Origin of the sequence: Methylibium sp., from assembly GCF_035762065.1 — a bacterium.
Taxonomy (GTDB): Bacteria; Pseudomonadota; Gammaproteobacteria; order Burkholderiales; family Burkholderiaceae_C; genus Methylibium.
Genome location: NZ_DASTPW010000048.1, coordinates 1 through 199544, shown reverse-complemented (window position 1 = coordinate 199544; position 199544 = coordinate 1). Strand labels below are relative to the sequence as shown.

Annotated in this window: 176 protein-coding genes, 3 tRNA genes and 1 pseudogene; 116 read left to right on the top strand and 64 right to left on the bottom strand. The window is 70.8% G+C overall.

Annotation, left to right across the window (positions count from 1 at the left end):
- On the bottom strand, positions 1-1019 hold a 1019-nt coding region (locus tag VFR90_RS14540), incomplete at its 3' end, for a sodium/proton-translocating pyrophosphatase (RefSeq protein ID WP_326406857.1).
- Positions 1020-1307: 288 nt separating this feature from the next.
- Between VFR90_RS14540 and ppa the strand changes: the two genes are divergently transcribed.
- The 3 genes from ppa (at position 1308) to VFR90_RS14525 (ending at position 7641) form a co-directional block, all read left to right on the top strand.
- Entirely contained in the window at positions 1308-1847 is a 540-nt protein-coding gene (ppa, locus tag VFR90_RS14535; protein WP_326406856.1) for an inorganic diphosphatase, read from the top strand.
- A gap of 72 nt (positions 1848-1919) precedes the next feature.
- Entirely contained in the window at positions 1920-4811 is a 2892-nt protein-coding gene (locus VFR90_RS14530; RefSeq protein ID WP_326406855.1) for a GMC oxidoreductase, read from the top strand.
- Positions 4812-4896: 85 nt separating this feature from the next.
- The gene (locus VFR90_RS14525; protein ID WP_326406854.1) at positions 4897-7641 is read left to right on the top strand and encodes a M16 family metallopeptidase; all 2745 of its coding nucleotides are present in this window, start codon (positions 4897-4899) and stop codon (positions 7639-7641) included.
- An 8-nt stretch (positions 7642-7649) separates the two neighbouring features.
- Here VFR90_RS14525 and VFR90_RS14520 read toward each other — a convergent pair whose 3' ends face one another.
- Positions 7650-8120 (bottom strand): Lrp/AsnC family transcriptional regulator, encoded by a 471-nt coding sequence (locus VFR90_RS14520; RefSeq protein WP_326406853.1) that lies wholly within the window; start codon positions 8118-8120, stop codon positions 7650-7652.
- Positions 8121-8232: 112 nt separating this feature from the next.
- On the opposite strand from VFR90_RS14520, the gene rocD reads away from it, so the two are divergent.
- The gene (gene rocD, locus VFR90_RS14515) at positions 8233-9459 is read left to right on the top strand and encodes an ornithine--oxo-acid transaminase (protein ID WP_326406852.1); all 1227 of its coding nucleotides are present in this window, start codon (positions 8233-8235) and stop codon (positions 9457-9459) included.
- A gap of 38 nt (positions 9460-9497) precedes the next feature.
- Here rocD and VFR90_RS14510 read toward each other — a convergent pair whose 3' ends face one another.
- Positions 9498-10655: a GNAT family N-acetyltransferase gene (locus VFR90_RS14510; RefSeq protein WP_326406851.1), complete on the bottom strand. Its 1158-nt coding sequence runs from the start codon at positions 10653-10655 to the stop codon at positions 9498-9500.
- 79 nt (positions 10656-10734) lie between these two features.
- On the opposite strand from VFR90_RS14510, the gene VFR90_RS14505 reads away from it, so the two are divergent.
- Together VFR90_RS14505 and VFR90_RS14500 are read left to right on the top strand one after the other, a co-directional pair.
- Positions 10735-12429, top strand: coding sequence for an NAD+ synthase (locus VFR90_RS14505; protein WP_326406850.1), 1695 nt, complete (start codon positions 10735-10737; stop codon positions 12427-12429).
- 54 nt (positions 12430-12483) lie between these two features.
- Complete coding sequence (locus tag VFR90_RS14500) at positions 12484-12822, top strand: P-II family nitrogen regulator (RefSeq protein WP_326406849.1); 339 nt, start codon at positions 12484-12486, stop codon at positions 12820-12822.
- 10 nt (positions 12823-12832) lie between these two features.
- Here the strand turns inward: VFR90_RS14500 and VFR90_RS14495 are convergent, their stop codons facing one another.
- From VFR90_RS14495 to VFR90_RS14470, 6 genes are read right to left on the bottom strand one after another with little or no spacing between them, the layout of a single operon-like run.
- Positions 12833-13387 (bottom strand): LOG family protein, encoded by a 555-nt coding sequence (locus VFR90_RS14495; RefSeq protein WP_326406848.1) that lies wholly within the window; start codon positions 13385-13387, stop codon positions 12833-12835.
- The gene (locus tag VFR90_RS14490) at positions 13384-13764 is read right to left on the bottom strand and encodes a diacylglycerol kinase (protein WP_326406847.1); all 381 of its coding nucleotides are present in this window, start codon (positions 13762-13764) and stop codon (positions 13384-13386) included. The genes VFR90_RS14495 and VFR90_RS14490 overlap by 4 nt, the downstream gene beginning before the upstream one ends.
- A gap of 51 nt (positions 13765-13815) precedes the next feature.
- Complete coding sequence (locus VFR90_RS14485; RefSeq protein ID WP_326406846.1) at positions 13816-14358, bottom strand: RDD family protein; 543 nt, start codon at positions 14356-14358, stop codon at positions 13816-13818.
- Position 14359: 1 nt separating this feature from the next.
- Positions 14360-15106, bottom strand: coding sequence for a DUF3106 domain-containing protein (locus tag VFR90_RS14480; protein WP_326406845.1), 747 nt, complete (start codon positions 15104-15106; stop codon positions 14360-14362).
- 14 nt (positions 15107-15120) lie between these two features.
- Positions 15121-15561, bottom strand: coding sequence for a DUF3619 family protein (locus VFR90_RS14475; protein WP_326406844.1), 441 nt, complete (start codon positions 15559-15561; stop codon positions 15121-15123).
- Complete coding sequence (locus VFR90_RS14470) at positions 15558-16127, bottom strand: RNA polymerase sigma factor (protein ID WP_326406843.1); 570 nt, start codon at positions 16125-16127, stop codon at positions 15558-15560. The genes VFR90_RS14475 and VFR90_RS14470 overlap by 4 nt, the downstream gene beginning before the upstream one ends.
- 249 nt (positions 16128-16376) lie before the next feature.
- Here VFR90_RS14470 and VFR90_RS14465 point away from each other — a divergent pair, with 249 nt between their 5' ends.
- From VFR90_RS14465 to pbpG, 7 genes are all read left to right on the top strand, one after another.
- On the top strand, positions 16377-18152 hold the full coding sequence (locus VFR90_RS14465; protein WP_326406842.1) for an acetolactate synthase 3 catalytic subunit: 1776 nt from the start codon (positions 16377-16379) through the stop codon (positions 18150-18152).
- A 167-nt stretch (positions 18153-18319) separates the two neighbouring features.
- Positions 18320-18811, top strand: coding sequence for an acetolactate synthase small subunit (gene ilvN, locus VFR90_RS14460; protein ID WP_326406841.1), 492 nt, complete (start codon positions 18320-18322; stop codon positions 18809-18811).
- A gap of 41 nt (positions 18812-18852) precedes the next feature.
- Entirely contained in the window at positions 18853-19869 is a 1017-nt protein-coding gene (gene ilvC / locus VFR90_RS14455) for a ketol-acid reductoisomerase (protein ID WP_326406840.1), read from the top strand.
- A gap of 103 nt (positions 19870-19972) precedes the next feature.
- Positions 19973-20611 (top strand): phosphatidylserine decarboxylase, encoded by a 639-nt coding sequence (locus VFR90_RS14450; protein WP_326406839.1) that lies wholly within the window; start codon positions 19973-19975, stop codon positions 20609-20611.
- A 26-nt stretch (positions 20612-20637) separates the two neighbouring features.
- Entirely contained in the window at positions 20638-21477 is an 840-nt protein-coding gene (pssA, locus tag VFR90_RS14445) for a CDP-diacylglycerol--serine O-phosphatidyltransferase (protein ID WP_326406838.1), read from the top strand.
- Positions 21478-21680: 203 nt separating this feature from the next.
- Positions 21681-23222: a 2-isopropylmalate synthase gene (locus tag VFR90_RS14440; protein ID WP_326406837.1), complete on the top strand. Its 1542-nt coding sequence runs from the start codon at positions 21681-21683 to the stop codon at positions 23220-23222.
- A 127-nt stretch (positions 23223-23349) separates the two neighbouring features.
- Positions 23350-24414 (top strand): D-alanyl-D-alanine endopeptidase, encoded by a 1065-nt coding sequence (gene pbpG, locus VFR90_RS14435; protein WP_326406836.1) that lies wholly within the window; start codon positions 23350-23352, stop codon positions 24412-24414.
- A gap of 13 nt (positions 24415-24427) precedes the next feature.
- Here pbpG and VFR90_RS14430 read toward each other — a convergent pair whose 3' ends face one another.
- Positions 24428-25195 (bottom strand): IclR family transcriptional regulator, encoded by a 768-nt coding sequence (locus tag VFR90_RS14430; protein WP_326406835.1) that lies wholly within the window; start codon positions 25193-25195, stop codon positions 24428-24430.
- A gap of 100 nt (positions 25196-25295) precedes the next feature.
- On the opposite strand from VFR90_RS14430, the gene VFR90_RS14425 reads away from it, so the two are divergent.
- Entirely contained in the window at positions 25296-26156 is an 861-nt protein-coding gene (locus VFR90_RS14425) for a 2OG-Fe(II) oxygenase (RefSeq protein WP_326406834.1), read from the top strand.
- 102 nt (positions 26157-26258) lie between these two features.
- On the opposite strand, the gene VFR90_RS14420 is transcribed toward VFR90_RS14425, so the two are convergent.
- The 4 genes from VFR90_RS14420 to VFR90_RS14405 form a co-directional block, all read right to left on the bottom strand.
- The gene (locus VFR90_RS14420) at positions 26259-27602 is read right to left on the bottom strand and encodes a DEAD/DEAH box helicase (RefSeq protein ID WP_326406833.1); all 1344 of its coding nucleotides are present in this window, start codon (positions 27600-27602) and stop codon (positions 26259-26261) included.
- A 165-nt stretch (positions 27603-27767) separates the two neighbouring features.
- Positions 27768-28325, bottom strand: coding sequence for a c-type cytochrome (locus VFR90_RS14415; RefSeq protein ID WP_326406832.1), 558 nt, complete (start codon positions 28323-28325; stop codon positions 27768-27770).
- A complete protein-coding gene (gene soxC, locus VFR90_RS14410) occupies positions 28318-29568 on the bottom strand; it encodes a sulfite dehydrogenase (RefSeq protein ID WP_326406831.1) in 1251 nt (416 codons plus the stop codon). Before soxC ends, VFR90_RS14415 begins: the two co-directional genes overlap by 8 nt.
- 8 nt (positions 29569-29576) lie before the next feature.
- Positions 29577-30449 carry a quinoprotein dehydrogenase-associated SoxYZ-like carrier gene (locus tag VFR90_RS14405; RefSeq protein WP_326406830.1) on the bottom strand — a complete coding sequence of 291 codons (873 nt, stop codon included), beginning with the start codon at positions 30447-30449 and terminating at the stop codon, positions 29577-29579.
- Between the two features lie 142 nt (positions 30450-30591).
- Here VFR90_RS14405 and ettA point away from each other — a divergent pair, with 142 nt between their 5' ends.
- From ettA to VFR90_RS14330, 15 genes are all read left to right on the top strand, one after another.
- Entirely contained in the window at positions 30592-32256 is a 1665-nt protein-coding gene (gene ettA / locus VFR90_RS14400; RefSeq protein ID WP_326406829.1) for an energy-dependent translational throttle protein EttA, read from the top strand.
- A 32-nt stretch (positions 32257-32288) separates the two neighbouring features.
- On the top strand, positions 32289-34994 hold the full coding sequence (locus tag VFR90_RS14395) for a zinc-dependent metalloprotease (RefSeq protein ID WP_326406828.1): 2706 nt from the start codon (positions 32289-32291) through the stop codon (positions 34992-34994).
- A gap of 47 nt (positions 34995-35041) precedes the next feature.
- Positions 35042-36352 carry a chromate efflux transporter gene (gene chrA, locus VFR90_RS14390; protein WP_326406827.1) on the top strand — a complete coding sequence of 437 codons (1311 nt, stop codon included), beginning with the start codon at positions 35042-35044 and terminating at the stop codon, positions 36350-36352.
- Positions 36353-36454: 102 nt separating this feature from the next.
- Positions 36455-37582 carry a sensor histidine kinase gene (locus VFR90_RS14385; RefSeq protein WP_326406826.1) on the top strand — a complete coding sequence of 376 codons (1128 nt, stop codon included), beginning with the start codon at positions 36455-36457 and terminating at the stop codon, positions 37580-37582.
- On the top strand, positions 37579-38379 hold the full coding sequence (locus VFR90_RS14380) for a LytR/AlgR family response regulator transcription factor (protein WP_326406825.1): 801 nt from the start codon (positions 37579-37581) through the stop codon (positions 38377-38379). The genes VFR90_RS14385 and VFR90_RS14380 overlap by 4 nt, the downstream gene beginning before the upstream one ends.
- Positions 38380-38451: 72 nt before the next feature.
- Entirely contained in the window at positions 38452-39474 is a 1023-nt protein-coding gene (locus VFR90_RS14375; protein WP_414676540.1) for a YncE family protein, read from the top strand.
- Positions 39458-40336 carry a polysaccharide deacetylase family protein gene (locus VFR90_RS14370; RefSeq protein WP_414676539.1) on the top strand — a complete coding sequence of 293 codons (879 nt, stop codon included), beginning with the start codon at positions 39458-39460 and terminating at the stop codon, positions 40334-40336. Before VFR90_RS14375 ends, VFR90_RS14370 begins: the two co-directional genes overlap by 17 nt.
- A 67-nt stretch (positions 40337-40403) precedes the next feature.
- Positions 40404-41390, top strand: a complete 987-nt coding sequence (locus VFR90_RS14365) for a sterol desaturase family protein (RefSeq protein WP_326406824.1) — start codon at positions 40404-40406, stop codon at positions 41388-41390.
- On the top strand, positions 41390-42295 hold the full coding sequence (locus VFR90_RS14360; RefSeq protein WP_326406823.1) for an EI24 domain-containing protein: 906 nt from the start codon (positions 41390-41392) through the stop codon (positions 42293-42295). The genes VFR90_RS14365 and VFR90_RS14360 overlap by 1 nt, the downstream gene beginning before the upstream one ends.
- A complete protein-coding gene (locus VFR90_RS14355; RefSeq protein WP_326406822.1) occupies positions 42292-43119 on the top strand; it encodes a competence/damage-inducible protein A in 828 nt (275 codons plus the stop codon). The genes VFR90_RS14360 and VFR90_RS14355 overlap by 4 nt, the downstream gene beginning before the upstream one ends.
- Before the next feature lie 208 nt (positions 43120-43327).
- Positions 43328-44746, top strand: a complete 1419-nt coding sequence (glnA, locus tag VFR90_RS14350; protein WP_326406821.1) for a type I glutamate--ammonia ligase — start codon at positions 43328-43330, stop codon at positions 44744-44746.
- Between the two features lie 146 nt (positions 44747-44892).
- Positions 44893-45387, top strand: coding sequence for a hypothetical protein (locus tag VFR90_RS14345; RefSeq protein ID WP_326406820.1), 495 nt, complete (start codon positions 44893-44895; stop codon positions 45385-45387).
- Between the two features lie 97 nt (positions 45388-45484).
- Positions 45485-46510: a nitrogen regulation protein NR(II) gene (gene glnL / locus VFR90_RS14340; protein ID WP_326406867.1), complete on the top strand. Its 1026-nt coding sequence runs from the start codon at positions 45485-45487 to the stop codon at positions 46508-46510.
- A gap of 47 nt (positions 46511-46557) precedes the next feature.
- Positions 46558-48051 carry a nitrogen regulation protein NR(I) gene (gene ntrC / locus VFR90_RS14335; RefSeq protein WP_326406819.1) on the top strand — a complete coding sequence of 498 codons (1494 nt, stop codon included), beginning with the start codon at positions 46558-46560 and terminating at the stop codon, positions 48049-48051.
- Between the two features lie 23 nt (positions 48052-48074).
- Positions 48075-48629: a DUF3617 domain-containing protein gene (locus VFR90_RS14330; protein ID WP_326406818.1), complete on the top strand. Its 555-nt coding sequence runs from the start codon at positions 48075-48077 to the stop codon at positions 48627-48629.
- 3 nt (positions 48630-48632) lie between these two features.
- Here the strand turns inward: VFR90_RS14330 and xth are convergent, their stop codons facing one another.
- The gene (gene xth, locus VFR90_RS14325) at positions 48633-49436 is read right to left on the bottom strand and encodes an exodeoxyribonuclease III (protein ID WP_326406817.1); all 804 of its coding nucleotides are present in this window, start codon (positions 49434-49436) and stop codon (positions 48633-48635) included.
- Between the two features lie 223 nt (positions 49437-49659).
- Here xth and VFR90_RS14320 point away from each other — a divergent pair, with 223 nt between their 5' ends.
- The 5 genes from VFR90_RS14320 (at position 49660) to VFR90_RS14300 (ending at position 56452) form a co-directional block, all read left to right on the top strand.
- A complete protein-coding gene (locus tag VFR90_RS14320; RefSeq protein WP_326406816.1) occupies positions 49660-50067 on the top strand; it encodes a hypothetical protein in 408 nt (135 codons plus the stop codon).
- A gap of 43 nt (positions 50068-50110) precedes the next feature.
- Positions 50111-51337, top strand: coding sequence for a UDP-galactopyranose mutase (gene glf, locus VFR90_RS14315; RefSeq protein WP_326406815.1), 1227 nt, complete (start codon positions 50111-50113; stop codon positions 51335-51337).
- Between the two features lie 11 nt (positions 51338-51348).
- Positions 51349-53598, top strand: a complete 2250-nt coding sequence (locus VFR90_RS14310; protein ID WP_326406814.1) for an SDR family oxidoreductase — start codon at positions 51349-51351, stop codon at positions 53596-53598.
- Positions 53599-53706: 108 nt separating this feature from the next.
- Positions 53707-54951 (top strand): glycosyltransferase, encoded by a 1245-nt coding sequence (locus VFR90_RS14305; RefSeq protein ID WP_326406813.1) that lies wholly within the window; start codon positions 53707-53709, stop codon positions 54949-54951.
- A 22-nt stretch (positions 54952-54973) separates the two neighbouring features.
- Positions 54974-56452, top strand: a complete 1479-nt coding sequence (locus VFR90_RS14300; protein WP_326406812.1) for an MFS transporter — start codon at positions 54974-54976, stop codon at positions 56450-56452.
- Between the two features lie 113 nt (positions 56453-56565).
- Here the strand turns inward: VFR90_RS14300 and VFR90_RS14295 are convergent, their stop codons facing one another.
- From VFR90_RS14295 to VFR90_RS14270, 6 genes are all read right to left on the bottom strand, one after another.
- Positions 56566-57060 (bottom strand): dihydrofolate reductase, encoded by a 495-nt coding sequence (locus VFR90_RS14295; RefSeq protein ID WP_326406811.1) that lies wholly within the window; start codon positions 57058-57060, stop codon positions 56566-56568.
- A 7-nt stretch (positions 57061-57067) separates the two neighbouring features.
- On the bottom strand, positions 57068-57874 hold the full coding sequence (locus tag VFR90_RS14290; RefSeq protein ID WP_414676538.1) for a thymidylate synthase: 807 nt from the start codon (positions 57872-57874) through the stop codon (positions 57068-57070).
- 43 nt (positions 57875-57917) lie between these two features.
- Positions 57918-58643 carry a YiaD family glycine zipper/OmpA-like lipoprotein gene (locus VFR90_RS14285; protein ID WP_326406810.1) on the bottom strand — a complete coding sequence of 242 codons (726 nt, stop codon included), beginning with the start codon at positions 58641-58643 and terminating at the stop codon, positions 57918-57920.
- Between the two features lie 98 nt (positions 58644-58741).
- Positions 58742-60595 carry an ABC transporter transmembrane domain-containing protein gene (locus VFR90_RS14280; RefSeq protein WP_326406809.1) on the bottom strand — a complete coding sequence of 618 codons (1854 nt, stop codon included), beginning with the start codon at positions 60593-60595 and terminating at the stop codon, positions 58742-58744.
- Positions 60596-60656: 61 nt separating this feature from the next.
- Positions 60657-65027, bottom strand: a complete 4371-nt coding sequence (locus VFR90_RS14275; protein WP_326406808.1) for a hypothetical protein — start codon at positions 65025-65027, stop codon at positions 60657-60659.
- A 274-nt stretch (positions 65028-65301) separates the two neighbouring features.
- Positions 65302-66279, bottom strand: a complete 978-nt coding sequence (locus tag VFR90_RS14270) for a LacI family DNA-binding transcriptional regulator (protein WP_326406807.1) — start codon at positions 66277-66279, stop codon at positions 65302-65304.
- Positions 66280-66476: 197 nt separating this feature from the next.
- Here VFR90_RS14270 and VFR90_RS14265 point away from each other — a divergent pair, with 197 nt between their 5' ends.
- The 11 genes from VFR90_RS14265 to VFR90_RS14215 are packed head-to-tail and all read left to right on the top strand — an operon-like array spanning position 66477 to position 80160.
- A complete protein-coding gene (locus VFR90_RS14265) occupies positions 66477-68777 on the top strand; it encodes a TonB-dependent receptor (protein ID WP_326406806.1) in 2301 nt (766 codons plus the stop codon).
- Positions 68778-68802: 25 nt separating this feature from the next.
- A complete protein-coding gene (locus VFR90_RS14260; RefSeq protein ID WP_326406805.1) occupies positions 68803-69990 on the top strand; it encodes an esterase-like activity of phytase family protein in 1188 nt (395 codons plus the stop codon).
- On the top strand, positions 69990-71549 hold the full coding sequence (locus VFR90_RS14255) for a 5'-nucleotidase C-terminal domain-containing protein (RefSeq protein WP_326406804.1): 1560 nt from the start codon (positions 69990-69992) through the stop codon (positions 71547-71549). The genes VFR90_RS14260 and VFR90_RS14255 overlap by 1 nt, the downstream gene beginning before the upstream one ends.
- Positions 71546-72631 carry a BMP family lipoprotein gene (locus tag VFR90_RS14250; RefSeq protein WP_326406803.1) on the top strand — a complete coding sequence of 362 codons (1086 nt, stop codon included), beginning with the start codon at positions 71546-71548 and terminating at the stop codon, positions 72629-72631. The genes VFR90_RS14255 and VFR90_RS14250 overlap by 4 nt, the downstream gene beginning before the upstream one ends.
- Complete coding sequence (locus VFR90_RS14245; protein ID WP_326406802.1) at positions 72628-74190, top strand: ABC transporter ATP-binding protein; 1563 nt, start codon at positions 72628-72630, stop codon at positions 74188-74190. The genes VFR90_RS14250 and VFR90_RS14245 overlap by 4 nt, the downstream gene beginning before the upstream one ends.
- Positions 74190-75269, top strand: a complete 1080-nt coding sequence (locus tag VFR90_RS14240; protein WP_326406801.1) for an ABC transporter permease — start codon at positions 74190-74192, stop codon at positions 75267-75269. The genes VFR90_RS14245 and VFR90_RS14240 overlap by 1 nt, the downstream gene beginning before the upstream one ends.
- The gene (locus VFR90_RS14235) at positions 75266-76294 is read left to right on the top strand and encodes an ABC transporter permease (RefSeq protein WP_326406800.1); all 1029 of its coding nucleotides are present in this window, start codon (positions 75266-75268) and stop codon (positions 76292-76294) included. Before VFR90_RS14240 ends, VFR90_RS14235 begins: the two co-directional genes overlap by 4 nt.
- A gap of 5 nt (positions 76295-76299) precedes the next feature.
- Entirely contained in the window at positions 76300-77364 is a 1065-nt protein-coding gene (locus VFR90_RS14230) for an ADP-ribosylglycohydrolase family protein (RefSeq protein ID WP_326406799.1), read from the top strand.
- Complete coding sequence (locus tag VFR90_RS14225) at positions 77361-78335, top strand: carbohydrate kinase family protein (RefSeq protein WP_326406798.1); 975 nt, start codon at positions 77361-77363, stop codon at positions 78333-78335. Before VFR90_RS14230 ends, VFR90_RS14225 begins: the two co-directional genes overlap by 4 nt.
- Positions 78332-79240, top strand: coding sequence for a ribokinase (locus tag VFR90_RS14220; protein ID WP_326406797.1), 909 nt, complete (start codon positions 78332-78334; stop codon positions 79238-79240). Before VFR90_RS14225 ends, VFR90_RS14220 begins: the two co-directional genes overlap by 4 nt.
- Positions 79237-80160: a nucleoside hydrolase gene (locus VFR90_RS14215; RefSeq protein ID WP_326406796.1), complete on the top strand. Its 924-nt coding sequence runs from the start codon at positions 79237-79239 to the stop codon at positions 80158-80160. Before VFR90_RS14220 ends, VFR90_RS14215 begins: the two co-directional genes overlap by 4 nt.
- A gap of 7 nt (positions 80161-80167) precedes the next feature.
- Here the strand turns inward: VFR90_RS14215 and VFR90_RS14210 are convergent, their stop codons facing one another.
- The 8 genes from VFR90_RS14210 to mutL are packed head-to-tail and all read right to left on the bottom strand — an operon-like array spanning position 80168 to position 90995.
- Positions 80168-81343 (bottom strand): lipocalin-like domain-containing protein, encoded by a 1176-nt coding sequence (locus tag VFR90_RS14210; RefSeq protein ID WP_414676541.1) that lies wholly within the window; start codon positions 81341-81343, stop codon positions 80168-80170.
- Complete coding sequence (locus VFR90_RS14205; protein ID WP_326406795.1) at positions 81337-83922, bottom strand: ABC transporter permease; 2586 nt, start codon at positions 83920-83922, stop codon at positions 81337-81339. Before VFR90_RS14205 ends, VFR90_RS14210 begins: the two co-directional genes overlap by 7 nt.
- Before the next feature lie 18 nt (positions 83923-83940).
- Positions 83941-84606 (bottom strand): ABC transporter ATP-binding protein, encoded by a 666-nt coding sequence (locus tag VFR90_RS14200; protein ID WP_326406794.1) that lies wholly within the window; start codon positions 84604-84606, stop codon positions 83941-83943.
- The gene (gene miaA / locus VFR90_RS14195; RefSeq protein ID WP_326406793.1) at positions 84603-85583 is read right to left on the bottom strand and encodes a tRNA (adenosine(37)-N6)-dimethylallyltransferase MiaA; all 981 of its coding nucleotides are present in this window, start codon (positions 85581-85583) and stop codon (positions 84603-84605) included. The genes VFR90_RS14200 and miaA overlap by 4 nt, the downstream gene beginning before the upstream one ends.
- 48 nt (positions 85584-85631) lie before the next feature.
- Positions 85632-86879 carry a multidrug effflux MFS transporter gene (locus VFR90_RS14190; protein WP_326406792.1) on the bottom strand — a complete coding sequence of 416 codons (1248 nt, stop codon included), beginning with the start codon at positions 86877-86879 and terminating at the stop codon, positions 85632-85634.
- Between the two features lie 10 nt (positions 86880-86889).
- Positions 86890-88176, bottom strand: coding sequence for a pseudouridine synthase (locus VFR90_RS14185; protein ID WP_326406791.1), 1287 nt, complete (start codon positions 88174-88176; stop codon positions 86890-86892).
- A gap of 48 nt (positions 88177-88224) precedes the next feature.
- Complete coding sequence (locus VFR90_RS14180; protein ID WP_326406790.1) at positions 88225-89148, bottom strand: alpha/beta hydrolase; 924 nt, start codon at positions 89146-89148, stop codon at positions 88225-88227.
- Between the two features lie 32 nt (positions 89149-89180).
- Positions 89181-90995, bottom strand: coding sequence for a DNA mismatch repair endonuclease MutL (gene mutL, locus VFR90_RS14175; RefSeq protein ID WP_326406789.1), 1815 nt, complete (start codon positions 90993-90995; stop codon positions 89181-89183).
- A 73-nt stretch (positions 90996-91068) separates the two neighbouring features.
- Here mutL and VFR90_RS14170 point away from each other — a divergent pair, with 73 nt between their 5' ends.
- A complete protein-coding gene (locus VFR90_RS14170) occupies positions 91069-91716 on the top strand; it encodes a DedA family protein (RefSeq protein ID WP_326406788.1) in 648 nt (215 codons plus the stop codon).
- Positions 91717-91723: 7 nt separating this feature from the next.
- Here the strand turns inward: VFR90_RS14170 and VFR90_RS14165 are convergent, their stop codons facing one another.
- Both VFR90_RS14165 and tsaE read right to left on the bottom strand, forming a co-directional pair.
- Entirely contained in the window at positions 91724-93025 is a 1302-nt protein-coding gene (locus VFR90_RS14165; RefSeq protein ID WP_326406864.1) for an N-acetylmuramoyl-L-alanine amidase, read from the bottom strand.
- Entirely contained in the window at positions 93025-93525 is a 501-nt protein-coding gene (gene tsaE / locus VFR90_RS14160; protein ID WP_326406787.1) for a tRNA (adenosine(37)-N6)-threonylcarbamoyltransferase complex ATPase subunit type 1 TsaE, read from the bottom strand. Before tsaE ends, VFR90_RS14165 begins: the two co-directional genes overlap by 1 nt.
- Between tsaE and queG the strand changes: the two genes are divergently transcribed.
- Entirely contained in the window at positions 93520-94749 is a 1230-nt protein-coding gene (queG, locus tag VFR90_RS14155) for a tRNA epoxyqueuosine(34) reductase QueG (protein WP_414676537.1), read from the top strand. The genes tsaE and queG overlap by 6 nt on opposite strands.
- Here the strand turns inward: queG and VFR90_RS17685 are convergent.
- A pseudogene (locus VFR90_RS17685) lies at positions 94710-95159 on the bottom strand (AEC family transporter); the annotation flags it as partial. The gene queG and the pseudogene VFR90_RS17685 sit on opposite strands and share 40 nt — an antisense overlap.
- A 476-nt stretch (positions 95160-95635) precedes the next feature.
- Between VFR90_RS17685 and VFR90_RS14145 the strand changes: the two are divergent.
- From VFR90_RS14145 to VFR90_RS14110, 8 genes are all read left to right on the top strand, one after another.
- Positions 95636-96649: a tripartite tricarboxylate transporter substrate binding protein BugE gene (locus VFR90_RS14145; protein WP_326406786.1), complete on the top strand. Its 1014-nt coding sequence runs from the start codon at positions 95636-95638 to the stop codon at positions 96647-96649.
- Positions 96650-96686: 37 nt separating this feature from the next.
- On the top strand, positions 96687-97643 hold the full coding sequence (gene xerD / locus VFR90_RS14140; RefSeq protein WP_326406785.1) for a site-specific tyrosine recombinase XerD: 957 nt from the start codon (positions 96687-96689) through the stop codon (positions 97641-97643).
- Positions 97640-99952, top strand: a complete 2313-nt coding sequence (locus VFR90_RS14135) for a hypothetical protein (protein ID WP_326406784.1) — start codon at positions 97640-97642, stop codon at positions 99950-99952. The genes xerD and VFR90_RS14135 overlap by 4 nt, the downstream gene beginning before the upstream one ends.
- A 115-nt stretch (positions 99953-100067) precedes the next feature.
- Positions 100068-101168: a S1C family serine protease gene (locus VFR90_RS14130; RefSeq protein WP_326406783.1), complete on the top strand. Its 1101-nt coding sequence runs from the start codon at positions 100068-100070 to the stop codon at positions 101166-101168.
- Between the two features lie 49 nt (positions 101169-101217).
- A complete protein-coding gene (locus VFR90_RS14125) occupies positions 101218-102297 on the top strand; it encodes an AAA family ATPase (RefSeq protein WP_326406782.1) in 1080 nt (359 codons plus the stop codon).
- On the top strand, positions 102294-103325 hold the full coding sequence (locus tag VFR90_RS14120) for a DUF58 domain-containing protein (RefSeq protein WP_326406781.1): 1032 nt from the start codon (positions 102294-102296) through the stop codon (positions 103323-103325). The genes VFR90_RS14125 and VFR90_RS14120 overlap by 4 nt, the downstream gene beginning before the upstream one ends.
- Positions 103322-104401, top strand: coding sequence for a VWA domain-containing protein (locus tag VFR90_RS14115; protein ID WP_326406780.1), 1080 nt, complete (start codon positions 103322-103324; stop codon positions 104399-104401). The genes VFR90_RS14120 and VFR90_RS14115 overlap by 4 nt, the downstream gene beginning before the upstream one ends.
- Positions 104402-104437: 36 nt before the next feature.
- Positions 104438-105064 carry a MarC family protein gene (locus VFR90_RS14110; protein WP_326406779.1) on the top strand — a complete coding sequence of 209 codons (627 nt, stop codon included), beginning with the start codon at positions 104438-104440 and terminating at the stop codon, positions 105062-105064.
- Here the strand turns inward: VFR90_RS14110 and VFR90_RS14105 are convergent, their stop codons facing one another.
- The gene (locus tag VFR90_RS14105) at positions 105065-105889 is read right to left on the bottom strand and encodes a ferritin-like domain-containing protein (RefSeq protein ID WP_326406778.1); all 825 of its coding nucleotides are present in this window, start codon (positions 105887-105889) and stop codon (positions 105065-105067) included.
- Between the two features lie 33 nt (positions 105890-105922).
- On the opposite strand from VFR90_RS14105, the gene VFR90_RS14100 reads away from it, so the two are divergent.
- The 7 genes from VFR90_RS14100 (at position 105923) to VFR90_RS14070 (ending at position 115137) form a co-directional block, all read left to right on the top strand.
- Entirely contained in the window at positions 105923-106447 is a 525-nt protein-coding gene (locus VFR90_RS14100) for a gamma carbonic anhydrase family protein (RefSeq protein ID WP_326406777.1), read from the top strand.
- Between the two features lie 100 nt (positions 106448-106547).
- Entirely contained in the window at positions 106548-107522 is a 975-nt protein-coding gene (gene hslO / locus VFR90_RS14095; protein WP_326406776.1) for an Hsp33 family molecular chaperone HslO, read from the top strand.
- Between the two features lie 213 nt (positions 107523-107735).
- Positions 107736-110594 carry a 2-oxoglutarate dehydrogenase E1 component gene (locus VFR90_RS14090; protein WP_326406775.1) on the top strand — a complete coding sequence of 953 codons (2859 nt, stop codon included), beginning with the start codon at positions 107736-107738 and terminating at the stop codon, positions 110592-110594.
- An 88-nt stretch (positions 110595-110682) separates the two neighbouring features.
- Positions 110683-111981, top strand: a complete 1299-nt coding sequence (odhB, locus tag VFR90_RS14085) for a 2-oxoglutarate dehydrogenase complex dihydrolipoyllysine-residue succinyltransferase (RefSeq protein ID WP_326406774.1) — start codon at positions 110683-110685, stop codon at positions 111979-111981.
- A gap of 15 nt (positions 111982-111996) precedes the next feature.
- On the top strand, positions 111997-113427 hold the full coding sequence (gene lpdA, locus VFR90_RS14080) for a dihydrolipoyl dehydrogenase (RefSeq protein ID WP_326406773.1): 1431 nt from the start codon (positions 111997-111999) through the stop codon (positions 113425-113427).
- A gap of 19 nt (positions 113428-113446) precedes the next feature.
- A complete protein-coding gene (gene zapE, locus VFR90_RS14075; RefSeq protein ID WP_326406772.1) occupies positions 113447-114544 on the top strand; it encodes a cell division protein ZapE in 1098 nt (365 codons plus the stop codon).
- A complete protein-coding gene (locus VFR90_RS14070; protein ID WP_326406771.1) occupies positions 114544-115137 on the top strand; it encodes a hypothetical protein in 594 nt (197 codons plus the stop codon). Before zapE ends, VFR90_RS14070 begins: the two co-directional genes overlap by 1 nt.
- 40 nt (positions 115138-115177) lie before the next feature.
- Here the strand turns inward: VFR90_RS14070 and VFR90_RS14065 are convergent, their stop codons facing one another.
- Positions 115178-115948 carry a PP2C family protein-serine/threonine phosphatase gene (locus VFR90_RS14065; protein ID WP_326406770.1) on the bottom strand — a complete coding sequence of 257 codons (771 nt, stop codon included), beginning with the start codon at positions 115946-115948 and terminating at the stop codon, positions 115178-115180.
- Between the two features lie 90 nt (positions 115949-116038).
- Here VFR90_RS14065 and VFR90_RS14060 point away from each other — a divergent pair, with 90 nt between their 5' ends.
- Both VFR90_RS14060 and yoaA read left to right on the top strand, forming a co-directional pair.
- Positions 116039-116245 carry an HP1242/YdcH family protein gene (locus tag VFR90_RS14060; RefSeq protein WP_326406769.1) on the top strand — a complete coding sequence of 69 codons (207 nt, stop codon included), beginning with the start codon at positions 116039-116041 and terminating at the stop codon, positions 116243-116245.
- Positions 116242-118215, top strand: coding sequence for a DNA repair helicase YoaA (yoaA, locus tag VFR90_RS14055; protein WP_326406768.1), 1974 nt, complete (start codon positions 116242-116244; stop codon positions 118213-118215). The genes VFR90_RS14060 and yoaA overlap by 4 nt, the downstream gene beginning before the upstream one ends.
- Positions 118216-118236: 21 nt before the next feature.
- Here yoaA and bamD read toward each other — a convergent pair whose 3' ends face one another.
- On the bottom strand, positions 118237-119076 hold the full coding sequence (bamD, locus tag VFR90_RS14050) for an outer membrane protein assembly factor BamD (protein WP_326406767.1): 840 nt from the start codon (positions 119074-119076) through the stop codon (positions 118237-118239).
- Here bamD and VFR90_RS14045 point away from each other — a divergent pair.
- From VFR90_RS14045 to VFR90_RS13950, 20 genes are all read left to right on the top strand, one after another.
- Positions 119070-120065: an RluA family pseudouridine synthase gene (locus tag VFR90_RS14045; RefSeq protein WP_326406766.1), complete on the top strand. Its 996-nt coding sequence runs from the start codon at positions 119070-119072 to the stop codon at positions 120063-120065. The two genes, bamD and VFR90_RS14045, sit on opposite strands and share 7 nt — an antisense overlap.
- Positions 120066-120267: 202 nt before the next feature.
- Positions 120268-120951, top strand: coding sequence for an SMC-Scp complex subunit ScpB (gene scpB, locus VFR90_RS14040; protein ID WP_326406765.1), 684 nt, complete (start codon positions 120268-120270; stop codon positions 120949-120951).
- The gene (gene rluB / locus VFR90_RS14035; RefSeq protein ID WP_326406764.1) at positions 120951-122723 is read left to right on the top strand and encodes a 23S rRNA pseudouridine(2605) synthase RluB; all 1773 of its coding nucleotides are present in this window, start codon (positions 120951-120953) and stop codon (positions 122721-122723) included. Before scpB ends, rluB begins: the two co-directional genes overlap by 1 nt.
- Positions 122724-122811: 88 nt before the next feature.
- Entirely contained in the window at positions 122812-123237 is a 426-nt protein-coding gene (gene ndk / locus VFR90_RS14030; protein ID WP_326406763.1) for a nucleoside-diphosphate kinase, read from the top strand.
- Between the two features lie 23 nt (positions 123238-123260).
- Positions 123261-124415 carry a dual-specificity RNA methyltransferase RlmN gene (gene rlmN, locus VFR90_RS14025; RefSeq protein ID WP_326406762.1) on the top strand — a complete coding sequence of 385 codons (1155 nt, stop codon included), beginning with the start codon at positions 123261-123263 and terminating at the stop codon, positions 124413-124415.
- Positions 124412-125245, top strand: a complete 834-nt coding sequence (gene pilW, locus VFR90_RS14020; protein ID WP_326406761.1) for a type IV pilus biogenesis/stability protein PilW — start codon at positions 124412-124414, stop codon at positions 125243-125245. Before rlmN ends, pilW begins: the two co-directional genes overlap by 4 nt.
- Entirely contained in the window at positions 125238-126104 is an 867-nt protein-coding gene (locus VFR90_RS14015) for a helix-turn-helix domain-containing protein (protein ID WP_326406760.1), read from the top strand. The genes pilW and VFR90_RS14015 overlap by 8 nt, the downstream gene beginning before the upstream one ends.
- A gap of 17 nt (positions 126105-126121) precedes the next feature.
- Positions 126122-127387, top strand: a complete 1266-nt coding sequence (gene ispG, locus VFR90_RS14010) for a flavodoxin-dependent (E)-4-hydroxy-3-methylbut-2-enyl-diphosphate synthase (protein ID WP_326406759.1) — start codon at positions 126122-126124, stop codon at positions 127385-127387.
- Between the two features lie 51 nt (positions 127388-127438).
- Positions 127439-128755, top strand: a complete 1317-nt coding sequence (gene hisS, locus VFR90_RS14005; RefSeq protein ID WP_326406758.1) for a histidine--tRNA ligase — start codon at positions 127439-127441, stop codon at positions 128753-128755.
- Positions 128756-128803: 48 nt separating this feature from the next.
- On the top strand, positions 128804-129487 hold the full coding sequence (locus VFR90_RS14000; RefSeq protein WP_326406757.1) for a YfgM family protein: 684 nt from the start codon (positions 128804-128806) through the stop codon (positions 129485-129487).
- Positions 129484-130593 (top strand): outer membrane protein assembly factor BamB, encoded by a 1110-nt coding sequence (gene bamB / locus VFR90_RS13995; protein WP_326406756.1) that lies wholly within the window; start codon positions 129484-129486, stop codon positions 130591-130593. The genes VFR90_RS14000 and bamB overlap by 4 nt, the downstream gene beginning before the upstream one ends.
- 22 nt (positions 130594-130615) lie before the next feature.
- On the top strand, positions 130616-131956 hold the full coding sequence (der, locus tag VFR90_RS13990; protein ID WP_326406755.1) for a ribosome biogenesis GTPase Der: 1341 nt from the start codon (positions 130616-130618) through the stop codon (positions 131954-131956).
- 84 nt (positions 131957-132040) lie between these two features.
- Positions 132041-132286, top strand: a complete 246-nt coding sequence (gene hfq, locus VFR90_RS13985) for an RNA chaperone Hfq (protein WP_326406754.1) — start codon at positions 132041-132043, stop codon at positions 132284-132286.
- 66 nt (positions 132287-132352) lie between these two features.
- Positions 132353-133579, top strand: a complete 1227-nt coding sequence (gene hflX, locus VFR90_RS13980) for a GTPase HflX (RefSeq protein ID WP_326406862.1) — start codon at positions 132353-132355, stop codon at positions 133577-133579.
- Positions 133576-134874, top strand: a complete 1299-nt coding sequence (gene hflK / locus VFR90_RS13975; protein WP_326406753.1) for an FtsH protease activity modulator HflK — start codon at positions 133576-133578, stop codon at positions 134872-134874. The genes hflX and hflK overlap by 4 nt, the downstream gene beginning before the upstream one ends.
- Before the next feature lie 27 nt (positions 134875-134901).
- Positions 134902-135789 (top strand): protease modulator HflC, encoded by an 888-nt coding sequence (gene hflC / locus VFR90_RS13970; RefSeq protein WP_326406752.1) that lies wholly within the window; start codon positions 134902-134904, stop codon positions 135787-135789.
- 16 nt (positions 135790-135805) lie between these two features.
- A complete protein-coding gene (locus VFR90_RS13965) occupies positions 135806-135994 on the top strand; it encodes a DUF2065 domain-containing protein (protein WP_326406751.1) in 189 nt (62 codons plus the stop codon).
- A gap of 61 nt (positions 135995-136055) precedes the next feature.
- The gene (locus VFR90_RS13960; RefSeq protein ID WP_326406750.1) at positions 136056-137237 is read left to right on the top strand and encodes an ATP phosphoribosyltransferase regulatory subunit; all 1182 of its coding nucleotides are present in this window, start codon (positions 136056-136058) and stop codon (positions 137235-137237) included.
- A 10-nt stretch (positions 137238-137247) separates the two neighbouring features.
- Entirely contained in the window at positions 137248-138597 is a 1350-nt protein-coding gene (locus VFR90_RS13955; protein ID WP_326406749.1) for an adenylosuccinate synthase, read from the top strand.
- A 9-nt stretch (positions 138598-138606) separates the two neighbouring features.
- Complete coding sequence (locus VFR90_RS13950) at positions 138607-139134, top strand: phosphoribosyltransferase (protein ID WP_326406748.1); 528 nt, start codon at positions 138607-138609, stop codon at positions 139132-139134.
- Positions 139135-139203: 69 nt separating this feature from the next.
- Here VFR90_RS13950 and VFR90_RS13945 read toward each other — a convergent pair.
- Positions 139204-139288, bottom strand: a tRNA-Leu gene (locus VFR90_RS13945).
- Between the two features lie 71 nt (positions 139289-139359).
- On the opposite strand from VFR90_RS13945, the gene rnr reads away from it, so the two are divergent.
- A complete protein-coding gene (gene rnr, locus VFR90_RS13940) occupies positions 139360-141612 on the top strand; it encodes a ribonuclease R (protein ID WP_326406747.1) in 2253 nt (750 codons plus the stop codon).
- 9 nt (positions 141613-141621) lie between these two features.
- Here the strand turns inward: rnr and VFR90_RS13935 are convergent, their stop codons facing one another.
- Positions 141622-143163, bottom strand: a complete 1542-nt coding sequence (locus VFR90_RS13935) for an NAD(P)H-hydrate dehydratase (protein ID WP_326406746.1) — start codon at positions 143161-143163, stop codon at positions 141622-141624.
- A gap of 6 nt (positions 143164-143169) precedes the next feature.
- On the bottom strand, positions 143170-144564 hold the full coding sequence (locus tag VFR90_RS13930) for an FAD-dependent oxidoreductase (RefSeq protein ID WP_326406745.1): 1395 nt from the start codon (positions 144562-144564) through the stop codon (positions 143170-143172).
- A gap of 271 nt (positions 144565-144835) precedes the next feature.
- Here VFR90_RS13930 and rpsB point away from each other — a divergent pair, with 271 nt between their 5' ends.
- From rpsB to VFR90_RS13850, 16 genes are all read left to right on the top strand, one after another.
- The gene (gene rpsB, locus VFR90_RS13925) at positions 144836-145579 is read left to right on the top strand and encodes a 30S ribosomal protein S2 (protein WP_326406861.1); all 744 of its coding nucleotides are present in this window, start codon (positions 144836-144838) and stop codon (positions 145577-145579) included.
- 123 nt (positions 145580-145702) lie between these two features.
- A complete protein-coding gene (gene tsf / locus VFR90_RS13920; protein WP_326406744.1) occupies positions 145703-146623 on the top strand; it encodes a translation elongation factor Ts in 921 nt (306 codons plus the stop codon).
- Positions 146624-146755: 132 nt separating this feature from the next.
- Entirely contained in the window at positions 146756-147466 is a 711-nt protein-coding gene (gene pyrH / locus VFR90_RS13915; protein WP_326406743.1) for a UMP kinase, read from the top strand.
- A gap of 17 nt (positions 147467-147483) precedes the next feature.
- Positions 147484-148044, top strand: coding sequence for a ribosome recycling factor (frr, locus tag VFR90_RS13910; RefSeq protein ID WP_326406742.1), 561 nt, complete (start codon positions 147484-147486; stop codon positions 148042-148044).
- Positions 148044-148832, top strand: a complete 789-nt coding sequence (gene uppS, locus VFR90_RS13905; RefSeq protein ID WP_326406741.1) for a polyprenyl diphosphate synthase — start codon at positions 148044-148046, stop codon at positions 148830-148832. The genes frr and uppS overlap by 1 nt, the downstream gene beginning before the upstream one ends.
- Positions 148833-148849: 17 nt before the next feature.
- Entirely contained in the window at positions 148850-149695 is an 846-nt protein-coding gene (locus tag VFR90_RS13900) for a phosphatidate cytidylyltransferase (protein ID WP_326406740.1), read from the top strand.
- Entirely contained in the window at positions 149692-150870 is a 1179-nt protein-coding gene (locus tag VFR90_RS13895; protein ID WP_326406739.1) for a 1-deoxy-D-xylulose-5-phosphate reductoisomerase, read from the top strand. The genes VFR90_RS13900 and VFR90_RS13895 overlap by 4 nt, the downstream gene beginning before the upstream one ends.
- Positions 150867-152225 (top strand): RIP metalloprotease RseP, encoded by a 1359-nt coding sequence (gene rseP / locus VFR90_RS13890; RefSeq protein ID WP_326406738.1) that lies wholly within the window; start codon positions 150867-150869, stop codon positions 152223-152225. The genes VFR90_RS13895 and rseP overlap by 4 nt, the downstream gene beginning before the upstream one ends.
- Before the next feature lie 84 nt (positions 152226-152309).
- Complete coding sequence (gene bamA / locus VFR90_RS13885) at positions 152310-154574, top strand: outer membrane protein assembly factor BamA (RefSeq protein WP_326406860.1); 2265 nt, start codon at positions 152310-152312, stop codon at positions 154572-154574.
- Entirely contained in the window at positions 154574-155086 is a 513-nt protein-coding gene (locus tag VFR90_RS13880; protein WP_326406737.1) for an OmpH/Skp family outer membrane protein, read from the top strand. The genes bamA and VFR90_RS13880 overlap by 1 nt, the downstream gene beginning before the upstream one ends.
- Before the next feature lie 23 nt (positions 155087-155109).
- Entirely contained in the window at positions 155110-156171 is a 1062-nt protein-coding gene (gene lpxD, locus VFR90_RS13875; RefSeq protein ID WP_326406736.1) for a UDP-3-O-(3-hydroxymyristoyl)glucosamine N-acyltransferase, read from the top strand.
- Between the two features lie 21 nt (positions 156172-156192).
- Positions 156193-156624 (top strand): 3-hydroxyacyl-ACP dehydratase FabZ, encoded by a 432-nt coding sequence (gene fabZ / locus VFR90_RS13870; protein ID WP_326406735.1) that lies wholly within the window; start codon positions 156193-156195, stop codon positions 156622-156624.
- A gap of 7 nt (positions 156625-156631) precedes the next feature.
- A complete protein-coding gene (gene lpxA, locus VFR90_RS13865) occupies positions 156632-157420 on the top strand; it encodes an acyl-ACP--UDP-N-acetylglucosamine O-acyltransferase (protein ID WP_326406734.1) in 789 nt (262 codons plus the stop codon).
- Between the two features lie 11 nt (positions 157421-157431).
- On the top strand, positions 157432-158562 hold the full coding sequence (gene lpxB, locus VFR90_RS13860) for a lipid-A-disaccharide synthase (protein WP_326406733.1): 1131 nt from the start codon (positions 157432-157434) through the stop codon (positions 158560-158562).
- Positions 158555-159271: a ribonuclease HII gene (rnhB, locus tag VFR90_RS13855; RefSeq protein ID WP_326406732.1), complete on the top strand. Its 717-nt coding sequence runs from the start codon at positions 158555-158557 to the stop codon at positions 159269-159271. The genes lpxB and rnhB overlap by 8 nt, the downstream gene beginning before the upstream one ends.
- Positions 159268-160050, top strand: coding sequence for a TrmH family RNA methyltransferase (locus tag VFR90_RS13850; protein ID WP_326406731.1), 783 nt, complete (start codon positions 159268-159270; stop codon positions 160048-160050). The genes rnhB and VFR90_RS13850 overlap by 4 nt, the downstream gene beginning before the upstream one ends.
- On the opposite strand, the gene mnmC is transcribed toward VFR90_RS13850, so the two are convergent.
- The 4 genes from mnmC to earP all read right to left on the bottom strand — a co-directional run bounded on the left by mnmC (position 160026) and on the right by earP (position 164820).
- Positions 160026-161990 (bottom strand): bifunctional tRNA (5-methylaminomethyl-2-thiouridine)(34)-methyltransferase MnmC2/FAD-dependent 5-carboxymethylaminomethyl-2-thiouridine(34) oxidoreductase MnmC1, encoded by a 1965-nt coding sequence (mnmC, locus tag VFR90_RS13845; protein ID WP_326406730.1) that lies wholly within the window; start codon positions 161988-161990, stop codon positions 160026-160028. The two genes, VFR90_RS13850 and mnmC, sit on opposite strands and share 25 nt — an antisense overlap.
- Positions 161987-162949: a heme-dependent oxidative N-demethylase subunit alpha family protein gene (locus VFR90_RS13840; protein WP_326406729.1), complete on the bottom strand. Its 963-nt coding sequence runs from the start codon at positions 162947-162949 to the stop codon at positions 161987-161989. The genes mnmC and VFR90_RS13840 overlap by 4 nt, the downstream gene beginning before the upstream one ends.
- A 115-nt stretch (positions 162950-163064) precedes the next feature.
- Entirely contained in the window at positions 163065-163619 is a 555-nt protein-coding gene (gene efp / locus VFR90_RS13835; RefSeq protein WP_326406728.1) for an elongation factor P, read from the bottom strand.
- Between the two features lie 100 nt (positions 163620-163719).
- Positions 163720-164820 carry an elongation factor P maturation arginine rhamnosyltransferase EarP gene (gene earP, locus VFR90_RS13830; RefSeq protein WP_326406727.1) on the bottom strand — a complete coding sequence of 367 codons (1101 nt, stop codon included), beginning with the start codon at positions 164818-164820 and terminating at the stop codon, positions 163720-163722.
- Between the two features lie 41 nt (positions 164821-164861).
- Between earP and uvrC the strand changes: the two genes are divergently transcribed.
- The 9 genes from uvrC to VFR90_RS13785 all read left to right on the top strand — a co-directional run bounded on the left by uvrC (position 164862) and on the right by VFR90_RS13785 (position 172244).
- On the top strand, positions 164862-166898 hold the full coding sequence (gene uvrC / locus VFR90_RS13825) for an excinuclease ABC subunit UvrC (protein WP_326406726.1): 2037 nt from the start codon (positions 164862-164864) through the stop codon (positions 166896-166898).
- A gap of 232 nt (positions 166899-167130) precedes the next feature.
- Positions 167131-167484, top strand: a complete 354-nt coding sequence (locus tag VFR90_RS13820) for a hypothetical protein (protein ID WP_326406725.1) — start codon at positions 167131-167133, stop codon at positions 167482-167484.
- A 60-nt stretch (positions 167485-167544) separates the two neighbouring features.
- Complete coding sequence (gene pgsA, locus VFR90_RS13815) at positions 167545-168111, top strand: CDP-diacylglycerol--glycerol-3-phosphate 3-phosphatidyltransferase (RefSeq protein ID WP_326406724.1); 567 nt, start codon at positions 167545-167547, stop codon at positions 168109-168111.
- Between the two features lie 10 nt (positions 168112-168121).
- Positions 168122-169015: a DMT family transporter gene (locus tag VFR90_RS13810; protein WP_326406723.1), complete on the top strand. Its 894-nt coding sequence runs from the start codon at positions 168122-168124 to the stop codon at positions 169013-169015.
- A 227-nt stretch (positions 169016-169242) separates the two neighbouring features.
- On the top strand, positions 169243-169524 hold the full coding sequence (locus VFR90_RS13805) for an HU family DNA-binding protein (protein WP_326406859.1): 282 nt from the start codon (positions 169243-169245) through the stop codon (positions 169522-169524).
- Between the two features lie 12 nt (positions 169525-169536).
- A tRNA-Val gene (locus VFR90_RS13800) sits at positions 169537-169612 on the top strand.
- Positions 169613-169686: 74 nt separating this feature from the next.
- Positions 169687-171594 carry a SurA N-terminal domain-containing protein gene (locus VFR90_RS13795; protein WP_326406722.1) on the top strand — a complete coding sequence of 636 codons (1908 nt, stop codon included), beginning with the start codon at positions 169687-169689 and terminating at the stop codon, positions 171592-171594.
- 68 nt (positions 171595-171662) lie between these two features.
- Positions 171663-171738, top strand: a tRNA-His gene (locus tag VFR90_RS13790).
- Positions 171739-171878: 140 nt separating this feature from the next.
- A complete protein-coding gene (locus tag VFR90_RS13785) occupies positions 171879-172244 on the top strand; it encodes a hypothetical protein (protein WP_326406721.1) in 366 nt (121 codons plus the stop codon).
- Between the two features lie 22 nt (positions 172245-172266).
- Here VFR90_RS13785 and VFR90_RS13780 read toward each other — a convergent pair whose 3' ends face one another.
- From VFR90_RS13780 to VFR90_RS13725, 12 genes are all read right to left on the bottom strand, one after another.
- Positions 172267-173490: a tetratricopeptide repeat protein gene (locus VFR90_RS13780; RefSeq protein WP_326406720.1), complete on the bottom strand. Its 1224-nt coding sequence runs from the start codon at positions 173488-173490 to the stop codon at positions 172267-172269.
- Positions 173491-173524: 34 nt separating this feature from the next.
- Positions 173525-174541 (bottom strand): aldo/keto reductase, encoded by a 1017-nt coding sequence (locus tag VFR90_RS13775; RefSeq protein ID WP_326406719.1) that lies wholly within the window; start codon positions 174539-174541, stop codon positions 173525-173527.
- On the bottom strand, positions 174538-175497 hold the full coding sequence (locus tag VFR90_RS13770; protein WP_326406718.1) for a Gfo/Idh/MocA family oxidoreductase: 960 nt from the start codon (positions 175495-175497) through the stop codon (positions 174538-174540). The genes VFR90_RS13775 and VFR90_RS13770 overlap by 4 nt, the downstream gene beginning before the upstream one ends.
- A 1-nt stretch (position 175498) precedes the next feature.
- On the bottom strand, positions 175499-176341 hold the full coding sequence (locus tag VFR90_RS13765) for a class III extradiol dioxygenase subunit beta (RefSeq protein WP_326406717.1): 843 nt from the start codon (positions 176339-176341) through the stop codon (positions 175499-175501).
- 2 nt (positions 176342-176343) lie between these two features.
- Complete coding sequence (ligA, locus tag VFR90_RS13760; protein ID WP_326406716.1) at positions 176344-176784, bottom strand: protocatechuate 4,5-dioxygenase subunit alpha; 441 nt, start codon at positions 176782-176784, stop codon at positions 176344-176346.
- Positions 176785-176859: 75 nt separating this feature from the next.
- The gene (locus tag VFR90_RS13755) at positions 176860-177780 is read right to left on the bottom strand and encodes an amidohydrolase family protein (RefSeq protein WP_326406715.1); all 921 of its coding nucleotides are present in this window, start codon (positions 177778-177780) and stop codon (positions 176860-176862) included.
- A gap of 17 nt (positions 177781-177797) precedes the next feature.
- Complete coding sequence (pobA, locus tag VFR90_RS13750; protein ID WP_326406858.1) at positions 177798-178976, bottom strand: 4-hydroxybenzoate 3-monooxygenase; 1179 nt, start codon at positions 178974-178976, stop codon at positions 177798-177800.
- An 8-nt stretch (positions 178977-178984) separates the two neighbouring features.
- Positions 178985-179902, bottom strand: coding sequence for an NAD(P)-dependent oxidoreductase (locus tag VFR90_RS13745; RefSeq protein ID WP_326406714.1), 918 nt, complete (start codon positions 179900-179902; stop codon positions 178985-178987).
- A 5-nt stretch (positions 179903-179907) separates the two neighbouring features.
- Complete coding sequence (locus VFR90_RS13740) at positions 179908-180903, bottom strand: Bug family tripartite tricarboxylate transporter substrate binding protein (protein ID WP_326406713.1); 996 nt, start codon at positions 180901-180903, stop codon at positions 179908-179910.
- A gap of 31 nt (positions 180904-180934) precedes the next feature.
- On the bottom strand, positions 180935-181618 hold the full coding sequence (gene ligK, locus VFR90_RS13735; protein WP_326406712.1) for a 4-carboxy-4-hydroxy-2-oxoadipate aldolase/oxaloacetate decarboxylase: 684 nt from the start codon (positions 181616-181618) through the stop codon (positions 180935-180937).
- A gap of 1 nt (position 181619) precedes the next feature.
- Positions 181620-182648, bottom strand: coding sequence for an amidohydrolase family protein (locus tag VFR90_RS13730; RefSeq protein WP_326406711.1), 1029 nt, complete (start codon positions 182646-182648; stop codon positions 181620-181622).
- A 19-nt stretch (positions 182649-182667) separates the two neighbouring features.
- The gene (locus tag VFR90_RS13725; protein ID WP_326406710.1) at positions 182668-183360 is read right to left on the bottom strand and encodes a substrate-binding domain-containing protein; all 693 of its coding nucleotides are present in this window, start codon (positions 183358-183360) and stop codon (positions 182668-182670) included.
- 112 nt (positions 183361-183472) lie between these two features.
- On the opposite strand from VFR90_RS13725, the gene VFR90_RS13720 reads away from it, so the two are divergent.
- Positions 183473-184429, top strand: a complete 957-nt coding sequence (locus VFR90_RS13720) for a LysR family transcriptional regulator (RefSeq protein ID WP_326406709.1) — start codon at positions 183473-183475, stop codon at positions 184427-184429.
- Here VFR90_RS13720 and VFR90_RS13715 read toward each other — a convergent pair whose 3' ends face one another.
- The gene (locus VFR90_RS13715; RefSeq protein WP_326406708.1) at positions 184430-185122 is read right to left on the bottom strand and encodes a glutathione binding-like protein; all 693 of its coding nucleotides are present in this window, start codon (positions 185120-185122) and stop codon (positions 184430-184432) included.
- A 79-nt stretch (positions 185123-185201) separates the two neighbouring features.
- On the opposite strand from VFR90_RS13715, the gene VFR90_RS13710 reads away from it, so the two are divergent.
- Positions 185202-185918: a hypothetical protein gene (locus tag VFR90_RS13710; RefSeq protein ID WP_326406707.1), complete on the top strand. Its 717-nt coding sequence runs from the start codon at positions 185202-185204 to the stop codon at positions 185916-185918.
- A 6-nt stretch (positions 185919-185924) separates the two neighbouring features.
- On the opposite strand, the gene VFR90_RS13705 is transcribed toward VFR90_RS13710, so the two are convergent.
- From VFR90_RS13705 to VFR90_RS13690, 4 genes are read right to left on the bottom strand one after another with little or no spacing between them, the layout of a single operon-like run.
- A complete protein-coding gene (locus VFR90_RS13705) occupies positions 185925-187190 on the bottom strand; it encodes an acyl-CoA dehydrogenase family protein (RefSeq protein WP_326406706.1) in 1266 nt (421 codons plus the stop codon).
- Positions 187191-187247: 57 nt separating this feature from the next.
- Positions 187248-188324, bottom strand: a complete 1077-nt coding sequence (locus tag VFR90_RS13700; RefSeq protein ID WP_326406705.1) for a phosphotransferase family protein — start codon at positions 188322-188324, stop codon at positions 187248-187250.
- Between the two features lie 47 nt (positions 188325-188371).
- Entirely contained in the window at positions 188372-189076 is a 705-nt protein-coding gene (locus tag VFR90_RS13695; protein WP_326406704.1) for a Crp/Fnr family transcriptional regulator, read from the bottom strand.
- A complete protein-coding gene (locus tag VFR90_RS13690) occupies positions 189073-189792 on the bottom strand; it encodes a histidine phosphatase family protein (protein ID WP_326406703.1) in 720 nt (239 codons plus the stop codon). Before VFR90_RS13690 ends, VFR90_RS13695 begins: the two co-directional genes overlap by 4 nt.
- 338 nt (positions 189793-190130) lie before the next feature.
- Between VFR90_RS13690 and VFR90_RS13685 the strand changes: the two genes are divergently transcribed.
- Positions 190131-191996 carry a hypothetical protein gene (locus VFR90_RS13685; protein WP_326406702.1) on the top strand — a complete coding sequence of 622 codons (1866 nt, stop codon included), beginning with the start codon at positions 190131-190133 and terminating at the stop codon, positions 191994-191996.
- A 10-nt stretch (positions 191997-192006) separates the two neighbouring features.
- On the opposite strand, the gene VFR90_RS13680 is transcribed toward VFR90_RS13685, so the two are convergent.
- From VFR90_RS13680 to lptF, 5 genes are read right to left on the bottom strand one after another with little or no spacing between them, the layout of a single operon-like run.
- Positions 192007-193179: a pyridoxal phosphate-dependent aminotransferase gene (locus VFR90_RS13680; RefSeq protein ID WP_326406701.1), complete on the bottom strand. Its 1173-nt coding sequence runs from the start codon at positions 193177-193179 to the stop codon at positions 192007-192009.
- A complete protein-coding gene (locus VFR90_RS13675) occupies positions 193169-194122 on the bottom strand; it encodes a CysB family HTH-type transcriptional regulator (protein WP_326406700.1) in 954 nt (317 codons plus the stop codon). The genes VFR90_RS13680 and VFR90_RS13675 overlap by 11 nt, the downstream gene beginning before the upstream one ends.
- Positions 194119-194508: a sirohydrochlorin chelatase gene (locus tag VFR90_RS13670; protein ID WP_326406699.1), complete on the bottom strand. Its 390-nt coding sequence runs from the start codon at positions 194506-194508 to the stop codon at positions 194119-194121. Before VFR90_RS13670 ends, VFR90_RS13675 begins: the two co-directional genes overlap by 4 nt.
- Positions 194505-195662 (bottom strand): LPS export ABC transporter permease LptG, encoded by a 1158-nt coding sequence (gene lptG / locus VFR90_RS13665; protein ID WP_326406698.1) that lies wholly within the window; start codon positions 195660-195662, stop codon positions 194505-194507. Before lptG ends, VFR90_RS13670 begins: the two co-directional genes overlap by 4 nt.
- A complete protein-coding gene (gene lptF / locus VFR90_RS13660) occupies positions 195659-196768 on the bottom strand; it encodes an LPS export ABC transporter permease LptF (RefSeq protein WP_326406697.1) in 1110 nt (369 codons plus the stop codon). The genes lptG and lptF overlap by 4 nt, the downstream gene beginning before the upstream one ends.
- Before the next feature lie 27 nt (positions 196769-196795).
- On the opposite strand from lptF, the gene VFR90_RS13655 reads away from it, so the two are divergent.
- The 3 genes from VFR90_RS13655 to VFR90_RS13645 form a co-directional block, all read left to right on the top strand.
- On the top strand, positions 196796-198265 hold the full coding sequence (locus VFR90_RS13655; RefSeq protein WP_326406696.1) for a leucyl aminopeptidase: 1470 nt from the start codon (positions 196796-196798) through the stop codon (positions 198263-198265).
- A gap of 16 nt (positions 198266-198281) precedes the next feature.
- Complete coding sequence (locus tag VFR90_RS13650) at positions 198282-198710, top strand: DNA polymerase III subunit chi (protein WP_326406695.1); 429 nt, start codon at positions 198282-198284, stop codon at positions 198708-198710.
- A 198-nt stretch (positions 198711-198908) separates the two neighbouring features.
- On the top strand, positions 198909-199544 hold a 636-nt coding region (locus VFR90_RS13645; RefSeq protein ID WP_326406694.1), incomplete at its 3' end, for a branched-chain amino acid ABC transporter substrate-binding protein.

The following is a 199544-nucleotide window of genomic DNA, read 5'->3' as shown; positions in this document are numbered from 1 at the left end:
ACGGTAATCAGCTTCTTGTCGCCGCCGATTTCGAACGGCACCTCCTTGACCACGTCGCCCATCAGCAGAAGCGTGATGGGATAGAAGGCGATCAGCGCCAGCACGCCGGCGACCGCGAGGCCTTTGTACAAGGCCGGCATCACGTTGACGTCGCCCGGCCGCGCCTTGACGAACCAGGTGCCGATGATGGAAGCGATGATGGCGAAGCCGCCGATGGCGAGCGGATAGATGAGCGCCGCCGGCGTGGTGGTCTTCACCATGAGCGCGCCAAGCAGCATCGTGGCGATGATGGTGACGGCGTAGGTTTCGAATAGATCCGCCGCCATGCCGGCGCAGTCGCCGACGTTGTCGCCGACGTTGTCGGCGATCACCGCCGGATTGCGCGGGTCGTCCTCGGGAATGCCGGCCTCGACCTTGCCCACCAGGTCGGCGCCGACGTCGGCGCCCTTGGTGAAGATGCCGCCGCCGAGCCGCGCGAAGATCGAGATCAGCGACGAGCCGAAGGCGAAGCCCAGCAGCGGCTTCAGCGCGGGCGCGAGGCCGCTCACCGGCGTCACCTGGCCGTTGGCGGTCAGGAACCAGAAGACGATGCCGACGCCGAGCAGGCCGAGGCCCACCACCAGCATGCCGGTGATCGCGCCGCCCTTGAAAGCCACGTCGAGCGCTTCGCGCATGCCCTTGGTCGCGGCCTGCGCGGTGCGCACGTTGGCCTTGACCGAGACATTCATGCCGATGAAGCCGCAGGCGCCCGAAAGCACCGCGCCGACGACGAAGGCCACCGCGGTCGGCAGATCGATGAACACGCCGATCAGCACGGCGAGGATCACGCCGACGATCGCGATCGTGCGGTACTGGCGCGCGAGATAGGCGGCCGCGCCTTGCTGGATGGCCGCGGCGATCTCCTGCATGCGGGCGTTGCCCGCGTCCTGCTTCAGGATCCAGCTTCGCTGCACGAAGCCGTAGACGACGGCCGCGAGGCCGCAGATCAGCGCAAAGATGAGCGCCACGTTGCTGGACATGCTGAAGGTTCTCCTGCCTCGTCGTGCCGCTGCGGTCGGGGCTCGGCCGCGCGCGGTCCTCGTTGATGAATCACCTGTGGAACACCGTGGCCCGTCTCGTGCGACGAAGGCCTGCATTGCGCGTGCCGGTCGCGGTGCGCGGCGATCCTAAGGGACAAGCCCGACCGCGCCGTGCCGCGGCGTGCTGGTGTTTTCCAGCGGGAGGGCGCGGGTCCGCGGGGCTGGACAGGTCAGCTCCGTGACATGCCGCTGCCTAGAATTCGGGTTTCCACCAGAGAGTCGCGCACCATGAGCCTGCACAACGTGACCCCCGGCGCGAAGGCGCCCGACGAGTTCAACGTGATCATCGAAATCCCAATGAACGCGGACCCGATCAAGTACGAGGTGGACAAGCAAAGCGGGGCGCTCTTCGTCGATCGCTTCATGACGACCGCGATGCACTACCCCTGCAACTACGGCTACGTGCCGCAGACGCTGTCGGACGACGGCGATCCGGTCGACGTGCTGGTCATCACGCCGTTTCCGCTGACGCCCGGCGTCGTCGTCACCTGCCGCGCGATCGGCGTGCTCAAGATGACCGACGAGGCCGGCGGCGACGCCAAGGTGCTCGCGGTGCCGACCACCAAGATCCTCCCCATCTACGACCACTGGAAGAAGCCGGAAGACATCAATCCGATGCGGCTCAAGGCGATCCAGCACTTCTTCGAGCACTACAAGGATCTCGAGGCGGGCAAGTGGGTCAAGGTCGAGGGCTGGGCCGGGCCGGAGGCGGCCGCCAAGGAAGTTCGTGACGGTATTGCCGCCTACGCGGCGCAGCGCCCGAGCTGAATCGCGCCCGCGCCCGGCCGGCGCTCAAGAATCGCCGCGGGGCGATGGGCCCTGCAGCGAGGCGGGGCGACGATGAGCGTGCTGGACTTCCGCGAGGCCGCGACGCCCGCCGACCTGGAGGCCGACCTCTGCATCGTCGGTGCCGGCCCCGCCGGCCTGAGCATCGCGCTCGAGTTCGAAGGCAGCGGCGTTCAGGTCTGCATCCTCGAAAGCGGCGGCCTCGACGCCGATGCCGACGTCGAGTCGCTCAACGAGATCGAGAACGTCGGCCTGCGCCGCGCCGCGCAGGACCTCACCCGCGCGCGCCGCGTCGGCGGCACCTCGGCGCTGTGGAGCGGGCGCTGCGGCGTCTTCGACAGCATCGACTACCAGCCGCGCACGTGGCTGCCGCGCAGCGGCTGGCCAATCAACGCGGCCGACGTCGCGCCTTTCGTCGATCGTGCCGGCGCCTTGCTCGGCCTCGGCCCGGCGCTGTACGGCGAGCACGCCGGCATCGCCTTCGGCCGTGGCCGCGCGCGCGGCGAGCCGGCCTGGGACGCGGATCTGCTGCTGCCGGTCGTGTGGCAATTCAGTCAGCACGGGGCGGCCACCGCCGAGGCGATCCGCGCGTTCGCCGCCGCCGGCCCCGAAGGCGCCGAGCAGCTCGGCGCCTTGCAGCACGCCGGCGCACCCAAGCCGCGCCATCTGGGCGAGGCCGCCTGGCCGGTGCTCAAGGCCAGCCGCAACCTGCGCCTGCTGACGCACGCGAGCGCGACCTGCATCGAGATCGACGCCGGCGGGTCAAAGGCCGAGGCGGTGTCGATCGCGAGCCTGAACGGCCGAAGCGCTCGCGTGCGGGCCCCGCGCATCGTGCTGGCCTGCGGCGGGATCGACAACGCAAGGCTGCTGCTCGCATCCCGCTCGGTCGATCCGCGCGGCGTCGGCAACGCGCACGACCAGGTCGGCCGCTACCTCACCGACCACCCCTATGCCGAGATCGGCGGCTACGACGGCGAAGGCAGCAAGCTGCTGCGGCGTGCGCTCGGCCACCACTGGCTGGAGCGGCGCGGCGCGCGTCATGTCTATTCGCTGGGCGTGCGCATGAGCCCGCTGCTGCAGCGGCGCGAGGAACTGCTGAACTGCGCGGTGCACCTGGTGGAGTTCGGCGACGAGGCGACGCCGCTGGTGCGCGCCGGCCAGGCGCTGCGCGGCCTGCTCAAGGGGCGCATGGACGGCGCGGCGGTGAAGGGCCTCGCGGCCGGCCTCACGCAGCCGATCGGCGTGATGTGCGAACTGCACGATCGCCTGGTGCGCCGACGCCCGCCGCTGCAGAAGCCCTCGCGGGTGGCGATCAACTGTGTCGTCGAGCAGCAGCTCGACCCTGACAGCCGCGTTCTGCTGTCCGAGCGGCTCGACGCACTGGGCCGCCCGCGTGCGCGCGTCGACTGGCGCGCGTCGGACCTCGAGTTCCGCACCGCGACGCGCATGGCCGAGGTGATGCACGCCGAGTTGTCCCGGCTGGGCCTGCGGCTGCCGACGCCGGCGGCCTGGATCGGCGAAGGCGCCGCCGCGCTGCGCGAGCGCATCCATGACATGGCGCACCCGATGTGCGCGACCCGCATGTCCGCCGACCCGGCGCACGGCGTCGTCGACGCGAACGCGCAGGTGCATGGCGTCGAAGGGCTGCACGTGATGGGCAGCTCCGTGTTCGCGACGCCCGGCTACATGAACCCGACCTTGATGATCGTCGCGCTGAGCTTGCGTCTGGCCGATCACTTGAAGGCGCAGTTTGCGCGGCGGCCGCTCCTGCCGGCGACACCCGCGCCGGCCGGGGCCCTGCAGGCAGCCTTGATGCCGCGCCGGCGCCGCACGCGCGTGGCGCTGGTCGGCGCCGGGCATCGGCTGCGCACGCTCTACCTGCCGGTGTTCCGCGCACTGGCCGAGGACTTCGAGCTCGTCGGCGTGCACACCCGGTCGCCCGCGACGCGCGAGGCCTTCGCCGCCGAGGCGGGCATCGAGGCCTTCGCCGATGCGGGTGCGATGGTCGCGCAGGCGAAGCCCGATTTCCTGCTGGTGGCGGTGAGCTCCGGCGGGGTCGACGACACCGCGCGCCGCGTCGTCGAGCTGCGCATGCCGGTGCTGTTCGAGACGCCGTTCGCTTGGAGCGCGCGCAAGGGACGCGCGACGCTGCAGCGCATCCGCGAGCTGCAGCTGACGGCCGGCGTCGCGGAGCAGACGCCGCTGCTGCCGATGGAGCAGTTCAAGCGCCAGCTGATCGACCTGGGGCTGCTCGGCCGCGTCGTCGCGGTGAAGAACGACTTCGCGGTGTTTGACTACCACGGCATCGCCGCCCTGCGCAGCTGCCTCGGCGCGGACCGCGAGCCGGTGCGAGTCAGCGCGGTGCGTTCGCAGCCGCAGGCGGCCGGCGAGTCGTGGCTGCACGGCTGCGTCGAGTACGAGGACGGCGCCTCGCTGGTGCACCACTACAGCGGCGAGTACCACGACGCGCCGTGGCGCGGCCCGCGCAGCCTGCGCGTCTACGGCACGGCCGGCTCGCTGATCGACGGCACGCTGCTGCTGCGCGGTGCCGATGCCGCGGCGTCGTCGGTGCACGAAGTGGTGCGCGAGACGCACGAGGGCCGCTTGCTCGGCCTGGGGGTGGCGACGCCGATCGGCGAGGTGCGCTGGGCCAACCCGTATGCGGCGCATGCCTTCAGCGACGAGCAGATCGCGGTCGCGAGCGTGCTGGCGCGCATGGCGAGCGCGGTGCGCCACGGGGGCGTGCCGGCCTACAGCGCGGCCGATGCGCAGCTCGATGTCGAGCTGATGACCGCGATGCGCTTTTCCTCGATGCGCCACGGCGCGGCGATCGCGCTGCCGCTGCGGCCGGCGATCGACGCGGCGCGGGCCGCACTCGCCTCGCAGCTCGCGCGTCGCGTCGCACGCGCGCGCGGTGCGCTCGTTCGGGCGCGGCCCGCGCGCTGACGCGCACGGCCCGGAGCCCGCCGCCTCCGGTGGCCGGAGCTGGACCCGTACCATCGATCGGGTCCACCGCTTGCTGCCGCCCGCCATGACCGTCCCGAAGCTCTTCGTCGCCGCGCTCTGTGCCGGCGTTCTCGGCGCTGCCTGCGCTGCACCCGTCGCGTCGCCGCCGGCGGCCTTGCCGAAGAACGTGAGCGCGGTCACCGCGGTCGAGGGCATCCTCGAATACCGCCTGGCCAATGGCCTGCGGGTGCTGCTGGTGCGCGACGATTCGAAGCCGACGACCACGGTGAACCTCACCTACCACGTCGGCTCGCGCCACGAGAACTACGGCGAGACCGGCATGGCCCACCTGCTGGAGCACCTGATCTTCAAGGGCACGCCGGCCACGCCCAACGTCTGGGCCGAATTCACCAAGCGCGGACTGCGCGCCAACGGCAGCACCTGGTTCGACCGCACCAACTACTTCGCCAGCTTCGCGGCGAACGAGGAGAACCTGCGCTGGTACCTCGGCTGGCAGGCCGACGCGATGGTCAACAGCTTCATCGCCAAGCGCGACCTCGCGAGCGAGATGACCGTCGTGCGCAACGAGATGGAGATGGGCGAGAACGACCCCGGCCGCATCCTCTACCAGCGCGTGCTCGCGCTGATGTACGACTGGCACAACTACAGCAACGACACGATCGGCGCGCGCGCCGATGTCGAGAACGTCGACATCGCGCGGCTGCAGGCCTTCTACCGCCTGCACTACCAGCCCGACAACGCGACGCTGGTCGTTGCCGGCGCCTTCGAGCCGGCGAAGGTGCTCGGCTGGATCGCGCAGTCCTTCGGCAAGATTCCGAAGCCGAAGCGTGCGCTGCCGAAGCTCTACACGCTGGATGCGGCGCAGGACGGCGAGCGCACGATCACGCTGCGACGCGCCGGCGGCACGCCGCTGGTCTACGCCGGCTACCACACGCCCCCGGCCGCGCACCCGGATCACGCGGCGGTCGAGCTGCTGACGCTGGTGCTCGGCGACGCGCCCTCGGGCCGGCTGCACAAGCGGCTGGTGGAGAAGCAGCTCGCCGCGAGCGTCGGCGCCGAGGCCTTCGGCCTGCGCGATCCGAGCGTCGCGCTCTACATCGCTCAGCTCGCGCCGGAGCAGGAGCCCGCCAAGGCGAGCGCGGCATTGCTCGCGACGCTGGAGTCGATCGCGACCGAGCCGATCACCGCCGAAGAACTGGAGCGCGCCCGTACCAAGTGGCTCAAGAGCTGGGAGCTCGCGTTCACGAATCCCGAGACGGTTGGCGTGTCGCTGTCGGAATCGGTCGCGCAGGGCGATTGGCGGCTGTTCTTCCTGACGCGCGACCGCATCAAGGCGGCGAAGCTGGACGACGTGCAGCGGGTCGCGACCGAGCGGCTGCTCGCCTCGAACCGCACGCTCGCGACCTACGTGCCGACCGACAAGCCGCAGCGCGCGCCCGCGCCGACGAACGTCGACGTGGCCGCGCAGTTCACGGGCTTCGTGCCCCGGCAGGCGGCCGACGCGGTCGCGGCCTTCGATGCTTCGCCGGCCAACATCGACGCGAAGACGCAGCGCGCCAGGCTCGCCAGCGGCATGGAGCTCGCGCTGCTGCCCAAGCCCACGCGCGGCAACGCGGTCAGCGCGGTGCTCAACCTGCAGTTCGGCGACGTGAAGAGCCTCGCGAACCTCGGAGAGGTGCCGGCATTGACGGCCGCGATGCTCGACGAAGGCACCGCGAAGCTGAACCGCCAGCAGATCCGCGACCGGCTCGATCAACTGCAGACGGAAGTGAGCTTCGCGAGCGATGCGGGCCGGCTGAGCGTCGGCATCGCCAGCAAGCGCGAGCACATTGCCGCGGCGATCGCGCTGGTGGGCGAGCTGCTGCGCGAATCGACCTTCCCCGAGGCGGTGCTCGACGAGCAGCGGAACCGCGCGCTTGCGAGCCTCGCGCAGCAGCGCAAGGAGCCGGAGGCGGTGGTGGCCAACGCGATCGAACGCCACGTCGGCGCGCGCTTTCCGCGCGGCGACGTGCGCCACCCGAGCAGCTTCGACGAGACCGAGCAGGATCTGCGCGCCGCCACCGCCGCGCAGCTGCGCGACTTCCATGCGCGCTTCTACGGCGCTTCGAACGCGCAGTTCGGCGCGAGCGGCGATTTCGATCCGGACGCGGTGAAGCAGGCGCTCGACGCGGCTTTCGGCGATTGGCGCAGCAAGCTGCCCTACGAGCGCGTCGCGGTGCCCTTCGATGCGCCCGAGCCCACCCGCATGGTGCTTGCGACGCCCGACAAGCAGAACGCGACGCTCGGCATCGCGCTGCCGCTGCCGCTGAACGACCTGAGCTCCGACTACCCGCTGTTGATGCTCGCGAACCACCTGCTCGGCGGTGGCGGCAACTCGCGGCTGTGGGTGCGCATCCGCGAGAAGGAAGGGCTGTCCTACGGCGTGCAGAGCTACGTCGCGTGGAACTCGGAGGACGAGCGCTCGCCATGGCTTGCGAACGCGATCTTCGCGCCGCAGAACCGGGCGAAGGTCGAGGCCGCGTTCAAGGAAGAGATCGAGCGGGCCTTGCAGGGCGGTTTCACGCCCGCCGAAGTGGCCGAAGGCCAGCGCGGCCTGCTCGCGGCGCGCCGGCTCGGCCGTGCACAGGACGCGCGGCTGGCTGCTTCGCTGGCCAGCAACGAGCGGCTGGATCGCAGCTTCGCGGTCTCGCAGAAGGTCGATGACGCGATCGCGGCGGCGACGCCCGAGCAGGTCAACGCCGCGCTGCGCAAGTACCTGAAGCCGCAGCGGTTCGTCACGGCCGTCGGCGGCGACTTCAGAAGCCCTTAGTGATGCGGTCAGCCGCCGTCCACCGGCACCGGCGACGGCGGCTTGATCTCCTCGAGGCAGATCATCGAGCGCACGTTCGCGACGCCGGGGATCTGCATCAGCCGGTCGGTCAGGAACTGGCTCAGCGACTTGAGGTCGCGCGCGACGACCTTCAGCAGGTAATCGAAATCACCTGAGACCGCGTGGCATTCGAGGATCTGCTCGAAGCCGGCGATCGTCCTTTCAAACTCGCGCACGCGGCCGAACTGCTCGGCGCCGATGTCCACGCTGACGTAGGCCATGACGCCCAGCCCGAGCGCTTCGCGATCGACCTGCGCCGCGTAGCCGCGGATCACGCCGCGCTCCTCGAGCGCCTTCACGCGCCGGAAGCACTGCGGCGCCGAGAGGTGCACCTGCTGCGAAAGCTCGACGTTCGAGGCGCGGCCTTGTTTTTGCAGTGCCGCCACCAAACGGCCGTCTAGCGCATCCAATCGGGCCATGAGTCGGTCTCCGCTGCAAGAAACTTGCGCGATTCTGGTGGGAGGCACAAGCAATGGAAAGCACCTTGCGCACGCTCGTCGCTAGAGTCGAGCGGCTTTCCAGGAGACCTCGATGACGATCGAACCGGGCTTCCCGCTCGCAGCCAGCGCCATCGCGCAAGAGGAGCGCTACGGCGCCGCGAACTACCTTCCGCTGCCGGTGGTGCTGGTGCGCGGCGAGGGCGTGCACCTGTGGGACGAAGACGGCCGGCGCCTGCTCGACATGATGTCGGCGTACTCGGCGGTGAGCTTCGGCCACGGCCATCCAAAGCTGGTCGCAGCGCTGATCGACCAGGCCCGGCGCCTCGCCGTCACGTCGCGGGCCTTCCACACCGACCGCCTCGGCCCGTTTCTCGCGCGGCTGTGCCGGCTGACCGGCATGGACCAGGCGCTGCCGATGAACACCGGCGCCGAAGCGGTGGAGACCGCGTTGAAGGCGGCGCGCAAGTGGGGCCACACGGTCAAGGGCATCGCCGACGGGCAGGCCGAGGTGATCGTCGCCAGGGGTAACTTCGCCGGGCGCACGACGACGATCGTCGGCTTCTCCAGCGAGCCGCAGTACCGGCGCGGCTTCGGGCCCTTCGCGCCGGGCTTCGTCAGCGTCGACTACGGCGACCCGCAGGCGCTGGAAGCGGCGATCACCCCGAACACCTGCGCCTTTCTCGTCGAGCCCGTGCAGGGCGAGGCCGGCATCGTCGTGCCGCCCGCGGGCTACCTGAAGGCGGTGCGCGAGATCTGCACGCGGCGTGGCGTGCTGCTGATCTGCGACGAGGTGCAGACCGGCCTGGGCCGCACCGGCCGCGTGCTCGCCTGCCAGCACGAAGGCGTGCGGCCAGATGGCCTGACGCTCGGAAAGGCGCTCGGCGGCGGCCTGCTGCCGGTGAGTGCCTTTCTCGCCAGCGCCGAAGTGATGGCGGTGTTCCAGCCGGGCGACCACGGCTCGACCTTCGGCGGCAGTCCGCTCGCCGCGGCGGTGGGCGAGGCGGCGCTGCAGGTTCTCGTTGAAGAGAAGCTGCCCGAGCGCGCCGCGGCGATGGGCGAGGCCCTGCTTGGCAAGCTGCGCGCGCTTGCGCGTCCGGCGATCACCGAGGTGCGCGGCAAGGGGCTGCTGATCGGCGTCGAGATCGATCCGGCGTTCGCGTCCGCGCGGCAGGTCTGCGAGGCGCTGCTGCGCGAGGGCGTGCTGAGCAAGGACACGCACGGCACGGTGGTGCGCTTCGCGCCGCCGTTGACGATCGAGCCGCGACACCTCGACGAGGCGGTCGCTGCGCTGGACCGCGCGCTTCGATCCCTGGCCTGAGCGCCTGCGGCCGTACGCCTGGCTGAGCGCCAAGGCAATCAGGGCGCCGGCTTGAACGGGTTGCGCTCGGAGAGCTCGCCGACGTAGGCCTCGATCCCGCTGCCTTCGCTTTCGAGGAAGCGCGCGACGGCGTCGGCAAAGCGCGGCTCGGCCAGCCAGTGGGCGGAAGCGGTGCGCACCGGCAGCAGGCCGCGGGCCATCTTGTGCTCGCCCTGCGCGCCGCCCTCGAAGCGCAGGAAGCGCTGCTCGATGCACCAGGCCAGCGGCTGGTAGTAGCAAGCCTCGAAGTGCAGGCAGTTCACCGGCTCGAGCCCCGGCGCCTGACCCCAGTAGCGGCCCCAGGCGTGGCCGCGCTCGGCGTCGATCGCGATCAGCGAGGCCGCGATACGCTCGCCGCCGCGCCGCGCGACGAACATCACCCAGTGCCCGGCCATCGTCGCGGCCATGCGGTGGAAAAAGTCGCGGGTGAGGTAGGGCGTCGAGTGGTGGGCGCGGTAGGTCGCGGTGTAGCAGCGGTGGAAGAAGTCCCAGGCCGCGTCGTCGATCTGCGCGCCGCGCAGCGTCTCGAAGTCGACGCCGGCTTCGCGGACGTAGCGGCGCTCCTGCTGGATCTTCTTGCGCTTGTCGCGCTGCAGGCTTGCGAGGAAGTCGGCGAAGTCGGCATACGGCGCGTCGATGCCGTCGACGCGGCGCTGTTGCCAGTGGAACTGGACCGCGCTGCGCAGCATCCAGCCGGCCGCCTCGGCGGCGCGCTGGTCGGCCTCGTCGAGGAAGAGCAGATGAGCCGAAGACAAGCCGCGTTCTTCGGCCAGCGCCTGCATCGCGCGCAGCAGCACGACGCGCGCCGCAGCGTCGCGCGCCAGCAGCCGCGAGCCGGGCACCGGCGTGAAGGGCACCGCGCAGAGCAGCTTCGGGTAGTAGTCGCGGCCGGCGTTTTCGTAGGCGTTGGCCCAGGCCCAGTCGAACACGTACTCGCCGTAGGAGTGCGACTTGAGGTAGAGCGCGCAGGCGGCCTGCAGCGCACCGCCATGCTCGATGGTCAGGAAGCACGGCGCCCAGCCGGTCTCCCGCACGGCGCTGCGCGACGCATGCAGCGCATCGAGGTAGGCATGGCGCATGAAGGGCGTCGGCGCGGCGCTTGCCGCCAGCAGCGCGTCCCAGCCGCGGGCATCGATCGTGCCGGGCTCGGTGTGCACCTCGACCGCCCAGGCTTCGCGCGCGTCGGCCGAGGACCGAGCGCTACCATGCCCCGACACCCTTTCAGCCCCCGATCCCATGCCTGATTCCCGAGCAGCCCTCGCGATGGCGGTGCTGCAGTTCAACGCCGTGGTCGGCGATCTTGCCGGCAATGCCGCGCGCATCGCGCAACTCGCGCGCGATGCACATGCGAAGGGCGCGCGTCTGGTGCTCGCGCCGGAGTTGGCGCTGTGCGGTTATCCGCCGGAGGACCTGTTGCTGCGGCCCGCCTTTCTGGAGGCTTGCGAGGCGGCCTTGCGCAGCTGCGCCGAGGCACTGGCCGATCTGGGCGATCTGCAGCTCGTCGTCGGGCATCCGCATGCGCTCCATCTCGGCGGGCATGTTCGCACCAGATCCGTGGCGGTGCCGCGCACGGTGAATGCTGCCTCTGTGCTTCAAGGTGGGCGTGTGACGGCGACCTACGCGAAGCGCGAGCTGCCGAACTACCAGGTGTTCGACGAGCGCCGCTACTTCGTCTCGGGCCGCGAGGCGGGGCTCGGGCCGGTGGTGATCGACGCGGGCGGCGTGCGCGTCGGCTTGCTGGTCTGCGAGGACGCCTGGTTCGACGAGCCCGCGGCCGCCGCGCGCGTCGCTGGCGCCGAGGCGCTGGTGGTGATCAATGCCTCGCCCTTCCATCTGGGCAAGGCCGAGGAGCGCGAGCTGCGCATGGTCGACCGTGCGCGCACGGCCGGGCTGCCGCTGGTCTATGCGCACATGGTCGGCGGGCAGGACGAGATCGTCTTCGACGGCGCGTCGTTCGCGGTCGACGCGCAGGGGCGGGTCTGCGCGCGCGCGTCCAGCTTCGCCGAAGAGACGCTGCACCTGAAGCTGCTGGGAGGCGGCCGCGTCGAAGGCCCGCTCGCGCCGCTGCCGTCGATGGAAGCGCAGGCCTGGGGCGCGCTGGTCTGCGGCGTGCGCGACTACCTCGGCAAGAACGGCTTTCCCGGGGCGATCCTGGGCTTGTCGGGCGGCATCGATTCGGCGCTGGTGCTGGCGATCGCGGTCGATGCGCTCGGCGCCGACAAGGTACGCGCGGTGATGATGCCTTCGCCCTACACGGCCGACATCTCCTGGCTCGACGCGCGCGACATGGCCGCGCGCCTGGGCGTGCAGTACGACGAGATCGGCATCACGCCCACCTTCGAAAGCTTCAAGGCGGCGCTCGCCGGGCAGTTCGCCGGCCTTGCCGAGGACACCACCGAAGAGAACATCCAGGCGCGGATCCGCGGCACGCTGCTGATGGCGCTGTCGAACAAGACCGGCCGCATCGTGCTGACCACCGGCAACAAGAGCGAGATGGCGACCGGCTACTGCACGCTCTACGGCGACATGGCCGGCGGCTTCGCGGTCATCAAGGACGTCGCCAAGACGCTGGTGTTCCGGCTCGCGCGCTGGCGCAACGCGCAGGGCGTCTCGTCGGGCCAGGGGCCGGTCATCCCCGAACGCATCATCACGCGCCCTCCCTCGGCCGAGCTGCGCGCCGACCAGACCGACCAGGACAGCCTGCCGCCCTACGAGGTGCTCGATGCCATCCTCGAGCGCTACATGGAGGACGACCAGGGCGTCGAGACCATCTGCGCGGCCGGCTACCCGCGCGAGGACGTCGAGCGCGTCGTGCGGCTCATCAAGCTCAACGAATACAAGCGCAGGCAGGCGCCGGTGGGCATCCGCATCACGCACCGCTCCTTCGGCAAGGACTGGCGCTACCCGATCACGTCGAAGTTCCGTGCCTGAGCCTGCGACGTGCGTGCTTAAATCTCCGGCACCCACCGTTGCACGGAGCGCCGCATGAAACAGATCACCACCGTCATCAAGCCGTTCAAGTTGGAAGAAGTGCGCGAGGCACTGGCCGAGGTGGGCGTCTCGGGACTCACGGTCACCGAGGTCAAGGGCTTCGGGCGGCAAAAAGGCCACACCGAGCTCTATCGCGGCGCCGAGTACGTCGTCGATTTCCTGCCGAAGGTGAAGGTCGAGGTGGTCGTGAAGGACGACGATGTCGAGCGCTGCATCGAGGCGATCGTCAAGGCGGCCAAGACCGGCAAGATCGGCGACGGCAAGATCTTCGTCAGCGCGGTCGAGCAGGTGATCCGCATCCGCACCGGCGAAGTCGGCGAAGCGGCCGTCTGAGAAGCCTTTCTCAGCGCGCGGCGGCGAGGCGGTCGAGCAGCGCGGCTGCGTCGGTGCCGTGCATCAGCATCGAGGCGGTGGCCTCGCCCAGGAAGTCGCGCTCGACCATGCTGCGCAGCATCGCGAGCAGCGGCTCGTAGTAGCCGTCCACGTCGAGCAGCCCGATCGGCTTGGCATGCAGGCCGAGCTGGCGCCAGGTCCAGATCTCGAACAGCTCGTCCATCGTGCCGATGCCGCCGGGTAGGGCGACGAAGGCGTCCGACAGCTCGGCCATCCGCTGCTTGCGCAGGTGCATCGAATCGACCAGCTCCAGCCGGGTAAGCCCCAGGTGGCCCACTTCCCGCGCAGCAAGCGCGTGCGGCAGCACGCCGACGACTTCGGCGCCGGCGCTCAGCGCGGCATCGGCCGCCTCGCCCATCAGGCCGACCCGGCCGCCGCCATAGACCATCGCCCAGCCGCGCTCGCCGATCAGCCGTCCGATGCTGCGCGCCGCCTCGGCGAACGCCTCGCGCTTGCCGTGCCGCGAGCCGCAGTAGACGCACACGGTGAACGGCCGTCGCTTCATAAGCCGAGCCGCTGCCACAGCGCCGCGCTCCAGATCGCGCCGCAGGTCAGAAGCGACAGCAGCACCGCGGCGCTGGCCAGATCTTTCGCGCGCTTGGAGAGGTCGTGCAGCTCGTAGCTGACCCGGTCGATCGCCGCCTCGATGCCGGAGTTGAGCAGCTCGACGATCAGCACCATCAGCACCGAGCCGGCGAGCAGCGCCACCTCGACCCAGCTGCGGCCGACGAAGAAAGCCGCCGGCAACAACAGCGCGGCGGCCCAGGTCTCCTGGCGGAAGGCGCTTTCGCCGCGGTAGGCGATCTGCAGCCCGTCGAGCGAATAGCTGGCCGCGCGCACCATGCGGTCGAGGCCGGTGCGGCCCTTGTAAGGGTTGGTCATGGCGGCCGATGGTAAGAGCCGGGTGCGACACCGCCGGCCTGCGAGCCGTCGCTAAGCCGCGGTTTCGGCCCGCGTGTCGACGAGGCGCGTGCCGCAGGCGAGGTCGTGCCAGAACTGGCCCGAGGGATGCAGCCGCGACGACGCGGCGTAGACGGCAAGCCAGACCACGCCGGCGACCATCGAAGCCCGCCAGCCCGCCGCGCCGATCCAGGCGGCGAGCAGCAGCGGCGGCAGCACCCAGGCCCACGCCACGATAAAGCGCGCGGTCGCACGGCCGAGACCGACGCGACCGCCGCCGGCGGCGTCGAGACGGATCTGCCAGGTCTGCATCGGCAACGTCTGGCCGGTCTTGAGCCAGTAGCCGATGAAGTACACCGCCGGCACGAGCACGAAGGCGAAGACGCCCAACCCCTGCCGGCCACCAAGCGCGTGCCGCTGGCCCGTGGACACGCCGTAGATCAGCGCCGCGAGGAACACCACGCCGAACAGCAGCACGCCTTCGTAGATCAGGCAGGCCATTCGCCGCTTGAGCGGCGGCGTGCGAATCGCTAGGGCGCCGGCCGCCTCTGCGGGGCGGCGCTCGGGGGTCGTCACTTCAGCGCTTCGGTCGCGACTCGACCGCTGCGCCCTGGGCACCGGCCTGCGGCAGCAAGGTGTTCCGGTCGACGAATTCCGGCGTCGCCGCAACCTTCGGTTGCCCGGGCGGCTGATGCACCGGCGGCGAAGGGCGCACGCCGAGCGGGGTGGTCGTCGCGCCCGGCTTGGCCTGCGCGAGGCCGGGCGTCACCGTTTTGGGCCGGCGAATTTCGGGGGGCGGGCTCGGCACGGTGTTGACCTTCGGGCCACCCGCCACCGCCTGGGGCCGCGACGAGGACTTCAGGCTCATCGGCTTCGCCTTGGCTTGTGCGGCAAGTTCCTTGCGCTGCTCGTCGCTCAGCGATCGATAGGCCTCCCAGCGCTGCTGGCGCTCTTCGGCGCTGAGCTGCCGCGCCGTCTGGAAATTGGCGCGCGCCTCGTTGCGTTCCTTCGGACTCAGGCGCACCCACTCGGTCATGCGCTCCTGGGTGCGCCGCCGCTCTTCGGGCGACATGCCGTCAAAGCGCGAGGCGACCTCGATCCACTTCTGCTTGCGCGGTGCATCGATGCGCGGCCAGTCCTGCTCGAGCGGCTTCAGCGCCGACTTCTGCGCCGCGGTCAAGCTGCCCCACGCGGGGCCCGACTGCGCCACCACCGGCGGCGCGATCGACACCAGGGCGCAGAGCGCCGCCGCCGCCATCCAGCGGCGGCCGGCCGAGGCCCGCAAGCGCGCCGGCAGAGACGACAAGACCACGGGCAGGGGCATCTCGAACGGCGCTCTCAGCGCTCGGGCCGGCTCAAAAACTCGGCGAAGCCGTCGTCCGCGTAGGCGGCCGGCGGGAGATCGTCGGACAACAGGGCGGCGTCGATGTCGGCGACTGCGTGGGCCTGATCGTCCGCCTGCTGCAGCTGCACGAGGAACAGGCCGGCGACCACCGCGATCGCCGGCAGCAGGGCCGCGAAACGCCAGCCCCAACCCGGGCCGCCGCGCAGCACCGCCTGGGTGCCGCCCGCGGTGCCGACTTCAACCCTTAACCTCGACTTCGCGGCCCAGCGCGCCTTCTCGAGCGCCCCTTCGCGCGAGACGCGCAAGCGCTCGGCGATGTCGTGCGGCACGTCGTTCGAGCCCTGCGACAGCACCGCGGTCATGCGGCGCGCGAAGCGGCTTTCGACGGTCGTGGCGTCCCAGACGGTGGTGGCGGACGAGGGGGTGGTGGTCATGGCAAGCAAACTCCGCGAGCTTTCAGGGCCTGCGCCAAGGCGTGCACCGCGCGCGAGCAGTGCGTCTTGACGCTTCCCTCCGAGCAGCCCATGGCTTCGGCGGTCTCGGCAACATCGAACTCTTCCCAGTAACGAAGCAAAAACGCCTCCCGTTGACGACCCGGAAGACGCGCCACCTCGGCCTCGATGACTTGCAGGATTTGGGCCCGCGAGACGGTGTCAGCCGCGCTGTCGGCGCTGGGAGCGCCGGCCATGGCGTCGAGTGTCTCCAGAAGGTCGAAGTCGGGGTCTTCGGCGGCCGCCTCGAAGTCGGAAAAATTCCGCACGACCGCATTGCGCACTTTCTGGCGCCGGAACCAGTCCATCGTCGCGTTCGAAAGAATCCGCTGGAACACCAGCGGCAGTTCCGCAGGCGGGCGATCGCCGTACTTCTCAGCGAGCCGGATCATCGAGTCCTGGACGATGTCCAGCGCCGCTTCATCGTCCCGCACGGCATAGACGGCGCGCTTGAATGCGCGCTTCTCGACGCTCTTGAGGAAATCGTGGAGTTCTTCGGGGGAAGCCAAGGCGCTCGGCCGCAGGACCGGCGGCTTGAAAAGGCGCGCGATTATGTCATCGCACCTTGGCGCAGCAGCCGGCGCCGACGCCGGCGCAACGCCCGGTGACATAATCCCCGCCCCGATCAAGCGATACCGGTCTTTCAGCGCCGTTCGACCCGGACGGTCTTGGCAGTACCCCGGCTCCACATCGGCCTCACAAGGGCACGAAGAGGGGCACCGAAGGTTTTTCGTTAGAGATCAACCAAGAGGTTTTCCATGGACATGTCTGCCGCGGACATCAAGCGGGCCGCCACGGCCCAGCCGCATCTCTCCCCAACCGCCGAGCCGAACGGCTCCGAAATCCTCGTGCGCTGCTTGCAGGCCGAGGGCGTGAAGTACCTCTGGGGCTACCCAGGCGGCGCGGTGCTCTACATCTACGACGCGCTCTACAAGCAGGACTCGATCGAGCACGTGCTGGTGCGCCATGAGCAGGCCGCGATCCACGCCGCCGACGGCTATGCGCGCGCCACGGGCGACGTCGGCGTCGCGCTGGTCACGTCGGGACCAGGCGTGACCAATGCGGTGACGGGCATCGCGACCGCGTACATGGACTCGATCCCGATGGTGATCATCACCGGACAGGTTCCGACGCCGGCGATCGGCCTTGACGCCTTCCAGGAATGCGACACCGTCGGCATCACCCGGCCGATCGTCAAGCACAACTTCCTCGTCAAGGACGTGCGCGAGCTCGCGACGACGATGAAGAAGGCCTTCCACATCGCGCGCACCGGCCGGCCCGGCCCGGTGGTGGTCGACGTGCCGAAGGACGTGTCGCTGAAGACCGCGGCTTTCCACTACCCGGCGCACGTCGAAATGCGCTCGTACAACCCCGCGAAGAAGGGCCACAGCGGCCAGATCCGCAAGGCCGTCTCGCTGTTGCTGGCCGCGAAGCGCCCGTACATCTACACCGGCGGCGGCGTGATCCTCGGTGAGGCGCATGCCGAGCTCCGGCAACTGGTCGATCTGCTCGGCTACCCCTGCACCAACACGCTGATGGGCCTCGGCGCCTTCCCGGCGACCGACCCGCGCTTCCTCGGCATGCTCGGCATGCACGGCACCTACGAAGCGAACATGACCATGCAGCACTGCGACGTGCTGCTGGCCGTCGGCGCGCGCTTCGACGACCGCGTGATCGGCAATCCGAAGCACTTCGCGAGCGTCGAACGCAAGATCGTCCACATCGACATCGACCCGTCGAGCATCTCCAAGCGCGTGAAGGTTGACATACCGATCGTCGGCGACGTGAAGGACGTGCTGCAGGAGCTGATCGCTCAGATCAAGGATGCGCAGGCACGCCCGGACGGTGCAGTGCTGTCGGCCTGGTGGAAACAGATTGCCGAATGGCGCGGCCGCGAGTGCCTCAAGTACAAGAATTCGGCCGAGGTGATCAAACCGCAGTACGTGGTCGAGAAGCTGTGGGAGCTGACGCGCGAGCGCGATGCCTACATCACCTCCGACGTCGGCCAGCACCAGATGTGGGCGGCCCAGTACTACCGCTTCGACGAGCCGCGGCGCTGGATCAATTCCGGCGGTCTTGGCACGATGGGTGTCGGCCTGCCGTACGCGATGGGCATCAAGCTCGCGAAGCCCGACGCCGACGTGTTCTGCGTGACCGGCGAGGGTTCGATCCAGATGTGCATCCAGGAGCTCTCGACCTGCCTGCAATACAAGACGCCGGTGAAGGTGATCTCGCTCAACAACCGCTACCTCGGCATGGTGCGGCAATGGCAGGAACTCGATTACGGCGGCCGCTATTCGCACAGCTACATGGATGCGCTGCCCGACTTCGTCAAGCTGGCCGAGGCTTACGGCCATGTCGGCTTGAAGATCGAGAAGCCGTCCGAGGTCGAGCCTGCCCTGAAGGAGGCGATCCGGCTCAAGGACCGCACCGTCTTCCTCGACGTGCGCACTGACCCGACGGAAAACGTCTGGCCGATGGTGCAGGCCGGGAAGGGCATCTCCGAGATGCTGCTGGGCTCCGAGGACCTCTGAGCCTTTTGCCGGGGGCGGCGCGAGGGCGAAGGGCTTGCCGGCCTTTCGTCAGGAGCGCCGTCTTCGGTGAAGAGCAGGTCCGAAGGGCGTTTTTTCCACATCGAAGCGCGTGGCCAAGGGCCGTCGGTTACCGCCGCCGGCCTGAAGAGCGCGAAGGACGATCACACATGAAGCACATCATTGCGCTGTTGCTCGAGAACGAGCCGGGGGCACTGTCGCGTGTCGTCGCGCTGTTTTCGGCGCGCGGCTACAACATCGAGAGCTTGACCGTCGCGACGACCGAGGACGCGTCGTTGTCGCGCATGACCATCAAGACCACCGGCAGTGACGACGTGATCGAGCAGATCACCAAGCACTTGAACCGGCTGATCGAGGTCGTCAAGGTCGTCGATCTCACCGAAGGGCAGTACACCGAGCGCGAGCTGATGCTCATCAAGGTGCGCGCCGTCGGCAAGGAACGCGACGAGATGAAGCGCATGGCCGACATCTTCCGCGGCCGCATCATCGACGTGACGGAGAAGACCTACACGATCGAACTCACCGGCGACCAGAGCAAGCTCGATGCCTTCATCGACGCGGTCGACCGCACCGCGATCCTCGAGACGGTGCGCACCGGCACCAGCGGCATCGGCCGCGGCGAGCGCGTGTTGCGCGTTTGAGGCGCGTCTGAATACCCAACGAATTTCGACAGGAGAGCACCATGAAGGTCTACTACGACAAGGACGCCGATCTGAGCCTCATCAAGGGCAAGAGCGTCGCGATCATCGGCTACGGCTCGCAGGGCCATGCGCACGCGCAGAACCTGAACGAGAGCGGGGTGAAGGTCACCGTCGGCCTGCGCCGCGGCGGCGCGAGCTGGGGCAAGGTCGAGAAGGCGGGCTTGAAGGTCGCCGAAGTCGCCGAGGCGGTGAAGAGCGCCGACGTCGTGATGATCCTGTTGCCCGACGAGCAGATCGCCGCCGTCTACAAGAACGACGTCGAGCCGCACATCAAGCAGGGCGCCTCGCTCGCCTTCGCCCACGGCTTCAATGTTCATTACGGCCAGGTCGTGCCGCGTGACGATCTCGACGTGTGGATGGTTGCGCCGAAGGCCCCGGGTCATACGGTGCGCAGCACCTACACGCAAGGCGGCGGCGTGCCGCACTTGATTGCCGTGCATGCCGACAAGACCGGCAAGGCTCGCGACCTTGCGCTCAGCTACGCCGCGGCCAACGGCGGGGGCAAGGCCGGCATCATCGAGACCAACTTCCGCGAAGAGACGGAGACCGATCTGTTCGGCGAGCAGGCGGTGTTGTGCGGCGGCACGGTCGAGCTGATCAAGGCCGGCTTCGAGACGCTGGTCGAGGCCGGCTACGCGCCCGAGATGGCCTACTTCGAGTGCCTGCACGAGCTCAAGCTGATCGTCGACCTGATCTATGAGGGCGGCATCGCGAACATGAACTACTCGATCTCCAACAACGCCGAGTACGGCGAGTACGTGACCGGGCCGAAGATCGTCACTGACGACACCAAGCGCGCGATGAAGCAGGCACTGCGCGACATTCAGACTGGCGAGTACGCGAAGAGCTTCATCGTCGAGAACCGCGCTGGCGCGCCCACGCTGCAATCGCGCCGCCGACTGACCGCCGAGCACGACATCGAAGTCGTCGGCGAGAAGCTGCGCGCGATGATGCCTTGGATCAAGGCGAACAAGCTGGTGGACCGCTCGCGCAACTGAACTCGATTGCACAGGCGAGGGCCGCGTAGCCGCGAGGCGCGCGGCCCTTTCTGCATTGCTGCGGCATACAGTTTGCCGAAGCCGCTGCGTTATCCTCGATTGCATGAATTACCCGCATCCGATCCTCGCGAAAGAAGGCTGGCCCTTCATCGCCGTCGCGTTCTTCGTCGCGGTGTTCGCGTCGTTCTTTCTCGGGCCGGTGATCGCGTTCGTCTGCTGGCTCCTGCTGGCTTTCGTGGTGCAGTTCTTCCGCGATCCGCCGCGTTCCGTGCCGAGCGAGGCGAACGCCGTGCTGTCGCCCGCCGACGGCCGCATCGTGAAGATCGAGAAGGTGCGTGATCCGTATGCCGAGCGCGACGCGCTCCTGATCAGCGTGTTCATGAACGTCTTCAACGTGCACAGCAATCGCGCCAGCGTCGACGGCACGGTCAAGAGCGTGCAGTACTTTCCCGGTGCCTTCGTCAACGCCGATCTCGACAAGGCCTCGACCTCGAACGAGCGCAATGCCGTCGTGATCGATGCACACGGCAAGACGGTGACGCTCGTGCAGGTGGCCGGGCTGATCGCGCGACGCATCCTCTGCTACACGAAGCCCGGCGATGTGCTGACCCGCGGCGACCGCTACGGCTTCATCCGCTTCGGCTCGCGCGTTGATGTCTATCTGCCGACCGATGCGGTGGCGCGCGTCGCGCCTGGCGACACCGTGGCCGCGACATCCACGATCCTCGCCACGCTGCCGTGAACGCCGCGGAACCTTCGCCCGCAGCGATGCACGACGGCAGCAGCGCCGAGCGGCCGGAGCCGCCGGACGATCTCGACGACGCGCCGCGCCGCCCGCGCCGCAAGGGCATCTACATCCTGCCCAACCTGTTCACGCTTGCGGCGCTGTTCGGCGGCTTCTACGCGATCGTGATGGCGATGAACGATCGCTTCGAGCAGGCCGCGATCGGCGTCTTCTGCGCGATGGTGCTCGACAGCCTCGACGGCCGCGTCGCTCGCATGACCAACACGCAAAGCGCGTTCGGCGAGCAGATGGACAGCCTGTCGGACATGGTGAGCTTCGGCGCGGCGCCGGCGCTGATCGTTTACGAATGGGCGTTGCGCGGCTTGGGCAAGATCGGTTGGGTCGCGGCGTTCGTGTACTGCGCGGGGGCGGCCCTGCGGCTCGCGCGGTTCAACGTCAACACGGCGGTGGTCGACAAGCGCTTTTTTCAGGGCTTGCCGAGCCCCGCCGCGGCCGCGCTGGTGGTCGGGTTCATCTGGCTGATGGACGATGCCGGCTACCGCGGCGCGAACAGCATCGTCTGGCTGTCGTGGGTCGCCTTCGCTTTCACGCTCTACGCGGGACTGACGATGGTCACCAACGTGCCGTTCTACAGCTTCAAGGACGTGAGTTTCAAGCGCACGGTGCCCTTCATCGTGATCGTCGCGATCGCGCTTTCCATCGCGGTGATCAACCTGCACCCGCCGCTGGTGCTGTTCAGCTTGTTTGTCTGCTACGGCTTTTCGGGCTACGCGGTCTATGCATGGAAGAAGACCAAGGGCAAGCCGGTGAGTGTGATCGCGACCTCGACCGACGAGCCGGACGAAGAAGGTTTGCACCGCTGATAGAGAAAACCGAGGCTTGCTCGGCATGCCTCGGTGCTACATTGGTCGCTCGATGAAGAACTTCCGGCTCGAACTGCTGCGACTTCTAGGAGTGCTCTGCGCGCGTTGAGCCCTGCACGTTCGAGTTCTCGTCCTGCCCACGGCCCGCGCGCATCCCGCCCGCGGGCCGTTTCGTTTTCCGCCTCCCAACTTCGGAGAGTCCCATGTCCGACAAGCTGATCATCTTCGACACCACCTTGCGCGACGGCGAGCAATCGCCCGGCGCTTCGATGACCAAGGACGAAAAGCTGCGCATCGCGCGGCAGCTCGAGCGGCTGCGGGTCGACGTCATCGAGGCGGGCTTCGCGGCGTCGAGCACGGGGGATTTCGAGGCGGTCAAGGCGATCGCCGACGTGATCAAGGAATCCACCGTCTGCTCGTTGGCGCGCGCCAACGATCGCGACATCGGGCGCGCCGCCGAGGCCTTGAAGGGCGCGGCACGTGCGCGCATCCACACCTTCATCGCGACCAGCGAGCTGCACATGGAGAAGAAGCTGCGCATGACGCGCGAGCAGGTGCTCGAGCAGGCGCGGCTCGCGATCCGTTTCGCGCGCAACCTGCGCGACGACATCGAGTTCTCGCCGGAGGACGGCTACCGCTCCGACCCGGACTTCCTCTGCCGTGTGCTCGAAGCGGTGATCGACGAAGGCGCGACGACGATCAACATCCCGGACACTGTCGGCTACGCGATTCCCGAGCTCTACGGCCACTTCCTGCGCCACCTGCGCGAGCGCGTGCCGAACGCGGACAAGGCGGTGTGGTCGGTGCACTGCCACAACGACCTGGGCATGGCGGTCGCCAACTCGCTGGCCGGCGTGAAGATCGGCGGCGCGCGCCAGGTCGAGTGCACGATCAACGGCCTGGGCGAGCGCGCGGGCAACTGCTCGCTCGAAGAGGTCGTGATGGCGGTGCGCACGCGGCGCGACCACTTCGGGCTCGAGGTCGGAATCGACACCACGCAGATCGTGCCGGCCTCGCGACTCGTTTCGCAGACCACCGGATTCATCGTGCAGCCGAACAAGGCGGTCGTCGGCGCCAACGCCTTCGCGCACGCCTCCGGCATCCACCAGGACGGCGTGCTCAAGGCGCGTGACACCTACGAGATCATGCGCGCCGAGGACGTGGGCTGGGCCGCGAACAAGATCGTGCTGGGCAAGCTGTCGGGCCGCAACGCCTTCAAGCAGCGCCTGAGCGAACTCGGCATCGAGCTCGAGAGCGAGGCGGACGTCAATGCCGCCTTCGCGCGCTTCAAGGATCTGGCCGATCGCAAGGCAGACATCTTCGACGAGGACATCATCGCCCTCGTCGGCGACGAGAGCGTCACGCACGAGCAGGAGACCTACCGTCTGCTGTCGCTCGAGCAGCAGTCAGGCACCGGTGAGCGCCCGCATGCGAAGGTCGCGTTCGCGGTCGGCGATGTCGAGCACCACGCGCAGAGCGACGGCAACGGCCCGGTCGATGCGAGCCTGAAGGCGATCGAGTCCAAGCTCGCAAGCGGCGCCGAGATGCTGCTGTATTCGGTCAACGCGATCACTTCCGGAAGCACCGAATCGCAGGGCGAGGTCACGGTGCGGCTGCAGCACGGAGGCCGGGTGGTCAACGGCGTAGGTGCCGACCCGGACATCGTCGTCGCCTCCGCCAAGGCCTACCTGTCGGCGCTCAACAAGCTGCACAGCAAGACCGAACGAGTCGCGGCGCAGGGCTGATCGAGAACGGCTTCACGGCTCGCTGTAACGCTCATGTAAGTTGGAGGAATTTCACCTAAGTTTTTGATCTTGAGCCTCTTTTTCCTTTGCCCTAGACTTCCGCCGGTTCAGTGATGTGGGGTCCGACATGGCGCAGGTTCAAGGGGTTCAAGCTTGGGTGTGGGGCCTGGCGATCGCGCTGCTGGCCGTGACCTTCTCGGTGTCCGAAGCCCGGGCCGCATCGCAAGGCAAGAACGAGCCGCGCCGTGCCGCCAAGCTCGAATCGGCCGGCGCGACCAAGGCGAAGGCGCGCGCGAAGCCACGGCGCAGCGCGGGCAAGCGTCGGGTCGTGATCGTGCAGCCCTCGTTCGGCGAGATCCAGGGTCTGCGGGCGACCGACGATCCGCTTGATCTGCGCTCCAGCGTCGCTCTCGTCGTCGATCAGGACACGAACGAGGTGCTGCTCGAGAAGAACGCCGAGGTCGTGCTGCCGATCGCCTCGTTGACCAAGCTGATGACCTCGCTGGTCGTCGTCGAGGCGACCCAGCCGCTCGACGAAGTGCTGACGATCTCGCAGGACGACGTCGACACCGAGAAGGGCAGCCGCTCGCGCCTGGCGGTCGGCACGCAGCTGACCCGCGGCGAATTGCTGCACCTGGCCTTGATGTCCTCGGAAAACCGCGCCGCGCATGCGCTCGGCCGTCACTATCCAGGCGGCCTCGAGGCCTTCGTGCGGGCGATGAACGCGCGCGCCGCGCTGCTCGGCATGGACCGCACGCGCTTTGTCGAGCCGACGGGTCTGTCGAACCGAAACCGTTCGACCGCAAAGGACCTGGTCACGCTGACGGCCGCCGCCTACGAGCAGCCGCTGATCCGTGAGCTTTCCACCTCGACCGAGCACGAGGTCGAGGTGCGGCATCGAACCGTTCACTTCCGCAACACCAACGGGCTGGTCGGCAACCCGGACTGGTCGATCGGGCTGCAGAAGACCGGCTACATCGCCGAGGCCGGCCGCTGCCTGCTGATGCAGGCGCAACTGGCGGGCCGCAAGCTGATCATGGTGTTCCTCGATTCGGCGGGGAAGTACTCGCGCATCGGCGACGCGCGCCGGGTGCGCGATTGGATCGAGGCCGCGCCGGCACCCGCACGTGGTACGCCGAGCGTGCTGCCGATTGCCGCGCCGCCGCAGGCACTCGCGCGGCCGCTGTCCTGAATCGCCGCGGCGCTCAGCCGCGGTAGCCGAGTGATGCGGAGATCTGCCGCGCGGTCTCGATCAGCGGCGTCATCCAGCCGGCTTCCAGCCGATCGGCCGGCGCCGAGATCGACAGCCCCGCGACCAGCTTCGGCTGATCGTCATAAATGCCCGCGGCGATGCAGCGCACGCCGGGCTCGAGTTCCTCGTCGTCGCGCGAGTGGCCGTCCTGGCGCACGCGCTCGAGCTCCTGCTCCAAGGCACCCAGCTCGGTGATGCTGTTGCGGGTGTGGCCCGCGAGCCCGGTGCGCTCGGCGTAGGCGCGTACCCGTTGCGGATCGTCTTGCGCGAGGAAGAGCTTGCCGACCGAGGTCAGGTGCAGCGGCGCATGACCGCCGACCGCGCGCACCACCTGCATGCCCGAGCGCTCGCTGTAGCTGCGCTCGATGTAGACGATCTCGTCGCCCTGACGCATCGAAAGATTCACCGGCTGATGCGTCAGCTGATGAAGCTCGCGCATTGGCCCGAGCGCCGCCTCGCGCACGTCGAGCCGGGCCTTCACCAAGTTGCCCAGCTCCAGCAGCCGCATGCCGAGCCGGTAGCTGCCGGTCTCGGGGCGATCGACATAGCGCCCGAGCGCAAGGTCGTTGAGGATGCGGTGCGCCGTCGACGGGTGCAGCCCGGTCTGTTCGCTGAGCTTCTTCAACGACACCGGATCCGGGCTCGAAGCCAGCACGTCGAGCAGCGACATCATCCGCTGCAGCACCTGGATCGCGGTGGCCGGAAGCTCGGGGCGGTTCATCGGCCGATTGTTGCTCAGCGCTCCGGCGGATCGCGCGGCGCACGGCCCGCGTCGCGGACGGGCTGCTACGCTTTCGCCTCTTGCTGAACCGTCGTCTCTCATGGCACTGAAGCAGACCGCCGCCGCGGCCATCACTCCGGAACTGCGCCAGTGGATCGGCGAGCAGACGCGCGCCGGCCATGGCCCGCAGGTCCTGCTCGAATCCATGAAGACCAGCGGCTGGCAGGAAGACACCGCGCTCGATGCGCTGGAGATCGTGCTCGGCGAGATGCTCGAGTCGCAGAAGACCCAGGCGATCACCGCGCTTGCGGTGCCCGAGCCGCCGGTGGCCGGCTCGCCGAGCCGCATTTGGGCGCACGACCGCGAGGTCGGCATCGTGATGGCGATGCGTTCCCCGCGGGTGATCGTGTTTTCGGGGCTGCTGTCGGACGAGGAGTGCGACGAGCTGGTCGCGCTGTCGCGCGAGCGCCTGGCGCGCTCGCACACCGTCGACACCGCCACCGGCGACAGCGAGGTGAACGAAGCGCGCACCAGCGACGGCATGTTCTTCACCCGCGGCGAGAACGAACTGGTGACGCGCTTCGAGACCCGGCTCGCGGCGCTGTGCGGCTGGCCTCTCGAGAACGGCGAGGGCCTGCAGATCCTGCATTACCGGCCCGGCGCCGAATACAAGCCGCATTACGACTACTTCGACCCGGCCAAGCCCGGCACGCCGGTGATCTTGAGGCGTGGCGGCCAGCGCGTGGCCACGATCGTCACTTACCTCAACACGCCCGAGGCCGGCGGCGGCACGACCTTCCCGGACGTCGATCTCGAAATCGCGGCGGTCAAGGGCAACGCGGTCTTCTTCAGCTACGACCGCCCCGACCCGGCCACCCGCAGCCTGCACGGAGGCGCGCCGGTGGTGGCCGGCGAGAAGTGGGTCGCGACGAAGTGGCTGCGCTCGGGACGCTTCGACTGAAGCCGACGACACCGCCCGGGCCGAGCAGCCGCTGAAGTCGCCGGGGCGGCAGCCCGGCCGCTGAACCTGACCCGCCGTGTCGTTCGATGCCCTGCGCTCGACTCAGCGCGACGAACCACGCCCCGACGAACGTCCGCCGCCAGCGCTGCGACGGCCACCGCCACCGCCACCGCCACCGCCACCGCCGCGTCGTTGGCCTTGGCCGCCGGCGCGCGGCTGCGCGTTCGAGGTCGGCGCAAGCCGCCGGCCGCTGCCGTTGAGCGTCTGCCGGCCGATCTGAATCGGCTGTGCCTTCGCGTTCGGGTCCGGCTCGAACCCCTTGACCACCGCCACCGGCACGCTGCGCTTGATCAGCTTCTCGATGTCGCGCAGGAAGCCCGCTTCGTCCACGCACACCAGCGAGATCGCCTCGCCCTGCGCGCCCGCGCGGCCGGTGCGGCCGATGCGGTGCACGTAGTCCTCGGGCACGTTGGGCAGCTCGAAGTTGACGACGTGCGGGAGCTGGTCGATGTCGATGCCCCGTGCGGCGATATCGGTCGCCACCAGCACCTGCAGGTCGCCACTCTTGAAGTCGGCGAGCGCCTTCGTCCGCGCGGTCTGGCTCTTGTTGCCGTGGATCGCCATCGCGGTGATGCCTTGCTCGTTCAGGTACTCGGTGAGCCGGTTGGCGCCGTGCTTCATCCGGCAGAACACCAGCACCTGGTGCCAGTCGCCGTGCTTGATGAGGTGCACGAGCAGCTCCTTCTTCTTCTCGCGATCGACCGGGTGAATCTTCTGCGTGATCGCCTCGACCGTGCTGTTGCGCCGCGCGACCTCGATCACCTGCGGCTTGTTCAGCAGCCGGTCGGCGAGCGCCTTGATCTCGTCGCTGAAGGTGGCCGAGAACAGCAGGCTCTGCTTGGCCTTCGGCACGATCGCCAGCACCTTCTTGATGTCGTGGATGAAGCCCATGTCGAGCATGCGATCGGCCTCGTCGAGCACGAAGATCTCGACGCGGCTCAGGTCGAGCGTGCCCTGCTGGTGGTGGTCGAGCAGGCGGCCCGGCGTGGCGACCAGGATGTCGACGCCGCGCTTGAGGCGGTCGACCTGCGGCTGCATGCCGACGCCGCCGAACATCACCATCGAGCTGAATTTCGCGTGCTTGCCGTAGATGCGCACGCTTTCCTCGACCTGGGCCGCCAGCTCGCGCGTCGGCGTGAGGATCAGCGCGCGAACCGGCGACTTGCCGCGCGCGTCCTTGAGCGCCGGCTTGGCCATCAGCCGCTGCAGCATCGGCAGCACGAAGCCGGCGGTCTTGCCGGTGCCGGTCTGGGCGCCGGCGAGCAGGTCACCGCCTTGCAGCACGGCCGGGATGGCCTGGGTCTGGATGGGCGTCGGCGTGGTGTAGCCGGTCTCGGCAATGGCGAGCAGCAGGGGCTCGGCGAGCCCCAGTTCCTTGAATGACATTTTTTCTGGCGCCTCGAAGGCGCTGTCTCGGTCCGCCGCGGCGAGGCTGGAAGCTCGCGCGCCAGTCACGGACTCGAAGGCAGGAAGGGAGGTCGGAAGCGACCGCAGCGCGTGGACTGGAACGTCGCGCCGCTGGGCTGCATTGTATCGACGCGCCTCGACGGCTCAGCGTCGAGAAGGCCCTGCTGGGTCGTCCTTCTTCGGACTTGGCTGGGCGTCGATGCCGATGAAGCCGGCGCGGTTCGGCATGCGCACGGCGGCGAGCGACGCGGCATCGAGCTCGGCATCGGCGGCGATCACACCGTCGCTGGCGAGCAGCCAGGCGACCAGCGCATAGACCGCGTCGGCGTTCAGCGAGCCGGGCGCGGCCATCGGCTTGCTGCGGCGGATGAAGTCGAACAGCGTCGTCGCATGCGGCCAGTACAGGCCGATGGTCTTGTCGGGGTAGGCGCTCGTCAGCGGTTCGCTGCCGCCGACCAGTTCTTCCGCGCTCGCGCCGCGACCGCGCGCACCGTGGCAGGCGGCGCACTGGCTCGCGAACAGCGCGGCGCCTTGCGTCGCGTTGCCGCGGCCGCTCGGCAGGCCGCGGCCGTCGGGGAAGACGTCGAGGTCGAAGCGTGCGGCCGCGGCTTCGGCGACCGGCGTGCCGAGCCTTGGCGCCGGCACGGGCGGCGCATTCGCACAGCCGGCCAGCATCGCCGCGATCAGCGCCGCCTCACGCATAGACGTGCGTCACCGCGCCCTCGTCATCGACGGCCCAGGCGACGATGCCGTTGTAGTGGAAGTAGCCGTTGAGCCCGCGTTGCGCGACGAGCGCGGCGCGCTCGGGCTGGACGGCACCGGTCGCGTCGATCGCGCGGCTCTTGAGCACCGCGGGCGAGCCGTCCCAGCGCCAGGCAGCCCGGAAGCGCGTCATGCATTTCGCGAGCACCGGCTCCTGCAAGGCCGCTTCGGCCCAACTCCTGCCGCCGTCGGCCGAGACCTCGACCCGCCTGACCTTGCCGCGCCCGCTCCAGGCGTAGCCGCGGATCTCGTGAAAGCCGCGCTCCTTCAAGCGCTGCCCGTGCGACGGCGAGGTGATCAGCGACTTGACCTCCATCACGAAGCTGAACTGGCGCGCGCGGCCGTCGGCTTGCAGCTCGGTGTACTTCGCGGTCTCGTTGCGCGCCATCACCGGCTCGCTCGTGAGGTGCAGCCGGCGCAGCCATTTGACGTTGAGCACGCCTTCCCAGCCGGGCAGCACCAGGCGCAGCGGGTAGCCGTTCTCGGGCCGCAGCCGCTCGCCGTTCTGGAACAGCGCGACGATGGCGTCGTCGCGCAGCTTGGCGAGCGGCACGCTGACGTTCATCGCGAAGGCATCGGCGCCTTCGGCGATCGCCCAGCTCGCGCCGGCGTCCGCGCCGGCCTCGTCGAGCAGCAGCGACAGCGGCACGCCGGTCCATTCGCTGCACGAGATCAGGCCATGGAAGCTGCCCGGCCCGCGCTGGATCGGCTCGGGGTGCCAGCCCGCGTTGCTGTTGCCGCCGCATTCGATGAAGACGAGGCGGGAAGCCATCGGGTAGCGCAGCAGCCGGTCGACGCTCCACTGCATCGGCTGCTTCACCTTGCCGTGGATCAGCAGCCCGTGGCGCGCGGGGTCGATCTCCGGCACGCCGTTGTGATGCCGCTCGAAGTGCAGCCCGCTCGGCGTGATGAAGCCTTCGAGATCCTCCAGCGGCGTCATCGCGACGCCGTTGCCCGGCAGCATGCGGTTGCCGCTGATGCGGCGGATCACCTGCTGTTCGTGCTTCGACGGCTGACCGTAGATGGTGAACGGCCGCCCCGGCGTCTTCATCCACTCGGGGCGGATCTCGTCGGCGCTCGCCGCCGCCGGCAGCGCGGTGGCAAGCACCAGACCGCGGTGCAGCAGCGCTCGTCGGTGCAGCAGACCGCCGCCAGCGGCCGGCGTCAGCGCGTCGTCGCTCAAATCGCCGATCAAGCGGCCGAGCGCACCGGGATCGCGCTCTGGAACCTGCGCTCCTGGTTGTCGATGACCTCGGCGCGCAGCTCGCCCTCGGCCTTGCCCGGCACGAACCAGAAGCGCAGCGACGGGTTCTCGCTGATCGTGAAGTCGACGTCGGCGCTCAGCACCGGCTTGCCGGCGTAGCTGACTGCCACGCTCTTCACATAGTGCGGCGCCGGCGCGAGCCGCGTCAGCTGGTCGATGGCGAGGCCGGAAATGTTGGGGTGGCTGACCATCAACTGCGCCAGCAGCGGCTTGCCTGCGACCGGCTCGCCCTCCAGCTTCAGCTTCATCCGGCCGAGCGTGGCGAGCGCCTCGGCCATGTCCTTGCCCGCAGGCGCCGAGCAGCCGCCCGAAGCCTTCACGTAGCGCTTGTCCATCACGAGCTTGCCGTCGTTCAGCTCGGCCACCGCGCGCACGTGGGTGTACTCCTCAATGCGCACGCGCGTCTCGATCTCGGCGCGGCCGCTGGTCGGCGTCAGATCGAAGCGCACGCCCACCGGCGACGGGTTGCGGTCGATCACCAGCCACAGCTTGCGGATCCAGCGCTCGGGCGTCTGCACCATCGGGGTGTGGATCGCGATCGGCACCACCGCGCCGTCGGCGGCGCGCACCGGCGTCTCGAGCTCGACGATGCCCTTGGCGTTCTCCGAAATCGGCCGGCCCTCAAAGACGCCCTTGCGGACGGCCTGCCAGCGCTCGTTGTCGGCGGTGTCGTCGGCGGCTCGGCCTAGCAGCGGCCACAGGCCGAGCGCCGCGGGCAGGCCGATGCGGGCCAGCCGGGCGCCCGGGTCGGGCGCCTGTGGGAGGTCGTTGAAAGGCGCGCGGTGCTGCTGGTCGGCCATCGTCTTCTCCTGCGCCGGCGTCGGGCTGCCGACCGCGGGATCATGCGCCGATCGCTCGGGCTTGTCTGCGCCGGGGTTCCCCGAAGCACCCTCGGCGACAATCCCGGCTGCCCCGAAAACGCTCCTCCGCGAAAGCGACGCCATGGCCCAGTACGTCTACACGATGAACCGCGTCTCGAAGACGGTTCCTCCCAAGCGCCAGATCCTCAAGGACATCTCGCTGAGTTTCTTCCCCGGCGCCAAGATCGGCGTCCTGGGGCTGAACGGCTCCGGCAAGTCGTCGCTGCTGAAGATCATGGCCGGCCTCGACAAGGAGATCGACGGCGAGGCCGTGCCGATGCCCGGCATCAAGATCGGCTACTTGCCGCAGGAGCCGCAGCTCGATGCCGAGCAGACGGTTCGCGAAGCCGTCGAACAGGGCATCGGCGGCGTGCTGGCGGCGAAGAAGCGGCTCGACGAGGTCTATGCCGAGTACGCCGAGCCCGATGCCGATTTCGACAAGCTCGCCGCCGAGCAGGCCGAGCTGGAAGCGCAGATCGCCGCGGCCGGCTCCGAGAACACCGACCTGCAGCTCGAGATCGCCGCCGACGCGCTGCGCCTGCCGCCATGGGACGCGACGATCGGCAAGCTCTCCGGCGGCGAGAAGCGCCGCGTCGCGCTGTGCCGGCTGCTGCTGAGCCAGCCCGACATGCTGCTGCTCGACGAGCCGACCAACCACCTCGACGCCGAGTCGGTCGAGTGGCTCGAGCAGTTCCTCAAGCGCTTCCCCGGCACCGTGGTCGGCATCACTCACGACCGCTACTTCCTCGACAACGCGGCCGAGTGGATCCTCGAACTCGACCGCGGCCGCGGCATCCCGTGGAAGGGCAACTACACCGACTGGCTCGAGCAGAAGGACAAGCGTCTCGACGCCGAGCAGAAGCAGGAAGAGGCCCACGCGAAGGCGATGAAGGCCGAGCTCGAATGGGTGCGCAAGAACGCGAAGGGCCGCCAGGCCAAGAGCAAGGCGCGCCTGGCCCGCTTCGAGGAATTGAGCGACGTCGAATACCAGAAGCGCAACGAGACCAACGAGATCTTCATCCCGGTGGCCGAGCGGCTGGGCAACGAGGTGATCGAGTTCACCAACGTCAGCAAGAGCTTCGGCAACCGCGTGCTGATCGACGACCTGAGCTTCAAGGTGCCGGCCGGTGCGATCGTCGGGATCATCGGCCCGAACGGCGCCGGCAAGTCGACGCTGTTCCGCATGATCGGCGGCAAGGAGCAGCCCGACAGCGGCACGGTGCGCATCGGCCCGACGGTGAAGATGGCCTTCGTCGACCAGACCCGCGAATCGCTCGAAGGCGACAAGACGGTGTGGGAGGACGTCTCGGGCGGGCTCGACAACATCGTGGTCGGCAAGTTCACGATGCCCTCGCGCGCCTACATCGGCCGCTTCAACTTCAAGGGCAACGACCAGCAGAAGCTGGTGAAGAACCTCTCCGGCGGCGAACGCGGCCGGCTGCACCTGGCGAAGACGCTGGCGCAGGGCGGCAACCTGCTGCTGCTCGACGAGCCCTCGAACGACCTCGACGTGGAGACGCTGCGCGCGCTGGAAGACGCGCTGCTCGAGTTCGCCGGCTGCGTGATGGTCATCAGCCACGACCGCTGGTTCCTCGACCGCATCGCGACCCACATCCTCGCCTGCGAGGGCGACTCGAAGTGGTTCTTCTTCGACGGCAACTACCAGGAGTACGAAGCCGACAAGAAGAAGCGTCTGGGCGAGGAGGGCGCGAAGCCCAAGCGCATCCGCTTCAAGGCCTTGAAGTAGCGCCCCGTCTTTCTTTCCTGCGAGGAATGTCGATGAAGTCGATCGTCTGGGCGCGCCGCGCCTGCCTCCTTTCGATGCTCGTGGCCGCGGTGGGCATGTCCAGCGGCTGCGCGAGCATCAAGGCCGCGCATGCGCAAAGCCTGGCGACCGCGCGCGGCGCGTCGGCGCCGGGCGCCGCGGCGTCCGCGCCAGCCGGCGCGCGCCCCGACCCGGCGGCCCCGAAGCCCTTCGACGAGGTGATCAAGGGGGCCACCCGGCAGGCCGGCTGGCTTCCTTTGTGGCGCAAGGACGAGAAGCTCTGGCTCGAACTCGCGCCCGAGCAGTTCGACAAGCCGCTGCTGTTCTCCGTGAACATCAGCCAGTCGGTGGGCGAGCGCGGGCTCTACGCGAGCCAGATGGGGCCGTCGTGGCTCGTGACCTTCCGCAAGACCGGCGCGCAGCAGGTGCAGTTGGTCGCGCTCAACACCGGCTGGATCGCGGACAACGCGCCGATGAAGGCGACGGTCGAGCAGGCCTTCGCCGAAAGCCTGCTCGGCTCGACCGCGATCGCGAGCGGTGCGCACAAGGACAGCAAGGCGGTGCTGATCGACGCCGGCTTCCTGCTGGCGGATCTGCCGGGCTACTCGACCCGTCTCGAAGCCGCCTACCGGCTGCCGATGAACCTCGACCGCGGCAACTCCTATTTCGACAAGGCGCGCGCGACCGAGGACATGACGACGCTGAATGCGCGCATCCACTTCGCGACGTCGCGCATCCCCGCGCCGCCGCTGACGCCGCCGCCGGTGCCGACGCCCGGCCCGTCGAAGACCGCGCCCGACCCGCGCAGCGTCTTCGTCGGCTACGTCTACAACTTCATGAAGCCGGCCGCCACGCCGATGGCGCAGCGCAGGACCGATCCGCGCCTCGGCCACTTCTTCGACGTGGTGACCGACCTCAGCAACGACCTGAAGCCCGAGCCCCGCCAGCACCTGGTGACGCGCTGGCGGCTCGAGAAGAAGGACCCGTCCGCGGCGATCAGCGAGCCCGTGCAGCCGGTCGTGTTCTGGATCGACAAGAACGTGCCTCAGCGCTACCGGAAGTCCGTCGAGGACGGCATCCTCGAGTGGAACAAGGCGTTCGAGAAGATCGGCTTCAAGGACGCGCTCGTCGCGAAGCAGCAGCCCGACGACGCCGACTGGGACAACATGGACGGCCGGCATGCGTCGATCCGCTGGTTTGTCGGCGCCGACGTCGGCTTCGCGATCGGCCCCAGCCATTCCGACCCGCGCACCGGCGAAATCTTTGACGCCGACATCGGCATGAGCGATGTCTTCGGCCGCGGCCAGCGCCGCGCGATCGTCGAAGATTTCGGCACCGCGACCGGCCTGCCAGCGTTCGGCAAGCGCGCCGAGCTGCCGGCCACCTGGCACAAGCATGGCGCCGCGGCCTGCCAGTACGCGCACGAGGCGGTCAGCGAAATGGATTTCGCGCTCGACATCCTCGAAGCCCGCGGCGATCTCGCGCCCGACAGTCCCGAGGCCGAGGCCTTCGTGCAGTCGGTGATCAAGGACGTGATCACCCACGAGGTCGGCCACACCCTCGGCCTGAAGCACAACTTCAAGGGCTCCACCGTCGTCACCCGCGAACAGCTGCGCGACAAGGACTTCACCGAGACCAAGGGCATCTCCGGCTCGGTGATGGACTACAACGCCTACAACATCCCGTTGAAGGGCGAGCGCGCCGGCGCGCTGAACCTGACGACGATCGGGCCCTACGACTACTGGGCGATCGAGTACGCCTACAAGCCGATCGAGGCCGGCAGCGAGAAGGCCGAGCTGGAGAAGATCGCCGCCCGCAACACCGACCCGCTGCTCGCCTACGCCGACGACGCCGATGCCGGCGGCATCCCCGGCAACGACGGCATCGATCCGCTCGCCAACCGGTTCGACCTCGGCGACGACCCGCTCGACTACTACCGCAAGCGGCTGAGCCTGTCGCGCGAGCTGTGGGAGCGCGTGCAGGAGCGCCAGCCTGCGCCGGGCGACGACGCGGTGCGCCAGCGGCGCGTGCTGCTGAGCGGCTTCCGGCAGCTTGGTCGGGCCTCGGAGCTGGTCGGCAAGTACGTCGGCGGCATGAACACCGTGCGCGACCTGCCCGGCAGCACCGGCCGGCTCGCGTTCGCGCCGGTCGATCCGGCCAAGCAGCGCGACGCGCTGCAGTTCCTCTCGAAGGGCCTGTTCACCGCCGACAGCTTCCGCTTCAAGCCGGAATTCCTCGCCAGCCTCTCGCCCGACTACAACGAATGGGAGCGCGGCGGCCTGGTCAGCGTGCCGTCGGCGGTGCTCGCGGTGCAGACGACGGCGCTCGACCGGCTCATGAGCCCCGGCACCGCCTCGCGCCTGCTCGACCTGCCGATGTACGTGCCCGAGAGCCAGCGCCGCGGCCTGATTTCGCTGCCCGAGGTCTACACGACCCTGCAGGACGCGGTGTGGAGCGAATTGAAGACCGGCGCCGAGATCGACCGCCTGCGGCGCAACCTGCAGCGCGAGCATCTGCGCCGCGTGCAGACGCTGCTGACCAAGGGCTCGCCGCTGCCGCCCGACGCGGTGAGCCTCGTGCGGGTCAATGCCGTGGAGCTGCAACGCCAGCTGCAGAAGGCGCAAGGCGCGTCGAGGCTTTCGGCCGAGTCGCGCGCGCACCTGCAGGACAGCCTGTCCTTGCTGACCGAGGCGCTCAAGGCTTCGATGATCCGCGGGTGAACGAGGCTTGCACGCCGGCGCCGCCCGGCGCGGCGTCGGCTCCGCCGGTGCCTCCGGATTTTCGCGAGGCGCTGCGCTGGTGGTTCAAGCTCGGCTGCATCGGCTTCGGCGGGCCGGCCGGGCAGATCGCGCTGATGCATGCGGAGCTGGTCGAGCGCCGTCGCTGGATCTCCGAGCGCCGCTTCCTGCACGCGCTCAACTACTGCATGCTGCTGCCCGGCCCGGAGGCGCAGCAGCTCGCGACCTACATCGGCTGGCTGATGCACCGCACCGCCGGCGGGTTGGCCGCCGGGCTGCTGTTCGTCGCGCCCTCGCTGGTGCTGCTGATCGCGCTGTCGTGGCTCTACGCCGCGCAGGGCGGGCAGCCGTGGCTGCAGGCGCTGCTGTACGGCGTGCAGCCGGCCGTCGTCGCGCTGGTGGTGCAGGCGGCGTGGCGGCTGGGCGGCAAGGCCTTGAAGACGCCGTTGCATGTCGCGCTCGCGATCGGCTCGCTGGCGGCCATGGTGGCCGGCGTGCCGTTTCCTCTCGTGCTGCTGGTGGCGGCGCTGGCCGGCTGGGCGCAGGGCCGACGGCGTCCGCCGCCGCCGAGCCCGCCCGTGCACGCGCCGAGCCGCGGATCGCACGCGCCGGCGTGGATCGACGACGACACGCCGAGCCCGCCGCACGCCCTCGGCGGCCGCGCCCGGCTGCTGCGCGTGGTCGCCCTCGGTCTGGCCCTGGGGGCTGCGGTCTTCGCGGCGCTGGTCGCCTGGCGCGGCCTCGACGCGATGCCGGCCGCAATGGCCGCCTTCTTCACGAAGGCGGCGCTGCTGACCTTCGGCGGCGCCTACGCGGTGCTGCCCTACGTGGTGCAGGGTGCGGTCGAGCAGCACGGCTGGCTGAGCGGCGCGCAGATGCTCGCCGGCCTGGCGCTCGGCGAATCGACGCCCGGTCCGCTGATCATGATCGTGGCCTTCGTCGGCTTCCTCGGCGGCTGGCAGCAGCCCTTCGTCGAGGCGCCGTTGCTCGCGGGCGTGATCGGTGCCGGCGTCGCGAGCTTCTTCACCTTCTTGCCTTCGTTCGTGTTCATCCTGGCCGGCGCGCCGCTGGTCGAGGCGACGCGCGACGACCTGCGCTTCACCGCCCCGCTGGCCGGCATCAGCGCGGCGGTGGTCGGGGTGATCGCCCAGCTCGGGCTCTACTTCGCGGGCCAGGTGTTCTGGCCGCAGGGCCCGGCGGCCGGCGGGCGCTTCGATGCGGTCGCGCTGCTGATCGCGGTGGCCGCGGCCGTCGCGCTGATCCGCCTGCGGCTCGGTGTGCTGCCGGTGCTCGCGGCCTGTGCGGTGGCCGGCATCGCGATGCGCTCGGTGTCCGGCTGAAACGCCGCGCGGCCCGTCGCCGGACCCCGCGGCGCCGTGCTTCGTCGCACCGCGCGCCCGCGCGCATTGGCAGCGCCGAGCCGCCCGGCTATGGTCGGCGCGATGTCATCGTCCGCCGCTTCGTCCGCCGCCGCGCCCGGCCGCTGGCTCGAGGGGCTGGGCCCCTCGCGCATCGGCCTCGCGCTCGCGATCGGCAGCGTCGCCGCGCTGGCGCTGAACCCGATCTTCGTCACGCCCTTCTGGCAACTGTGGGCGCGCGGGCTGCTGATCGCGCTGGCCTTGACGCTCGCCTACACGCTGGCCGGCAACTGGCGCCAGACGAAGGTGCCGCGCTGGCACGTGCAGATCCTCGCGGTCGTGCTGCTCGCGCCCGTGTGCGCGGCGATCGACGGGCTCTGGGACAGCGGCGGCAGCGTCGCCGAGCTGCTCGCCAACCGCAAGCTGGTGCTGGGCTTCGTGTGGATCACGTTCTCCAGCCTCGGCATCGGCCTGCTGGTGACGATGCTGGCGCTGATCCGGGAGCGCGAGGCGCAGGTCAATGCGCAGGCGCTGCGGTTCGCGCTCGAACGCGAGACGCTCGAACGCCAGGCGCTCGACGCGCGGCTGCGCCTGATGACCGCGCAGATCGAGCCGCACTTCCTGCTCAACACGCTGGCCAACGTGCAGGCGCTCGTCGAAGGCGGCTCGCCGCGCGCCGCGCCGGTGCTCCAAAGCCTGATCGCCTACCTGCGCGCCGCGATGCCGCGCCTGCGCAGCGTCAAGCTCACGCTCGGCGACGAACTCGCGCTGGTGCGCGCCTACCTCGAAGTGATGGGCATGCGCATCCCCGATCGCCTGAGCTTCGCGATCGACGTGCCCGAGGCGCTGCACGCCGAGCCGTTTCCTTCGATGGCGCTGCTGACGCTGGTCGAGAACGCGGTGCGCCACGGCATCGATCCGGCCGAGGCCGGCGGGCGCATCGAGGTCGGCGCGCGCCGCATCGAAGCCGACGGTTCGCCGCTCGCCGGCGGCCTGCACGTGTGGGTCGAGGACAGCGGCGTCGGGCTCGATGCCACCGCGCCGCCGGGCCAGGGCCTGGCGAACCTGCGCGAGCGCGTCGCCGCGTTCTACGGGCCGGCCGCGCGGCTGGCGCTCAGCGAGCCGCGGGCGGCCGGCGCCAGCGGCGGCCGCGGCCTGCGCGCCGAACTCCGGCTGCCGCCGCCGCGCGCAACCGCGGCCGACGCGCGATGAGCGAACGCCGCCGGCCGCGCGCGATCGTCGCCGACGACGAGCCGCTGCTGCGCGAGCACCTGATCGCGCAGCTGGCGTCGCTGTGGCCGCAGCTGGAGGTCGTCGCGCAGGCGCGCAACGGCCGCGAGGCCGTGGCCGCGGTCGAGGCGCACGCGCCCGACATCGCCTTTCTCGACATCCACATGCCCGGCCTGAACGGCATCGAGGCGGCGCGCACGATCGGCGCGCGAGGGATGGGTACCGCGCTGGTGTTCGTCACTGCCTACGAGCAGTACGCGGTCCAGGCCTTCGAGCGCGGCGCGATCGATTACCTGATCAAGCCTTTCGAGCCGCAGCGGCTGGCCGACACGGTGGCGCGGCTGCGCGAGCGCGTCGCGGCGCGCGGCACGCACGCCGCGCACGGCGGCGCGGCGATCGACGCGGTGCTCGACGAGCTGTCCGCGCGGCTGCGCAGCCTGGGCGCCACGAAGCCGTGGCTCGCCTGGATCAAGGCCTCGGTCGGCCCGAACCTGCGGCTGATCCCGGTCGACGAGGTGATCTACCTGCGCAGCGACGAGAAGTACACGCTCGTCGCCTGGACCGGCGGCGATGCGCTGATCCGCCGGCCGATCCGCGAGCTGATCGAGGAGCTGGATCCGCAGCGCTTCGTGCAGATCCACCGTTCGACCATCGTCAACCTCCGCGCGGTCGCGCAGGTGGTGCGCGGCCCGAACGAGACGGCTGACGTGCAGCTGAAGGCCCGGCCCGAGCTGTTGCCGGTCAGCCGCACCTACCTGCACGTGTTCCGGCAGATGTGAAGCGCTCGGCATCGGCGCGGCCCGGATGTCACGGAAGGCGAGGGCGGCCTCCTAAAATCGCGGGCTGTTCCGATGGAGTCCGCCTTGCGTTTTCGAGTCGATTGGTTCGCCGCCCTTGTGCTGGCCCTGTGCGGCGCGAACGGCTGGGCCGAAGGGGCACCGGCGCGTGCGCCGATCTTCGTGCTGAACTCGCTCGACGCATCCATCAGCGTCGTCGATGCCGAGAGCTTCACCGAGACGAAGCGCATCGCCACCGGCAAGGAGCCGCACCACCTCTACCTCTCGCCCGACGAGAAGTCGCTGCTGGTCGCCAACGCGATGAGCGATTCGCTGACGCTGATCGACCCGAAGACCGGCGAGGTCCAGCGCACCGTGACTGGCATCGACGATCCGTACCACCTCGCGTTCTCGCCCGACATGAAGTGGTTCGTGACCGCCGCGAACCGGCTCGACCACGTGGCGATCTACCGCTGGCTCGGCCGCGACGCGCCTGAGCCGTTCAAGCTGATCGCGAAGGTCGCCGCGCGCAAGACGCCGAGCCACCTGGCGATCGATCGCGCGAGCAGCGTGGTCTACGCGAGCCTGCAGGACAGCGACGAGATCACCGCGATCGACCTGGCGACGCAGAAGACGCGCTGGACGGTGCCGACCGGCAAGCTGCCCGCCGACGTCTACCTGAGCCCGGACGACAAGCGACTGCTGGTCGGCCTGACCGGCGACGAGTTCGTCGAGGTGTTCGACGTGTCGGGCGCCGAAGCGAAGTCCGTCAAGCGCATCCGCACCGGCGCAGGTGCCCACGCCTTTCGCGGCTGGGGCGATGGCCGGCACGTGCTGGTCAGCAACCGCGTCGCGAACACGATCAGCCGGATCGATCTCGAAAGCCTGGAAGTCACCGACACCTACCCGGCACCGGGCGGCCCCGACTGCATCGACGTGATGACCGCCGCCGACGGCAGCAAGACGATCCTCGTGACCTCGCGCTGGGCGCGCAAGCTGACCGCGATCGATCCGGTCAAGCGCAAGGTGGCGCGGCAGGTGGCGGTCGGCCGCTCGCCGCACGGCGTATGGACGCTGGACCATGCGCCAAGAAGATGACGTCCCGCCCCGTCGCGGCTTCGCCGCGCCCCTCCGGGGGGGCGCCGCTGGCGGCCCGGCGAAGCCGGTTCCGCGGCGGCTGCTGCGTTGGCGTCTTGCTCTCTCGTGCATCGTGCTGGCGACGGCCTCTGCGAATGCCTGCGACAAGCCGGTCTACCTGACGTTCGACACCGGCCACATGGGCGTCGCGCCGATGGTGGCCGAGGTGCTGAAGCGCCAGGGCGTGAAGGTCACCTTCTTCCTCGCGAACGAGCCGACCCGCACCGGCGGCAGCAGCCTCGACGACGTCTGGGCACCGTGGTGGAAGGCGCGCGCGGCCGAGGGCCACGCCTTCGGCTCGCACACCTGGGACCACTGGATCTGGCGGGGCGACCTTTCGCGCGGCGGCAAGACCGGCTTCGTCTTCCAGCCGACCGCCGGCAACGGGCCGCGCGGCCGCCTCGAAGCCGACGCGCAGGACTACTGCACCGAGCTGAGCCGGCCGATGCAGCGCCTCGAGGCGATAACCGGCCAGCGGGGCCTGCCGCTGTTCCGCGCGCCCGGCGGCAAGACCTCGAAGGCGCTGCTCGAGGCGGCCGGGCGCTGCGGCTACAAGCACGTCGGCTGGTCACCCGCGGGCTTCCTCGGCGACGAGCTGCCGAGCGACGCGCATCCGAACGACGAGCTGCTCGCCAAGGCGCTGCGCGACATCCGCCGCGGCGACGTGCTGCTCGCGCACCTGGGCATCTGGTCGCGGCAAGACCCGTGGGCGCCGGCGGTGCTGGAGCCGCTGATCGAAGGGCTCAAGCAGCGCGGCTTCTGCTTCGCCACGCTGGCCGAGCATCCGGCGCATCGGGGCTGGATCGAAAGCCATCCGCGATGAGCGGCGCGAGTCTTTCGAGCGTGAACGCCCCCTCTGCGCAGCTGCGCGCAGCGCACGAGGGGCGAGCTTGACCGACCTGTTCGCCACCGTGCAGCAGGGGCTCTTCGAGTCTTTGGTGCAGCCGCTGCTCTACGCCGCAGGCCTCGGCCATCTGCTCGAGGACGCCTTCGAGGCGACCGGCTGGCTGCTCGTGGGGCTGCTGCAGATCGGCGTGATGCTGCTGTTGATCGCGCCGCTGGAGCGCTGGCGACCGGTCGAGCCGCCGGCGGCGGATGCGGCCGAGCGCGCGCAGCAACGCAAGGCGGTGCGGGTCGACGTGGTCTACACGCTGCTGCATCGGCTCGGCGCGTTCCGGCTGCTGCTGTTCTTCACGATCGACCCGCTGTGGGACGCGCTGTTCGGCACGCTCAGCCTGCATGGCCACGGCGGCGGGCAGCTCGATGCCGTCTTCGCCGGCTGGCGGCCCGGCCTGACCGACACCGCGCTGTTCGCGTTCGCGGTCTATCTGGTCGTGTTCGACTTCGCCGACTACGCGATCCACCGCGGCCAGCACGGCCTGCAAGCCTGGTGGGCGCTGCACGCGCTGCACCATAGCCAGCGCCGCATGACGATGTGGAGCGACAGCCGCAACCACCTGCTCGACGACCTGCTGCGCGACGTGCTGCTCGTGCTGCTGGCGCGCGCGATCGGCGTGCCCCCGGCGCAGTTCGTCGCGGTGGTGGCGGTGACGCAGCTGCTTGAAAACCTGCAGCACGCCAACCTGCGCCTGGGCTTCGGCCGCGTCGGCGAACGGCTCCTCGCGAGCCCGCGCTTCCACCGGCTGCACCACGCGATCGGCGTCGGGCATGAATCGCACGGGCAGGGCAGCCTGGGCGGCTGCAACTTCGCGGTGCTCTTTCCGGTGTGGGACGTGATCTTCGGCACCGCCAACTTCGATCGCCGCCTCGAGCCGACGGGCATCCGCGACCAGCTGGCCCCGTCGAGCCGCGACTACGGCCGAGGTTTCTGGTCGCAACAGTGGCTGGGCCTGAAGCGCCTGGCGGGCCGAGGTTGATGCGCGCGCTCGCCGATCTGGGCGACGCCTTCTGGCGCGCGGTCGCAAGCTCGATGCGGCCGAGCGTGATCGCGCTGAGCCTGCTGCCGCTGGCCTTGACGGGCGCGGCGGCCGGGTTGCTCGGCTGGTTCTTCTGGCAGGACGCGACCGACGCCGTCGCCGCCGCGCTGTACGGATCGGGGCTCGCGCAGCCGGCGCTCGCGTGGCTCGATGCCCTCGGCGCGCAGGCGCTGCGGATGGTGCTGGTGCCATTGATCGTCGTGGGCCTGACGGTGCCGGTGCTGGTCGTCGCGACACTGCTCGCGGTGGCCTGGCTGATCGCACCGCGGTTGACCCGGCTGGTCGCGACGCGGCGTTTTCCCGCGCTGGAACGGCGCGGCTCGGCGGGCTTCGTCGATGGCCTCGCGCGTTCGTTGGGCGCGACGGCGGTCGCCCTGCTGGCGCTGATCGCGACGCTGCCGCTGTGGCTGGTGCCGCCGTTCACGCTGCTGCTGCCGCCGCTCATCTGGGGCTGGCTCAACGCGAAAGTGATGGCGTTCGACGCGCTCGCGGCCCATGCCACGGCCGACGAGCGCCGGACCTTGCTGCGCTCGCATCGCTGGCCGCTGCTGCTGATCGGCATCGCGACCGCCGGCGCCGGCGCCGCACCGGCCCTGCTGTGGGCCTTCAGCGCGACGACGCTGGTGTTCGCGCCGGTGCTGATCGTGCTGTCGGTGTGGGTCTACACCCTGGTGTTCATCGGCGCGTCGCTGTGGTTCGCGCACTACGCGCTGGCGGCGCTCGCGCGGCTGCGCGCGGCGCAGCCGGCCGGCGCGGTGGTCGATGCGGTCGACGTGATCGATGTCGACGCGGCGACGCCGGTGCGCGAGCCGTGCTCCGCGCTCGCGACGGAAGGAGAACCATGAACTTCGGATTGATCATCGTCGGCGACGAGATCCTCTCGGGCAAGCGCGCCGACGCGCATCTCGCCAAGACGATCGCCCTGCTCGGCGAACGCGGGCTCGCCCTGAGCTGGGCGCGCTACGTCGGCGACGAGCGCGAGCGCATCGCCGCGACGCTGCGCGAGGCCTTCGCCAGCGGCGACGCCGTCTTCAGCTGCGGCGGCATCGGCGCGACGCCCGACGACCACACGCGGCAGGCCGCAGCCGCCGCGCTCGGCGTGCCGCTGGTGCTGCACCCGCTCGCCAAGGAAAGGATCGTCGAGCGCATGCGCGAGGTCGCCGCCGAGCAAGGCACGAGCTACGACGCCGACCGGCCCGACAACGTGCACCGGCTCAACATGGGCGTGTTCCCGCAAGGCGCCGAGATCATCGAGAACCCGTACAACAAGATTCCCGGCTTCACCTGCGCGAGCCCCACGAGCCGCGGCGCCGTTCACTTCCTGCCCGGCTTTCCGGTGATGGCCTGGCCGATGATGGCCGCGGTGCTCGACACGCGCTACGCCGACCGCCACGGCCAGGCGCGCACCCGGGAGCGCTCGGTCGTCGTGTACGGCGCGGCCGAGGCGGCGCTGACGCCGTTGATGGAGGCGATCGAAGCGCGCTTCGCCGGCCTGAAGGTGTTCAGCCTGCCGAGCGTCGACCATCCGCAGCACGGCCGGCACGTCGAACTCGGGGTCAAGGGCGGCGAGGCAGCGCAGGTCGAGCAGGGCTTCGCTGCGCTGCTCGAAGGCCTGCGCGCCGCCGAGGCGAAGCTCGGCCCAACGATGGTGCGCGGCGCGACGACGTGAACCTCGGCGGTGCGTGTCGGCACCGTCGGGGCGCAGGTAGGGGCCGAAAGCCGCGAAACACAGCGCCGGACGCCCCGCAGACCGCCCTGCTTTGGGCATGCTTTCTGCTAAATTGCCCGGCCCCTTCGGGGCGCTCCGCAGCGCTGGAAGAGGCTGCCGAGCCGGCGAATCCATCCCCTCGAAAACCAGCCCCCGCTAGGAGCACTTGATGGCCAGCAAGACCGTTGCCGACGTGATGAAGATGGTGAAGGAGAACGAAGTCAAGTTCATCGACTTCCGTTTCACCGACACCCGCGGCAAAGAGCAGCACGTCAGCGTCCCGCTGTCCGCTTTCGACGAAGACAAGTTCACCTCCGGTCACGCCTTCGACGGCTCCTCGATCGCGGGCTGGAAGGGCATCGAAGCCTCCGACATGCTGCTGATGCCGGACCCGGCCACCGCCAACATCGACCCGTTCTTCGAAGAGCCGACGCTGATCCTGACCTGCGACGTGCTCGAGCCCACCGACGGCAAGCCCTACGAGCGCGACCCGCGCTCGCTCGCGAAGCGCGCCGAGGCCTACCTGAAGAGCAGCGGCATCGGCGACGCGGCCTATTTCGGCCCGGAGCCCGAGTTCTTCGTGTTCGACAGCGTGCGCTGGAGCGCCGACATGTCGGGCAGCTTCGTGAAGATCGAATCGGAAGAGGGCGCCTGGAACAGCGCGAAGGAATACGAGCACGGCAACACCGGTTTCCGCCCGGCGGTGAAGGGCGGCTACTTCCCGGTGCCGCCGGTCGACAGCTTCCAGGACATGCGCAGCGAGATGTGCCTGATCCTCGAAGCGCTCGGCATCCCGGTCGAAGTGCACCACCACGAGGTCGCGACGGCCGGCCAGATGGAACTCGGCACGAAGTTCAGCACGCTGGTGCAGCGCGCCGACTGGCTGCAACTGCAGAAGTACGTGGTGCACAACGTCGCGCACACCTACGGCAAGACGGCCACCTTCATGCCCAAGCCGATCGTCGGTGACAACGGCAGCGGCATGCACGTGCACCAGTCGGTCTGGAAGGACGGCAAGAACCTGTTCGCGGGCGACGGCTACGCGGGCCTCAGCGAGTTCGCGCTGTACTACATCGGCGGGATCATCAAGCACGCGCGCGCGCTCAACGCGATCACGAACCCGGGCACCAACAGCTACAAGCGCCTCGTGCCCGGTTTCGAGGCGCCGGTGAAGCTGGCCTACTCGGCGAAGAACCGCTCGGCGTCGATCCGCATTCCCTACGTCTCGAACCCGAAGGGCCGCCGCATCGAGGCGCGCTTCCCCGATCCCACCGCGAACCCCTACCTCGCGTTCAGCGCGCTGCTGATGGCCGGCCTCGACGGCGTCGAGAACAAGATCCATCCCGGCGAGGCCGCCACGAAGGATCTTTACCACCTGCCGCCGGAAGAGGACGCGAAGATCCCGACCGTCTGCCACAGCCTCGACCAGGCGCTCGACTACCTCGACAAGGAGCGCGCCTTCCTGACGAAGGGCGGCGTGTTCACCGATGCCTACATCGACGCCTACATCGAACTGAAGATGCAGGAGGTCACGCGCTTCCGGATGACCACGCATCCGATCGAGTTCGACATGTACTACAGCCTCTGATCGCTACTTTCTCGACGAAAGGGGACGGCCTTGCCGTCCCCTTTCTCTTTGGCAGATCGTTGGCGGAAGTCGGGTGCACGTCACGCCGGCCAGAGGCGTTGATCGCGGAGGGGCGGCTACAGTGCCCCGGCACCCAGGAGCGCAGGATGACGACGAGAGCTTGGCTGTTCGCAGCCGTCGCGACGATGCAGGTGGCCGCCGTGTCGGCGCAGGAGCGCGTCGTCTACAAGTGCCCGGGCAACCTCTACACCGACACGCTCACCGCGAAGGAAGCCGCGGCACAAGGCTGCAAGACGCTCGAAGGTGCGCCGGTCACGGTGATCCAGGGTCCGCAGCGGCGCGGCCCGGCGCCTTCGACCGACAGCGCCTCGCGCGGCGCCGATTCGCGCGTCGATCCGAACGACCAGCGCTCGCGCGACAGCGACAAGCGCCGCATCCTCGATGCCGAGTTGCGCCGGGAGGAAGAGCGCCTCGCCGCGCTGAAGAAGGAATACAACGGCGGCCAGCCCGAGCGCCGCGGCGACGAGAAGAACTACCAGAAGTACCTCGACCGCACCGCCGAGCTGAAGGCGAGCGTCGAGCGCTCCGAAAGCGACGTCGCCGCGCTGCGCCGCGAACTCGCCAAGCTGCCGGCGCCCTGAGGCCGCAGCGCCGCTCGCCGTGACGCAACGCGAGCCGGTCTTCGCGATCCCGCTCGGCCTGCCGCCGGGCCATGCCGGCTTCGATCTGCTCGCGACGATGGTCGCCATCGTGCAGCCCCAGGGCCGCTGCCTGTTCGCCAACGCGGCCTTCGAGAACGTGCTGGGCCTGTCGAGGCGCCATGTCTTGAAGCGCGACTGGTTCGAATGGTTCGTCGATGCCGAGGTGCTGCGCGACACGGTCGCCGCGGTCGCGCGCAACGAGTTCTCGACCAGCCGGCTCGACGCCGAGATCAAGCGCCCCATCGGCGCGAGCGGCGAGCCGCTGCAGGTGCACGTGATCGTCAACCAGATGGAGCGCAGCGACGCCACGCTCGTCGAACTGATCGAGGTCGGCCAGCAGACGCGGCTCGACCGCGAGGAGCGCACGCTCGACCAGGTGCAGGCGAACAAGGAGCTGATCCGCAACCTCGCGCACGAGATCAAGAACCCGCTCGGCGGCATCCGCGGCGCAGCGCAGCTGCTCGAGATGGAGGTCGCGGCCAGCAAGGGCCTGACCGAATACACGCAGGTGATCATCCGCGAGGCCGACCGGCTGCAGGCGCTGGTCGACCGGCTGCTCGCGCCGCACCGCCGCCCGCACGTGGCGAGCGACGTGAACATCCACGAGGTGTGCGAGCGGGTTCGCTCGCTGATCGTCGCCGAGTTCCCGCGCGGCCTCGCGATCGAGCGCGACTACGACACCTCGATCCCCGACATCCGCGGCGACCGCGAGCAACTCATCCAGGCGGTGCTCAACATCGCGCACAACGCGGCGCAGGCGCTGGCCGAACGCATCGCGCGCGGCGATGCACGCATCATGCTGCGCACCCGCATCGCGCGGCAGGTCACGCTGGGCAAGCAGCGCTTCCGTTTGGCACTGGAATTGCATATCGAGGACAACGGCCCCGGCATCCCCGAGTCGATCCGCGATCGCGTCTTCTACCCGCTGGTGTCGGGTCGCGATGGCGGGTCGGGCTTGGGGCTGACGCTGGCGCAGACCTTCGTGGCGCAGCACCAGGGCACGATCGAATGCGAGAGCGAGGCGGGCCGCACGCTGTTCAAGATCACGATGCCGCTGGCCTGAAACGCACACATGTGCCGGGCCGCTTTGCTGGGGTGACCGCACCGACCATGAAATCCATCTGGATCGTTGACGACGACCAATCGATACGCTTTGTGCTCGAGAAGGCGCTGGTGCGCGACGAGCTGCCGGTGCGCAGCTTCTCGAACCCGCGCGAGGTGCTCGCGGCCATTGACGCGGGCGAGACGCCGCAGGTGCTGGTCAGCGACATCCGCATGCCCGGCGGCTCGGGCATCGATCTGCTCGGTTCGGTGAAGGAGCGGCTGCCCGGCCTGCCGGTCATCGTGATGACCGCGTACTCCGATCTCGACAGCGCGGTCTCGGCCTTCCAGGGCGGCGCCTTCGAATACCTGCCGAAACCCTTCGATCTGCCGAAGGCGGTCGAGCTGATCCGGCGCGCGCTCGACGAGAGCGTGCGCGAGGACGTGGTGGACGAGCGGGCCACCGAGGTGCCGGAGATCCTGGGCCAGGCGCCGGCGATGCAGGACGTGTTCCGCGCGATCGGCCGGCTTTCGCAGAGCCACGTGACGGTGCTCATCACCGGCGAAAGCGGCAGCGGCAAGGAGCTGGTCGCGCGCGCGCTGCACAAGCACAGCCCGCGCGGCGACGCCGGCAGCAAAGGACCGTTCGTCGCCATCAACACGGCGGCGATCCCGAAGGACCTGCTCGAGAGCGAGCTCTTCGGCCACGAGCGCGGCGCCTTCACCGGCGCGCAGACCACGCGGCGCGGCCGTTTCGAGCAGGCCGACGGCGGCACGCTCTTCCTCGACGAGATCGGCGACATGCCCTTCGACCTGCAGACGCGCTTGCTGCGCGTGCTCAGCGACGGGCAGTTCTACCGCGTCGGCGGCCACAACCCGTTGAAAAGCAACGTGCGCGTGATCGCCGCGACGCACCAGGACCTGGAGCAGCGCGTCAAGCAGGGCGCGTTCCGCGAAGACCTGTTCCACCGCCTGAACGTCATCCGCCTGCGGCTGCCTTCGCTGCGCGAGCGGCGCGAGGACATTCCCGCGCTCGCGCGCAGCTTCCTGCAGAAGAGCGCCAAGGAGCTGGGCGTCGAGACCAAGCGCCTGAGCGACGCGGCGCTCGCGCGCCTGTGCGCCTTCGACTACCCGGGCAACGTGCGCCAGCTCGAAAACGTCTGCCACTGGCTCACCGTGATGGCGCCCGCGCAGACCATCGACGCGAAGGACCTGCCGCCCGAGCTTCTCGGCGCAGCGGGCGAGCCGATGCCGGCGGCGCGGCCTGCCGCGGATGCCGCATCGGCGTTCGAGCCGGCGCGGGCCGCGGCGCCGTTCGAGCGGCCGCTTCCCGTGGCGCCGACGCCCGGGCTGTGGCTTGACGATCTCGAGCGCGAGGCGCGCGTCATGCTCGAGGCCGGCGTGCCCGACGTCTGGAACGCGCTGACCGAGAAGTTCGAGGGCCGCATGATTCTCACCGCGCTCGACCTCACCCGCGGCCGCCGCATCGAGGCGGCGCACAAGCTGGGCATCGGCCGCAACACGATCACCCGCAAAATCCAGGAGCTCGGGCTCGACGATTGAGCCCGCTGTCTGCGGAGGTCGCGATGAGCCGTCTTTCTTGCTTGCGTCTGTTCGCGCTCGCCGTTGTCGCTGCGGCGCCCGCGGTCGTGTCCGCACAGTCGTTGAAGCCGGGACTGTGGGAGGTGCAGAACCGGATGCAGCTCGACGCCGCGCAGCAGAAGCAGATGGACGAGATGCGCAAGCAGATGGCCGCGATGCCCGAAGCCCAGCGCAAGCAGATCGAGCAGATGCTCGCGCAGCAGGGTGCCGGCGTCGACGTGGCCGGCGGCGGCACCAAGGTGCGGCTGTGCCTGACGAAGGACGACGTGGCGCGCGACACGCCGCCGGTCGATGCGCGCACCGACTGCAGCTACGACGGCAAGCGCAACGGCGCGACGCAGCAGGTCCGGTACGTGTGCACGAAGCCGCCCTCGCAGGGCGAGATCGAGGTCACGACCGTCAGCCCCGAGCGCTACACGATGAAGATGACCGGCACCGCCGGCGCCGGCAAGCCGGTGGCGATGCAAGGCGAGGGCCGCTGGCTCGCGGCCGACTGTGGCGACGTGAAGCCCGCGAGCGCGGCGACGCCCAAGAAGTAGCGCTCAGCCGAGCGTCACGATCACCGGCGCGTGATCGCTCGGCCGCTCGTTCTTGCGCGGCAGCTTGTCGATCGTGCAGGCGGTGACGGCAGGCTTCACCGCGTCGCTCACCAGCACGTGGTCGATGCGCAGCCCCTGGTTCTTGCGGAAGCGAAGCTCGCGGTAGTCCCACCAGCTCCAGCTCTTCGGCGGCTGCTCGAAGAGCCGGAAGGCGTCGTGCAGGCCCAGGCCGAGCAGCGCCTGGAAATGCGCGCGTTCCTCCGGCGTGCAGTGGATCTGCCCGGCCCACGCGACGGGGTCGTAGACGTCGCGGTCTTCCGGCGCGATGTTGAAGTCGCCCATCAGCACCAGGTGCGGATGCGCCGCGAGTTCCTCGCGCAGCCAGTCGCGCAGCGCACGCAGCCACTGCATCTTGTAGTTGAACTTCTCGCTGCCGGGCGCCTGGCCGTTGGGGAAGTAGGCGCCGATCACGCGCAGGTCGCATGCTTGGTTGTCGCCATCGCGGCCGAAGGCGCCGCAGCGCACGGTGCCGGCGATCACGCGGGCCTGCTCGTCGGTGAATGCGGGGATGTTGCGAACATGGCCGAGCGAGGGTGTGCGCGACAGCAGCGCGACGCCGTTGTAGGTCTTCTGGCCGAACCAGTGCACCTCGTAGCCGGCGGCCTCGATCTCGGCGCGCGGAAACTTGTCGTCGGTCAGCTTGGTTTCCTGAAGCACCAGCACGTCCACCGGATTGGCGCCGAGCCAATCGAGCACCTGCGGCAGCCGCACCGCGAGCGAGTTGATGTTCCAGGTGGCGAGCTTCAAGGCGTTCTCCGTCCGGGGGGCGAGCCGGCATTCTCTTCGTCGCGCCGCCGCGGGTCGGCTGCGAATCCCGCTTGCTGCGCGGCCCGCATGAAGACGATCGTGGTGTTCCAGGGCGGCGGCGCGCTCGGCGCGTTCGGCGCCGGTGCCTGGCGGCATCGGCTGCGCTGCGCGATGCGCGCCTGATCGCGGTGGCCGGTGCCTCGATGGCGCGCTGAACGCCGCGATGGTGGCGCACCGGCACGCCGATCCGGACCGCGGCAGCGCCGCGCTGCTTTCGCTGTGGCGCGACGAGATCGCGACGCCCACCTGGCCGATCTTCGGCGCCTCGACGCTGCGCATGCCGCCCACCGGCGCAAGCCTCGACGACTGGAGCGGCTTCGCCACCGGCATCCTGCTCGGCGGCGCGCTGCCGTGCGCGCGGGGGCGCAGCGGCAGCCGCTTGCGGGCCTCGAGCGGCTGGGCCGGCCGCCGCATCGGCCGCCGGCATCGCGTGATCCGCGAGCCGTTGCACGAGGACGGCGTCAGCGGCCAGTTCGACTATCCGCGCCAGCGCGTCAAGCGCCTGATCGCGCAGGGCGAGCCGGCGGTGGCGCGTCTGTCGCAGGCCGAGGGCGCGACGGTGCCGGTCTGATCGCACGTCCGGCGCGCTCGCACGGCGCTTGCCAAGCGGAAGCATGACCGCTTCCCTCGACACCTCTTCGTTCGGCTTCGACTACCTCGTCGTCGGCGCCGGCTTTGCCGGCAGCGTGCTGGCCGAGCGGCTCGCGAGCCAGCTGGATGCGAGCGTGCTCGTCGTCGACAAGCGGCCGCACATCGGCGGCAACGCCTACGACCGCCACGACGACGCCGGCCTGCTGGTCCACCCCTACGGCCCGCACATCTTCCATACCAACTCGGCGGAGGTGTTCGGCTACCTCTCGCAGTTCACCGCATGGCGGCCCTATCAGCACCGGGTGCTCGCGAGCGTCGACGGGCAGCTGGTGCCGCTGCCGATCAACCTCGATACCGTCAACCGGCTCTACGGCCTGCACCTCGACGCGACGCAGCTCGCCGAATGGTTCAAGTCGGTCGCCGAGCCGCGCGAGACGCTGGTGACGGCCGAAGACGCGGTGGTGAGCCAGGTCGGCCGCGACCTCTACAACAAGTTCTTCCGCGGCTACACGCGCAAGCAGTGGGCGCTCGATCCTTCGCAGCTCGACGCGAGCGTCACCGCGCGGGTGCCGGCGCGCCTGAATCGCGACGACCGCTATTTCGCCGACACCTACCAGGCGATGCCGCTGCACGGCTACACGCGGATGTTCGAGGCCATGCTGCGCCACCCGAAGATCAAGCTGATGCTCAACACCGACTTCGAGGAAGTGCGCGCGCTGCTGCCGCACCGGCACCTCGTCTACACCGGCCCGATCGATGCCTTCTTCGGCTACCGCCACGGCCGCCTGCCCTACCGCAGCCTGCGCTTCGAGCACCTGACGCTCGCGCAGGAGCATTTCCAGCCGGTCGGCACGGTCAACCATCCGAACGACTACGCCTACACGCGCGTCACCGAGTTCAAGCACCTGACCGGGCAGATGCATCCGCAGACCTCGATCGTCTACGAGTACCCGCAGAGCGAAGGCGACCCCTACTACCCGGTGCCGCAGCCGGAGAGCGCGACGCTCTACAAGCGCTACGCGCACGACGCCGAGGCGGTGGGCGAGGAAGTCAGCTTCGTCGGCCGGCTCGCGAGCTACCGCTACTACAACATGGACCAGGTGGTCGGCCAGGCGCTCGCCACCTTCAAGCGCCTGCAGGCAAGGCATGCCGAGCGCATCGCGCCGCGGCCGAAGGCGGTGGCCGAGGCGGTGCCCAGCGCGCTGCGCAACGGCCGCTACGGCAGCGCCGGCGCAGTGGTCGCGTCGTGACGCGCCATGGGGTGGCCAGCCCGCGCCCGCTGGCGCGGGCCAACTCGCTGGCACTCTGGGGCGGCGTCGAATGCACGGCCAACCGAGTGCAGGACCGCTGGTTCCACCAGCTCGAACGCAGCGGTCATGCGCAGCGCGACGACGATCTCGAGCGCTTCGCCTCGCTCGGCATCGAGGCGATCCGCTATCCGGTGCTGTGGGAGCGCATCGCACCCGACGGCCTGCAGCATGCCGACTGGCGCTGGCCCGACGCACGGCTCGCACGCCTGCGCGAGCTCGGGCTGCGCCCGATCGTCGGCCTCGTGCACCACGGCAGCGGCCCTTCGCACACGCATCTGCTCGACGACCACTTCCCCGGCGGGCTCGCCGACTACGCGCGCGCGGTCGCCGAGCGCTACCCGTGGGTGCGCGACTACACGCCGGTCAACGAGCCGCTGACCACCGCGCGCTTCAGCGCGCTGTACGGCGTCTGGTACCCGCATGCCAGGAGCGACGCAGCCTTCGTGCGCGCGGTGCTGAACCAGTGCCGCGCGACGGTGCTCGCGATGCGCGCGATCCGCGCGGTGAATCCCGAAGCGCGCCTGGTGCAGACCGACGACCTCGGCAAGACCACCAGCCGCCCGGCGCTCGCCGACGTCGCCGAGTTCTACAACCAGCGCCGCTGGCTCGGCTGGGACCTGCTATGCGGCCGCGTCGATCGCTCGCACCCGCTGCACGGCTACCTGCGCGAGCACGGCGCGTCGGAGGCCGAGCTCGACCGGTTCCGCGAACGACCCTGTCCGCCCGATGTCCTGGGCGTCAACTACTACATCACCGGCGAGCGCTGGCTCGACGAACGGGTCGAGCGCTTCGCGCCCGCGCACCGCGGCGGGGCCGGGGGGCGGCCCTTCGCCGACATCGAAGTGGCGCGCGCCCTGCGCGCGCCGCCGGGGGGCATCGGGCCGCTGCTCGCCGAGGCCTGGGCGCGCTATCGCATTCCGCTGGCGGTCACCGAGGCGCACATCGACGCGAACCGCGAGGACCAACTGCGCTGGATCGACGAGATCTGGCGCGCCACGCAAGCCGTGCGGCAAGAAGGGGCGCAGGTGGAGGCGGTGACGGTCTGGGCGCTGCTCGGCTCCTTCGACTGGAACTGCCTGGTGACCGAGGCGCGCGGCTACTACGAGCCCGGCGCCTTCGACGTGCGCGCTTCGCCGCCCCGGCCCACCGCGATCGCCGCGCTGATGCGCGAGCTGGCCGCGGGGGTTGCGCCGAGCCATCCGGTGCTCGCGCACGGGGAAGGCTGGTGGCGGCGCGCGCACGGCCGCTTCCTGTGCGAGCCAGCCGACGACGACGCGCTGGCGCCGCCTTCGCCCGAGCGGGCCGCAGCCCACGCCCGCACGCCGCGGCCGCTGCTCGTCACCGGCGCCCTCGGCACGCTGGGCAGCGCCTTCGTGCGGCTGTGCGAACAGCGCGAGCTTGGCTGCGTCGGTCTCGCGCGCACCGCGCTCGACATCGCCGACCCGGCGGCGGTCGCGGCCGCGCTCGATGCGCATCGGCCCTGGGCGGTGGTGAACGCCGGCGGCTACGTGCGCGTGGACCAGGCCGAGGGCGACCGTGCCGCCTGCCTGCGCGCGAACGCGGTCGGCGCCGAGGTGCTCGCGCGCGCCTGCGCGGCGCGCGGCATCGCGATGCTGGGCTTCTCCACCGACCTCGTGTTCGATGGACGGCTCGCGCGGCCGTACCTCGAATCGGATCGCGTCGCGCCGCTGAACGTCTACGGCATGAGCAAGGCCGCGGCCGAGGCCGCGGTGCTCGGCGCGCACGACCAGGCGCTGATGGTGCGCACCAGCGCCTTCTTCGGCCCCTGGGACACCAGCAACTTCCTCTGGCACACCGCGAGCTCGCTCGCGCGCGGCGAGGCGGTGCGCGCGGCCGACGACATCGTCGTCACGCCGACCTACGTGCCCGATCTCGTGCATGCCTGCCTGGACCTGCTGATCGACCGCGCCAGCGGCCTGTGGCACCTGTCGAACGGCGACCCGTTGAGCTGGCATCAATGGGCGCAGCGCGCCGCGCGGCTGCGCGGGCTCGACCACGCGCTGGTGCATCCGGGCGACGCGGTCGCTGCCGGCGGCGCCGCGCGGCCGAAGTACAGCGCGCTGGACAGCGAGCGCGGCCGGCTGCTGCCGAGTTTCGACAGCGCGCTCGAGCGTTTCTTCGCCGCGCTCGAAGATCCGGCGCAGCGCGCGCTGCAGGGCTTCCCCGTTGCGGCCCGCTGAACGGAAGTCCGAGCCTCCGGCATGGGCGTTGCCGAGCGAAGGCACCGCCGGATCGTCGATCGAGCGGTCCATCCTCATCCCCCGATGCCACGACCGCGGAGACACGCCATGCTGAACTTTTCCTCCCGCTCCGCCTTGCCCGTGCTGGTGTTCTCGCATCTGCCGTGGAACTTCGTCTACCAGCGCCCGCAGCACCTGCTCTCGCGCATCGCGGCGAGGCACCGCGTGGTCTTCGTCGAGGAGCCGCGCCACGAGGCGGGCTGCGCGCCGCGGCTCGAACGGCTCGCCGAGGTCGCGCCCGGCGTCACCGTGCTGCAGCCGGTCACCGGCCTCGCCGAGCGCGGCTTCACCCGCGCGCAGATGGCGCTGATCACGCCGCTCGTCGTGCGGCTGCGCGATGAGGAACGCTGGCCCGCGCACATCGCGTGGATGTACACGCCCATGGCGGTGCCTGCGCTGGCGCGCCTCGATCCGGCGGTGGTGGTCTACGACTGCATGGACGAGCTCAGCGCCTTCAAGGGTGCCGCGCCCGAGCTGCCGCTGCTCGAACGCGAGTTGCTGCGACGCGCCGATCTGGTGATCACCGGCGGCCCGAGCCTCTACGAGGCCAAGCGCAACCTGCATCCGAACGTGCACTGCCTGCCGAGCGCGGTCGACGCCGCGCACTACCAGCGGGCCACCCCGCCGCTGCGCAAGCGCGCGGCCTTCGCCGAGGCGCAGCGGCAGGCGGAGGCGCTGCACGAGACGATCGGCCGGCCGCGGCTCGGCTTCTTCGGCGTGATCGACGAGCGGCTCGACCTTGCGCTGATCGACGCGCTCGCCGCGGCCCACGAGGACTGGCAGGTGGTGATGGTCGGCCCCGTGGTCAAGCTCGACGACGTCGCGCTGCCGCGCCGGCCCAACCTGCACTGGCTCGGCCAGCAGCCGTATGCGGTACTGCCGCACCTCGTGGCGGGCTGGGACGCCTGCCTGATGCCGTTCGCGATCAACGAGCACACCCGCTACATCAGCCCGACCAAGACGCTCGAGTACCTGGCCGCCGGCAAGCCCGTGATCAGCACGCCGGTGCGCGACGTCGTCGACATGTACCGCGGTGTCGTCTCGGTCGCGCCCGACGCGCCCCGCTTCATCGCCGCCTGCGCGCACGCGCTGCAGCAGGACGAGGCCAGCCGGCTCGCGCATCGCGCCCGCGCGCAGGCGGTCGTCGCGCGGCACGGATGGCAGGCGGCGGCTGCGCTCGCGCTCGCCTGGCTCGAGACGGCCTGCGATCGCGCCGACGCGCTGAGCCGGATCGAGCCTGCCCCGACGCTCGGCTTCACGGCCGGCGTTCGGTCCGCCGGGTCGAGCGCCTGAGCCGCGGGCGAGCGCTCGATCGATGGGGCTCGGCCCGGTCGACGAAGTCACGCCCGCGGCGCTTGCGCGCGGCGAGGCCGATCTCGTCCGCGACGCCGGCTGGGCGAGCCTGACCGGCGCGCTCTCGGGCGGGGTGATCCTCGCGTCCTTCGCGGTCGAGCTCGGCGCGGGGCCGGCGCAGATCGGGTTGCTTTCGGCGATCCCGTTCATCGCGCAATGGGGCCAGCTGCCGGCGATCGCGCTGGTCGAGCGCTTCCGCCAGCGCCGGCGCATCGGCGTGTGGTCGATCACCGCGGCGCGCGTGCTGATCCTCGGCATCGCAGCGCTGCCGCTGGTGGCGGCGCCGGCCACCGCGTTCCGGGCGCTGCTGATGCTGCAGTTCGTGTCGGCCGCGCTGGTGTCGGTCGGCTCATGCGCGGTCAACGCGTGGCTGCATCAGCTGATCCCGCAGGAGCGGCTCGGCCACTTCTTCGCGCGCCGGCTGTTCTGGGGCACCGCGGCGGCGAGCGCCGGCACGCTGGTCGCCGGCTACCTGATCGAGCGGGCGGCCGCGGGCCAGCGGCTCGAGCCCTATGCCGCCGCCTTCTTCGGTGCGGCGCTCGCCAGCTTCGCGAGCTCCTGGTACCTGTCGCGCGCGCCCGAGCCGCGGATGCAGGACGCGGGGCCGGCGGGCTCGACCTGGTCGCGGCTGCGCGCGCCGGTGCGGGACCGCAACTTTCGCCGCGTGCTCGTCTTCCTCGGCGCGTGGAATCTCGCGTCGAACATCGCGGCGCCGTTCTTCACCGTCTACCTGATCCGGCAACTGGGCTACGGGCTGTCCACCGTCACCGCGTTGTGGGTCACGGGCCAGGTCGCCAACGCGCTGACGCTGTACCTGTGGGGGCGGCTGTCGGATCGGCTGTCGAACAAGGCGGTGCTCGCGGTGGCGCTGCCGGTCTACTTCGCGTGCGTGCTCGCCCTGGTGTTCGCGAGCGCGCTCGACCACGCCGCCGCGCGCCTCGTGCTGCTCGTCGTGCTGCACGCGCTGATGGGCGCGGCCAGCGGCGGCATCGGCCTGGCGAGCGGCAACCTCGGATTGAAGCTCGCGCCGCGCGGGCAGGCGACCGCCTATCTGGCGACCATCGGCCTCGTCTCGGCAACGCTCGGCGGTCTCGCACCGCTCCTCGGCGGCGCGCTGGCCGAGTGGTTCCAGGCGACGCGGCTCGCGCTCGTGGTGCGCTGGGAATCGCCGGTGCGCGAGACCGACATCACGATGCTCGCCTTCGCGCACTGGGAGTTCCTGTTCGCGCTGTCGGCGGCACTCGGGCTCTACGCGATCCACGCGCTGTCGCGCGTGACCGAGGGCGCGGCGATCAGCGAGCGGCTGGTGATCCAGGAGCTGGCGCTCGAGGCGCTGCGCGCGGTCAATCAGCTCTCCACGATCGGCGGCGCGCTTGGCGGGCTGTTCCCGTTCCAGCGGCTGGCCGAGCGCCGCCGCGCGCCGCGCGAGCCCCCGGCCTGATCGATCCGACGCCGCTGCCCAGAAGCGCAAGGTCGAGCGCAGGGTCTCCGGCGGCTCGGGCATGCGCACCGGCCGCACGCCGTCCGCGCGTCGTGCGGCCGGGGCAGGCCGCGTCAGCCGCGGCGGCGCCGGTACTCGACCCAGTCGTAGCGCCAGCCGGCGTCGCTGCGCTGGCTCGTGCGCGAGGTTTCGACGAAAGCGGCGCGGTCCCAGCTCGGGAAGAAGGCGTCGGCGTCGAAGTCGGCGTCGATCTCGGTGAGCACCAGCCGGTCGGCGCGCGGCAACGCCTGCGCGTAGAGCTCGCCGCCGCCGATCACGAACACGCGCGCCTCACCGTGCAGCGCGTCGAGCGCGGCGTCGAGCGAGGGCCGCGGCTCGGCGCCCGGCGCGTGCCAGCCCGGGTTGCGGGTGACGACGAGGTTGCGCCGGCCCGGCAGCGGCCTGAAGGCCGCCGGCAGCGAGTCCCAGGTCTTGCGGCCCATCACCACCGGCGCGCCCATCGTGGTGCGCTTGAAGTGCTGCAGGTCGGCGGGCAGGCGCCACAGCAGCGCGTTGTCCCTGCCGATCGCGCCGTTGCGCGCGACCGCGGCGATCAGCGCCAGCTCCATCGCCGCCTCAGACCGCGACCGGCGCCTTGATGGCCGGATGCGGCTCGTAGCCCTCGAACGCGAAATCGTCGAGCGCGTAGTCGAAGATCGACGCCGGCCGGCGCTTGATCACGAGCCTCGGGTAGGGCCGCGGCGCGCGCGAGAGCTGCTCCTCGACCTGCTCGGCATGGTTGCTGTACAGGTGGCAGTCGCCGCCGGTCCAGACGAAGTCGCCGACGTCCAGCTCGCATTGCTGCGCCAGCATGTGCGTGAGCAGCGCGTAGCTCGCGATGTTGAAAGGCACGCCGAGGAAGACGTCGGCGCTGCGCTGGTAGAGCTGGCAGCTGAGCCTTCCTTCCGCGACGTAGAACTGGAACAGCGCATGGCAGGGCATCAGCGCCATCTTCGACAGCTCGGCGACGTTCCAGGCGCTGACGATGATGCGGCGCGAATCGGGGTTGGTCTTCAGCTGCTTGACGACCTCGGCAATCTGGTCGACGTGGCCGCCGTCCGGCGTCGGCCAGCTCCGCCACTGCACGCCGTAGACGGGGCCGAGCTCGCCGTCGTCGCGCGCCCACTCGTCCCAGATCGTCACGCCGCGTTCTTGAAGCCAGCGTGCGTTGGAGTCGCCGCGCAGGAACCACAGCAACTCCAGGATCACGCTCTTGGTGTGGACCTTCTTCGTCGTGACGAGCGGAAAGCCCGCGCGCAGGTCGAAGCGCATCTGGTGGCCGAACACGCTGGTGGTGCCGGTGCCGGTGCGGTCTTGCTTGAAGACGCCGTGATCGCGCACGTGGCGCATCAGGTCTTCGTAAGGGGTGGGGAGGGTGCTCAAGGTGCGGGCGATTCTGCCGCGCGCACCCGAGCAGGCACCGCGCTCAGGACCTCGGCTGTGCGCCCGACGCCGCCGCCTGCTCCGGCTCGCGCAGGAAGATCTCGACGCGCCGGTTCGCCGCGCGGCCGGACTCGCTGCTGTTGTCGGCCACCGGCTCCTTCGAGCCGCGCCCGGCGGTCTCGACGCGCGCCGGTTGCACGCCGCGCGCGGCGAGGTAGTCGCGCACGCTGTGGGCGCGGTCGAGCGACAGCGGATCGTTGATCGCATCCGACCCGGTCGAATCGGTGTGGCCGATCACGCGCACGCGCATGTTGGGGTCGAGCCCCGCGGCGAAGGTGTCGAGCACGCTGCGCAGCTGCGGGCGCACTTCGGAGCGGCCGGTCGCGAAGCCGCTGTCGGCGGGCACGTTGACCTTCAGCTCGTTGTTCGGCGTCTGCGCGACGTCGATGCCGGTGCCCTGCGTCTGCTGCTCGAGCGCGCGCTTCTTCTCCTCCATCCTGCGCGACCAGATGTTGCCGGCGATCGCGCCGCCGACCGCGCCGATCGCCGCGCCGGTGGCCGCGCCGCGCTTGTTGTCGCCGATCAGCACGCCGGCCACGCCGCCGACCGCCGCGCCGATGCCGGCGCCTTTCGCGGTGCCCTTCTGTTCCTCGCTCATGTTGGCGCAGGCGGCCAGGAGGGAGCCGGCGACGACGGTGGCGAGCCATGCACTCGGCCGCGCGCGGGTGCTGGTGGTGCTGATGCGGATGCCGGTGGGAGCGATGTTCATGGCGGTCTCCTTCGTTGCCTTGCGAATTGCAGCCGCCTCGCGCAGCCGCGTCTGTAGGCCAACGCCGCAGACCGCCGGCCGGTGGTCCGCGACGACCCTCAGGCTTGCAACCTTTGGTGTCGGTTCTCCGGCGCCGCGGCGCCGAACTGCGACGCGGCCAGCCGCTGGTAGAGCCCGCTGCGCGCCATCAGCTCGGCGTGCGTGCCGACGTCGGCGACGCGCCCGGCCTCCAGCACCACGATCCGGTCGGCGTGCATCACCGTACCGAGCCGGTGCGCGATGACGATGGTCGTGCGCCCGCGCATCGCTTCGTCGAGCGCGGCCTGCACATGGCGTTCGCTCTCGCTGTCGAGCGCGCTGGTCGCTTCGTCCAGCAGCAGCAGCGGCGCGTTCTTCAGGATCGCCCGCGCGATGCTGATGCGCTGGCGCTGCCCGCCCGAAAGCCGCACGCCGCGCTCGCCGAGGAAGCTGGCATAGCCGTCGGGCAGCGCGCGGATGAAGTCGTCGGCATGCGCGGCGCGCGCGGCGGCGTGCACCTCCGCGTCGCTGGCGTCGGGCCGGCCGTAGCGGATGTTCTCGAGCGCGCTGGTCGAGAAGATGACGCTGTCCTGCGGCACGAGGCCGATGCGTGCGCGCAGCGCGCCGAGCTCGGCAGCGGCGATCGGCACGCCGTCGATCTCGATGCGGCCGGCCGCGGCGTCGTAGTAGCGCAGCAGCAGCTGGAACACCGTGCTCTTGCCCGCGCCGCTGGGGCCGACGAGCGCGACCGTACGGCCTGGCTCGATCGTGATCGACACGCCGTCGAGCGCCGCCGTCGCCGGCCGCGACGGATAGTGGAAGACGACGCCGTCGAGCACGACGCGCGAGCCCGCGCTCGCCGCCGGCAGCGCGCGCGGCCGCGCCGGGCTCTGGATCGGCGAGCGCGTCTCCAGCAGCTCGATCAGCCGCTCGCTCGCGCCCGCGGCGCGCAGCAGATCGCCCCAGACCTCCGACAGCACCGCGACCGAGCTCACCAGCAGGATCACGTAGATGACCGTCTGGCCCAGGTGTCCGGCGCTGATGTCGCCGCGGATGACGGCCTGCGTGCCCTGGTACAGCCCCCAGAGCAAGGCGCCGAAGGTCGCGGTGATCACGAAGGCGACCAGCCCCGAGCGCATGCGCGTGCGCCGCACCGCGGTCGCGAAGGCCGCTTCGGTGGCCGCGTCGAAGCGCTCGGCCTCGCGCGCCTCCTGCACGTAGCTCTGCACCACCGGCACGGCGTTGAGCACCTCGGCCGCGATCGCGCTCGAATCGGCGACGCGGTCCTGGCTCGCGCGCGACAGGCTCCTCACGCGCCGGCCGAAGCCCACCGCCGGCAGCACCACGAGCACGAGGATGCCGAGCACCTGCGCCATCACGACCGGGTTGGTCGCGACAAGCATCGCGAGCGCGCCCAGGCCCATCACCGCGTTGCGCAGGCCCATGCTGAGCGACGAGCCGACCACCGTCTGCACCAGCGTCGTGTCGGTGGTCAGGCGCGACAGCACCTCGCCGGTCTGCGTGGTCTCGAAGAATTGCGGGCTTTGCCGCACCACGTGCGCATAGACGGCATTGCGCAGGTCGGCGGTGATGCGCTCGCCGAGCCAGCTGACCATGTAGAAGCGCAGCGCCGAGAACACGCCGAGCGCCGCGCCCACCGCGAACAGCGCGGCGAAGTGCTCGCGCATCGCCAGCAGCCGCTCGCCGGGATCGGGGCTGACGAAGCCTTGGTCGATCAGCGCCTTGAGCGCGACGGGAAAAGCCAGCGTCGTGAGCGCGGCCATCACCAGGAAGAAGCCGGCCAGCGCGATGCGGCCGCGGTAGGGCCGCAGGAAGGGCGCGAGCCCTGCCAGCGAACGCGGCGACCGCGCCGGCGGGGCGGCGCGCGCGTCGCGCGCGGTGCCGCTCGCGGTGCCCGGGGTGGTGGGAAGCATCGAAGCCACCGATCGAGTCTATCGGCGGCCTCTCGCGCCGCGTGCCGACCGGCGGCGCGGCTCAGGGCCGCGGCTGCCAGCCGTGGCGGCGCGCCTCCTCGACCATGGCGGCCTCGAGCGGGTGGTAGCGCGTCGCGGAGAGCGCCTGGATCTTCTCGAGCAGCTTGGCGGCTCCGCGCCGGGCCGAGCCGTCGGGGCGCAGGCCGCCTTCGACCTCGCGGTAGCTGCCGGCGTCCTCGTACCCGGCATGGACGACGGCGTGCAGGAAGTTCCCGACGGTCGGGCCGGCCGTGTTGGCCTCGATGCGTTGCGCGGTCAGGCTTCCGTCGACCTGCTTGAGCGCATAGAAGCCGTCGGGCCCGACACCGAGCGCGGTCGGGCGTTCGTAGGCGAGGTTGACCTTGTCGTAGGTCATCGCCACCAGGGTGGCCTGGTCCCGGTCGATGGTCGGCGCGCCGCCGGGCGTGTCGGGCGGGCGCACGGGCACGAGCTGCAGCGGGCGACGAAGCAGGCTGGTCGCGAGCCACGCGAGCGTCGAATGCGCGATGCCTGTCGCGCCGTCGCCGGCCGCGCCGTCGCCGGCCAGCGGCGTGTCCATGCGCAGCCGGGCGATCTCGCGTGACAGCTGCGTGGCTTGCGCGCGTGCGACGCCGCGCGCTCGGTGTTCCTCGTGCGCGGCGTGCGACAGCTCGAAGCCCCCCATCTCCCGGAAGTGCTGGTGGTGCACGTTCAGCACCGCGTCGTCGAGGTGCTCCACGATCGGATCGCCGCGCACGATGGCCGCATGGATCGCGTCCTTCGTCGTGCGCTTGGCGCCGTCGGCGGTGTACGGGTGGCGCCAGAGCGCCAGCTCGCTCGCGGGCAGGGCCTCGCCCGGCTGCACGCCCGGCATGCGCTGCGCATCGGCGACGGTCGCCTGACGGGTGCGTTCCATCGACCGCCCGAGGAAGTAGTTCTTCTCGGTGGCTTCGTAGCGCAAGCGGCCCGCCTCGCCGTCCCATCGGTAAAGGTGGCCGGTGTGCGGATGGATCGCGAGGTCGCCGTCCTGCAGCGCAGGCGGGTTCTCGCCGGGGCCGTAGTAGGCCGGGTGGCGCCGCTCCAGCGCGGCGGTGTCGACCGCCTGCATGTAGACCACCTGCCCGATGTCGGCCGAGTCGTCGCCAGGCTGCTTGCGCGGTTCGGCGTCGATGTGACGCACACTGAACATCCCGCCGGGCATCGCGATCACCTCGGCCTGCACCAGGTCGGTGTAGCGGGTGATGTTGACGGCCGACTGCTGCTCCATCACGAGGCGCTGGCTGCGGTCCTTCGGCAAGGCGCCGAAGGCGAGGGCCTGCCCGAAGGCGGCGGCCAGCCGGCTGGAGGTGGTCGCCGAGAGGATCTCGGTCAGCGCGACGAAGTCCTCGTTCTGGACCAGTTCGGTCGGCGGCTGCGTCGGCCGCGGCACGCCGTAGCGCGCCTCGGTGCCGACCGCGCGCTGCACCAGCGCGGGGTACTTGTCGGCATGCAGGGCGCCGAGGTTCATGTACAGCGCGCCGATCGGATCGAAGCGCCGCGTGGGATCGCCGGTGGTGTTGTTCGGCTTGTTCATCACCTTGTAGTCGAAGCCGATGCCGGGGGCGATCTCCACGCGCTGCGGCTGGCCGGTGACGTCCCAGCGCAGCGGGTAGTGGAAGTACTGCGACTCCTCGGTGTAGTCGCGCACCGCGCTCTTGATGTGCGCCAGCACCGTCTTGCTCAGCCCGATGTTGTCGATGGAGGCAAGCCCCGGCGCTTCCTTCATCACCGCGTGGGGTGCCTTCGCGCCGCGCTGCGCGGAAAGGCTGAAGGTGCTCACGTCGCGCGGCACGCGAGCCGTGTCCATGAGCGCGAGCTTGCCCACGGTGCGCGGCGCGGCGCTGCTCGGGCGGGCGCGGCCGGTCGCGTCGGTGAACACGCGGTAGCGGCGCTCGGGGTCGGCCGGCACGGCGGCGTCGAGCTGCGCCATGTAGTCGCGATGCGCGCCCGGAAGCCCGCTGCGCGCGTTGGTGACCGGCGCGGGGCCGTCGCCGCGTGCCTGCTCGATCATCTCGTCGAAGCGGGCCTGCAGCCTCGCGAGGTGCGCGCGTTGCTGGGCCACGGACATCTCGGGATGGCGCGCGGACTCGCCGGCCTCCGCCAGCTCTTCGGCGATCACGCCCTCGGCGCGCACGAAGGTCTGGTGCGCGCCGATGTGCAGCTTGCGCAGCACCTCGGTGACGCTCTCCAGCAGCTGGAGCGCCGGCTGCTCGACGTGGTTCGCGACCTTGGTGGCTGCGCCGTCGAGCACGAACTTCAGCAGGCCGACGACGTTGCGCAGGCCGCTTTCGCGGGCGTCCTGGTGGTCGAAGGCGCTCGCGTTCGGCCCGATCACGCCGGCATCGTTCAGCAAGCCGGCCACCATCGGCAGCACGAGCCGGTCGGCGCCGCGCACGACGAGGCGCGAGACGGCGGCTTCGCGCAGGTCGATCGCGCGCCGGTCCTTGTCGTAGTCCTTGGAGCTCAGCACCATGCCGAGCGAGCGGAACGTGATGTCGTTCGCCACGTCGAGCAGATGCAGCCCCGCATGGCGTACCGGATGGTTCTGCGGCTCGCCGGCGCGGCGCCGGGTGAACTCGATCAGGCCGTTCACCGCGGCCTGCGGCGCCAGCATCTTGAAATCCTCTTTTCCGCCGCGCGGCAGGCCGACGTCGCGCTGGATCCCGTAGTTGACCGACAGCCGCACCATTTCCTGGGCCGCCGGCACGACGAGATCCATCAGCGCCGTGCTGCCGGGGTTGCGTCGCCCCGTCATCGCGTGGGGCAGCAGCGGCGCGAGCACCCGGTCGGCCAGCTGGAAGGCGGCGGTCACGCCTTGCTGCGCGAGCACCATGAAGAAGATCGCGCGGGCGACGTCGTCGGTTTCGGTCTGGCCGCTGCCCAGGCCGGAGAACGACTGGCCCTTGCCGAACAGCGTGCCGTTGTCGTGCCTCGACTGCAGCTCCTGCAGCACGGCGTTGCTGCCGGCCACGACGAGCGACTTGACGACGCCGACCACCACCGTGTCGACGGCCTTCATCAGGAAGCTGCGATTGCCGCCGACCGCCGGCGTGAAGGTCAGCAGCCGGGCGGCCGAGTGCAGCAGGCCGGTGAGGTTGCCCTTCACGATGCGCGCTCCGTCGTGCATCAGGGGGCCGGCGCGAAGGCTCTCGCCGGACGACAGCACGAGCTGCGGATCGGGGAAGCCGTCGGCGCTGGCGGCCGGTCCGGTGTCGATCCCGCGGTAGCTGTAGACGTCGACATCCGCGCCGACGCCCCGCCCCCCGCCGAAGGCGGCCGCGGCGGCCGACTGCCCGGCCGAGGGCTTGGGATTGAGCAGCTGCATCGCGACGCCGCGATCGTTCAGCCGCAGCCGATGCACGGCCCCGTCTTCGGTCGTCACGTGTAACACGCGGTCGCCGTCGAAGCCCGGGCCGCACATCGCGTTCCAAAGCTGTCCCAGCGTCGCGTTCGTCACGCCCGGCTCGACACCCGCGGGCGACATGACCTCGATCGAGCGGATGCCGTGGATCTCGGCCATCACCGGCCCGTTGACGTTGACCGCGGTGGGCCGGCCGGCTTCGATCTGGCGCTCGAGCGCCTGCTCGTCGCGCTTGAACAGGATGATGCGGTTCTCCGTGACGTTGTAGTCCATGAAGAACGAGCGGGCCGGCTCGCCGCGGCGGTCGGCACCGGTGGGGGCGATCGGCCCGAAGCCCTTGGGCAGCGCGTGCTCCGAGTTCGCCCAGCTCGCCGGGCGCGGCATCGCGGCGAGGTCGGTCGGCGGGTTCATCAGCGCCTCGCCCTGCGATTCCCGTTCGCTGCGGCGCGCGAACAGCTCGGACGCCTCGGACAGCCGGCGCAGCTCGGTGCGCAGCGCCGTCTCCATCGGCGTGACGCCGGGTGCCGGCACCGCCGCGGCGTCCTGATGGTTCGCGATCCAGCGGCTCAGGTCGTCGAACGGCACGATGCGGTCGCCGTAGCCCTTGACGAAGTAGCGGTCCTCGCCGTCCACCGGCTGCTTGATCACCGCGAGCCGCTCGGCGACCGTGTGGTTGCCGTCGCGCGCCGCGACGACCAGCACGCCCGCGTGATCGTTGAGGCTGCGCAAGGGCTTGCCGGCCGAGGCCGAGGGCGACCAAGCGACGAAAGGCTGGGCGATGAAGCCGTTGAACTCCGCGGCGGTCGCGCCGTTGCGCTCGAGCTGCTCGTCGAGCAGCGCCCGGCCCAGCCGGCCGCGCGCTTCCTCCAGCGCGTGCGTGCCGAGGTCGGCGACCACCTGTTCGAGCGCCGTCGCCACCTCGGCGGCCGGGACGCCGCCGGTCGCCGGCCCTTGCGGATGCGGCAGCGCCGGTGCAAGGCGCGTGCGGCCGACTCCGCCGGCCGCATCGGCCATCTCGATCTCGCCCTGGGAGGTCGGGGCCGCGCCCTCGCGGGCGGCCAGGCCCTCCGGCCGGTCGGGTGGTGAAGTGGGGCGTCGAGAAGTGGAGCTTCGAGGCGGCGATGTGGCCGGCGAGTTTCGTAAGGAGTTGGGCGGCACCCGCATGCCGGCGGATCCAAGGCTCTTGACCATCGGGACCTCTGGAGAAACAACCCGAGCAATGTCCCACCCGCCCCGCCCGCGTCGTCCTGCGCCGGCGAAGCGTGGTCGCCCCTGACGAAGCCGAGGCTTACCCGGTGCGCGGCGGCGCGATCGATCCGCGCTTCATGAGCGACACGTCGAACACGGTGCGCCGGCGCGGCTCGGCCGGTGCGCCGATGCGGCGCACGATCGCCTGCACCGCCTCGAAGCCCATGTCGCTGACCGGCATGTCGATCGTCGTGAGCCCGGGACTGCACAGCTCGCTCCACGGGATGTTGTCGAAGCCGACCACCGAGATGTCCTGCGGCACGCGGCGGCCCATCCGCGTCAGCTCCTTCATGACGCCGATCGCGACCACGTCCGCCCCGGCGATGACCGCCGTGACGTCGGCGCGCGCGAGCGTCTCGACCACGCTGGCATCGAGATCCATCGAATAGGCGACCTCCAGCTCCCATACCAGTTGCGCGTCGCCGCGGATCAGTTCGCGCGCCCCGGCGGCACGCTGTCGCGCGCTTTGCGTGTCGCCCGGGCCGCTGAGCATGCCGATGCGCCGGTGCCCGGCTTCGAGCAGCGCGGCGGCCGCCAGCCGGCCGCCGGCCTGGCAGTCGGCCACGATCGAATCGAGCCCGTCGAGCGCGCGGTCGATCACGACGGTGGGCGTGCGGCCGAGGCGGATGTCGGGCGTCGCGGCATCGTCGATCGGGAACCACACGAGGCCGTCGATGCCACGGCGAATCAACGCGGCGATCGAGCGGCTCTCGGCGTCCTTGGCGCCGAAGGTGTCGGTCAGGAAGACGTCGTAGCCGGCGGCGCTCGCGGCGGCCATGACGCTCTGCGTGAGCTGCGGAAAGAAGGGGTTGGTGAGGTCCGGCACGACGAAACCCAGCGCCTTGGTCCGGCCGGTGCGCATCGCCTTGGCGGCGAGGTTGGGGCGGTAGCCGAGCTTTTCGGCGATGGCCTTGACCCGCTGGCGGGTCTGCTGGCCGACCGAGCCGCTGTCGTTGAGGCAGTACGAGACGGTGGCGAGCGACACCCCGGCGGCTTCCGCCACCTGCTTCAGGGTCACGGTTGTTTCATTCTTTTCAGTGAACATGTTCGTAGTTTCACCTTGCCGCTCGTCGGTTGCAAAGCCTCAAGGCGCCCAGGTTGCTAGCTGAGCCGGGAAGCTGTTCGTGGAAACCCGCATTGGAGGCTTTCCGGTGCTGGCCCCAGAATTGCAAAGAGGTGAAACGTTTCATTCACCACTGCTCAGGGAAGCTCGCCATGTTCAAGATCTTCGATGACTTGCGCCTCGCCACCATGATGTTGATGGCCCTCGGTGCCGCTGCGAAACCTGCCTTGGCGCAGACGGACGCTGCCACGGCGCCTGCGCCGGCGGCCTCGGCACCGACGCCGGATCAGCCGGCGCCGGCGCCTGCCGAGCCGCCTGCCGCGGAAAAGCTGGACCGCGTCCAGGTGCTCGGCGCCACCGTCGGTCTGCGGCAGACGCGGGCCAACGTGAAGATCACCGGCGCGGACCTCGACGCGTATCCGCCCGGCGTCAGCGCCGACAAGGTGCTCGAGCGGGTCTCGGGGATCCAGCAGGGATCGTCGAACGCCTTCGGCGGCGACGGCTTCGAAAGCACGATCAACATGCGCGGCTTCGGCAAAGACAGCGTCGGCTTTTCGGTCGATGGCATCCCCAACGGCCGCACCACACTGGGCGGCGGCTCGGTGCCGACGCGCTATTTCGATGCATCGAACCTGGCCGGCGTGGACGTGTCGCAGTCGGCCGGCATCGTCGGCGCGCCGTCGCACCAGGCACTGGTGGGCCACATCAACTACCTGACGCAAGACCCCGAGAAGCGCTTCCGCCTCAGCGGTGAAGCGGCGATGGGCAGCGACAACTACCAGCGCTTCTACGCGCGCATCGACAGCGGCGAGCTGCTCAAGGGCGTGAGCAGCTACCTGAGCGTCTCGCGTCAGCGCTCGGTCGTCTCCTACGTGGACGACCCCTACGGCGTGAACGAACGCGACCACGTGGACTTCAAGGCGGTGGCTCGGCTGGGCGGCGGCTCGGTGGTCAAGTTCCGCAGCGGCTGGAACGACCGCCGGGAGACCAGCGGTACCAACATCGTCACGCTCGCGCAGTTCCGAGCCAACCCGCGTGCCGACGGCTACACCGACAGCTGGACCGGCGTGCCTTCGCGCGACCGCAACTTCCGCGGCCTCAAGGGCAACCCGCGCGGCGACTGGCTGACGCATCTGGAGGGCAATATCCCGCTGGGCGCCGGTCTCAACCTCGACGCGAAGGTCTACTACCACACGCAAGACGGCACCGGCAAGGAGACCGGCCTCGGCAACGGCGGCTTCCCCGGCATGGACGGCAGCGCCAGCAGCATCTACTTCCGCTCGAACGACTACGAACTCGAGCGCCGCGGCGTGCTGACCGAGCTGAACGGCAAGCAAAGCGAGCTGATCGACTGGCGCATCGGCGGCTGGCTGGAGAACTACAAGCGCGGCCAGACCCGCCGCTGGTACCCGGTGCTCGACGAAGCGGTCGGGCCGGCCTACGCCTCGCAGCCCGACTTCATCAGCGAAGACAAGCGCTGGCTCAACCGCATGGCGATGGTCTACGCGGCCAACCGCAGCAGCTTCCTCGAGGGTCGGCTGAAGTTCGACTACGGCCTGAGCTACATGGACAACCGGGTCGACTACAGCGCGCCGATCCAGGACTCGCGCACCTCGCGCTTCGGCTTCGTGAACCAGGCGCGGGTCGATTCGGGCGTGCTGCCCAAGCTCGGCGTCGTCTATGCCGTGCAGCCGAACACCGAGGTCTTCGCCGGGGCGGCGCGCAACGCGGCCGCGGTGACCGACGCCACGCTCGAGGGCAACGCCGCGGCCACGCTGGCGGCGGCGCAGACCGTCCGCGACATGGACACCGCCGACGCCTTCGACCTCGGCCTGCGCCATCGCGGCGACAACTACGCGCTGGGCGTGCAGGCCTTCTCGATCAAGTCGAAGGAGGTCGTCGCCGCCGACATCGCCGGCACGCTGCAATCCGAGAACGTCGACCAGGGCCGGCGCATCCGCGGCGTCGAATTCACCTACAACCTGCGCTTCGACGAGCTGCGCCTCTACGCGGCCTACACGATGCAGAAGGGCCGCTACGAGCTGAGCGACGTCGATGCCGCGGGCAACCCGCCGCGGGGCTTCATCCGCGACGGTGCCGACCTCATCGGCATCGCCAAGCGCAACCTGTTCTCCGAGGTGGTGTGGCAACCGAACGAGGTCGTGAAGCTGGCGCTGAACGTGCGCCACACCGGCAGCCGGCCCGGCTACTACGCGAACGCGCGCATCGCCGGCAGCGGCGTGGACGAGCGCCTGCCCAGCTACACGCTGCTGGGCTTGAGCGGCTCGCTCGACTTCGAGAAGCTGCGCGTCGGCTTCAACATCGAGAACCTGACCGACAAGCGCTACATCGGCGGCATCGCGCCGGAGCTGCTGACGACATCGTCGGTCGCGGGCCGCTACTTCATCGGCTCGCCGCGCGCGGCGATCCTCTGGGTGCGTGCCGAGTACTGAACGCCGCCGTGCGGGACGCCACGCCGTGAGTCGACCCTCCCGCGGCGGCCCGCGCCCGCCCGGCCGGCTGGTCGATCTCGCGGCGCTCTTGGCGGTGGTCGTCGTGGCGCTGGCGTTCGCGCTGACGCCGTTCGCCGCGGCGGCGCGGCCGGCGGACTGCCCGGCGGCGGCTTCGCTGGCGCCGGCGCGCGCCGGCGCCTTCGAGCTGCTCGGCACCGCGCGGCTCGAGCGTCGGCCCGGCACGACGACGCAGCACCTCGGCGGCCTGTCGGGCATCGATTTCGATGCACGCAGCGGCTCGTGGTACCTGCTCAGCGACGAGCGCGGCGAGCGCGCGCCGCCGCGCTTCTACCCGGCGCGCATCGCCTTCGACGGCCGCCGCTTCGGCGCGATCGAGGTGCTGGCGCCGGTCGCCTTGCCGCTGGCCGACGGCGAGCGGCCCGACCCGGAGGCGCTGCGGCTGCTGCCTTGCGCCGGTCTGCTCGCCTGGGCCAGCGAAGGCGACGGGCCGACGCTGCAGCCGCCGTCGGTGCGGCTCGTCACGCCGCGCGGCGTGCCGGCCGGCGTGCTCGCCTTGCCGGGCAACCTGCGCCCTTCGGCGGATCCGTGCTGCGGCGCGCGAGCCAACCGCAGCCTCGAAGGGCTGGCGCTGTCGACCGACGGCCGCGAGCTGTGGCTCGCGATGGAGTCGCCGCTGACCGAGGACGGCCCGCTGCCCGACGTCGACCACGGCGCGACGGTGCGCTTCACGCGGCTGCCGCTGGCCGGCGCGTCGGTGTCGAAGGCTTCGCAGTGGGCCTACCGGCTCGACCCGGTGCGCCAGCCGGGCCGCGCCGGCCGCCATCGTTCGGACAACGGCGTGAGCGAGATCCTCGCGTTCGGCGACGGCTCGCTGCTGGTGGTCGAGCGCGCGGGGCACGAGGTCGAGCCCGACCGCTTCGCCTTCGAGGTTCGCCTCTACCAGGCCGGCATTGACGCCGCCGACGACATCGCCGGCCAATCCGCCTGGAACGACACCGGCGGCCGGCCGATGTCCAAGCGCCTGCTGCTCGACCTGGCGACGCTCGGCCTGCCGCAGCTCGACAACATTGAAGGCGCCGCCTGGGGCCCGCGGTTGCGCGACGGCCGTGCGACGCTGGTGCTGGTCTCCGACGACAACTTTGCGGCCAACCAGGTGACGCAGTTCCTCTTCTTCGCGGTGGGCGCGCGGTGATGCGGCGTCGCGGCGCGCTCGCCTCGATCCTCGCGGCCGCGCTGGCGCTCGCCGGGTGCGCGGCCGCGCCGCCTTCGGCGCCGGTGCGCCTGACGGTGCTGCACACCAACGATCACCACGGCCGCTTCTGGCGCGGCGCCGACGGCGAGGCCGGGCTCGCGGCGCGGCGCACGATCGTCGATGCGGTGCGCGCCGAGCTGCGCGCCGAAGGCGGCCACGTGCTGCTGCTCGACGCCGGCGACGTCAACACCGGCGTGCCCGAGTCCGACCTGCAGGACGCCGAGCCCGATTTCCGCGGCATGTCCGCGCTGCGCTACGACGCGATGGCGGTCGGCAACCACGAATTCGATCGCGGCGCCGAGGTGCAGCGGCGCCAGCGCACCGAGTGGTCGAACTTCCCGTGGCTGTCGGCCAACGCGCGGCAGGACGGCCGGCCGATGTTCGAGCCGCACCGCATCTTCGAGCTGGGCGGGCTGCGCGTCGCGGTGCTCGGCCTCACCACCGAGGACACCGCGCGCATGCGCATCGACACCCGCTACCCGGGCGTCAGCTTCGAGCCGGCGATCGCCGAAGCCGCCCGGCGCGTGCCGGCGCTGCGGCGCGACGCCGACGTCGTCATCGCGCTGACCCATCTCGGCCACCACGTCGACGGCCGCCACGGCAGCGCCGCGCCGGGCGACGTCGAGCTGGCGCGCGCGGTGCCGGGGATCGATCTGGTGGTCGGCGGGCACACGCACAGCCTCGTGTGCATGCTCGAGGAAAACCGCCGGCGCGAGACCTACGAGCCGCAGGCGCCCTGCGCCCCCGACCGGCAGGGCGGCGCCTGGATCGTGCAGGCCGGCGACCGCGGCCGCTTCGTCGGCCGCATCGATCTCGAATGGCATGACGGCCGACTCGTGCTGCGGCGCTACCGGTTGATCCCGGTGAACCTGGGCACCGGCACGCCCGTCGCGGAGGACCCCGCGACGCTGGCGCTGCTCGATCCCTTCGTGCGCCGGGCGGCGGCCGCGCTCGACGCGAGCTTCGGCCACGCCGCCGGCCGCTTCGACGGCGAGCGCGAGCAGGTCCGCGGGCGCCGCAACCCGCTCGGCGTGCTGGTCGCCGAAGCCATGCGGCAGGCCGCCGACGCCGACCTCGCCGTGCTCAGCAGCGGCGGCCTGCGCGCCACGCTTCCCGAGGGCCCGGTGACCCGGCGCGGGCTGCTGACGGTGCTGCCCTTCGGCAACCGGCTGGTGGTCGTCACGATGCCCGGGAGCGAATTGCGCAGCTACCTCGACGCGGTCTTGCGGATGACGCCCGGCTCCGGCGCGTTCGCGCAGTACAGCGGCCTGGTGCTCGACGGCGCCACGACGGCCGGCGCGCGCGTCGGTGGGCGGCCGCTCGATCCGCAGCGCAGCTACCGGCTCGCGCTGCCGAGCTTCATCGCCGCCGGCGGCGATGGCTACCCCGACCTGCGCTCGCATGCCGGCTACCGCGACACCGGCCTGATCGACAGCGCCTTGCTCGGCGACTTCATCGCCGCGCGCGGGCGTGTCGCGCCCGAGGAGTTCCAGCCGTGACGGGGCTGAAGACCTTCGCGCTGCGGGCCGCGGCCATGGTCGCGCTGGTGGCGCTGCTCTACGCGATCAAGCCGGCGCCTCCGGCTGCCGGTGCGGGCGCCGGCCGGCCCGCGAGCGCGGTGCTGTTCGTCAACGGCACCCTGGGCGACAAGAGCTTCTACGACTCGGCCGAGCGCGGCCTGCGCGCAGCGCGCGACGAACTCGGCTTGCGCACCCGCGTCGTCGAAGCCGGCAACGACCCGACGCGCTGGGAGTCGGCCCTCGCCGATCTGGTCGAGGGCCAGGACTTCGACGTCGTGATCACCGGCGGCTTCGCGGTCACCGCGCTCGTGCAGCGGCTCGCGCCGCAGTTCCCGCGCACCCGCTTCATCGTCTTCGACGCGGCGGTCGATCCCGCGCGATGCCGCTGCGAGAACGTGCACTCGATCCGCTTCCGGCAGAGCGAGGGCAGCTACCTGGCCGGGCACCTGGCCGCGCGCGTCGCGCAGGAAGGCCAGCCGGGCGCCGCGCCGCTGCTCGGCTTCGTCGGCGGCATGCAGATCCCGGTGATCGACGACTTCCACGCCGGCTTCGCAGCGGGCGCGCAGGCCGCGGCGCCGGGTGCACGCATCGCGCGCCAGTACGTCAACTCCTTCACCGATCCGGCGACCGCGAAGGAGATCGCGAAGGCGATGTACGGCCAGGGCGCCGGGCTCGTCTTCCATGCGGCCGGCGGCTCGGGGCAGGGCGTGATCGAGGCGGCGTCCGAGGCCGGCCGGCCGGTGATCGGCGTCGATGCCGACCAATACGCCGTCGTCGGCGCGACGCACCCGGCGCGCGCCCGCGTGATCGTCACCTCGGTGATGAAGAACGTCGACGTCGCGATCCGCCGCGCGCTGCAGGCGCACCACGAGGGCCGGCTGGTCTATGGCGGCGTCGAATCGCTCGGGCTCGCCGAGGGCGGGGTGTCGCTCGCGCCCGGCGCCCCGCGCTGGACTGCGGGCCGCCCCGAGCTGAAGGCCGAGCTCGACGCGCTGCAGCGCCGCATCGCCGCCGGCGCGCTGCGCCCGCCGAGCGTCTTCGCCCGCGAGGCTGCCGAATGAGCGCGCCGGCGACGCCGAAGCTGCGGGTCGCGGCGCTGAGCAAGCGCTATCCGAACGGCGTGCTCGCCAACGACGCCGTCTCGCTCGAGGTGGCGGCCGGCCGCGTCCACGGCGTTCTCGGCGAGAACGGCGCGGGCAAGTCCACGCTGATGAAGATGCTCTACGGGCTCGAGCGGCCCGATGCCGGCGCGATCGAACTCGACGGCACGCCGCTGCGCCTGCGCGGGCCGGCCGACGCGATCGCCGCCGGCATCGGGCTGGTGCCGCAGCACCTGCAGCTCGTCGGCTCGATGACGGTCGCCGAGAACGTCGTGCTCGGCGACGAGCCGCTGCGCGGCCTGCGTTTCGACCGTGCCCGGGCCGAGCGCGAGGTAAGGGCGCTGGCCGAGCGCTGGAGCCTCGCGGTGGATCCGGCGGCCGGCGTCGCCGGGCTGTCGATCGGCGAGCGCCAGCGCGTCGAGATCCTCAAGACCCTGCGGCGCGGCGCGCGGCTGCTGCTGCTCGACGAGCCGAGCGCGCTGCTGTCGCCGCCCGAGGCGCAGCGGCTGTTCGGCGCGCTCGCGGCGCTGGTGCGCGCCGGCCTGACGCTGGTGCTGATCACGCACAAGATGGCCGAGCTGTGCGAGTTCTGCGACGACTTCACCGTGCTGCGCACCGGCCGCGTCGCCGGCGCCGGGCGGGTGCGCGAGCACGCCGCGGCGCGCATCGCCGAGATGATCGTCGGCCGCCCGCTCGAGCCGCGCGCCACGCCGCGCGCCGAAGCCCCGGTGGTTCGCGCGGCGGCGGCGCCCCTCGTGCGCGTGCGCGGCCTGTCGCTTGCACGGGCGCAGGGCCGCCCGGCGCTCGATGCGCTGTCGTTCGACATCGCAGCCGGCGAGATCCTCGGCATCGCCGGCGTCGAAGGCAACGGGCAGGACAAGCTGGCCGAGCTGTTGTGCGGCGCCGTCGCGCCCACCGCCGGCAGCGCCGAGATCGACGGCCGCGGCTTCGTCGGCCGCGGCGTGCGGCATGCGCGTGCGCTGGGCGTCGGCTGCATCGCCGAAGACCGGCTGCACGGCGGCCTCGCGCCGCAGCTCAGCGTGGCCGACAACGCGGCGGCGCTCGACTACTTCGCCGCGCCCCTGTCGCGCCGCGGCGTGCTCGATCCGGCCGCGCTGCGCCGGCGCGCGCGCGGGCTGATCGATGCCTTCGGCATCCGTGCGCGCGACGAGTCGGTCGCGGTGACCGCGCTGTCGGGCGGCAACATGCAGAAGCTGCTGGTCGGCCGCGAGCTGGCCGCGCGGCCGCGGCTGCTGATCGCGAGCCAGCCGACGCGCGGCGTCGATCTCGGCGCGGCGCAGACGCTGCGCCGCGCGCTCGCCGAGCTGCGCGATGGCGGCGCCGCGCTGCTGCTGATCTCGGCCGACCTGGACGAGCTGTTCGAGCTGGCCGACCGCATCGCGGTGCTGTTCGAAGGCCGGCTGGTCGCCTGCTTCGACGCCGGCACGGCCGACGCCCAGGCGATCGGCCGTTGCATGACCGGCATGCGCGCCGATTCCGTGCTGGCGGAGCCCGCCTGATGGACGCTTCTCTGCGCCGCTCCTTCGTCGCGGTCGCCGTCGCGCTGGCCGCCGGCTTCCTGCTGACCTGCTGCGTCAGCGACGAGCCGGTGCGCGCCTACCGCGTGCTGCTCGCCGGTGCGCTGCCCGACCTCGCCTGGAGCGCCGACGGCGGCTGGACGCTGCGGCGCCTGACGCGCTTCAGTGCGGTCCTGGAAGACACGATCACGCTCGCGCTGCTGGGCCTCGCCGTGCTGTTCGGGCTGCGCGCGCGGCAGTTCTCGATGGGCGCCGACGGCCAGCTGTTCGTGGCCGCGCTCGCGGCCGCCTGGGTCAGCGTGCAGCTCGCGGCCTTCGGCGCGCTCGCGCTGCCCGCGGCGGCGCTCGCGGCGGTCGCGGCCGGCTTCGCCTGGGGCGCGATCCCCGGCGTGATGAAGGCGCGCTGGCAGGCCAACGAGATCGTCACGACGCTGATGCTCAACATCGTCGGCATCCAGCTCTACCGGCTCGTGATCACCCACGCCTTCAACGACCCGGCGGCCGGCTTCCTGGCGGCGCCCGCGTTGCCCGAGGCGGCGATGCTCGCGCCGTGGTGGCCGCGCACGCGGCTCACCGCCTTCGTGCTGCTCGCGCCGCTGGCGGTGCTGGCGGCCTGGTTCGTCCTGCACCGCACGACGCTGGGCTACGAGATCCGCGCGGTCGGCGATGCGCCGGACTTCGCCGCGCGCTGCGGCATGCCGGTCGCGCGCACCGTCGTGCTGTCGATGGCGCTCGGCGGCGCTTTCGCGGGGCTGGCCGGGCTGCACCTGTCGAACGCCGTGTTCCTGCGCCTGCCGGTCGAGCTGAGTCCGGGCATCGGCTTCGAGGGCCTGGTCGTCGCGCTGCTCGCGCGCAACGAGCCGAAGGCGGTGCTGCCGGCGGCCCTGTTCTACGCCTACCTGAAGGCCGGCGGTGCGGCGATGGAGCGATCAAGCGACGTGTCGCGCGAGGTGGTGCTGGTCATCCAGGCGCTGATCGTGATGTGCGTCGTCTGCGAGCGCTTCGTGCCCGCCGCGCTGGCGCGCGCCTGGCAGCGGCGCACGCGGGGGGCCGCCGCATGAGCGCCGAGCCGGCGGCGCTGGCGCTGGTGGCCGCGGCGGTGTTCGCCGCCTGGATGCGCGCGGCCGCGCCGATCGTCTTCGGCGCGCTCGGCGCGCTGGTCTCCGAGCTGGCCGGCGTGATCAATGTCGGCATCGAAGGGCTGATGCTGGTCGCCGCGTTCTTCGGAGTGGTCGGCTCGGCGTTCGTGCCGGTCTGGTTCCCGCAGCTCGCCGGCTGGGCGCCGTGGGTCGGCGCGGCCGCGGGGCTGGCGGCGGCGCTGCTGCTGGCCGTGCTGCTCGGCGTGTTCCACCTCGAGTTCGGCGCCGACCTGATCGTCGCCGGCATCGGCCTGAACCTGCTCGCGGCGGGGCTCACCGTGTTCCTGATGGTGACGATCAGCGGCGACAAGGGTTCGACCGCGAGCCTGGCCAGCGCCACGCTGCCGAGCCTGCGCGTGCCCGGCCTCGAGGCCGCGCCGTTGCTCGACGCATGGATCAACGGCGAAGGCGGCGAGGGCCATCACCTGCTCGTGTACGCGGCCTTCGTCGCGGTGGCCGCGACCGCGTGGGCGCTGCGCCGCACCCGCTTCGGGCTGCGGCTTCGCGCGGTCGGCGAGAACCCCGAGGCCGCGCGCGCGGCCGGCGTGCCGGTCAAGCGCGTGCAGTACCTCGCGCTGGCGGCCAGCGGCCTGCTCGCCGGACTCGGCGGCATCTACCTGAGCATGGGCTACCTGAACCTCTTCCAGGCCGACATGTCGGCCGGGCGCGGCTTCCTCGCGTTGGCCGCCGTCTTCCTCGGCGCGCGCCGGCCGCTCGGCACGCTGGGCGCGGCGCTGCTGTTCGGCGCTTCGGCGGTGCTGGCCGCGCAGCTCGGGCTGCTGAACGTGCCAGCCCAGGCGCTCTACATGCTGCCGCCCATCGTCACGCTGCTCGCGATGCTGGTCATCGCCGAGCGCCGCATGCGCCGCGAGCGGCGCGCGCTGCAACGCGCCGCCGCCGCCCAGGCCGCGGCGGCCAACCCTTCTTCTCTCGCACCAGGAGCTTGATCGACATGGACACGCTCGACAGGATCCGCGGCTCGCTGTTCCTCGCCGGCATGGGCGATGCACTCGGGGCCCAGACCGAACAATGGACGATCGCCGAGATCGCCGAAGCGCACGGCGGCCTCGTCACCCGCTTCGGCACGCCGCCGCCCGACACCTTCGCCGGCGCCAACGGCGGCCGATCGGCCGAGGTCACCGACGACGCGAGCCAGATGTACTACCTCGCGCGCGCGCTCGTCGCCGGCGGCGGCGCGCTCGACCGCGCCGGCTGGATCGCCTGCCTGCTCGACTGGGCCGACACCTGCCCGAAGGCCGGCTTCATGGGGCCGAGCACCGAGGGCATCGTCAAGGCGCTGCGCCGCGGCGAGGACGTCTCGCGCGTGGGCGTGATCGGCCGCTCGAGCCGCAAGATGACCACGGTGGGCAATACCAATGGCGCGGCGATGCGGGTCGCGCCCTGCGGGCTGGTGCATCCGGGCGACCTCGAGGCCGCCTGCGAGCAGGCCTTCGTCACCTGCCTGCCTTCGCACGACACCGACGTCGCCATCTCCGCGGCCTGCGCGATCGCCGCCGGCTGCGCGCAGGCCATGGCCGGCGACGGCCTCGACGGCGTGCTCGGCGCCTGCCTGCGCGGCGCGACGATCGGCGAACGGCTCGGCCGCGAGCGCGCCCGTGCGGTCGCCGGGCCGCAGGTGCTCGCCCGCGCTGAGATGGCGCTGGAGATCGCGGGCCGCGCCGGCGGCGACGACCTGCGCTTCCTCGCCGAGATCGAGCGCAAGGTCGGCAATTCGGTGCTTGCCGCCGAATCGGTGCCGGCGGCCATCGGCGTGCTGGCCTATGCGAAGGGCGACCCGCTGCGCACCATCGCGCTGGCCTCGTCGATCGGCAACGACACCGACTCGATCGCCGCGATGGCCGGCGCGATCGTCGGCGCGATGGTCGGCGAGCGGCGCCTGCCGGCGGCGCTGCTGGCCGAGTTCATCGAAGCCAACCGTGCCGACTACGCGCTCGACGCGCTGGCCGAGGGGCTGGCCGCGATCGCGGCGCAGCCCGCCGCCGAGGTGCCGCGATGAACGCGCCGGCCACGGGTACCGGGCGCTACGACCTGGTCGCGGTCGGCGATCCGGTGCTGGACATCGTGATCCGCGGCTCGCGCCTGCCGCGCTGGGACGACAAGCAGCTCGGCGCGTCGGCGCAGCGCTTCGCCGGCGGGACCGAGGCCAACGCCGCCTGCGCGGCCAGCCGCCTGGGGCTGGCGGTGGCGATGTTCGGCAGCCTGGGCGACGGCCCCGAAGGCGGCTTCCTGCTCAGCGAGCTGCAGCGCTACGGCGTCGGTTGCGGCTGGCTGTCGCGCCGCAGCGGCGTCTCGACCGCGACCGCCATCGTCTACGTCGCCGACGGCGGCGAACGCGCGATCACCTTCGTGCCCGCGCGCGACACCGCCGACCGCAGTGACCAGCTCGGCGCGATGCTGCGCAGCACCCGCTGCGTCTACACCGTGCCGTACGACGCCGCCGCGCTCGACCGGCTCGCCGCCGCGGCGCGCGGCACGGGCACCGAGCTCGCGGTCGACATCGAGCGCGCGGTGGTGGCCGCGCCCGGCGTGTGGACGGCGGTGGCCGGCAGCGCCGACCTGATGTTCTTCAACGAGTCGGGCTTCTTCGCGGTGGCCGGCCGCGCCGCGACGATCGAGGCCGCCCAGGCGCTGCGGCGCACGACGCGCGCGCGCGTGCTCGTCGTGACGCTCGGCGCGCTCGGCGCGCTGGCCGTCGACGACCAGGGTCGCGCCGCGCTGCAGGGGGCCTACCGCGCGCGCGTGGTCGACGCCACCGGTGCCGGCGACTGCTTCAACGGCGCCTTCCTCGCCGCCCACCTGCGAGGCGCGGATCTGCAGGCCGCGCTCGCGCAGGGCTGCGCGGCGGCGTGCCTGTGCGTGGAAGCGACCGGCGCGCGCGCCGTGACGCTGAGCGCGCAGAGCGTCGCCGAGGTGCAGCAGTCGCGCACCGCCGCCTGCATCGCCGCCGAACTGGAGGCGCGCCCTTGAGATCGCTGCTCGTGTTCGGATCGATCAACCTCGACCTCGTGATCCGCGTGCCGCGCCTGCCGCAGCCCGGCGAGACGCTGATGGGCGGCGCGCTGCGCCTCGCACCCGGCGGCAAGGGCGCGAACCAGGCGCATGCGGCCGCGCGCTACGGCGTGCCGGTGCGGCTGGCCGGCGCGGTCGGCGACGACGACTTCGCCGGCATCGCGCTGGCCGGCCTGCAGCACGGCGCGGTCGATCTGCGCGCGGTGCGCCGGCTGCGCGGCGCGGCTACCGGCGTCGCGACGATCCACGTGGCCGACGACGGCGAGAACGCGATCGTCGTCTCGCCCGGCGCCAACGAGGCGCCGTGCGCCGACTGGATCGGCGCCCAGGGCGCGGCCGACACCAGCGTGCTGCTGCTCCAGATGGAGGTGCCGGCGGCGCAGTCGCTCGCGCTCGCGCGGCGCGTCAAGGGCTGCGGCGGCCGCGTGCTGTGGAACCTGGCGCCGGCGCACGGGCTGGCGGGCCTGGACACCGCTTGCATCGATTGGCTCGTCGTCAACCGCCATGAGCTGCAGGCGCTGGCGGCGTCGCGGGGCCTGGAGGCCCCGACGCCCGAGGCCTGCATCGAGCGCGTCGCCGCGGCCACCGGCTGCACGGTGATCGCGACCCTCGGCGCGCAAGGCGCGCTCGCCTGTACGCCGTCGGGCGCTCGCGGCACGGCGGCCGCGCTGCCGGTAGCGGTCTGCGACACCACCGGCGCCGGCGACACCTTCTGCGGCGTGCTCGCCGCCGCCTTCCACGAAGGCGCCGGGCTGGACGATGCGCTCGCGCACGCCACCGCCGCCGCCAGCCTCGCCTGCCGCCAGCACGGCGTGCAGGCCGCGCAGCCGACGCGCGCCGAGATCGAGGGGGCGGTCCGATGAGCGCGCTCGATGTCGTGATCGATTGCGACCCTGGCATCGACGACGCGCTCGCGCTGTTCGTCGCCGCCGCGTCGCCCGAGCGGCTGCGGCTGCTCGGCGTGAGCTGTGTCGCCGGCAACCGGCCGGTCGAGACCACCACCGCCAACGCCTGCCGCGTGCTCGGCGCGGCCGGCCGCACCGATGTGCCGGTCCATGCCGGCGCCGCGCAGCCGCTCGCGCCGCACCCGGCGCGCTGCAACCTCGTGCACGGCGAAGACGGCCTCGGCGGCGTCGCGATCGATGCGCCGCCGGCCGCGCAGGCCGAGCTGGCGGCGAGCTTCCTGCTGCGCACGCTGGGCGACGGGCCGGCCGGCAGCGTCACCGTGGTCGCGCTCGGGCCGCTGACCAACCTGGCGCTGGCCGAGCGCGCCCGGCCCGGGCTGCTGCGGCGTGCGCGCTCGGTGGTGGTGATGGGCGGCGCGGTCACCTGCCCCGGCAACGTCACGCCGCGCGCCGAGTTCAACTTCCACGCGGACTCGGTGGCGGCGCAGGTGGTGCTTGCGGCCGGCGCGGAGGTCGAGCTGTTCGGGCTTGACGTGACCTCGAAGGCGGTGATGTCCGCCGCCTGGATCGACTCGCTGGCCGCGCTCGACGGGCGTTGCGCGGCGCTCGCGCACCGGATGCTGCGCGCCTACGCGACGCAGGACGCGCTGCTGCACGACGCCTGCCCGCTCGCGTGGCTGCTGCGCCCCGCGCTGTTCGCTTCGCAGTCGTGGCGCCTCGACGTCGACGCCTCGCCCGGCGACAGCCAGGGGCAGGTGCGCGGCGAGCCGATCGCCGGCTCGATCGCGCTCGCGCGCGGCGCGGCGCGCGTGCACACGCAGGTCGACACCGCCGGCCTGCTGGCGCTGGTGGCGCAATGCCTGGCGCGCCTGCCGTGAGCGCGGCTCAGAACCGCAGCCGGTTCGCGTAGCCCGTCATCTCCAGGTAGCCGCGGCCGACGCGCGCGCCGCGCGCGTCGAGCAGATCCGACAGGCCCTCCCAGTACACGCTGCCCGTCGAGCCGCTGCCGTCGAGCTCCTGGGCGTCGAGCCGCGCCTTCACCTCGAAGCGGCCGGCGGGCGTGTCGACGCGCCACTCGACCGGGTAGACCGCCTGCGTCGCCGCGCTGCGCCAGCGCCGCCCCGGCTCGAAGCCGACTTCGTCGGCGCCGAAGTTGCGCAGTTCGCCGCGGGCCGATCGGAAGCTGCCGCCCGCCCACAGCGCACTGCCGTCGGCGCGGCGCAGCCGGAAGGCGGTCAGCGCGCCGCCGTCGTCGAGGTTCATGCCGATCCAGTCCCAGCCGACCGCGTCGGGCGCGAGCAGCGCGTCGCTCCATTCGTGGTCGAGCCAGGCGCGGCCGGTGACCGTCAGCGTGCGGCCCTCGATGCGCAGGCTGCCGCGCACCGCGAGCTGCGGCTCGCTGAGGTACAGGCTCGCCTGGTCCGGCTGCGGCCCCTTGCGCGAATAGCCGCCGTCGCCCTGGCGCAGCACCGGCTGCGTCGCGACGAAGTCGAGCTCGTAGCCGAAGCCGGCCGCGGCGTTCGCCTCGACGACGGCGCGGTAGCGGTGGCCGGCCGGCGCGCTCGCGTCGGGCAGGCGCGCGAGGCTCCAGTCGCGCAGGCGCACCTGCGTGTCGGCGGTCGAGGCCTCGGCGATGCCGAAGCCGGCCCGGGCGATGCGCTGGTCGTGGCGCAGCCGGCGCGCGAGCGGATCGGTGATCGCCGCATGCGCGAACAGCAGCTGCCGGGCGGCGAAGCGGCTCGGCGAATCGGCGGCGAGGCCGGTGCGGCTGCGAAAGAAGGTGATCTGCCCGCCGTAGGGCTCGGCGCTGCCGGGCACGTCGAGCGCGGCGGTGATGTACCACCACTCGATCGCCTGCTGCGGATGCGAGCCGAAGTCGCGCGGGAACGCGAGCGGCGCGCCCGGGCGCACGGCGCCCGGCTCGCGCGCGGGCGGCGGCTCGGCTGCCGGTGCGGGCGCAGGGCGCGGGGTGCCGGCAGGCGCGGCGGCGCCCGCGCGGCGCGAGGCGAGCAGCGCCAGCGCCGCGCCCAACAGCTCGCGCCGAGCCGGGCGCCTCACCAGTCCTCCTTCACCGCGGCGATCGCGTCGCGCGACGCGGCGTGCCGCGCGGCCACCACCGCCGTCAGCGTGCCGGCGGCCACCACCGCGAGCGCCAGCGCCGCGAGCCGCGCGAGCGGCAGCCGCAGCTCCATCGTCCAGTGAAAGCTCTGCGGGTTGACGACGTGCACCAGCACCACGCTGACCGCGAGGCCGAGCAGCGTGCCGAGCAGCGCGCCCGCGGTCGTCCATGCGAAGCCTTCGCCGGCGACGACCGCCAGCACCTGCCGCCGCGTGAAGCCCAGGTGCGCGAGCAGCCCGAACTCCTTGCGCCGCGCGAGCACCTGCGCCGAGCCGCTGGCCGCGATGCCGAACAGGCCGATGCCGATGGCCACCGCCTGCAGCCAGTAGGTCACCGCGAAGCTGCGGTCGAAGATGCGCAGCGAGATCGCGCGGATCTCGCTGGCGCGCGCGAACTCGAGCGGCTCCTGGGGCGCGGCGGTGCCGTCCGGCGCGGCGAGCTGCGCGGCGCGCTCGCGCAGGCGCTGCTGCACGGCATCGAGAGCGGCGCCGGGCATGAGGCTCAGCGCGAGGTCGTTGACGCGGTCGTCGCCGGTGAGCGCGACGAAGTCGCCGCGATCGACCGCGACCGCGCCGAACTGGCGTGCGTAGTCGCGCCACACGCCGCGCACGAAGAAGCGGCGCGAACCGCCGGCCAGCGGCAGCGCGAGCGTCGTCCCCGGCCGCGCGTCGTAGAGCGTGACCATCGCCTCGCTGACGTAGAGGCTGGGCAGCGCCGCATCGGCCGGCAGGAGCTCGCCGACCAGCGGCAGCGACCGCGCCGGATCCGCGAGCGGGCGCGCGATCAGCGTGACGGCCGGCCGGGCCGGATCGAGCGGCAGCGACAGCGCGCGCAGCGCCTCGCCGCGCGCGACCTCCGGCATCGCGAGCGCGGCCTCGACGAAGTCGGGCGGCAGCCAGGCGCCCTCGGCGCCGGGCGCGCCGCCGGGCGCGGTGCGCACGTACAGGTCGGCCGGCAGCACCACGTCGAGCCACTGCGTCACCGCGTCGCGGAAGCTCGCGACCATCACCGTCAGCGCGACGGCCAGCGCCAGGCTCGCGACGACGCCGGCCACCGCGATCGTCGCGCTGTGCCGCAGGCGCCGCGCGCGTTCGAAGGCGAGCAGCAGCAGCGGCTGCGACGGCCGCGGCGCCAGCTTCAGCAGCAGCCCGACGCCCGCCGGCACGCAGGCGATGCCGCCGACCAGCAGCAGGGCCACGGCGACGTAGGCCGCGAATGGCAGCCCGCCGATCGGCGGCAGCAGCGCGAGCAGCGCGCCGGCGAGCATCAAGGCCGGCCCGGCCCAGGCCTGGGGCGACGCGGTACCGCGCGCGCGCGCGACGAAGACGTCGCCCAGCCCCTTCAGGCCCTGCGCCGGCGCGAGCCGCTGCGCGCTGCGCGCCGGCAGCCACGCACCGACCAGCGCGGCCGCGACGCCAAGTGCGCCGTAGATCAGCGCCGCGAGCGCGTCGAAGCGCAGGCTCGGCGCGACGCCGGGAAAGTAGCCGCCGCCGAGATCGCCGCCGAGCCAGTGCAGCGCCGCGTACGCGAGCGCGGTGCCGGCCGCGAGCCCGAGCGCGCTGCCGACACCGCCGAGCACGAGCGCCTCCGCAAGCACCAGCCCAAGGCGATCGCGCGCCGCCAGGCCCAGCACGCCGAGCAGCGCGAATTGGGGCTGGCGCTTCGCGACCGACAGGCTCAGCACCGAGAACACCAGGAAGGCGCCGGTGAACAGCGCGACGAGCGCGAGCACGGTCAGGTTCACCCGGTAGGCGCGCGACAGGTTCGACAGCCGCGCCTCGCTCTGCTGCGGCGTCGCCGCGCGCAGCCCTTCGGGCAGCGTCAGCTCGCGCTGCAGCGCGGCGGCGTCGGCGCCGGGCGCGAGGCGCAGGTCGAGGCGGTCGATGCGGCCCAGCCGGTCGAACGCGGTCTGCGCGCCGGCGATGTCGGTCACCGCGAGCGCCGCGCCGCCGGCGGCGACGCGCCCGGCGACCGCGAATACGCGCTGGCCGAGGCCGCTTTGCAGCTGCAGCCGATCGCCCGGCTGCAGGCCCAGCGTGCGCTCGGCCGCGGCATTGAGGAAGACGCGCGTCGGGTCGAGGATCGCGAGCCGGTCGTCCGTGCCGACGGCCCGCGCATCGACCCGCGGCAGCAGGCCCGGCGACAGCGCCGGCGCGACCAGCGGGTCGAGCCCGAGCAGCTTGATCGGGCGGCGCCGGCCCGAGGCATCGAGCGCGTAGGTGTCGATCTCGATGACCGGCGAGGCGAGGCTCACCTGCGGGTGCATCGCCACGCGGCCGTAGACCGCTTCGTCGAAGCCGCCGGTGCCGGCGCGCACGCTGAGGTCGGGTTCGCCGTTGACGCTGCGCACCGCCGCGCCGAACTCGGCGAGCGCCGAGCCGTTGATCAACTGCACCGCGAACGCGAGCGCGACGCCGAGCGTCACCGCGAGCACCGCGGCCGCATGGCGCAGCGGGTGGTGGCGCAGCTCGGGCCAGGAGAGCTGTCCGAGCAGCACAGGCAGGGCGGCGGTGGCGCGCATCGCGGCGGGGGGCCCGGCTCAGGCGGCGACGATGCCGCTCGCGGTCAGGCGCAGCACGCGATCGGCGCGCGCCGCGGCGGCGGCGGAGTGGGTGACGAGCAGACAGGCCGTGCCCTCGCGCTCGAGCTCGGCGACCAGCGCATCGAGCACCTTGTCGGCGGTGCCGGCGTCGAGGTTGCCGGTCGGCTCGTCGGCGAGGATCAGCCGCGGCTTGTGCACCAGCGCGCGCGCGATCGCGACGCGCTGCAGCTGCCCGCCGGAAAGCTGCTGCGGCAGCCGGTCGCCCAGGCCCGCGAGGCCGACACCGGCCAGCATCTGCGCGACCCGCGGTGCCGCGGCGTCGCGCTTGTGGCCCAGCAGCAGCAGAGGCAGCGCGACGTTGTCGGCGACGCTCAGGTGCGGCAGCACGTGGAAGGCCTGGAAGACGAAGCCCAGCGCGCGCCGGCGCAGCGCGGCCTGCTGGGGCTCGGCGAGGCGCGTGACCTCGGCGCCGTCGAGCCGGACGCTGCCTGCGTCGACCGTGTCGAGCCCGGCGATCGCATGCAGCAGCGTCGATTTGCCGACACCCGATTCGCCGAGCAGCGCGACGAATTCGCCGGCGCGCAGTTCGAGCGACACCTGCTCGAAGACGGCGCTGTCGCCGTAGCGCTTGGCCAGGCCTTCGACACGAAGCAACGGCGTCATCGGTGCGAGCCGGTCATCGGGAGCACCGAGCGCAGGACTTGCTCGGCGGCATCGGCCGCGTCACACGCGACGACCTGCCGCCATGGCATGGAGCGCAGCCAGGTCATCTGCCGCTTCGCGAGCTGCCGCGTCGCCGCGCTGCCGCGTTCGAGCAGCTCGTGCCATGCGGCGCTGCCGCGTTCCAGGTCGGCGCCCGCATCGAGCGCCTCCCACACCTGCCGGTAGCCGACGCAGCGCATCGACGCGAGCGAGGCGTTCAGGTCGGCGCGCGCGCGCAGGCCGCGCACCTCGTCGATCAGCCCGGCGTCGAGCATCGCCGCGAAGCGCTCGCCGATGCGCCGGTGCAGCCAGCCGCGGTCGGCGGGTTCGAGCGAGATCAGCGCGATGCCGGCCGGCGCGGAACGCTCGGCTTGGAAGTCGCGCGTCAAGCGGCCCGTCGTCAGGCTCGACATCGGCCGGCCGGTCATGCGATGCACTTCCAGCGCGCGCTGGATGCGCTGCGCATCGCGCGGCGCCAGCCGTGCCGCGGTGAGCGGATCGACCTGCGCCAGCTGCGCGTGCAGCGCCGGCCAGCCGCGCTCGCGGGCTTCGGCGTCGATCGCCGCGCGCAGCGCCGCGTCGGCGGGCGGCAGCGGGTCGATGCCGTCCCAAAGCGCCTTGAAGTACAGCATCGTGCCGCCCACGAGCAGCGGCCAGGCGCCGCGTGCGCGGATCGCGGCGACGAGCCGGCGCGCATCGGCGGCGAAGCGCGCGGCGGAGTAACTCTCGGCCGGATCGACGAGGTCGATCAGGTGGTGCGGCAGCGCCGCACGCTCGGCTGGGCTGGGCTTGGCCGTGCCGATGTCCATGCCGCGGTAGACGAGGGCCGAGTCGACGGAGATCACTTCGAGGGGCAGGTGCTCGGCGAGCGCGAGCGCGGCGGCGGTCTTGCCGGCGGCGGTCGGGCCGGCGAGGGCGATCACTTCGAGCGGCTTCATGCCGCACGGCGCGCGAGCGCGCGGCTGCGGCCGCGCGGGCGCACGGCCTCAGACCTGCGCAGGCTCGCCATCGCGCTGCACCCAGGTCCAGGCGACGAGCGCCGTCGCCACCGCGCAGCCGCCCACCGTGTAGGCCAGGGCGCGCGGCGTGCCGTCGAAGCGCCAGCCGAGATAGGAGCCGATCGCGAAGGCGGTCACCGCCAGCGCGAAGCCGGCGAGCGAGGCCGCCGCGCCCGCTTCCTGGGGGAAGGCGCCGACCGCGCCGGCCTGCCCGCAGGGCTGGTGCTGGCCGTGGCCCACCGCATACAGCAGCTGTGGCAGCACGACTGCCCAGATGCTGCGCACGTCGGCAGCCGCCAGCGCCGCCATCGAGAGCCCGCCGGCAAGGCTCAGCCAGGCGCCGCGCGCGACCGTTCCGCGCGGTCCGAAGCGCGCCAGCCAGCGCCGGCAGACGACGGTGCCCGCGACATAGGCGACCGAACTGCTCGCGACCACGAGACCGCAATCGAGACTCGACCGCCCCAGCACCTCGATCAGCACGAACGGCGAGCCGGCCAGGAAGGCGAACACGCCGCCGTAGGTACAAGCCGTCAGCGCCGTGTAGGCGCGGAACTGGCGGTGCCGAACGATGCGCCACCACGCGGCGGCAAGCCTGGCAGGCTGCAGCGCGTCGAGCCGCAGCGCCGGTGCCGTCTCGGGCACCCGCAGCGCGACGAAGCCGAGCGCCCCGGCCGCGTAGATGCCGAGCACCGCGAGCGTGGCGCGCCAGCCTAGTCCTACCGCCACCAGCGCGCCGGCCAGCGGGCAGGCCAGCGCAACGATCCCGAGCCCGGTGAGGCCGCGCGACATCGCCGTCATGCCGTCGCGCGGCGCGTACAGGTCGCGCACCATCGCGCGCGCACACACCACCGCGCAGGCAAGACCGACGCCCTGGACCGCGCGCCATGCGACGAGCGCTTCGATCGACGCGGCCACGGCGCCGCCGAAACCGGCCAGCGCGTACAGCGAGAGCCCGCCCAGCAGTAGCGGCCGTCGGCCGTAGCGATCGGCGAGCGGGCCGGCGACGAGCTGCGCGAAGCCGAAGGCGAGCAGCAGCGCCGACAGGCTGAACTGCGCCTGCCCCGCGCTCGCGCCGAGCGCGGCGCGCAGCGCCGGCAGCGCGGGCAGGTAGAGATCGGTCGAGACCGGCTGCAGCCCGAGCAGCAGCGTCAGCGCGACGATCGCCGTCCTGCCCTGCACGCGCTCGCGGGCGGGAGCGGCGATCGGGGTTGCGCTCGGCTGCTCGACGACGGCCATCGGCGCCCGTTCAGAACGTCTCGAACGGGCCGAGGTAACGCCACTGGCCGGGCGCCATCTCCCCCAGGCCCACGCGGCCGATGCGGATGCGCTTGAGCGCGAGCACCTGCAGGCCGACCGCCTCGCACATGCGGCGGATCTGGCGGCGCTTGCCTTCGCGCAGCACGAAGCGCAGGTGCTGCTCGTTCGCCCACGAGACCTTCGCCGGCTTCAGCGGCTGGCGATCGAGTTCGAGGCCGTGGCGCAGCTGCTCGAGCCGGTCGGCCGGGAAGGCCTGCTTCAGGTCGGCGGCGCCGGGCTGCTCGGCCCAGGCGACGTGGACGACGTACTCCTTCTCGATCTTCGTGTCGGCGCCGATCAGCGCCTTCGCGACGCGGCCGTCCTGCGTGAGCACCAGCAGGCCGGTGGAATCGACGTCGAGCCGGCCGGCCGGCACCAGGTGGCGCAGCTGGCTCGGGTGGAAGCGCATCGGCTGGTGATCGCCGCTCCAGCGGCTCGCCGCGTTGACCAGCGTCGCGGCCGGCAGGTGGCCGTCCTCAGCCTGGCCGCTGACGATGCCCAGCGGCTTGTGCAGCAGGATGGTCACGCGCTTGGCCTGCTCGCTGCGCGCGATCGGATCGACCTCGATGCGCTGGCCGGGATGCACCCGCGCGCCGAGCTGGTCGACCACCTCGCCGTCGACGCGGACCAGCCCGCGCTCGATCCATTCGTCGGCCTCGCGGCGCGACGCGAGGCCGAGTTCGCTCATGCGCTTGGACAGGCGGGGCAGTTCGTCGGCGGCGCTGGCCGGCAGGGCCGGAGCACGCGGGGCAGGACGCGGCGCGCGAGCGCGCAGATCGTCGGCGCGCGGCGGCGCGCCGTGCGCTCGCACCGGCCCAGCGCGGCGCTCGTCGGGCCGCACGCCGCGTGTTTCGGCACGCGGACGGCTGTCGTCGCGCCGCACGCCGCGCGCTTCAGGACGCGGACGGCGCTCGTCGGGCCGCACGCCGCGCGCCTCGGGGCGAGGACGGCGCTCGTCAGGCCAAGGGGCGTGTGCGTCGGCGCGGCCACGGCGCTCGTCGCGCGCCGCCGGGGCGCCGCGATCGTTCGGGTTGCGCCGCGGCCGGCCGGTTTCGGCGCGCTCGCCGGGCCGCGGGCGTCGCTCGTCGCGTTCGTTCCGCTCGGCACGTTCCGCGCGCTCCGCCTGCGCCTGCGCGAGCGTCGGATGCACGCGCTTGATGCCGCCCGCGCGCAGCGGCGCGCGCTTCGTGCCCGGCGGTTGCGCCGCGCGTTGCTTGTTCAACTTGATCGTCGCCATGGTCGCTCGATTGGAGCATGCGACCCGCGACGCCCCGGTGCGCGGACGCTAAGGACTCGCTGCGCCCAAGGGCGGCAGGACGCCCGCGCCACCCAGCCCGAACAGCTCGTGCAGGGCCTCGCGGTAGGCCGCCTCGCCGACCGCGTTGGTGCTGTGGTGCGAGCCGCCGTCCACCAGCAGCCAGCGCTTGGGCTGCGCGGCCTTGTCGTACAGCGAGCGGCCGAGCGCCGGCGGGATCAGGGTGTCCTTGCTGCCGTGGACGATCAGCACCGGCGCACCGACCTCGCCGATGCGCTCGACCGCCTCGAAGCGCTGCGTGATGAGCGGCCCGAGCGGCAGCCAGCCCCAGCGCATGCTCGCGAACACGTCGGGGATGCTCGTGAAGCTGCCTTCGACGATCAGCCCGGCCTCGTCGGTCACCCGCGACGCCAGGTCCACCGCGATCGCGCCGCCCAGCGAGTGGCCGAAGATGTAGCGCGGCGCGGCCGGCTGCCGTGCGGCGAGCCACTGCCAGGCGATGCGCGCGTCCTCGCGCGCCAGCGCTTCCGAAGGCAGCGCGGCCGAACTCTTGCCGAAGCCGCGGTAGTCGATCGCGAGCACGCTGAAGCCGAGCTCGCTCATGCGGCGCACGCGGCTCGCGCTGCCGGTCACGTCCCAGCGCGCGCCGTGCAGGTAAAGCAACACCGGCGCATCCGCCTGTGCGCGCGCGAGCCACACGCCATGCAGCCGCGAGCGCGCGCCGGTCTCGGCTGAAGCGAAATCGATCCAGACGTCCTCCATGCCGAGCGTCGCGTTCGGCCCGGCCCAGGGCGTTTCGGTGACGGGCCGGAAGATCCACTCGCGCTGCCGCTCGTCGAGCGTGGAGCAGCCGACGAAGACGGCCAGGGCGAGCAGCGGCGCAAGGAGGGCGGCCAGGCGGCGAGCCGGGCGGCGGAGGAGGGGAAGGCGGAGTCGGACGGTCGGGTACTGCATCGGCCAGAGGAGAAGACGGCGGAAGAGGTGGGTCAGCGGCCCCGGAGGAAGCGCGCGTCGAGGTCCTTCAACGTGAGTTGACGCCAGGTCGGCCGTCCGTGGTTGCACTGATCGGCGCGTTCGGTGCGCTCCATGTCACGAAGCAGCGCATTCATCTCGTCGATCGTCAGCCGGCGGTTCGCACGCACCGCGCCGTGGCAGGCCATGCTGGAGAGGATCTCGTGCTGCGCGCGGGCAATGGCCTCGCTGGCTTCGTGCTGCGCCAGCTCGGCAAGCACCGCGCGGGCGAGCGCGACCGCATCGCCGCCGCCCAGCGCCGCCGGCTGCGAGCGCACCGCCAGCATCCCCGGCCCCAGCGGCGCGACGTCGAGCCCGAGCCGGCGCAGCGTCTCGACGTGGCTTTCGGCGGCGGCGATCTCGGCCGCGGTCGCGGCGAAGCTCGCCGGGATCAGCAGCGGCTGCGCCTCGATGCCGTCGGCCTGCCGCTCGGCGAGCGCGGCCTTCAGCCGCTCGTAGACGACGCGCTCGTGCGCCGCGTGCATGTCGACGATCACCAGGCCTTCGTCGTTCTCCGCGAGGATGTAGATGCCGCCGAGTTGCGCGAGCGCTCGGCCCAGCGGTTGACCGGCAGGCCGATCGACGGGCGCGTCGGGCGGCACCGCCGCCGCCGCGGGCTCGCCGGGCCACGCGAAGCGGGGCTCCCCGGCGACCAGCCGCAGCGGCTGCTGCTTCGCCGGGGCGGGGTAGGCGACCGGCGCCGAAGCTTCGTTGGGCTCGAACAGCGCCGGCCGCGCGACCTCGGCGCGCGGCAGCGCGAGCGCCGCCTCGGCGGCACGGCGCACCGCCTCGTGGATCGCGCGGCCGTCGCGGAAGCGCACTTCCATCTTGGCGGGGTGCACGTTGACGTCGAGCCGGGTCGCGTCGAGCTCGATGAAGAGCAGCCAGCTCGGCTGGCGCTGGCCGTGCAGCACGTCGTCGTAGGCGCTGCGCAGGGCATGCGCGACGAGGCGGTCGCGCACGTGGCGGCCGTTGACGTAGAGGTACTGCAGGTCGGCGCGGGCACGCGCGGCATCGGGCAGGCCGACGCGGCCCGAGAGGCCGCACACGGCGTTCGGGCCGCGCAGCGGCACGGCGCGCGCGGCGGCCGCTGCGTCGAGCGCGCGGCTTCCGCGCAGGAAGTCCTCGCCGAGCGCGTCGCGCACCCGTTGCTCGGCGCTGCCGCGGCGCCATTGCGCGACCGGCTTGCCGTCATGCCACACGAAGAACGCCACCTCAGGGTGCGCGATCGCATGCCGGCGCACCGCCTCGACGCCGTGCGCGAGCTCGGTCGCGTCGGTCTTCAGGAACTTGCGGCGCGCCGGCGTCGCGAAAAACAGCTCGCGCACCTCGACCGTGGTGCCGGTCGCGCGCGCCGCCGGCGCCAGCTCGCCGGAGCGCGCGTCGAGGCGCAGCGCATGCGGCGCGCCCGCGGCGCGGCTGGTGATCGCGACCTCCGCGACCGAGGCGATCGCCGCCAGTGCCTCGCCGCGGAAACCCAGCGTCGCGACGCTCTCCAGCTCGGCGAGCGAGCCGATCTTGCTGGTGGCATGGCGTTGCAGGGCCAGCGCGAGCTCGTCGGCCGGGATGCCGCTGCCGTCGTCCTCGACCGCGATGGCGCGCACGCCGCCGGCGGCGAGCCGCACGGTGATCTCGGTGGCGCCGGCATCGAGCGCGTTGTCCACCAGCTCGCGCACGACCGAGGCGGGCCGCTCGATCACTTCGCCGGCCGCGATCTGGCTGATCAGCTCCTCGGGCAGCGCGCGGATGGGCCGGCGCGCGGCGGTGGAAACGGGCGCTCCGGCGTGCATCGGCGCGATTCTAGGAATCGCGCCGGCCCCGACGGGCCGGGCGTCACGAGGCGGTCGGGATAATCGCGCCCCCATGGAACTCGCCACCGCGCTGATCGACTTCATCCTGCACGTCGACGTGCACCTCGCCGCCTTCGTCGCGGACCACGGGGTGTGGGTCTACGCACTGCTGTTCGCGATCGTCTTCGTCGAGACCGGCGTCGTGGTGATGCCCTTCCTGCCGGGCGACTCGCTGCTGTTCGTCGTCGGGGCGATGTGCGGGGCGGCGCTGATGAGCCTGCCGCTGGCGATCGGCGTGCTGCTGGTCGCGGCGATCCTCGGCGACCAGTGCAACTACCTGATCGGCCGTCACTTCGGGCCGAAGGTCTTCCAGTGGGAGCAGTCGCGCTGGTTCAACCGGCGCGCCTTCGACCAGGCGCACGCCTTCTACGAGAAGCACGGCGGCATCACCATCGTGCTCGCGCGCTTCATGCCCTTCATCCGCACCTTCGCGCCCTTCGTCGCCGGCGTCGCCGAGATGAACCGCACGAAGTTCAGCGCCTACAACGTCGGCGGCGCGCTGCTGTGGGTGCTGAGCATCGTGCTGGCCGGCTACGTCTTCGGCAACGTGCCGTGGGTGAAGAGCAACCTCGACAAGATCATCTGGGCGCTGATCCTGATCCCCGGGGTGATCGCGCTGGTGGGCGCCTGGCGCGGGCGCCAGCGCGCCTCCGCCGCCTAGGCGAGCCTCAGGCCTGCCTGCGCTTCGCGAGCGGCGGGTTCTTCGCGAAGTAGCGCTCGATCCCGTCCAGCAGCGCGTCGACCAGCTTTTCGCGGTGGTCCTCGCTGCGCAGCAGCTTTTCCTCGTCGGGGTTCGAGATGAATGCCGTCTCGACGAGGATCGAGGGCACGTCCGGCGCCTTCAGCACCGCGAAGCCGGCCTGCTCGACGTTGCGCTTGTGCAGCCGGCCGACGCGGCCGATGCGGCCCAGCACCTCGGCGCCCAGGCGCAGGCTGTCCTTGATCTGGGCGCTGGTGCTCATGTCGAGCAAGGCGCGGTTGACCGCCGCGTCCTTCACCTTCACGTTCACGCCGCCGATCAGGTCGGCCGCGTTCTCCTTGTTCGCGAGCCACTTCGCCTCGACGCTGCTCGCGCCCGATTCGCTCAAGGCGAACACCGAGGCGCCACGCGCGTGCGGCTTGACGAAGGCATCGGCGTGGATCGAGACGAACAGGTCGGCCTGCACCCGCCGCGCCTTGCGCACGCGCTCGTGCAGCGGCACGAAGAAGTCGGCGTCGCGGGTGAGCATCGCGCGCATGTTCGGGCGCGCATTGATGCGCCGATGCAGTTCGCGCGCGACGTGCAGCACGACGTCCTTCTCGCGCAGGCCGGTGGGGCCGATCGCGCCCGGGTCCTCGCCGCCGTGGCCGGGGTCGATCGCGACGACGAAGAAGCGGTCGGTGGCCTTCGGCGCCGCCGGCGGCTCGGCGGCCGGCGCGCCGGGGCGGCCTTCGATGCGGCCGATCAGGTCGCCCAGCGCGTCCTGCACCGCGGAGGCGGCGCGCTCCGAAGGCGTGGCCGCCCGGTCGGCCGTGGCCTTGTCGTTCAGCAGCGCGAGCAGCGGGTCGCGCTCGGCCGTGGGATGCAGGTCGAACACCAGCCGGTGGCGGTAGGCCGCGACCGGCTCGAGCGTGAACACCTGCGGCAGCGTCGGCTGCTTCAGGTCGATGACGAGCCGCACGACGCGCGGCCGCGTCTGGCCGACCCGCACGCCGGCGATGTAGGGATCGCCCGGCGCGATGCGGCCGACCAGCTCGCGCAAGGCGCCGTCGAGCTCGAGCCCCTCGATGTCGATCACGACGCGGTGCGGATTGCCGACGACGAAATGCCGCGCCTGCAAGGCGGTGTCCGATTCGAGCGTGACGCGCGTGTAGTCGGCCGCCGGCCACACGCGCACCGCCAACAGCGTCGCGCCGAACGCGAGCTGCGCGGGCCCGAGCGACAGCACCAGCGTGCCGCAGGCGGCGCCGAGCCAGCGCCGGCGGTGGATCACCGCTCGGCTCCCGCGGTCGAGACGGCGTCGATCAGCGCGAGGCCGCGTTCGCTGAAGGCCGCCCAGCGCACGTCGCGCCCCTCGTCCTGCCGCGTGCTCAGCTCGATGCGCAGGTCGCAGCGCGGCAGGTCCCTCGCATGCTCGGCCCATTCGACGAGCTTGAGCCCCGGCTGCGCGAAGAGGTCGCGAAAGCCCGCGTCTTCCCATTCGCTGCCGCGCTCGAAGCGGTAGAAGTCGAAGTGCCATGCCGCACCGCGCCCGGCCGGCAGTTCGTAAGGCTCGACCACCGCATAGCTCGGGCTCTTGATGCGGCCGCGCACGCCGAATGCGCGCAGCAGGTGCCGAACGAAGGTCGTCTTGCCGGCACCGAGCGGGCCGGCGAGTTCGACGGTGGCATGCAGGGTCGCCGGCTCGACCGCGAGGCGCTGCGCGGCGGCGGCGCAGGCGGCCTCGTCGGGCCAGGTGGCGAAGCGCGTTTCTAGAATCGATGCATGCATGAAGCAGGGCACGGCGCGACGGTGGGCGAGGGGACGGGCAGGCCTGTCGTCAACGTGCTCGATGGGCTGCGCGAGGACGCGCAGCGGCTCGGATTTTCCCAGATCGGTGTGGCCGGGATCGATCTGTCCGAGGCGGAGCCGGGTCTTCTCGGCTGGCTCGAACAGGGCTTCCACGGCTCGATGCACTACATGGCCGCGCACGGCCTGAAGCGCGCGCGGCCGGCCGAGCTGGTGCCGGGCACGGTTCGCGTCGTCACCGCGCGGATGGACTACCTGCCGCGCGACACGCGCGAGGGCTGGCAGGCGATCGAGTTCGACCGCCTGCGCAACGCGCGCCGCGCCGGCGTGTCGATCTACGCCCGCGGCCGCGATTACCACAAGGTGCTGCGCGCACGCCTGCAGAAGCTGGCCGACGCGCTGGCCGGCCGGCTCGGCCCGCTGGGCCATCGCGTGTTCGTCGATTCGGCACCCGTGCTCGAAGTCGAGCTCGCGCAGCGCAGCGGACTCGGCTGGCGCGGCAAGCACACGCTGCTGCTGTCGCGCGAGCGCGGCTCGATGTTCTTCCTCGGCGAGATCTACGTCGATGCGCCGCTGCCCGTGACGGCGCCGGCCGAGCCGCACTGCGGCAGCTGCCGCGCGTGCATCGACGTCTGCCCGACGCAGGCGATCGTCGGCGAGCGACGACTCGACGCGCGGCGCTGCATCAGCTACCTGACGATCGAGCACGACGGCCCCATCCCCGTCGCGTTGCGCGCGGCGATCGGCAACCGCATCGTCGGTTGCGACGACTGCCAGCTGGTGTGCCCCTGGAACAAGTACGCGCAGCGCGCGAGCCTCGCCGACTTCGACGTGCGCTCGGACATCGCCGAGCCGCAGCTCGTCGAGCTGTGGGCATGGTCCGAGGCGGAGTTCCTGCGCCGCACCGAAGGCAGCGCGATCCGCCGCATCGGCCACGCGCGATGGCAGCGCAACCTGGCGGTCGCGCTCGGCAACGCCTGGCGCGAAAGCGGCGATGCCTCGATCGCCGCGGCGCTGCAGGCCGGGCGCGAGGCGGCCACGCCGATGCTGCGCGAGCACATCGACTGGGCGCTGGCGCAGCGTCAGCCGAGCCCCGCCCGCATCGCGATCCATGCCGGCAGCGTCAGCATGCCGAGCAGCGTCGAGACGGTGACGAGGCCGGCGACGAACGGCCCGTTGCCGCCCATGCGCACCGCGAGCACGTAGGCGCTCGAGGCCGTCGGCATCGCGGCGAACGCGACCAGCACCGTCCACTGCGCGGCGTCGAGCGCGAGCCACAGGCCGAGTGCGAGCGCGAACGCCGGCAGCGCCGCATGGCGGATCGCAAGCAGCGCCGCGGCGAGCTTCGGTGCGGCGGTGAGCCCGCCGAACTGCAGGCCGGCGCCCACCGCCATCAACCCGAGCGGCAGCGCCGCGGCGCCGATGCGTTGCAGCGTGGTGCCCATCGCGTCGGGCAGCCGCAGGCCGAGCAGGTTGGCGGCGAGGCCGCCAAGCGTGCTCAGGATCAAGGGGTTCTTCGCCAGCTCGCGCAGCAGCGGCTGGCCGCCTTCGCGCGCGAGCGGCAGCACCGCGGCGGCGTTGCAGACCGGCACGCACACCGCCACCAGGATCGCCATCTGCGCGACGCCGCCCGCGCCGCCCAGGCGCTCCGCCATCGCAAGCGCGACGTAGGAGTTGAAGCGGAAGGCCGTCTGCGCGCCCGAGGCATGCAGGCGCCGGTCGACGCCCGGCCAGCGGCCGAGCAGCCAGGCGAGCGCGACGCCCAGCGCCACCGTCGCGAGGCCCGCGCCCGCCAGCGCGAGCGCGTCGCCGGGCTGCAACGGGTTGCGCACGATCGACGTGAACAGCAGCACCGGGAACAGCAGGTAGTACACGAGCTTCTCGGCCGCTTCCCAGACCGGCCGGCCCAGCGCGGTGGCGCGGCAGACGACGAAGCCGACGACGATCAACAGGAAATCGGGCAGCAGCAACAACAGGTCGTGCACCGGTCGAGCTTACGTGCTGCCCGAAGGGGTTTCCTCGCTCGGCATCCGTCGTGGGAGCGGGCAAAGTGGCCGCTGCTGCCTTTCGAACACTCGCTACAGGAGATCCGATGTCCAAGCTGTCCTTCGTGGCCCCGGCGCGCCGGCGTTTCATCCTTGCGACTTCGCTGCCGCTGGCCGCGGCGCTGGTCGGCGCCGGCATCGGCGATGCCCGCGCGCAGGCCTACCCGGCGGCCAAGCCGGTGCGGCTGGTGGTGCCGTTCGCGCCGGGCGGCACGACCGACATCATTGCCCGCGTCGTCTCGGAGAAGCTCAACGGCCCACTGGGCCAGACGGTGCTCGTCGAGAACAAGGCCGGTGGCGGCGGAATCATCGGCGCTGCCGAGATCGTGAAGGCCGCGCCCGACGGCTACACGCTCGGCATCGCGACCGTCTCGACCACCGCGTCGAACCCGGCGATCAACCCGAAGACGCCCTACAACCCGCTGACCGACTTCACGTCGATCATCAACATCGCCGCGACGCCGAACGTGATCGCGGTGCATCCCAGTTTCCCGGCGCGCGACTACAAGAGCTTCGTCGCCGAGCTGAAGAAGAACCCGGGGCGGTACAGCTTCGCCAGCTCGGGCACCGGCGGCATCGGGCACCTGCAGATGGAGCTTTATAAGAGCCTCACCGGCACCTTCGTCACCCACATCCCCTACCGCGGCGCCGGGCCGGCGCTGAACGACACGGTCGCGGGCCAGGTGCCGATGATCTTCGACAACCTGCCCTCGGCGCTGCCCTTCATCAAGGACGGCCGGCTGATCGCCATCGTCGTCGCCGCGCCCGAGCGGCTGGCCGCGCTGCCGAACGTGCCGACGTTCAAGGAAGTCGGCCTCGAAGGCGTGAACCGCATGGCGTACTACGGCATCCACGGGCCGAAGGGCCTGCCGAAGGACGTCGTCGACAAGGTCAACGCCTCGGTGCGCAAGACGCTGGAGGACCCGTCGGTCAAGAAGAAGATCGAGGACACCGGCTCGCTGATCGTCGGCAACACGCCGGAGCAGTTCGCGCAGCAGACGAAGGCGGAGTTCGACGTCTACAAGAGCGTGGTCGAGAAGCAGAAGCTCAAGCTCGAATGATCCGGCTTCGGCATGCGGCGCAGGCACACTGCACCGCATGCCTGCGAGCACGGATGCCGGCGCCGTCGGCGATGACAGCACCGCAGCGATCGACCGCTTCGTCGACGCGCTGTGGATCGAGGACGGCCTTGCCGCCAATTCGCTCGCGGCCTACCGGCGCGACCTGAACCAGTTCGCCGCCTGGCTCACCGCGCACCAGGGGCGCGGCCTCGACGAGGCCACCGAGCACGACTTGCTCGCCTACGCCTCCGCGCGCCACCGGGCGAGCAAGGCGACCAGCGCGAACCGGCGCCTCGCCGTGTTCCGGCGCTACTTCCGCTGGGCGTTGCGCGAAGGCCGGCTGACGGCCGATCCGACCCTGCGCCTCGAGCCTGCCAAGCAGGCGGCGCGCGTGCCGAAGACGCTCACCGAAGCGCAGGTCGAGGCGCTGCTCGCCGCGCCCGACACCGCGACGCCGCTCGGCCTGCGCGATCGCGCGATGCTCGAACTGATGTACGCGAGCGGCCTGCGCGTGAGCGAGCTGGTCGGGCTGAAGAGCGTGCACCTGAGCCTGGCCGACAACGCGCTGCAGGTCACCGGCAAGGGCAGCAAGGAGCGGCTGCTGCCCTTCGGCGAGGAGGCGCGCGCGTGGCTCGTGCGCTACCTCGACGAGGCACGCGCCGCGATCCTCGGCCGGCGGCCCGGCTCCGCCAAGGGCGCCACGAGCGACGCGCTGTTCGTCACCGCGCGCGCGAGCCGCGCCGGCCACGCGATGACCCGGCAGGCCTTCTGGCTCGTCGTCAAGCGGCATGCGCGGCACGCCGGCATCGTGGCCCCGCTGTCGCCGCACACGCTGCGCCACGCCTTCGCGACCCATCTGCTGAACCACGGCGCCGACCTGCGGGCGGTGCAGATGCTGCTGGGCCACGCCGACATCTCGACGACGCAGATCTACACCCACGTGGCGCGCGAGCGGCTGAAGCAGCTGCACGCGGCGCACCATCCGCGCGGATGAGACGACGCACCGCGGCCGCGCTCGCTGCAGCCGGTGCCGGCCTCGCGCTCGGTGCCGGCTGGCTCAAGCGCGGCCAGGTCGTGCGGGACGCGGCTCCGCTCGAGCCGCCGTTCGAGCCGCAGCGCTGGGACGACGACGCCGGCACCTGGCGCTTCGCACCGCCGCCCGACCGCTTCTCGCCCGACGCGCTGCTCGACCTGCGCTCGATGAACGAAGCGGTCGCCGGCGAGACCGGCTTCGTGCGTGCGGACGGGCAGGGCGGTTTCGCGCGCGGCGACGGCCGGCCGCTGCGCTTCTGGGCCGTCAACAGCGACGTCGGCCGGCGCCCCCACGAAAAGCGCCCGCTGTGGCCCGAAGCCGCGCCCGATCTCGCGCGCCACGCCCGCTTCCTCGCGAAGCGCGGCGTCAACCTCGTGCGGCTGCACCGGCAGATCGCCCCCGACCTCGAACGCACGCCGAAGGCCGCGCTCGACGACATCGACGAGCGCGAACGCGACGGCATCTGGCGCACCGTCGCCGCGATGAAGCGCGAGGGCATTTACACCGCGCTGTCGCCCTACTGGGCGGCGTGGATGAAGTTCGCCGCGCACTGGGGCATCGGCGGCGGCGCGCAGCAGCCGGCCTGGGGGCTGCTGTTCTTCGACCCGCAGCTGCGCGCCGCCTACAAGACCTGGCTCGCGAAGCTGCTGGTGCCGCCCAATCCCTACACCGGCGTGCCGCTCGCCCTCGAGCCGGCGCTGGCGCTGCTGCAGCTGCAGAACGAGGACAGCCTGCTGTTCTGGACCGCCGGCGCGATCCAGGGCGCGCAGCGCGAGGCGCTCGAAGCGCAGTTCGCCGCGTTCGCGGTGCGCAAGCACGGCTCGATCGAGAAGGCACGCGGCGCGTGGCAAGGCGAGCGCGATGCGCGCGACGGCGATGCCCGCGTCGCGCTGCTCGACTGGTGGCTGATGACCCAGCCGGCTTCGGCGCTCAAGCCCGGCCGCGCGGCGCGCGTCGCCGACCAGACGGAATTCCTCGCACGCACGATGCACGGGTTCAACGAGGAGATCGTCGAGCATCTGCGCGGGCAGGTCGGCGCGCGCACGCTGATCAACGCCGGCAACTGGCGCACCGCGAGCGCGGAGCGGCTGAACGATGCCGAGCGCTGGAGCTACGGGCCGGGCGAGGTCGATGCGGTGAACCGCTACAACACCGGCGTCCACCAAGGGCCGAACGAAGCCTGGGCGGTGGCCGCCGGCGACCGCTACACGAGCCCGAGCGCGCTGCTCGATCCCGGCCTGCTGCCCACCGCCGTGCGGCGCAGCGGCGGCCGGCCGATCGTGGTCAGCGAGGGCACGTGGGTGATGCCGCATGCCTGGGCGGTCGAGGGGCCGTTGCTGGTGGCGGCGCATGCGGCGCGCGCCGGGGTCGCCGGCTACATGTGGTTCGCGACCGAGTCGGAGGGCTACGCACCGCCGATGTCGGCCAACGGCTTCCTGGCGTCGCAGGCGAAGTGGAGCTTCGCGACACCGGAGCTGCTCGGGCAGTTCCCGGCCGCCGCGCTGATCTATCGGCGCGGCGACATGCCGACCGCGCCGGTCGCCGTGGAAGAAAGCCGGCCGCTCGCGGCGCTCTGGCAGCGCGAATCGCCGGCGCTGGCCGAGCGCGACGGCTTCGATCCGAACCGCGACGCCGGCGCCGGCCCGCGCGTCGGGCAGGCGGCCGAAGGCGCGGCGTCCTCCCGCGGCTTCCTGGCCGGGCCGGTCGTCGTGCGCTTCGAGGCCGGTCGTGCCGAGGTCAAGCTCGCCGACGCCGCGAGGCAGCGCGCCGCCGGCCGCGAGTTCCGGCTCGACGACACGCTGGGGCTGCTGCGCATCGACACGCCGCGGGCGCAGGCGGTGGTCGGCCGGCTCGCGCACGCGGGGCCGCAGCGGCTCGGCGACGTCGAGATCGCCTCGCGCGACGCCTTCGCGGCGGTGGCGGTCGTGTCGCTTGACGGGCAGCCGCTCGTGCAGGCCGGGCGGGTGCTGGTGCAGGTCGCGACGCCGGCACGGCCCGAGGGCTGGGCCGAGCGCGCGACGACGCTTGCGCCGGGCGAAGCGCAGCGCCGCATCGACGCCCGGCTCATCGAGAGCCACGGCGCGGCGCCGTGGCGCGTGCGCCGGTCGAACGTCGTGCTGCGCTTGTTCGACAGCCGGCTGCGCGAGGCGGTGGTGCTCGACGCGAACGGCGAGCCGCTCGCCACGCGCCTGCTCGAACGCGACGCGGCCGACGGCTCGATCCGCATCGAGCTGCCGTCCGACGCGATGCACCTGCTGCTGCGTCGCTGAACCCGAGCGGGCCGCAGGCCCAAGCCACGTGCCCGCGGGCCGGGGCGGCATGTCGCGTGCTACTGTCGCCTCGTTGGCGTGCGGGCCGCGCACGCCGTCGAGCCGAGGAGTCGCGATGAGCTCGTCGAACGATGCATCCGCCGGCGCATCGACGCCCGCCCCGCGCCGGCGCGCGACGCTCTACAGCCGCTCGGCCGGCGCGCGCGCAGGCGCCGTGGCGCCGGCGGTGTCGGTCGCGAGCGCGGCGATGTCCGCGCGCCATCCCGCCATCGAGCCGGACGCGAAGCCGGCCCGGGCGCCCAAGCCGCCGAAGCGTTCCGAGCCCCTGACGATCAGCCGCCGCGGCGCGCGCTACGCCGCGTTCGCGGCGCTGCTGCTCGCGGTGACGCTCGGCGTGCTCGTCGCGGCGCCGTGGCGCGACCAGGCCCGCGTGTTCAGCCAGGAAGACATCGACGCCGCGGTGCTGCACACGCTCGAGACCAAGAACCTGCCCTCGCGCGCCGCGCGCGCGGCGGCGACGGTGATGCCTTCGATCGTGCTCGTGCGCGGCAATCCGGCCGAGCCGAAGAAGCCTGCCGAGATGGCGACCGACCCGAAAGCCGAAGGGCCGAACCCGGAGGCGCCGAAGCCCGGCGCCGATCCCGCCAGGCCGGGGCGCGCGGTCGGCACCGGCGTTGTGATCGCCGACGACGGCACGGTGCTGACCAGCTGGCACGTGGTGGCCGGCGCCGAGCGGATCGTGCTGACCTTCCACGACCGCAGCGAGTCCGAGGCGGTGATCGTCTCGGTGCGTGCCGACAAGGATCTGGCGGTGCTCAAGCCGAAGCGCGTGCCCGACGACCTGCAGCCCGCGACGCTGCGTACGACCGCCGGCGTCGCACCGGGCGACGAGGTGGTGGCGGTGGGCTTCCCGTTCGGCATCGGGCCGAGTGTGTCGGCCGGCGTCGTCTCGGGCCTGGGCCGCGAACACCGCATCGGCTCGCGCCAGGACGCGCAGGGCAACGAGCGCGGCGGCCTGGTGCTCACCAACCTGATCCAGTTCGACGCCGCAGCGAACCCCGGCAATTCCGGCGGCCCGCTGGTGACGATGGACGGCCAGGTGGTCGGCATCGTCTGCTCGATCCTGAACCCGACCGACCAGGCGGTCTTCATCGGCATCGGCATGGCGGTGCCGATCGAGGACGCGGCGCAAGCCGCTGGCATGCCGCCCGCCTGAACGCCTGCGGGAACGCCGCCTGCCGCCCATCTCGCTTTCCGAGGTTCCGATGACCGACTCGCCCTTCACCCTTCAGCCGCCGATCAAGCCCGAGGACGTCGCCGCGCAGATGCAGCGCGTGCTCTACGAGGTGAAGAAGGTCGTCGTCGGCCAGGACGCCTTCCTCGAGCGCGTGCTGATCGCGATGCTGGCCCAGGGCCACCTGCTCGTCGAAGGCATGCCGGGCCTCGCGAAGACGCAGACGGTGAAGACGCTCGCCACCGTGCTGGCCGGCGGCTTCCGCCGCATCCAGTTCACGCCCGACCTGGTGCCGGCCGACCTGGTGGGAACGCGCGTGTTCAACCAGAAGACCGGCGACTTCACCACCTCGCTCGGCCCTGTCTTCACGAACCTGCTGCTGGCCGACGAGATCAACCGCGCGCCGGCCAAGGTGCAGAGCGCGCTGCTCGAAGTGATGCAGGAGCGGCAGGTCACGATCGCCGGCACCACGCACAGGGTCGCCGAGCCCTTCCTTGTGATGGCGACGCAGAACCCGATCGAGACCGAGGGCACCTACCCGCTGCCCGAGGCGCAGGTCGACCGCTTCATGATGAAGGTGCTGGTCGGCTATCCGAGCGAGGAAGAGGAGTACGCGATCGTCGAGCGCGTCACCGGCCCGGCCGCGTCGATCGGCCCGGTGATCGGCAGCGACGAGCTGCTCGCCTTGCAGAAGGCTTGCCGCAGGAGCTTCGTCGAGCCGTCGCTGATCCAGTACGCGGTGAAGCTGGTGAACGCCACGCGCGATCCGGCCCGCCACGGCCTGCCCGAGCTCACCGCGCAGATCGCCTTCGGCGCGAGCCCGCGCGCGAGCATCCACCTGATCGAAGGTGCGCGCGCGCTGGCGCTGCTGCGCGGGCGCGACTACGTGCTGCCCGAAGACGTCACCGAGCTGGTGCCCGACGTGCTGCGGCATCGCCTCGTGCTTTCCTACCAGGCGCTCGCCGAAGGCGCGGCGCCCGATGCGCTGATCGCCGCGCTGCTGCGGCGCATCCGCCCGCCGGCGACGCCGCTCGCATCGCGCGGCGGCTTCGCCGGCCCGGCCGCCGCGCGGGACGGCGGCGAAGAAGCCGAGAAGGCAGCCGCCGCATGATCGGACGCCGGCCTCGTCTGGTCACGCCACCGGCCGCCGCGGCGCCGGTGCCGGCGGTCGATGCCGAGCGGCTGCTGCGCGGCCTCGAATGGAAGGTGCTGCGCCGCCTCGACGGCGCGCTGCACGGCGACTACCGCGGCCTGCTGCACGGCCCCGGCGACGACCTCGCCGACCTGCGCGAGTACCAGGCCCACGACGACGTGCGCCACATCGACTGGAACGTCACCGCGCGCCTGGGCGTGCCGCACGTGCGCCGCTACCACGAGGATCGCGACCTGAGCGCCTGGTTCCTGGTCGATCTGAGCGCGTCGGCCGAGATCGGCGCGCGGCGTTCGCGCTCGACCGTCGCGCTCGAGTTCGTCGGCCTGATGGCGAGCCTGCTCGCGCGGCGCGGCAACCGCGTCGGCGCGCTGCGTTATCGGCGCGGCGTCGACGGCATCGTCAGCCCCGGCAGCGGCCGCCGGCAGGTGCTGCGGCTGATGCACGGGCTCGCGGTGGCGCCGGCGATGCGCGTGGCGGTCGCGCGCAGCCCGGGCCGGCCGGAAGCCGGCACGCGGCTCGGTGAACTGCTCGAAGCCGCCTGGCCGCTGATGAAGCGGCGCAGCCAGATCTTCGTCGTCTCGGATTTCCACAGCGAGCCCGGCTGGCAGGCGCCGCTCGGGCGGCTCGCGCAGCGCCACGAGGTGCTGGCGGTGCGGCTCGTCGACCCGCTCGACGGCGCGCTGCCGCCGCTCGGGCTGGTGGTGATGGGCGATGCCGAGACCGGCGAGCAGCTCCTCGTGGACACCGCCGACAAGCGCCTGCGCGCGCGCCATGCGCAGGCGCTGGCCGAGCGCGAGGCGGCGCTGCAGGACGGCCTCGCGGCGGCCGGTGTCGATGCGCTCGAGCTCTCGACCGAAGACGACCTCGCGGATGCGCTGACGCGCTTCGTGCAACTGCGCCGCCGCGTCGCGCGGCAACGCGGCGCCGGTGCGGCGGCCGTTGCCCAGGGAAGCGCCGCAGTCGCGGCGCCGGGAGCCGGCCGATGAAGATGCCGATCTTTCTGTGGCCCGAGTTCCTCTGGGGCCTGCTGCTGCTGCCGGCGCTGGTGCTCGTCTACTGGCTGCTGCTCAAGCGCCGCAAGCGCGTCGCGCTGCAGCTGGCGAGCCTGTCGCTGGTCAAGCAGGCGGCGGCCGGCCGTTCGCCCTGGCGGCAGCACTTGCCGCCGCTGCTGTTCCTCGTCGCGACCGCGTTGCTGCTGTTGTCACTCGCGCGGCCCCAGGCGGTGCTGCGGCTGCCGAGCCAGCAGCAGACGGTGATCCTCGCGATGGACGTCTCCGGCAGCATGCGCGCGACCGACGTGCAGCCGAGCCGCCTGGAGGCGATGCAGGCCGCCGCGCGCGCCTTCGTCGAGGAGCAGCCGCCGTACACGCGCATCGGCGTCGTCGCCTTCGCCGGCACCGCCTACCTGGTGCAGCCGCCGACGCGCTCGCGCGAGGACGTGATCGCCGCGATCGACCGCTTCCAGCTGCAGCGCGGCACGGCGACCGGCAGCGGCCTGATCGTCTCGCTCGCGACGCTGTTCCCCGACGCCGGCTACAGCGTCGATGCCATCCAGGCTGGCGCCGACGGCGGCACCCGCAGCGCGCCGCTGGGCATGAAGCCGCCCGAAGGCGTCGACCCGCGCAACGGCCAGAACCCCGGCGCGATGAAGCCGGTGCCGGCCGGCTCGTACCACGAAGGCGTCGTGATCCTGCTCAGCGACGGCCAGCGCACCACCGGCCCCGACCCGCTGACCGCCGCCAAGATCGCCGCCGACCGCGGCGTGCGCGTCTACACGGTGGGTGTCGGCACCAAGGAAGGCGGCGTGATCGCCTTCGAGGGCTGGTCGGTGCACGTCAAGCTCGACGAGGACACGCTCAAGAGCATCGCGACGATGACCCAGGGCGAGTACTTCTTCGCGGGGACCGCGATGGACCTCAAGAAGGTCTACGAGACCCTGAACACGCGGCTCGTCTTCGAGACGCGGCAGACCGAGGTGACGGCCTTCGTCGCGGCGCTCGCGCTGGCGGTGCTGCTGCTGTCGGCGGGGCTGTCGCTGTGGTGGTTCCACCGCGTCGTCTAGCAGCGCCCGAGGGCCGGGCCGCGAGAATCCGCGGCCATGGACCACAGCTTCGCCTCCGCGCTCGTGCTGCTGCTGCTCGTGCTCGACCCGTTCGGCAGCCTGCCGATCTTCATTTCGGTGCTGCAAGGCGTGGCGCCCGAGCGGCGCCGCATCGTCGTGCTGCGCGAGGCGACCCTAGCCTTCGCGGTGCTGCTGGCCTTCATGGTCGCCGGCGACGGCTTCCTGCGCCTGATGCATCTGTCCGAGCGCTCGCTCGAAGTGGCCGGCGGCGTGATCCTGCTGATCATCGCGATCCGGATGATCTTCAGCTCGGGTTCGCAGATCTACGCGTCCGACGCCGCCGATTCGTCGACGGCGAGCGGCTCGCCGCGCGAGCCCTTCATCTTTCCGCTCGCGGTGCCGCTGCTGGCCGGCCCGTCGGCGATGGCGACGGTGCTGCTGCTCGCGTCGCGGCAGCCGCAGCAGCTGATGCAGTGGGTCGGCGCCGTGACCGCGGCGATGCTGGTGTGCGCCTCGGTGATGCTCGCCGCCGACCGCATCCGGCGCTGGCTCGGCGAATCGATGGTGTCTGCGGTCGAGAAGCTGATGGGACTGGTGCTGACCGCGATCGCCGTCGAGATGATCCTCGCCGGCCTGAAGCGCTACTTCATCGGCACGCTGTAGTCAGCGCTTCAGCGCATCCAGCTCGGCCGCCGTGAAGCCGGCGGCGGCGCGTGCGTCGAGGTTGAGCGGCGGGCGCGGCTTCGGTGCGTCATGGCGCTCGGCGAGCTCGGCGTAGGTCGCGACCGGATCGAGCTTCGCGCGCTTGCACAGCCAGCGGTACCAGTGGTTGCCGATCGAGACGTGGCCGACCTCGTCGCGCAGGATGACGCCGAGGATCTCGGCCGCGCGCTCGTCGCCGGCCTCCCGCAGCTTGGCCTGCAGCGGCGGCGTCGCGTCGAGGCCGCGCGCTTCGAGCGTGCGCGGCACCAGCGCCATGCGCGCGAGCACGTCGCCGGCCGTGCGCTCGACCATGCTCCACAGGCCGTCGTGCGCGGGGAAGTCGCCATAGCGGTGACCCAGCGTGCGCAGGTGCTCGACGAGCAGCGCGAAGTGCTGCGCCTCCTCGTCGGCCACGAGCAGCCAGCCCTTGTAGTACGCGGGCGGCATGCCGGCGAAGCGCCAGATCGCGTCGAGCGCGAGGTTGATCGCGTTGAACTCGATGTGCGCGATCGCGTGCAGCAGCGCGGCGCGGCCGGGCCGGGTGTGCACCGAACGCTGGGCGAGCGAGCGCACCGGCACGAGCTCGGGCTTCGCCGGGCGGCCGGGCAGCGCGCGGGCCGGTTCGAGCCGCACGGCGGGGTCGATCGGCAGTGGCGCCTTCCGGTAGCGCGCGGCATGCGCGAGCGCCTGCACGGCGGCAAGCTTGGCCTCCGGCTCGGCGATCTCCAGGCACGCGAGCGCGCCGCGGCGCAGCTCGGTCGGCGCGAAGGCTGCGGCAGGGCTCATCCTTAAAATTCTGCACTCGACTTCGGAGCTTCCATGGCGCTGTTCAGCCTCGACGACACGAGCCCCCAGGTCCACGAAACCGCCTACGTCGCCGACAGCGCCGAAGTCATCGGCGCGGTGAGCCTGGCCGAAGGCGCGAGCGTGTGGTCGAACGCGGTGATCCGCGGCGACAACGAGCCGATCGCGATCGGCGCGCGCAGCAACGTGCAGGAGGGCGCCGTGCTGCATACCGACCCGGGCTGCCCGTTGGTGATCGGCGAAGGCGTGACCGTCGGCCACCAGGCGATGCTGCACGGCTGCACGGTGGGCGACGGCTCGCTGATCGGCATCCAGGCGATCGTGCTGAACCGGGCGCGGATCGGGCGCGACTGCATCGTGGGCGCCGGAGCCGTGGTGACCGAAGGCAAGGAGTTTCCCGACGGCAGCCTCATCGTCGGCAGCCCCGCGGTCGTCAAGCGCACGCTCGACGCTGCGCAGATCGCGAAGATGCGGCAGGGGGCGCAGGGCTACGTCGAGCGCACCCTGCGCTTCAAGCGTGGCTTGAAGCGGGTCGGCTGAGCGCCATCTGCGCACGGGCGACACAAGCGCCGGGCCGCCCCGAGCCGGCTCGCCATCCCTCGGGGGATCGACCGGCGTACTCCACGGGCAAGGGGCTGACATGAGCGAACTCCACAAGTTTCTTTTCGAGGGCCTGCCGGTGCGCGGCATGCTCGTGCGCCTGACCGACGCCTGGGGCGACCTGCTCGCGCGCCGGGGCGTCGAGCGGGCTTATCCGCAGCCGGTGCGCGAGCTGCTCGGCGAGATGTCGGCGGCCGCGGTCCTGATGCAGGCCAACATCAAGTTCGACGGCGCGCTGATCCTGCAGCTGCACGGCGACGGGCCGGTGAAGCTGGCGGTCGCCGAGGCGCAGCCCGATCTGGCGCTGCGTGCGACGGCGACGCTCGTCGGTACCGTCGAGCCGGGCAGCGGCCTCGAAGCGCTGGTGAACCCGCACGGGCGCGGCCGCTGCGCGATCACGCTCGACCCGCGCCAGCGGCTGCCGGGGCAGCAGCCCTACCAGGGCGTGGTGCCGCTGCACGGCGACCGGCGCGAGCCGCTGGCCGAGCTTGCGCAGGTGCTCGAGCACTACATGCTGCAGTCGGAGCAGCTCGACACCAAGCTCGTGCTCGCGGCCGACGACAAGATCGCCGCGGGACTGCTGATCCAGCGGCTGCCGGTCGAAGGCGCCGGCAACCTCGGCGACGCGGGCGAGCGCAACGAGGACGGCATCGGCCGCAGCGAGGACTTCAAGCGCATCGCGATGCTCGCCGGCACGCTCACGCGCGCCGAGCTGCTGAGCCTGGACGCCGACACCCTGCTGCGCCGCCTGTTCTGGGAAGAGAACCTGCGCCGCTTCGCGCCGCTTTCCGGCGCGAACGGCCCGCGATTCGCCTGCAGCTGCTCGCGCGGCCGCGTCGCGCGCATGCTCGCGGGCCTCGGCCGCGACGAGTTCGACAGCCTGATCGCCGAGCGCGGCGAGGCCGACGTGACTTGCGAGTTCTGCGGCGCGCGCTACCGCTTCGATGCGGTCGACAGCGCCGAGGTCTTCAGCCCGCCGCGCGACCAGCCGCCGACGTCCCGCGCCGTGCAGTAGTCGTCGCGGACTTCGCCGATCGGCCGGGCTCGAATCGGCATGCCGGTGCTACATTGCCGGCCGGTCCTTCCCGTCCCCTTCGTCGTGTCCTGCAGCCGTGGCTGCCGGTCCCGCGCCAAGGCGGGTCGCAATCCGCCAACCGGTCAAGCCGTGTCGCGGAAGGTTTCTTAACCAGCCAAAGCCCTGGATGCCAGGGCGAAAGGTGAGCGAATCATGATGCAGCAGTACCGCTCGAACTCGTACCTGTTCGGGGGCAACGCGCCCTACGTCGAAGAGCTGTACGAGGCCTACCTCGACAACCCTGGCTCGGTGCCCGACAAGTGGCGCGCCTACTTCGACGCGCTCCAGCACGTGCCGGCCACCGACGGCAGCGAAGCGCGCGACGTGCCCCACGCGCCCGTCATCGAATCCTTCGCGCAGCGCGCCAAGTCCAACGCCTTCGCGGTGAAGGCGAGCGCGGCCGAACTGGCGGTCGCACGCAAGCAGGTGCACGTGCAGTCGCTGATCGCCGCGTACCGATCGCTCGGCGCGCGCTGGGCCGACCTCGACCCGTTGAAGCGCACCGAGCGCCCGCGCATCCCCGAGCTGGAACCTGCGTTCTACGACCTGAGCGAGTCCGACATGGACATCACGTTCAGCGCGACGAACACCTACTTCACCACCGACGAGCAGCAGACGCTGCGCGAAATCCTTCAGGCGCTGCGCGAGACGTACTGCGGCTCGATCGGCGCCGAGTTCATGCACATCACCGAGCCGGCCGAGAAGCGCTGGTGGCAGGAGCGGCTCGAGCGCAGTCGCTCCAAGCCGCTCTACACCGCCGACCAGAAGAAGCACATCCTCGAGCGGCTCACGGCGGCCGAAGGCCTCGAGCGCTATCTGCACACGAAGTACGTCGGCCAGAAGCGCTTCTCGCTCGAAGGCGGCGAGAGCTTCATCGCGAGCATGGACGAAGCGGTCCAGCGTGCCGGCGAGAAGGGCGTGCAGGAGATCGTGATCGGCATGGCCCACCGCGGCCGGCTCAACGTGCTGGTCAACACGCTGGGCAAGATGCCGGCGATGCTGTTCGCCGAGTTCGACCACACCGCCAAGGAAGACCTGACCGCCGGCGACGTGAAGTACCACCAGGGCTTCTCGAGCGACATCTCCACCCGCGGCGGCCCGGTGCACCTGAGCCTGTCGTTCAACCCCTCGCACCTCGAGATCGTCAACCCGGTCGTCGAGGGTTCGGTCAAGGCCCGCCTCGACCGCCGCGGCGACACCGACGGCGACTCGGTGCTGCCGGTGCTGGTGCATGGCGACGCGGCGTTCGCGGGCCAGGGCGTCGTGATGGAGACGCTGGCGCTGGCGCAAACGCGCGGCTACTTCACCGGCGGCACGCTGCACATCGTCATCAACAACCAGATCGGCTTCACCACCAGCGATCCGCGCGACTCGCGCTCGACGCTGTACTGCACCGACGTCGTCAAGATGATCGAGGCGCCGGTGCTGCACGTGAACGGCGACGACCCGGAGGCGGTCGTCTTCTGCACGCAGCTCGCGCTCGACTACCGCCAGGAGTTCGCGAAGGACGTGGTGGTGGACATCATCTGCTTCCGCAAGCTGGGCCACAACGAGCAGGACACGCCGGCGCTGACCCAGCCGCTCATGTACAAGAAGATCGCCCAGCACCCCGGCACGCGCAAGCTCTACGCCGACAAGCTGGTGACCCAGGCGGTGCTCAAGCCGGAGCAACCGGACGAGATGGTCAAGGCGTATCGAAGCGCGATGGACGCCGGCAAGCACACCGTCGATCCGGTGCTGACCAACTTCAAGAGCAAGTACGCGGTCGACTGGGCGCCCTTCCTCGGCAAGAAGTGGACGGACGCCGCCGACACCGCGCTGCCGCTGGCCGAGGTCAAGCGCCTCGCCGAGCGCGTGACGACGATCCCGAAGGACTTCAAGGCGCACCCGCTGGTCGAGAAGGTGTATGCCGACCGCGCCGCGATGGGCCGGGGCGAGATCAACTTCGACTGGGGGATGGGCGAGACGCTCGCCTACGCGTCGCTCGTCGCCTCGGGCTACGGCGTGCGCCTGAGCGGCGAGGACTGCGGACGCGGCACCTTCACCCACCGCCACGCGGTGCTGCACGACCAGAACCGCGAGAAGTGGGACACCGGCACCTACGTGCCGCTGCAGAACGTCGCCGACAAGCAGGCGCCGTTCGTCGTGATCGACTCCATCCTCTCGGAAGAAGCGGTGCTCGGCTTCGAGTACGGCTACTCGAGCGCCGAGCCGAACACGCTGACGATCTGGGAGGCGCAGTTCGGCGATTTCGCGAACGGCGCGCAGGTCGTGATCGACCAGTTCATCGCTTCGGGCGAGGTGAAGTGGGGCCGCGTGAACGGCCTGACGCTGCTGCTGCCCCACGGCTACGAAGGCCAGGGCCCGGAGCACAGCTCGGCGCGCCTCGAGCGCTTCATGCACCTGGCGGCCGACAACAACATGCAGATCTGCCAGCCGACCTCGGCCAGCCAGATCTTCCACCTGCTGCGCCGGCAGATGGTGCGGCAGTTCCGCAAGCCGCTGATCGTGATGACGCCGAAGTCGCTGCTGCGCGCGAAGGACGCGACCTCGCCGCTGACCGACTTCACCAAGGGCGAGTTCAAGACGGTGATCGGCGAGAAGCACGAGGCGATCGATCCGGCGAGGGTCTCCCGCGTGATCCTGTGCTCGGGCAAGGTCTATTACGACCTGGTGAAGAAGCGCGAGGAGAAGAAGGCCTTCGACGTCGCGATCCTGCGGCTCGAGCAGCTCTACCCGTTCCCGCACAAGGCCTTCGGCGCCGAGATGAAGAAGTACCCGAACGCGGCCGACGTCGTCTGGTGCCAGGATGAGCCGCAGAACCAGGGCGCCTGGTTCGCGGTGCAGCACTACATCCACGAGAACATGACCGAAGGCCAGAAGCTCGGCTATGCCGGGCGGCCGTTCTCGGCCTCGCCGGCGGTGGGCTACGCCCACCTGCACCAGGAGCAGCAGAAGGCGCTGCTCGACCAGGCCTTCGCGAAGCTCAAGGGCTTCGTTCTCACCCGCTGAAGTTTCGGGCCGGCACCGCTGTCGCAGAGCGTTCGGCTCGCGACGGCGGCGTCGGCGCACATCCGCTCATCAAGAAAGACGCCTCACCATGGCCCTCGTCGAAGTCAAGGTCCCGCAACTGTCCGAATCGGTGGCCGAAGCCACCTTGCTGCAATGGAAGAAGAAGCCCGGCGAAGCCGTGGCGCTCGATGAGATCCTGATCGAGATCGAGACCGACAAGGTCGTGCTCGAAGTGCCCGCGCCGGCCGCCGGCGTGCTCGCGCAGGTGATCAAGAACGACGGCGACAGCTGCATTGCCGAGGAGGTGATCGCGAAGATCGACACCGAAGGCAAGGAGACGCTGACCGGCGAAGGCCAGGTCAAGCCGGTTCCACCGGCGCAACCCGCACCCGGTGCCACGCCGGGCGTGGCGCCGGCGGTCGCCGCAGCGGCCGCGACGAAGAGCGACATCGCGATGCCGGCGGCCGCGAAGCTGATGGCCGAGCACGATCTGCCGGCCGGCTCGGTCGCAGGGACCGGCCGCAACGGCCGAGTCACCAAGGGCGACGTGCTGGGCGCGCTCGAAGTCGGGGCAAAGTCGCCGGCGCCCGCGCCGGCCGCGAAGGCGCCCGTGCCGACGCCGCCGGCCCCGAGCGCCGCCAAGCCGCTGCCCCCGGTCGCGATGCCCGCCGGAGCGAACCTCGGCGAGCGCCCCGAGCAGCGCGTGCCGATGTCGCGCCTGCGCGCGCGCGTCGCCGAGCGCCTGCTGCAATCGCAGTCGAGCAACGCGATCCTCACCACGTTCAACGAAGTGAACATGGCCCCGGTGATGGAGATGCGCAAGCGCTTCCAGGAGAAGTTCGAGAAGGAGCACGGCGTCAAGATCGGCTTCATGAGCTTCTTCGTGAAGGCCGCGGTTGCCGCGCTGAAGAAGTACCCGGTGCTCAACGCCAGCGTCGACGGCAACGACATCGTCTACCACGGCTACTTCGACATCGGCATCGCGGTCGGCTCGCCGCGCGGTCTGGTCGTGCCGATCCTGCGCAATGCGGATCAGATGAGCTTCGCCGACATCGAGAAGAAGATCGCCGAGTTCGGCCAGAAGGCGAAGGACGGCAAGCTCTCGCTCGACGAGCTGATGGGCGGCACCTTCTCGATCAGCAACGGGGGCGTGTTCGGCTCGATGCTGTCGACGCCCATCATCAACCCGCCGCAAAGCGCGATCCTCGGCGTGCATGCGACGAAGGACCGCGCGGTGGTCGAGAACGGGCAGGTCGTCGTGCGCCCGATCAACTACCTCGCGATGAGCTACGACCACCGCATCATCGACGGCCGCGAAGCGGTGCTCGGGCTGGTGGCGATGAAGGAAGCGCTGGAAGACCCGGCGCGGCTGCTGTTCGACATCTGATCGGGGACGACGAACATGAGCGGCAAACAATTCGACGTCATCGTCATCGGCGGCGGCCCCGGCGGCTACATCGCCGCGATCCGCGCGGCACAGCTGGGCTTCGCCACCGCATGCATCGACGAATGGAAGAACGACAAGGGCGGCCCCGCGCCGGGCGGGACCTGCACCAACGTCGGCTGCATCCCGAGCAAGGCGCTGCTGCAGTCGAGCGAGCACTTCGAGCACGCCGGCCACGCCTTCGCCGACCACGGCATCGGCCTTTCGGACTTGCGCATCGATATCGCGAAGATGCTCGGGCGCAAGGACGGCGTGGTGAAGCAGAACAACGACGGCATCCTCTACCTGTTCAAGAAGAACAAGGTCAGCTTCTTCCACGGCCGCGGCTCGTTCGCGAAGGCGGGCGAGAGCGGCTATGAGATCCACGTCAGCGCGCCGACCGAGGCAACGATCTTCGCGAAGCACGTCATCGTCGCGACCGGCTCTAACGCGCGCGCGCTGCCCGGTGCGCCCTTCGACGAGGAGTCCGTCCTCAGCAACGACGGCGCGCTGCGCATGCCGGCGGTGCCCAAGAAGCTGGGCTTGATCGGCGCCGGCGTGATCGGCCTCGAGATGGGCTCGGTCTGGCGCCGGCTCGGCGCGGATGTCACGGTGCTCGAGGCGCTGCCGGACTTCCTCGGCGCGGTTGACCAGCAGATCGCGAAGGAAGCCAAGAAGGCGTTCGACAAGCAGGGTCTGAAGATCGAACTCGGCGTGAAGATCGGCGAGGTGAAGGCGGGCAAGAAGGGCGTGGCGGTGGCCTACACCGATGCCAAGGGCGGCGAGCAGAAGCTCGAGGTGGACAAGCTGATCGTCTCGATCGGCCGCGTGCCGAACACCGTCGGTCTGAACGCCGAAGCCGTCGGCCTGAAGCTCGACGAACGCGGTGCGATCGTCGTCGACGGCGACTGCCGGACGAACCTGCCGAACGTCTGGGCGGTGGGCGACGTGGTGCGCGGCCCGATGCTTGCGCACAAGGCGGAAGAAGAGGGCGTCGCGGTGGCCGAGCGCATCGCGGGCCAGCACGGGCACGTCAACTTCAACACCATCCCGTGGGTGATCTACACCTCGCCTGAGATCGCTTGGGTCGGCCAGACCGAGCAGCAGTTGAAGGCCGCTGGGCGCGCCTACAAGGCAGGCAGCTTCCCGTTCATGGCGAACGGCCGCGCGCGTGCGCTGGGCGACACGACCGGCATGGTGAAGTTCCTCGCCGACGCGAAGACCGACGAGATCCTCGGCGTGCACATCGTCGGCCCGATGGCCAGCGAGCTGATCGCGGAAGCCGTCGTCGCGATGGAGTTCCGGGCCAGTGCCGAGGACATCGCGCGCATCTGCCATGCGCATCCCTCGTTGAGCGAAGCGACGAAGGAAGCCGCGCTGGCGGTGGACAAGCGCACGCTGAACTTCTGATGCCGCCGGGCCGCGAGCAGTGACGGTCCGCGGGTTCTACGAGCAGAGCCTCGCCGAGCGCGGCTACCACAGCGACGCGGCGCAGCTTCGCGCGCTCGACGCGCTCGAACGCTGCGAGCGCGAGTGGGCCGACTACAAGGCACGCCGCGGCAACGCGGTCACGAAGCTGCTGCGCCGTCCACCCATCCCCCGCGGCGTCTACATGTGGGGCGGCGTCGGGCGCGGGAAGAGCTTCCTGATGGACTGCTTCTTCCACTCGGTGCCGCTGACGCGAAAGACGCGGCTGCACTTCCACGAGTTCATGCGCGAGGTGCACCGCGAACTGCAGGAGCTCAAGGGGCAGGCCGACCCGCTCGACGAACTTGGCGCGCGCATCGCGCGGCGCTTCCGGCTGATCTGCTTCGACGAGTTCCACATCGCCGACGTGACCGACGCGATGATCCTGCACCGCCTGCTGGCCGCGCTGTTCGAGCACCGCGTCAGCTTCGTCACCACCTCGAACTTCCCGCCGGACGGGCTCTACCCGAACGGCCTGCATCGCGACCGGATCCTGCCGGCGATCGAGCTGCTGAACGAGCGGCTCGAGGTCATCAACGTCGATGCCGGCACCGACTACCGGCAGCGCACGCTCGATGCGCTGCAGCTGTACCACGTGCCGCTCGGAGCCGAGGCCGACGCCGCGCTGCTGGCCAACTTCGAGCGGCTGGCCGAGACGCGCGACGAGTCGCCGCTGCTGCACATCGAGCAGCGCGAGCTGCGCGCGAAGCGCCGCGCCGGCGGTGTGGTGTGGTTTGACTTCGAGATGCTGTGCGCAGGCCCACGCTCGCAGAACGATTACCTCGAGCTCGCGGCGCGCTTCCACACGGTGATCGTGTCCGACGTGCCGGCGATGTCGCCCCGGCTCGCCTCGCCCGCGCGGCGCTTCACCTGGCTGGTGGACGTGCTCTACGATCGTCGCGTGAAGCTGGTGATCTCCGCGGCGGTGCCGCCCCAGAAGCTCTACACCGAAGGCCCGCTGGTGCACGAGTTCCCGCGCACGGTGTCGCGGCTGATCGAGATGCAGTCGCCCGAGTACCTCGCGCAGGCCCGGCGCGAGGTGGACGTGGCGCTGACGTGATGCGGCATCGGCTTGCAGCGGTCGTCTCGCTCGCCGCGCTGCTGGCCGGCGGGCGTGCGGCGGCCGCCGACGCCGAGCGGGGCGAGATCGCCGCAGCGCGCCAACGCGCCCAGGCGGAGTACGCGGCGCGCGAACGCGAGTGCCGCCAGCAATTCGCCGTGACGTCCTGCGTCGAAGCCGCGCAGGCGACGCGGCGCGAAGCGCTCACCGCCTTGCAGACGCGCGAAGCCGAGCTCGACGACCGTGAGCGCCGCCAGCGCGCCGCCGCTCGGCAGGCGCGCATCGACGCGAAACAGCAGCGGGCGAGCGGCACGCCGCCGTCCTTGTCGCTGGTGCCGGCGCAGGAACCGGCCGAGCGCCGCCAAGGCGTGGCCCGGCGAGCGCCCTTGCTGCCTGCCGCCAGCGCGCCGCCTGCCGCGAAGCCGCCGCGTCCCAAGCCCGACGAAGCCGCCGAAGCCGCACGCTACGACGCGCGCTTGCGCGAGGCTGGGCGCAAGAAGGACGAAGCGCTGCGTCGTGAGGCCGAACGCCGGCGCTCGGGCAAGAGCGCCGCGCCGCTGCCGCCGGTCACGGGCGCGCCGGCGCCGCGCTGATCCTGTGTGCACCCGTCCGCGGCGACCGCGAACGGTTGGCTCAAGCCAGGTCTTCCACCCGGATGATCGCGAGCGACAGGTTGTCGCCGCCGCCGCGGGCGCGCTGGCGCGCCTTCGCGACCAGCATCTCGCTCGCATCGCGCGGCGGCAGGGCCTGCACGATTGCCGCGAGCTCGCGCGGGGTGAAGTAGTGCCACAGGCCGTCGCTGCAGACGAGCAGCGTGTCCCCGACCTCCAGATGCTCGATGTTCGCCAGCGTGATCGGTGGATCCTGCTGCGTGCCGAGGCAGCCGGTCAGCAGGTTCGACTGCGGATGCGCGTTGGCTTCTTCCTCGGTGATCTGGCCCTCGTCGACGAGGCGCTGCACGAAGGAATGGTCCTTGGTGCGCGAGAGCATCTCGGCGCCGCGGAAGTGGTAGATGCGGGAATCGCCCGCATGGATGATCGAGCAGGCTCGCGAAGGGCTGACCAGCAGAGCGGCGATCGTGCTGTGGGGCTCTTCCTCCGCGGTGATCGCGGTCAGCTTGATCATCAGATGCGATTCGACGACGAGCTGCTTCAGCGTCTCGGCCGGGTCGTCGCGGCTTGGCGTGTAGCGCTCGAACAGTTGCTGCGCCGTCAATTGCACCTGGTCGGCGGCTTTGCGCCCGCCGCTCTTGCCGCCCATGCCGTCGGCGACCACCGCGAGCAGGCAGCCGGGGACGCGCGCATGCGGGAGCACCGAAACCTGATCCTGCTGGTAGGCGCGATCGCCGCGATGCAGGCCGGTGGCGGCGGCGAGCCGGTAGCCGGCAGGGGCGGTGGTGGGCATGCCGAAAACTATACTGGTCGCCTTGCGCACCACGTGAGCAGGAATCGTCGGCGAACTGCATTCGATGGCACGACCGAGCGCCGGAGGACGATGGACGACAACCTGCATTCGCCGCAACGCCGCCTGATCGAGCTGCGCATCGAGCACGGCGACCTCGACGATCTGATCGACCGCGCGATGCTCGCGCCGGCGAATCTCGACGAACTGAGCCTGCGCCGCTTGAAGAAGCGCCGCCTCGGGCTGCGCGACCAGATCGCCCGGCTCGAGCTGCAGCTGAGCCCTCCCGAGCCGGCATGAGCGGCGCCCCGGCGCGCTCTGCGCTGCAGGCCGCCGTCGATGAAGCCTTCGCTTTCGGCGGGCCGCTGCACGCGGCCGACCCCGGCTACCGGCCGCGCGAGGCGCAGACGCGGATGGCCGAGGCGGTGGTCGGTGCCATCGAGCGTGCAGACGTGCTGGCCGTCGAGGCGGGCACAGGCGTCGGCAAGACCTTCGCCTACCTCGTGCCGGCGCTGCTCTCGGGCCGGCGCACGCTGGTCAGCACCGCCACCAAGAGCCTGCAGGATCAGCTCTTCCTGCGCGACCTGCCGCGGCTGCGTGCAAGCCTGGCGCTGCCGCTGACCGCCGCGCTGTTGAAGGGCCGCGCGAGTTACTTGTGCCTGCATCGGCTGAAGCATGCGCGATCGTCGGCGCTCGCCGGCGACCGCTTCGCGCTGCGCACGATCGCCCGCATCGAGACCTGGGCGCCGGGCACGGCCACCGGCGACCTCGCCGAGCTCGACGGCCTCGACGAACGCTCGTCGGCGATCCCGCTGGTGACCTCGACGCGCGAGAACTGCCTCGGCAGCGACTGCCCCGAGTACCGCGCCTGCCACGTGCTGAAGGCGCGGCGCGAGGCGATGGCGGCCGACCTCGTCGTCGTCAACCACCACCTGTTCTTTGCCGACCTTCGGCTGCGCGAGACCGGCATCGCTGAGCTGCTGCCAAGCGTCGAGCTGGTCATCTTCGACGAGGCGCACCAGCTCACCGACGCGGGCATCGGCTTCCTCGGCGAGACGCTCGCGAGCGCGCAGGTCGCCGATCTCGCGCGCGATGTGCTGCACCTCGGCCTGACGCAAGCACGCGGGCTGCAGCCCTGGGCCGAGCGGGTATCGGCCTGCGAGACCGCGCTGCGCGAGCTGCGGCTCGCGGCCGGCGAGGCGAGCGCCGCAGGCCAGCGCTCGCGCTGGGCCGATCTCGCCGGCCGGCCGGAGTTCAGCGGCGCGCTGCAGCGCTTGGGCACGGCTTGCGAGGCGCTCGCGCAGGCACTCGACCAGGTCGCCGGCGCCTCACCGGATCTCGACAAGCTTGGCGAGCGCAGCCGCACGCTCGCCAAGCGCGCCGCGCACTTTGGCGCCGCGGGCGCGAGCGATCGGGTGCGCTGGATCGATCGCTCGAGCTACGGGTTGCGGCTCGTCGAGTCGCCGCTCGACGTGCGCGATGCGATGCGCGAGCAGATCGCGAGCGGCTCGCGCGCCTGGGTCTTCACCTCGGCGACGCTCGGCAGCGAAGCGAAGCTGCGCTGGTTCACCGCGCAGGCCGGGCTCGACGAAGCGACCACGGTGCAGATCGGCAGCCCCTTCGACTACGCGAGCCATGCGCGGCTGCATGTGCCGGCGCGCTTCCCGAAGCCCAACGAGCCGGCGCATGCCGACGCGGTCGCCGAGCTGGCGGCCGCGTGCGCGCGCGCCGCGGGCGGGCGCAGCTTCGTGCTCACCACCAGCCTGCGCGCGATGACGCGCATCGGCGAGCGGCTGCAAGACGCGCTGGCCGACGAGGCCCCGCCGATCGAGGTGCTGCTGCAGGGCAGCGCGCCGAAACGGCAGCTCTTGCAGCGCTTCGTCGATCGACCGCGCGCGGTGCTGGTCGGCTCACAGAGCTTCTGGGAAGGCATCGACGTCGCCGGCGACGCGCTGCAATGCGTGCTGATCGACAAGCTGCCGTTTCCGGCGCCGAACGATCCGCTGGTCGAGGCGCGCGTGAGGCGCATCGAGGAAGACGGTGGCGACCCCTTCGGCGAACACTACGTCGCCGAGGCCGCCATCTCGATCAAGCAGGGCGCCGGCCGCCTGATCCGCAGCGAGACCGACCGCGGCCTGCTGGTGATCGCCGACCCGCGACTGCGTTCGATGGGCTACGGCCGCCGCATTCTTGCCGCGCTACCGCCGATGCCGCGACTGGACGATCGTGACGACGCGCTGGCCTGGCTGCGCGAGATCGCGTCGAGCTGAACCCGCGGCGGCCGGCGCGGCTTACCAGACCTGCCACCAGGCCTTGGTCGGCTCGGCGAAGCCTTCGCGAACGTAGCGCGACTGCGGGAAGTTGCTGGTCAGCACGCGCTGCGCGTCGTCACGCAACTGGGTCAGGCCGAGCCTGTCGTAGCTCAGGCCCATGATGTACAGCGCTTCCTCGGTGGCCGGCGCGCGCTGGAACTCCTGCACCGCCTGCTGCGCGCGGTTGGCCGCGGCGACGTAGGCGCCGCGCCGGTAGTAGTAGCGCGCGACGTGCACCTCGTACTGCGCCAGCGTGTTGACGATGTAGTTCATCCGAAGGCCGGCGTCGGGCGCGTACTTCGAATCGGGGAACAGCGTCGTGATCTGCCGGAAGCTCTGGTAGGCGTCGCGCGCGGCCTGCTGGTCCCGTTCGGAAAGGTCCTGCCGGGTGATGCTGCCGAGCAAGCCCAAGTTCTCGTTGAAGTTGACCAGGCCCTGGAGGTAGTAGGCGTAGTCGAGCGCCGGGCTGCTCGGGTGCAGCTTGATGAAGCGATCGAGCGTCGACAGCGCCTGCGCCTTCTCGCCGGTCTTGTAGTACGCATAGGCGAGGTCGAGCTGCGCCTGCTGCGCCTGCTGCGTGCCGGCGAGGCGGGCCTCGACGCGCTCGTAAAGCTTCACCGCGCGATCCCAGTTGCCGGTGCTGGCTTCGTCGCGCGCCTCCTCATAGATCTTCTCGGTCGCCTTGCCGGCGGTTTCGTCCTTCGGCGACGAGCTGCAGCCGGCGAGCCCGGCAACAATCGCGAAAGCGCTTGCGGCCGCCAGCGTGGCGACGGACTTACGGCCGCGGAAAACACCGCGCTGCGTGATCTGGCATGGCATCGAAAAAGTATACGAGCGAGGCTTCGGCGCCCAAGTACGGCGAGGAGGAGGACGACGTCGTCGCTGCCCCTTCCGCGAGCGAGCGGAAGGCATTGAATGTCGGGATCGACGGCCACGGCCAGCGACTCGATCGCTGGCTCGCCGCGCACATCCCCGCGTTCTCGCGCAGCCATCTGCAGACCTTGATCGAGGCCGGCCGGGTCGGCATCGACGGCGTCGAACAGCGCAGCGCGTCGCGGCGGCTGAAGGCCGGCGAGGCCGTCGGGATCGAGTTGGTGCTGCCCGAGCGTCTGGCCGATGTCCGGCCCGAGCCGATGGCGCTGGCGATCGTGTTCGAGGACGAGCACCTGCTGGTGCTCGACAAGCCGGCCGGCCTGGTCGTCCACCCCGCGCCCGGCCACTGGAGCGGCACGCTGATGCACGGGCTGCTCGCGCACCACGCCGACGCCGTGGCCTTGCCGCGCGCCGGCATCGTGCACCGGCTCGACAAGGACACGAGCGGCCTGATGGTCATCGGCAAGACACTGGCCGCGGTGACCGCGCTGGCCCGTGCGATCGCCGCGCGCGAGGTGGCGCGCCACTACCTCGCGCTGGTGCACGGCCGGCCGCGGCCCGAGGCCTTCAGCGTCGATGCACCGATCGGCCGCGATCCCGTCTCGCGGGTCAAGATGGCCGTCGCCGCGAACGGGCGCGAGGCGCGCACCGACGTGCAGGTGCTGGGCGAAGTCGACGGCATCGCGGCCCTCGAATGCCGACTGCACACCGGGCGGACGCATCAGATCCGCGTGCATCTTGCGCACCGTGGCCATCCGCTGGTGGCCGACCGGCTCTACGGCGGCCGGTCGGCGCTCGGGCTCGAGCGGCAGGCGCTGCACGCACGGCGGCTCGCCTTCGCGCATCCCGTCGAAGCCCGCGCGCTGGCCTTCGAGGCGTCGCTCCCGGGCGATCTCCGCGCGGCCTGCTCGTCCATCGCAGGTCTTGACGCGTAAGCCTCCGCTAGAATCCTTCGTACGCCGCAGCTTCCGGTCGGAAGCGCGGCCCCCTGGAAAGCGCGCATGGATCGCGCAGGCGCTGCCGGACAAGAAGGCCACGCCTTCCGCCGCGCACGGTGCCACCGAGCAGCGCTGCTTGTCCCCTGGCCCTGTGGTCTCCGTTGCTGGCCTCCGATGCCGGCCCGCTGAAATCGAGTCGATGAACACACAGGATGCGAAGCGCGTCCTCGAGACGGCGCTCATCTGCGCGGCCCAGCCGCTGTCGGTGCGCGAGCTGCGCACGCTCTTCAACGACGAACTGGCCGCCGACAGCGTGCGCATGCTGCTCGACGAGCTCTCGAAAGACTGGCAAGGCCGCGGCGTCGAACTGGCCGCAGTCGCGACCGGCTGGCGGTTCCAGAGCCGCCCCGAGATGCGCGAGCACCTCGATCGCCTGCACCCCGAGAAGCCGCCGCGCTACAGCCGCGCGACGCTGGAGACGCTGGCGATCGTCGCCTACCGGCAGCCGGTCACTCGCGGCGACATCGAGGAAATCCGCGGCGTCACCGTCAGCAGCCAGATCCTCAAGCAGCTCGAGGACCGCGGCTGGGTCGAGACCATCGGTCACCGAGAAACGCCGGGCCGGCCGATGCTGTACGCGACGACGCGGCAGTTCCTCGACGACCTCGGCCTCGCGAGCCTCGAACAGCTGCCCCTGCTTGACGGCAGCGGCGCGCAGCACATGTTCGACGTGCTGGCGCCGCAACAGGGCTCGTTGCTCGACGGGCAGACGCCGGCCGAGCCCGTCACCGTGCCGGACGGCCCGGCGGATGTTGCAGCCGACGCCCCAAGCGAAACCGAATCTCCGATGTACCCCGCCGCAGCCGGCATGGAAGCCCCCTGATGAACCCTGAACAAGCCTCGCCCGAGACGACCGCCCCCAGCGATACCCAGGCGCCCGACGCCTCGCCCCGGCCGGCACCGGCGGCCACCGACGAGGCGGGCGACGCTTCGGCCGACGCGATCGAGGCGCGGACGGCGGATATCGAAGGCGATGGCGCGGCTGCCGAGGGCGACGGCGTCGAATCGCGGCGCAGCCGCCCGCGCCGGCGCAGCCGCGGCAAAGGGTTGGCCGGCAGCGAGGGCGACGAGCCGCGCGCCGAAGGCGTGGAGCCGCCGCCTCGGCCGCCGGGCATGGCGCCCGCAGCGGCCGACCCGGCCGCGCTGGCCGAACGCTTCGGCGAAGTGATCTCCGGCGCCTACGACGCCGAGGCGCCCGAACCCGACGATGAAGCGAGCCTGGAGCAATCGGCCAAGCGCGTGCTGCGCCCCGAGCCCGAGGCGCCCAAGCTGCACAAGCTGCTCGCGCAGTCGGGCATCGGCTCGCGCCGCGACATGGAACAGATGATCCAGGACGGCAAGGTCACGGTGAACGACGAGGTGGCGCACGTCGGCATGCGCGTCGTGCAGGGCGATCGCGTCGCGGTCGACGGCAAGCCCGTCAAGCTGCGCTTCCTGCCGGGGATCGCGCGTGTGCTGGCCTACCACAAGCCGGCCGGCGAGGTGTGCAGCTTCAACGATCCGGAAGGGCGGCCCACGGTGTTCCGTCGGCTGCCGCGGATGCCGCACGGCAAGTGGCAGTCGGTCGGCCGGCTCGACATCAACACCGAAGGCCTGCTGCTGTTCACCAACGTCGGCGAGCTCGCGAATCAGCTGATGCATCCGCGCTTCGGCGTCGAGCGCGAATACGCCGCGCGGGTGCTCGGTAGCCTCGACGACGCGCAGCGCCAGCGGCTGCTCGAGGGCGTCGAGATCGACGGACAAGCGGCCGCATTCAAGAGCATCGAGGACGGCGGCGGCGAGGGCGCCAACCGCTGGTATCGCGTCGTCATCACCGAAGGTCGCAACCGCGAGGTGCGCAAGCTCTTCGAAGCGGTCGGCCTCGCGGTGAGCCGGCTGATCCGCATCCGCTACGGCGCGGTGGTGCTGCCCCGCGGCCTGAAGCGCGGCGTGTGGGTCGAGCTCGACGAAAGCGACGTGCGCGCGATCCGGCTCGCCGTCGGCCGCGGCCAGCCGCAGCCGGGCCAGCGGCCGCAGGCCGAGCAGGGCCCGCGCAACGACCGCGGCCCGGGCGCGAACAAGCGCGGGCGCGGCGGCAAGAACCTCGGCGCCCGCGGGTCGAACGGCGCCAACTTCCCGCCCGAGCGCGGCCCGCGTCCCGGCCCGCAGGGCGCCGACGCGCCGCGCGAGCCCGAGGGCGACACCGGTTTCCAGGAGGACTTCGGCCGCATCCCGAATCCGCTCGAGCAGACCTTCGACCGCCGCTTCGCCAAGGGTCCCCGCCGCGGGCCGAACCAGGGCTTCGGCGGCACCACGCGCGAGCCGGACTTCGAAGGTCCGCCGGGCACGATCCCGAATCCGCTCGAGCAGACCTTCGACCGCCGCTTCGTCAAGGGCTCGCAGCGCATCAACGCCGGCTTCGGCCGTCCGACCGAGGAGCCCGGCCCCGGCGGCGCGAAGAAGGGCGGTCCGAAGCAGCCCGATCCGATGCAGACGGCGGTCGGCTACATCGGCGCCGACGCCTTCTTCAACCGCGGCGGCGGCAAGCGCGGCGGTGGCGGCGGTGGCGGTGGGGGCGGTGGGGGCCGCCCGGGCGGCGGGCGCGGGCGCCGCTGAGTCGCTGCCGGGACCTCGCGCCGCAAGGCCACGCCTACAATCCCGTGCTGTTTTTGACCGCCTTTTTCCTGATCCCCGGAGCACACGCATGGCCCTCGAACGGACCCTTTCCATCATCAAGCCCGACGCTGTCGCGAAGAACGTCATCGGCCAGATCTACGCGCGCTTCGAAAGCGCCGGCCTGAAGGTCGTCGCGGCGCGGATGCTGCATCTCTCGCGCGGCGAGGCGGAGCAGTTCTACGGCGTGCACAAGGGCCGGCCATTCTTCGAGGATCTGGTCAAGTTCATGATCTCCGGGCCGGTGATGGTGCAGGCGCTCGAAGGCGAAAACGCGATCGCCCGCCATCGCGAGCTGATGGGTGCGACCGATCCGAAGAAGGCGGCGCCGGGCACGATCCGCGCCGACTTCGCCGACAGCATCGACGCGAACGCGGTGCACGGCTCCGACGCCGCAGAGACCGCCGCGGTGGAGATCGCGTTCTTCTTTCCGCAGATGAATCTGCACAGCCGCTGAGACGCGGGGCGCCGCAAGGCACGATGGACCGCACCCCGCTGCTCGACTTCGATCTCGAGGGCCTCGCCGCGTGGTGCGAGTCGCTCGGCGAGAAGCGTTTCCGCGCGGTGCAGCTGTTCCGCTGGCTTCACCAGCGCGGCGAGAGCGATTTCGAACGGATGTCGGACCTGGCGAAGTCGCTGCGCGCCAAGCTCGTCGACCACGCCGAGGTCCGCTCGCTGCCGGTGGTCTCCGAGCAGCGCGCGAGCGACGGCACGATCAAGTGGCTGTTCGACGTCGGCGCCGGCGATGCGGTCGAGACCGTCTTCATTCCTGAAGACGACCGCGGCACGCTGTGCATCTCGTCGCAGGCCGGCTGCGCGGTCGGCTGCCGCTTCTGCTCGACCGGCCACCAGGGCTTCAGCCGCAACCTCGGCACCGGCGAGATCGTCGCGCAGCTTCGCTTCGCAGAGCACCGGCTGCGCGCCGAGGGCGCGCGCGCCGATGCGTCGGGCCGCGTCGTCAGCAACGTCGTGATGATGGGCATGGGCGAGCCGCTGCAGAACATCCATGCGCTGCTGCCGGCGCTGCGCGTGATGCTCGACGACCACGGCTACGGCCTTTCGCGCCGGCGGCTCACCGTGTCGACCTCCGGTGTCGTGCCGATGATCGACCGGCTGCGCGACGAGGTGCCGGTCGCGCTCGCGGTCTCGCTGCACGCCGCCAACGACGCGCTGCGCAGCGAACTCGTGCCGCTGAACCGCAAGCATCCGCTGGCCGACTTGATGGCGGCCTGCAAGCGCTACCTCGAACGCGCGCCGCGCGACTTCGTCACCTTCGAGTACTGCATGCTCGACGGCGTCAACGACGGCGAGCGCGAGGCCGACGAGCTGCTCGCGCTGGTCGGTGCGCGCGGCCCGGCCGGTGAAGTGCCTTGCAAGATCAACCTGATCCCGTTCAATCCCTTCCCTGCGTCAGGCCTCGAGCGCTCGCCGAATGCGCGTGTGCAGGCCTTCGCCGAGCGCCTGATCGCCGGCGGCCTGGTGACGACGGTGCGCAAGACGCGCGGCGACGACATCGACGCCGCGTGCGGCCAGCTCGCCGGCGAGGTGCAGGACCGCACGCGCGTCGCGACGCGGCTGCGGCCGATCGCGCTGCCGCTGCGCCATCGATCTTCCGGCGAGGCGCTGCCCCGATGACACCGACCGAAGCGATCCGCTCCACCTTTGCCGCGCTTGCCGGCGTGGCCGCCCTGCTGTTGGCGGCCTGCGGCAGCACGCCGCCGCGCAACGACTACACGCCGCCGCAGCGCACGGCCGCGCCGCCGTCGGCGGCGCAGGCCGAGACGGCCGATTCCGACCGGCGCGCCGGCCTGCGGCTCGACCTCGCCGCCGCCTACTACGCCGACGGCCGCTACGACGTCGCGCTCAACGAGGTCAAGCGCGCGCTCGATGCCAACCCTGACCTGCCGCAGGCGCTGAACCTGCGCGGGCTGATCCTTGCCGCGCTCGGCGACGAGGCGCTCGCGACGCAGAGCTTCAAGCGCGCGCTCGAACTCGCGCCGAACGACGCCGACACCATGCACAACTTCGGTTGGTACCTGTGCCAGCGCGGGCGCTACGGCGAGGCGGAGGCGATGTTCCAGCGCGCCGTTGCAGCGCCGCAGTACCGCAACGCGAACCGGACGATGCTCGCGCAGGGTGTCTGCGAAGCGCGCGCCGGCCAGCTCGACAAGGCCGAGGCGACGCTCAAGCGCGCCTACGAACTCGATGCCGGCAACCCGGCGACCGCGATGAACCTGGCCGACGTGCTCTACCGCAAGGGCGACTACGAGCGGGCGCGCTTCTACGTGCGCCGGGTGAACGGCAACGCCGAGCTGCGCAATCCTGAATCGCTGTGGCTGGCCGCGCGGGTCGAGCGCCGGCTCGGCAACCCGCAGGGCATGCGCGATTTCGGCAACCAGCTGCGCGCGAGCTATCCGCAATCGCGCGAGGCGCTCGCCTTCGAGCGTGGGGCCTTCGATGAGTGACGAGGCCGGAGCGCCCGAGGTCGCCGCCGCGACCGGCGGCGATCTGCTGCGCGCGGCGCGCGAGGAACGCAAGCTGCGGCTCGACGACCTGGCCGCGTCGCTGAAGGTGCCGAGGCTCAAGCTGGAGCTGCTCGAGGCCAACCGCTACGACGAGCTGCCCAGCCCGACCTTCACCCGCGCACTAGCGTTCAGCGTCTGCCGGGCGCTGAAGATGGACGCGGAGCCGGTTCTTGCAAGGCTGCCGCGACCGAAGGCCGACGAGCTGGCGCAGTTTTCGCTCGGACTCAATGCGCCGTTCAAGGCGCGCGTCGGCGGGCTCGACGGGCTCGACTTGCGCCGACTGGTCAACCTGCCATTGATCGCCGGCTTGGTGCTGGCGCTCGGCGCGGCCACCGTCTACTGGCTGCCGATGGGCTTCTGGTCGAAGCGCGCGCCGCAGCCTTCGGCGACGCAGGCCGCCGCGCCGACGACCGGCGTCACGCCGCCGGGCGAGGAGCCGGCGGCGGCCGGCGTGGTCACGACCACGGTCACCGCCGTGTTGCCCGAACCGGCGGCCTCGGTGCCGGTGGTCGTCGATACGGTGTTTTCCGCGCCGGCAGCGCCCGCCGATGCGGCACCGGTGGTCGGCGGCGTGTTGATGCTGCGTGCCGCCGCCGAGTCCTGGGTCGAGGTGCGCGATGCGGCGGGGCGGGTGCTGCTGTCGCGCAGCCTCGCGGCCGGCGAGGCGGCCGGCCTGGACGGCGCCTTGCCGCTGCGCGTGGTGGTCGGCAATGCCGAGGCGACGCAGGTCACCTTCAAGGGCCAGCCGGTCGCGCTGGGCGCATCGCGCGACAACGTGGCGAGATTGGAATTGAAGTGAACGCGCCCGACACCCGCATGCATCTCGACACCCAGCCGATCGCCGCCGCCAAGCCGGCGGCGCGCCGCTCTAGGCAGGCGCGCGTGGCCTGGGGCTCGAACGTCGTCACGATCGGCGGCGACGCGCCGGTGCGCGTGCAGTCCATGACCAACACCGACACGGTCGACGTCATCGGGACCGCGATCCAGTGCAAGGAACTGGCGCTGGCCGGCAGCGAGCTGGTGCGCATCACGGTGAACACGCCGGAGGCCGCCGCGGCCGTGCCGCACATCCGCGATCAGCTCGACCGCATGGGCATCGCGGTGCCGCTGATCGGCGACTTCCACTACAACGGCCACCGGCTGCTCACCGAGCACCCGGCCTGCGCCGAGGCGCTGAGCAAGTACCGCATCAACCCCGGCAACGTCGGCAAGGGCGACAAGCGAGATCGCCAGTTCTCGATGATGGTCGAGACGGCGATCAAGTACGCGAAGCCGGTACGCATCGGCGTCAACTGGGGCAGCCTCGACCAGGAATTGCTCGCGGCGTTGATGGACGAGAACGCGCAGCGTGCCGAGCCCTGGGATGCGCAGCAGGTGATGTACCAGGCGCTGATCGCCTCGGCGTTGCAGTCGGCCCGGTACGCGCAGGAGCTGGGCATGGATCCGGCGCAGATCCTCATCAGCTGCAAGGTCAGCGGCGTGCAGGATCTGGTGAGCGTCTACCGGGCACTCGCCGCGCGCTGCGACCACCCGCTGCACCTCGGCCTGACCGAAGCCGGCATGGGCACCAAGGGTACGGTCGCATCGACCGCGGCCTTGTCGCTGCTGCTTCAGGAAGGCATCGGCGACACCATCCGCGTGAGCCTGACGCCGCAGCCGGGCGAGGCGCGCACGCAGGAGGTCGTCGTCGCGATGGAGATCCTGCAGTCGCTCGGGTTGCGCGCGTTCAATCCGAGCGTCACCGCCTGCCCCGGCTGCGGCCGAACCACCAGCACCACGTTCCAGGAACTCGCCAAGCAGATCGACGACTTCCTGCGCGCGCAGATGCCGGTGTGGAAGGCGAAGTACCCGGGCGTCGAGTCCATGAAGCTGGCGGTGATGGGCTGCATCGTCAACGGTCCCGGGGAGAGCAAGCACGCCGACATCGGCATCAGCCTGCCCGGCACCGGCGAGGCGCCGGCCGCGCCGGTGTTCATCGACGGCGAGAAGGCCCTGACGTTGCGTGGTGAGGGCATCGCGCGCGAGTTCCAGACGATCGTCGAGAACTACATCGAGAAGCGCTACGGCGGCGTGCACGCCTGAATCCCAGCGGGCGGCGCGGAGACTGCGCCGCGTGCGCAACCTCTTCGGACCATGAGCCAAGCTCCCGATCGATCGCCGCTCCAGGCCGTCAAGGGCATGAACGACATCCTGCCGCCCGATTCGGCGCGCTGGGAGTGGTTCGAGGACTGCGCGCGCCGCGTGATGCAGCGCTACCGCTATGCCGCGATCCGCACGCCGATCGTCGAGCCCACCGCGCTGTTCGTGCGCGGCATCGGCGAGGTCACCGACATCGTCGAGAAGGAGATGTATTCCTTCGAGGACAGCATGAACGGCGACCGGCTCACGCTGCGCCCAGAGGGCACCGCCGGCGTGGTGCGCGCCGCGGTCGAGCATTCGCTGCTGTACGACGGCGGCAAGCGCCTGTACTACCTCGGCGCGATGTTCCGCCACGAGCGTCCGCAGAAGGGTCGCTACCGCCAGTTCCATCAGGTCGGCGTCGAGGCGCTCGGCTTCGCCGGACCGGACGTCGATGCCGAGGTGATCCTCATGTGCCGCATGCTGTGGCGCGAACTGGGCCTGGTCGAAGGCCGCGACCTCTGGCTCGAACTCAACAGCCTTGGCCAGCCGGCCGAGCGGCAGCTGCATCGCGCCGCGCTGATCGAGCACTTCGAGCGCCACGCCGACCTGCTAGACGCCGACGCGAAGCGCCGGCTGCACAGCAACCCGCTGCGCATCCTCGACAGCAAGAACGCGGCGATGCAGCCGGTGATCGAGGCGGCGCCGAAGCTCGCGGACTGCCTCGGCGCCGAGTCGCTCGCGCACTTCGACGCAGTGCGCTCGATGCTCGACGCCGCGGGGCTGCCCTACCGCGTCAATCCGCGGCTGGTGCGTGGCCTCGACTACTACAACCACACGGTCTTCGAGTGGGTCAGCGACAGATTCGGCGCGCCGCTCACGGTGGGCGGCGGCGGGCGCTACGACGGGCTCGTCGAACAGCTCGGCGGCAAGCCGGCGCCCGGTGTCGGCTGGGGGCTGGGCGTCGAGCGGCTGCTGCTGCTGCTGGAAGTAGCGGGCGTCGTCGTGCCGCCGCCCGTGCCCGACGCCTACGCGGTGCTGCCCGATGCCGCCGCGCTGCCGCAGGCGCTGCCGGTGCTCGAGGCGCTGCGCGCGCTCGGTGTCTCGGTGCAGATGCATGCCGCCGGCAGGGACGGGCAGGGCAGCATGAAGTCGCAGTTCAAGAAGGCCGATGCGAGCGGCGCGCGCTATGCGCTGGTGTTCGGCGCCGACGAGCTCGCGCAGGGCATGGTCGCGGTCAAGCCGCTGCGCACCGAGGGCCAGCCGGTGCCGCAGGAACTCCGCCCCATCGTGGAGGCCGGGGTCTGGGGCGGCGAACTGCTGCGTTCATAATCCCGCGCCCTCCGGGGACCCCTTGTTGCATCACGACGATTTCCCCGCATGGCCACGCATCTCGATCTGGAAGAGCAGGAACAGCTCGACGCCCTCAAGCACTTCTGGAAGCGCTACGGCGGCCTGATCACCTGGGCGCTGATTGCGGTGCTCGGCATCTTCGCCGCCTACAACGGCTGGCAGTGGTATGAGCGCGATCGCTCGGCCAAGGCGGCGCTGCTGTTCGACGAGATCGATCGCGCCGCGCAGGCCGGCGACCTCGACCGCGCGAGCCGCGGCTTCGGCGACATGAAGGAGCGCTACGCCTCCACCACCTTCGCCTCGCAGGCCGCGCTGCTGCTCGCGAAGCTGCAGTTCGACAAGGGCCAGCCCGATGCGGCGCGCACGAGCCTCGAATGGGTCGCTCGGCAGGGCGGCGAGCAGGCCTATCCGATCGTCGCGAAGCTGCGTCTGGCCGGCGTGCTGCTCGACCAGAAGAAGTACGACGAGGCCCTGAAGGCGCTGCCGGCCGACGCGCCGCCGGCCTTCGCCGCGCTGGCCGAGGATCGCCGCGGCGACATCCTCGCGGCCCAGGGCAAGAAGGACGAAGCGATCGCCGCCTACCGCAAGGCCTGGACGCAGATCGACCCGGCGCTTGACTACCGGCGGCTGGTCGATGCGAAGCTCACCGCGCTCGGCGCCGCGCCGTCGGCGCCGGCCGCTTCGGCGCCTGCTGCGGGGGCCAGCCGATGAAGCGGCTGCTTTGCGCTGCGGCCGCGGCGCTCGCGCTCGTCGCCTGCTCGAGCAACGAGAAGCCCAAGCCCACGCCGCTGGTCGCCTACACCGCCGGGATCGCCGCGACGCAGGCCTGGCGCGCCAGCGTCGGCGAAGGCGGCCCGGCGCTGCGCGTTGCGGCGACGCCGCAAGCGCTGGTGTTCGCGAGCAGCAGCGGCCGCATCGAGGCACTCGCTCCCGACAGCGGCAAGGAACTGTGGCGCGGCGAGACCGACGGCAAGCTCGCGGCCGGCGTCGGCAGCGACGGCCGCTGGGCCGCGGTGGTGACCACCGCCAACGAACTGGTCGTGCTCGAGCGCGGCAAGCCGGCCTGGCGCACGCGGCTGTCGACGCGCGTCGTCACTGCGCCGCTGGTCGCCGGCGAGCGCGTCTTCGTGCTCGGCATCGACCGCAGCCTGCAGGCCTTCGATGCGCAGGACGGCCGCAAGCTCTGGGGCCAGCAGCGCGCCGGCGATCCGCTGACGCTGTTGCAGCCTGGGGTGCTGCTGCCGTGGAACGACACGCTGATCGCAGGCCAAGGCCCGCGGCTGGCCGGCTTCGATCCGCTGCGCGGCAGCTTGCGGTGGGAGACGACGGTCGCGTCGCCCCGCGGCACCAACGAGGTCGAGCGGCTGGCCGATCTGGTCGGGCCGGCCGCGCGCGTGGGCACGACAGTCTGCGCGCGCGGCTTCCAGGCGGCGGTCGGCTGCGTCGACGCGGGCAACGGCAGCCTTGCCTGGTCGCGCACCGTCGGCGGCACGCGCGGCGTCGCTGCCGACGAGGACATGGTTTTCGCGGCCGACGCGACCGACCGCATCAGCGCCTGGAAGCGCTCGACCGGCGACGTGGTCTGGGCGTCGGACGCCTTGCTCTATCGCGAACTGAGCAGCCCGCTGGTCGCCGCGAAGGTGGTGGTGTTCGGCGACCTGGAAGGCCAAGTCCACTTCCTCGACCGCGAGAACGGCACCACGCTGCTGCGCCTGCCGACCGACGGCAGCGCGGTGACCGCGCCGCCGGTGCGCGTGGGCAACACCATCGTCGTCGTGACCCGGCGCGGCGGGGTGTTCGCGTTCCGGCTTTCCTGACCGCTGCCGCGCGGGTGCCGCGATGAAACCCGTGCTCGCGCTGGTCGGCCGGCCGAACGTCGGCAAGTCAACGCTGTTCAACCGGCTGACGAAGAGCCGTGACGCGATCGTCGCCGATTACGCCGGCCTGACCCGCGACCGCCACTACGGCGAAGGCAAGCAGGGCAAGCTCGAGTTCATCGTCATCGACACCGGCGGCTTCGAGCCGACCGCGGAGACCGGCATCTTCAAGGAGATGGCCAAGCAGGCCCGGCAAGCGGTGGCCGAGGCCGACGTGGTCGTCTTCGTCGTCGACGTGCGCGCCGGGCTTTCGGCCCAGGACCACGACATCGCCCGCTACCTGCGCACTGCCGGCAAGAAGCTGGTGCTGGCGGCGAACAAGGCCGAGGGCATGCTCGAAGGCATCCAGCTGGCCGAGTTCTTCGAGCTCGGGCTGGGCACGCCGCTGGCGGTTTCGGCCGCCCACGGCCAGGGCGTACGCAGCTTGATCGAAGTGGCCTTCGAGCACCTGCCGCCGCAAGACGACACCGAGGAGGACGACGCTGAAGCCGACCGGCCAATCCGCCTCGCGGTGGCCGGCCGGCCCAACGTCGGCAAGTCCACGCTGATCAACACCTGGCTCGGCGAGGAACGGCTGGTGGCGTTCGACCTCCCCGGCACAACTCGCGACACGATCCGCGTGCCGTTCGAGCGGGCTGGCCAGAAGTTCGAGCTGATCGACACCGCCGGCCTGCGCCGCAAGGGCAAGGTGTTCGAGGCGATCGAGAAGTTTTCGGTGGTCAAGACGCTGCAGGCGATCAGCGACGCGAACGTCGTGCTGCTGCTGCTGGACGCGACGCAAGGGGTCAGCGACCAGGACGCGCACATCGCCGGCTACATCCTTGACGCCGGCCGCGCGGTAGTGGTGGCGATCAACAAGTGGGACGCGATCGACAGCTACCAGCGCGGCCTGGTGCAGCGTTCGATCGAACAGCGCCTGCCCTTCCTGCGCTTCGCGCCGGTGCTGCCGATCTCCGCGATCAAGCGGCAGGGTCTGGGCCCGGTATGGAAGTCGGTCGCCGAGGCCTGGGCTTCGGCGATGCGCAAGCTTCCGACGCCGCAGCTCACGCGCGTGCTGCACGAGGCGGTCGAATTCCAGCAGCCGCCGCGCGCCGGCGCCTTCCGTCCCAAGCTGCGCTACGCGCACCAGGGGGGGCAGAACCCGCCGGTGATCGTGATCCACGGCAGCTCGCTCGACCACGTGAGCGATGCCTACAAACGCTTTCTGGAAGGGCGGTTCCGCAGCCACTTCCAGTTGGCCGGCACGCCGATGCGCATCGAGATGAAGACCGGACGGAACCCGTTCGCGCGCACCGACTCGTAGAGGCTCGGCGCCTCCCGGCACCGCTTCTCGGAAGGTGGCCTGTGATACCTTCCCCTTCCAACGAACCACAAGACGGATGCCATCGTGAGCAACAAAGGGCAGCTTCTACAAGACCCCTTCCTCAACCTGCTGCGCAAGGAACACGTGCCGGTCTCGATCTATCTGGTCAACGGCATCAAGCTGCAGGGCCACATCGAGTCCTTCGATCAGTACGTGGTGCTGTTGCGCAACACGGTGACCCAGATGGTCTACAAGCACGCGATTTCCACCGTCGTGCCAGGTCGCGCGGTCAACTTCCAGGCGGGCGACGCCGGCGAGGCGAGCAACTGAACGGCGGCATGCGGCGCTCGCGGCCGACGAGGCCGGCGCATCTTTGGCGCGAGGCGCGGCGTGAACATGCAGTCTGAAGCCGCGAGCGCATCGGCCAGCGCCGCCCGGGTCGTGCTGGTCGGCGTGGATGTCGGCGGCCACGCCGGCTTCGACGACACCCTCGACGAACTCGCCTTGCTCGCCGAGTCGGCAGGCGACGCGCCGGTGGCGCGCGTCGTCGCTCGGCGCAAGGCGATCGACGCGGCGCTTTTCGTCGGCAGCGGCAAGGCCGACGAGCTGAAGGCGCTGGTCGCGGCATCCGAAGCCGGCGCGGTCATCTTCGATCAGGCTCTCTCGCCCACCCAGCAGCGCAACCTCGAGCGGCACCTCGGCGTCGAGGTGCTCGACCGTGTCGGGTTGATCCTCGAGATCTTCGCGGCACGCGCGCGCAGCCACGAAGGCAAGCTGCAGGTCGAACTGGCGCAGCTCCAGTACCTGAGCAACCGGTTGGTGCGGCGCTGGACCCACCTCGAACGCCAGCGCGGCGGTGTCGGCCATCGCGGCGGCCCGGGCGAACGACAGATCGAACTCGACCGCCGGATGATCGGCGAGCGCATCAAGGCACTGAAGTCGCGGCTCGACAAGGTCAAGCGCCAGCGCGGTACGCAGCGGCGCTCGCGCGAGCGGGCCGGCACCTTCAACGTCTCGCTGGTCGGCTACACAAACGCCGGCAAGTCGACGCTGTTCAACGCCTTGGTCAAGGCGCGCAGCTACGCTGCGGATCAGCTGTTCGCGACGCTGGATACGACGACGCGGCAGCTCTTCCTTGCCGATGCCGGCCGGTCGGTGAGCCTGTCCGACACTGTCGGCTTCATCCGCGACCTGCCGCACAGCCTCGTTGAAGCCTTCGAGGCGACCTTGCGCGAAGCGGCGCAGGCCGACCTGCTTCTGCACGTGGTGGACGCGGCAAGCCCGAACCTTGCCGAGCAGATGGCCGAGGTCGACCGCGTGCTCGACGACATCGGCGCGGCCGCGATCCCGCGCGTGCTGGTCTACAACAAGCTCGACCGGCTCGAAGCCGCTTCCGAGCCGCGCCGGTTGATCGACGCGATCGAAGTCGACGGCGGCCGGCGCAGCACACGCGTCTTCGTCAGCGCGGTGCGCGGCGACGGCCTGCCCGAGTTGCGCTTGGTGCTCGCCGCGGCGGTCGCCGGCACCTCCGGCGCACCGCCCGAAGCGCCGGCGCATGAAGCCGCGCCAGAATCCGATCCGCTCGCCGACACGCCCACTCCTCCGCTCGCTCGCATCGCATGAACCCATCGACCCTGGCCGGCGACCGCCTGCCGAACTCCATCGCCGGCGCGCTCGCGGCCTTGTTTGCCGGCCTTGCGCGGCGGCTCGCCTGGCGGGCGCGCCCCTCGGTGCTGATGGCCGGCGGCCGCAACGACGGGCCACCTGATCTCGACGAGCTCTGGCGCGACTTCAACCGCAAGCTCAGCGGCCTGTTCGGCGGGCGCGGCGGTGCGCGGCCCGAGCCCTCGGGCGGCGGTGGCGGCTCGACGCCACCGGACATGCGCGGCGCCGGGATCGGCGCGCTGCTGATCGCCGGCGTCGCCGTGCTGATCTGGCTCGGCACCGGCTTCTTCATCGTGCAGGAAGGCCAGCAGGGCGTGGTGATGTCCTTCGGCCGCTACAGCCACACGGTCGAGGCGGGCTTCCAGTGGCGCGGGCCGTATCCATTCCAGTCGCACGAGGTCGTCAGCTTCACCCAGTTGCGCTCGAAGGAGATCGGTCGCAGCGGCACGGTGCAGGCCACCGGCCTGCGCGACTCGTCGATGCTCACGCAAGACGAGAACATCGTGGACATCCGCTTCACCGTTCAGTACCGGCTGAAGGACGCGCGGGATTTCCTGTTCGAGAACCAAAACGCCGAGGATGCGGTCGTGCTCGCGGCCGAATCGGCGGTGCGCGAGATCGTCGGCCGCAGCAACATGGACTCGGTGCTCTACGAGCAACGTGACGCGATCGCAAGCGACCTGGTCAAGTCGATCCAGGCGCAACTCGACCGGCTCAAGACCGGCATCCTCGTCACCAACGTCAACGTGCAGAGCGTCGCGCCGCCGGAGCAGGTGCAGGCCGCGTTCGACGATGCGGTCAAGGCTGTGGCCGACCGCACGCGCTTCAAGAACGAGGGCGAGGCCTACGCCAACGACGTCATCCCGAAGGCGCAGGGCACCGCTTCGCGGCTGCGCGAGGAGGCCGAGGGCTACCGCGGCCGCGTGATTGCCCAGGCGGAGGGCGACGGCTCGCGCTTCAAGCAGGTGCTGGCCGAATACCAGAAGGCGCCGGCCGTCACGCGTGACCGGCTCTACACCGACACGATGCGCGAGGTCTACGGCAACGTGAGCAAGGTATTGGTCGAATCGCGCACCGGCTCGAACCTGCTCTACCTGCCGCTCGACAAGCTGATGCAGGCGGCCGGGCAGGCGCAAGGCTCGCCGTCCGCTTCGATGGCGCCGGCCGCCGCGCCGGAGACGAACGCACCGACGCCGGCGATCGACCCCCGATCGCGCGAGAACCAGCGCACCCGCGAGCGCGAAAGCCGCTGACCCGATCGACCGCAGGAAGAGCAACGTATGAATCGCATCGGTATCGTCGTCGCGGGTGTGCTGCTCGCGTTGATGGCGGCCTCCACGACCGTCTTCGTCGTCGATCAACGCCAGTTCGCCGTGGTCTACGCGCTCGGCGAGATCAAGGAAGTCATCCAGCAGCCCGGCCTGAAGTTCAAGCTGCCGCCGCCGTTCCAGAACATCGTCTGGCTCGACCGTCGCATCCAGAGCCTCGACAGTCCCGAGACCCGCCCGGTCTTCACCGCCGAGAAGACCAGCCTCGTGATCGACTGGCTGGTGAAGTGGCGCATCACCGATCCGCGCCAGTTCATCCGCAACAACGGCACGAACACGCGCAACGCCGAAGCGCGGCTGGCGCCGATCGTGCAGGCGGCGCTCAACGAGGAAGTGACCAAGCTCACGGTTCGGCAGGTGCTTTCGACCGAGCGCGACACGGTGATGCAGGGCGTGATCCGCCGGCTCGACGACGACGCGAAGGCTTTCGGCATCACGGTGGTGGACGTGCGGGTCAAGCGGGTCGACTTCGCGGCGAACATCACCGAGTCGGTCTATCGGCGCATGGAGTCCGAGCGCAAGCGGGTGGCCAACGAGACGCGCTCCACCGGCCAGGCCGAGGGCGAAAAGATCCGGGCCGACGCCGACAAGCAGCGCGAGGTGATCGTCGCCGAGGCGTACCGCGACGCGCAGAAGATCAAGGGCGAGGGCGACGCGAAAGCCTCGGCGCTTTTCGCCGAAGCTTTCGGGCGCGATCCGCAGTTCGCCCAGTTCTACCGCAGCCTCGAGGCCTACCGCGCGAGCTTTCGCAACAAGAGCGACCTGATGGTCGTCGATCCGAGCGGCGAGTTCTTCCGCGCCTTACGCGGCGAGACGCCAACGCCTGCCCGCCCGCGCTAGGCGCCAAGGCTGCGCGATGGGCGACATGCTGCTGGGCGCGGTCGCGCTGATGCTTGTCTTCGAGGGGCTGCTGCCTTTCCTCAGCCCGACGCGCTGGCGCAAGGTGTTCGAGCAGGCGACCCGGCTAAGCGACGGCCAGCTCCGCTTTCTCGGCCTCACGAGCATGGTGCTGGGCCTGTTGCTGCTGCTCGTCTTCGGTGCATGAAGACCCGGGCCGGCGGGGACCGGCCCGTACACTACGCGGCTTCGTTCTTCCGGTTTTTCGCATGACCTCAGCGTGGCTGCTGCCCGAGCACATGGCCGATGTGCTGCCGTCGCAGGCGAGGCGCATCGAGGAGCTGCGCCGAGGCGTGCTGGACACAGCCGCACGTTACGGCTATGAGCTGGTGATGCCGCCGCTGCTGGAATACCTCGATTCGCTGCTCTCGGGCACCGGCCGCGAGCTCAACCTGCGCACCTTCAAGCTGGTCGACCAGTTGAGCGGTCGCTCGCTCGGGTTGCGCGCCGACACCACGCCGCAGGTTGCGCGCATCGACGCTCATCTGCTCAACCGCGACGGCGTCACCCGCCTTTGCTACTGCGGCCCGGTCGCGCACGCCCGGCCATCGGGCCTGCAATCGAGCCGCGAGCCATTGCAGTTCGGCGCCGAGCTCTACGGCCATGCAGGCCTCGAGGCCGATCTTGAAGTGCAGGATCTGGCACTCGACAGCCTGCGCGCCGTCGGCCTGAGCGGCCTGGTGCTGGACATGGCCGATGCGCGCATCGTCCGTGGCCTGCTGCACGGCCTGTCAATCGACGCCGGAAGGCTCGACGAGCTCTACCGCGCCTTGTCGGCCAAGGATGCGCTGGCGCTCGCCGACGTGACGCACGGCTACCCCGACGAGGTGCGGCGCGGCTTGCACTCGCTGCTTGCGCTGTACGGTGATGCCGAGGTGCTCGAAGCCGCGGCAGCGGCGCTCCCCGCGCGGCCGCAGGTGAGCGCGGCGCTCGACGATTTGAAGCGCCTCGCCGCGCACGCCACCGTCGCCCATCCGCAGGTCACCGTCGGCTTCGATCTTTCGGACTTCAGCGGCCAGACGTACTACAGCGGCGCGCGTTTCGCCGTCTACGCCGAAGGCTGCGAGCAGGCGTTGCTGCGCGGCGGGCGTTACGACGAGATCGGCGCCGTCTTCGGCCGCACCCGGCCGGCGGCCGGCTTCAGCGGCGACCTCAAGGCGCTCGCGTCGATGGGCGCCGGCGTCATGCCTCGCAAGGCGGTGCAGGCGCCGTGGAGCGAGGACGCGGCGTTGCGCGAGGTGGTGCGCGAGTTGCGCGGCGCGGGCCACACGGTCGTGTGCCTGCTGCCCGGCCACGAGCACGAGGGCGACGAAGTGGATTGCGACCGCCGCATCGAATGGCTTGGCGGGCGCTGGCAGTTGCGCGAGGTGACGGCCCGAGCCGCACCATGATCGGAACGAGATGACAGCAGCGATGGCGCAACAGCAGCACAAGACCGGACGCAACGTCGTCGTGGTCGGCACCCAGTGGGGCGACGAGGGCAAGGGCAAGGTCGTCGATTGGTTGACCGACCACGCGAGCGCCGTCGTGCGCTTCCAGGGCGGCCACAACGCCGGCCACACCTTGGTGATCAACGGCAAGAAGACCGCGCTGCAGCTGATTCCTTCGGGCGTGATGCGCGAAGGCGTCGCATGCTTCATCGGCAACGGCGTGGTGGTCGACCCGACGCACCTGCTCGGCGAGATCGAACGGCTCGAAGCCGCTGGCGTCGAAGTGCGTTCGCGGCTGTTCATCAGCGAATCGTGCCCGCTGATCCTGCCGTTCCACGTCGAGGTGGACAAGGCGCGCGAAGCGCAGCGAGAGACCAGCGGCGCCGGCAAGATCGGCACCACGGGAAAGGGTATCGGTCCGGCCTACGAGGACAAGGTCGCGCGCCGCGCATTGCGCGTGCAGGACCTGAAGCATCCCGAGCGCTTCGAGCGCAAGCTGCGCGAGCTTCTCGAACTGCACAACTTCATCCTGCAGGGTTACCTGCATGCGGAGGCACTGGCCTTCGAGCCGATCTTCGAGCACGCGATGCGCGTCGCCGAGAAGCTCAAGCCGATGCTTGCCGACGTCGGCCTCCGCGTTCACGAGACGAATCTCGCCGGCGGCAACGTGCTGTTCGAAGGCGCGCAGGGCACGCTGCTCGACATCGACCACGGCACCTATCCCTACGTCACCTCGAGCAACTGCGTCGCGGGCAACGCGGCGGCGGGCTCGGGGGTCGGGCCGGACAAGCTGCACTACATCCTCGGCATCACGAAGGCGTACACCACGCGCGTCGGCTCGGGGCCGTTCCCGACCGAGCTGCCGATGGACGAGCCCGGCTCGGTCGGCCATCACCTGTCCACGGTGGGGCAGGAGCGTGGCACCGTGACCGGTCGGCCGCGCCGCTGCGGCTGGCTCGACGGCGCGGCGATGAAGCGGTCGATCCTGATCAACGGCTTGTCGGGTCTGTGCATCACGAAGCTCGACGTGCTCGACGGGCTCGAGGAAATCCTGCTCGGCGTCGGCTACGAACTCGATGGCCGTCGCATTGATGTGCTGCCGCTCGATGCCGACGAGATCGTGCAGTGCAAGCCGGTGTACGAAAGCTTCGCCGGCTGGAAGCAGAGCACAGTCGGCTGCACGAAGTGGGACGAATTGCCCGCGAACGCACGCCGCTACCTCGAGCGGGTGCAGGCGCTGATCGGCGCGCCGATCGACATGGTCTCGACCGGCCCGGACCGCGCCCACACGATCCTTTTGCGTCATCCTTATCGCAGCTGAAGCCAAGCCATGTTGACCGACGACGGCAAGCATCTCTACGTCGCCTGGGACGAGTACCACCTGCTGATCGAGCGGCTCGCGATGGAGGTGCATCGTTCGGGCTGGGAGTTCGATCTGATCCTTTGCCTCGCGCGCGGCGGCATGCGGCCCGGCGATGTGCTCTCGCGCATCTTCGACAAGCCGCTCGGCATCCTTGCGACCAGCTCCTACCGCGCGGGCGAGGGCACGATCCAGGGCCGGCTCGACATGGCGCAGTACATCACCTTGCCGAAAGGCGAGCTCGCGGGTCGCGTGTTGCTGGTCGACGACCTTGCGGATACCGGCGTCACGCTGAAGGCGGTGGTCGATCGGTTGCGCGGCATGCCGGCGATCGGCGAGCTGCGCTCCGCGGTGATCTGGGTCAAGGGCGTGTCGAGCTACCAGCCCGACTACGCCGTCGAACATCTGCCGACCAGCCCGTGGATCCATCAGCCCTTCGAGGAGTACGACGCGTTGCGGCCCGACGGCTTGGCGCGCAAGCTCTCGGGGGGCGCTTGAAGCGCCGCTTCGCAGCGAAGAGCGCAAGAAAAAAGCCAGCGGATCGCGCTGGCTTCTTCATTCATCGACTGGTGCCCAGGAAGGGACTCGAACCCCCACGGAGTTACCCGCTAGTACCTGAAACTAGTGCGTCTACCAATTCCGCCACCTGGGCCTTCAGGAGCGCAGGAGTCTAGCATCAAGAACAACGAACGTTCCCCTCGCGCGCCGCTCGCCGCGGCACTGATGAGCGAGGTTGAAGGCAGTGTCCAAGGCCATCGCGACGGCCACGGTTTCGTGCAGCGCGACGACGGCGAAGGCGACATCTACCTCAGCCCCCAGGAGATGCATGCGGTGCTGCATCGCGACCGGGTGCGCGTGCGAGTCGTGCGCTACGACCGCAAGGGCCGGCCCGAAGGCCGCGTGCTCGAGATCCTCGGCCGCGCGAAGGCGCCGATCATCGGCCGGCTCCTTCACGAGAGCGGCATCTGGCTCGTCGCGCCCGAGGACAAGCGCTACGGCCAGGACATCATGGTGCCGAAGAACGGCATCGCGAACGCGGCAGCGGGGCAGGTGGTCGCCGTCGAATTGATCGAGCCGCCGTCGATGCACAGCCAGCCGCTCGGCCGCGTGACCGAGGTGCTCGGCGAGATCGACGATCCCGGCATGGAGATCGAGATCGCGGTGCGCAAGTACGAGGTGCCGCACCGCTTCTCGGCCGAGACGCTGGCGCAGACCGCGAAGCTGCCCGACAAGGTCCGCCCGGTCGACAAGAAGCACCGCGTCGATCTGACCGACGTCGCGCTCGTCACCATCGACGGCGAGGACGCGCGCGACTTCGACGATGCGGTGTACTGCGAGCCGATCGCGATCGGCCGCGGCAGAAAGGGCGCGGACGGCTGGCGGCTGCTCGTCGCGATCGCCGACGTGAGCCACTACGTGAAGCCGGGCGAGCCGCTCGACGACGACGCCTACGAACGCGCGACCAGCGTCTACTTCCCGCGCCGCGTGCTGCCGATGCTGCCGGAGAAGCTTTCCAACGGCCTGTGCTCGCTGAACCCGAACGAGGACCGGCTCTGCATGGTCTGCGACATGGTGATCGATGCCGAAGGCGAGGTCCAGGCCTACCAGTTCTACCCGGCCGTGATGCATTCGCAGGCGCGCTTCACGTACACCGAGGTCGCCGCGATCCTGGCGAACACCAAGGGCGCCGAAGCCCGCGCCCGCAAGCAGTTGGTGCCGCAGCTGGTGCATCTGCACGAGGCCTATCGCGCGCTGCTGAAGGCGCGCCAACGCCGCGGCGCGATCGACTTCGAGACGACCGAGACGCAGATCGTCTGCGACGACAACGGCCGCATCGAGAAGATCGTGCCGCGCACGCGCAACGACGCACACAAGCTGATCGAAGAGGCGATGCTCGCGGCGAACGTCTGCTCGGCCGACTTCATCGAAGCCCACAAGCATCCGAGTCTGTACCGCGTGCACGAGGGGCCGACGCCGGAGAAGCTCGCGACCCTGCAGGCCTACCTGAAGGCGCTCGGCCTGGGGCTTTCGATCGGCGACGACCCGAAGCCCGGCGAGTTCCAGGCGATCGCGCGGGCGACCGTCGATCGCCCCGACGCGCAGCAGATCCACACGATGCTGCTGCGCTCGATGCAGCAGGCGATCTACACGCCCATCAACAGCGGCCACTTCGGCCTTGCGTATCCCGCGTACACCCATTTCACCAGCCCGATCCGGCGCTATCCGGATCTGCTGGTGCATCGCGTGATCAAGGCGCTGCTCGAGCAACGCAAGTACGCGTTGCAGGTCGCCGCGCTCGCGAGCTCGGCGGTGCACACGCGCAAGCTGAAGCCGACGCAGGCCGCCAAGGCGCAGGCCAAGGCGGCGCAGGTCGCGAAGGCCAGCGCCACGATGCAGGCCTGGGAGGCTGCCGGCGCGCATTGCAGCGCGAACGAACGGCGCGCCGACGAGGCCTCGCGCGACGTCGAAGCCTGGCTCAAGTGCAAGTTCATGCGCGAGCACCTGGGCGAGATCTACAGCGGCACGGTGAGTGCCGCAACGAGCTTTGGGCTCTTCGTCACGCTCGACGAGCTCTACGTTGAAGGCCTCGTGCACATCTCGGAACTCGGCGGCGAGTACTACCGCTTCGACGAGGTGCGACAGGAGCTGCGCGGCGAGCGAACCGGCTTGCGCTACGCAGCCGGCAGCCGGCTGCGGGTGCAGGTGAGCCGCGTCGATCTCGACGGCCGCAAGATCGACTTTCGCCTCGTGCATGACGCGCCCGGCAGCGCACCGCGCAGCGCGCGTGCAGCGGACAAGGCCCGCACGGCGCTCGATGAGCTCGCTGCGGTCAAGGCCGAGGACCGCGACGAGCGCCAGGCGACCAAGAAGGCCGGCGGTGTTGCGGGCAAGGCGGCAAAGTCAGGCGAGGCGCGCGCAGCGCGCAAGAAGCCGGGCGACGCTTCGACGCGCGCGCCGCGCAAGGCGCGTCGTTGAGGCGGGCGCTCAGGCGCTGACCGCGCGCACGCGCAGCGCGCGCAGCCGCTCGATCAGGCGGCTCGCTTCGAGCGGCCCGGCAATCGCCTGAGAGGCCGCCCAGCCGTCCGCGGCCGTGCCGTGCGTGTGGGTCGCGAGCCGCGCCGCGTCGCCTGCGTCGAGGCCCTGCGACCACAGCCCGCCGAGCCAGCCGGCAAGCACGTCGCCACTGCCTGCGGTCGCGAGCGCGGGGTTGCCGCTGCCGTTGATCCACGCCTGACCGGCCGGGCTCGCGACCACGCTGCCCGAGCCTTTGAGCACGACCCAGCCCGGCGCGCCATCGGCGAGGCGCCGCGCGGCCGCAAGGCGATCGCGTTGCACCGCTGCGGCATCGGTGCCGAGCAGACGCGCGGCCTCCAAGGGATGCGGTGTCAGCACCGTCGCTTGCCCGCGCGCCGCGCGACGGCTCAGCCCGTCGGCGATCGAGCGGTCGGCGGCGATCGCGTTCAAGGCATCCGCGTCCAGCACCAGGCGGCCGGCGTGGGCGATCAGGCTAGGCAGCACCGCGCGGACCTCGGTCCCGCCTCCGCAGCCGCACACCACGGTGGCCAATGCAAGCGGCGAAGGCGTCGCTGTCAGGGTCTCGACGGTTCGCAGCATCAGCTCGGGGTGCTGCACGTCGAAGCCGTCGTCGCCTGCGCCGCCGAGCGGCACGACCATCACGCGACCCGCGCCCGCGGCGAGCGCCGCCCGGGCGGCCAGCCAGGCCGCCCCGCGCATGCCCGGCGCGCCGCCGACGATCCAAACGTCGCCGAAGCGGCCTTTGTGATCGTGCGCCAGGCGGTGCGGCCATAGCGACCGCGTCTCGGTGACGAGCCCGGCGCAGCCGGGCGCCAGTGCGCAGGCGTCGATGCCGAGGTCGTCGAACCACGCCTGCCCGGCGAAGGCGCGCCCGGCGCCGGTGAAGAGGCCGGGCTTGAGGCTCAACAGCGCCAGCGTCCAACGGGCGCGGATCGTCCCGTCGGCGTCGAGCGGCTGGCCCGTGTCGCCGTCAAGGCCCGACGGCAGATCGACGGCGAGCACCGGCGCATCGTGTCGGTTCGCGTGCCGGATCGCCTCGGCGAGCGCACCTTGCGGCGCGTGGTGCAAGCCCACGCCGAGGCAGGCGTCCATGCACAGCTCGGCCGGCGCGCCGGGCAGCGCGTCACCGATCGCGACGCCGGCGTCGCGCGCCTGCTGCAACGCCATCGCGGCATCGGTTGGCCGTGCGCGGTGCGTCGGCGCGAGCCAGACCTCGACGTCGCGGCCGGCGCACTTCAAGTGCCGTGCGGCGAGCAGCCCGTCGCCGCCGTTGTTGCCGGGGCCCGCGAGCACCTGGATGCGCCCCGCATGCGGTGCGACCGCCAGCGCGAGCCGAGCCACGGCCAAGCCGGCGCGTTGCATCAGCGCATGAGGCGGCAGCGCGGCGGAGGCGGCGGCTTCGATGCGGCGGGTTGCGTCGGCGTCGTGCAGCGGCCATGCCGAGCCGCCCGGCGTGGCGCACGGCCCGTCGACGATCACCGGCATCCGCATCGCAGTTCAGCCGCAGGCCGCACCGCCGAGGTAGCGCCGGGCCGAGTACGGGGCGGCGCCGATCGCGCTCTCGCGGCCGGCGATCTGGTCGGCCAGCAGGCGCGCGCTGCCGCAGGCCATCGACCAGCCGCTGGCACCGTGGCCGAGGTTGAGCCAGACGCCTGGGCGCGGACTCGGGCCGATCACCGGCGGGCCGTCGGGCAACATCGGACGCGCGCCCTTCCAGATCTGCGGCTTGGCGGTGTGCGCGGCGCCGGGGAAGCGGTCGTGCAGCAGCTTGAACAGCAGGTCGACCGGCGCGCGGCGCTGGCGCAGCGACGAGCCGCCCAGCTCGGCGCCCCCGGCGATGCGCACCCGCTGGCCCAGTCGCGAGATCGCGACGCCGTGCTGTGCGTCGATCACCGCCGCGCGCGGCCCACGGTCGGGCGCGCGCAACGGCGCCGTCATCGAATAGCCGTGGACCGGCTGCAACGGCAGCTTCATGCCCAGCGACGGCAGCAGCTCCACCGCGTCGACGCCGGCGGCGATCACGATGGCTTCGTAGGCCTCTTCCGAGATCGGCTCGAGGAAGCGTGCTGCAGCGCGGCCGCGGCGCAGCGTCATCGTCGGGGACTGGCCGACGGCCTGCGGGCCGACCGGCGTCTGGGCGTGGCTCGAGGCGAAGCCGGTCGTCAGCGCGAGTTGCTCGAGCTTCAAGGGCGTGCCTTGCTTCGCGTTGGCGGTGCCGAGCGCGCGCACCGCGGTCGCGAAGCGGAACTCGACGCCCAGCTGCTCGGCTGCGTCGCGCAGCACGTGTGCGAATTGCCGGCAGTTCGCCGCCTCGCCCTGCGCCAGCCGGATGCCGCCGGCCAGCGGCATCGTGCGGCTCAAACCCGGCTCGAGCGCGTGGCAGGCGGCCGCGTCGAGTTCGCTGTAGCCGATGCCCAGCTCGCGCAGCAGCTCGAGCTGCCTGCGCGCTGCTTCGAGGCCGGCGGCGTCGTGCAGCAGCACGAGCACGCCGTGCGCGCGCTCGAAAACGAGGCCCAGGCGCTCGACGCGCTCGAGCAGGCAGCGGTGGCTGTAGCTCGACAGCTCGAGCAGCTCGGCGCGCAGCTTTTGCGCCCGAGCCGCATCGCCGGCCTGCGACCAGCGCCACAACCAGCGCCACCGGGCGGCGTCGGGCCAAGCCGGCATGCGCAGGCCGCGGCCATGCCCGAACAGCTCGTGCAGCAACCCGCCGTTCGGCGCCGGCCCGGCCCATGGGGCCACGTAAGCCGGCGCGACGATGCCCGGCGTCGCGAAGCTGGCTTCAGCGGCGAGGCTGCTGTGGCGTTCAAAGACGGTGACATCGTGGCCGTCGACGGCCAGCTCGTAGGCGCTGGTGACGCCGACGATGCCCGCCCCGATGACGGCGATCCTCATGCGACGAAACCGGCGCAAAAGGCGGGCTGGGCCATGACGGAGTGGCTCTTCGAGAGCCTGGCGCGCCGACGCTGCGTGTTAGACTCCGCCCGTTTTCCGATCCGATCGCCGCGGTTCTTCATGCCGCCTTGTTCATTCGCCGATCTCCGGAAAACACACCCAGCAAACCCGGCCGCCAAAAGGTGTCGTGCGGTTGCGTTTCGAACGCGAGAACGTTCGATTTCGCACTCACGATCAAGGCCGGATTTTAGTCCCAACCTTTGGAGCTCTCATGTCCTTCACCATGCGTGACATGCTGGAAGCCGGCGTCCATTTCGGACATCAGACGCGCTTCTGGAATCCCAAGATGGCCCCGTTCATCTTCGGGCACCGCAACAAGATCCACATCATCAATCTCGAGAAGACGCTGCCGCTCTTCACCGAGGCGATGAAGTTCACCCGCCAACTCGCTGCGAAGCGCGGCACGATCCTGATGGTCGGCACCAAGCGCCAGGCGCGCGAGGTCGTCGCTCAGGAAGCCAAGCGAGCGGGCATGCCGTTCGTCGACCAGCGCTGGCTCGGCGGCATGATGACCAACTTCAAGACGGTCAAGGGGTCGCTGAAGAAGCTCAAGGAGATGCAGGCGCAGAAGGAGGCCGGTCTCGAGACGATGAGCAAGAAGGAAGCGCTGCTGTTCGAGCGCGAGCTGACCAAGCTCGAGAAGGACATCGGCGGCATCCAGGACCTGAACGCGCTGCCCGACGCGATGTTCGTCATCGACGTCGGCTACCACAAGATCGCCATCGCTGAAGCGCAGAAGCTGGGCATCCCGGTGATCGGCGTCGTCGATTCGAACCACTCGCCGGACGGGATCGACTATGTGATCCCTGGCAACGACGATTCGGCCAAGGCCGTCGCGCTGTATGCGCGCGCGGTCGCGGACGCGGTGCTCGAAGGCAAGGCCAATGCGGTCAATGAAGTCGTCGCCGGCGCGCGCAGCGAAGACGAATTCGTCGAGGTCAGCGACGCCGCCTGACGCGCGCGCCCGGCGTCGCACAAGGGGCTGTTTCAGCCCCTTTTGTTCGCCGGCACTTCCCGAACGTTTTTTTACCCGCCGCCGCGCCCGATCAGCGCGGGGCTCACCGAACGGAGTTGAGCGATGCCTGCAATCACCGCCAGCATGGTCGCCGAACTGCGCGCCAAGACCGACGCGCCGATGATGGAATGCAAGAAGGCCCTGACCGAAGCCGAGGGCGACATGGGCAAGGCCGAGGAACTGCTCCGCGTGAAGCTCGGCAGCAAGGCCGGCAAGGCCGCGGCCCGTATCACGGCCGAAGGCGCGATCACCGCCGTCGTGCAAGGCGGTGTCGGTGCGATCGTCGAGGTCAATTGCGAGACCGACTTCGTCACCAAGAACGACAGCTTCCTCGCCTTCGCGCGCGCCTGCGCCGACCTGGTGGCGAAGAGCGCGCCGGCCGATGCCGCCGCGCTTTCCGGCCTGCCGTATGTGCAGGACGGCTTCGGCCCGACGGTCGAAGACGTGCGCAAGGGATTGATCGGCAAGATCGGCGAGAACATCGCGGTGCGCCGCTTCAAGCGTTACGAAGGCCCCTCGAAGCTGGCGAGCTACCTGCACGGCACGCGCATCGGCGTGATCGTCGAGTACGACGGCGACGAGGTCGCGGCCAAGGACGTCGCAATGCATGTCGCGGCGATGAAGCCGGTGTCGCTGCAGTCGAGCGAGGTACCTGCTGAGTTGATCGAGAAGGAGCGCGCGGTCGCCGCTGGCAAGGCTGCCGAGGATGCGAAGGCCGCCGAAGCCGCCGGCAAGCCGGTGCAGTCGGCCGAGATCGTCGCCAAGCGGATCGAAGGCTCGGTGCAGAAGTACCTGAAGGAGGTCTCGCTGTTCAATCAGGCCTTCGTCAAGAACGACAAGCAAAGCGTCGAGCAGATGCTGAAGGCCGCGAACACCAAGGTGCTCGGCTTCACCCTCTACGTGGTCGGCGAAGGCATCGAGAAGAAGGTCGACGACTTCGCGGCCGAGGTCGCGGCGCAGGTCGCCGCGGCGAAGGGCGGCTGAAGCCAGGCGGCCGGCGTCGCGTGTCGGCGCGCGGCCATCCGCGGGCGTTCGCGACAAGCTCGCCCGCGAAGCGATCCCTTTAAACTGCCCTACGGTCCTTACTTGGCCGTTCCCCAATCGGAGACCTCCGGCATGCCGGCCTACAAGCGGATCCTGCTGAAGCTTTCGGGCGAAGCCTTGATGGGCGACGATGCCTACGGCATCAACCGCGCGACGATCGTTCGCATGGTGCAGGAGGTGCGCGAGGTCACGGAGATGGGCTGCGAGGTGGCGGTCGTCATCGGCGGCGGCAACATCTTTCGCGGCGTCGCCGGCGGCTCGGTCGGCATGGACCGCGCGACCGCCGACTACATGGGCATGCTTGCCACGGTGATGAACTCGCTGGCGCTCGCCGACACGATGCGCCAGGAAGGCATGACAGCGCGGGTGATGTCGGCCATCAGCATCGAGCAGGTCGTCGAGCCCTACGTGCGGCCGAAGGCGCTGCAGTACCTCGAAGAAGGCAAGGTCGTGATCTTCGCGGCCGGCACGGGCAACCCCTTCTTCACCACCGACACGGCCGCCGCCTTGCGTGGCGCCGAGATGGGCGCGCAGATCGTGCTGAAGGCTACCAAGGTCGATGGCGTCTACACCGCCGATCCGAAGAAGGACCCGAACGCGACCCGTTATGCACGGGTGAGCTTCGACGAAGCCATCAGCAAGAACCTGCAGGTGCTCGATGCGACCGCGTTCGCGCTGTGCCGCGACCAGAAGCTGCCGATCAAGGTGTTCTCGATCTTCAAGCCCGGTGCGCTGCGCCGCGTGGTGCTGGGCGAGGACGAGGGCACGCTGGTGCACGTCTGAGGAAGTTCGAAATCGCCATGACCATCGCCGACATCCGCAAGACGCTCGAGCAGAAGTCCGCCCGATCGATCGAGTCGTTCAAGGCCGAGTTGCAGAAGATCCGCACCGGCCGTGCCCACCCGGGCATCCTCGACCAGGTCCAGGTCGAGTACTACGGCTCGATGGTGCCGATCAGCCAAGTCGCCAACGTCTCGCTGCTCGATGCGCGCACGATCAGCGTCCAGCCCTGGGAGAAGGGCCTGGGCCCGAAGATCGAGAAGGCGATCCGCGAGAGCGATCTCGGCCTCAACCCGGCCGCCCAGGGCGATCTTCTGCGCGTCCCGATGCCTCCCTTGACCGAAGAGCGCCGCAAGGACCTGACCAAGGTCGTGCGTGCGGCCGGCGAGGACGCGCGAGTCGCCGTGCGCAACCTGCGCCGCGACGCCAACGACCAGGCCAAGAAGCTGCTGAAAGACAAGCTGATCGGCGAAGACGACGAAAAGCGTTCGCTCGAGGAAGTGCAGCGGCTCACCGACGGCACGATCGCCGAGATCGACCGCCTGGTGAAGGCCAAAGAGGCCGACATCCTGGCCGTGTGATGCACTCAAGCACCGAGCGCTTCGGCGCGGCGAAGGACAAGGCGCGCGGCGCCGTGCCGCGCCACGTCGCGATCGTCATGGACGGCAATGGCCGCTGGGCGTCCAAGCGCTTCATGCCGCGCTTCGTCGGCCACAAGCAAGGGGTCGATGCGCTGGTGCGCACGGTGCGCGCCTGCGCAGACCGCGGCATCGACTACCTCACCGTGTTCGCCTTCTCGAGCGAGAACTGGAAGCGCCCGCAGGAAGAGGTCTCCGGCCTGATGGGCTTGGTGCTGGTGGCCGTTTCGAAGTACCTCGGCAAGCTCGCCAACGAGGGCGTGCGCATCCGCATCGTCGGCGACCGCGGAGCGGTCTCCGACAAGGTGCGCGAGGCCTGGGACGAGGCCGAGCGCCGCACCGTGCTGAATCGGCGCATCACGCTGTCGGTCGCGTTCAACTACGGCGGGCGCTGGGACATGGTGCAGGCCTGCCGCGCGGCCATCGAAGCCGGCGTGCCGGCCGCCGAACTGACCGAGGAGCGCCTTGCCGAATTCCTCGCGCTGAGCCACGCGCCCGATCCCGACCTCTTCATCCGCACCGGCGGCGAGGTGCGCATCTCCAACTTCCTGCTCTGGCAGGCGGCGTATTCGGAGCTGCACTTCACCGACTGCCTCTGGCCCGACTTCGACGAGGTCGAACTCGACGCGGCCCTGGCCACCTTCGCCGCGCGCGATCGCCGCTTCGGCGCGATCAAGACCGAGGTCGCGCCGGTCGTCACGGCCGCCGCTGCCGTGCAGCCGGCCGCCTGACGTTTCGTCGAGCCGCGATGCTGAAGCAGCGGGTCCTCACCGCGCTGGTCCTCCTGATGCTGCTGCTGCCGACGCTCTGGGTCCGGCCCGCTTGGCCGTTCATCGCGCTGATGGGCGTGGCGGTCGTCGCAGCGGCTTGGGAATGGGCGCGGCTCAACGGGCTCGCGTCCTCGCCGGCGATCGGCTTTGCGGTCCTTGTCGGGGCCGGCATGGCGCTGTTCGCCGGCGCCGGTGCGGTGCAGGGCGCGCCGCTGCTGTGGTGGGGCGCGCTGATCGCGTGGGCGGTTCTCGGTGCGCTGACGCTCGCCGCCGGCGTCGGCCGCTGGCCGCGGCGGCCCCAGGGCTTGCGGCTCGCGCTCGGTGCGGGCATGTTGTGGGTCGCCTGGCTGGCGCTCGCGCACGCGCGTGTGCAAGGGGTGAACTTTCTGCTGTCGCTGCTGTGCATCGTCTGGGCGGCCGATATCGCCGCCTACTTCGGCGGCCGGGCTTTCGGCCGCCGCAAGCTCGCACCGACGATCAGTCCTGGCAAGAGCTGGGAAGGTGTCTACAGCGGCATGCTCGGCGTGCTGCTGCTGGCGCTGCTGTGGATCACGATCGATCCTCGGCTCGGCGAGCCGGCGAGCAGCGTGTTCAGCCGCTTGCACATCGCCCTCGGCTGGGTCGGCCTCGCCCTCGCGCTGGTGTTCTTGACCGCACTGAGCGTGATGGGCGACCTGTTCGAGTCGCTCGTCAAGCGCAGCGCCGGCGCCAAGGATTCGAGCGGCCTGCTGCCGGGCCATGGCGGCGTGCTCGACCGCTTCGATGCGCTGCTTCCGGTGCTGCCGGCCGCGCTCGCGCTGTGTTCGCTCGGGAGCCTGAAGTGACTCGGCAGCGGGTCGCGATCCTCGGCTCGACCGGCTCGATCGGCGCCAACACGCTCGACGTGATCGCGCGCCATCCCGAGCGTTTCGAGGTTCTCGCGCTAAGCGCGCAACGGCGTATCGACGAGTTGGCCGCGCAGTGCCGGCAGTTTGCGCCGCGCTTCGCTGTGGTGCCCGATGCCACTGCGGCACAAGCGCTGCGCGAGCGGCTCGGCGCGACCAAGGTCGACGTGCTCGAAGGCCCAGGCGCGCTGGTCGAGATCGCGGCGCACCCGGACGCCGATGCGGTGATGGCGGCGATCGTCGGCGCCGCAGGCCTCGCACCTTGCCTCGCTGCCGCGCGCGCCGGCAAGCGGCTGTTGCTCGCGAACAAGGAGGCGCTCGTCGTGGGCGGCGCGCTTTTCATGCAAGCGGTGAAGGAGGGCGGCGCTACGCTGCTGCCGATCGACAGCGAGCATTCGGCGATCTTCCAGTGCCTGCCGGAAGACCGCGGTGTCTGGCCGCAGCGCATCGACCACATCGTGCTCACCGCATCCGGAGGCCCGTTTCGTCAGCGCAACCCCGCGACCCTGCGCGACGTGACGCCCGACGAAGCCTGCGCGCATCCGAACTGGGTGATGGGCCGGAAGATCTCGGTCGACTCCGCGACGATGATGAACAAGGCGCTCGAGGTGATCGAGGCGCGCTGGCTGTTTGATCTGGCGCCCGAGCAGATTCGCGTCGTGCTCCATCCGCAGAGCATCGTGCATTCGATGGTCGTGTGCCGCGATGCCTCGGTGCTGGCGCAGCTCGGGACGCCGGACATGCGCGTGCCGATCGCCTACGGCCTGGCGTGGCCGGATCGCATCGCCTCGGGCGCCGGACAACTCGATTTCATGCAGCTCCCCGCACTCACCTTCGAGCTCGCCGACCCGCTGCGCTTTCCCGGCTTGCCGCTCGCGTGGGCGGCGCTCGCCGGCCCGGCCGGCAGTACCGCGGTGCTGAACGCCGCGAACGAAGTGGCGGTCGCGGCGTTCCTCGCGAAACGCATCCGCTTCGACCGGATCCATGCGATCAACGCGCACACGATCGAACGGGTGCAGCCGGCGGCCGCGTCGGCCGCGTCCCTCGAAGGCCTGCTGGCGCTCGATGCCGAAGCGCGCCGCATCGCCGAGCGTCATGTGGAGATGTCGAAATGACCACCGTGCTTGCCTTCATCGTGACGCTGGCGATCCTGATCGTGGTGCACGAGTACGGCCACTACCGCGTCGCCGTCGCCTGCAAGGTCAAGGTGCTGCGCTTTTCGATCGGCTTCGGCCGCGCGATCTGGCGTCGGCAGCGCGGCGAGACGGAATTCGTCGTCGCCGCCTTGCCGCTCGGCGGCTACGTGAAGATGCTCGACGAGCGCGAGGGCGAGGTCAGCGCCGCGGACCAGGGCCGGGCGTTCAACCAGCGGCCGCTGTGGCAGCGCTCCGCCATCGTCGCGGCGGGGCCCGCGGCGAACCTGCTGCTCGCGATCGTGTTGTACGCGGCAAGCTATTGGGTGGGCGTCGAGGAGCCGCTCGCGCGCATCGGCTCGCCGGTGGCCGCAAGCCTCGCGGAGAAGGCCGGCCTCCAGGCCGGTGACGTCGTCGAAACGCTGATCGACGCCGACGGCAACGCGCATGCGGTCCATTCGATGAACGATTTGCGCTGGCGTGTCACCGAGGCCGCGCTGAACGGCGAGGCGATCACGCTGCAGCTGCGCCAGGCCGACGGCGGCCAGCGCGACGCGGCCCTGCCGCTCGATCGCATCGAGGTCCGCGATGTCGACGCCGAACTGATGCGGCAGATCGGCCTCGGCGGTCCGTATCGCGAAGCGGTGCTCGGGCGTGTGGTCGTCGGGGGGCCGGCCGATCGTGCGGGCTTGCGCGAAGGCGACCGCGTGCTGTCGGTCGACGGCGTCAGCATCGAGGATGCCGATCGTCTGCAGAACGTCATTCGCGCCTCGCTGCGCGACCGCGAGCCCCGCGCGATGCAGTGGCGCGTGCAGCGGCAAGGGCAGCCGGTCGAGATCGAAGTCGTGCCGAAGGTCGTCGAGGACAAGGGTCGCGTGTTCGCGCGCATCGAAGCGGTCGTCGGCCAGCCGCCGGCGATGGCGACGGTGCGGTACGGCGGGCTCGAAGGCCTGCTGCGCGGCGCCGAGCGCACCTGGGAGGTCTCGGTGCTGAGCCTGCGCATGCTGGGCAAGATGCTGATCGGCGAAGCCTCGCTGAAAAACCTGAGCGGGCCGCTGACGATCGCCGACTACGCGGGCCAGTCCGCACAGATGGGTCTGGCCTACTACCTCGGCTTCCTCGCGCTGGTCAGCGTCAGCCTCGGCGTGCTGAACCTGCTGCCGTTGCCGATGCTCGACGGCGGACACCTCATGTACCATCTTTTCGAAGCGGTGACAGGGCGGCCAGTCTCTGAAGTGTGGCTGGATCGGCTGCAGCGCGGAGGCCTGGCGGTCATGCTGATGATGATGTCGCTCGCCCTCTACAACGACGTGGCCCGGCTGTTCGGCCTGCACTGAATGCTCTCTTCCCGACCGCTCGCTTCGACGGCCGCGCCGTCCCCGCTTTCCGTCTTGTCTTCCCGTCCGCGCTGGCGGCTGCGCATGCTGTCCGCGGCGCTGGTCGCGGCCTTGAGCGCGACGCCGTCGTGGGCGGTGGAGCCTTTCACCTTGAAGGACATCCGCGTCGAGGGGCTGCAGCGCGCCGATGCCGGCACGATCTTCGGCGCGCTGCCGTTTCGCATCGGCGACACCTACAACGACGAAAAGGGCGCGGCAGCCTTGCGCGCACTGTTCGCCACCGGCCTTTTCAAGGACGTGCGGCTCGAGGTCGAGAACGACGTGATCGTCGTGATCGTCGAGGAGCGGCCGATCATTTCGTCAGTCAGCTTCGTGGGCTTGAAGGAGTTCGACAAGGACGCGCTCAGCAAGTCGTTGAAGGACGTCGGCATCGGCGAAGGCCTGCCCTTCGACCGCTCGCTCGCCGACCGCGCCGAACAGGAGCTCAAGCGCCAGTACCTGACGCGCAGCCTCTACGGCGCCGAGGTGGTGACGACGATCACGCCGGTCGAGCGCAATCGCGTCAACGTCACCTTCACCGTGACCGAAGGCGAGGTCGCCAAGATTTCCGAGATCCGCATCGTCGGCAACCAAGCCTTCAGCGAAGGCACGCTGCTCGGCCAGTTCGAGCTGTCCACCAGCGGCTGGCTGACCTGGTACACGAAGTCCGACCGCTACTCGCGCACCAAGCTCAATGCCGACATCGAGACGCTGCGCAGCTACTACTTGAATCGCGGCTACCTCGAGTTCAACGTCGATTCGACGCAAGTCGCTATCTCGCCCGACAAGCAGAACATCTCGATCACGATCAATGTCACCGAAGGCCAGCCCTACACGGTGACCGGCGTGCGCCTCGAAGGCGACTACCTCGGCAAGGAAGACGACTTCAAGGCGCTGGTCAACATCAAGCCGGGCGAGCCCTATCGCGCGGCGGACGTGGCCGAGACGACGCGCCGCTTCAACGAGCTCTACGGCGCCTTCGGCTACGCCTTCGCCCGCATCGAGCCCCGCACCGACATCGACCGATCGACCGGCCGCGTCGAGGTCGTGCTGGTGTCCGACCCGAGCCGGCGCGTCTACGTGCGCCGGGTCAACGTCGCCGGCAACACGCGCACGCGCGACGAGGTGGTGCGCCGCGAGTTCCGCCAGTTCGAGTCGTCCTGGTACGACGGCCGGCGCATCAAGCTGTCGCGCGACCGGGTCGACCGGCTGGGCTACTTCTCGGACGTAGCGGTCGACACCTCCGAGGTGCCCGGCTCGCCCGACCAGGTGGACATCACCGCCGAGGTCAAGGAGAAGCCGACCGGCAACCTGCAGCTCGGCGCGGGGTTCAGCAGCGCCGACAAGGTATCGCTGACCTTCGGCATCCGCCAGGACAACATCTTCGGTAGCGGCAACTACCTTGGCCTCGACGTCAACACCAGCCGCTTCAACCGCAACCTGGTGCTGAGCACCGTCGACCCCTACTTCACGATCGACGGCATTTCGCGCGCGGTCGATCTCTACTACCGCACCGCGAAGCCGATCAACAGCCAGGGCGAGGAGTACCAGCTGATCACGCCGGGCGCGGCGATCCGTTTCGGCGTGCCTTTCAGCGAGTTCGACACGGTGTTCTTCGGCATCGGCTGGGAGCGCACCAAGATCAAGGCCGGCTCCTCGATCCCGAACAACTACTTCCTCTACCGCGAGCAGTTCGGCGACACGACAGACAGCCTGCCGCTGACGCTCGGCTGGCAGCGTGATGGCCGCGACAGCGCGCTGGTGCCGACCTCGGGCCGCTACCAGCGCATCAACGCGGAATGGAGCGTCGCGCTCGATACGCGTTACTTGCGCACCAACTACCAGTTCCAGCAATGGGTGCCGTTCGGCAAGCGGTTCACGCTCGGGCTCAACGCCGAGTTCGGCTATGGCAAGGGCTATGGCGGCCGGCCGTATCCGATCTTCAAGAACTTCTACGGCGGCGGCCTCGGCTCGGTGCGCGGCTTCGACCAAGGCTCGCTCGGGCCGATCGACGTGACCGGCGCCTACATCGGCGGCAATCGCCGGCTCAACCTGAATTCCGAGTTCTACGTGCCGGTACCGGGCTCGGGCAACGACCGCACGCTGCGGTTGTTCGGCTACGTCGATGCCGGCAACGTCTGGGGCGAAGACGAGAAGCTGGAGCTGAGCAGCCTGCGCGCGTCAGCGGGCATCGGCTTGAGCTGGGTGTCGCCGGTCGGCCCTCTGAAGCTCAGCTATGGCGAGCCTTTGCGCAAGTTCCCCCAAGATAGAATCCAGAAGTTCCAATTCCAGATCGGGACCGCGTTTTGATGAAGACTTTGCAGTGGATGGCGCTGCTCGCGGCGGCGGCTCTTTCGAGCGCGGCGCCGACGAGCGTGCTGGCGCAGGAACTGAAGATCGGCTACGTCAACAGCGAGCGCGTCCTGCGCGAGGCGGCCCCGGCGAAAGCGGCGCAAGCGAAGCTTGAAAGCGAGTTCTCGAAGCGGGAGAAGGACATCGCCGACGTCGCCGCCAAGCTGAAGGCCGCCTCCGACAAGCTGGAGAAGGACGCGCCGACGCTCGCCGAAAGCGAGCGCAACCGCCGCCAGCGCGAACTCGTCGAGCAGGACCGCGAGTTCCAGCGCAAGCGCCGTGAGTTCCAGGAAGACCTGAATCAGCGCAAGAACGAAGAACTCTCGGCCGTCGTCGATCGTGCGAACCGCGTGATCAAGCAGATCTTCGAGACCGAGAAGTACGACGTCATCCTGCAGGAAGCCGTGTTCGCCGGCCCGCGCGTCGACATCACCGAGAAGGTGATCAAGGCGCTGAACTCGGCGAAGTGAGCGCGGCGGCCGCGCATGCGGTGATGGGCGCCGCTCCCGTCACGCTGCGCGAGATCGTCGCCGCTCTCGGCGGCGAATTGGTCGGCTCGGCCGACACCCCGATCGACCGCATCGCTACGCTGGAAGCCGCTGGCGCGAGCGCGATCACCTTCCTTTCGAACCCGCGTTATCGAGTGCAACTGGCCGGCTCGGCGGCCGGCTGCGTCGTCGTTGCGCCGTCGTTGCGCAACGAGGCTGCCTCGCGCGGCGCGGCGATCGTCGCCGACGATCCCTACCTCTACTTCGCGCGGCTCACGCAGTGGTGGGCGCGGCGCACGCGGCCCGCGGCGCCGGTGGGCGTCGATCCGAGCGCGCGGGTCGACCCGAGCGCGCGGGTGCATCCGACGGCCAGCATCGGCCCGCTCGCCGTCGTGGAGGCCGAGGCGGAGATCGCAGCCGATGCCGTCGTCGGCGCGCAGTGCGTCGTCGGTCGCGGTGCGCGCATCGGGGAGGGTACGCGGCTGCATGCACGAGCGGTCGTTGCCTTCGGCTGCACGATCGGTGCGCGCGGCATCGTCCACAGCGGTGCGGTGATCGGCGCCGACGGCTTCGGCTTCGCGCCGACCCAGGCTGGTTACGTGAAGATCGAACAACTCGGCGCAGTGCGCATCGGCGACGACGTCGAGATCGGCGCCAACACCTGCATCGACCGCGGCGCGCTCGACGACACGGTGATCGAAGACGGCGTCAAGCTCGACAACCTGATCCAGATCGCTCACAACGTGCGCATCGGGCGGGGCACCGCGATCGCCGCCTGCGTCGGCATCGCCGGCAGCACGCAGATCGGCGCACGCTGCACCGTTGCGGGCCAGGCCGGCTTCGCGGGCCACCTGACGATCGCCGACGACGTGCACATCGCCGCGAAGGCGACCGTGATGCGCTCGATCGCGAAGCCGGGTGTCTACAGCGGCTACTTTCCGCTCGACGAGAATCGCGCGTTCGAAAAGAACGCCGCGACGCTGCGGCAGCTATACGCGCTGCGCGATCGCGTGCGCGCACTCGAACGCTCGCTCGGCAACGCCGGCGATGCCGCGGAATCGCCCTGAAGGCCGCCACCTGCGAAGAAGATGGACATCCACAAGATCCTCGAAAAGCTCCCGCATCGCTACCCGATCCTGCTGGTCGATCGCGTGCTCGAGCTCGAAGCCGGCAAGCGCATCCGCGCGCTGAAGAACGTTTCGATCAACGAGCCGTACTTCGTCGGCCACTTTCCGCACCGGCCGGTGATGCCGGGCGTACTGATGCTCGAATCGCTGGCCCAGGCCGCGGCCTTGCTCAGCTTTGCCGAGCAGCAGCAGGAGAAGGACTCAGTGATCTATTTCGTCGGCATCGACGGCGCGCGCTTCAAGCGGCCGGTGGAGCCGGGTGACCAGCTGATCCTCGACGTCGATTTCGATCGCTCGAAGGGTGGCATCTACAAGTTCAGGGCGCGTGCGAGCGTCGCCGGCGAGACCGCCGCCGAGGCCGAGCTGATGTGCACGATGCGCAAGGTCGGCTGAGTCTTCGATGAGCCTGATCCACCCGACCGCGCTGGTCGACCCCAAGGCCGAACTCGCCGCCGACGTGAGCGTCGGCCCCTACAGCGTGATCGGCGCCGATGTCCGCATTGGCGCCGGCACCACGATCGGCGCGCACTGCGTGATCGAAGGCCGCACCACGATCGGCGCGAACAACCGCATCGGCCACCACAACGCCCTGGGCGGCGCGCCGCAGGACAAGAAGTACGCCGGCGAGCCGACCGCGCTCGAGATCGGCGACGGCAACACCATCCGCGAGTTCTGCACCTTCAACTGCGGCACCGTGCAGGACGCGGGCACCACCCGGATCGGCAACGACAACTGGGTGATGGCCTATGTGCACATCGCGCACGACGTGCAGCTCGGCAGCCACTGCATCCTCGCGAACCTCGCGACGCTCGCCGGCCATGTGCATGTGGGCGACTGGGTGATCGTCGGTGGCCTGACCGGCGTGCACCAGTTCGTGAAGATCGGTGCGCATGCGATGGCCGGCTTCCAGACCGCGCTGTCGCAGGACGTGCCGCCTTTCATGATGGTCGACGGCAATCCGGCCAAGGTGCACGGCTTCAACGTCGAAGGCCTGCGCCGCCGCGGCTTCGATGCGGCGCGCATCGCGCAGGTCAAGCAGATGCACCGCCTGCTGTACCGCAACGGCCTGACCCTGGAGCAGTCGAAGCTCGAGATCGCCGCGCTGAAGGGCGCGGTCGAGGGCGGCGACGGCGACGTCGAAGCCGTGCTCGCCTTCCTCGGCGCGTCCCGGCGCGGCATCGTCCGCTGAGGCATCGCGCGATGCGCCTCGGCATGGTCGCCGGCGAGGCCTCGGGCGACCTGCTCGCCGCGTTGCTGATGGGCGGCCTGAAGCAGCGCTGGCCGGCGCTTCATGCCGCCGGCATCGGTGGCCCGCGTCTGCAGGCCGAGGGCTTCGACGCGTGGTGGCCGGCCGACCGCCTCGCGGTGCACGGCTTCGCCGACGTGATCCGCGTCTATCGCTCGCTCGTCAAGCTGCGCCGCGAGCTCGGCGACCGGCTGCTCGACGAGCGGCCCGCGGCCTTCGTCGGGATCGACGCGCCCGATTTCAACCTCGGCCTCGAAGCGCGGCTGAAGACGGCCGGCATGAAGACGATCCACTTCGTCTGCCCGTCGATCTGGGCCTGGCGGGGCGGCCGCGTCCACAAGCTCGCGGCCTCGGCCGACCACGTGCTGTGCGTGTTTCCGTTCGAGCCGGCGTTGCTTTCGAAAGCGGGTGTCGCGGCCAGCTACGTCGGCCACCCGCTGGCCGATGCGATCCCGCTCGAGGTGCCACGCGCCGCTGCGCGAGCCGCACTGGGCCTGAGCCCGGGCGACGAGGTCGTCGCGGTGCTGCCCGGCTCGCGCGGCGGCGAGATCCGCAACATCGCGCCGGACTTCCTGCGCGCCGCCGTCCGGTTGCGCGCGGCCCGGCCGGCCCTGCGCTGCCTGTTGCCAATCGCCCCCGGTCTGCGTGAGGCGGTCGAAGCCTGCATCGATGCCGCGGGCGCGCGCGACGCGGTCGAGACGCTCGACGGCCGCTCCCACGAAGTGCTCGCCGCCTGCGACGCCGCGATCGTCGCCAGCGGCACCGCGACGCTCGAAGCCGCGCTGTTCAAGCGGCCGATGGTGATCGGCTACCGCGTCGCCTGGCTCAACTGGCAGATCATGAGCCGCATGCGCTACCAGCCCTGGGTCGGCCTGCCGAACATCCTGCACGAGCGCTTCGTGGTGCCCGAACTCATCCAGGACGCGATGACGCCCGAGGCGCTGGCCGCCGCGACGCTGCGCTGGCTCGACGATGCGCCCGGCCGAGAAAGCCTCGCCGAGCGCTTCGCCGAGCTGCACCTCGCGCTGCGCCGCGACACGGCGCGCGCCGCGACCGACGCGATCGCCGAGGTGATCGATGCCTAGCCGGCGGCGTCCTTCGGGCGAGCAGCTCGGCCTCGACTGGCGCGCGCCCGAGCCGGCGCTGGTCGCGGGGGTCGACGAGGCCGGCCGGGGCCCGCTGGCCGGCCCGGTCGTCGCCGCCGCGGTGATCCTCGATCCGCGCCGCCGCATCCGCGGCCTCGCCGATTCGAAGCAGCTCGGCGCGCGCACACGCGAGAAGCTCTACGAGCAGATCCTCGACCGCGCGCTGTGCTGCTCGATCGCCGAAGCGAGCGTCGAGGAGATCGACCGCCTGAACATCCTGCACGCGACGATGCTCGCGATGCGCCGTGCGGTCGAAGGGCTGCGGCTCGTGCCGAAGCGCGTGCTGGTCGATGGCAACCGGCTGCCCGAGCTGCGTGTCGAGGCCGAGGCGGTGATCGGCGGCGACGCGATCGTGCCGGCGATCTCGGCCGCGTCGATCCTCGCCAAGGTGCATCGCGACCGGCTCTGCGAATCGCTGTGCAGCCAGCATCCGGGCTACGGCTTCGCCGTGCACAAGGGCTATCCGACGCCGGAGCACCTCGACGCACTGCAGCGGCTCGGCGCCTGCATCGTGCACCGGCGCAGCTTCGCGCCGGTGCGCGCGGCGCTGGCGCGCGCGGTGGTGGTCGAGCAAGGCGCGGCGACGCCTTCGATCACGATGGCGACCCCGCTTGTTGCCGACGCGGCTGCGCAGCCGGCCGCTCGATGAGCACGGCGCCGCACCGGCACCTCGGCGCCCGCGACAACCCGTTGCTGGTGCGCCTGCGCAAGCTCGCGCACGATCCCGGCGGCTACCGCAGGCACGGCGGTGTCTGGCTCGAAGGCGAGCACCTGTGCGCCGCCTGCAGCGAGCGCGGGCCGCCGGTGCGGCAGGCGGTGCTCAGCGAAAGCGGCTGGGCGCGCGCGGAACTGCAGGCACTGGCGCGTGTCGCGGAGACGATCGCCGTCGTGCCCGATGCGCAATTCGCGAAGCTCAGCGCGCTCGAATCGCCGGCCTCCATCGGATTCCTGATCGACCCCGGCGCACTCTTCACCGAGGCGATCGAACCCGGCGTGCCGACCGTCGTGCTCGATCGTCTCCAAGATGCCGGCAACGTCGGCAGCATCCTGCGCAGCGCGGCGGCTTTCGGCGTGCGGCAGGTCGTCGCGCTGAAGGGCACGGCCGCCTTGGCCTCACCGAAAGTGCTGCGCGCCGGCATGGGGGCGCATTTTTCGCTGCGGCTGGTCGAAGGCGTGGAGCCCGCGGCGCTCGACGCGATCGGCCTGCCGCTGGTGGCGACCAGCTCGCATGCGCCGCGCAGCCTGCTCGACGGTGCCTTGCCCAAACCGTGCGCCTGGGTCTTCGGCCATGAGGGGCAGGGCGTGGCCGCGGCGATCGCGGCGCGCTGCAGTGAGCTGCGCCGCATCCCGCAGCCGGGCGGCGAGGAGTCGCTGAACGTCGCCGCGGCGGCGGCCGTCTGCCTCTACGAATCGATGCGCGAAGCCTGACGCCGCGCGCGGAGCCAGGCGCGTGCCGGATCGAGCGCGTCGCGCAGGTCGGCCTCGACGGGGCAGGGCGTGCCGGCGACCCAGTGCGCGAGCAGCTCGCCGCACAACATCGACCAGCCGATGCCGCGCGAGCCGAACGCGCCGATCACGTGCAGGCCGCCGGCCGCGTCGCGCACACGCGGCACGAAGCGCAGCGCGTCGAGGCGCGCACCGCCGGCTTCGGCCAGGCCGCAGGCCTCGGCGTCGGCAAGCGCGCCGACCAGCGGCAGCCGGTCGGTCGCCATCGCCCGCCAGGCGACGCGGCCCGGCGTCGCAGCGATCTCGTCGTCGCCCGCGGCCGCCAGCGACGGATCGCCGACCAGCCGCGCGAGCCGCAGGCGGTTCTCGCGGTGATCGGCGTCGCACGGCGAGGCGTTGTCGTCGTCCGGCCGGCTGCTCGCACCGAACCACGAGCGGCCGTCGAGCGGCGGCGCGAGGTAGCCGTCGCCGCTGAGCGGCACCGGCGAGGCGACGCGGCGCGCGTCGATCGCGCTCAGCTGGCCGCGCACCGCGGCGATCGGCCCGAGCATCGAAGCCGTCGCGGCATCGAGCAGCGCCGGCAGTCGCTCGGCCGTCGCGAGCACGAGCACTGGCGCGTGTTCGATGCGCGCCTGCGCGTCGATCACGTGCCAAAGGCCGTCGATCCGCTCGATGCGCCGCGCGTCGAAGCCGCCGACGAAGCGGGCGCCGCTCTCCTCGAGCAGCGCTTTCACCAGCTCGCCCGGCACGACCCAGCCGCCGTGCTCGAACCACCACGCCGCCTGCTCGAGCGCCAAGCCGCCGCAGCGTGCGCGCGCCGCTTCGCGCTCGAGCCAGCCGGCGTGGCCGGCCGCGAAGGCGAGCGCGCGAGCGTCCGGTGCGTCGCGGCGATCGAGCCGCAGCAAGCCGTTGACGCCGCCACGCAAGCGGCCCGCGGCGATCCAGGGCCCGAGCAGCGTGGCCGCGCGCAAGGCCGCAGCGCGATGTGCGCGGGCATGCGGCCCGTCGTCGGCGTGCACCACGCCATGGAAGAGCCCGACCGGGTTGCCCGAGGCACCCTGCGCGGCGGCCGGCGCGCGATCGACCACCGTCACGCGCCAGCCCTCGCGGGCCAGCGCCCACGCGGCCGCGCCGCCGGCGAGCCCGGCACCGACGACAACGGCCGCGCGCTCGCCGTCGTGCCGGTGCAGGCCACCGGCCGGCACCGGCGCACGGTGCCGCGGCGCGAAGCGCGCGACCGTCATGTCGCGCTTGCCGGCGAAGCCTGGAGCGCGCGTGACGACGAAGCCGGCCGAGCCAAGGCCGTCGCGCACCTCGCGCGCGGCCGACCAGGTCGCCGCGGTGGCGCCCGGCGCCGCGAGCCGCCCGAGCGACTTGAACACGCTCGCGCTCCACATCTGCGGATTCAGCGGCGGCGCGAAGCCGTCGAGGAAGAAGGCGTCGGCCTCGGCGACCAACTCGGCCAGCAGCGCCGCCGCGTCGCCGAAGCCGAGCAGCAGGCGCACGCGGCCGGCGTCGAAGTCGAGGCGGTGCAGGTTCGGCGTCGGCGGGGGCCATTGCGCGAGCAGCTCGGCCGCGAGCTCGCGCACCGCGTCGTCGCGCGCCGCCATCGCCAGGTCGTCGCGCCGCGGCGGGTGCTTCTCCATCGCGACGAACCACAGCCGCTCGCAGCGCTCGGCATCGTCGCGCCAGGCTCGCCACGTCGCGAGGAAGTTGTTGCCCAGCCCGAAGCCGGTCTCGACGATCACGAAGCGCTCGCGCCGCGCCCAGCGCTGCGGCAGGCCGTTGCCGCCGAGGAAGACGTGGCGGGCCTGCGCGAGCGCGCCGCCGGCGGCGTGGTAGACGTCGCCGAAGGCGCGTGCGCGCGGCAGGCCGTCGTGGCCGAAGTCGATCGACGCCGGCGTGATCGGCGCCGTCTTCATCGCGCGGCCCGCGCGGCAAGCCAGTCGAGCAGCGCAGCGCGCGCATCGACCAGCCCGCGGTAGGCGAGCACCGGATCGCTCATCGAGGCGAGCGCGGCATGCAGCCGTGCGGCGCGTGCCGGCGTCGTGATCGCGCGCGCAAGAGGCACGACCTCGACGTGGATGGTGAACATCGCCTGCTTCAGAGCGGGCAGCGGGACGAAGCTCTGGTGCTCGGTGCGCCAATGCGCCTGGGCGACGACGCCGGCCGCATCGCGCGGCCACGGCATGCGCGGGTGTCGCTGCGGATGTTGGTCGAAGCCAGCGTGCGGCGTGAGATTCCAGACGAAGCGCTCCCAGCGCTGCGGCTCGCAGACCAGCCGGCACAGGTGCTCGGCGGCGGCGATCAAGGTCGCGTTGTCGGGCACCGGGTGATGCACCGCCGCGAAAGGGCGGCCGACCTTCTCGGCGGGCGACCAGTGCGACGGCAGGCACACCGCCATCCAGGACATCGTCGCGCCGCGGCCTTCGACGAGCGCAAGATCCTCGTGCAGCGTCAGCGCAAGCAGGCCCGCAAGGCGCCGTGCCGGCGGCAGGGCCGCCAGGCAGCGGCCTGCGGCGGCATGCGGTTTCACGCCCGCTTCGAGCGCACCCGCCGCATCGACGCCCCAGCCGATCGATGCGGCCCGGACGCGCTCGCCGTCGAGCTGCAACCCCGGCGCGCCCGCGTCGGCGGCCTGCGCGACGAAGTCGCGCAGCGCCGGCCAGGCCGCGCTGCCTTCCAGGCCCACCAGCGCCGCGTCGGCGTGCTCGGCGAGCACGCCCAGCTTCTCGGCGAAGACGGCGCCTCGCGGGTCGAGTTCGTGCAGGACGCGCCGCAGCGGCGCGAGCCGGCGCAGCCCTGGCCGCATGCGAAACGGCGCGACGACCGCGGCTTCGAAGTCGAAGCCATCGTTCTCGGCAGGCGCGGGCTCGTGCATCGCCGTGCAGTGTGGCGCGGCGCCGGTCGCGGGGACATTCGCTTCGACCGACGCCGGCCGCGCACGAAAGAAAGGGCAGCCGAAGCCGCCCCCTTTCGATGCGCGCCGAAGCGGATCAGACGCGCTTGCGGTATTCGTGCGTGCGGGTGTCGATCTCGACCTTGTCGCCGGTGGCGACGAACAGCGGCACCGAAATCTCGAAGCCCGTGGCGAGCTTCGCCGGCTTGAGCACCTTGCCCGAGGTGTCGCCCTTGACGGCCGGCTCGGTGTAGCTGATCTCGCGCACCAGTGAGGTCGGCAGCTCGACCGAGATCGCCTTGCCTTCGTAGAACACCACCTCGACCGGCATGCCGTCTTCCAGGTACTGGATCGCGTCGCCCATGTTCTCGGCTTCGATCTCGAACTGGTTGTACTCGGCGTCCATGAAGGCGTACATCGGATCGGCGAAGTAGGAGTAGGTGCACTCCTTCTTCTCGAGCACGATCTGGTCCATCTTGTCGTCGGCCTTGAAGACCACTTCGGCGCCGGCGCCGTTGAGCAGGTTCTTCATCTTCATGCGCACCGTCGCGGAGTTGCGGCCGCCACGGCTGTACTCCGTCTTCAGCACGACCATCGGGTCCTTGCCTTGCATGATCACGTTACCGGCGCGGATTTCCTGGGCGAGTTTCATTGGAGCGTCCTGTCGTGTTGAAGCGGGCTTCGCGTCGAGGTTGCCGCCCGCGTGCGCAAGCCACCACGGCCTCGCGCAAAGCCCGCGATTTTAGCGGCGCTCAGTGGCGCGAGAGGGCGAAACGGAGAAGCTGCAGGCCGAGATCGCCGCGCTGTGCCTGCGCATCGTGCAGCGATCGGGCGAACGCCGCCGCATGTTGTCGCCACGGCGACGTGCCCGAGGCCTCGGGCGGCGCGAACTCGGCGGCCTCGCCGTTCCATGCGCGAAAGCACGCACGCAGCGAGGCGGGGAGCGGCCCCGACACGTCGGCCAGATAGAGCTGGAGGAAGGCCTCGAGCTTGGCCGCCTGCGCGCCATCGTCCTGGCGGTAGAGCTGCCAGATGAACGGCCGGCCGCAGGCGAGGGCCTGCACGAACGAATCTTCTCCGCGCACGAGGTTGAGGTCGCAGGCGGCGAGCAGCGCGTCGTAGTCGGGCTGCGGCAACCACGGCAGCCAGTGGACGACGAGCCGATCGAGGCGTGCATGCGAGCCCGGCGTGGGCCCGACGCCGAGCCGCGCGGCCAGTTGGTCGGCTGCCGGCCCCGGACAGGCGAGCACGCGGGTCGGCGAGCGGCGCCATGCGGCGATCGCGGCTTCGAGCTGCGGCTGCGCGTAGCCGAAGAGGCTCACCTCGAAACCGTCGAACGGGCCGAGTCCGAGCCGGCCAAGCGCGGCGTGGCCGGCCTGGGCATCGGCACGACCGAGCAGCAGGCCACCGGTGCGAGGCGTGAAGCCCGGATAGAAGAACCAGCGCGTCAGCCCCGCGCCCGGCCCCTGCGATTGCGGCGACGGCAGGCCGTGGCTGCGTTCGACGTAGCGCTCCGCGCTCAGGTACTCGACGTCGATCCACACCGGCCGCTTCGTGGCGGTCGCCATGCGCTGCAGCCAGCCGTCGGGCAGATCGGCGCCGAAGGTTTCGACGATCACGTCGGCAAGCTCGGCCGGCGGCGCCGCCCAGGGACGCACGTCGATGCGGCGCGGTTCGCCTTCGCCTGCCATCCAGCGCAAGGCGCGCGCGTCGTCGATCCACAGGCGCACTCGCTGCCCGAGCGCGTCGAGCCGGCGCGCGAGCCGCCAGGCCACGCCGAGGTCGCCATGGTTGTCGACCACGCGGCAGAACAGGTCCCAGCGCAGTCGGGGAAGGGCTCGAGGAGCGTCCATCACCGCGCGATTGTCGAAGGCCCGCCGGCAGAATTCGCGCGATGAGCGACAGCCCCGACCTACCCAGCGCCGCCGCCGCGGACGCACCGCTCGACAGCGCGCGGCGCAAGCTGCTCGACGACGTCGCCGCGCTGCCCAGCCTGCCCGGCGTCTACCGCTACTTCGACGCCCACGACCAGCTGCTCTACGTCGGCAAGGCCGGCAGCCTGAAGAAGCGGGTCTCGAGCTACTTCCAGAAGAACCACGGCGGCACCCGCATCGGCCACATGATCACGCGCATCGCGCGGCTGGAAACGACGGTGGTGCGCAGCGAAGCCGAGGCGCTGCTGCTCGAGAACAACCTGATCAAGACGCTCAACCCGCGCTTCAACATCCTGTTCCGCGACGACAAGAGCTACCCCTACCTGAAGATCGCCTCGCACGAATTCCCGCGCGTCGCCTACTACCGCGGCTCGGTGGACAAGCGGCACCGCTACTTCGGCCCCTACCCGAGCGCCTGGGCGGTGAAGGAGACGATCCAGCTGTTGCAGAAGGTGTTCAAGCTGCGCACCTGCGAGGACACGGTGTTCAACCATCGCACCCGGCCGTGCCTGCTCTACCAGATCAAGCGCTGCTCGGCGCCTTGCGTGCAGGCGATCACGGCCGACGACTACGCGCTCGACGTGGCGGACGCCGAGCGCTTCCTCGACGGCGACCCGCAGGAGGTCATCGACGACCTGCAGGCACGGATGCTGGTGCACGCCGAGGCGCTCGCGTTCGAGAAGGCGGCCGAGGTGCGCAACCAGCTCGGCGCCCTGTCGCGCGTGCTGCACCAGCAGTCGATCGAAAGCAACGCGGCGGGCGCCTTCGACAAGGACGCCGACATCCTCGCCGCCGTGGTGCAGGGCGGCCGTGCCTGCGTCAACCTCGCGATGGTTCGCGGCGGCCGGCACCTGGGCGACCGCCCTTACTTCCCGACGCACGTGGAGGAAGCGCGCGCCTTCGTTGACGACGAAGATGCCGCGGTGGAGGCGCCCGCGACGCCCGACGCCGAAGCCCGCGACGAACCGGCGCCCGCGGCGCCGCCCGACGAGCGCCCGCCGTCCGCAACTGGCGACGAACGCGCGCTGGAAGCCCGCGTGCTCGAAGCCTTCATCGCGCAGCACTACCTCGACGGCGCGGTGCCGCCGCTGCTGATCACGAGCCACCCGATCGACCGCGCGCTGGTCGATGCGCTTTCGACGGCCAGCGGCGTGCGCGTCACCGCGCAGCATCAGCCGCGCGAGCAGCGCCGCGTGTGGCTCGAGATGGCGCGGAAGAACGCGCGCATCAAGCTTGCGCAACTGCTCGGCGAGGAAGGCTCGCAGCAGGCGCGCACGCGCGCGCTGTGCGAAGCGCTGGATCTGGCGCCGACCAGCCTCGAGGCGCTGCGCGTCGAATGCTTCGACATCAGCCACACCGCCGGCGAGGCGACGCAGGCCTCCTGCGTGGTTTTCGAGGCGCACAAGATGCAGAGCGCGCAGTACCGCCGCTACAACATCGCCGGCATCACGCCGGGCGACGACTACGCGGCGATGCGCCAAGTGCTGAGCCGCCGTTACGCGAAGCTGGCCGAGGCCGGCGCCGAGCCACTCGCACGAGGCGCGCTGCGGCTGCCCGACGTGGTGCTGATCGACGGCGGCAAGGGCCAGGTCGGCGTCGCGCGAGAGGTGTTCGAGGAACTCGGCCTCGATCCCACGGCGATCGTCGGCGTCGAGAAGGGCGAGGGCCGCAAGGTCGGCCTCGAGGAGCTGGTGTTCGCCGACGGCCGGCCGAAGGTGGCGCTCGGGCGCGACTCGGCAGCGTTGATGCTCGTCGCGCAGATCCGCGACGAAGCGCACCGCTTCGCGATCACCGGCATGCGCGCGAAACGTGCAAGCGTTCGCGTCGGCGGCAGCCGGCTCGAGGAGATCGCCGGGATCGGCCCGAAGAAGCGCGCCAAACTGCTGCAGCGCTTCGGCGGCGCGCGTGGCGTGGCCGATGCGAGCATCGACGACCTGAGCACCGTCGAAGGCATCTCGCGTGAACTTGCCGAGGAGATCTACCGTGCGCTTCATTGACCCCCGACGTTGCGGCTTCGCCGCTCCCCGCCAGGGCGGCGCTGGCGGAACGGCAGAGCCGGATCCGCGGCCGCTGCTGGCCCGAGCCGGTGACTCGTTCGCATCGCGTGGTCTTCGCAGCAGCGTCGCGGCAACGCTGTTGTTGCTCACCGCCTGCGAAACCGCGAAGCCACCGCCTCCGACGACGACTCCGCCGGTCACCGTCAACCGTCCTGCGCAGGTTGCGCCGCCGATGGGCCGGCTGCCCACGCCGCAGACACCGCGCTCGCTGGCGCATCTGCGTCTGCAAGCCGCCCAGCGGCTGATGGCCGCGAACCCCGACATGACCTACAGCGGCGTGCCGCCGCAGCCGCTGCTGGCGATCCCCGTGCTGGAGATCGAGCTCAACAGCGACGGCAGCATCCGCAACATCGACGTGATGCGCAAGCCGAGCCAAGCCTTCGACACGACGCAGCTGGCCATCGATGCGGTGCGCCGCGCCGCGCCCTTCGGCGACGTTTCGCGCCTGCCGCGCCCGTGGAAGTTCACCGAGACCTTCCTGTTCCGCGACGACCGGCGCTTCAAGCCGCGCACGCTCGACTCCTGAATCCGGCGCGCCCGCGCGCGGCCCAGGGGGCGAGAACATGCCTTGGGCACAATCGGCCGGATGTTCTTCAACCTGCCGACGCTTCTCACCTGGGCGCGCATCGTCGCGATCCCGCTGATCGTCGGGCTGTTCTATCTCGACATCCAGCCTGCGCACCAGAACCTCGTCGCGACGGCGCTGTTCATCGTCTTCGCGCTGACCGACTGGGCCGACGGCTGGCTCGCGCGCCGGCTCAACCAGACCTCGTCCTTTGGCGCCTTCCTCGATCCGGTCGCCGACAAGTTTCTCGTCTGCGCGGCCTTGCTGGTGCTGGTGCACCTGGGCCGCGTGCATGCGCTGATCGCGCTGGTGATCATCGGCCGCGAGATCGCGATCTCGGCGCTGCGCGAATGGATGGCGCAGATCGGCGCGTCGCGCAGTGTCGCGGTGCACCTGGTCGGCAAGATGAAGACAACCGTGCAGATGGTCGCGATCCCCTTCCTGCTGTACGACGGCACGCTGTTCGAGCTGATCGACACGCGCCGCTGGGGCACGGTGCTGATCGTCGCCTCGGCGATCCTGACGATCTGGTCGATGGTCTATTACCTGCAGAAGGCGCTGCCGGAGATACGCGCGAAAGCGCGATGAGTGGCGCGCGATGAGCGGCCCCACCACGCGCTGGCTCGCGGCGATGCCCGCGTTGTTCGTGCTGATCTGGAGCACCGGCTTCGTGGTGGCCCGGCTGGGCATGCCGCATGCGCCGCCGATCGGCTTTCTTGCGGTGCGGTTCGCGCTTTCGGTCCTGTGCTTCGGCGTGTGGATCGCGCTGGTGCGCGCGCCTTGGCCGCGCGGGCGGATGCAGTGGCTGCATCTCGCGGTGACGGGGCTGCTGATGCAGGCCGGTTACCTCGGCGGTGTGTGGTCGGCCGTGAAAGCCGGCATCGGCGCCGGCACGGTGGCGCTGATCGTCGGCCTGCAGCCGGTGCTGACCGCCATCTGGATCGACGCCGCCGCACGCGCCGGCGAGCGCGTCGGGCGCTGGCAGTGGCTCGGCCTCCTACTCGGTTTCGGCGGGCTCGCGATCGTCGTCTCCGACCGTCTGCAAGGTGGCGAGTTGAGTGTCTTCAATGTCGGCATGGCGTTGTTCGCGCTGGGGAGCATCACGATCGGCACCCTTTACCAGAAGCGGCACGTGGCGCCGTGCGACGTGCGCACGGCGAGCTTCGTGCAGCTCGCCGCGGCGTTCGCGGTGACGGCGCCGCTCGCGCTCGTTGAAAGCGGCGCGGTCGAGTGGACCGGCGAGCTGTTCGTCGCGATGGCCTGGTCGGTGCTCGTGCTGACGCTGGGCGGCAGCTCGCTGCTCTACCTGCTGATCCAGCGCGGCGCCGCCACGCAGGTCACGAGCCTGCTCTACCTCGTGCCGCCCTGCACCGCGGTGATGGGCTGGTTGCTGTTCCGCGAATCGCTGGGCGTGAACGTGCTGCTCGGACTCGCGTTGACGGCGGCGGGCGTCGCGTTGATCGTGCGGCCGCCAAGCCGCGCCACGCCTTGAATGCAGGGCTTCGCCAGCGGTCGGTCGCCCTGGGGAATGTGCCTAGAATCCGCGCTCGTTGCTTGACACCCGCAGGGCCCACCGCTGTAATCGTTCGGCGCGTGGCGCGGCTCTTGCGGCGTGATCTAGAGCCTTCTGCAAAGCCCGCGTCAAGCACGCCGATGCAGCGGCGTCGCACGCCGAGCCACCATCCCGACCATCACGGAAACAACACAGAGGGGCCCTTCGTGAACAAGACAGAACTGATCGATCACATCGCCGCGCAGGCCGACATCTCCAAGGCCGCGGCCGGTCGGGCACTCGAAGCGCTGATCGGTGGTGTGACCAAGACGCTGAAGAAGGGCGACAGCCTCACGCTCGTGGGCTTCGGCACCTTCGCGGTCAACAAGCGCGCCGCGCGCACCGGCCGCAATCCGCGCACGAACGAAGCAATCAAGATCAAGGCTGCGAAAGTGCCGAAGTTCCGTCCGGGCAAGGCCCTGAAGGACGCGCTCAACGGCGGCAAGTAGGTCGAATCGACAGGGTGCTTAGCTCAGTCGGTAGAGCGGCGCCCTTACAAGGCGTAGGTCGGGGGTTCGAACCCCTCAGCACCCACCAAAACACAGAGGCGAACCACGGTTCGCCTTCGCTTTTTCTGACGACGCGCGAAGACGCGCGGCCCCGAGGATCCCATGTTCGAATTCGTCCGCTCGCACACCCGTCTGCTGCAGTTCGTGCTGGTGCTGCTGGTATTTCCTGCCTTCGTGTTCGTCGGTGTCGAGGGCTACCGCGGCTTCGGCCAGAGCGATCCGAAGGTCGCGACGGTCGCCGGCCGGCCGATCACGCAGGCCGAGTGGGACAACGCTCAACGCACGCAGCTCGAGCGAGCCCGCGCGCAATCGCCAGGCGCCGATGCGGCGCTGCTTGACACGCCCGCGGCCCGTCAGCAGACCCTCGACGCGCTGATCCGCGACCGCGTGCTGCTCGCGGCCGCCGACAAGCTGCGCTTCAACGTCAGCGACGAACGGCTGCAGCGCGTGTTCGCGAACGATCCGCAGCTGGCCTTCCTGCGCAATCCCGACGGCAGCCTCAATCGCGACCTGCTGATCGCGCAAGGCATGAACCCGCAGCAGTTCGAACAGCAGCTGCGCCAGGATTTGGCGATGCGCCAGGTGCTGATGGGCATCGGCGGGACCGCGCTCGCACCGGCCGCGGCCACCGACGCCGCGCTCGACGCGTTGTTCCAGCAGCGCGAGGTGCGCATCGCGCGCTTCGAATCGAAGAACTATGCGAGCAAGGTCGCGCCGACCGACGCGCAGATCGAGGCCTACTACCAGGACCCGGCGAACGCGGCGAGCTTTAACGCGCCCGAGCGCGCCGACATCGAGTACCTGGTGCTCGACCTCGAAGCGGTGAAGGCGGGCATCAAGCCGAGCGACGAGGATCTGCGCAAGTTCTACGACGACAACATGGCACGGTTCGTGGCGCCCGAGGAGCGACGCGCCAGCCACATCCTCGTGAAGTCCGACAAGTCCGAGCCGGCCGACAAGCGCGCCGCCGCGAAGGCCAAGGCGCAGTCGCTGCTGGACCAGGCGCGCAAGGATCCGAAAAGCTTCGCCGAGCTGGCGCGCAAAAACTCCGACGACCCCGGCTCGGCCGCGAAGGGCGGCGACCTTGACTTCTTCGGCCGCGGCGCGATGGTCAAGCCCTTCGAGGATGCGGCTTTTTCGATGAAGACGGGCGACATCGGCGAAGTCGTCGAAAGCGACTTCGGCTACCACGTGATCCTGCTCACCGGCGTGCGCGGCGGCGAAAAGAAGCCCTTCGACGCGGTAAAGACCGAGATCGCCGAGGAGCTGAAGACGCAGCAGGCGCAGAAGAAGTTTGCCGAGCTCGCGGAGACCTTCACAAACATGGTCTACGAGCAGGCCGACAGCTTCAAGCCGACCGCCGAGAAGCTCGGTCTTGCCGTGCAGACCGCGAAGGACGTGGTGCGCACGCCGGCCGCAGGCGCAAGCGAGGTGCTCGCCAACGCGAAGTTCCTTGCCGCGGTGTTCTCCGAAGACAGCGTCAAGAACCGTCGCAACACCGAGGCCGTCGACCTCGGTGCGAGCCGGCTCGCCTCGGCGCGCGTGCTCGATCACTCGCCCGCGCGGCGCTTGCCGCTCGAGGCGGTCAAGGACCGCGTGAAGGCGCAGTTGGTTACCGAGCAGGCCGCCGCCCTCGCGCGCAAAGACGCCGAGGCGAAGCTCGAAGCCTGGCGCGGCGGCGCCTCGGCCGAAGCCGCGCTCGAGCCGGCCCTGAAGATCAATCGGGCGCAGTCCGAAGGGCTGCCGCGCCCGCTGATCGAGGCGGTGCTGGCGGCACCGGCCGAGCCGCTGCCGTCGTGGACGATCGTCGACTTCGGCGAGCTCGGCTCGGCTGTCGTGCGTGTCGACAAGGTGCTGCCGCGCGACCCGTCGCTCGGCGATCCAAAGCAGCTCGCCACGCAGTACGCGCAGGTCTGGGGTGCAGCCGAGGCGGAGGCCTATTACGCCGCGCTGAAGGAGCGCTTCAAGGTGCAGAAGATGCCGCCCGCGGCACGGTCGCCAGCACCCTGAACACTTCGCCGCTGCGGCCTCGCGGCCGTTTCGTCAAGGGCGCTTCGATATACTTTCGCGCTTCGACGGTGGCTGTAGCTCAGTTGGTAGAGTCCAGGATTGTGATTCCTGTTGTCGCGGGTTCGAGTCCCGTCAGCCACCCCAGCGATCACGCATGACGACGGCCCTTCGGGGCCGTTTTCATTGGCGCGGCAGGTACTCGAGCGACATCCACTCGAAGCTCGCGCCAAGGGTGTGCAGCCATCGGACCCGGCCAGCGGGCGCGACCCGCGAGATGCCGAACGGTGCGCCGTCGGCCCGAAGCTCGGCATCTCGGCGGCACGGAATACGCGCGGCACGGTCGGCGTGACCAGCACATCGATGTCGGCGAACTGCCGTGCAATTCGACGACGCAGTACATGCATCCGAGCGATCGTCACGAAGGCCTCGGTGGCGCGGTAGTCCATCGAGCGCTTCAGGATCGAGGCGACGGCCGGATGCACGGTCTCGGGCGCGTCTTCGAGGATGTGGCCATGGCTGGCGGCTCGCTCGGCCACGAGCGCGCTGTCGAAGATGAGCCGGCCCAGGCCGGCTGGCGGCCGGTGGCGCTGGAGACCGCGCTGCTGTGCGCGATCGTCGCGGCAAGCATCGTGACCGGCCTGGTGCCCTGACCGACACCGTCGGCCGCCTCGCTCAAGCGCGCCGCAGCCAGACGTAGAGGCCGTCAACCGGCTCACGCTGGTCGTCGCGCAGCGGCTTTCGCGTGCGGCTCAGCAGCTCGAAGCCGTGGCGGCGAGCGAGCGCATCGAGACCCGCCTCGGTGTGCGCGTGCCGCAGGCTCGGCAGCAGCTGCACTGGCGCGCCGGCGGGATCGCCGGGCTCGACGGTGAAGCCGAACAGCGCACCGGACCGCACAGCGCGCTGCACCGCCCCGAACAACGGCTCGAGGTCGCCGAGATAAATCAGCACGTCGGCCGCGACGACGAGATCCGCCTCGTGCTCCATCGTGCGCAGGTGCTCGACCACGTCGGCCTGCACCAGCGCGTCGTAGACGCCGCGCTCGCGCGCCTTCGCCAGCATTGGCGCGGAGAGGTCGACGCCGACGAGCTTTCGCGCCGCGCCGCGCATCAGCGGCCCGCACAGGCCGGTGCCGCAGCCGAGATCGATCGCGAGGCCGATCTCTGCGCGCGCCGCGCGATGCGCCTCGCCCTCGCGCCACAGCTGCTCGTGTCCGCGGTAGCCGAGCGTGCCGACGAGGTGCTCGTCGAAGTCGTCGGCATAAGCGTCGAACAGCGCGCGCACGTAGTCGGCCGGCGCGTCCGGCGGCGCCGCCGCGCCGGTCACCGCCGCGAGGTACCAGCCGTTGAGCCCGGTGTCGCCGCCGTGCTCGATCGCACGGCGATAGCACTCGGCCGCGTCGTCGTAGCGGCCGGCGAGTCGCAGCAGGTCGCCGCGGCGCGTCCAGGCGTCGTGCTGGCTTGCATCGAGCGCGAGCCCGCGGGCGTAGGCGACGAGCGCACGATCGAAATGCTGCGCGGCGTGCAGCGCGCGCGCATGCCGCAGCCAGACCTCGGCGACCCCGGGCTCGATCGCAAGCGAGCGCTCGAAGGCCGCATGCGCGTCGTCGAAGCGGCCGAGGCTCGCGAGCGCGGTGGCGCGATGGCACCAGGCGTCGGCGCTCTTCGGCTCGGCGCCCAGGGCCGCGTCGGCCGCCTCCAGCGCGCCCTCGTGGTCGCGCAGCTGCAGCCGCGTCGCCGCGAGATTCACGAGCGTCGAGGGCCGGCCCGGCACGCGCACGAGCGAGGCGACGAAGGCGCGCTCGGCGCCGGCCGCGTCGCCGCGCTGCAGCAGCTCGAGGCCCTCGAAGAAGCAGGCCTTCGCGGCCTCGAAGTCGGCATCGTTCGGCGGGGTCGGCATCGCGCGAGTGTCGCGCCAGCTGCGCACCGGACGCTCAGTCGAGCGGCTCAAACTCTTCGGTGTCGATTTCCTTCTGCGTGGCGGCGCTGTAGCGCGCGCCGCGCACGCTGAGTCGGTCGATGATCGCGCCGGCGCGCTCGACCAGCTCTGCGCGCGCCTCGAGATGCAGCGCGCCGACGTTGTCGTGCAGGTGCTCGACGCGGCGCGTGCCGGGGATCGGCAGCACGTGCTCGCCGCGCGCGAACAGCCAGGCCAGCGCAAGCTGCGCGACGCTCGCGCCGGCCTCTTCGGCCAGCGCGCCCAGGCCGCGGTGCAGTTCGAGCTGATGCGCCCAGACGTCGGCGGCGAAGCGCGGCATCGTGCGGCGGATGTCGTTCGCGTCGAACTCCGACGGCACCGGCGGCGCGCCGGTGAGGAAGCCCCGACCCAGCGGGCTGAAGGCGACGAAGGCGATGCCCATGGCGCGGCAGGCTTCGAGCACCGCGATCTCCGGGTTGCGCGTCCACAGCGAGTATTCGGTCTGCAGCGCGGCGATCGGATGCACCGCGTGCGCCTTCGCCAGTGTCGCGGCCGACACCTCGGACAAGCCGATCGCGCGCACCTTGCCCGCTTCGACCAGCCGCGACAGTTCGCCGACGCTGTCCTCGATCGGCACCCGCTTGTCCCAGCGGTGCAGGTAATAGAGGTCGATCACGTCGGTCTGGAGGCGCTTCAAGCTCGCCTCGCAGTGCGCTCGCAGCGATGCGGGCCGGCCGTCGATCACGCGCCGCACGCCGTCGGGAAAGGTTTCGCCGACCATGCCGCCCTTGCTGCACAGCACGATGCGCGACCGGTGGGCCTTCAGCGTGCGGCCGACCAGCGTCTCGTTCGCGCCGAAGCCGTACAGCGCCGCGGTGTCGAACAGCGTGATGCCGGCGTCGAGCGCTTCGAGCAGCAGCCGCTCGCCGTCGGGCGCCGACGGCGGCGTGCCGTAGGCATGGCTCAGGTTCATGCAGCCCAGCCCGAGGGCCGGCACGGTGAACGGCCCGATGCGGCGCGGCGCGACCGTCATGCCAGCTGCTGCTCCAGCGCGTGCAGGACTTCGTAGCAGGGCAGCACCTGCGCGACGCTCGCGTTCGGCTCGCGGCCTTCGCGGATCGCGGCGAAGAACTCGCGGTCCTGCAGCTCGATGCCGTTCATCGAGACATCCACCGCGCTCACGTCGATCTTCTCTTCCTTGCCCGCGGTGGTGGATCGTGCAAGGTCGTCGTAGCGGGCGATGTACGTGCCGGTGTCGCCGATGTAGCGGAAGAAGGTGCCCAGCGGGCCTTCGTTGTTGAAGCTCAGGCTCAGCGTGCAGATCGCGCCGTTGGCGGCCTTCAGCTGGATCGACATGTCCATCGCGATGCCGAGCGCCGGATGGATCGGGCCTTGCACCGCGTTCGCCTTCACGATCGGGCTTCGCGCCTGGTAGGCGAACAGGTCGACGGTGTGCGCCGCGTGATGCCACAGCAGGTGGTCCGTCCAGCTGCGCGGCTGGCCGAGCGCGTTCATGTTCGTGCGGCGGAAGAAATAGGTCTGCACGTCCATCTGCTGGATCGCGAAGTCGCCGGCGACGATCTTCCCGCGCACCCATTGATGGCTCGGGTTGAAGCGCCGCGTGTGACCGCACATCGCGACCTTGCCGCTGTGCTTGGAGGCTTCGACGACCCGCTTGCCGTCGGCCAGCACGTCGCACAGCGGGATCTCGACCTGCACGTGCTTGCCGGCCTCCAGGCAGGCGAGCGTCTGCGCGGCGTGCATCTGCGTCGGCGTGCAGAGGATGACGGCGTCGACCTCCTTCATCGCCAGGCTGTCGGCGAGGTCGGTGGTCACGTGCTCGATGCCGTACTGGCCGGCGACCTCCTTGGTCTTCGCCAGATCGCGGCTGACGAGCGAGACGACCTTGACGTCGGCGATCTGCTTGATCGCGTCGAGGTGCTTGATGCCGAAGGCGCCGGCGCCGGCAAGGGCGACTTGGATGGTCATGTCACGTGTTCTCCAGGATGAGATGGCCGACGGCCGTGTTCGATGCAGGCACGTGATAGAAGCGGTGCCGGAGCCTCGGAGCGCGATCGCTCATCGCGCCGCGCGCGATCAGCCACATCACCAGCTCGATGCCTTCGCTGCCCGCCTCGCGCACGTAGTCGATGTGCGGCACGTCGGCGAGGCCGGCCGGGTCCTCGATGAGCCGGTCGAGGAAGCGCTTGTCCCATTCGGCGTTGATCAACCCGGCACGCGGCCCCTGCAACTGATGGCTCATGCCGCCGGTGCCCCAGATCTGCACCTTGAGGTCGTCGTCGTAGCTCTCGATGGCCTTGCGGATCGCGCGGCCGAGGTGGAAGCAGCGCCGGCCCGAGGGCACCGGGTACTGCACGACGTTGACGGCGAACGGAATCACCGGGCAAGGCCACGCGTCGGGCTGGCCGCACATCAGGCTCAGCGGCACGGTGAGGCCGTGGTCGACGTCCATCCTGTTGACGATCGTGAGGTCGAAGTCGTCCTGGATCACGCTCTGTGCGATGTGCGCCGCGAGCTCGGGATGGCCGACGACCCGCGGCACCGGCCGCGGCCCCCAGCCTTCGTCGGCCGGCTCGTAGCTCGCGGCGGTGCCGATCGCGAAGGTCGGGATGATGTCGAGGCTGAACGCCGTGGCGTGGTCGTTGTAGACGAGGAAGACGACGTCGGGCCGGTTCTCCTTCATCCACCGCTTGCTGAACTCGTAGCCCGCGAACAGCGGCTGCCAGTAGGGCTCCTGCGTCTTGCCGAGATCGAGCGCGGCGCCGATCGCCGGCACGTGGCTCGTGTAGACCGATGCGGTGATGCGGGCCATGTCTAGAACCCCGGCTTCAGTGCGGAGCCTTGCGGCTGCCGATGCACTTGCGCGCTGCCGTCCTCGCCGACGACGCGGTTGCCTTCGGCCGAGCGGCCGCCCTTGATCATCATGTCGCGGTACTCGTCCTCGGTCATGCCGGTCATGCTGCCGGCCATCTGCTGGAAGCTCTTGCCGTGCGTAGCGCCGAGCTTGGCGAGGAAGTAGATGTTCCCGCCCTGCGCGATGCAGCGGTTCAGGTCGCGCGCGAGCACCGCCTCCTTCTGCGCCTCGGTCATCGGCCATTCGTCCAGGTAGCGCCGCTCGTCGGCCTTGAAGCGCTCGCGGTTCTCGGCCTTCATCAGGCTCATGCAGAACTGGTTCAGCCAGTAGCCTTTGCGAGATTCGTCGGCGTCGAAGATCGTCGTTCCGGGCACATCGAGGTAGGGCTTGTTCAGGGGCATCTCAGTGCCCCCCGGCCGCCCGAAGGCGCTGAGACGCCCCCTCGGAAGGCAGTGAACGAAGTGAACGCAGGGGCTTCATTGCCAGAACTCCTCCGGCCAGTACAGCCGCATCGGGTTGTCCACCAACAGCTTCCGCTGCAGATCGGCCGTCGTCGCGATGTGCGGGATGAAGTCGACCAGCAGGCCGTCGTCGGGCATGTGGTTCTTGAGGTTGGGATGCGGCCAGTCGGTTCCCCACAGCACGCGATCGGGGAAGGCTTCGACGACCGCGCGGGCAAAGGGCACGACGTCGCGGTACGCGGACTGCTCGCCGTTCAGCGCGGGCGGGCCGGCGAGGCTCAGGCGCTCCGGGCAGCTGACCTTGCTCCAGACGTTGCCGTGCTCGCGCATGAACTTGAGGAACAGCTGGAACTCCGCGCCGTCGAGCGGTTGGTCGACGCTGGGCCGTCCCATGTGATCGACCACGACAGTCGTCGGCAGCGCGGTGAAGAAGTCCCAGAGCTCGGGCAGGTCGACCGCCTCGAAATAGACGACGACGTGCCAGCCCAGCTGCCCGACACGCGCGGCGATTTCCAGCAGCTCGTCCTTCGGTGTGAAGTCCACGAGCCGCTTGACGAAGTTGAAGCGCACGCCGCGCACGCCGTCGGCGTGCAGCGCTTCGAGCTCGCGATCGGTCACGCTGCGCCTGACGGTCGCGACGCCGCGCGCCCTGCCGTTCGAGCTGCGGCAGGCGTCGGCCATCGCGCGGTTGTCGGCGCCATGGCAGGTCGCCTGCACGATCACGTTGCGGGCGAAGCCGAGGTGGTCGCGCAGCGCGAAAAGCTGGGCCTTCGACGCGTCGCAGGGCGTGTACTTGCGCTCGGGCGCGAACGGGAACTCGTCGCCCGGCCCGAACACGTGGCAGTGCGCGTCGACGCTGCCGGCCGGAAGTGTGAATTTCGGCCTGCTCGGACCGGCGTACCAGTCGAGCCAGCCGGAGGTCTTCTCGAAACTCATCGGGCCTCCGCGAACGTTCAAGCCGGCTCGAAGGGCAGGCCGGCGTACTGCTCGGCCAGCGCGGCCTGCGCGTGCTGCGAGGACTTCAAATAGTCCAGCTCGTATTCCTGCGCACGCTGGTCGAACTCGCTTGCGGTCGGGAAGCGGTGCAGCAGGTTGGTGAGGTACCACGAGGTGCGCACGCTGCTCCATACCCGCCGCAGCGCCATTGCGCTGTAGCCGTCGATCAGCGTTTCGCTGCCGGTCTTGTAGAACGCACCGAGCGCGCGCGACAGGTAGAACACGTCGGAGACCGCGAGGTTCAAGCCCTTCGCGCCGGTGGGCGGCACGATGTGCGCGGCATCGCCTGCGAGGAACAGGCGGCCGTGTCGCATCGGCTCGGCGACGTAGCTGCGCAGCGGCGCGACCGACTTCTCGATCGTCGGCGCCTCGTCGATCTGCTCGGCCAGGTCCTTCGGAAAACGCGCCTTGAACTCGGGCCAGAACCGCTCGTCGGGCCAGTCCTCGACCTTGTGGTCGAGCGGCACCTGGATGTAGAAGCGCGACAGCTTCTCGCTGCGTGCCGACGCGAGCGCGAAGCCGCGCGGATGGTTCGCGTAGGTCACGTCGGGCAACGGCTTGACGCGCGCCATCACGCCGAGCCAGCCGAAGGGGTAGACCTTCTCGAATTCGCGCAGCACGCTCGCCGGGATCGAGCGGCGCGCGACGCCATGGAAGCCGTCGCAGCCGACGACGAACTCGCAGTCGACGCGGTGGCCCTCGCCGCCGCGCACGAAGCTGACGTGAGGCGCGTTCGATTCGAGCCCGTGCAGAACCACCTCGCTGGACTCGTCGAAGATGGTCTGGCCGCGCCGGTCGGCGGCGGCGTACAGGTCTTCCTGCACCTGGGTCTGGCCGTAGGTCATGAAGCGCTTGCCGAGGAAGCGCTGGGTGTCGATGAAGAAGGTGTCGCGGCCGGCCCAGACGATGCGCATGCCGTCGTGCGGATGGCCTTCGCGGTCCATGCGTTCGGCCAGGCCGTTCTCGCGCAGCACCTCGACGGTGGTCGCTTCGAGCACGCCGGCGCGGATGCGCGAGGCGACGTGCGCGCGGCTTTGGCGTTCGAGCACCAGGCTTTCGATGCCGTGCCGGCTCAACAGCTCGGAAAGCAGCATCCCCGCCGGGCCGCTGCCGATGATCGCCACCTGCGTCTTGATACGGCTCATCACGGTCTCGTGGGTTGAGCTGGCTCGGCGCGGGCGGCCAGCAGCCGATCCGCTTCCACGCGCCAGTCGGCGCTGCGCGCGAAGCCCGGTGTCGCGCATGTGCCGAACACGCCGGCATCGGCCAGGCCGGCGATCTGCGCGTGGCGCTCGGCGGTGCCGCTCGCGCTGAAGGCGTCGAGCCCGGCCTCGCGTACCGTGACCGCGACCTCGCGCATCTCTTCGCTGCGACGCCGGCCGTGCTCGATCGCGCGCTGGAAGAAGTAGGCCGCCTGCCTCTCCCAGTCGATGCCGGGAAAGGTCTCGTGCAGCGAGGCGAGCACCGCGTCCTCCACGCCGTGATGGCGTGCGGCGGTGAAGCTTTCGATCACCATCGCCTCGAGCCCCTTGATCATCACGCTGCGGCACATCTTGGTCGCGCTGGCGATGCCGAGCTCGTCGCTCGCGACCTTGGGCGCGAAGCCCAGAGCGTCGAGCAGCGGCTTGAGCGCCTGCGCGTGCGCACCGCCGAGCAGCAGCGGCACCTTGATCCGATAGGGCGGCACCGAAGTCATCACCGCGCCTTCGACGTAGCGGCTGCCGGCGGCATCGACGATCGCCGCGGCCCTGCGCTTCGCGCCGGGCGAGGCCGAGTTCACGTCGAGGAAGAAGGCGCCGGCATCGAGCCCCGCGGCGCATGCCTCGGCGACCGCGACCGTCTGGCTCGCGGTCACGGCGCTGACGACGAGCCACGCGCCACGCACCGCTTCGGCATGCGACGCAGCCGGCGCGACGCCGTGCTCGGCCGCGTGCTGCCGCATCGCGGCGCCGGCCTCGCCCGCCAGCTTCGGATCGAAGGCCGTGACGGCATGGCCCTGCGCACGCAGGTCCTCGGCCAGGATGCGGCCGACCTCGCCGTAGCCGATCAGTGCGACCGTCATCGTGCTCAGTCCAGCGAGACCTTCGCGCGCTTGACGACCTCGGCGAACTTCGCCGACTCGCTCGCGATGAAGCCGGCGAACTGCTCGGGCGTGGGCGCGTAGGGCGTGTAGCCGAAGGTCGCGTAGCGGTCCTTCATGTCGGGCTCGGCGAGCGCGGCGGCGATGTCGGCGCGGATCTTGTCGGCGACGGGCTTGGCCACGCCCTTCGGCGCGGCGACGAAGGTCCAGCCGGTGATCTCGAAGCCGGCCGGCCCGCCCGCCTCGCCGACCGTCGGCACGTCGGGCGCGAAGCTCTGGCGCGTCGGCGCGCCCACCGCCAGGTAACGCAGCTTGCCGGCCTTCGCGAGCGCGTTGGTGCTGCCCAAGGTGCCGAGCGCCCAGTCGAGCTCGCCGTTGGCGACGGCGGCGTAGAGCATCGGCACTTCCTTGTAGATGATGTGCTGCATCTGCGTGCCGCTCATCGACTCGAACAGCGCCGAGCCCAGGTGCACCGGGTTGCCGACCGACCACGAGCCGTAGTTCAGCGCGCCGGGCCTTGACTTCGCGTCGGCGACGATGTCGGCGACCGACTTGTACGTGCTCGCGGTCGGCACGGTGACGAAGAAGTAGCCGCGGAACAGCGGCTGCAGCACGTCGAAATCCTTCGCCGGGTCGTAGGGCAGCTTCTTGAACAACGAGGGGTAGGCGACGAGGTGGACGTTGTCGAGCTGGATCAGCTCGTGCGCGTCGCCCGCGCCCTTGTCCGAGCCGTTGCGCTGCTTCCACGCGTCGATCGCGATGAAGCCGTTGCCGCCGGGCTTGTTCTCGATGACGACCGGCTTGCCCCACTTCTTCTGGAGCTTCTCGGCCACCACGCGCAGCCAGGCGTCGGGGCCGGCGCCCGCGGGGAAGGGCGTGAGGATGCGCACAGGCCTGGTCGGCCACTCTTCGGCGGCTTGCGTCGCGTGGCTCGTCAGCGCCAGCGCGGCGACCGCGGTGATCGCGGCGATCTTCTTCAACATGGCTGTGTCTCCTGCTGCTGTGTGACGGAGCTCAGTCGATGTAGCGCAGGCCGGCTCGTGCCAGCGGCTCGCGCATCGCGTACATGTCGAGACCCAGCACGCCGCTGGCGAGCTTGGCGCGCTTGTCGGCTTCGTTGGCCTCGCGTTTGGCGGCGGCTTCGGCGGTCGCGGCGGCCCTGGCCGCCGGCACGACGACGACGCCGTCGTCGTCGGCGACGATCACGTCGCCCGGGGTCACGATCATCCCCGCGCACACCACGGGCACGTTCACCGAGCCCAGCGTCGCCTTGATCGTGCCCTTGCCGCTGATCGCCTTGCTCCACACCGGGAACTGCATCTCGGTCAGGTCGCGCAGGTCGCGCACGCCGGCGTCGATGACAAGGCCGCGCGCGCCGCGTGCCTGGAACGAGGTGGCGAGCAGGTCGCCGAAGTAGCCGTCGCTGCATTCGGCGGTGACGGCGGCGACGACGATGTCGCCGGGCCGGATCTGCTCGGCGACCACATGCATCATCCAGTTGTCGCCCGGCTGCAGCAACACGGTGACCGCGGTGCCCGAGATGCGCGCGCCGCGGTAGATCGGCCGAAGGTAGGGCTTCAGGAGGCCGACACGGCCCATCGCCTCGTGCACCGTCGCCGAGCCGTGGTGCGCAAGCTGATCGGCAGCCGCGCGGTCGGCGCGGACGATGTTGCGGTAGACGACGCCAAGCTCGTGCATGTCACTGCCCCTTCTGCTTCAAGGCGGCATCGAGCCGCGGAAACACGCGCCGCGCGTTGCCTTCGTAGATCTGCTGCTTCTGCGCCGCACTGAGCTGCGTGCTCGCTTCGATGTAGCGCTTGGTGTCGTCGTAGTGGTGGCCGGTCTCGGGATCGATGCCGCGCACCGCGCCGATCATTTCGCTGGCGAACAGGATGTTGTCGACCGGGATCACCTTCGTCAGCAGGTCGATGCCCGGCTGGTGGTAGACGCAGGTGTCGAAGAAGATGTTCTTCAGCAGGTGGTCTTGCAGCAGCGGCTTCTTCAGCTCCTGCGCGAGCCCGCGGAACCGGCCCCAGTGGTAGGGCACCGCGCCGCCGCCGTGCGGGATCAAGAACTTCAGCGTCGGGAAGTCCTTGAACAGATCGCCCGTGAGGCACTGCATGAAGGCGGTGGTGTCCGCATTCAGGTAGTGCGCGCCGGTCGTGTGGAAGCAGGCGTTGCAGCTGGTGCTGACGTGGATCATCGCGGGGATGCCGTACTCGACCATCTTTTCGTAGATGGGGTACCAGTGCCGATCGGAGAGCGGTGGGCTGGTCCAGTGGCCGCCGGAAGGATCGGGATTCAGGTTGATGCCGACGTTGCCGTACTGCTCGACGCACTTGACCAGCTCGGGGATGCAGCTGGCGGGATCGACGCCCGGGCTCTGCGGCAGCATCGCCGCGGGGACGAAGTGGTCCGGGAACAGCTGGCTCACCCGGAAGCAGAGCTCGTTGCAGATCGCCGCCCAGGTCGAGCTGACCTCGAAGTCGCCGATGTGATGCGCCATGAAGCTGGCGCGCGGGCTGAAGACGGTGAGGTCGCTGCCGCGCTCGCGCATCTTCGCGAGCTGGTTGGTCTCGATCGACTCGCGCAGCTCGTCGTCGCTGATCCTGAGCTCCGAGACGCGCGGCTTCGACGCCGAATCCCCGATGCCTGCGATCTGCCGGTTGCGCCACGCCTCCAGCGCCTTGGGCGCCGTGGTGTAGTGGCCGTGGACGTCGATGATCATGGCCGCGCGTCTCCTGGACTCAGGCAGGTTCCATCCCGTGGCGCCGCGTGGTCGCGGCGGCCTCGGGCGTGTTGAAGAAAGCCAGCATCTCGCGCACCGCAGCGGCCTGCACGCCATGGGGCGGCAGGCCGGCCGAGAACACCGTGATGTGCGCGATCGCCGCCGGCAATGTGCCGAGCACCGCGATGCCGGGCAGGTGCAGCAGTTCGCTCAGTTGCTGGAAGCCGAGTTCCACCTCGCCCTGCGCGACGAGGCTGCCCACCGGCACGCCCGGCGGCGCCTGAACCAGGCGCGGCTGGATGGCTTCGGCGATGCCCCAGCGCTCGAACAGCCGGGCGAGGTGGGTGCCGCTGGGGCCGGTCGAACAGCTCAGGCTGCGCGCCGCGAGCACCGCGCGGCGCACCGCGTCCTCGCTGCTCACGTCGGGCTTCGCCGTACCTTCGCGCACCGCGATCGCGACCGGCGAGCGGAACAGGTCGACGCGGCTGCCCGCGGCCAGGCGACCCGAGGCGATCAACCTGTCGATCGCCTCGGAGGCGAGCAGCACCACGTCGAAGGCCTCGCCCGCCTGCACCCGCTTCGCGGCATCGACGCCACCGACCGACTCGATCGCGACACGCCGGCCGCTCGCCTGCTCGAAAGCCGCGGCGAGCTCGGCCAGCACCAGCCGCGTGGCCATCGAGGAAATGCCGGTGATCGGGGTTGCGTCCATCGTCGTGCGCGTCGGCCAAGCCCGGATTCTTCGGCAGCGCTGCTCCTTCATCAACGCGATTCCGGCACTAGCTGCTAGGCCGATCCGGCATGGCTCGGCTTAGCATGCCCGCATGGACCTTAAGCAGCTCGAGACCTTCGTGCACGTCGCCGAGCTCGGCAGCTTCACGCGCGCCGCGACGGTGCTGCGTGTCGCGCAGCCGGCGCTGAGCCGGCAGGTGAGGGCGCTGGAAGTCGAACTGCGCCAGGCGCTGTTCGAACGCAACGGGCGCGGCGTCACCTTGACCGAGCCCGGGCGCCGCCTGCTGGCGCACGGCCGCGGCATCCTGCAGCAGGTCGCCCGCGCCAAGCTGGACCTGAGCGACCGCGACGCGGCCGGCGGCCACCTGGCCGTCGGCCTGCCGCCGAGCCTCAGCCGCACGCACACCGGGGCGCTGGTCGGCGCCTTCCGCGAGCGCTTCCCGAAGGCGACGCTGACGGTCGTCGAGGGGCTCTCGACCTACGCGATGGAGTGGCTCGCGCTCGGGCGCATCGACTGCGCGCTGGTCTACAACGTGAGCCCGACCGCGGCGATCGATCTGCAACCGGTCGGCGACGAGTCGCTGTACCTCATCTCGGCGCGGCCGACGCGGGCCGCCGATGCGGCGGTGGCGGTGGCGTCGGCCACGGTGCCGGTGCGGCTGGCGCGCCTGATCGATCACGAGCTGGTGATGCCGAGCCGGCCGCATTCGATCCGCATGCTGCTCGAGACCACGCTGGCCGCCGGCGGCCTGAAGCCGCACATCGCGCTGGAGATCGACAGCGTGCCGGCGATCCTCGACATCGTGGCGCGCCAGTCGCTGCATGCGGTGCTCGCCCGCAACGCGCTGCGCGGCCGCGAGCGCGAGTTCATCGCGCAGCCGATCGTCGTCGGGCGCGCGCAGTTGCCGCTCGCGGTGCGCCTGTGGATCGCCACTTCGGCGCTGCGCCCGCGCGGGCACCTGATCGAACAGGGCTCGGCGCTGCTGCTCGAGCTGCTCAAAGGCTCGGTCGATGATGCGCAGATGCCGCCCGCGCGGCGGCGTGGCTGATCAGCGCGGCTTGTACTGCTCGGCGCCGAAGAGCATCTGCCGCGCCTTGTCGTCCACCAGCGGCTTGCGCCGGTCGGCCAGTACCTCGCAGCCGCGCTGCACCGCGGGGCGTGCCGCGATCTCGTCGAACCAGCCCTTGAGGTGCGGGTGGTCGTTCCAGTCGATGCCCTGGTTCTTCCATGATCGCAGCCAGGGAAAGACGGCGATGTCGGCGATGCTGTACTCGGCCCCGCCGAGGTACTTGCTCTGCGCGAGCCGCTTGTTCATCACGCCGTACAGGCGCTTCGCTTCGTTGGTGTAGCGGTCGATCGCGTAATCGATCTTCTCGGGCGCGTAGATGCGGAAGTGGTGCGCCTGGCCGAGCATCGGGCCGACGCCGCCCATCTGGAACATCAGCCACTGCAGCACGTCGTAGCGCCCGCGAACGTCGGCGGGCAGGAAGCGGCCGGTCTTGCCGGCGAGGTAGAGCAGGATCGCGCCCGATTCGAACAGCGAGATCGGCTTGCCGTCGGGGCCGTCGGGATCGACGATCGCCGGAATCTTGTTGTTCGGGCTGATCGCGAGGAAGTCAGGCTCGAACTGCGCGCCGGCGCCGATGTCCACCGGGATCGCGCGGTATGGCAGCCCACATTCCTCCAGCATCACGTGGACCTTGTGGCCGTTGGGCGTGGCCCAGGAATAGACTTCGATCATCGTTGGTCCCCTGTGCTGAGCCGGGCGTCCGAGGCCCCGAGAAGCGCGCCGATTCACTCTATTCGATCCTTCCGTCGTCATGCTCGGAGCCCTCAAACGCTGGATCGGCGGCAAGCCTGCAGGCCTGGACGGCAGCCCCGTGCGCGACTGGGCCAAGGCGCGCGGCCACCGGGACAAGCGGGTGCGCGACGACCAAGGCGTGGTCGTCGAAGGCGGCGAGGGCAGGGCGCAATGGCGCATCGAATGGGGCCTGCCGCAACGTGCCTACCTGCTCGATCGCGAGCTGCGCATCCGCATGGAGCTTGGGCTGCCGCCGGGCATGCAGCTGCTCGTCACCTCCCGGCGCCTGGCCGAGGAGCTCGAGCAGTCCGCCTATTCGATGTTCACGGAGAGCATGCAGACGCAGGTCGATTCGAGCATGCCCGAAGAAATGCGCTGGCTCGCGATGTTCCCGAAGACGCAGCTCGCGGCGATGAAGCCGCTGCGGGCGCGCTTCGCGGCGACCGCGAACAACCCTTCGACGCTTTCGGGCTGGCTCGACCACGGCCTGGCGCAGCGGCTCGACGAGGCCTCGCGCACCTGGCTGGTGGAGGATCAGCCGTTCGTGCTGATGACGCTGCGCGGCCGGCTGTACCTGCGGCTCGAATGCGTGCAGCCCGACGAGCAGGCGCTCGACGGCGCGCTCGCGGTGGCGCTGTGCGCCGCCCAGTCGGCGACGCAGCTCGCCGACGCCTCGATCACGCCGCAGAACTGGCCGCAGACCAGCTCGACGGCCTGGCAGAACAACCTCGAGTAGCGGCGCTCAGGCGGCCGCGGTCTGGCGGCCGAGCTCGAGCTTGGCGATCGCGTTGCGGTGCACTTCGTCGGGGCCGTCGGCATAGCGCAGCGTGCGCGCGATCGTGTAGGCGTAAGCGAGCGGGAAGTCGTCGCTCATGCCGCCACCGCCATGGACCTGCATCGCCCAGTCGATCACCTGGCAGGCCATGTTCGGCGCGACGACCTTGATCATCGCGATCTCGGCCTTCGCCGCCTTGTTGCCGGCCACGTCCATCATCCACGCCGCCTTCAGCGTGAGCAGCCGCGCCATGTCGATGCGGCAGCGCGCCTCGGCGATGCGCTCGCGCGTGACGCCCTGTTCGGCGACGCTGCGGCCGAAGGCGACACGGGCCGACGCGCGCTTGCACATCAGCTCCAGCGCGCGCTCGGCCAGGCCGATCAGCCGCATGCAATGGTGGATGCGGCCCGGGCCGAGCCGGCCTTGGGCGATCTCGAAGCCGCGACCTTCGCCGAGCAGGATGTTGCTGGCGGGCACGCGCACGTTCTCGAAGCTGATCTCGCAGTGGCCGTGCGGCGCGTCGTCGTAGCCGAAGACGGTCAGCGGGCGGTGCACCGTGATGCCCTTGGCGTCGGCCGGCACGAGGATCATCGATTGCTGTGAATGCCGCGGCGCCTCAGGGTCGGTCTTGCCCATGAAGATGTAGACCGCACAGCGCGGATCGCCGGCACCGGAGATCCACCACTTGCGGCCGTTGATCAGGTACTCGTCGCCCTGGCGCTCGATGCGCGATGCGATGTTGGTCGCGTCGCTCGAGGCGACCGCCGGCTCGGTCATCGCGAAGGCGCTGCGGATCTCGCCACGCAGGAGCGGCTCGAGCCAGCGCTGCTTGTGCTCGGCGCTGCCGTAGCGGACGAGTGTCTCCATGTTGCCGGTGTCGGGCGCCGAGCAGTTGAAGACCTCGCTGGCCCAGGGCACGCGGCCCATGATCTCGGCGAGCGGCGCGTACTCCTGGTTCGACAGGCCGGCGCCGTACTCGCCGGAGCTGTCGGTGCGGCCGTCGGCCCGCGCGCCTTCGGCGCTTTGCGGCAGAAACAGGTTCCACAGCCCTTCCGCGCGCGCCTTCGCCTTCAGCTCGTCGATCAGCCGCAGGTGCGTCCAGCGCCTGCCGGCCTTGCTGTTCGCCTCGATCTCCGCGAAGTAGGCCGGCTCGGCCGGGTAGACGTGCCGCGCCATGAAGTCGGCGACGCGAGCCTGCAGCTCGCGCGTGCGCGGCGAGTAATCGAAATCCATCCGGGGCTCCTTTGAAGGCGGCTGCTGCCGCTCTGCTTTGGTCGACGCGGCCGATGTTCAACCCATCTTCTGCGCGATGGCCCAACCCATCTCGGCGAGCGGCCTCGCACCGGCACCGGCCTGCTTCGCCTGCTCGCTCGCCGCGGTGCCGTCTTCGACCCGCTTCGCGATGCCTTGCAGGATGCCGGCCATGCGGAACAGGTTGTAGGCGAGGTAGAAGCTCCAATCAGTCACCAGCGCGTCAGGGCTGCGCGCCGTGCGTTCGCAGTAGCGCGCGATGTAGTCGGCCTCGCTGGGGATGCCGAGCGAGGCGAGGTCGAGTCCGCCGATGCCGCGGAACGCGCCCGGCGGGATGTGCCAGCTCATGCAGTGGTAGCTGAAGTCGGCCAGCGGATGGCCAAGCGTCGACAGCTCCCAGTCGAGCACCGCGAGCACGCGCGGCTCACGCGGGTGGAAGATGAGGTTGTCGAGGCGGAAGTCGCCGTGGACGATGCTCGTTTGCGCCGCGTCGCGCGCGCTCCCTGGGATGTGCGCCGGCAGCCATTCGATCAGCGCGTCCATCGCCGGGTTGGGCACGGTGATGGACGCCTGGTACTGCTTGGTCCAGCGGCCGATCTGGCGCTCGAAGTAGTTGCCGGGCTTGCCGTACTGGGACAGTCCGCGCGCGGCGAAGTCCACGCGGTGCAGCGCCGCGATCACGCGGTTCATCTCGTCGTAGATCTTTCCGCGCTCGGCAGGGCTCAGGCCGGGCAGCGACTGCTCCCACAGCACGCGGCCCTCGACGAACTCCATGAGGTAGAAGGCGCGGCCGATGATCGATTCGTCCTCGCACAACAGCAGCATCCGGGCGACCGGCACCTCGCTGCCGGCGAGACCCTGCATCACCGCGAACTCGCGCTCGATCGCATGCGCCGACGGCAGCAGCTTCGCCACCGGCCCGGGCTTGCTGCGCATCACGTAGCTGCGCGCGGGTGTCACGAGCTTGAAGGTCGGGTTCGACTGCCCGCCCTTGAACTGCTCGACCGCGAGCGGCCCTTCGAAGCCTTCGAGGTGCCGCGCGAGATGCGCTTCGAGCGCGGCGACGTCGAAGGCCTGCGCAGCCGCCACGGCCTTGGTGCCGGAATAGGCTTCCATCGGATGTCCTCTCGGTTGCCGTGCGTACCGCGCCGGCCGGCCCGCGCTCAGCGGGTGGCGATCGCCAGCAGCTTGTCGCGCGACAGCACCACCAGCCGCGTCGGCTCGACGCGCACCGCGCCGTCGCGCTCGAAGCCCTTCAGTTCTTGGTTGACCCGCTGTCGCGAGGCGCCGAGCAGCTGCGCGAGGTCTTCCTGCGCCAGCTGCAGGCCGATGCGGATCTCCTCGCCCTGCGCGATGCCGTAGCTGCGCGCGAGCAGCAGCAGCTGCTTCGCGAGCCGCGCGGCCAGCGGGCGGGTGTTGAGGTCCTCGATCACGTTGTAGAGCAGCCGCAGGCGGCGGCAATGCAGCCGCAGCAGCGCTTCGTAAAGCTCGGGATGCTGGCTCAGCAGCTCCTTGAAGTCGGGCTTGCGCACGACGAGCAGCGTGGTCTCGCCGTGTGCGTTGGCGTCGTGGGTGCGCGGCAGGCCGTCGAACAGCGCGGTGTCGCCGAACCATGTGCCGGGCTCGCAATAGGTGAGCGTCACCTGCTTGCCCGACAGCGACACCGAGCTCACCCGCACCGCGCCCCTGGCGACGCCGCACCATTCGTCGGCCTGCGAGCCGCGCGTGGTGAGCAGCGTGCTGTCCTTGACACGGCGCACGCTCGCGCGCCCGAGGATCGCGCTGCGAAGGCCGCTCGACAGCTTCGCGAACCAGGGGCCGTGCTCGATGTTGTCGCGCTCGGCGACGGTGAGGGTTTCGGAGCTCATCGCGGGCCAGCGGTTGCCGCGCCGGCGCGCTCGGTCAGCGAAGGCGTCGCGGCATCGCGCCGGCGGTATTCGGCCAACAGTTTTTCCATCGTGGTGAGCCGTTCGAGTTCATGCAGCCATTGCGTCGGGGCGAGGTTGACCGCGCGCACGACGATGCTGTCGGGGCCATCGACGTCGAGCACGTTGATGCAAGCCGGGTTCTGCTCGAGCCGGCCGAAGAAGGCCCGCTGGCCGCATAGCGCATGCGACAGCAGAGCGCGGTTGACGCCGCCGTGCAGCACCAGCAGCAGGCAGCGCCAGTCGCTGCGCTCGCACCAGGCCAGCCACGGCGGCAGCACGCGGTCGAGCAGCTCGCCGATGCTTTCGCCGCCAAGGAAGCGATGCGCCTCGACATCCTGTTGCGCGCGAAAGGCGCCGAGGAAGGCGTGCTCGATCTGGTCCTCGGCCAGGTCCGCGAGCCGGCCGCCGCGGATCTCCTGCCAGGCGGGCTCGATCTGCGGCACGAGCCGCTGGCCGGCCGCCGCGAGCGCGCGCTCGGCGGTCTGCAACGTGCGGGGCAGGCCGCTGGCAACGACCGCATCGAAACGCACGCCGCGTTCGGCGAACAAGGCGCCGGCGGCGTCGGCCTGAAGCTGGCCGGTCGCATTCAGGGGCACCGCGTCGGGCGGCAAGGGTTTGCCCGTGGCGTCGAAGTAGTCGACCGAGCCGTGACGCATCAGGTAAACGCGGCGACGCCTGCCGCGCGCTGCATCGGCGGCATCTGCATCAAGGGCAGGGAGCGGAGGTGTCGACATCGTCAGCGCGCAGACGGCCACAAATTCTGGCATGCGAGCCGGCGCCGCCTCATGGCTGCGAACCCGCGCCGCGCCGCGCTTTGCGCCCCCTGAATCGACGTCGATCGAGGCCCCGCGCGGCTCCGGAAGCCGCGGGGGGCCATGCTAGAGTGCCCGAGGAGGGACCGAGGATCACCATGGTGAAGAGCGCACGAAGCATCTTGTGGGCCTGTGCGCTCGGGGTGGCGGCCCAGGCTTCATGGGCGGTGGGCTTCGGGCGCTTGCCCACCACCGCGACGCTCGGACAGCCGCTGCAGCTCAGCGTGCCGTTGCGGCTCGAGCCCAACGAAGACCTGCCGCCCGAATGCCTCTCGGCCCAGGTCTCTTTCGCCGACAACCTCCAGCAACCCGGCACGACGACGCTGCGGCTCCAGCCGGCCGCCCCCGGCGCGCTCGAACGCACGATGTTGCTTGCGACGACGACGCGCGTCGACGAGCCGATCGTCTCGGTCGAAATCTCGGTCGGCTGCGCCGCGAAGGTGGTGCGTCGCTTCACGCTGCTTGCGGATCCGCCGCTGTTCAACCCGCCTTCGCCTGCGGTTGCCGCGGCACCTGCCGTCGCGGGCGAGGGTGCGGGCGTCGTCCCGGGTGCGCCGCGCGACGAGAACCCGCAGGGCGCGTTGGCCGCCGCGCCGACGGCCGAGCCGGCGTCCGCACCCATCGCGCCGACGCGCCCCGCGGTGCGGCGTCGCCCTGCGCAGCCTTCGACCGGTGTCGCCGCCGCCCCGCGCCCGCCGCGACCGGCGGCACGTGCGCCGGCCGGCGAGACAGCACGGCTGCGGCTGGCGCCGCTCGAAGCCGGCGCCCGCGTGGGCGCGGCCGCGCCGTCGTCCGCTGCGCCGGCGGCGTCGGTGCCCGCCGGGGCAGCGCCATCCAATGCCGCCGCGGAAGCCGCGGCCGCCAGCATTGCCGCCGCCGAACAGGCAGCCAGCGCGGCCGCCGCAGCGGCCGCTTCGGCCCAGGCGCGCGTCGATGAACTCGAGGCGACGATGAAGAAGCTGCGGGCGCAGGACGCCGCGACGCAGCAGACGATCGCCAGCCTGCAGGCGCGCGTGCAGCGTGCCGAGGGTGAACAGCTCGGCAATCCCTTGCTCTATGCGCTCGCTGCGCTCGCGGCCTTGCTGCTCGGCGCGGTGATCTGGCTGTGGCGCCAGCGCAGTGCCGAGCGCGAGGCGCAGGGTTGGCTGCTGCAAGCCGCGGCCACGCCGGCCGACGGGCCGGCCACCGAACAAGCGCCCGCGACCTCCGCCGAAACCGCCGCGTTCGCGCCGGTACCGACGCTCAAGGCCTGGGTCAGCAAGCCGAACGAGGAAGGCTTCGACGACACGCTCGCCCTGACACGCGCCGGCACGATGTCGACGATGCCGGCGCTGCTGAACAGCGGCCACGCGCCGCTCGACGCGGCGGTCAAGCCGCTGGTGCCCGAGGCTCAGAAGCGTGAAGTCTCGGTCGAGGAACTGATCGACCTCGAGCAGCAGGCCGAGTTCTTCATCGTGCTGGGTCAGGACGATGCGGCGATCGATCTGCTGATGACACATCTGCGCAGCACCGCCGGCACCAGCCCGCTGCCCTACCTGAAGCTGCTCGAGATCTACAAGCGCCGCGGCGAGCGCAGCGATTACGAGAAACTGCGCGAGCGCTTCAACAGCCGCTTCAACGCCTACGCGCCGTCGTGGGAGACGGATCTGCAAGGCGGCCGTACGCTCGACGAGTACCCGAGCGTGATGGGCCGGCTCGAATCGCTGTGGGTCACGCCGCAGCGCGCGCGCGAGGTCTTGCAGGCGACGCTGGTGCGTGCCGAGGATTCGGGGCCCGATCCGGTCGGGGACGACAGCTTCGACCTGCCGGCCTATCGCGAGCTGATGCTGCTTTACTCGATCGCGCGCGACGTCTCCGATCAGCATGCCGACGAACCGCCGGTCGACGTGATGCTGCCGATCGGCGACGACGTCGCACCGGCGCCCGCGGTTTTCGAGCGCCTGCTTGCGACCAGCTCGATGCCGGCGCAGCCCGACGTGCACAAGCCGCTCGAAATCGACTTCACGCTCGACGATCCGCCGGCACGGCCCGAGCCGCCGCGCAGCTGAACGCTGCGTCTCAGAGCGCCGCGCGCAGCCGATCGAGCGCGCGATCGAGCGTTTCGATCTTCTTCGCGAAACAGAAGCGCACCGTGCGTTGCTCGAAGCCGCCTTCGTAGAACGCCGACAGCGGGATCGCCGCGACGCCGGCCTCGGTGGTCAACCAGCGGCAGAAGTCGGCTTCGCTGCGTTCGGCGTGGGCGGCGAGCTTCGAGTAATCGACGCACTGGAAGTAGCTGCCTTCGCTGGGCAAGAGCTCGAAGCCGCTGCCGGCGAGGCCGGCGCGGAAGTGGTCCCGTTTGGCGCCATAGAAGGCCGGCAGCTCTGCATAGGGCGCGGGGTCGGCCAGATACTCGGCGAGCGCGTGCTGCATCGGCGTGTTGACGGTGAACACGTTGAACTGGTGGACCTTGCGGAACTCGGCCGTCAGCGCCGCCGGCGCGGCCACGTAGCCCACCTTCCAGCCCGTGACGTGGAAGGTCTTGCCGAAGCTGGAGACGACGATGCTGCGCTCGGCCAGCTCGCCGTGGCGAGCGACGCTCTGATGGGCGCGGCCGTCGAAGACCATGTGCTCGTAGACCTCGTCCGAGAGCACGATGACATCGGTGCCGCGCAGCAGGGCGGCAAGGCGCTGCATCTCGTCGACCGTCCAGACCGTGGCGCTCGGGTTGTGCGGCGTGTTGACGATCAGCATCCGCGTGCGCGGGCCCAGCGCGGCGGCGAGCCGGTCGAAGTCCGGCCGGAAGCGGCCCGGCCCAAGCGGCACGCGCACCACCGTGCCGCCGGCGAGCTCGATGTTCGGCGCATAGCTGTCGTAGCAGGGCTCGAGCACGATCACCTCGTCGCCCGGATGCACGAGCGCCAGGATCGCGGTGAGGATCGCCTGCGTCGCGCCGGCCGTGATCGTGATCTCGTTCGCCGCGTCGTAGTGCCGTGCGTAGAGCGCGGCCATCTTCGCCGCCACCGCCTCGCGCAACGTCGGCACGCCGGCCATCGGCGGGTACTGGTTGTGGCCGGCGCGCATCGCGCGGTGCACCGCGTCGAGGAGGCGCGGATCGCAGTCGAAGTCGGGAAAGCCCTGGCCGAGATTGACCGCGTCGTGCTGCTGCGCCAGCGCCGACATCACGGTGAAGATCGTGATGCCCACCTTGGGCAGCCGGCTCGGCGGCAACGTGAAGGTTTCAGAGTTCATAGTGTTCGCCGCCGCCCTGCATCGCGCGGTCGATCAGGCTGCGGGTCAGGCGCTCGGAGATCAACTCGGCGAAGCCGTAGACGAAGCTGCGCAGGTAGGCGCCGCGCTTGAGTGCGAGCCGCGCGACGTTGTTGCCGAAGAGCTGCCCCGCGGGCCGCGCGACCAGCTCGCCGCCCGGGGCGAAGGCCGCGTCGTCGCGCACCGCCATCTCGGCGACGATGCCGACGCCGAGGCCGAGCTTGACGTAGGTCTTGATCACGTCGGAGTCGATCGCCTCGAGCACGATCGTCGGCTTCAGCGAGCGCGCCGCGAAGGCCTGGTCGATGCGGGTGCGGCCGGTGAACGACGGGTGGTAGGAGATCAGTGGCTCGCGGCCCAGCTGCTCGAGCGTGAGCCGCGCCTCGCCGGCGAGCGGGTGCGTCGTCGGCATCACCAGCATGTGCTGCCACTCGTAGCAGCGCAAGGTCACCAGCGATTCGAAGTCGCTGAGCGACTCGGTCGCGAGGCCGATGTCCGCGGTCTCGTCGATCAGCATCTGCGCGACCTGCTCCGGGTTGCCCTGGTGCAGGCTGATCGACACCTTCGGCCAGCGCCGGCGCAGTGCCGCGACCGGCCCCGGCAGCACGTAGCGCGCCTGCGTGTGGGTTGTCGCGATCGACAGCGTGCCGCTGTCCTGCTGGCTGAACTCGTCGCCGATGCGCTTGAGGTTGCCGACCTCGCGCATGATGATTTCGATGGCCGCGAGCACCTGCCGGCCCGGCTCGGTGATGCGCTTCAGGCGCTTGCCGTGCCTCGCGAAGATGTCGATGCCCAGCTCGCTTTCGAGTTCGAGGATCGCCTTCGAGATGCCCGGTTGCGAGGTGTGCAGCGCCTTCGCGGTCTCGGTCAGGTTGAGGTCGCGGCGCGCGGCCTCCTGGATGAAGCGGAATTGGTGCAGGTTCATGCGGTGTTGTCTGACGCTGCCGCGGCTTCGCGGGCGACCTCGGCCATGGCGGCGATCACGAGCGGCGCCTCGCCGATCGCCGGCGCCAGCCGCCAGCGCGTGCCGGCATGGCGGGCGCGCAGTTCGTCGAGCAGCTTCGGCAGATCCCGCTTCACGTGGCCGCCGGTGCCGAGGAAAAGCGGCACCACGGTGATCGCCTCGCAGCCGAGCGCGACGAGTTCGGCACCGGCGGTCGCGAGGTCGGGCTGCATCAGCTCGAGGTAGGCGAGCGCGACCGGCCGCTCGGCATCGTCGGCCAGCATGGACGCGACGGCCTGGAAAGGCCGCGCCCAAGAAACGTCGCGCGCTCCGTGCGCGAACAGCAGCAGACCGTGACGCGGCTTCATCGAAAGCGCACCAGCCAACTGAAGGCGGCCATCGACAGCAGCATGTAGAACGCGCCGGGCGCGGCGGCCGCGATCCAGGGCGTCCAGTCGCGCAGCAAGCCGAGGTGGGTCGAGACGTTGTTGAGCAGCACGAAGCTGATGCCGAGCAGGATGCCGCCGAACACCTTGACGCTGATGCCGCCCGAGCGCGCATGGAGGTAGGCGAAGGGAAGCGCCAGCCCGACCATCACCAGGCAGGCCAGCGGGTAAAGCGCCTTCTTCCAGAACTGGATCTCGGGCCGCTGCGCGGCCTGCTCGTTCTGCGACAGGTGATTCATGTAGCGGAACAGGTTGACGGTGGACATGCTCTTGAGCGGCGACACCACCGCACCGACCACCGCCGGCGACAGCCGCGTCGGCCAGGTGAGTTCCTCGATCCTGCGCCCGGGCGCCAGCGCGCCGGCCGTGCCGGAGTCGGGCTGCCAGGAGGCCACGCGCACGTCGCGCAGCGTCCACGCATCGCCGCCGACCTGCGCGGTCGCGGCGGCAAGCTGCAGCAGCAGCCGCCCGTCGGCGTCGAACTCGTAGATGCGCACGTCGCCGAGCTTGCCGCCGGGGCCGACGCTGCCGACATAGATCGAGTCGAAGACTTCGCGGCCCGGCTCGCGGCCGGCGATGGCGCCGAGCGGGTCGCCGTCCTCGACGACGCGGCGGTCCTTCAGCCAGGCGCTGCCGCTGCTCGCCTGCCCGCCCAGCCCGCCGGAGCGCAGCGTGGTGCGCAGCTGCGAGGCCTTGGCGTCGAAGTAGGGCCCGACGTAGTCGCCGACCACGAAGGTCAACGCTGCGAACGCGAGGCCCAGCTGCGTCAGCAGCGAGAGCGCCCGCCCGGGCCCGAGCCCGGCGGTGCGCAGGATCGTGAACTCCGACGACTGCGCGAGTCGCGCCATCGCGTAGATCGTGCCGATCAGCACCGCGATCGGGAACAGCTCGTAGAAGTGGCCCGGCAGCAGCAGCAGGCAGTACAGCGCCGCGTGCTGGATGCGGTAGAGCCCCTGGCCGACGCTTTCGATCTCGTCGACGAAGTCGATGAAATAGAAGAGCGCGAGGAAGGCGATCGCCACGAAGGCCACCGCGCCGAGCACGTCGGCGAACAGCAGGCGGCGCACCGTCTTCACGAGGCCTGCGCCTTGCGCGGCTTGCGCCGCCAGGGGGCGTAGCCGATCGCCGCGGCCCGATCGCGCCAGTACAGCAGGCCGAGCGCGAGCAGCAGCGTGCCGCCATGCACCAGCAGCAGGCTCGAAGGCACGTCGAGCCGCGAGGCGCTGACCCAGGTCTGGCTGAGGTTCAGCACGTTGTAGTAGACGACGAAGGCGAGCAGCGCGAACAGTAGGTTCCAGCTGCCGCCGCGGCGCGGGTTGCCGGCCGCAAGGCCGATGCCGAGCAGCACCAGGTTGACGCCGCCGAGCGCGAGGCCGATGCGCCAGGTCAGCTCGCCACGATGGCGTGGCGTCGGCTGCGTCAGCAGCTCCCAGGTGCTGCGTGCCTTCGCCGGCAGGTTGTCGAGCCCGGAGCCCCCGCTCTCGCCGACGGCGACGCGGTAGACGTCGAACTGCGCGAGCCTGCGGTCGCCGTTCTTGGTGTCGAGTTCGCTGCGCTGGCCGTTCTCGAGCACGACGACGCGCTGGTCGCCCTGCATCTCGATGCGCCCGCTGCGCGCCGCAGTGAGGCTTTCGCCCTCGGCCTTGCGCTCGAGCACGAAGACGTTGCGCGCGCTCTGGCCTTCGCCGGTGTCGCGCTCGACGAAGAAGACGCGCTTGCCGTCGGCCGAGGTTTGGAACTGACCGGGCGCGACTCGAGCGACATCGCTGCGCCGTTCGTAGCGATCCTTCAGCTCGGCAATCTGCCGGTTGCCCCAGGGCCAGACGAACAGCGCGAGCACCGCCACGATCAGCAGCAGCGGCGCCGCGAGCCCGAGCACCGGCCGCACGAAACGGAACAGGCCGACGCCGCTGGCGAACCAGATCACCATCTCGCTGTCGCGGTACATGCGCGTCATCGTCGTGACGATCGCGATGAACAGCGACAAGCTCAGCATCGCCGGCAGGTTGTCGAGCGCGAGGTAGCCGAGCAGCAAGGCGACGTCCTGCGCCGCGACGCTGCCGCCGGCGGCCTGACCCAGCGTGCGGATCAGGAACATCGTGATCACGATGGTCATGATGACGATCAGCGTCGCACCGAAACTGCGGCCGAGCTCCTTGCGCAAAGTCGTGTCGAATAACATCGTCGCGTCTTCAATTCGAGAAGCATTATGGAGTTCAAAGTTCTCGCGACGGCGAGCGAAAAGCTCGCGCAGACCGCGGCCGACGCCCTGATCTGGCTCGTCACCGAAGACGCCGCGACGCAGGGCACCGACCCTGCCCTGCGAGCGCTGCTGGAGCAGGTCGTCGACGCCGGCGACCTCGCCTGGAAGCCGGGGCGCAGCGTGCTGCTGCACAAGCCGCAAGGGCTGGTCGCGAAGCGGCTGGTGATCGCCGTGGCGAGCGGCGGCGGGGCCGCATCCGCGAAGGCGGTGAAGGCGGCGGTGGGCGCGGCGCTCGCGCAGGTCAAGCAGCTCGGCGTCAAGCACGTGGCCGTGCTGCTCGGCATGCCTTGCGACGACGCGCATGCCGAGGCGGTGGTCGCCGCCGCGAGCGACGCGGTCTATCTCTACCGCCACACGAAGCCGAGCGCGCCCGAGGCACCGCAGCTCGCGAAGCTGAGCCTGATCGTCGAGCGCGCGCAGGCGAAGGCCGCGCAGGCCGGCCTCGACCGCGGCGTAGCCATCGCCGAAGGCGTGAAACTCGCGCGCGAATGCGGCAACCGTCCGGCCAATCACTGCACGCCGAGCTTCCTCGCCGACGAAGCGAAGAAGCTCGGCAAGCGCGGCGGCATCAAGTGCGAAGTGCTCGAGCGCAAGGACTGCGAAAAGCTCGGCATGGGATCCTTCCTTGCGGTCGCCCAGGGCTCCTACGAGCCGCTGAAGTTCATCGTGCTGCGCTACGACGGCGCGCCTGACAAGGGCAGGAAGGCGCAGGCGCCGGTCGTGCTGGTCGGCAAGGGCATCACCTTCGACACCGGCGGCATCTCGATCAAGCCCGCGCCCGACATGGACGAGATGAAGTTCGACATGTGCGGCGCGGCCAGCGTGCTGGGCGTCTTCCGCACGCTCGCCGAGCTGCAGCCGAAGCTCAACGTCGTCGGCCTGATCCCGGCGTGCGAGAACATGCCCAGCGGCCGTTCGGTGAAGCCGGGCGACGTGGTCACCTCGATGTCCGGCCAGACGATCGAGGTGCTGAACACCGATGCCGAAGGCCGCCTGATCCTGTGCGATGCGCTGACTTACGCCGAGCGCTTCAAGCCCGCCGCGGTCATCGACATCGCCACGCTCACCGGCGCCTGCGTGATCGCGCTGGGCCACCACCGCAGCGGCCTGTTCAGCACCGACGAGGCGCTCGCGCAGGCACTGCTGGCCTGCGGCGAGCGCGCGCTCGATCCGGCCTGGCGCATGCCGCTCGACGACGAATACGAAGAGGCGTTGAAGAGCAATTTCGCCGACATGGGCAACGTCGGCGGGCGCGCCGGCGGCGCGATCACCGCAGCGATGTTCCTGCGCAAGTTCGCCGGCAAGCTGCGCTGGGCGCACCTAGACATCGCCGGCACCGCCTGGAAGTCCGGCGCGCAAAAGGGCGCGACCGGCCGGCCGGTGCCGCTGCTGGTGCATTACCTGCTGTCGCGTTGATCCGCCCGGCGCGGCGATGACCGAGGTCCAGTTCCACCACGGCACCGCCGATCCGCTGCGCCATGCCTGCCGGCTGCTCGCCAAGGCCTACGAAAGCGGCGCGCGGGTCGCGGTGACCGCGACGCCGGATCGGCTGGCGGAACTCGACGTCCTGCTCTGGACCTTCGACGATCTCGCCTTCGTGCCGCATGCCCGGCTCGCTGCGGGGCGCGCACCAGCGCAGCGCCTGCTGCGCACCCCGATATGGCTCGTGGACCGTGCGGTCGATGCGCCGCAGGCCCGCGTGCTGGTCAACCTCGGGCCCGAGATCGCGCCGGGCTTCGAAAGTTTCGAGCGCCTGTTCGAGGTGGTGGGCCGCGACGAAGCCGCGCGGCTGTCGGGACGAGGGCGCTGGCGGCATCTGCAAAGCCGCGGCTACGCGATCGCTCAGCACGAGGTGGCGTGAGGGCAGGGCTCCGCGCCGCGTCGTTCCGGCTCGCGGGTCTGGTGCTTGCTAATACCCCCGCCTTGCCTGCACGAGCCCGCGCCGACGGTGTTTTCCCCGGGACTTGCCCGGCCGGAATTTCGAGCCGCTTGGAGTAAGGTTCGCGCCGTTGAGAAACAACCCCAAGCTCAACCCACTCTTCCAATCGGAGGTTTTCACATGCAATACAAGCACCACGTTCTGGCCGCAGCGGCCTTGATGCTCGGCGTCGGAGCCGCGTCGGCGCAAGAGGTCGTCAAGATCGGCCACGTCGCCCCGCTCAGCGGCGCGATCGCGCACCTCGGCAAGGACAACGAGAACGGCGCGCGCATGGCCATCGACGAGCTCAACGCCAAGGGCGTGACGATCGGCGGCAAGAAGGCCAAGTTCGAGCTGCTCGCCGAAGACGACGGCGCCGACCCCAAGCAGGGCACCGCCGCCGCGCAGAAGCTGGTGGACAGCAAGGTCAACGGCGTCATCGGCCACCTCAACAGCGGCACCACCATCCCGGCCTCCAAGATCTACAGCGACGCCGGCGTGCCGCAGATCTCGCCGTCGGCGACCAACCCGAAGTACACCCGCCAGGGCTACAAGACCACCTTCCGCGTCGTTGCCGACGACGTGCACCTGGGCGGCACGCTCGGGCGCTACGCCGTCAACGAGCTGAAGGGCAAGTCGATCGTCACCATCGACGACCGCACCGCCTACGGCCAGGGCGTGGCCGACGAGTTCGAGACGGGCGTGAAGGCCGCCGGCGGCAAGACCGTGGGACGCGAGTTCACGAACGACAAGGCCACCGACTTCACCGCCATCCTG

Excerpts from the sequence above, each read along its gene's own strand:
- VFR90_RS14185 (WP_326406791.1), bottom strand. The coding sequence starts at position 88,176 with ATGGCGACGATCAAGTTGAACAAGCAACGCGCGGCGCAACCGCCGGGC.
- rnhB (WP_326406732.1), top strand. The coding sequence starts at position 158,555 with ATGCCTAGCCGGCGGCGTCCTTCGGGCGAGCAGCTCGGCCTCGACTGG.
- pgsA (WP_326406724.1), top strand. The coding sequence starts at position 167,545 with ATGTTCTTCAACCTGCCGACGCTTCTCACCTGGGCGCGCATCGTCGCG.
- VFR90_RS14170 (WP_326406788.1), top strand. The coding sequence starts at position 91,069 with ATGGAACTCGCCACCGCGCTGATCGACTTCATCCTGCACGTCGACGTG.
- VFR90_RS13960 (WP_326406750.1), top strand. The coding sequence starts at position 136,056 with ATGACCTCAGCGTGGCTGCTGCCCGAGCACATGGCCGATGTGCTGCCG.
- VFR90_RS13840 (WP_326406729.1), bottom strand. The coding sequence starts at position 162,949 with ATGCACGAGCCCGCGCCTGCCGAGAACGATGGCTTCGACTTCGAAGCC.
- VFR90_RS14430 (WP_326406835.1), bottom strand. The coding sequence starts at position 25,195 with ATGAACCGCCCCGAGCTTCCGGCCACCGCGATCCAGGTGCTGCAGCGG.
- VFR90_RS14295 (WP_326406811.1), bottom strand. The coding sequence starts at position 57,060 with ATGGAGCTGGCGCTGATCGCCGCGGTCGCGCGCAACGGCGCGATCGGC.
- VFR90_RS14450 (WP_326406839.1), top strand. The coding sequence starts at position 19,973 with ATGAATTACCCGCATCCGATCCTCGCGAAAGAAGGCTGGCCCTTCATC.
- VFR90_RS13700 (WP_326406705.1), bottom strand. The coding sequence starts at position 188,324 with ATGGAAGCCTATTCCGGCACCAAGGCCGTGGCGGCTGCGCAGGCCTTC.
- VFR90_RS14105 (WP_326406778.1), bottom strand. The coding sequence starts at position 105,889 with ATGAGCCCTGCCGCAGCCTTCGCGCCGACCGAGCTGCGCCGCGGCGCG.
- VFR90_RS13655 (WP_326406696.1), top strand. The coding sequence starts at position 196,796 with ATGGAGTTCAAAGTTCTCGCGACGGCGAGCGAAAAGCTCGCGCAGACC.
- VFR90_RS14300 (WP_326406812.1), top strand. The coding sequence starts at position 54,974 with ATGGGGCTCGGCCCGGTCGACGAAGTCACGCCCGCGGCGCTTGCGCGC.
- xerD (WP_326406785.1), top strand. The coding sequence starts at position 96,687 with ATGCCTGCGAGCACGGATGCCGGCGCCGTCGGCGATGACAGCACCGCA.
- bamD (WP_326406767.1), bottom strand. The coding sequence starts at position 119,076 with ATGCCATGCCAGATCACGCAGCGCGGTGTTTTCCGCGGCCGTAAGTCC.
- hflC (WP_326406752.1), top strand. The coding sequence starts at position 134,902 with ATGAATCGCATCGGTATCGTCGTCGCGGGTGTGCTGCTCGCGTTGATG.
- VFR90_RS14285 (WP_326406810.1), bottom strand. The coding sequence starts at position 58,643 with ATGAACATCGCTCCCACCGGCATCCGCATCAGCACCACCAGCACCCGC.
- VFR90_RS13820 (WP_326406725.1), top strand. The coding sequence starts at position 167,131 with ATGGGCCGGCTGCCCACGCCGCAGACACCGCGCTCGCTGGCGCATCTG.
- lpdA (WP_326406773.1), top strand. The coding sequence starts at position 111,997 with ATGAGCGGCAAACAATTCGACGTCATCGTCATCGGCGGCGGCCCCGGC.
- rpsB (WP_326406861.1), top strand. The coding sequence starts at position 144,836 with ATGTCCTTCACCATGCGTGACATGCTGGAAGCCGGCGTCCATTTCGGA.
- tsf (WP_326406744.1), top strand. The coding sequence starts at position 145,703 with ATGCCTGCAATCACCGCCAGCATGGTCGCCGAACTGCGCGCCAAGACC.
- VFR90_RS14405 (WP_326406830.1), bottom strand. The coding sequence starts at position 30,449 with ATGGCCGACCAGCAGCACCGCGCGCCTTTCAACGACCTCCCACAGGCG.
- VFR90_RS14205 (WP_326406795.1), bottom strand. The coding sequence starts at position 83,922 with ATGCGCGCCACCGCCGCCCTGCCTGTGCTGCTCGGACAGCTCTCCTGG.
- VFR90_RS14330 (WP_326406818.1), top strand. The coding sequence starts at position 48,075 with ATGAGCCGTCTTTCTTGCTTGCGTCTGTTCGCGCTCGCCGTTGTCGCT.
- VFR90_RS14475 (WP_326406844.1), bottom strand. The coding sequence starts at position 15,561 with ATGACCACCACCCCCTCGTCCGCCACCACCGTCTGGGACGCCACGACC.
- pyrH (WP_326406743.1), top strand. The coding sequence starts at position 146,756 with ATGCCGGCCTACAAGCGGATCCTGCTGAAGCTTTCGGGCGAAGCCTTG.
- odhB (WP_326406774.1), top strand. The coding sequence starts at position 110,683 with ATGGCCCTCGTCGAAGTCAAGGTCCCGCAACTGTCCGAATCGGTGGCC.
- VFR90_RS14440 (WP_326406837.1), top strand. The coding sequence starts at position 21,681 with ATGTCCGACAAGCTGATCATCTTCGACACCACCTTGCGCGACGGCGAG.
- ilvC (WP_326406840.1), top strand. The coding sequence starts at position 18,853 with ATGAAGGTCTACTACGACAAGGACGCCGATCTGAGCCTCATCAAGGGC.
- hflK (WP_326406753.1), top strand. The coding sequence starts at position 133,576 with ATGAACCCATCGACCCTGGCCGGCGACCGCCTGCCGAACTCCATCGCC.
- VFR90_RS14265 (WP_326406806.1), top strand. The coding sequence starts at position 66,477 with ATGTTCAAGATCTTCGATGACTTGCGCCTCGCCACCATGATGTTGATG.
- VFR90_RS14125 (WP_326406782.1), top strand. The coding sequence starts at position 101,218 with ATGACCGACTCGCCCTTCACCCTTCAGCCGCCGATCAAGCCCGAGGAC.
- efp (WP_326406728.1), bottom strand. The coding sequence starts at position 163,619 with ATGAAACTCGCCCAGGAAATCCGCGCCGGTAACGTGATCATGCAAGGC.
- glnA (WP_326406821.1), top strand. The coding sequence starts at position 43,328 with ATGGCCAGCAAGACCGTTGCCGACGTGATGAAGATGGTGAAGGAGAAC.
- VFR90_RS13775 (WP_326406719.1), bottom strand. The coding sequence starts at position 174,541 with ATGACGGTCGCGCCGCGCCGCATCGGGCCGTTCACCGTGCCGGCCCTC.
- lptF (WP_326406697.1), bottom strand. The coding sequence starts at position 196,768 with ATGTTATTCGACACGACTTTGCGCAAGGAGCTCGGCCGCAGTTTCGGT.
- der (WP_326406755.1), top strand. The coding sequence starts at position 130,616 with ATGAAACCCGTGCTCGCGCTGGTCGGCCGGCCGAACGTCGGCAAGTCA.
- ntrC (WP_326406819.1), top strand. The coding sequence starts at position 46,558 with ATGAAATCCATCTGGATCGTTGACGACGACCAATCGATACGCTTTGTG.
- VFR90_RS13795 (WP_326406722.1), top strand. The coding sequence starts at position 169,687 with ATGTTCGAATTCGTCCGCTCGCACACCCGTCTGCTGCAGTTCGTGCTG.
- VFR90_RS13725 (WP_326406710.1), bottom strand. The coding sequence starts at position 183,360 with ATGGACGCAACCCCGATCACCGGCATTTCCTCGATGGCCACGCGGCTG.
- VFR90_RS14235 (WP_326406800.1), top strand. The coding sequence starts at position 75,266 with ATGAGCGCCGAGCCGGCGGCGCTGGCGCTGGTGGCCGCGGCGGTGTTC.
- VFR90_RS13755 (WP_326406715.1), bottom strand. The coding sequence starts at position 177,780 with ATGAGTTTCGAGAAGACCTCCGGCTGGCTCGACTGGTACGCCGGTCCG.
- rocD (WP_326406852.1), top strand. The coding sequence starts at position 8,233 with ATGACGATCGAACCGGGCTTCCCGCTCGCAGCCAGCGCCATCGCGCAA.
- earP (WP_326406727.1), bottom strand. The coding sequence starts at position 164,820 with ATGGACGCTCCTCGAGCCCTTCCCCGACTGCGCTGGGACCTGTTCTGC.
- VFR90_RS14505 (WP_326406850.1), top strand. The coding sequence starts at position 10,735 with ATGCCTGATTCCCGAGCAGCCCTCGCGATGGCGGTGCTGCAGTTCAAC.
- VFR90_RS14320 (WP_326406816.1), top strand. The coding sequence starts at position 49,660 with ATGGTGGCGCACCGGCACGCCGATCCGGACCGCGGCAGCGCCGCGCTG.
- VFR90_RS14520 (WP_326406853.1), bottom strand. The coding sequence starts at position 8,120 with ATGGCCCGATTGGATGCGCTAGACGGCCGTTTGGTGGCGGCACTGCAA.
- VFR90_RS14110 (WP_326406779.1), top strand. The coding sequence starts at position 104,438 with ATGGACCACAGCTTCGCCTCCGCGCTCGTGCTGCTGCTGCTCGTGCTC.
- frr (WP_326406742.1), top strand. The coding sequence starts at position 147,484 with ATGACCATCGCCGACATCCGCAAGACGCTCGAGCAGAAGTCCGCCCGA.
- VFR90_RS14380 (WP_326406825.1), top strand. The coding sequence starts at position 37,579 with ATGAGCGAACGCCGCCGGCCGCGCGCGATCGTCGCCGACGACGAGCCG.
- yoaA (WP_326406768.1), top strand. The coding sequence starts at position 116,242 with ATGAGCGGCGCCCCGGCGCGCTCTGCGCTGCAGGCCGCCGTCGATGAA.
- rseP (WP_326406738.1), top strand. The coding sequence starts at position 150,867 with ATGACCACCGTGCTTGCCTTCATCGTGACGCTGGCGATCCTGATCGTG.
- queG (WP_414676537.1), top strand. The coding sequence starts at position 93,520 with ATGCATGAAGCAGGGCACGGCGCGACGGTGGGCGAGGGGACGGGCAGG.
- VFR90_RS14495 (WP_326406848.1), bottom strand. The coding sequence starts at position 13,387 with ATGAAGCGACGGCCGTTCACCGTGTGCGTCTACTGCGGCTCGCGGCAC.
- bamB (WP_326406756.1), top strand. The coding sequence starts at position 129,484 with ATGAAGCGGCTGCTTTGCGCTGCGGCCGCGGCGCTCGCGCTCGTCGCC.
- VFR90_RS13650 (WP_326406695.1), top strand. The coding sequence starts at position 198,282 with ATGACCGAGGTCCAGTTCCACCACGGCACCGCCGATCCGCTGCGCCAT.
- VFR90_RS13930 (WP_326406745.1), bottom strand. The coding sequence starts at position 144,564 with ATGAGGATCGCCGTCATCGGGGCGGGCATCGTCGGCGTCACCAGCGCC.
- VFR90_RS14045 (WP_326406766.1), top strand. The coding sequence starts at position 119,070 with ATGGCATCGAAAAAGTATACGAGCGAGGCTTCGGCGCCCAAGTACGGC.
- VFR90_RS14465 (WP_326406842.1), top strand. The coding sequence starts at position 16,377 with ATGGACATGTCTGCCGCGGACATCAAGCGGGCCGCCACGGCCCAGCCG.
- VFR90_RS13935 (WP_326406746.1), bottom strand. The coding sequence starts at position 143,163 with ATGCGGATGCCGGTGATCGTCGACGGGCCGTGCGCCACGCCGGGCGGC.
- VFR90_RS13710 (WP_326406707.1), top strand. The coding sequence starts at position 185,202 with ATGCTCGGAGCCCTCAAACGCTGGATCGGCGGCAAGCCTGCAGGCCTG.
- ppa (WP_326406856.1), top strand. The coding sequence starts at position 1,308 with ATGAGCCTGCACAACGTGACCCCCGGCGCGAAGGCGCCCGACGAGTTC.
- VFR90_RS14065 (WP_326406770.1), bottom strand. The coding sequence starts at position 115,948 with ATGCCCACCACCGCCCCTGCCGGCTACCGGCTCGCCGCCGCCACCGGC.
- VFR90_RS14280 (WP_326406809.1), bottom strand. The coding sequence starts at position 60,595 with ATGCTTCCCACCACCCCGGGCACCGCGAGCGGCACCGCGCGCGACGCG.
- hslO (WP_326406776.1), top strand. The coding sequence starts at position 106,548 with ATGAGCGAACTCCACAAGTTTCTTTTCGAGGGCCTGCCGGTGCGCGGC.
- VFR90_RS14190 (WP_326406792.1), bottom strand. The coding sequence starts at position 86,879 with ATGGCCGTCGTCGAGCAGCCGAGCGCAACCCCGATCGCCGCTCCCGCC.
- VFR90_RS13720 (WP_326406709.1), top strand. The coding sequence starts at position 183,473 with ATGGACCTTAAGCAGCTCGAGACCTTCGTGCACGTCGCCGAGCTCGGC.
- hflX (WP_326406862.1), top strand. The coding sequence starts at position 132,353 with ATGCAGTCTGAAGCCGCGAGCGCATCGGCCAGCGCCGCCCGGGTCGTG.
- uppS (WP_326406741.1), top strand. The coding sequence starts at position 148,044 with ATGCACTCAAGCACCGAGCGCTTCGGCGCGGCGAAGGACAAGGCGCGC.
- ispG (WP_326406759.1), top strand. The coding sequence starts at position 126,122 with ATGCATCTCGACACCCAGCCGATCGCCGCCGCCAAGCCGGCGGCGCGC.
- lpxD (WP_326406736.1), top strand. The coding sequence starts at position 155,110 with ATGGGCGCCGCTCCCGTCACGCTGCGCGAGATCGTCGCCGCTCTCGGC.
- VFR90_RS14425 (WP_326406834.1), top strand. The coding sequence starts at position 25,296 with ATGGCACTGAAGCAGACCGCCGCCGCGGCCATCACTCCGGAACTGCGC.
- VFR90_RS14115 (WP_326406780.1), top strand. The coding sequence starts at position 103,322 with ATGAAGATGCCGATCTTTCTGTGGCCCGAGTTCCTCTGGGGCCTGCTG.
- VFR90_RS14090 (WP_326406775.1), top strand. The coding sequence starts at position 107,736 with ATGATGCAGCAGTACCGCTCGAACTCGTACCTGTTCGGGGGCAACGCG.
- VFR90_RS14395 (WP_326406828.1), top strand. The coding sequence starts at position 32,289 with ATGAAGTCGATCGTCTGGGCGCGCCGCGCCTGCCTCCTTTCGATGCTC.
- ligK (WP_326406712.1), bottom strand. The coding sequence starts at position 181,618 with ATGCACGAGCTTGGCGTCGTCTACCGCAACATCGTCCGCGCCGACCGC.
- VFR90_RS14130 (WP_326406783.1), top strand. The coding sequence starts at position 100,068 with ATGAGCTCGTCGAACGATGCATCCGCCGGCGCATCGACGCCCGCCCCG.
- VFR90_RS14490 (WP_326406847.1), bottom strand. The coding sequence starts at position 13,764 with ATGACCAACCCTTACAAGGGCCGCACCGGCCTCGACCGCATGGTGCGC.
- VFR90_RS13695 (WP_326406704.1), bottom strand. The coding sequence starts at position 189,076 with ATGAGCTCCGAAACCCTCACCGTCGCCGAGCGCGACAACATCGAGCAC.
- VFR90_RS14200 (WP_326406794.1), bottom strand. The coding sequence starts at position 84,606 with ATGACGCCGTTGCTTCGTGTCGAAGGCCTGGCCAAGCGCTACGGCGAC.
- mnmC (WP_326406730.1), bottom strand. The coding sequence starts at position 161,990 with ATGAAGACGGCGCCGATCACGCCGGCGTCGATCGACTTCGGCCACGAC.
- ettA (WP_326406829.1), top strand. The coding sequence starts at position 30,592 with ATGGCCCAGTACGTCTACACGATGAACCGCGTCTCGAAGACGGTTCCT.
- rluB (WP_326406764.1), top strand. The coding sequence starts at position 120,951 with ATGAACCCTGAACAAGCCTCGCCCGAGACGACCGCCCCCAGCGATACC.
- tsaE (WP_326406787.1), bottom strand. The coding sequence starts at position 93,525 with ATGCATGCATCGATTCTAGAAACGCGCTTCGCCACCTGGCCCGACGAG.
- hisS (WP_326406758.1), top strand. The coding sequence starts at position 127,439 with ATGAGCCAAGCTCCCGATCGATCGCCGCTCCAGGCCGTCAAGGGCATG.
- VFR90_RS14415 (WP_326406832.1), bottom strand. The coding sequence starts at position 28,325 with ATGCGTGAGGCGGCGCTGATCGCGGCGATGCTGGCCGGCTGTGCGAAT.
- VFR90_RS14305 (WP_326406813.1), top strand. The coding sequence starts at position 53,707 with ATGCTGAACTTTTCCTCCCGCTCCGCCTTGCCCGTGCTGGTGTTCTCG.
- VFR90_RS13950 (WP_326406748.1), top strand. The coding sequence starts at position 138,607 with ATGTTGACCGACGACGGCAAGCATCTCTACGTCGCCTGGGACGAGTAC.
- VFR90_RS14060 (WP_326406769.1), top strand. The coding sequence starts at position 116,039 with ATGGACGACAACCTGCATTCGCCGCAACGCCGCCTGATCGAGCTGCGC.
- VFR90_RS14525 (WP_326406854.1), top strand. The coding sequence starts at position 4,897 with ATGACCGTCCCGAAGCTCTTCGTCGCCGCGCTCTGTGCCGGCGTTCTC.
- VFR90_RS14480 (WP_326406845.1), bottom strand. The coding sequence starts at position 15,106 with ATGCCCCTGCCCGTGGTCTTGTCGTCTCTGCCGGCGCGCTTGCGGGCC.
- VFR90_RS13745 (WP_326406714.1), bottom strand. The coding sequence starts at position 179,902 with ATGACGGTCGCACTGATCGGCTACGGCGAGGTCGGCCGCATCCTGGCC.
- VFR90_RS14070 (WP_326406771.1), top strand. The coding sequence starts at position 114,544 with ATGCGGCATCGGCTTGCAGCGGTCGTCTCGCTCGCCGCGCTGCTGGCC.
- fabZ (WP_326406735.1), top strand. The coding sequence starts at position 156,193 with ATGGACATCCACAAGATCCTCGAAAAGCTCCCGCATCGCTACCCGATC.
- lpxB (WP_326406733.1), top strand. The coding sequence starts at position 157,432 with ATGCGCCTCGGCATGGTCGCCGGCGAGGCCTCGGGCGACCTGCTCGCC.
- lpxA (WP_326406734.1), top strand. The coding sequence starts at position 156,632 with ATGAGCCTGATCCACCCGACCGCGCTGGTCGACCCCAAGGCCGAACTC.
- VFR90_RS13690 (WP_326406703.1), bottom strand. The coding sequence starts at position 189,792 with ATGCGTCACGGCTCGGTCGACTACTTCGACGCCACGGGCAAACCCTTG.
- VFR90_RS14240 (WP_326406801.1), top strand. The coding sequence starts at position 74,190 with ATGGACGCTTCTCTGCGCCGCTCCTTCGTCGCGGTCGCCGTCGCGCTG.
- scpB (WP_326406765.1), top strand. The coding sequence starts at position 120,268 with ATGAACACACAGGATGCGAAGCGCGTCCTCGAGACGGCGCTCATCTGC.
- VFR90_RS14135 (WP_326406784.1), top strand. The coding sequence starts at position 97,640 with ATGAGACGACGCACCGCGGCCGCGCTCGCTGCAGCCGGTGCCGGCCTC.
- VFR90_RS13740 (WP_326406713.1), bottom strand. The coding sequence starts at position 180,903 with ATGTTGAAGAAGATCGCCGCGATCACCGCGGTCGCCGCGCTGGCGCTG.
- rlmN (WP_326406762.1), top strand. The coding sequence starts at position 123,261 with ATGGACCGCACCCCGCTGCTCGACTTCGATCTCGAGGGCCTCGCCGCG.
- VFR90_RS14530 (WP_326406855.1), top strand. The coding sequence starts at position 1,920 with ATGAGCGTGCTGGACTTCCGCGAGGCCGCGACGCCCGCCGACCTGGAG.
- glf (WP_326406815.1), top strand. The coding sequence starts at position 50,111 with ATGACCGCTTCCCTCGACACCTCTTCGTTCGGCTTCGACTACCTCGTC.
- VFR90_RS13880 (WP_326406737.1), top strand. The coding sequence starts at position 154,574 with ATGAAGACTTTGCAGTGGATGGCGCTGCTCGCGGCGGCGGCTCTTTCG.
- ndk (WP_326406763.1), top strand. The coding sequence starts at position 122,812 with ATGGCCCTCGAACGGACCCTTTCCATCATCAAGCCCGACGCTGTCGCG.
- VFR90_RS14255 (WP_326406804.1), top strand. The coding sequence starts at position 69,990 with ATGCGGCGTCGCGGCGCGCTCGCCTCGATCCTCGCGGCCGCGCTGGCG.
- VFR90_RS14275 (WP_326406808.1), bottom strand. The coding sequence starts at position 65,027 with ATGGCCGATGCGGCCGGCGGAGTCGGCCGCACGCGCCTTGCACCGGCG.
- VFR90_RS13670 (WP_326406699.1), bottom strand. The coding sequence starts at position 194,508 with ATGAAGCCGCGTCACGGTCTGCTGCTGTTCGCGCACGGAGCGCGCGAC.
- VFR90_RS13680 (WP_326406701.1), bottom strand. The coding sequence starts at position 193,179 with ATGAACTCTGAAACCTTCACGTTGCCGCCGAGCCGGCTGCCCAAGGTG.
- VFR90_RS13810 (WP_326406723.1), top strand. The coding sequence starts at position 168,122 with ATGAGCGGCCCCACCACGCGCTGGCTCGCGGCGATGCCCGCGTTGTTC.
- VFR90_RS13715 (WP_326406708.1), bottom strand. The coding sequence starts at position 185,122 with ATGATCGAAGTCTATTCCTGGGCCACGCCCAACGGCCACAAGGTCCAC.
- VFR90_RS13780 (WP_326406720.1), bottom strand. The coding sequence starts at position 173,490 with ATGCCGACCCCGCCGAACGATGCCGACTTCGAGGCCGCGAAGGCCTGC.
- ligA (WP_326406716.1), bottom strand. The coding sequence starts at position 176,784 with ATGCCCCTGAACAAGCCCTACCTCGATGTGCCCGGAACGACGATCTTC.
- VFR90_RS13770 (WP_326406718.1), bottom strand. The coding sequence starts at position 175,497 with ATGACCATCCAAGTCGCCCTTGCCGGCGCCGGCGCCTTCGGCATCAAG.
- VFR90_RS14015 (WP_326406760.1), top strand. The coding sequence starts at position 125,238 with ATGAGTGACGAGGCCGGAGCGCCCGAGGTCGCCGCCGCGACCGGCGGC.
- pssA (WP_326406838.1), top strand. The coding sequence starts at position 20,638 with ATGCACGACGGCAGCAGCGCCGAGCGGCCGGAGCCGCCGGACGATCTC.
- VFR90_RS14360 (WP_326406823.1), top strand. The coding sequence starts at position 41,390 with ATGCGCGCGCTCGCCGATCTGGGCGACGCCTTCTGGCGCGCGGTCGCA.
- ilvN (WP_326406841.1), top strand. The coding sequence starts at position 18,320 with ATGAAGCACATCATTGCGCTGTTGCTCGAGAACGAGCCGGGGGCACTG.
- VFR90_RS13675 (WP_326406700.1), bottom strand. The coding sequence starts at position 194,122 with ATGAACCTGCACCAATTCCGCTTCATCCAGGAGGCCGCGCGCCGCGAC.
- VFR90_RS13705 (WP_326406706.1), bottom strand. The coding sequence starts at position 187,190 with ATGGATTTCGATTACTCGCCGCGCACGCGCGAGCTGCAGGCTCGCGTC.
- VFR90_RS14500 (WP_326406849.1), top strand. The coding sequence starts at position 12,484 with ATGAAACAGATCACCACCGTCATCAAGCCGTTCAAGTTGGAAGAAGTG.
- VFR90_RS13955 (WP_326406749.1), top strand. The coding sequence starts at position 137,248 with ATGACAGCAGCGATGGCGCAACAGCAGCACAAGACCGGACGCAACGTC.
- bamA (WP_326406860.1), top strand. The coding sequence starts at position 152,310 with ATGCTGTCCGCGGCGCTGGTCGCGGCCTTGAGCGCGACGCCGTCGTGG.
- VFR90_RS14000 (WP_326406757.1), top strand. The coding sequence starts at position 128,804 with ATGGCCACGCATCTCGATCTGGAAGAGCAGGAACAGCTCGACGCCCTC.
- VFR90_RS14245 (WP_326406802.1), top strand. The coding sequence starts at position 72,628 with ATGAGCGCGCCGGCGACGCCGAAGCTGCGGGTCGCGGCGCTGAGCAAG.
- glnL (WP_326406867.1), top strand. The coding sequence starts at position 45,485 with ATGGTCGCCATCGTGCAGCCCCAGGGCCGCTGCCTGTTCGCCAACGCG.
- mutL (WP_326406789.1), bottom strand. The coding sequence starts at position 90,995 with ATGCACGCCGGAGCGCCCGTTTCCACCGCCGCGCGCCGGCCCATCCGC.
- VFR90_RS14145 (WP_326406786.1), top strand. The coding sequence starts at position 95,636 with ATGTCCAAGCTGTCCTTCGTGGCCCCGGCGCGCCGGCGTTTCATCCTT.
- VFR90_RS14355 (WP_326406822.1), top strand. The coding sequence starts at position 42,292 with ATGAACTTCGGATTGATCATCGTCGGCGACGAGATCCTCTCGGGCAAG.
- VFR90_RS14100 (WP_326406777.1), top strand. The coding sequence starts at position 105,923 with ATGGCGCTGTTCAGCCTCGACGACACGAGCCCCCAGGTCCACGAAACC.
- VFR90_RS14375 (WP_414676540.1), top strand. The coding sequence starts at position 38,452 with ATGGAGTCCGCCTTGCGTTTTCGAGTCGATTGGTTCGCCGCCCTTGTG.
- VFR90_RS14180 (WP_326406790.1), bottom strand. The coding sequence starts at position 89,148 with ATGCAGTACCCGACCGTCCGACTCCGCCTTCCCCTCCTCCGCCGCCCG.
- miaA (WP_326406793.1), bottom strand. The coding sequence starts at position 85,583 with ATGAAGCCGCTCGAAGTGATCGCCCTCGCCGGCCCGACCGCCGCCGGC.
- uvrC (WP_326406726.1), top strand. The coding sequence starts at position 164,862 with ATGAGCGACAGCCCCGACCTACCCAGCGCCGCCGCCGCGGACGCACCG.
- VFR90_RS14215 (WP_326406796.1), top strand. The coding sequence starts at position 79,237 with ATGAGCGCGCTCGATGTCGTGATCGATTGCGACCCTGGCATCGACGAC.
- VFR90_RS13730 (WP_326406711.1), bottom strand. The coding sequence starts at position 182,648 with ATGATCATCGACGTCCACGGCCACTACACCACGGCGCCCAAGGCGCTG.
- VFR90_RS13965 (WP_326406751.1), top strand. The coding sequence starts at position 135,806 with ATGGGCGACATGCTGCTGGGCGCGGTCGCGCTGATGCTTGTCTTCGAG.
- pilW (WP_326406761.1), top strand. The coding sequence starts at position 124,412 with ATGACACCGACCGAAGCGATCCGCTCCACCTTTGCCGCGCTTGCCGGC.
- VFR90_RS14120 (WP_326406781.1), top strand. The coding sequence starts at position 102,294 with ATGATCGGACGCCGGCCTCGTCTGGTCACGCCACCGGCCGCCGCGGCG.
- pbpG (WP_326406836.1), top strand. The coding sequence starts at position 23,350 with ATGGCGCAGGTTCAAGGGGTTCAAGCTTGGGTGTGGGGCCTGGCGATC.
- VFR90_RS13765 (WP_326406717.1), bottom strand. The coding sequence starts at position 176,341 with ATGGCCCGCATCACCGCATCGGTCTACACGAGCCACGTGCCGGCGATC.
- VFR90_RS14345 (WP_326406820.1), top strand. The coding sequence starts at position 44,893 with ATGACGACGAGAGCTTGGCTGTTCGCAGCCGTCGCGACGATGCAGGTG.
- VFR90_RS14420 (WP_326406833.1), bottom strand. The coding sequence starts at position 27,602 with ATGTCATTCAAGGAACTGGGGCTCGCCGAGCCCCTGCTGCTCGCCATT.
- VFR90_RS14225 (WP_326406798.1), top strand. The coding sequence starts at position 77,361 with ATGAACGCGCCGGCCACGGGTACCGGGCGCTACGACCTGGTCGCGGTC.
- VFR90_RS14370 (WP_414676539.1), top strand. The coding sequence starts at position 39,458 with ATGCGCCAAGAAGATGACGTCCCGCCCCGTCGCGGCTTCGCCGCGCCC.
- rnr (WP_326406747.1), top strand. The coding sequence starts at position 139,360 with ATGAGCGAGGTTGAAGGCAGTGTCCAAGGCCATCGCGACGGCCACGGT.
- VFR90_RS14385 (WP_326406826.1), top strand. The coding sequence starts at position 36,455 with ATGTCATCGTCCGCCGCTTCGTCCGCCGCCGCGCCCGGCCGCTGGCTC.
- VFR90_RS13850 (WP_326406731.1), top strand. The coding sequence starts at position 159,268 with ATGAGCACGGCGCCGCACCGGCACCTCGGCGCCCGCGACAACCCGTTG.
- VFR90_RS14230 (WP_326406799.1), top strand. The coding sequence starts at position 76,300 with ATGGACACGCTCGACAGGATCCGCGGCTCGCTGTTCCTCGCCGGCATG.
- VFR90_RS13900 (WP_326406740.1), top strand. The coding sequence starts at position 148,850 with ATGCTGAAGCAGCGGGTCCTCACCGCGCTGGTCCTCCTGATGCTGCTG.